A 230,686-nucleotide genomic window follows, 5' to 3' on the forward strand; every position below is an offset into this window, starting at 1 on the left:
GTAGCACTTATCTATGACTTTTTGATGTACTTAATTAACAACTGGGGAAATTGGATACAATTAGTATTAAAACAATGGTGTCATAGAACAGGAAATCGGTACCGAAATGCTTCGATACCGATTTACAGATTAAGAATAGCCATTCACAATATATTATGGACAACTTTTACCCAAAATTCGGGATGACACATGTTTTAATGATTATTTCTTCACTACTTTCAATTCTATTCTTCTATTTTTAGCTTTACCCTCTTCGGTCGCATTGCTTGCAATAGGATTTCTTGAGCCTCTTCCTACAAAATCAATTCTAGTATCTTTGATACCATTACCAATCAAAATATTTCTAATAGCTACTGCACGTCTGGCTGTTAATCTTATATTTTGGAGAGAATCACCCGTATTATCTGTAAAAGCTGTTAGCTTAATTTGTACACGTGGATAAGCCAAGATAATTTTGGCTAAATCATTAACAGTTTTGTCAGAACCTGCTGTTAGGGCTGCAGTATTACCTTCAAAGCCGATATGATCAAAAGTAAAAATTCTATTGGGAGCTGCAACAGAGTCAGATAAGTATCTAGCAAAATTGTAGGTAAAAGAACCATCTGTCAAATCTACTTTTTGACCATTTGGCAAATTCACTCCGATTGTTTTTGTTTCGTTAATGGTATTAGCCGTATCTACTTTAGCAACGGTGGTATCTTTTGATAGACTATTAGTGTCAATGACAGCACCTGTTACTTCTTCCATATCAGACGAATCGGTTATAGCAGTAGATGAACTACTAAGGCTTTTCCAGTCGTAAGTAAAAGCAAAATATCCTAATCCAGCAATTACTGCTACTATTAATATTGAAGGCAAAAACCATTTAGGAATTTTCATTGATTCTGACGCTTCACTTTCATAGTTTTTTCCTGAATAGGTTACTTTTTGTTCTGCCATTGGTTTGGCAGCCACAGGATTATTCACAGAAACGGATTTAATAGGCGCCGCCGGAGCAAACTGTATTGGTTTTATCTCCTGACTCATGAAAACTGCAATACCCAAAGTATCAATCATTTTAGGTTGAAGAGCCTCTGGTGTTTCATCTATCAAATAAGCCTTTTGTTCTAATAAATAATTAGCTAAATGTATTTTATCTAGCCCTTGGCTAATGACCAACTTCCCTAATTTACCCACAATAATCGGTGCAACCCCAGCCATTATCAACGTAGCAGATGAATTTCTGATGCTAGCATATTGTGAAATCAAGGTAGCGACAGAGCTTTTTTTATCAGGTAAAAGTAAACTGATTACACTACTACCCTGTTCAAAAAGTGGGGCAAAACTTTCTTTATCTCTTAAATAGTCATCTAATCTATCATTAATACTTCCATCGTGTTTACCACGTTGAATAACATTCATTAAAGTAGTAGCACCTGCTTCATTAGAGACTCTCTTCATCAAACCTCCAATTAATGTAGGGATTAGTCCATCAATAGCCACTTTTACTTTCGCCTCAGTTTCCCCTGTTATGTTAGCAATTTTTAATGGAATATCTCCTGCAAACAGCTCTTTAAGTTCTCCAAATAAATTCATACTCTTATTTTTATAATTCTTTTAATGTCGATTCAAAATTACAACCTTATTATTTAAAAAACACTCAAAATGTTTTCAATGGCAAATCTTTCCTAAGAATTCCCTCTCAATTTTTACAATTTATTTCCTCCCTAAAATTCACTGCTTTTGCTTAAAAATAGATTTTCTCACAAAAATCAGACATCTAAAACAATAAACATCAAGCAAATTTGAAAAAAGTGATAAAACTCTAGGATTGTCGTACTAATTTTGTGATTCCCATTTCAAATTCATGATTTTGGAATCATATTATATTTTATGAAAAAAATATTGTTTATTGACCGTGATGGTACTATTATCGTTGAACCTCCAACAGATTTCCAAGTAGATTCTCTAGAAAAATTAGCGTTTCTTCCCAAAGCAATTTCTAACCTTCGCAAAATAGCCGAAGAGGCAGATTTTGAATTGGTAATGGTAACAAATCAGGACGGTTTAGGAACAGACTCTTTTCCAGAAAATACCTTTTGGCCTGCACACAACAAAATGATGGAAACGTTGAGTAATGAAAATATTCATTTCGCTGATGTTCACATCGACCATACCTTTGAACATGAAAATGCGCCGACACGTAAGCCAAGAACGGGAATGTTGCAAAAATATTTTGATGAAACCGTTTATGATTTAAAAAATTCTTTCGTTTTAGGTGACAGACTCACTGATGTTCAATTAGCTATTAATTTAGGAGCTAAAGCAATTTACTTAGGTGATAATGAGCCTGAGGATAAAGTATTAAATGATGCTGTTGCACTGACGTCAAAAGATTGGGACGAAATTTATCAGTTCCTACGCTTACCAGAACGTATTGGTAGCATAGAACGTATTACAAAAGAAACGCAAATTTGGGTAACTGTCAATTTAGATGGAAAAGGTAAATCAAACATTGATACAGGTTTAGGCTTTTTCGACCACATGTTAGACCAATTGGCGAGACATTCGGGTGCAGATTTGACCATCAAAGTAAATGGCGATTTACATATCGATGAACACCATACGATTGAAGATACGGCTTTAGCTTTGGGTGAGGCTTATTTAAAAGCATTGGGTGATAAGAAAGGAATTACCCGCTACGGTTTTTATTTATTACCGATGGACGAAGCCTTAGTACATGCTGCGATTGACTTCTCAGGAAGAAACTGGATGGTTTGGGATGCTAAATTCTCGCGTGAGAAAATCGGGGAAGTGCCTACAGAAATGTTCTTCCATTTCTTTAAATCGTTTACAGATACGGCCAAATGTAATTTGAACATCAAAGCCGAAGCTGATAATGAACATCATAAAATAGAAGCTATTTTTAAGGCTTTTGCAAAGGCTATCAAAATGGCAACGAAACGTGAAATCAAAGATTTAGATATTCTCCCTTCAACAAAAGGCGTATTGTAAACCTTATTTTACGTGTTTGGTAGCTAAATTAAACAAAGAATTAATCACGAATAATCTATATTTGGTAATTCTTAGTTACCTTTGTAAGCAAGAAAAAATCGAATATTTGAACCTTCAAAATCATATAAAAATGTCTGGAACATTATTAACTTGGGCTTTCTTTATTGCACTTATGGGTGCTTCTACTATTGTCGCTATCAAATTACAAAAAGTTTATAACGAAAGAGGTAAGTAATTAGCCCCAATTTTCTAAAGGTATTGTACCAAAAAGAGCTTCTTGAAATTTTCAAGAAGCTCTTTTTTATGAATTAAACATTGATATTTTACAAAATATATTGGCTCAAATCTCTGTTTTTTACCATTCCTCCCAAGCGTTCCAACACTAGTTCTTTGCCAATCACTATTTTTTCATTAGGAACTATCACATCTGGTATATCAAACATAATATCGTTTAATAAATGAGACATTACCGTTTGTAAACGCCTTGCTCCGATATTTTCAACTTCTGAATTTACGGCAAAAGCTATTCTGGCTATCTCTGCTAAGGCTTCATCATCAAAAGATAATTCTACTCCCTCTGATTGTAATAAAGAAATGTACTGCTTCGTCAAAGCACTTTTAGGTTCTTTTAGTATCCTATAAAAGTCTTCTTCTTTTAAACTTTGCAATTCTACCCTGATAGGAAATCTACCTTGTAACTCAGGAATCAAATCACTCGGCTTTGAAACATGAAAAGCCCCTGCTGCGATAAACAGCACGTGGTCAGTATTAATGACACCATACTTAGTATTCACCGTAGAACCTTCAACGATAGGCAACATATCTCTTTGTACACCTTCACGACTTACGTCGGGACCACCTCCGCCACTTCTCGACGATGCTATTTTATCTATTTCATCAATGAAGATAATCCCTAAGTTCTCAGCTTTTCTGATAGCCTCCTCCTTTACTTCATCCATATCAATCAGTTTTGCTGATTCTTCTTCCAAAAGTACCTTGCGCGCATCAGCGATAGTCATCTTACGCTTTTTCTCTTTTTTGGGTAACATTCCTCCAATCATTTCAGAAATATTCATCATCGACATTTCATCAATTGGTCCACCCATCACCCCAATGTTGGGCGTATTTACACTGCGGACGGCAATATCAATCTTACGGTTTTCTAGTTCTCCTCTTCTTAGCTTTTCACGGAATAGCTCTCTGGTTCTTTGGTTCAATTCTTCGTCGCTTTCAGGGACTTCGTTACTATCAAAACCTACCTTTTCTTGCTTTTTCTTTTTACCTGTTTTGCCCATTGATGGCACTAATGCTTCCACAATAATCTCTTCAACGATTTCAGAGGCTTTATCTTTTACTTCTTCTTTTTTAGCTGATTGTACTAGATGAATAGACGACTCAACTAAATCTCTGACCATTGATTCTACATCACGCCCTACATACCCTACTTCTGTAAACTTTGACGCCTCAACTTTTGTAAACGGAGCGTCGGCCAACTTTGCTAATCTACGTGCTATCTCAGTTTTCCCAACACCAGTCGAGCCAATCATTAAGATATTATTGGGTGTAATTTCTTTTTGCATTTCTATTGGAGCATTCATCCGTCTCCAGCGATTTCGAAGTGCAATTGCTACATTTTTCTTGGCATCTTTTTGCCCAATGATGTATTTGTCGAGTTCTGCGACAATTTGTTTAGGAGTTAATGATTCTAAATTTGCCATCTTTTAAACTTTCCACGAATTGGGGATTTAACCAACGCGTGGGTCGGTGAATTTTTATTTTATTATTCTGTTTAAGTCACAAACTAAACCAAAACTATTCAAATTTCCTGCGGTATTATAGCCTGAATACCCATAGGAAAAATCCAAGAGTTTGGTGTGTATTAAAAAACCAAAGGAGAACCCAGAAAAGCCACTGATATTCTGTTGACTCAACTCGGCAGCCCTTAAATGATTATAACCAATTAAAGCATGAAAATTTTTATTAAACAAAATTTCTGTGCCAACTACAAAATGCCTTGCTATTTTATCTGCTAAACCTACTTTATTCTCAATGATATTACCATTAAAGTCTTTTTTGATAATGGTTTTATCTAAATATGCAATATCGTATTGATATAAGTGATGAGCCGTAAATGAAAAACGGACTGGCATATATTTAGGTTTAAAACTAATACCTGCTTGTACATCAAAAGGTAAATTGCTATTATCAAACGGAGTATAGGCTTTTAATAATGCTCCCATATTTTTTGCACTTATCCCAAGCGTCAATGCTTGGGTAGGATGCTTAAATATAGCACCAAAATCTAACAATAAAGCTACCGCTGAATAACTTTCTACGACTGATGACACATATTTTATACTTCCCCCAAAGGTAATATTGCCTTGCGTCCTAGCACTGGATAACGTAAGTGCTACATCATTAGCGGTAAATTGTCCAAGAATATTTCCAGCAGCATCTGTTAATTGAAAATTGCCATAATTAACCGACTGAACACCTAAAGCAACAATGTTTTTCTTGAAACTTCGACCATAAGCAGCCGTGGTATAATTGATGCCTGCAAAATAAGGAATATAATTTACAGCTAAAAGATTATGCAAAGTGGTATCTAAAAGAGCAGGATTTTGGAAAAGTACATTTATATCTTTATTGGTATGCGAAACGTTTATTCCACCCAAAGCTAACGTGACAGGATTGCTGGGAATATTCAAAAAGCTGAAGCTTTGATTACCTCCAATCTGAGAAAAACCTTGTCGGGCAATTTGTAGAAAAAATAGTATGAAAAATTTCCAAATGTAATTTTTATTCATGCTTCATTTAATATTTTTTGTCCTTTAATCATAATATTGTTTAACCAAACTACAACCTTATATTGAGTGATATAAAACAATTTTGATAAAAACGAACCAAGATAAGCATTCAATCTAGTATAAGACTATTTATTTATATTTATTATTGTGTAATTTATCAGAATATCGCTAGAGTTTTCATTAAAATACACAAAAAAAATAAAATTATACAAAATCAAGAAACTATATTGTTTTTGCAGGTAATTGCTATTTGAAAGTATATCTTTGATAAGAATTCTAATAAAACAATAGAACAAAATCATTCAAAATGAATACAGGGGGCAATCAAGTGAAATTTGATGAATTAGCAAAGAAAAATACTGAAGCTTTATTGGGTGGAGGTGAAAAACGAATTGAGGTTCAACACAAAAAAGGAAAGCTGACAGCACGCGAAAGGGTAATGTTGCTATTGGATGAAGGTAGTTTTGAAGAGATTGGCAAATTCGTGATGCATCGCTGTAAAGATTTTGGGTTAGATAAAGAATATTACTTGGGAGATGGCGTAATTACGGGCTATGGTACCGTAAATGGGCGTTTGGTCTATGTATTTGCCCAAGACTTTACCATCTTTGGCGGAGCACTATCCGAAACACATGCGGAAAAAATCTGCAAGATTATGGATTTAGCCATGAAAAATGGTGCTCCTATTATTGGTCTGAATGATTCTGGTGGCGCTAGGATTCAAGAAGGCGTTACTTCATTGGCAGGGTATGCGGATATTTTTTATAAAAACACCTTGGCTTCGGGCGTAATTCCACAGATTTCGGCCATCATGGGGCCATGTGCAGGTGGGGCGGTATATTCTCCAGCGATAACCGACTTTATTTTAATGGTTGAAAACACTTCATATATGTTTGTAACAGGCCCAAATGTGGTAAGGACTGTTACCCACGAGGTGATTACTTCAGAGGAATTAGGCGGAGCTTCCACGCATTCTACCAAATCGGGCGTGACACATTTTTCTTGTGCCAACGAAGTGGTCTGTATCAATAACATCAAAAAAATATTATCGTATGTTCCTCAGAACTGCGAAGATAAAGCGCCTTCCCTACCCTATGAAATAGGCAATGAAGAACGAAAAGGCTTGGATAGCATTATTCCAGAGAACCCTCATCAGCCTTATGATATCAAGGAAGTAATTGAGCATATTACTGATACCGACTCATTCTTTGAAGTACATAAAAACTATGCTGAAAATATTGTCGTTGGCTTTGCTCGTCTGGCAGGTAGAAGTATTGGTATCGTAGCCAATCAACCTATCGTGATGGCGGGCGTATTAGACATTCAGGCAAGTCAGAAAGCTGCCAGATTTGTTCGTTTTTGCGATTGCTTCAATATTCCATTATTGGTGTTAGAAGATGTCCCTGGGTTTATGCCTGGCACTAACCAAGAATGGGGCGGCATCATCTCTCATGGAGCAAAACTATTGTATGCTTTCTGTGAAGCCACTGTACCAAGAATTACGGTAATTACCCGCAAAGCCTATGGAGGCGCTTATGATGTAATGAACTCCAAACACATTGGCGCTGATATGAACTATGCTTGGCCAACAGCCGAAATTGCAGTGATGGGGGCTAAAGGTGCGGCGGAGATTATCTTTAAAAGAGAAATATCAGAAGCAGAAAATCCTGTGGAGAAACTACAAGAAAAAGTAGAGGAATATACCGAGAAGTTCGCTAATCCGTATAGAGCGGCACATCGTGGCTATATTGATGAAGTAATTCAGCCTTCAGAAACGCGTCAGAAATTAATACGCGCTTTTAAAATGCTGGAGAATAAAGTAGCTAATTTACCAAGGAAGAAGCATGGGAATATTCCTTTGTAGCTGTGAGCTTTGAGTTATGAGCTTTGAGCTTCTTTTTTGCAGGATATTTAACTAAAAATTGATTTTTATCCCCAAAGGCTTTAAAAACCTTTGGGGTTTTGTATTTTTGTAAAAATGACATTTAGAAATATATCAATACTTTAATTATGACTGAAAACGCAAAAACATTTCTCTACGAATACCTTAACAATGCTTCGCCAACTGGTTTTGAAGCATCGGGACAACAAATTTGGTTAGACTATATCAAACCTTATATCGACGAAACTATCATTGATGTGTATGGTACAGCCGTTGGCGTGATTAAACCAAACACTGCTTCGTTGGCAAAATCTTATAAAGTAGTTATCGAAGCGCACGCTGACGAAATATCTTGGTTTGTAAACTATATCGACGATAATGGTTATATTTTTGTAAGAAGAAATGGTGGTTCTGATGCCGTGATTGCTCCGTCTATGCGTTGTAATTTACACACTAAAAAAGGTGTTGTAAAAGGCGTATTTGGCTATCCTGCTATTCACGTGCGTGATTTGGCAAAAGACAAAGCTCCAACTGTAAATGATATTTTTATTGATTTGGGTGCTGCCAACAAAAAGGAAGTGGAAGAAATGGGCGTTCATGTTGGAACGGTGGTAACTTTTGAAGATGGTTTAACTGAATTGAACAATCGTTATTACGTTGGTCGTGCGTTGGATAACCGCATTGGTGGCTTTATGATTGCAGAGGTAGCACGCATGTTAAAGGAAAATAAAGTTGAACTTCCTTTTACATTATATGTGGTAAATGCTGTACAAGAAGAAATCGGTTTACGTGGTGCTGAAATGATTGTAAGACGTTTGAAGCCAGACGTAGCAATTGTTACAGACGTTACCCACGATACCCAGTCGCCGATGTATAACAAAAAAGAACAAGGTGATTTAAAATGTGGTGCTGGCCCTGTAATTTGTTATGGTCCTGCTGTACAAAATAACCTACGTGATTTTATTATTGACGTAGCTGAATCTAAAGAAATTAAAATCCAGCGTCAAGCAGTTTCTCGTTCTACTGGTACGGATACTGATTCATTTGCTTATGCAACTGAGGGAGTAGCTTCTGCGTTGATTTCTTTACCATTAAAATACATGCACACAACCGTTGAAACCGTTGCGAAAGACGATGTGCAAGCAGTAATTAATTTGATTTACGAATCTCTATTGGCTCTGACTGGCAACGAAGATTGGCGTTATTTGAAGTAAGAAATTAGCTTTGAGCAGTGAGCTGTGAGCTTTTTTTAGGCTAAAAAATCTCATTGCTCATATGAGCGAGCTATAAGCAACGAGCATTGAGCTGTGAGCTTTTTTATGCTAAAAAATTAAATCTCATAGCTCATTGCTCACAGCTCAAAGCTCACTAATCACAGCTTAACAATATGTCCAACACACTTTCTGTTTCTTCTTTCAACTTAATTCTCTATTCAGCCCAACAGAGAGGTGCTGAATACAGTGTGCTGTGCGAAAAAGTAGGATTAACAGCCGATATGCTTCAAGACCCTGACGCTCGTTTACCTATCAGAAAAGTGCAGGAATTATGGAAAGAGGCCGTGGAAATGACGGGTGATGAACATTTAGCATTGCATATAGGTGAATCTATCAATACTGTTGCAGTAGGGATTTTAGCTTACGTAATGATGCACTGCCCTACTCTAGGCAAAGCCTTAGAAAAACTTTGCCAATATCAAGATATCGTTTGTGATGGTTCAAAAACTGAGTTTTATATAAAAGACGATTTGGCTTATGTAACTTTAACACAGTTAAGCGAGGATATGCTTTATCCACAATATGCTTTTGAATCTGAATTATCTATTTATAATGAAGCCGTAAAAGGTATGCTTGGTAGAGCACTACCCCTTCATGCAGTGCATTTTAATTATCCTGCATATTCATCTCATTTAAGTGAGTACCAACGCATTTTTAAGACTGAGCAGGTACTCTTTGAAAGTGATATTACAGGAATCGTTTTTGATAAAAAGTACTTAGACTATCCTATTCTAAATGCCAATCCAAATCTTTTTCCTTTGTTTGATAAGCACGCGCAAAGTATTCTGAGTAGCCTTAAACAAGATAATTCTATCAAAGAAAAGGTTAAGAAAGAGATTTTGGACGGACTAAAAGGGGAAGAGCCATCGTTATTTAATATTTCTAGGAATCTCGGCATTGGGTTACGTTCACTACAAATGAAACTCAAGGAAGAAGGAGTCACTTTTCAGCAACTCCTTGATGATATCCGTAAAAACTTGGCTGTTCAACATCTACAAGAAACACATTTAAGCACGACAGACATTGCTTATTTATTAGGTTATTCTGAACCAAGTGTTTTCTTTCGTTCCTTCAAAAAATGGACTGGTTATACTCCAAACGTGTATCGTAAAAACCCTAAAATGGTAGCGTGAGTCAATTAGTGAGTTAGTGAATGAGTGATTTAGTGATTATCATTTAAAACCGTGAAGGTCGACGGCTCACAAATTACCTATTCTTTTACTTTTGACTCATTCCTTGGAGTTTTATTAAGCGTTCCCTTCTTAAAAGCTCATTTCTCATAGCTTATAGCTCAAAGCTGACACCTATTTCCCTATCTTTCCCAAATGCGTATTCCCAAAACTATCTTCATATTTTAAGCCATAACCCATCATTCTATCAAAGGATGAGTGTGCAAATAGAATTGTTCCCACTAATAAAATGACTTGGTTTTGTAGGTAAAACCCTAATACTAACATACTAATGCCTAAGGCTTTATGGTGAACAAAATTATATAGCCAAGCACCAACTTTAGTATTAATTAAGTATCCTAACATTCCTAAATCTGGTGTTAACAATAATGCTGGAAAGTACCACCAAGCAAATTCCAATCGACTGAAAATTAGTATTCCCAACACAAATTCAGCCATTTCTTCAAGTCTTAATATAGTTTTCATAATGTTTTTTGTATTTAATATCTGTTTGTTTAAAAGGTAAAATGTTAAACTAAAAAAAATCTCACTGCTCAAGGCTTTCCGCTCACAGCTACTTCACAAGCTCATTCTCCTTAAACCAATCCAACGTTTGAGTAATGGCTTCTTGCAAAGGAGTTTCTTTGAAAGTTGGAAAAATACTTCTCACTTTACTGTCGTCCAGTATTACTGTTCCTTCAAAAAGGTAAAGCATCTCTTTTACTTCTTTCATTACTGGCATAAAAATTCCTAATACTGTAAATAACCATTTGGGATAAACCGTTATCTTTTCTGGAGCATTGGCTGACCTTGAAATCTGGTTAAGAAAACCTTTGATTGTTGGATGTGCTTGTCCGCCATAATTATAATTTTCATAAGGTTGCTGAACACCTCTTTGCATTAATCTTACCATCATTTCGGCAGCATCTTTGGTAAAAACCATCTGATGTGGAATATCAACACGAACAGAATAAGAGATAGCGTTACCTTTAAGGGCATTTATAAAAATAGGCTTTATACCCGCATTCAATACATTAGGACCCCAAAAATCTGGCAAACACACATCTAATACCTTACATTTCCCAGTATGGGCGGCATCTTTCAACATCTTCTTTAACTCAACACGCAAAGCTCCTTTTCGGGTGCAAGGATGCTCAGGAGAATCTTCTTTAATTAATGGGGTTTTGCCATAGTTGTAAATATTCCCAGGAAAAACAATCATTGCTTGATTGATACTGGCAGCTTCAATAATCTTGGCAGTCACTACATCCATATTACCAAACCATTGGTCATAAGGATAATTAATCCCGTGAAAAATATACTTTTTGTCGGCAGAAACTTGTTTTAAAAGATTCAAATCTTGCACATCACCTTTGATGATTTCTAGATTGTCAAAGTCTTTAAAAAGATTTGTTGCCTTGGCTACATCACGAACAATGATGCTTACTGGAATATTTTTGCGAAGTAAATTTTCGGTAAAAGCATAACCAATACTTCCTGTTGACCCTAGAACTAAGATTTCTGATTGCATGTTTTCTGGTTGTTTAATGATGATACAAAGTTGTCTTAATCCATCGAAATCGTCCTTGACCAATCGTGCAAATAACATGACATTTCACGAAAACCTATTAATAAAATAGCGACTAACCTCATGTTTATTAACATCAGATTAGTCGCCATGTATAATACTTAAATAAAATTCAGCCTAATAATATCTCCCTACAGAAGGGTTATCTACAATGATTCTCTTCATTTCCTGAGGATTAATCGTGCCTTGTTTCTGATACACTACCTTTCCATTCGGCTCTATCAGCAAAGTATACGGCAAAGCGCCTTGCCATTTTGGGTCAATAAGTTCTATCAGCTTGTAGGCATCATCTGAATTAAAAATATAATTTTTGTTAGAAGCCTGTAGTCTTTTCAGCGTTGCCAAAGCTTTATCTTTTTTGTCTGGTTTATCTGCCGAGACAGTCACTAATTCAAAATCTCGTTGTCTAAACATTCTATTGATGGTCATAAAATCAGGCAATTCTGCCACACATGGCCCACACCAAGTAGCCCAAACGTTGATTAATCTTAATTTGCCCGAATCATTTTTCAATAAACTCTTGATACCTGCTTCATCGATTGATTCCAACGCTACGGGTTCTTTTGCCCAATCTACTTTTTCTTGAGCTGCTAATTCTCTTTTACCTCCCCATTTTATCGAACATCCAAACGTTTTGGTTTTACTCACCGTTACGGGCTTGTCCGCCAATAATTCATCAAGGGCTCTTCTGGTATCATGATTTTTAGGCGTCCCCGTTGGTTTCTCAACATCATCAATTCTTCCCGAGTATCTTAATATTCTTTTTTGATCAAAAATAAAGGCATGAGGCGTAGCCACAGGTCCATATTTTTTAGAGGCTACTTCCGTATCACCATCATACAAATAAGGAAAATTGAAATGGTGTTCTTTTGCCCTGATTTTCATATCATTGTAGCTATCGCCCAAATCAGTATAACCCATTTCGTCCAAACGCACACTTACGGGGTCATTGGGTGAAATAGCTATTACTTGCACTCCTTTGGCTTGGTAATCGGTCACTAGCTTTTTGATTCGCTCTTCATAAGATTGTGCCGTCGGACAATGATTACAGGTAAATACTACAACTAAAAGTTTGGCTTTGGCAAAAGAATTGAGCGTATACATTTTGCCATCAGTTCCCTTTAAATTAAAATTAGGAGCAGCAGCGCCAATTTCTAAAGTAGGATGTTCTTCAATATTTTTGAAGCCCAATAATGCTATGCAAATCGTTAATAATGAGAGGGAAAGTATTCTTTTCATAGTTTTGATAAATTTTTTTTTTCTATACAAAAGAAAACACTTTTTCGGACTAATGTATCTTGCTTTGGTTGCTTTATTTGATTGAGCCATAGAAAATCACTATTTTTGGTAATAGTCACCCACTATTTTTCTTTTATAAAGATATATTTATGCAAGACCTTTCAATAACTCTTATTCAAACGAATTTATATTGGGAAAACACCACTGCTAATTTGGCGATGTTAGAAGAAAAAATTGCGCTGATTGATACGCCTACTGACCTTATTATTTTGCCAGAAATGTTTAATTCTGGCTTCACGATGAATGTAAAAGAGGTTGGAGAGCCCATGAATTTTTTCGTGCAAAAATGGATGAAACAACAAGCAGCACAAAGCAATGCCGTGCTCACGGGTAGTTTTATTGTAAAAGATGGCAATCAGTTTTTCAATAGATTAATCTGGATGCGTCCTGATGGTAGTTTTGAGCAATACGACAAACGTCATTTATTTAGAATGGGTGGCGAACATCATTATTTTACAGGTGGTACAAAAAAGCTAATTGTGGAATTGAAAGGCTGGAAAATTTGCCCGCTAATTTGTTATGATTTACGGTTCCCAGTATGGTCTAGGAATGTAAATCAAGCGTACGACTTATTAATCTATGTAGCCAATTGGCCAGCAGTTCGTTCAAAAGTGTGGGATACCCTCCTACAAGCACGTGCTATTGAAAACCAAGCTTATGTAGTTGGGCTAAACCGTGTAGGCAAAGACGGAATGGATTTAATATATTCGGGCAATTCGGCAGTGATTGATTTTAAAGGTAATCAACTTTTTTATGAAGAAAATATTGAAATTGTAACCACACAGGTACTCCATAAAAAAAGTTTGGCTGAATTCAGAGAGCAATTCCCTGCTTATTTAGATGCGGATAGTTTTGACATTAAAACCAATTGATTATGCAGAAAAAACTACTAACTTTTTCATTATTTTTAAATTTCTTATTTATCATTACGGGTGGCATCTTGGCATACCAATTTAGGCTAAAACTCTATCGATATTTATTCCCCGTGAAATCAAAAAATATTTTATTGATTGGTGATTCTTTGATTGCACAAGAAAACTGGTCGTTGCTCTTAGGCAGAAATGACGTTTACAGCATAGCTTATGGTGGGGCAATCACTTTGCATATTTTAAAAAACTTAACATTGCAAGTACCCCAAATTAAACCAAAAATTTGTGTAATTGAAGGCGGTATAAACGATTTGCTAGCTGGCGTACCCGAACAAAGAATTTTTGAGAACTACCAAAAAATGATTAAAATCCTTCAAGAACAGCAAATTAAAATAGTTGTTCAAGCGGTAGTTTATACGTCGATGTCTGATATTAACAAAGAAATCACACTGCTGAATAATAAATTAGCGAGGTTTTGCCAAGAAAATAAATTAGTATTTGTAGATGCTAATTCGTATTTAGCTGAAAACAATCAACTAAAAACACAATATTCATTAGATGGCATTCATTTACAATATGACGCTTACCCTATCTGGGCAAAAGAATTAGCAGGGGCATTGGAAACCTTAGAAGACAAACCATAAAAAAACCCTGTAAAGTAGTACTTTACAGGGTTTTTACTTCTACTTATATAAAGAATTATTAAAGTATCATTAGTACGCGTGTACCGTCAACATCAATACCTTCAAGTCTAACTTTACCTTTGCGATTAGCTAAAACATCCGCTACTTCTTTTGCATCAGTAACAGCTTTGTCATCAATTTTAGTGATAATAAAGCCTTTATCTAATCCTTGGTAACCTAATCTACCTTCTGGATCAACGTCTGTGATTTTAGCACCGCCGCTTACTTTGAATTTAGCTTTTTCGCTATCAGTTAAGTTTGCAAGCTTAGCACCTAGAAAATCGCTTTTTACAATGTTTCCAGCAGTTTCACCTTTCACAATGTTTGTATTGCCATCTTTGTTTTTCAACACAACATTGAAATCTTTAAGGTCTCCATCACGGTTTACAGTAACTACTACTGTTTCACCTGGGCGTTTGCGACCTACCAATTCCATCAATTTAGACATTGATTTGGTTTCGATGCCATCTATTTTTACAATTACATCATTTACTTTTAATCCAGCAGCTTGTGCAGAACTTCCGCCTGCTGTTGGGAAACCACCAACATACACACCGTCGCCTACTTTCAAATCTTTTTCCTCAACCAATTTGGCATTCACTTCAGTAATGTTGATACCTAAGTAACCACGTTGCACATTGCCATATTTAATCAAATCAGCCGCTACTTTTTTAACAATCCCTACTGGCACTGCAAAAGAATATCCTGCAAATTGACCAGTACGGCTATAAATAGCAGTGTTGATACCAATTAGCTCACCTTTTAAGTTTACCAAAGCACCACCAGAGTTACCCGGATTTACGGCTGCATCTGTTTGAATAAATGATTCTAATGGATTAACATCTCCACCTCGGTCGATAATGTTTTGGCGTCCTTTTGCTGAAACAATACCCGCTGTAACAGTCGATTCTAAATTGAACGGATTACCTACAGCCAATACCCACTCTCCTACTCTGATTGCATCTGAATCACCAAAAGTTAAGAATGGTAAATTAGAGCTTTTCACTTGAATTACCGCAATATCTGTAGCTGGGTCAGTACTAATAACTTTAGCTTTTAATTCGCGTTTATCATTCAAAATTACAGATACTTCGTCGGCATCTTGTACTACGTGGTTGTTAGTAACAATATAACCGTCTGAACTAATAATTACCCCCGAACCTGATGCTTCTTGAGGTTCAACTTGCTGACGACGACCGCCTCCGCCGAAGCCTCCGAAGAATTCTTCAAACGGATCCATCATTTGACGGCTAACGTTACGTGTCATTTTCGTTTTGATGTGTACTACCGCAGGTGTTGCTTTTTCAGCAGCATAAGTAAATTCACCCGGAGCCCCCGCTGGAACAGCTCCAGCATTTGAAACCATTCGTGTGAAAGCAGAAGGCGTATTGGTAAATAAGGCGTCTGATGATGATTTTTCTAAAAACAGCTTATAGGCTCCAAGCGTAGTAGCACTACTCAATATTCCGGCTATAGCTAGGTTTTTTACATTACTTTTAATTTCCATGGTTTGTGATATTTTGTTAAATTTTACAAAACAATACAAGAATGAATAAATTTTTAATCTTTAATTCACATCTGCTAATTTAACGCTAAAACTTTTTTTAAGGTGCATTCCTTTAAAGCTTTTTAACATATTTTAAGAAAATACTTATTCGTAAGGAATCAGCTTTAAATGATGTTTTTTTTGCAGAACAATAATATAGTATTTCGGGCAAAAAGATTCCTTCTCTAACATTTTTTTTCAGAGAAGGAATCGAAAAAAATAATCATGAAGCGCATGGCTAAAAGTTTAGCACAAGCTAATTTATTAAGCTACTGCTATTTCTTTAACCGCAGGTTTTAATTCTTCTTTTTTAGGAAGTGAAATATTCAATATTCCGTCTGCATAAGTAGCTTCTATTTTTTCTCCATCTACCGACTTAGGCAAATTGAATGATCTTTGGAACGAAGTGTAATTAAATTCTTGGCGAGTGTATTGCTCAGTTTTTTCTTCATTTGATTGCTCTTTCTTAGTTGAGATAGTCAAACGGTTTTCGTGAAGACTTAATTTAAAATCTTCTTTTTTCAAACCCGGAGCCGCTACTTCAATATGAAATACGCCTTCTGCTTCTTTAACATTTACAGCAGGAATGTTATTATAAGCTAAACTATGTTGATGTTTTGATGGATACATGGTGTCTATGTTTTTTAAAATGTTGTTGAAATCTTCATTAAAAAATTGGAATGCTGGGTTATTGAATCTAACAAGTTTCATGGTTTTATGACGTTTAATGTTTTTTGATTAAATGTTAAAATGTTTTGTCCTTCATTATAATAGCTGGACATCCCTTTTATTTCAAATCCCGTACCACCCATATTTTAATGCCATTATGTCTTATATTCTTTATTTTAAACAATTTATACATGACAAAATAACCGATTTATATAAATCAAGGTTGATAAATTGTCATTTATTAGATTATTAGTAAATCAGCGAAATTTTTCTACGTGAATCTGGGGAAAGATTTTACCCGCAGATTTTGGAGATTAAAAAACCGCAGATTTTCGGAGATTATTTAATAAATCTGCGGGAATCAGCGATATTTTTCTGCGTAAATCAGCGGGGAAAGATTTTACTAGCTGATTTCGGAGATTTTGAATTCTTTAAAAAATCAGCGATATTTTTCTTCGTGAATCAGCGGGGAAAAATAAACAAAAACGGCTACCTCGATGAAGTAGCCGTTTTCTATTTTTTATTCAAACCATTTAAGCACATCGTCCTTAGAAGGAATTGAAATATCTAGTTTTAACTTTTTACGCATTCCGCCTAAATCGTTAAATACTTTGTTCGGATTAGCTTCTTTCAGTCCTGCGATGGTCATAAAGCCCATTTTTTGAAGTACAGGAATCCATGCTGTTGGTACACCGATTGCTTCGTATTCTGCATCAGTAGAAAGTTCAGCTTTCTTCTCTGGACGCATCTGAGGGAAGAACAATACCTCTTGAATAGTCGTTTGATTAGTCATCAACATCGTCAGACGGTCGATACCAATACCAATACCTGCTGTTGGTGGCATACCATATTCTAATGAACGAAGGAAATCTTCATCCATCGCCATTGCTTCGTCATCACCTCTTTCAGCTAGTTTCAATTGTTCCTCAAAACGTTCACGCTGATCAATCGGGTCATTTAATTCTGAATAAGCATTGGCAATTTCTTTACCATTGACAAATAATTCAAAACGCTCTACCAACCCTGGTTTACTACGGTGTTTTTTAGTCAATGGAGACATTTCAACTGGATAGTCGATAATAAACGTTGGCTGAATCAAATTGCCTTCTACTTTCTCGCCGAAAATTTCGTCAATCAATTTACCCGTTCCCATCGAAGCATCCACTTCTATTCCCCAAGAAGTACAGTGATTACGAAGCGTTACTTCGTCCATCCCTTCTACATTAACACCTGTATATTTTTCAATCGCTCCTGCAATCGTCAAACGTGTGAATGGTCCAGCAAATTCTATTTCGTTTTCACCAACTTTTACTTTCGTTTGTCCGTTAGTAGCGATAGCTACTTTCTCGAAAATCTCTTCGGTGATTTCCATCATCCAATTGTAGTCTTTGTAGGCTACATAGAATTCTAAAGAAGTAAACTCAGGATTGTGAGTTCTGTCCATTCCTTCATTACGGAACATTTTACCGAACTCATACACACCATCAAAACCACCTACAATAAGGCGTTTCAAATACAATTCATTGGCAATTCGCATATATAAAGGAATATCCAAAGAATTGTGGTGCGTTTTGAACGGGCGAGCAGAAGCCCCACCGTGAATTGGTTGAAGAATTGGTGTTTCAACCTCTAACCAACCTTTTCCATCAAAAATTGTACGCATCGTCGTTACAATTCTTGAACGTTTGATAAATATATTTTTTACTTCTGGATTAACAATCAAATCAACATAACGTTGACGGTAACGCGTTTCTGGGTCTGTTAAACCATCAAACACATTTCCATCTTCATCACGTTTTACTACTGGTAATGGGCGTAAAGATTTATTCAGAATCTTGAATTCGGTAACGTGAATAGAAACTTCTCCTGTTTGGGTAGTAAACACATAGCCCTTTACACCGATAATATCACCAATATCTAATAACTTCTTGAAAACTGTATTATAAAGCGTTTTATCTTCATCTGGACAAAGGTCGTCTCTGCGGAAATATAATTGAATACGGCCTGTAGCATCTTGTAATTCTGCGAAAGATGCACTCCCCATAATTCGGAAAGACATTAATCTACCTGCAATCGAGATATTCTTATAATCAATCTTATTGTTCGCATAATTCTGCTGAATATCCTCAGCAGTTACATTGATTTCGTATAGTTCAGCTGGATAAGGGTCGATTCCAAGCTTCATTAAATCTTCGCGCTTTTGTCGGCGAAGTACTTCTTGTTCTGAAAGCATAGTATTTGTAATATGATTCGTGAAAAAACACCAATCTTGTTTTCCTGCAAAATTAAGGATTATTCGTGTGTCTTCAAACCATAAATTTTTCTGATTTTCTTGTTACCATTTTTTAACGCATTTACGACTAAGGAAATGTAGCACAAAAAGAGGGGTTTTACGGAGGGTAAAAATACGCAATTAAGCAATTAAAGTGTTTTTACGCTAAAATATTGAAAGCAAAGTCTTTTGTTTTGTACTATGGAAAAATATTCATCAAGGTGATTATGTAAACCAAACAACTATGAACTTACCAATCCAAACCAATTTTCTCTTTTCTTCAAAACGATATGGTCGTGAAAAAAGAACAATTATTTTCTTAGAAAGAGGAAAAACAGAAATCTTTATCGATGAAATTGTGATGTGTCAAGGCGAAGGTAATTATACTTTTGTACATTATAAGAATGGTAGTAAAAGACTTTTTTCAAAAACGTTAAAACAATTTTGTGAATTATTTGAGGCTCATGATTTTGTAAGAGTGAGCAGATCGTTCTTGATTAATTTAAGATATTTAAAAGCATTCAGTACTACAGGCGAGCCATGTGTGATTATGATAGATGGACAAAAGATAGACATTGCCAGACGTCGCAAAGTGGCGTTTCAAAATATTATAAGACAGTTTACAATAAAATCAATTGCTTGATTACCAATTGGTCAATGTATGCTAATTAAAGAAAAACTATTTTAGTGGTTAGGTGAATAGGCGACAGCTTCCTGAATATTTCGGGGAGCTGTTTTGATTTAAGATTTTGGACTTGAAGACACTAGACTTGAAGACGCTAGACTTAAGACTTTGGACCTAGTCATTAAGTCTAGTACCTTAAATTTAACACCTAAAGTCCCAAAATCGAGCGTCTTCAAGTCCAAAGTCTAATATCTCAAAATCCAGCATCTTAAAATCTAAAATCTTCAAGTCTTAAGTCTAGCGTCTTCAAGTCTAACATCTTATTTACCAAAAACGAACCAACTTTTTATTTTTTGGATTTCACTATTAGCTACCCCTTAAAGAGTAGCACAAGACAAATCTCTAAAATCAATAAAGAATGGAATACAGACAGTTAGGTGCATCAGGCTTAGAAGTGCCTGTGCTAAGTTTTGGTACTGCTACATTTGGTGGTGGAAACGATTTTTTTAAAGCTTGGGGAAGTACTCAGGTAGAAGAAGCTACTCGTTTAGTAGATATTTGTTTAGAAGCAGGACTCAATTTCTTCGATACTGCCGATGTTTATTCTCAAGGACTATCAGAAGAGATTTTAGGAAAAGCATTGGCTGGTAAAAGAGATAAATCTTTGATTTCCACAAAAGCTACTTTTACTTTTGGCGATGGGCCAAACAATCAGGGTTCATCTCGCTATCGTTTGATTAAACAAGTTGAAGGAAGTTTAAAACGCCTCAATACTGATTATATCGACCTTTACCATATGCATGGGTTTGATGGTAACACGCCTATTGAAGAAACCCTCAGAGCATTGGATGATTTAATTCAAAGTGGGAAAATTAGGTATATCGCTGCTTCTAATTTTTCGGGTTGGCACTTAATGAAATCTCAAGCTATCGCTGATAAATATGGTTGGAATAAATATGTAGCACATCAGGTATATTATTCATTGGCCAATCGTGAATACGAATGGGAATTGATGCCTTTGGGCTTAGACCAAAAAGTTGGCGGAATTATTTGGTCACCCTTGGCGGCAGGTAGATTAGGCGGCAAATATCGTAGAAACCAACCTTTGCCACAAGATAGTAGAGTAGCGCAAGGCGGAAGTCCTATTCCAGAAGCAGTAATCAACGAAGAAGTATTTTATAATATCATTGATGCCTTAGACGAAGTAGCAGAAGAAACTGGTAAAACGCTAGCACAAGTGGCCATCAACTGGGTATTGCAAAGACCAACAGTATCGAGCATTATTATTGGTGCAAGAAACGAAGCGCAACTCCTTCAAAACATTGAGGCTGTAGGTTGGAATTTGACAACAGACCAAGTAAAGAAATTAGACCAAGCCAGCGAAGTACCAACAATTTATCCATATTGGCATCAAAGACAAAATCTGAAATTGAATCCTTTGCCTAAATTTTATTAGGGTTAATCTTATCACTAGGGAGGGACTTAAGTCCCTCCCTAGTGATAAAATTTTTTGATTATCAATCACTTACAAGATTATAAACAATCAATAAGACTTAACTCACTCGCTAATAGAAAGTGATACAATTTATCATCCTCCTTTAATCCTATTCATTTCATCCTCAGAACCTGAGTTGCGATTTCTAGCTCCTTTGATTTCCTTATTGCCGAATCGGTAATTAAAACTAAATTTCAATTGTTGTCCTTCAAAAGTGAACCTTAAATTTGTTTCAATCCCTGCATAGCGTGAATGGTATCCTCCACGAGCAGTACCTAGTACGTCACTATAAGAAACCTTGAAAGTGGCATTATCACTCCAAAACTTCTTTTGCACACCTATGTCCATCATGCCCATACCCGAATTGTAATCGATTCTTCGGTAGGGTGAATTATACCAACCCGATAATTCTATCGTCCAGTTGTTTTTTATCTTGAAAGTATTCTGTCCGTTGCAATTAACTGCTGCCGTACTGTTATTAATGACTAATCCATTTTCCAGATTAGCCTTCCAGATATTGTGATAGGCACTCACATTGAAATAAATTTGCCACCATTTTGTGATAGAAGCCGTAATGCTCATATCCAAGCTTACTCCTTCAGAATAATCTAAGTTTCTAGAAATAAAATAGGTTCGGCTACTATCATAAGGAATCCTTAGACCCACCACTGGGAATTTAGTTCGCCAATATCCTAAAGAAGTTGTCAGTTTAGATTGATATACATGCGTCAATTTAAAACTATTGGCTAACTCAGGACGAAGGAATGGATTTCCTTTTGAATACACCAATTCATCAATCCTGTATTCAAATGGGTTCAGGTTTTGATAACTTGGACGATTGATTCTGCGACTATAATTAAGGTTAAAAGAATGGTTATCAGATGCCTTAAATGATAGCGTACCGCTTGGAAAAAAGTTTAGGTAAGTGGTATCTACCCTATCCAAATCATTGTGTTTATAACTGGTAAGATTGCCCAACGACTTAGTATTCTCAGCCCTCAGTCCTATTTGAAAATCCCACTTTTTATTCAACTGGAGATTATAATTTATATATCCAGCGTATACTCTTTCGGTATAAGTAAATCTATTACTACGGTCAATGTCTCTAACTTCTGTATTATTAATGACATTAAAGAAATCAAAAGTATTGTCAGACGTCACATCCGACAATTTTACGCCATACCCCAGTTTTCCTTTTTGAAAGGGCTGTTCATAATCAATTTTAAAAGAACTAATCGTAATATCTGTCGGAGTTTTACTGACATAGTTTCGTTCGATAGCAGGAATCTCTGGTGAATAAAACTGATACCTATTTGGCTGATAATTGATACCCCTAGAAGTAAAAATACCATAATTTGCATCAATATTTAGTTCATGACCAGTAGTATCGGCAAAACGATAATTTAGATTTAAGTTGAGGTTCTTGTTTTTTTCAGGGTTAGATGTTTGTGAATAAAGTACGACTGAATCTGGCTCTGAGCTAAACCTTTTGCCAATCAGCGTTTGGCTTTCGCCTCCGCCATTGTGGTCGCTCATTCTTCCGTTGGCACTAAAGCCTATCGTATTTTTTGAATCAATGTAGTAATCAACGCCCACTTTAGCACTTTGCGAAGTATCCTTCCATAAGCCATGCCACGTTTTATTATAAATGGTATTGTTTAGAATTTGGTCATCCAAAGTGGTATTATGCCAAGCTCCTTGGTTATAACTATAAGAACCAAAAAGGTTAACCTTTTTATCACGGTGATTGATATTCAGTGAGCTATTGTATTTTGGCGTAATACCAAAATTAGCCCCAAGACTAAGATTGCCATTAGTACCAATTTTTCGGTTCTTCTTCAAGCGGATATTGATAATACCTAAGTCGCCAGCGGCATCATATTTAGCGGAGGGATTCGTGATAATTTCGATGGCTTCAATATCAGCGGAATTCATACTTCTGAGGGTTGAGGCAAGGTCTTTCCCACTCATCTGCGATGGTCTTCCGTCAATATAAATCCTTACGCCTGCTTTGCCTTTTATCAAAACGTTTTCATCTTTGTCAACTTGTACACCAGGAGATTTTTGTAATAATTCTAGTGCATTTGAGCCTGTAGCATTAATACTGCTCTCTACATTAAACACAATTTTGTCTTGTTTCACCTCTATCAAAGGTTTGGATGCAACTACTTTTACTTCTTCCAACTGTTGGACAGAGGTTAATAAGGTAAAAGGCGGTAAATCAATGTTTTGATTGATTACTTCAATGGGTGAAGACCTAAAACTTTTGAATCCTACCGCATTAATTTGAAGGTAATATAGCCCTTTGGCAATATTAGCCATTTTAAAAACGCCCTCTTCTGTGGCAATATCAGCTTTTACTAGCAAAGAATCTTTGGTATGATGCAAGGCAATCGTAGCAAAAGGAACTACTTCATTTTGTTGATTTTTAACAGTTCCATTGATTGTAAAGGTTTGAGCAAAGCCAATACTATCGATACCTAGCAAGAGCATCAGCAACAGCGTTTTTTTCATTGTAATTAGGTTGTTTATTGAGGTTTTTATTTGACACAAGGACAAGAGGTTTTACTACTTTGTTGCAATTTTATCAGAATTAATTACGAGTAAATAGGTCAATAGGTTACCTCATCCCCCAGCCCCTTCTCCTTCAGAGAAGGGGAGCAGACTATTGGATTCAAAGCCCCTCTCTGAAGGAGAGGGGTTGGGGGTGAGGTGAAAATCTGTAAGTTTAAAATAAATCTTAAACCTACAGATTCTTTATAAATAAGTTAAAATAGGTTTATTTGGCTTTCCTTAAATAGATATTACCGTGCATATTCTTCATCATGATTTCGGGGCCACCACCATTGATTTTCCCATAAATCCAGTCTTCAATTTTAATTTTATACATCCCTTTTTCGCTGGCTGTATTTGTCTTAGGCTGAGTTTTGTCGATGTCAATATCAAAATCGCTTAAGATTTCTCCTCTATCTGATTTCAACTTAACATTCGTTTTAATCGTAGCAGGAAAAGTAATGTCCACATTTCCGTTCAAGGTTGTAAATGCCATAGGTGCTTTAGCATCCACCGATTTGAAACTTGTGATGATATTACCATTCACCGTATTAGCCACTACAGAACCTGAAATATTAGAAAGCTTTATCGCACCGTTTACATTGTTTACCTCCATTTCTCCATTAATATTATCTACCGTAATATCTCCATTATTAATGGTATGGAGTTTAAAATTTCCACCTTGTGGTACTTTTAGGGTAAGGTTAACGGCTCTTTTCCAAGAATCAGAATGTACGATTATTTTGTTATTGTTTTCCTCTGCCGTAAGCTCCAATCCATTATCTGCCACGATGCGCTTCATGCCTTCTGCATTGGTTTTACTTTCTTCTTTTTTGCCAGCTGCCGCTTGTGCTTCTATCACGATTTCTTTACCTGCGTAGCTAGCCACTTTGATTGAGCCATTGATTAGTTTAACCGTCAGCGAATAAGGCTTGGTTGGGTCGGTCAAAGGCACTGTTATCTGGTCTTTTGCTTCTGACTGAGCCACCGCCCTGTTCATCAAAATGATTGATAATAGCAGCAATCCTGCTGTTTTTATTGTTTTCATCTGCTTGATATATGTTTTGATTTTAAATAATTTATTGTTGTTTTTTGATATATACGCTTCCGTTCATGGTTTCAAAACGGTATGCTTTTCCGCCAGAGCCAATTCTGATAGAAGATGTTTTGTTTAGTTTATAAACCGTCCCGTCACCCCTAGTTTCTTTGTTTTTCACTACCTGAGTTGGTAATACTTCAGTATTAGAAAAATCTGTGTAGAAATGTCCATTCATGCTTTTAAACTGTAAGTCTGCCGAAAGGTCATTGAGATAGGTAACCCTAATGTCACCGTTTAAGGTATAATAAGATGATGGTTCTGGAGGATTACTCACGTAGTTTATCGTGATATTACCATTAATGGTATGCAAATTACTTTGTCCTTTGGCATTGGCTACAGTGATTTCACCATTGATATTGCGTAAATGCAATGCTCCTGCTACGTCTTTTACCTCCACATATCCATTGTTGATGGTCGAAATATGTAAGTTCATGTTATAGGGTACTTTTACACTATACGATACATTATAATGATACTCTACACGTTTGTCATTTCTACGCTCGTAATTACGATTAGGGCGAGAATCAAACGGTTGAGCCACATAAGCAATAATACTATCTCCTTTTTGTTCAAATGCCAATTGAAATTCTTTCTTACCAGTTTCTACATCATCCTCATCTCGGGCTGAAATATTTTTATCAACTTCTATCACTACTTTATCGCCAGCATAGCCTTCTACTTTTACAAAACCATTGATATTATAAATGGCTAAAATGTTGGTGGTTGTCTTCGATACTTCAAATTCTTTATGGAGATGTTCATCAAATTTCTGTGCATTTGTTGACGATTGGGCACAAGAGAGTACCACTCCTATTAATAAGGAGAATAATGTTTTTTTCATGATGTAAAGGTTTATTTAAATGAGTTGATTAATACTTTGTTTTATTTTGTCCTTGACCATCTCGTTGAGATTGTCTTGTTTGAGCAATTTTTGAAGCGGTTTAATTGATTTTTTTTCTTGCAACTTCACCATTACATCAGCAATGGCTGATTGTACCAACGGAGAATCTTGTTTAGTAATACTTTGTACCAAACCTTCACGCACCCTAGCATTATTTGACAACTTGGTAAGGGCTTCTAAGGTCATCAAGCGAACATTTACATTTTCATCATTGTTCAGTGTCATCAACAATGCATCTACTACCTGTGTATTTACTTCGGTAATTTCTTCTGAATAACTCACAGCACGCATTCTTTCAGAGGCCGAAGGGTTTTCCAATAAGGACATCATCATCATTTTCTTCATTTCTTGAACTTCAGACGATAAAGCCGTTATTTCCTGATTTGAAGCCTGTCTGACATTCAAATGATTGATAAAATAACCCATACTAAGCCCAAAAAGGATTAACATAAAACTATATGACAATTGAAGAGCAGGTTGAATCGTCCAAAGCTGTTTGAACTTCGCTAATATACTCGTCAACAGATTATTCTTTTCGGCAACGGTTTCCTTATAATCTTCCAACATGGCGTAAAAATCTGTTCGCATATTGGCAGAAGGCACAGGCTTAGGAATCTCGCCCATTATTGCCCATAATTTCTGAGATTGTTCAAACTCTTTCTGGCAATCCAGACATTCAGCTAAATGTTCTTCTAACGCTATACGCTCAACATCGTTGACAGGATTATTCAACAAATAAGTAAGTCGCTCTTTATCATATTCACATTTCATAAGACTTGCCTTTTTATACATTAATTTTAAAATAAATACTTTTTAATTGACCCATCGCACGATGCACCCTTACTTTAATTGCCCCTTCGGTAGTATCCAATATTTTGGCAATCTCCTGATAACTCAATTCCTGATACCTACTCAAAATCAATAATTCACGGTTTTCTGTACTTAAACTACCAAGGGCTTTTTCTAGCATGTTCAATTCTTCCTCTTTCTCAAATTGTTCATCAGCCAGTGTACTTCCTCCTATTCTTTCCTCAAAATCTTTTATATCGTATTGAGCCTTGTTTCTGATATTCTTTTTAGCATGGTCGTTCAACACATTCCGAGCTAAATGATACATCCACGTTCTAAACTCACCATCGCCCACAAACGCATTTCTGTATTTAAGCATACGATAAAAAACATTCTGAGTCATATCCTCGCTTGCTTCTTTCTGATTAGTCATGTGAAAAAGAAAGCCATACAATGAACGATGGTACCGTTCAAAGAGCAGACCCATCTTGTCGAGGTCTCCAGCTTTTACTTTTAGCATGAGTGCGTTGTCAGAAAGATTATCCAAGTAATTAAGGTTGATTTTGTGTTATTTGTACTGGTAACCGCAGTAATAATGAAAGGTTACAGGAATAATTGAAAAAACTTTAATATTTTCTTCATTATCTCCTTTGTTTCTGTCGTTTTTGGAACGCTAATTACCAATAAATCTAAAACTATCATAAAAGTATCGCTTTATAAGTAATTAATCTCTGGAAAAATCGTCCATCATGTTGCGTATTTTCTCCATGTTTCAACTGCCATTATCCTCGCAACTTTGTATTGTCAATAAGGACAAAAACATTTAAACATATTCATACAATGGCACGTTTAACAGCAATTAATCCAGTAGAAGCAACAGGTAAAACAAAAGAACTTTTCAATGCAGTACAAAGTAAATTAGGCGTTGTTCCTAACATGATGAGAACAATGGGAAACTCTCCAGCTTTTTTAGAAAGCTATTTAAACCTAAGCGGAGCATTAAGTGGAGGAACATTAGGAACTAAAACTGGCGAATTAATCGCATTGGCTGTATCAGAAAGCAACTCATGTGATTATTGTTTGTCAGCACATACTTATATCGGCACAAACTTAGTCAAAATCAAACCTGAGGTCATTGAAGCAGCAAGGTTAGGTAATTCAGCCGATGAAAAAACTGATGGTGTATTAAAACTTGCAAAAGCTTTGGTAAGTAAAAAAGGATTATTATCAGATGCTGATGTGGATGCCGCTAAAAAAGCTGGACTTACAGAAGGTGAAATTGGCGAAGTGGTTGGGCATGTAGCATTAAATATACTGACTAACTATTTTAACAATACAGCACAAACTGAGATTGATTTTCCAGTAGTAAATGCTTATCAACTTGAAACTGTTTAATTTAAAAATTGGATAAAGGTAGTTGAGCATTAGAACAACTACCTTTAATGTTAACAACAAAATGGAAAATAAAAGATATCCCCTGCCGCCTTTTACGATGGAAACGGCTTTACAAAAAGTTCAAGCTGCTGAAGATGCTTGGAATACCAAAGACCCTGAAAAGGTTTGCTTAGCTTACACCATCGATACAGAATGGCGAAATCGCACTGATTTTATCAATGGTAGAGAAGAAGTAAAAGCTTTTTTGACTCGTAAATGGGAAAGAGAGTTAGGGTATAAACTCAAAAAAGAATTGTGGGGATTTAGAGAAAACAGAATGGCTGTCCGTTTTGAATATGAATGGCACGACCATTCAGGGCAATGGTTCAGAAGTTATGGTAATGAACTTTGGGAGTTTGACGAAAATGGATTAATGCAAAAAAGATTTGCGAGTATCAACGATTTAGCCATTTCCGCAACCGAACGTAAATTAATTTAATGATATACTATTACCTTTACCTTGAAACTGTGTTTTTCAAACCATACTATTCATTCGTTTACTCAATAGAAAATGTCAACTCAATCGGTTTTTACGCTTGTCAATCCACTAACTGGGCATCTTGCTTTTAAAATTTTTTCCTTTGAAGACAATCGATATTTCGACCATTTACAGCGGAATAATTATTATACCTTAATTTGGATAAAGCAGGGTAATGGCAAATTAAAGTCTGATTTCTCGGAATATGACTTTTCAGAAAATACACTCTTTGCTTTTTCACTCTATCAACCTTTTATGCTTTCATCCGACAATATCAGTGGTGTAGCTATTCAATTTCATCCAGATTTTTTCTGTATTCATAAACACCATAGCGAAATAGCCTGCAATGGTGTTTTGTTCAATAATGTATATGAACCACCCTTTACGAGGGTTGATGAAGTTTCAGCAATGGCTTTTGATATGTTGTTTGAGCAAATGTCCACTGAAATGCAAAACCAAGCTTTGGCTCAATATGAGTTATTGTTTTCGTATCTGAAAATATATTTAATCAAAGCATCTCGTCTTAAAAAAGAGCAAAATCCTATTTTATCAACCTCTATTACCGAAACTAAAGAGCCTTTTATCCTACAAAGTTTGAAAGATTCAATAGAAAATAACTTTAAAGTAAAACATTCCCCTAGCGATTATGCAGAACATCTAAACATCTCTGCCAAAGCATTAGCCAAAATTACCAAGACCTATTTCAACAAAACGCTGACTGATTTAATAGCCGAAAGAATAGTCATTGAAGCCAAAAGAGAATTGTATTTAACGAATAAAACAGTCAAAGAAATAGCCTTTGAATTAGGCTATGACGATGAATATTATTTCAGTAGATTTTTTAAAAACAATGCTGATGTTTCTCCACAATTGTTTAGGGAAACCGTTGGTTTTGGGAGGAGTATGAATTAGATATACATCACCAACTTTTCAATAAACAGTCTTCAAGCAATGTGCTAAAGGTTATTTTATCAATACCATCACATTGCTTTGTTGCTTATTTATAAAGCCAATTTTTGATAAGTTTTGTGTAATGAGGCATTACAACATAAACCATCAGAAAAACGATAACGCCTGAAATAAAAAGAGCGTCCAAGTATCGAATCTGTGGGAAATTCAAATCCCTCAATACTGGCAAAATAAGTAATGGAATAATGAGTGATAATGGATAGATAGCAGACCACGTTACCAAATACTGTTTCCAACGAACAGGTGCTTTGGGCTTTTCAGTTTCTGAAACAAAAAGAAAATCTAAGCCACTTTTTATAACATAATTATCATCTCTGGCAAATAGTGGAGTTACCTTTTCGATGAGCTGTTTTCTTTCTGAAGACTCTATCCAATTTTTAAGGTTTGTAATTGAATCGAAACGAATAATAACAGTATAGATAAACGTTAGATTAGGAATTGGGCGTATTATTTGCCAATCAACAAAACCGTCTGAACTCTTACAAATTGGACCAATTTCATTGAGCCATTCTTCGTATTTCTCTTCTTTGCCTTCTATGATATGATGCGTTATGACTACAGATGCTCCTTGGTTTTCCATAATATGTGCTTATTAAAGAAGTTTTAAGATAGATAAAGTTTAGATTTATATCGATTTAAAAGCAGATAAGTATTATATAAATATAGTTGATTTTGTAATTCTATGCCAAGCAGGTAGAAAAATTGAGCTAGTGGTTTATATAACCACGATTATTATAGTCCATATCTAAGATGCGGACTAACTGGTAAATATATTAATATTAGCCACAGTTACTCTACCTAAGGTAAATCTTTACGTTATTTGATTCCACTTGTCCATTAAATATTTTTTTATCTCCAGTAGTTTTATTTGAATAAATCATTTTTAAGTGATAATTAAAGCCCTCATTAATTTTCAAACTGTCAGCTCTGTTGTCAAAATTTTTGTTGAACGAGTTGATATGTTCTCCAATTTCAATTTTAAAATTTGCTACAGCATCGGGTTTAATATATATAAATTCAGTTGCCCGTTGTACCGCTAAATCTTCGATATAAATACTTTTCCACTTTGACACTGGCGAAATCTTAAAGTCAAAATTTCCTCCTGAATGCTCGTTATCACTAGCAACACCATTGGGATATAAATTACTTGTCAATGTATAATTTGAAGGAATTATTACTGTCTTATTTGTTTTATTAAGAAGTTGTGCATTAACTGTTATCTTGTCGCCAAGCAAGAAAGTGTCTTTTTCCAAGGTAATGGTCAATTGAAGTTTTTGTCTGATTTCAATTTGCTCTTTAGCAAATTGCTGTTGTGTCAAACTTGAAAACAATAAAAATAGAATGAGTAAGTTATAGCTTTTCATCGTTCTTGCAATTTTGTCTAACTCACTTTAGCCTTTTTTGGTGGAAAAACACCAACAAAGGGGGCAATTATAAAGTTATTTACCAACCACACAATTTAGCCTTTTTAATTAATGCTGTTTTGTATCTTTATACTGCCAAAGTACATTAATAATTTTCCAACTACCATTCAGTTTGACAATGTGCATATAGTCAATCCATTCGTCTGCAATTAATTTTACAGAGGCAGTACGCTCTGAAACGTCAAGCAGAACAACATCTTTTTTAGGTGACGCAGGAAATTTGTCGCCATTCTTATTATAACTCTCAGCAAGCAAAACCATCGATTCTGTTGTTGTTTCACGTACATAATCTTTCCCTGTTGCTTTGTCTTTCCAAAAAGTACGTTTAACCATTCTAGGATGTAATGCCTTGTCCATTTGCGTAGGATTTGGCTTATGCTGAGATTCTATATAATCAAGAGCAGCTTGTCTGATTGCTAAAGTATCTTGTTTAGTTTGTCCAAAAACCAAAGGGCTCGTCAGAAATAAGACAAAGCATAAAAGAACATTTTTTCTCATTTTATCAGTTTTGTTGATATTCATATTGTAGTTATTAGCATCAGTAATTATTTCCATTCCCATTTTTCGTCAATGCTGTATTTAATTCTCAAATAGTCAGCAAGTTCTTTCAGCCTTACAGTTAGGTTATCAATGTTTGATATTTTATCTTTTGGTAAAATGTAAAATAGTCCACTTTTTAGTCTAACTAAAATTATCGTAGGAATTTCACATATCTCTTCAAGTTCTATCGTCAAAATTTTACTTTCACTACCATTCTGTTTCGCTAAGATATAGTCGTTGTTAAATTCTAACGTTGTAATCCTGTCTAGTCTGTCGCTTAAGTTCTCTTTAATGAAACTTGTGTAGTGGTTAATGTAATGTCGCTTTTCCCAAATTGGATAAATGAAATACCAAAGAACTCCTAAAATCACAAAAATGATAGCCAATAAAAACTTGTCGCCCAAAAACAATAAAAGTCCGAGTATTAAATATATTGTTGGCACTATTACTTTGTTTCTTTGTCGCTTCTTTCTAATTCGGTCTGACTTTGATGCAAGATAAAGTTGATGTATCAGGAAGTCCTTTTCGTCAATTTTATAATCTATCGTCATTGAATTATGGTGCAAAATGTTAGTATTAATTAAGAATTGAGAAATTGGTGCGTTGCTAATGTAGATGTTGTTGGTCTTAGCTACCACATGACAAATACCGATAATATCAGGAATGCTTAAAGATTTTTTTTTCGTCTAATTAGGCTTTGCATAAAAATCATTAATAGAGTTTGTGTATTCACAATAATCAATTTTTGAATTCCATACCAACATGAAAGTAGGATTTTCTGTAGCTAAAGGGACAAGCATTAAACTTCGTTTGTTATTTACTCTGTTACGCTCTGTAATTACATCTTCACGTTGGTCAAAAGAACAATCAAAATAATAAAGGTATGGTTGAACAAAATTAATGTAGGACATTTTATCAACTTTACCCAAACTTTTAAATTCCAGTTTATCAATATTTGTTCTAATAGCATTTTGAAATTCTACCGCATTCAAAGGAACATTATTAAGAAAAGGCATGGCATTAAATTGAGCATCAACAAAAACCCATTTTTGTAATTCATCAACAAAAACTTCCGTAGCAACGTGTCCTCCACCTCGCATTGATGTTGATATATCACTGGTTTTAAGATATATAACTCTCGACTTAAAGCCTGAAACCTTTAATTGTGATGCTAAGACATATCCATAAGCAAAACAAGGAAACCTTCCTCCTTCTTTTACTTCATCTAAAATTGAAATAGCATCATTTTTTTTAGGACTTACATCTCCTCTATGTTCCCATTGGCTACGAGTCCAATTTAAGATAGTCAAAACTTTATCAATTTGCGTTTTTGAATTTTTGAAAGGAATCGGATATTTTGTATGCAAAGAATCAAGATACCTTTTTTCATTTTCGTTAGTGTATAAAATTTTATATTTAGGATTGCTTTTTGTTGAAGCATAATTTAACGTTGGTATAAAAATCTTCTGTCTCCTTACTGTTGTCAAGGCATAAGATTCATTGTTTAAATGAACATAGAAACGTTTGGTTTCATCATGATTAATTTCAAATTTGATACTATCAATGTCTGTCTTGAACTTGAACAGAATTTTAGTTTTTTCAGAAAGGTAGGTTTTAATAAGAAGGGTATCGTCTGCAATTTTAGGTGTAACTGTCCAATTACTATTTTCAACATTGTTTACATAATATTTGATTTTGGCATTATTTGCTTCTATGACAGCAAGACCTTTATAAGTTTTTTGGCTGTATGTCAATATTGAAGAAGACGATATTAAAATTGTAAGTATTAGGTTTTGTAGTTTCATATTATGTTTTGATATGTGTTAAAATTTTTAGCGAACGTCAGTCTGTGAAAAATTTCAGTTTAACCACAGGTATTATTGGTCTTGGCAACCCTATCTCAAACAACAACAATGGCGGAAACTCTCAATTCTATTGTTTGTTATCTCTATATAAAACATAAACAATTACACCAAACACAATTTCAATTAAACCACCTGTCAATGCAGAAACAAAATCTAATGCATTCGTGATAAATAGACCATAAGCTGCCAAGCCCAAAACAATTCCCAAAAGCCAATAAATACGTAAACCGTAAATACTTGCAAAAGTCAAGTATCGTCCGGCAATTATCAATAACATTCCTTGGAAAAACCATTCTGTTTTAACTAAAGACAAACCATAAGCTAAGGGAATACACATAATCATCCATATAGTTCCTTCCATTGCAAGTTTTCCGAGAGGATTACCTTTATGATGTCCTCCTTTGATACCTATTAGTTTTTCAATTAATGTTGCCAATGGAAAAATGAACATTCCCCCAATAATTAAGGTCCAAATGCCTTTTTGGGATGAATATAAATTCACCATTAAACCAGCAGTTATCCAAACTGTCCCTGAAACAAAAATACCGATTGAGCCATAGCCGTAGCCATTTCTCATATCTTCTTGAGCCTCTTTTAAATTATCCATATTTTATATTGTGTTTGATACTTGGTTCTGCATTATACTTGCCACTAGTCTTAGGCTTTTCTGCAACTCAAAAAAAACATGGTTTTGATAATTGGTGCGTTGCTAACGCTCGTGTTGTTGGTGTTTATTCACCAACAACGGCGGGAAATATTTTATAGAAGCAATGTGCCTTAATATCACAAAACGGGTGTTTACTGTAATACACCTATTCAAATTCATATCGTTTTACTTCCTCAACTGGTATAACGATTGTAGATTGCAGACTGTCCATTCTCACAAATACGAATTTACTAGTCTTGCCTATGTATAAATTCTTTGTTTGAGCATTAAAATGTATTGCCCCTCTGTCAAGGATAATTGTAGTTTTAGAGAGATTATTTTCTATTTTTTGAATATCATGTTGTGCGAGTAAGTAAAGAGAAATTGAAAGAGTAATACCTAAAAGTAATAATCCATAAAAATTGGAAATATTCACATCTCCGCTTTCCTCTTTGTATAAAAAAAGATATGTCAGCATTTGAATACTGAAAAAAATCAAGAGATAAACTACAAAATAATTGTACTCCATTACATCAAGGCTAACGAGGCACATAGTAATTAGAATTGCAACGAGGAAGCCAAAAAAATATTTAAACCTTTTTGGATACAAGAAAACTAAAACTTGTTCAATTAATTCATCTACAGGCAGTTTGGCTTTCTTTCCTAATAAGTTGAGGGTAATTACTGTAATAAGTATCATTGTAATCCCAAAAACAATTATGATATTAATATCGCCCAAAAAAGAAGTTACTATTTCTTGGAATTCTAAATAATCAACAATGCGTATATTAAAATGTGAATAGAAAAAAATTAATTTAAGAACTCCACAAAATATTAGAAGAGTTCCTGCCAATGGAGTCAATTTTATAATTTTGTCTAGCATTTATTTATATTCTTATATTGTTTTAATTGTTTTACATTCTACGATTCCCGTCTTTTACCCTTAGCTATAGCTACATAAATTCAAATTTATTACAAAAAGCTGATAGAATTAGTTACCAATGTTCATTGTTATTAGGTCAAGAATCAATAATTCCAAACTATATGTTGCACAAATTTTTAGGAAATTAAGCGTTGAAAATATTTTAATGCGTTCTGTCTCCACTCTTTCCTTTTACTATTTAATATTTGTTCAAATACATAGTCTTGGGTCGTCTTATAAAGCTCCCAAAAAGAATATGGATTTATGTATAGACAACCACTTTCATTGTCAATTGTAATAGCTTGATTTATTGTTTCAGTCAAAAAAACACCTCTTGATTGATATCCGTGATTGAAAGTGTTTCTTTGGTATTTATGTATTACGTCAGAATATTTTTTAATGGACTTTTTATCATCTTTTCCGTGTAACTTTTCAAAAGATTTATAAAAATCTTTTGACGGCTTGTATGATAATTTCGTGTCCATTAATTGATAGACAGGTGTCACTATTGCTTTTGATTGCTCATAGTCATTCGCCTCTTTTATTTTATCTATATCGTTTATAATATGTCCAAGAGTTTCTATTGAGAGTAATGTGAGTACAGTCAATGGAAATGGGCTATAAACTTTTAGATTCCCATCGTCGTTAGTCAAACATAGTTGGTCAATTTGTCCAATTAATAATGTATCTATTCGTCCTTTGAGAATAAGAAGCTTTCTTTGTTCGTCGATAATCTGTCGAACTTCACCATATTGTATTCCTCCTCCTTCTGGTTTTTCACCAAAGTATGTAATGTCTGGTACTGGCATAAAAAATTTAGGGCAATTCGCTAATATGCGAAAGTTTTATATTGTTAATCTGTATTATCAATCTCTCTAAAGTGCCATTTTATTTTCCTGCTCAAACGCAATACTAAAAACTCCACCTTAAACTGTAATTCTTATTTTTGTTTACTGATAATGTCTCTTTCTAAGTCCTCAAAGTTTGTTAACTCTCTAGGTACTAATATAATATTTTCACCATTAAAAGCATTTGAATTTATCGCTTTAACCCACAAATCTCCATTCTTTTTTTCGATAGATTTAATGTTATAAAAGTCAATTTTAGAATAATAAATATCACTGGTAATGTTCTTTGCTTTTTTCATTGCAAATCTGTGTAAAAAGTTGAGTCGTGGGTCGTTTTCTAAATCTATTACCTTTGTTATTGAATTTTCATCAATTATAATTTTAAGATTTTCTGCTACCAAATTTGTCAGTTTTTTATTGTTTAAGTAATTTAATCCAATAATTATAGTTGTAAACAATAAAGGAAGAAGCATTGTATAAATTAATTCTGCTGATACATCTTTTTGGCGTATCATTGAAAACATTAGAACACACATTGTTGTCACTATAGTAATTGCTAATATTTTAATTTTAAATACTCTATTGTTACTTCGTTTTGTGAATTCAGAGATTTTTGAATTGTCAATTTTGTAAGTTTTCATTATTGTTTTTATTGTAATTTAAAATGTTTGATTTTATGCTTTGAGTTATATGACGAAGCATAATTTATCAATATTATAAGGTTGATTTATAATGATTAAAGAAAAACTTAATCAAAACGATAACACTCAAAGAAAACCAACTTGTATCAAAAAAATTAAAATGAGGTCAAGTTTTCACAAATTTGTCAAATCAAAGAGATTAAATAGTCATAGATGTTATCAGCTATTGATTTTTCAATCATATGGTTTCCAATTCTTGTCTTTGGGTTCTTCTATATTTGGTGGTCTTACGTTTCTTTTCATATTTATATCACAAGCACCAAATTTCATAAAATTCTTTTGTGCCTGTTTTAATGACGTTGGGTTTGCTCCACTTTCATAATTTGGGTCATCAAATTGTATTGCGTCATCCTCCCAAAAACAAACTGGGCAAATATAGTAAGCCCCATTAGGCTCTTCTGTAAATGTTTTATGTCCACAGCAAGGACAAGTAAACTTAGCATTAATTGTTAAGATTAGTAACGCTTTATCCAATGCTTCTTTATCCAATCCAATAAGCGGTTTTGTTGTAACCCAACGTTCTTTTATATTATCAGGCAAAGCATTTATAGAAAGGTCATCATCAATAATAACATAATTCTGATTTGCACCTTTAGTTTTAATCCATTCTTCAATTTCAGACCCTCTGTCCAGCAATTGACTTATTTCAGTCTTATCATTTAGTTTTGAAATTGTTTCAAAATTCAAGCCTCTTGTGCTAAAAATTTCTTTCCATTTAGCTTCATCATAGTTTATCCGATGTGTAGTAGTCAAGACAATAGAAGCATTAGTTACTTTGTAAAGTATTGATAAATTTTTTAGCGCATTTTCATTAAGTCGCATAAAGCCGTCAGAAAGAAATTCTGGTTGTCTCCAAGAAGGTGTGGTTTCTAAGACTCCATCTATATCTAAAAGTATTATCATGCTGTTCCTTTCAGTCTTTATAATAGTGTATATCGTTTCGTTTCTAGTATGGTTGTAGTGGATGATGCTGTGATAGTCTATCTAGTCAAGATTAAGAAGTTTTTGAAAAAGTAGTGTCCCTATTTCTTCAGCAGCGTTATTGTCTGCAAGTGTTGACTCTTTAAAAGCTAAAGGGGAAATAGATATCCCTAGATAAATATTATACGACAAAACTAGTTTACTCCCCTTAAAATCAAAATCCCAATAAATTATGTCAAAGTGATTTAGCTTGTTAGTAAATATTAGATTAAAATTGGTTTCTAGGATGTGAGCAACTTTGTAAAATTTGTCGAATCCACAATCATCATCAATGATTGCTTCTGTCCAACCTTTGTCTATTTCTAATTTGGGTTTCATTGTCTTTTATATTTTTCATTGAACTTAAGCCTTTATTTGTGTTTTTCGCTAACAAGGCATGCGTCAGCAAAGCACCAGTTATTTTTATAGTATTTATATTATTAAACACTGAATTGTTTGGTTGCTCACGCAAAAAAACTTTTCAGATATGTTCTTTAGTATCGACAATTAGTTTGTCAATCATATAAGTGGAGTTGTCAAGTTCTTTTGCTTTTTGAAACAATTCCAATGCTTGGAAATATTCTCCTTTATCAAGATAGTAAATACCTAGGCTACGATAATTATATGAATTTTTCTCGTCAAGTTTAAATGAATAATTTATATCTTCTAATCCTTCTTCTATTTTTCCAATTTTAATTTTTGAAAGTCCTCTGTTGCTGTATGAATAGGCATATTTCTCATCTATTTCAATCGATTTGTCAAATAACAGAATTGCTTCTTCAAATCTATTTAACAAATTAAAAGTAAATGCTTTATTATCTAAGGAATACTTATTATCAGGGTTTAACAGTAAGGACTTTTCATAAAACTCCAATGCTTTATCATGCTGGTCAAGTTTAGAATAGGAAAATCCTACGTTAAAATAATCGTTTGAATCCATTTTATCATAAATCATAAACTTTTCTGCAAGTTCATTTACTTGTTTGTAATTTTTTAATTGGAGAAAAGTGGCAATCGTCAACTTGTAAATATGTTCGTCCCTCAAGCCTTTTTTAAATTTATAATTAGGCAAAATAGAGACAACTTCATCAAATTTTTGTTCTTTATATAGTTCGATTGCTTGATCATATTCCTTTAAAAACCATTTATAAGCGAACAATTGCTTTAATCGATAACCATCATTGTAAACGTAACTACCATCGTACAATTTCATCGGAGTTGTACGTGGTACAAGGTTTATTAATAAATCAATGATTGATGAACAGAAAAAGATTACCAGAATGAGTTTTATTGAACCATGAAGGTCATAGACAAAAGTGAAGTAACAAGCAATTATTGCAATTAGGAATGAAGCTAAAGGACCAGTCAGGGTATAGATAATCTGTTTGTCGATTGTAATTTCATTTGCAGTGGGAACACACTTTCCAAATCTCCATAACAGTGGATTATAATTTAACCAAATCTCCAAAAGTCCTATATTGAAGTGAAAACTTTTTTGGGGGTCACCATTAGAACCAATATATATAGATGTTTTTTCTCTAGTCATTAGGATAGCAGGAATGGCATGTCCTAGTCCATGAAATAAAACTATAAATGGTATTATGATAAGAGTAATTAAAGCAAACAAAAGTATTATGTATATAAAAAAATCCATTAGGTATAAAATATATTAATTTGCTCTGTTCATTTATTGCAATACTTTGAAGTTGCTCCTCTGCCACAGAGTTTATGCTGGCTTATAAATATGCTAAAGTTTTGTCATACTTTTAACATTTACAATTAATTATTCTGAACCTAAGATAATTATTTATTTTGAAGTTTGCTCTAACTGATGGCATGACTCAAACCTCATCCCAAAACAACATCCCAATTTTCAAGTTAATACCATCCAGCCTTTGTTGGTGTTTGTCCACCAACAAGTCATGCGTCAGCAATTTGCCAATTATTTTTACAATATTATATAATAAGTTGATTGGTTGCTGACGCAAAATTCGTGGGAGAAAAACGCCAACGAAGGCGGAAGGTGTCATACCATTCTTTTCTGCTATAAATATTCCATCCTTTCAGGATTGATTCCTCTTCTGAAATTATTTTGCAATAGAACCAACAAATAGTACTGGTTCTATTGCTTCAACACCGATGGTAGTTTCAACCATCAATGTCCACCATTTTTCAAATCCTATATCCTCGTCTTTTTTTCCATTATTTAAGTCTACCATACCTTTCCAAGCATTACAGTATAAAATGAAATTATTCATAAATAACAATCTATATTTTAATGGTGTTGTTTCAGCAAAATGAAGCCTAATTCCTTTTTCTTTTGACAATGATAAAATAACTTGTTCGTCATCAGTTGTCAAAAAGGCAAAAGCCATAAAATTATCAGGAAGTGATACTCTCATGTTGTTTTCATCCACTACCTTCAACGTTTTCAAAATGTCTGCTGTAATAAACGACCAATAATGTTTGGTCAATGAATATAAAACTGTCCATTTCTCAAGCATTGGCGATGATGCAAAAAGTTTGTCTTCCTCGCAAGGAAGCCACATAGCAAACTCAACATTTTTTAGTTCATTCCATTCTATAGGTTTTTGAATTGAATGCTGAAATTTGAGAATTATTTCCCCTATAGAACCATTTAATTTACTTTCTGAATCAATTTTATTTTCTGAATCAGTCTCTTGCGTACTTTCTTTTGTCGGCTTACCAAAAAGTTTTTTAAAAATGCTCATTGTCGTTGTTTAAGGTTGTCTCTAACTTACCTATTTTATGCGAAAAGGGTATTCTCTTTCATATATTATTTAAAACTTATTTTCATGAACCTAAGATAATTATTTATTTTGAAGTTTGCTCTAACTGATGGCATGACTTTGAGTCATGCCATCAGTATTTACTCAGTATATGCTTTAGCCTTCGTTGGAGAAAACCGCCAACAAGAGTAAAAACCCTTACCCTAAAAACCTCAAAGCTGACAACTCAAAGCTCACAACTACCTAAATTTCCCAAACAACATCCCAATTTTCAAGTTAATATCATTAAATTAGTGTTTCTTCTACTGCATAATGAATCAAACTCTTCCAAATACTTATCAATATATCATTGCAGGGGGTGGTATGGCTGGGCTTTCGTTGGCTTTTTATTTGAATAAAAGCTTATTGAAAAATGAGTCTATCCTTATTATCGACCGTGATGTAAAACAGGCTAATGACCATACTTGGTGTTTTTGGGAGAAACAAGCTAGTCCCTTTGAGGATATTATCTATAGAAAATGGAATGGGCTTTGGTTCTATGGCAAAGAAGATTTTGCCAGATTTATGGATATTGAAGAGTACACTTATAAAATGCTTCGAGGTGAAGATTTTTATCAATATATTATTCCACTCCTCAAACAAAACCCTAACGTTAGTTTTCTGCAGGCTGATATTGAAAAAATTAATGGAACTAATACCTCAGCAGAGGTTCTGACCAACAAAGGTACATTTATAGCTAATGGTTTTGTGTTTGATAGTATTACGGTGTCTAGCTTCAACAATCCCAATTACCATAATATGCTCCAACATTTTAAGGGTTGGATCATTGAAACTGTCAAACCAAGCTTTGAACCCGAAAGACCTACGCTTTTTGATTTCAGAATACCACAACAAAACGAATGCAGGTTCGTATATGTTTTGCCTCATTCTGCTACTAAAGCATTGGTGGAATTTACTATTTTTTCTGATAACCTCCTCGACGAAGCTTCGTATAACAATACCCTCAAACAATATATTCAGGAGGTTTTAAAGATTGATGATTACCGAATTACTGAAATAGAATCGGGCGTTATTCCCATGTCTGACGAGCCGCAAGTAATTTCTCCTTCTCCAAAAGTTATCAGAATTGGTACGGCCGGTGGGTATGTTAAAGCCTCAACGGGCTATAGTTTTCAGCGTAGCCAACGATTTTTACAAAAATTAGTCTCGGATTTAGCCATAGCCCATACTACAAATAAGCCAATAGTATTTCAAGGCAATTTCAATACAAATCGATGGAAGGCATTGTTGGATAGTATCCTCCTCAATGTGATGCTACACAAGAGAATGCCTGCGGATATGATATTTACTAAGTTATTTCAATCTAATCGTCCAGCGGATGTATTAAAGTTTCTGGATGAAGATAGTTCTATCTGGCAAGACATCCTCTTGATGCAAAGTGTGCCTACTCTACCATTTATCATGGGTGCAAAAAGTGTAGTATCGGCAAAACTCTATTAAATTATAGTAGTATTAGTCCTAATATTTTATGGTAATATTCTTTTTTATAGTTAATATCCTTAAATATAGACTTATTTAAAGATAATTTATCTATAAATACAGCATTCAATAAGCCAAATTGTCAAATAAAAATATTAGTGATAAATTTGTGCTTTGATTGATTCACAAATTATAAAATATTCATAATGGCATATCTTTTCACCTCTGAGTCGGTATCGGAAGGACACCCAGATAAAATTGCTGACCAAATCTCAGACGCCCTCATTGATAATTTCATGGCGTTTGATCCATCTTCAAAAGTAGCGTGCGAAACCCTTGTAACCACAGGTTTGGTAGTGTTAGCAGGAGAAGTAAAAACTAATACTTATTTAGATGTACAAAACATTGCCCGTGATGTAATTCGTAAAATCGGATATACAAAATCTGAATATATGTTCGAGGCAAATTCTTGTGGTATCATCTCTGCTATCCATGATCAATCTGCTGACATCAACCAAGGTGTTGATAGAGTAACGGCTGATGATTTTGAATCGAAAGCAAATGCACAAGGCGCTGGTGACCAAGGAATGATGTTTGGTTATGCAACCAAAGAAACCGACAACTATATGCCTTTGGCGTTAGATTTGGCTCACCAAATCTTGAAGGAAATGTCAGCAATTCGTAACAGCGAACCTGAATTGATTAACTACCTTCGTCCAGATGCAAAATCACAAGTAACGATTGAGTATTCTGACGATAACGTTCCTCAAAGAATTGATACCATTGTCGTTTCAACACAACACGATGAATTCTCTGACGATGAATCAATGTTAGCGAAAATCAAAGCTGATATTATCAATATTGTTATTCCAAGAGTAAAAGATAAATGTAAGCCTGAATTACAAGGTTTATTTGATGGCGATATTACTTACCACATCAACCCTACTGGAAAATTTGTAATCGGTGGTCCTCATGGAGATACAGGTTTGACAGGCCGTAAAATCATTGTGGATACTTATGGTGGAAAAGGTGCGCACGGTGGTGGTGCATTCTCGGGTAAAGACCCTTCAAAAGTTGACCGTTCGGCGGCTTATGCTACGCGTCACGTGGCTAAAAACTTAGTGGCTGCAGGTTTGGCTGACGAAGTTTTAGTACAAGTTTCTTATGCTATCGGGGTGGCTCAGCCTTGTGGTCTTTTTGTCAATACTTATGGTACTAGCAAAGTAGATTTAACAGACGGAGAAATTGCTCGTAAGGTTGAAGAAATCTTTGATATGCGTCCTTATGCTATCGAACAACGTTTGAAATTGCGTAACCCTATCTATTCAGAAACGGCTGCGTATGGCCATATGGGACGTACCAACGAAATCGTGAAGAAATCTTTCAAAGGGCCAGATGGCGTTGTTTTTGAGAAAGAAGTTGAGCTTTTCACGTGGGAGAAATTAGACTACGTAGATGCTGTAAAAGCTAAATTTGGTTTGGCATAATTTAGATACTATCTATCAAAAAAAAAAGGCATCAATCGATGTCTTTTTTTTTGATACTATATAACCATTTTTTTTAATATTATCTAATACATCAGAAGCAACATTTCCTTGATTTATACTCTATTTTTAGAAAATAAAAAGGGGAATCTCTTTCGAAATTCCCCTTCAAGCAAATTGCACTGACTAAAATATTAACTTTCCATTGCCATCGACATTAAAACGTTTCTTGTCGGATTAGCTTTATCTTGTATTCGTTCTTTAAATCTTTTAAGTTGGATTTTGAGTGCTTCAATGGCGATGTCCATTGCTTCTTCAAATGTCTTACCCTGTTCTTTTACAAAAAGCGTCCCGCCGGGTAAATTAATCTTAACTTCCAACATTTTACTTCTGACCTTTTTTGTATCTCCTTTATCTACTTTTAGAAATACTTCACCTCCAGTAATTCGGTCATAAAAGGTATCCAGTTTGTTTAGTTTTGACTGGATGAACTCCAATAGCTTGATGTCAGCATCGAAGTGAATTGAATGCACTTGTAATTTCATACGCACTCGGTGTTTAAGTTAAACAAATTTTAAAAGAAAGCCCTCAATCAAAGCCTTTTGCTCATTGGAGTAGTTCTCTGTTTTACCTTATTGTTTCCCATTCAAATTTCACTTACGCTACGCATCTATTTTATTGCAATCAAACAAAAAATATAATTCAACACAACTGAAAATAAGAAACAATAAAGTCAAAACAAAGAACTCTCCGTTTTAGTCAAAAAAACCCTACCGACTAAGACAGGGTTTATAACTTATCTGAGCTTTTTCTTAAATGAATTTCGACATTAAATTTTAATTATCCAAATGTTAAATACACATTCTTTGAATAATCAAAGTTATTGAATCATACTATATAGTTACAGGATAATTATATTAGAAAAGTGCAAAATTTGGCTTTTAATCGGGTAAAAAACCCTTTGAAATCTACAAAAACTCATCCAAATTAGGCTTTTCCCACGCTACTCTCAGCACTTTTGAATGCACATTTATCTTTTCAAAAAAGCGTTGCCAATATAGCTGCTGATTAGACAAACTATCGGTTGGCGACTTCACTTCTATAAAACAATATTCGCCATCGTCCCACATAAATAAGTCTGGAAATCCACGAATATTTTCTCTTAAATTCCTCGCCATTTCTAGCATAATAGCACTAACTTGTTCAGAAGATAGTTTTTCTAAAACGGTCTGAATCAAGGGGAAAAGCCCTCCGTACCAATCTACCAACGGATTAGTGATGCCGTATTTTTCAAAGAAAATATTGTAAACATAAATCGCCGTGGCATCAATATCTTCTAGCATTTGTAGACGCTGCTCTATCTTCTCCTTCCTCTTTTCAAAAAAAGTAGGCTTGAATAAATCAGAAGGCGAACGCTGTAAGGGATGATGAATAGACAAGGTTTCGGTATCAAAAATGATGTCCCAAAATAATAATCCAAAAATGCTTCTCCAAAGATGGTTTTCGGTAAAAGTCGCTTTTTTATATTGCCTTTCGTAATAATCTATCACGCCCATTTCTACCTGCCGTTTCCAAACCAAATCAATCGTGATTGACTCTGACCCATGCAGATGCTGAGTAATGGCTTTCTTTGATTTCTTTTTTTGCAACTGTGCCTCCAAACGATTCAAATAATCTTCTGCAAAAAAGTGTTCGTCTGCATTCTGAGGTTCTGCCAAAATTACCTCGCAAAGAGCTTTGGCTTCTTCTTTATTTTTAAGTTTGTCCAAAATCCGTACCTGTCTTTCTCGGGAAGGCGACTGCTCCGTCAAGCGGAAAACTATCAGCGCTTCGTCCAAGGCTTTAATCTTTTCTAAGTATGCCCCTACTTTCAATGTAAAGCGTTCAAAGGTAGGAATGGCTATTTCCGACAGTTCCTTTCCATGTGTTTCAGCCCAATCCATAAACCAATTATAAATTTCAAGGTAATCTACTTTGGTTTCTTGCATCACATAAAAATCTTCCCTCGCCAAGCTCACTTTTAGTTTATCTTCCACCTCCTGTCGGGTCTGAAAATAAGCCACCATTTTATCTTCGTCATACTTTTCATAATTCTGATAGCCCAAATCGCGGGTAACAAACTCTGACATATCGCCGTGGCGAGTTCCGAAGAATAGAAATTTTAATAGTTGTACCTCCTCTTCAAAGCATACTTTCACGACAGAGTGCTCGATGGCATGGATTTTTGAGAAATCTTTTTCATCTAATAAAAACAGTATTTCTTCCCAATCTCCCACCTCTAAAAGCCAATCAAGCACTTCTTCTTTTTTTAAAGATGATTTGCCCTTGGTGGGTAGGTTGAGCATCTTGGCTAAAAAAATCAGCTCGGTTTTATTAAAAATATCTAGTACTTCATACGCATATTGAAGATGCTTTATTCCGAGTGGTTCTACAAAATTTTTAATAATTAAACTGTTCAGTACCGCTGGGATATTTTCAATTTCAGCATATTTCAATTTTTCAACCCTAAAAAAAGAACCTGTTCTATTCACAAAGCGTATGTACAAACATTGCTCGTCTTCTGTTAATGCATCAAATTGTGACAAGAATTGTTGTTCACTTTCGTTCAGAATATGTTGGTACTTTTTCTGGACAAAAGTCAATAAATATTGAAAGTATTCTAAGTAATATTTTGGAGGAAGTTCTATTCGTTCGGGAGCCATCTTTGCAAGCATTTTAGATTACAAAGATAGGATAGTAAAATTCACCAAAGCAATAAGTTGGCTTTTGCCCTAATTTTTCAATAAGAAATAGTCATACCAAAAAGAGGTACATTATATTTTGAGGTGGATGCATCTGACCAAGATTTACTCCATAAATGTTTTGATTTAGCCACACCATCCTTAGACATCATATATGAAGGGCTTATTAACATAATCTTTTCAACTTTTTTCGCATTATTTTTTTTATAAAATGCTTTCCCATACTGATAGTCTGAAATAATAAAATATTCATCATTTTTATCAATATATCCTATCGTTTGAATGCCTATCCATACGTATTTATCATTCAAAGAAATGTTATGGGAAGAAATGTCAACATTGATAAATTTGTCCTCTGGTGTAGCCTCTACGATAATATTATCGTTCAACAAATCTTCGGAGGGCTTATTATTTTCACCATTTTTGAATATCCTACATCTTAGTCTATACTTTTTCACAAATTCAGATTTCTCAGGACTTAGTCTATAATGAAGATTTGTAATAACGCCTTTTACATTGTCATGATTTTCAATTCTAGCGGCTATTATCGTACCAGAATTTGGGTTATAAGAAGCCTGATATACAATCCACCTTTTATGAAAAGTGCCATAGTCAATCATTTTATTTTTTCTCGATTTAACTGTTACCTCTTCTAACACAACATTCTTTTCACGAAGAAATATAGTATCTGAATGTAGAAAATCATTCAAAGAAAATATCCGTTGCTCATACCCTAAAGCTGAAAATAAAAGACTATCTTCAATTCCTCTTTTACCTTGAATGTCAAGACAGAAATTACCACTTTCATTAGAAACTGTACCAGTAGGCTTATTAATGAGTGAAATAGTTGCATAAGCTACACCTACTTTAGTATGACTATCTGAAACGATACCACATTTTTGGGAAAGGGTTAATTCTGAAATAAATGTAAATGCTAGTATTAAAAGGAGTCTTATTACCATAAAATAATTATTTATTAAATTGACGAAATGATTATGTTCTCTCGCCAATTTAATAAAGTAAATATAAAATTTATTAACTATTACAATTAAAAGGTCTTTGCTCTATTTTAGAACTAACTTCAATACCAAAAACATAGTATTTAACTTCAACAAGTTGAACACAAGTGTCACCGTAAGCATATTGTGTACCAAGAATTGTTTCTTCACTACCAAAGAATTTCGCCTGCGATTCTTGTACAAAAACCAAAGACATTACTGACACAAGCCCTACAATTCTAATATACCTATTTTTTTTAAAAAAGTTTTTCATTGTTATTTTGATTTAAAATTTCACTACCTACTCTTTCGCTTTTCGGTTTGCGCGATTCTAAAAATATTAACTGTTGTTTATTGGTTTTAGAACACTTCAAAAGTAAATACATTACATTTTTAAATTTATTTTTCACCATTGTAACTTACAAAATGAACGGTTGTAAGTTACAATCATATTTTTTTTGTATTTTTATTATAATAGTAGCTCTATACAAATTATTTCAAATACGCTAAAATATGAAACTTGGAGAAAAAGTACGAATAGTTCGAAATCTGAAACAGATCTCCCAAACTTGGGTAGCAATGAAATTAAAAATCTCCCAACAAGCCTATCAAAAATTAGAACAGGGAAAAACAATCATGACAAATAATAAATTGGCAGAAATTGCTAAATTATTAGATATTGATGAACAAACAATTAGAGACATTGATACGCTTCCCATTATTAATAAATCAAACTCACAAGGTAAAAAACTTAATAGTAATTCAGTATTCAACTCAAACAGATTAGCAATAGATGAGAAAGACAGAATCCAAAGTATTGAAAAAGAAGTTGATAATTTAAAGAAAAAAATAGACTCACTTACTCATCTAATTGAAACAAAATTTAAATAGTTATATATATCTAAGTAGGAGTTACGTTTATAAAAAACTACTTAAATATATCTAATAATAGTAGTTATGAATATTCTTTTTAAATCTATAGCATGCATATATCGGAGATTCTTCAAACACTTGAACAAAAAGTAAATATTTCGCCCGAAACAAAAAAGGGCATCCTTGTGTATGAAGAAAGCAAACCATTTTCCCTACATTACGAATTAAAACTAATATTATATGTAGGTATATTATTATTAAGTAGTGGTCTGGGCATTGTTATTTATCAAAATCTCGATTCTATTGGGCATACCGCTATTGTAGTTTTTATTAGCGTGTTGGTAGTAGCAGGTTTTGGTTTTTCGTTTTGGAAGAGGCAACCATTTACTTGGCAACTGGTAGAACAGAATAATCTCTTTGCCGACTTCACGTTGCTATTGGGCTGTTTGAGCTTCCTTACCTTAGAAGGATACTTGCAATATCAATATGACCTCTTCGGTGAAAAATACGGACTGATTACGTTTATTCCTGCCGTAGTTTTTTTCTTTTCTGCCTATTTTTTCGACCATCGAGGAGTGCTTTCTATGGCTGTTACTGCCTTTGCTTCGTGGGTAGGCGTTTCTATTTCTCCTGTGTCTATCCTCACTAATAATGATTTCACTGCCCCTTATTTTATCTTTACTTCCATTTGCTTGGGGCTTTCTTATATGGCGATTGGCTTTCTTTCTGAATACAAACTCTTGAAAAGACATTTTTCATTTACGTATATCCTGTTTGGAAGCAATTTGGCCTTGGTAGCAGGTACAGTAGGTATTTTTAAGGTACACCTTCAATACACCTACTTTTTTACCGTAATAGCTATTAGCGTAGTATTGTTCCTATACGCTAAAATCAAACAATCCTATATTTTCTTGTTGACGGGTATTATTTTTGGCTATATAGCCATCACTAATATTATTTTTGACCTGATAACTGTCAATAACTGGTTTGCTGCCTATTACTTTATCGCTTCTGGTATAGGAGTAATATTTCTGTTATTCAATCTCAAGAAAATTCTTAAAACTTCTAATTAAACATCTATGAAAGCATATCAACAACAATGGATAGAACACGCTTATCTTCAAGCCAAAGCCCAAAACTGGTTTGAAAAAGGCTTGCTCACTGAACAGCAAAACAATGACATCAAAAAGCAGTTTGTCCTTGATTATTATCAGCCCAACGTCTTTATCAAAATAGCCTTGTTTTTGTTTACAGCGTTGGCTTGTATATTTAGCATCTCGTTGCTTTACTTAATTTTTGAAAACTCGTTCACACAAAGTCCTGTTGCTAGCACTACTATTTTGTCTATCATCTTTGGCATTGCTACGGTCATTTTATTAGAATATTTAATACGAGAAAAGAAAGTTTTTCAATCAGGTATTGATAATGCCTTAATCTATTTTTCCATTGGCGCTTTTTGTACTTTCACTTATTATCTATTAGAGACCTCTCATTTACCTGCTTGGGTAGAATGCATTTTCTTTTTACCCTTCTTTGTTATCGCCTATATCCGCTATGCTGATGCTTTGGTAGCCTGTGGAATTTATTTTTTGTTAATCATCATGCTAGTTGATTTTTGTCTTGAATTTACTATTGGCAAAACTCTTTTGCCTTTCGTAATGCTGTTTTTTTCACTGGGTATGAATCGATTGGTTATGAAACTTAGTCAGCGAAAAGATTATCTTTATTACGAAACGTCATTGGATATTTTAAAAACCTTATCCATTGCATCGTTCTATCTCAGTGTTAATTATTTTATCGTTCGCGAGGGTAACGCCATGATTAATAAAGTCTTTACAAGTGTAGCCCCTCAAATAGGCCTTGCTCCTCTTTTCTATTTCTTTACTACTGTTATTCCATTCGTGTATGTGTATATAGGTCTAAAAAAACGTGACCGCACCTTCCTGATGTTAGGGTTGCTAACTTTGGCTTTTTCCTTTTTCACTTATCGACATTATTTCGGGGTAATTCCTACGGAGATTGCTTTGTTAATTTGTGGAGGGCTGATGATTGGTGGGGCATCTTTAGCCATCAACTTTTTAAAGCAACCTAAATATGGCTTCACTTATACTCCTGACAACAACCTCGAAGGATTTAATTTAGATACTATTCTATTGGCCGAAGTAGTAAATAGTAAAATAAATACACATGATAAGCCTTTCAAATTTGGCGGAGGAAGCAGTGCCGGAGGTGGCGCAGGAAGTGAATATTGACATAGCAATATTAAATATAATCATTCGATGATTATCTAAGAAAAAATACTCAAATTATTGACTTTTTTCGTGAATGATGATGAAAAATGTATATTTGTTTTCTGAATTCGGTTTTGTTAGTAAAACGTTTAGACTGAATTTTACAAAAACAACCAAAGGGTCTTCTTTCTTGATAAAAGAGAGAAATATTTTGAAATACTCAATATTATCGAAATATTATTTTGCCATTAATAAAAAATACATAATTTAATTATCCATGAAAACTGTCGATTCTTACAATTTTGCTGGCAAACGTGCCTTAGTCCGAGTAGATTTTAACGTACCTTTAAACGAGCGTTTTGAGATTACTGATGATACTCGTATCAAAGCTACAATTCCTACAATCACTAAAATTTTGAATGATGGTGGTTCGGTGATTTTGATGTCTCACTTAGGTCGCCCGAAAGATGGCCCTACAGAGAAATATTCATTAAAACACCTTGTAAACCCACTTTCAGTAGTATTTGGTCGCCCAGTGAAATTTGCAGATGATTGCATCGGTCAATCTGCCATTGACTTAGCTTCTGGTTTACAAAGCGGAGAAATTTTATTGTTAGAAAACCTTCGTTTTTACAAAGAAGAAGAAAAAGGAAATGTAGAGTTTGCTGAAAAATTATCTAAACTAGGTGACGTTTGGGTAAATGATGCTTTCGGTACAGCTCACCGTGCACATGCTTCAACAGCAGTAATTGGTCAGTTTTTTGAAGACAGAATTTGTGGTTATGTAATGCAGGCTGAAATCGAGAATGCTCAAAGAGTATTAGAAAACTCAGAAAGTCCGTTTACAGCCATTATGGGTGGTTCTAAGGTTTCTGATAAAATCTTAATTATCGAGCGTCTTTTAGATAAAGTTGATAATTTGATTATTGGTGGTGGTATGACATACACTTTTGTATTGGCTGAAGGTGGCAAAATCGGAAATTCAATTTCTGAACCAGATAAAGTAGAGCTAGCTAAAGAAATTTTAATTAAAGCGAAAGAAAAAGGTGTTAACGTATATATGCCTGTAGATAACTTATGTGCTGATAAGTTCTCTAACGATGCTGAACGCCAAGTAGTTGCTTCTGGTGCTATTCCAGATGGCTGGCAAGGATTGGACATTGGTCCAGAAACGGCTGAAATTTTCAAGAAAGTAATTGAAGCTTCAAAAACAGTATTATGGAATGGTCCGATGGGCGTATTTGAATTCCCTAATTTTGCGGCTGGAACAAATGCTATCGCTGATTCAGTAGTGAACGCTACAGAAGAAAACGGTGCTTTCTCATTAATCGGTGGTGGTGACTCTGCTTCAGCAGTAAACAACGCTGGTTATGGTGACAGAGTTTCTTATGTTTCAACAGGTGGAGGTGCGTTGTTAGAATACATGGAAGGTAAAGTATTACCGGGTGTTGCTGCATTGCAATAACTGATAAAAATCTGCATTATTTGAAGGCGATACAATTTTTGTATCGCCTTTTTGTATTTATCTTTGAGTCAATTATAATATAACAATCGTGGAATTTAAAGCATTACCCATCAACACTACAGCACAATATCTTTTGAATGATAGTCGCCAGTTGTCATCCCCACAGCGGTCTATCTTCTTTGCTATTAAAGGTTTACACCACGACGGACACCTGTTTTTAGATGATTTATACCGAAAAGGTGTACGCGAATTTGTGGTAGAAACCGATGCCCTTAGCCCTGCTATTCTACGGGAATTAAAGAAATTTACGGATGCCAAAATATGGCAAGTAGAGGATAGCATCACTGCCATGCAAGAGGTGGCTCAGCGTCATCGCGAGCAATTTAATTTACCTGTTATTGGCATCACTGGCAGCAATGGCAAAACCATCGTTAAAGAATGGTTAGCACAATTATTGAGCAACCGTTTTAAAATTGTAAAAAGCCCCAAAAGTTATAATTCACAGATTGGTGTACCGCTTTCGGTATGGCAAATCAACGAAAGTCATAACTTAGGTATCTTTGAAGTGGGTATTTCCAAGGTGGAGGAAATGGAAAAGCTAGAGAAAGTAGTGAAACCTTCTATTGGTATTTTTACGAACATAGGCACCGCACACAACGAGTTTTTTAGCAGTAATTCACAGAAGATTAAGGAAAAAATCAAGCTTTTCAAGCATGCTACTACCTTGATATACTGTGCTGATTATGTAGCGATTGATGAAATCATTAAAACGGATTTCATGGTTGAAAACCCTGACTGCAAAATCATCAATTGGTCACGAATGGCTAATACGGGCGCACGTGTGTCTTGGGAAATATATAATGAAAACACGAAAGTCTTTTTAGACTTAACCGCTATTTCGCCTAATACTGAAAGATTCAGCACCACACTTGATATTCCTTTCACTGATGAAGCCTCTATCGAAAACGCTATCCATTGCATCCTCACGCTCTGGTATTTGGGGTATAGCACCTCTGACATTCAGGCAAGGCTACAAATCCTTCGTCCTGTTTCGATGCGCTTAGAAATGAAGCAAGGAACGAATGCTAATTATTTGATAGATGATACTTATAACAATGATTTAGCGGGCTTGACAATCGCACTGAATTTCTTGAGCCAGCAAAAACAAAAACAGAAAAAAGTACTTATCCTGAGTGATTTGTTAGAGACTGGTGTTCCTGAAAAAGAACTTTATAAACAGATAGCCCACTTAGTAAAAGAAAGGCATTTAGAACAGTTTATTGGTATTGGCGATGTGATATCCCGCAATAAAAATCATTTTATGGCTAGTTCGGCTAAAACTGATACAAATATTCAGTTTTATAAAAACACGAAGGATTTTCTGGAGAGCCAAGCCATCAAATCATTACATAACTCTACCATTCTGATTAAGGGAGCAAGGAAATATGGCTTTGAACAAATTGTGAATAGACTTGTTCAAAAAACACATGGAACTATCCTTGAAATCAATCTGGATGCCATTACCAACAATTTGAATTATTATCGTGATAAAGTTGGTCAACAGATTAAGATGATGGTAATGGTGAAGGCATTTGCCTATGGCTCTGGTAGTACAGAGGTAGCCAATTTGCTTCAATTTCATGGTGTTGATTACCTAGCCGTTGCCTATACGGATGAAGGGGTTTCGCTCAGACAAAACGGCGTTTATCTACCGATTATGGTGATGAACCCCTCCCCTAACGATTTTGAGCAATTGGTGGCTTATTCGCTTGAGCCTGAAATATATAGTTTAAGAATCCTCCACGAGTTTTCTGAATACATTGATAGCCGTAGTTTAAGCTCTAAAATTCACCTTAAAATTGATACAGGGATGCATCGGTTGGGCTTTGAAAAAGAGGCTTTGCCCGAATTACTGAAAAGTTTGCAGTCGAACCCCAATTTATGGGTTTCAACTATTTTCAGTCATTTAGCAGCGGCTGACGATGTTGATTTTGATGATTTTACAAGACAGCAAGTCAAAACGTTTACCGAAATGGCGAATGAAATATCGGAAGCTTTGGGCTATATTCCCTCACGCCATTTAGCTAACTCCGCTGGTATTGCCCGTTTCCCCGAAGCCCGTCTGGATATGGTAAGGCTTGGTATCGGGCTGTATGGTGTAGCTGCCAAACCCGAAGACCAAGTAAATTTGCAGACGGTGGGTACTTTAAAAACGGTAATTTCGCAAATTAAGCACATAAAGTCTTCGGAGACTGTCGGTTATGGCAGAAAAGGCGAATTGAAAAGGGATACCAAAATTGCTACCATAGCGATTGGATACGCTGATGGTTTTGATAGAGGATATGGCAGGGGTGTTGGCGAGGTGTTGGTAAATGGACATAGATGCAAAGTAGTCGGAAATGTATGCATGGATATGACGATGGTGGATATTACCGATGTACCAAATGTGCAGGAAGGAGACGAAGTGATTATTTTTAATAAAGAACTGACTATTACCGAATTATCTCAAAAAATAAATACTATTCCTTACGAAGTATTAACCAGTGTAAGTGAAAGAGTAAAACGTGTTTTCTATCAGTTATAGGCTATAAAAAAAGTGCAAGAAATAATTCTTGCACTTTTAACCTTCAACCTTTTAAAACATAATTCAATCAAAATCAATTTGGCGTAAAATGCTTTCGATTGACTGTTTAATTTGTTTGATATAAAAATGGTTATAATATTTTTTTAAAAAATGGCTAATGTTTGTAATACAAATTTATGCAAACTTTTTAAATAAAAACAAATATATTTGCAAATATTTGCAAAAAATCTCAAGATTAAAATATTCACCCTCCTAATTTGGTATCATGTTAAAAGAAGAACGTCAACAAATAATTTTAGATAAGCTAAGTACAGACAAAAAGGTAACTTTGGTTGATTTAGGACAAATACTAAATGTATCTTACGACAGCGTTCGTCGTGACATTATCGAACTCGAAGACAGAGGGCTTTTAAAGAAAGTACATGGGGGTGCTATCGCTAATTCATACCTATCTATCAAGGCAAGCAAAGGATTGGGGATTGTCAATACAGAATTTGTAACGATTGCTAAAAAAGCGATGAAATTGATTGAAAACCACAAAATCATTTTGATGGACGGAGGAACAACCAATTTCTACATTGCTGAGCAACTTCCTAAAAACATGGAGATTACCGTTGTAACCAACAATCCTCATTTGGCTACAGCCTTAGCGGAGCATCCTAAGGTTGAGATAATTTTGTTGGGTGGTTCTTTTTACAAACGTTATCAAATAACCCTTGGGTCAAAGACAGTTCAGGATTTAGAGCACATCCATGCTGATATATATTTCATGGGTACAAACAGCATCAATCCAGAATTAGGCTTGGCTATTCGTCACTATGAAGAATCGTTATTAAAACAAAAAATGATGAGTATTTCAAGGAAAATCGTTACTTGTGTGATAGAGGAAAAAATTAACAGAGAAGAGAATTATAAGGTATGTGATTTTACGGCTCTTGACTATTTAATCACGAGTTTATCGCCTACCGATAATTTACTATCAGGTTTTAGGAATAAAAATGTTGAGATATTGTAACTTTTGTTTGCAAAATATTGCAAACAAATAGATTTAGTAGCACGAGTTTTCAACTCGTGAATAAATAATATACGAGTTGAAAACTCGTACTACTAAAAAAAGCGGTCAGAAATTAGTTTTCTGACCGCTTTTTTGCCTTTAGTTCACGAGTTGAAAACTCGTGCTACACTAAAACATTAATAATGCGCTAGTACATAATAAAACGATTCCAAGAATTAAGAATACTGATGGATTCAAACCTGGGATACTTCTTTCTCCTAAAGCCGAATCATAAGGATTCTCTGGATTATATCTTACCTGCATCGTTTGTCCAACTTGGCTAAGCATAGACATTCCTTTGTCAGCTTCAATTCTGAATTGTCTTCCGTTTACGATAAATGATACAACAGGGAAAAAAATTGGGCTTTGACCTAATTTATCACTGCGTTCATAACGTTTGCTTACTTCCACTACTTCGCCGTTTGTCAATACTGAATGTTGAAGCCATTCACGACGTTTTCTGCTTAAATAAATACCTAAAAATATTAATGCCGCAGCTACGATTATAAATCCAGCCATTACTAATGGTGGTACTCCTTCATAAGTGCCGTGTGGGCCTGATATAAGTAAAATTGAATTAAATGCGCTTTCCATATTCACAAAATTTTAATGATTCTTTGACCGATAGAAGTATAAATCTTAATACTTCTATACAAATTTCATACAAAACTCATTAAAAACCAAGCTGTTACCTTTATAGAGGATTCTACTCAGAAGATTTGTGAAAGGCTTATTTTTGTAAATTTTTATTTTTTTTATTTAACGATTTACTTTTTGAAAGCTGTTTTTCTAAAAAGTCCATTTTTAAAGCTTCAAGTACTTATTTTTTAAACGGACTTCTCTGAAAAAAATATTTTATTGAATTTTAAAGTTTTTTTATTGTACTTTTTCTTGTAAAGGTTTGATTTATAACCTCAATTTTTCAAAAAATACTCTTTTTATAAAGAAGGCATTTAAAAAACATATAAATCAACCAAATAGGTGCTTTATTTCATAAAAACAGGTTTAAAATCAGCCATGTAAATGCAAAAAAAATATTTTTATGTTTACAGCCAGTTTTTCCGTTTAAACCATATCAACATCACAATTACCAATATGACCATTACAATCCACACCACATAATACCCATATCGCCAATGCAATTCGGGCATATTGTCGAAATTCATTCCATATATTCCTGCTACAAAAGTAAGGGGCATAAAAATTACCGAGATAACAGTCAACACTTTCATGACGTTATTCATCTTATTACTTACTTGCGAAAGGTATAAATCCATCAATGATGCACCCAAATCTCTGTAAGAATCGACTGTTTCAATTACCTGCATCACATGGTCTAATACATCCCTTAAATACAGACTAGTATTGGCGGTGATTAACGGAGCTTCTTCTCTGATAAGGCTTGCCAACATTTCACGAAGTGGGAAGATAGTTTTCCTCATTATCGTGAGCTCTCGTTTCATACTATAGAGTTCATTCAATGCTTTTGGATTGGGGTTTTTGATAATATCTTCTTCCAACTGTTCCATGTTTTCAGAAAATTTATCCAGCACCGTAAAGTAATTATCCACGACCAAGTCTATCAAAGCATATAGCAAATAATCAGCCCCATTTTTACGGGTTTTACCCGCAGAGGCTTTGATTCTGGTAAGAATTGGTTCAAAAATATCACGGGAGCGTTCTTCCTGAAAGGATATTACATACCCCTCACCCATCACAAAACTCAGATGCTCTATTTCAGCTTCACGTGTATAGGGGTTATACTCTATCATCTTTAAGGTCACAAAAAGCTGGTCTTCGTTATAATATTCAAACTTGGGCTTTTGGTGGGTATTCAAAATATCTTCTAGTACCAAAGGGTGTAAATTAAACATATCGCCAATGTTTGCTATTACGGCAGGTTCATGAATGCCATCTACGTTCATCCAATAGGTTTTATCATCAGCAAGCTCGACATTAAAGTTGCCAAGATCAGGGACTTCACTAATTTCATACTTTTCGAAGTTGTAGCTAGTCCACCATATTTTAGTTTCAAAACTCACTTCCTGCCCTACATAAGTAAGCGTTCCGGGCGATGTTCCTAAGTTTTTATTTTGAATAATATATCTTTTTGGCATCAGAATCGTTTGATTTAAAATAGTAAAATTGAATTCAATTTAGAGAAGAGATTGGCAATTTTCAAATTCCAGCAGTAAATTGCTTGATTAATCGACCACTCGATAGAAAATATAATCCTTAATCATATCGTGATAATATTGAAATACACAAGACACATTTTTGTAAGTTGTTTTATCTCAGGCATCGTTTTATTAGCCTGCTCACATCAACCCAAGCAATTAGCTAAAAAAACCTCCACTGACGTTTCCATCAGAAATGATAGCATTGCGAAGCTATTCGACCCACAAATAGCTGTCAAAAAAGCGAGTAAGCTAGATACTTTTTTCAAAAAATTGCATAAACTGAATGGATTTAATGGAGCCGTGTTGGTTTCTCAATACGGAAAAATTATTTACAAAAAAGCCTTTGGCTATGCCAATTTTTCGAGCAAAGATACCAATACTACCCAAACGCAATTTCAGTTAGCTTCGGTATCAAAACAATTTACGGCAGTTGCTATCATGCAATTACACGAAAAAGGATTGATTGATTATGATGACCCCGTTTATAAATACATTCCGAATTTTCCTTACGACCCAAGTATTACCATAAAAAGTCTGTTGTCGCATAGTTCGGGCATTCCCAATTATGTGTATTGTTTAGACAAAATTGTCAATAAAAAAGTACCCTTGACAAATAATCAGGTTGTCGATTTGTTTGCTCGTTATAAGCCCGGTATCAATTATTATCCCAATACGAGATTCAACTATAACAATTCAAACTACGCTTTGTTAGCTTATATTGTCGAAAAGCTATCGGGAATGAACTTTAGGGAATATGCCAAAAGAAATTTATTTGCCCCAGCAGGTATGTCAAGAAGTTTTGTGTATGACCCTAGCAAACCCGAATTGAACGCTACAGCCGCCATTGGTTACACCCCTCGTCGCAGAGGTTTCTGGCCAGTACCATTCGACCACCTAGATGGCGTAGTGGGCGACAAAGGAGTATATTCTACCGTGGAAGACTTGTATAAATGGGACATGGCTTTGAACAGCGAGAAATTAGTAAAAATGAGTACCTTGAACGAAGCTTTCTTGCCAGTGCATACTTTTAAAAACTTATTGACCAAAAACTACGGCTATGGCTGGCGTCTTCAATTATTGGATGATGGCACTTGGCTGACCTTCCATACGGGTTGGTGGCATGGATTTAAAAACTATTATATGCACAATAATAGAGACAATTCATCTATCATTATTCTACAGAATGTTTCAAACAGGGCCTTGGGTAGAATAAAAGTAGCACAATCTATTTTATATCCCGACAAAGCATGGTTTTTCATGAGCGGAGAAAACATGCCTGGCGAATTAGAAGTAGAATAATTTGGTAAGAATTACTCAATAATAAAGTATTAAAAAAGTCGTTAAATCATAAAAAAAAGCTAATTTTAGAGGGACAATAACCTTTATGAAAATTACAAAAAACATGAGAATCTCAAAGTTACTCCTCCATTCCTTTTGCTTGTTGTTATGTCTTTCATTTTCTGTAAAGGCACAGAGTGAAGATGATGCTATCAAAACTTGTGTAAATAATTATTTGGATGGTGTTTTAAAAGGTGATGCAGCTCGCTTGAACCTTGCTTTTCACCCAACGGCTATGCTCAGGACTGTAAATACCAATACAGGTGCTTTGCAAGATATTCCCGTAGCTAAATTTATTGCTACGACTCCTGCGGGAGGGATAGAAACAAAAGGCGGTTCGACAAAACTAGTTGGATATTCATACATTGGAGTATCTGCCTTGGCAACGGTGGAATTGCGTTTCGGAGATTTTAAATATGTTGACTTATTGAGTATGCTAAAATTTGGGAACGATTGGAAAATCGTTAGCCGTGTTTTCAGCCGTACAGACTTGGATAGCCAAGTAAAAGGAACTGCTACTTCGGCAAGCCCAGTGGCTGCTACTAACAAACCAGCCGTAAAAAAATCATCTTCTGCCAATGTAAAACCAAAAGCTGATGATGGTTGGTAAGCCAACAACGATATAATTCTTGAGAAGCCCGTGAAATTCATGGGCTTTTTTTATACAATCACAAAGGCTAAAACAAACTCTCCTTTGCGTAAAAACCTAATAATTCCTAACTTTGCAAACTCAAAAAGAAAAGGTAGCAATCACAATTAAAAATAGAAATGGGAAGAGCATTTGAATTTCGTAAAGCAAGAAAATTTAAGCGATGGGGACAAATGGCAAAAACATTTACCAAAATCGGTAAAGATATTGTCATTGCAGTAAAATCGGGTGGACCAGACCCTCATTCAAATTCACGTTTACGGGCCATTATCCAGAATGCCAAGGCAGTAAACATGCCGAAAGACAATGTGGAGCGTGCTATCAAAAAAGCATCATCTAAGGAGCAAGAAGACTATAAAGAGATTGTGTATGAAGGATATGCAGCGCATGGTGTTGCTGTATTAGTAGAATGTACTACGGATAATACCAATCGTTCTATTGCCAACATCAGAAGTCATTTTACAAAATGTGGAGGTAGCGTAGGTACAACAGGGATGTTAGATTTTATTTTCGAACGTAAATCTGTTTTCAAAATTGCTAAAACACCTGATATAGACGTTGAAGAATTAGAATTAGAACTAATTGATTACGGTGCTGACGAGATTTTCTTGGATTTAGAAACCAATCAAGTAAACATCTATGGCGAATTCACTGCCTTTGGAGCTATCCAAAAATTTCTAGAAGAAAAAGGTTTTGAATTATTAGGTGCTGATTTTGAAAGAATCCCGAATGATACCAAAGAACTAAGCGAAGAACAAATGGCCGATGTTGAAAAACTAATCGAACGTTTGGAAGAAGATGACGATGTACAGAACGTGTATCACAATATGAAATAGACTTTCCTTATACATTCATTGAAAAGCCAGAATTTTCTGGCTTTTTTCTTTCATACAATCATTACCTTTTAAAGGCAAATGCGATATTTTATAGAATGCTCATATAAAGGCACAAATTATTGTGGTTGGCAAGCACAGGAAAACTCCCGTACTATTCAGGGAGAGATAGAAAAAGTACTGTCTATCTTATTAAGAAAACAGATTGAAATTGTAGGAAGTAGCAGAACTGATACGGGCGTGCATGCCAAGCACCAAACGGCTCATTTTGATTTGGAAGAAGCCATTCCGAATCCAGCAAACATTGTTTACAGAATGAACAAAATGCTTCCTTTTGATATTTCAATCTTAAACATTTTTCAAGTAGCAGACGACTATCATTCTAGATTCGAGGCAAGTTCACGAAAATACGAATATCATATCTCCAGAAAGAAAAGTCCATTCTTGATAGATTTGTGTTATCAATTCACACCTGAATTGAATATTGACGCCATGAACGAGGCTTGTAAATACTTTTTTCAGTACATAGACTTTGAATGCTTTAGCAAACTTCATTCACAAGTATTTACGTTCAATTGTACCATCATGGAAGCAAGGTGGGAAGAAAGAGAAAATGGTATCTTGGTATTTCATATTAAATCAAACCGATTCCTCAGGGGAATGGTAAGAGCCATTGTGGGGACATTGATTGAGGTAGGAATGGGCAAAATCAGTATCGAAGACTTTGAGAAAATCATTCAGTCTAAAAATCGCCAAAAGGCAGGTGGTGCTGCCCCTCCGCAAGGACTATTTTTGATGGAAGTTAATTATTAATCAGGCTTCAATAAAAATTAGGTATTCAAGAATATTTTCATCCTTGAATACCCAAAATATTACTCAAGGATAAGTTTTTTAGAGATGCTTGTATCGTTATTACTAAAGATGACAATGTAATTCCCCTTTGCTAAATGGTTTAAATCAATTTGATGTGTGTCGCTCTGTTTGATTGGCTGTTCTACTAATTTTATACCTCTAAAATCAACGATTGAAATTTGTCCACTGACTGATTTCGGAAAGTCAATCATCAAAAGTCCTTTGTTTGGATTAGGATATAATTTTAAACCCCAATTTTGCTCCTCCTCTATCCCCAAAACTGATTGCGTAGTAACTGTCAACGCAGCAGCATACAGCGATTCTGTTTTGTCTCCAAAAGCCTTTAAACGATAATAATAATTCGTTTTTTCCGTGAGTGGCATATCCGAAAAATCAGTTCTTGTAGCATCCAATTTGGCTAACTCTACGTAGTTCCCTGCTTCAGTTACTTTTCTTTCTAATACATAACTGGTCGCATTGGGAATACTCTTCCATGTAATTTTAGCATTACTGTAGGTTATTGATTCAGCTTGTAACACAGGCGTCGCTAATAGTGCTGGAGTTTTACTTTCAACAATCGTGTACAACGATTCTGTCAGATTTCCGATGGCTTTAATCCTGTACGCATAGGCGGTATTAGGTGTTAAATCTTTATCAACTAACGTCAACTGATTAGCAGGTTGGGTACTCAATAGTTTAAAATCTTCTGAACCTACTCTTCTTTCAATCTGATAAGCAGTTGATTGGGCAACAGCTTGCCATGAAAGGCTCAGGGAATTGTTGTAAACAACGGTCACAGCCAATACAGGCGTGGCTAAATAGGCAAGTGTTTTAGCTTCAGCATTCGCATACAGCGATTCCCAATAATTACCCACTGCCTTTATGCGATAGGTATAAAGCTCTCCTCCTTTCAAAGATTTGTCTTCATAAACTAACGTATTGGCATTCAATTGAGCCACCTGTTGAAAAGCAGTTGACGCAGTTTTTCTTTCGAGAATATAGCCATTAATACCTGTGATAGCCTCCCATTGTAATTTGATGGTTTCAAAATTAGTGGCTACAGCACTTAGTTTAGTAGTAGGCACTTCCTCTAATTTGAATTCATAAAAAGAAAGTGCTCTCAACCCTTTTTTATTCGTAATGTATGGACCAGTATATGGATAGTCGGGACTAGTGGGTTCGATAAAGGAAGGCAAGTAAGAGATTTTAGTTGCCGAGCTACTCGTATTTAATGTTAAGATTACTTTATTGCCTACGGTCTTCCCACTCACGACATTGCCCGCGACGCCATCCAAATAGAAGAAATCTTTCATCAAAAGATTCCTTGTTTTCTCGTTCCAAGTAAGCTCCTGACCCACTGGAAAAGTGATTGTTATTTCACTTTTATCAGCTTGAGAAAAGTACGCCTTTCGGACGTTAGGTGCATCAATATTATCAGTAGGCGATACATTATAAAAATCACGACCAGCCAACCAGCCCAATTCAGTAGCATTCTGCGTATAGCCTGCTGCAGTATAATGCAGACCATCAAAGCCCGCAGTGCCAACAGAAGCAACCACCTGTAGATTTTGATATTTATCCGCTAAAGCTCTTTGCGTTTCACGCACTTTGGGCGCTTCGCCCACAGCGGGATTAATGATGTCTATTTGATAGACGTAGAGTTGTTTAATAGAGGGTAAATCTAGTTTCAGGTTCTTATAAAATATATCGAAGTAACCTCCAAAATCAGACCCTTCTCCATAAGCTTCCGTTTCACCTTGTCTGTAAATCAGCGCTTTAACGTATTTGTCTACCCCTGCTTTTTGCAAACGATATAACATTCTGCCATACCCATTGGTCAAATCTGCGGGGTTGGATGCCGTGCGATTAGCATGTTGACGAGCTGAAGACCAGTGAAACCCTGCATTAATCAAGCAAGTAGGAATACCAAAGTTATCTAATATGTATTTTTGAAATTCATAGCCAAGCGTTCCTACATTTTTGAAATATACTTCTTGGTTAGATAACGCCCATAGCGTATCGGCTGGATTATAATCTTCAATATTATACGTTCCCGTTATTTTACCAAAGGTTCTACAAAATTCATTGGTCTTGGTCTCGGAAAAAAAAGCGGTAGAGTTTGATTGTCCCGTAAGTACATAAACATCACCAGCGACTACATTTTCTCTAGTAACTAAATCTAAGGAATCTGTTCCTTTTACAGCAAATATTTTAAAGTCGTATTCCGCTTTTTCGGCTTTGATGACTACAGGCGTAAAGGCAAAATTACCAAGGCTATTTTTATAGCTCACGGGCGCTCTTTGATAGGCAATTAATTGCTTGTTGCGATATACTTTGAGGGAAAAATATGACCATCCTTCCAGTTCTATTCTTCCAGAGATAGGGACTGACGCTTCGTTTTTTTCATTTCTTGGATAGAGTTGATAGCTTTGAGGGAGGTTATCAAAAACAGTCGAGTAGAAACGCTGAGAAAACCCAACATTAGCATACAAGATTATTATAAATAGGATAAAAGCTTTTTTCATAAATATTATATCATTGATTTAGACAACTACACGATAACATAATCTTGTGTATTGAACTATAAATTTATAAACATAATCTTATAGTTCAATATTATGACTATTGTTAACAGCAAACTCTTATCACTAGGGAGGGACTTAAGTCCCTCCCTAGTGATAAGAGTTTGACTTTTACCCAGTGCAGAAAAGCATTTTGCCTTTGTTGGTGTTTTTCACCAACAAATCAAGCGTCAGCAACAAACCAAATATTAACTATGAAGGTAACGCGTTGCTGACGCATAGCTTGTTGGAGATAACTCCAACAAAGGCAGAATATTCATATCGAAGGTTTTAAAACCTCAAACCGTGGTCTGTGGCACACAGAACACAAAGCTTAATGTTGTGGTCTGTGTGCCACAGATCACGGTTTTCAACTAAGCTTATTCAATAGCTTTCTTCACCTCGTTTAGTTTCAAAAGTGCTTCGATTGGTGACATTGCATTGATGTCAAGGTGTTTTAATAGCTTTTCTATTTTATCAAATTTAGGATTTGCTTCGCCTCCAAAAATATTCATTTGGAAATTCTGTTTAGGCATTTCCCGAATTGTCTGTCGGTGTTGTTCTTTTGAGCGATTTTTTTCTAGTTCAATCAAAATCTCACTCGCACGATACACCACTGGGTGTGGAATACCTGCCAACTGCGCCACATGAATACCAAAACTATGTTCTGAACCGCCTTCTTTTAGCTTCCTCATAAAAATCACTTTTCCGTTGATTTCCTTTACTGAAACATTAAAGTTTTTGATTCTTGGAAAATCATTCGCAAGTTCGTTCAATTCATGATAGTGGGTCGCAAAAAGTGTTTTAGGGCGATAGTTAGCATGATTATGCAAATGTTCGGCAATTGCCCATGCGATAGACACACCATCATAGGTACTTGTTCCTCTACCAATCTCATCCATCAACACAAGACTTCTATCCGAAAGGTTATTTAAAATACTTGCCGTTTCAGTCATTTCCACCATGAAAGTCGATTCGCCTTTTGAAAGGTTATCGCTTGCTCCTACTCTGGTAAATACTTTATCGACCACCCCAATTTTAGCTTCACTTGCAGGCACAAAACAGCCAATTTGTGCCATTAACACAATCAGGGCCGTCTGACGCAACAGGGCTGACTTACCAGCCATGTTTGGTCCTGTGATAATGATAATTTGTTGGCTCGAATCATCCAGAAACAAATCGTTAGGCACATAATTTTCTCCTAAAGGCAATTGCTGTTCAATAACTGGGTGGCGACCGTCTTTAATAACAAGTTCTTTACTATCAGACACTTGTGGTTTGGCATAATTATTTTTCTCCGCAATTTTTGCAAAATTGGTCAATACGTCCAATACCGCAATGATTTTAGCATTCTGTTGAATCTGATGCACATAATCATTGGCGACATTCACTAATTCATTAAAAATTCTAAACTCAATAACGGCAATTTTATCTTCTGCCCCCAGAATAGTCTCTTCATATTCCTTTAATTCGGGGGTAATATATCGTTCGGCATTCACTAAGGTTTGCTTACGAATCCAATCGTTCGGCACTTTATCTTTATGGGCATTGGTCACTTCCAGATAATATCCAAATACTTTATTGAAAGAAACCTTTAGCGACGAAATCCCTGTACGATCTATTTCACGGTTTTGTAGCTGTAATAAAAAGTCTTTCCCCGTATGAGCAATCCCTAAAAGCCTGTCTAATTCTTCGTCTACTCCAGCCTTAATCATACCCCCTTGGTTCGTCACAATCGGCAATGACTCATCACGCAACTCATTTTCAATTTTATCTAACAAAAACTGACAAGGATTCAACTGGTCGGCGTACTTCCGTAACATCGTTACATTGGCAGTCTGAGCCGATTTTGTTTTGTCTTCAGAATGCACTGAATTTATCAACAACTCTCTGATAGGCTCTATACGTGACAAGGCTCTTTTTAACGTGGCGAGTTCACGCGGATTGATTCTACGAACAGCTACTTTGGAAATAAGGCGTTCTAAATCTCCAATAGGTTTTAGCTGTTGCTCAATAAACTCACGTAAATCGGTATTCTCTTTGAAAAACGAAACCGTTTCTAAACGCTCTTGAATCAAAGATTTTTCTTTCAAAGGTAATACTAGCCATTTTCTGAGTAACCTTGCTCCCATTGGAGTCATGGTTTGATCAAGAATCTGAATCAAGGAGATACCCCCTTCTTGTTGAGCAGAGACCAATTCTAAATTGCGAATGGTAAACCTATCCAACCACACATATTTTTCTTCTTCCAGTCGATTGATTCTGGAAATATGGCTTACCTCTTTATGTTCTGTTTCTGCCAAATAGTGCATCACTACCCCCGCAGCAATGATACCTTCTGCCAAAGATTCTATCCCAAAACCTTTTAATGAATTGGTTTTGAAATGATTGGTTAGCAATGGATAGGTAAAATCACGGGTAAACGCCCAATCATCAATGCCAAATGTATTGAACTTATCACCAAACAACGCTGTAAATTCTTGTCGATTCTTCTTACAAAAAAGCACCTCTGAAGGGCCAAAACTTTGCAAAAGTTTTTCGATATAAGCAGGACTTCCTTGCGAGCATAGAAATTCCCCCGTAGAAATATCCAAGAAAGCAATCCCTATGATTTCCGAAGAAAAAGAGGAAAAACTAATAGCCGCTAAGTAGTTGTTTTGCTTGGTATCAAGTACATTATCGTTATAAGAAACCCCAGGGGTAACTAATTCGGTAACGCCTCGTTTTACAATACCTTTGGCAGTAGCAGGGTCTTCTAGTTGGTCGCAAATAGCTACACGTTCACCCGCACGGACTAAACGTGGTAAATAAGTATCTAAGGAATGGTGTGGAAAACCAGCCAGATGGTCGTCGGCAGTACCGTTATTTCTACGCGTAAGCGTAATACCCAAAATCTTTGAAGCACGCACGGCGTCTTCCCCAAAAGTTTCGTAAAAATCACCTACTCTGAATAATAGTAATGCTCCGGGGTAACGCGCTTTTATTTGATTATACTGTTTGGCAAGGGGTGTTTCGTTCGCTTTTTTGATGGGTTTAGTTGTGTCGTCAGTATTTTTAGAAGGTCTTGCCATGTGATTATTAAAAAAATTCAATCCGTATTATTTGCTCAAAAAGTAGGCTGAACATCAATGATTGAAAATCAAATTAACTATTGAAAATGAATAATGTATATGTTTTTACAAAAATACAAACTTGCCGTTAAGACTTCTAAAAAGTGGGAAAAGAATTGAAGAATATTGAAAATATACGCTATATTGAAATGGATTTAATAAGTAATATATTTCTTAAATAGATTATATTCTTATTCCTAAAAAATATATAACATTTTGATTAAAATCAGTTATAAACCGCTTAAACATCGATTTTAAACCCCAAAAATGTATATTAAATTATTCGTACAAATATTTCTATTTCAATAAAATGCCATAAAAATTTGAGTTGGGAATACCGTCAAAAAATAACATACTAACCATAATTTATACTATAATATCCGCCTTATTATGAAATCAGAAAACCTTTGGCCAGAATTTTCTCTGAATAAACCCGTACGCAGTCCCAAAGTAGTTTTATTGGAGCAAGCTAGTTTTTTGGAACAAATCACCCAACAAACGATTAAAGCAAGTATCAGGAAAACGATTGAAAACAATAGTGGCATCATTAAGTATATCTTTGAAATAGAAGCCCCTGATACTAAAATCCTCAATTCAAAAGGGTATCGGTATTCACTATTAACAATCGAACAAAAATCGCTATTTTTTTATCCTTGTAGCATCTACCTAGACTCAACCTTATATTCTTCTGCCATAGAAACAGAGGAAGCGTTAACGAAGCATTTAAAAGAAATTTTCAATAGTGTCAAGACTCAGAATATCATTTATACCTTAATTTCATTGAGTATACATGGATATGAGTTATAAAAATAATCCTCCTACTTTTATCGTCAACAAGGTAAAAGTGGGAGTATTATTTTTAAACTACTTCCTCAATATCTGCATAAACACTTCATCCAATCTTGAAGCCATCCTGACTTTGATTTTATAATTATTTACATCCAATCCTTTGGCATTAAACTTTGAAATCCATATTTCTTTAAAGCCTAATTTTTCGGCTTCGGAAATACGATTTTCAATGCGATTAACCGCCCTGATTTCTCCGCCTAGCCCTACTTCTGCCGCAAAACAGATGGTACTCGGAATAGAAATATCTTCATAAGAAGACACGATGGACGCACAAACAGCCAAATCAATGGCAGGGTCTTCTACTTTCAAACCTCCTGCAATGTTCAAGAAAACGTCTTGATTGCCTAGCCTAAATCCTCCTCTTTTTTCCAATACCGCCAATAGCATATTCAACCGTTTAGCATCAAATCCTGTCGAGCTTCGTTGCGGTGTGCCATAAGTGGCGATAGAAACTAGCGACTGGGTTTCTATCAACAACGGGCGATTGCCCTCTAGCATAGCCCCGATGGTAATTCCCGAAAAATCTTCGTCCCTTTGTGAAATCAAAATTTCGGAAGGGTTAGACACCTCTCTTAGACCCGAATTGAGCATTTCATAAATGCCTAGTTCAGACGTGCTCCCGAAACGGTTTTTGGTAGTGCGTAGAATCCTATACGCCAAATGGCGGTCGCCTTCAAACTGAAGGACGGTATCCACCATGTGTTCTAGTACCTTGGGGCCCGCCAATGAACCATCTTTGGTGATGTGTCCTATGATAAACACAGGCGTACCCGATTCTTTAGCAAACTTCATCAATTCAGCCGCACATTCTTTTACTTGCGACACACTGCCTGCTCCTGCCTCAATAAAAGACGATTGTAGCGTTTGGATAGAATCAACAATCAGGATGTCAGGTTCAAAAGTCTCTACTTGCTTAAATATATTCTGGGTTTGGGTTTCTGTCAGGATAAAACAATTGTCGCTTTTATTTTCCAACCGCTCTGCCCTCATCTTGATTTGATGTTCAGATTCTTCCCCAGAAACATATAATACTTTGTAGTTATCAAGCATCAACGCAATTTGGAGCATCAATGTTGACTTCCCAATGCCCGGTTCACCGCCTATCAATACTAAAGAACCTAATACGATGCCTCCTCCTAATACCCTATTTAACTCTCTATCTTTTGTTAAAATTCGGTCTTGTTCCTGATAATTAATCTCTTGAATAGCCCTAGGTTTTGACGCAACTTTCAAAGAAGTAGACACTTTCCAAGAGCCTTTTGTCGGTTCATCCTTCTGTACCACTTCCTCCACGAAGGTATTCCACTCGCCACAAGCAGGGCATCTCCCCAACCATTTAGGAGCCTGATTCCCACAGTTTTGACAGAAAAATGAGGTTTTTACTTTTGCCATATTTACATTTAACACACTCATTATCAATAGATAACAAGAAATATAATTTTCTACTTAATCCTGTGCTAGGATTATATTTACATTTATTTGTCAATTACTTATTTAAAATCAAAAATACCTACCGTTTACTAAATTATATTAAAAAAAACGAAGAATAAAGTACTTCTAGTTTAAAATATACCGTTATATTGTCGTTGAAATAAACTCTTACTTATGATGAAAAGAAAAATCTTATTACTCCTCGTCCTATTTTGTTTGACAAAAACCAGTAGTGTTTTTGCTCAATTTACCTTCGGTATCAAAGGTGGTGTAAACTTTTCTCAATTAAAAACTGATTTCAAAAATCAGTCGGCTGGGGCAAATCTACAGCAAAGTTTAGATACAAAAACGGGTTATGTTGGTGGTGTATATTTCCGTATCGGGAAAACGATATTTTTACAGCCAGAATTAATTTTCTCGGCAAAAGGTGGAAGCATGGACTTTAATTCAAAAAAAGTAAACGTTGATTACACAAGTATTGATGTACCTTTATTAATTGGCTATAAATTTGGTCCTCTTCGTCTGAATGCTGGCCCTTTAGCGTCATTTAAAGTATCAGAAAGTATTGGTGATGATTTGAAAAACTATTCAAACAACATTGGAGACTCCTTCAAAAATGCCTCTTATGGCTATCAGGCAGGTGCTGGGTTAGACATTGGCTCATTATCAGTAGATTTACGTTATGAAGGTAGCCTTTCAGACATCTCTAATGTAGTCGATTTATCAAAAAGTATAAACTATTCACAAAAAGGTAACCTTTGGCAAATGACTATTGGGCTTAGGGTATTCTAAGTATTTAGTATTGTATAGTGATAGTAAAAGTGTCAGATTTCATGGTCAATATACCTGAGATTTGACACTTTTTTATTGCTGTCTTCTTTCAATCAATGGCTTTTCTTACTTTTGTATTTATCAAAATACTATTTTCCCAATAGTTAAACACCTACTCAAGAACAAACTTAGCATTTTGAAAATATGTTACTGATTTAGACCTGATAAGTAATTGCATCAATATTTTGAGTATTTTTAAGAAAACAAGCCAAAGATATCATGGAAAATTTTCGGATAGAAAGTTTAGAAATCAATAAAATAGGAGCTTTTGAGCACCTAAAAATGGACTTTCCTAAAAAGACTGACCCTGAAAAAGCTGAAATCCATATTTTGACTGGTGAGAATGGGACTGGGAAGACGACGATATTGGAGGCTTTGGTTCTGCTTGGCGAATCTATTTCCGATAATGAAAAAAGAAAGATTTTCAATAAAAGTACTCATGCTGGCAAAGAAAGTAATATTAGAATAACAACATCTAATAATTATGAGAAAGTAGCATGGAAGGGAGGAAATAAAGAGGATGCTATTGAGGGAGAACCACAAATGGGACCAAAACCTAAAAGTTTAGAAAATTATCTGGACTATGATTTTAATTTACCTTCTGATTTTTCTCTTCTCTATTTTGCCATGTTTGCTTATTCTGGAAATAGAAGCATTAAAAATGAAAAGATAATTGGGCCAAAGGAAATTAAAGATAACCCTTTATTGAATTCCTTAGACTTTAATTCTTCCATTAATACAGAAAACCTTTTCCAATGGATTATTAATACAAAATTTCGTGAATTAAGAGCAAGAGATAAAGGCGATATTAAAAATGAAAAATTATACAAAGATTCTCTTAAAAAACTTGAAGATATAATCTCTGATTTAACTGATCAAAAAACCGTATTTGATTTTGATGACAATTTTAATGTCTTAGTTAAAATTGATAGATTAGTTTTCTCTTTTAACATACTTTCAGATGGTCTTAAATCAATGATTTCATGGATTGGAGACCTTTTAATGAGAATGGACAGGCTAAATTGGATTAATGATTTACCAATCTTCGAACGTAATTTCATTCTCTTCCTAGACGAAATAGAAGTTCATCTTCATCCAGCTTTGCAACGTAAAATTCTGCCTGTGGTTCAGAAACTCTTTAAAAATGCACAGATTTTTATTTCTACGCACTCACCTTTTGTAGTGGGTTCTGTAGATAGTGCTTACGTACATAAATTAAAAAAAGTGGGAGTTTATGCAGTTTTGGATGGCGACCCTATTTTATCGGAAGATGGAAAAAGTGTCCGTAGAATTTTAGATGAAGTATTTGGAATCAATGAACAATATGGCATAAATGTAGAGGATGATTTAAAAAAATTCAGAGATTTCAGACAAAAAATAATGATGGGTCAAGAATATGATATTAAAGAGTTCGATAAACTTGTTAAACATTTAGCTTCTCAAAGTACTGAATTAGAGCAAATGATGGGCATGGAAATGAATCAACTTAGAAGAATCACTCACAAAGCATTAATATAGTTTTTACACAATGAAAAATTTTATTAGAAAAGAATGTCCTATCATCTTAATAGAGCCTTTTTCTAAAACCAATCAAACACCTAGATGGGTTGTTTACGGTGAACGATATGCCAAACAGCAAAATCGTTCGTACTATAATTATCCTACAATCAACAACCAGAAATTAAACAATATCATATTACCCATTTTAATGGAACAAACTGACAATCATTGTTCCTATTGTGATGGTTTTCCATTATTAAGTGCTGATGAAACAATTGACCATTTTAAACCAAAATCCAAATTTCCTCATGAAGTTTGTCGCTGGGAAAATTTATACATTGCTTGTGCGCATTGTCAACATGTAAAAGGCACTCAATATGATGATTTATTACTGCGTCCCGACGAAACAACTTATAATTTTAATGATTATTTTTTCTACGATTATACAGAACATAAAATTAAAATTCTTCCTAGTTTACCTGCTGACAAATTACGAAAAGCAGAAATAACGTGTGAAATTTTAAGCTTTAATCACAAAGCTATGGTTGAAAGCCGAATACAGTCTTACGAAGGGTTTAATGATAAACCTGATTATCCTAGAGAATTATTAGCATATCGCTTTATTTTTGAATAAATGTCAACAGAAAAACCCACCCCCTCTTTCTTACTACGCCAAAAGTTTCCTTTTGAACCTACCAATGGGCAATTAGACCTTTTCCTGAAAATGGATAAATTTATCCCTAATCAAGATGATTTTGGACCTTTATGCTTTTTATTGAAGGGTTATGCTGGTACGGGTAAGACTACCGTGCTAAGTACGATTATGAAGGTGTTGCCTAAATTTGGCTACAAAGCTATCCTCCTTGCTCCTACGGGGCGAGCGGCTAAGGTGATGGGGAACTATTCCAAAAACAAAGCGCTGACGATACATAAAAAGATTTACAGACAAGTGGCTAATCAATATACGGGTAGTTTGGAGTTTCAATTACAGAATAATTATGCGACCAAAACTATTTTTATCATTGATGAGGCCTCTATGATTTCGGATGATGCTGAATTTGGTACTCCAGGATTATTGACCGACTTGATGAAATTTATTTTTACACATCCTGAAACAGATTATAATTTCAATAAAGTGATTTTTGTGGGCGATACCGCCCAATTACCTCCTGTGGGTAAATTGATGTCTCCTGCCCTTGAAAAAGGGTATATGGAGGGTCAGTTCCATGTGGGTGTAATGGAGCAGGAATTGACCGAAGTAATGCGTCAGGATGCAGAATCAGGCATTTTGTTTAATGCGACCAATTTGCGTGATATTTTGAAAGATGAAAAACCTCAAATTAGTTTTAATACAAAAGGTTTCAAGGATTTCTTTAAAATGACGGGGGAGAAACTGGAAGATGGTTTAAATTATGCTTACCGAAAGTTTGGTCGCGAAAATACCATTATCCTGACACGCTCTAACAAAACGGCTGTGCAGTATAACCGTTATATTCGTCAGCAAATCTTTTCGATGGAAGATGAATTATCGACGGGCGATTTACTCATGATTGTTCGAAATAATTATCATTGGCTTGCGGAGGATTCGCCTGCGGGCTTTTTGGCCAATGGCGATTTCGTGGAGGTGATGAGAATCAGGGGTATCGAAGAGATGCACGGTTTTAGGTTTGCTACGCTTACCCTCAGACTGCTTGATTATGAAGACCACCCGACCATCGATGCCAAAGTAATGTTGAGTACGCTTTATACCAACACATCTGCGATGTCTAAAGATGAAAACAAAGCCTTGTATGATTCTGTTTCGGCTGATTATGCCCACATAGCCAGTAAAAAACACAGAAACGAAGACATCAGGAAAGACCCTTATCTGAATGCCCTACAGGTGAAATTTGCTTATGCCCTTACCTGCCATAAGTCGCAAGGGGGACAATGGAATGCAGTCTTTGTTGAGCAAGGTTACCTAACTGACGAAAATATCAACGAAGACTTCATCAGATGGCTTTACACGGCTGTCACCCGTGCAACCCATGAAGTATTTCTATTGAATTTTCATACAGACTTTTTTGATTGAGGCTATTTTTCTTCTCCTTCGTAAAAGTATTTTTTCAAGACAAAGCGAATAGAATAATAGGAATTAATCATTGCGGTATGGATTTGTTTTCTATCCATCCACTCTAGTTTTTCAATGCCTTCCTCCAACTGAGGTTTCATTTTGCCAGCATCAATCAGTTCCATTGAATACCATTTTGTTTGTTTCAAAATAGCTTCGTTTTTGTAAGTATAAGTGTGGTAAGTAGTACAGATTTTTTCATCTAATTTGGCTTTTACATTACATTCCTCTTCTACTTCACGCACGGCAGCTACTTTGAATGATTCGCCTTTATCGAGTTTACCTTTGGGCAAGTCCCATTTTTTCAAACGATACATCATCAATACTTTGCCATGCTCATTTCTCACTACGCCCCCTGCTGCTCGCACAACTTTGTATTGAGATTTGATTTGGTCTTCAGTAGCATCTTTATTCTCTGAAACTAACGTGATCGATTGTAAGTTAGGAAGCTCTTCGTTTTTTAAAATAGTAAATAACCTAGAGACCGTCGGAGAAAGCACATTGATAATCAATACGTGTCCTTGTAGACTATTGGCTTTAATGGCTTCTAGCTGAGCATCTATTAAGTGGTCAAATTCTGTTGATGTGAGTGCTTGGGCTTTCTTTTTCCCAATGACCTTGATAGGTCTTTCGTTAATGAAAATTATCATTTTTAGTTTGATTGGTCCCTAATGATTTGCTCGTGAATTAAAATGAATATTTATATTTCATCGTAAAATTAAACTTTTGTTACGAAACATTACTGAGAGTTTTTAATTTTGCACATAGATTTAACAAAAACCCCAAAATGGCACAACGTACTCTTGCAGAAACAGTCGCTTCTATGTTACTTGAAGTTAAGGCTGTTCGACTAAGCCCCGACCAACCTTTCAAATGGGCATCTGGCTGGAACTCACCTATTTACTGTGATAATAGAATCACACTTTCGTATCCAAAAGTGCGTACTGCTATCAAAAATGGGCTTGCATCGGCTGTTAAAGCTTATTGGAGCGATGTTGATATTATTGCTGGCGTTGCTACGGCAGGTATTGCACAAGGAGCATTAGTAGCAGATTGGCTCGACCTTCCTTTCTGTTATGTTCGTCCCGAACCTAAAAAACATGGCATGGGCAACCAAATTGAAGGAAAAATTAAAGCTGGCCAAAAAGTAGTTTTGATTGAAGACCTAGTATCAACAGGTGGCAGTTCTTTAAAAGCAGTAGATGCTTTGCGTGAAGCTGGAGCAAACGTATTAGGAATGGTTTCTATTTTCACGTATGGTTTTGAGATAGCGGACAAAAATTTTGCTGAGAAAAACTTGAAAGTGTATACTTTAAGTAATTATGAAACACTTATTAAAGAAGCGGTAGCTAAAAATTATGTTTCTGAAAGTCAGCAAATTACTTTGCAAGAATGGAGACATAATCCTTCTGAATGGAAAGTATAATCAGCTATTAGCTAAATATAAATTTATTATCGTCTAGTCCTTACTTTTCTTGTCTTGATACAAGAAAAGTAACAAAAGAAAATCAAGAATTCCTAAACTCGCTCCGCTCAAACAGTAGGAATTCGATGTCCCTCAATCACATAAAAAGCGGTTTAAATTAATTTTAGACCGCTTTTTATAATTTAAAAATCGGGATGACTCATATTTATGATTGATGTTTTCCGAATTCCTACTGTTTGAGCGGAGCGAGGCGGTTCGCCGCTGCGATTAGGAATTCTTGATTTTTTTGTTACTTTTTGTATCAAGACAAAAAGTAAGGTCGAGTATAAACTCTAAAGCTGAAATCGAAAAGACGATTATGATTACCGCATTGAAATAGCATATTTCTTCCCCGGCAAGGATTTCAGTACCCCTTGAAATTCCAAATTCAATAATAATGACGATAATTTGGCAATGTGAATCTGAGACTGCCAAGCCAATACATCAATTTCCATTACCTGATTTTTATGGAGCAATGCCATCACCTGACTTTCATCGTCAGTAAAATTGGTCAAGTCTAATGTATTTTTGAAGCTATTATTTTTCTCATGCCCCGCTAAATCCCAATTCAACGTTTCAACGATATCCTTGATACTGGTATAAATCTCTGCCTTTTTTTCTTTGATTAGCTTATTACAACCTTCTGAAAAAGATTTGCCTAGCTGTCCCGGCACTGCGAAAATATCACGATGGTAATTATTGGCATATTCTGCCGTAATCAAAGCTCCTCCTTTTACGGCGGCTTCAATGACAATTGTCACGTCTGACATTCCAGCTATTATCCTATTTCTTTGCGGGAAAAATCTTGGGTCAGGTTGAACGCCAAACATCTGCTCAGTAAGAATCCCGCCTGTTTCCTGCATTTGAATAGACGTGTTTTTATGCTGATAAGGATAAATAAAATCGATACCACTAGCCATTACTCCCAACGTAGGAACATCGTTTTTCAAGCAAGCCTTATGGGCTACGATGTCTATCCCATAAGCCAATCCACTGATTACTAAAGGATTAAAATCTTTTAAATCTTCAACTAATTCTTCCGTAACATTTCTGCCATATTCAGTACATTGCCGAGTGCCTACTATGGCCACTGTCTTGGAATGATTCAAATTGGCATTCCCTTTATAATACAATAATACTGGCGCATCATAAAGCTGTTTTAGGCGGTTCGGGTAGTTTTTATCGGTATAAAACAGCAAATCAACCTGTTGTCTATCTGCTTCTTCAATGATGGCAAATGCTTTGTCTAGCACAGACCTATCTTGAAGATTCAGGGCTAATGTTTTACCAATATTCGGGATTTTAAGTAGTTTGGAAACAGGTGTTTTAAAGACTTGCTCGGCAGAGCCACAGTAGCTAATAAGTTGACGAATAAGCACATCACCGATTTTAGGAATCAAGGTTAGTGCAACCTGATAGGGTAAATTTTCTTTTGTAGACATATTAATAAGGTAGAATTTGATAAACTTTTAAGGCACTTTAACTATTAAGGTCAACTATTAGCTGGTTTTTCCGACTCCTCGTTTGGCTCATCCATCGCTTCTCGGAGACTCTTCATAAATTTTTTAATTTCTGTTAACTTATCGATAATTGCTTGGTTCTCTTGTTTTTTACGTTTCTGATGCTCTAATGCCCTTTTCGCCCCTTCAATCGTATATCCTTGATTTTCAACCAAATCCACAATCTCTTCAAGATGTTTGATATCCTCTTGCGTATATTTTCTATCGCCCGAGCGGTCACGTTTTGGTTCAAGCGTTGGAAATTGCTCTTCCCAAAAACGAAGTTTAGAGATATTCATATCAAACATCTGTGCAACTTCCGAAATTGAATAATATCTTTTGGTTAGGGCAATACTTTCCATTTAATAAACAAATAAACAAAATAAGGATTTAATAAACATTACAAAGATAGAACTTTTGTATAACACTTGACGGAGTAACTAAAAGTTTAACTTATTTCTCTAATTCCCCTCAAAAGTTCATCCAAAATTTCTTTCCAAAAACTAATATTGGTATTGGGTATTTGCGTAACTAATATTCTCAACATATAACTTTCTTGGCTGAGTATAATTTCATCCTCAATAATTGTTTGTATCCTATTATCAAGTGCTTGAGACAATGCCAAAATATTTCTCATTTCTCGTCCTAATACTCTTGCTGCAATATATTCTATTCCTAAATCCTCATCAAATAAATCTTGATGAAAATCATAGATATCATCACTAGCTATATCGAAATAGTTTTTTAAAATCATTCCAATATCCACAATATCTTTTCCTCTATCTTCTGGACGGTCGTTGAACGCGATAAATTTTAAAATAACAATTCCTTCTAACTTTGCTAATTTAAAGACCAATCCATTTTCATTCACTTTAATGACTCCTCTTTCAAAAACCTCCTTAATTCCGACCACATCTATTTCAGGAAAAGCCCGACTATTTAAAAACACTTTTCCATCCTGTTCAACCGCTCCAAATGGCAACAAATCAATTTGAATACCATGAGCATCAAATACTAAAATAGGATTTTCGCTATGAATCGTAAAGCCTTCTGAGGCTACTAAATACTCTTTTATTGCTTCAAATTTTAAATTATCAGCAATTTGAATCGCTATATCAATATCTTTAGTCCCTTTGGTCTCTATGTTTTGTTTTGAAAACCAATAATCTCTAGCCAAAGCCCCAATGACATAAAAATCAATTCCGATATTAATAAAGGCTCTTTCAAAAGCTTCAAAAACACTCCTTAAGGTTGTTGTTCTTATTTCGTCATACCTTATTTTGAATGAATTTTTCATGGATTTTCTGTGCAGTTTCTTGATTTCTATAATCTGTAGAATTTATTAAATCGGCATAGACTAATAAAGGACTTACTGTTTGAGTAGTACTTTCATCCATTTTTGCAAATGAATGAAATACGTCAATATTTCCTAAATTATCAGGAACGAGCCTATATTTTTTCATAAGTTCACTTCTTCCATCTTCTGTATAAAGTGTAAGATTTATAGCCCTTAGATAGTCTGTCAAGATTTCGGCAGCAGCTTCTCCCCCCCACTTACTCTTATTATCTAATACTATATCTTTCCAGCCTACATTGGCTAAGCTTCTATATTTTCCAATATACAAAGTTGGTTTAAGTTTTGCATCATATTCAATCACCCAACGTTCAAATAATTTTGGAATATTTGACAAATAATCCTTTTTATCATCAAGTGGAATGATAAACCCTAAGTTTTTTAGGGTTTGAATAGTTTTATGCACTGTGTCAAGACTAACTTGAGCGACCTCCGACATTCTACGATAAGTTGTCTGTAAAAGAGCAGGATGTTCAAGCAAATGAAACACAAGTTTTAAACCATTTTTTGTCAATGTTTTCTTTACAGAAGGACTATTCCTTTCATAAAGTTTTGATGGATTTATTTTATTATTTTCAACAAAATAAAAGACATTCGGATATTTAATATAAGCATTCCCAGTAATCTCTAAGTAATTAATATGAAATGCTCTTAACTTCTTGCGTAAATCAGGAATAATACTTTCAGCAATTACGATAAAATGCTCATGCTCATTATTCTGCAATAATATCTTTGCAATATGAGCATTTTGTAGTTTGGTTTTTATCTCAACTGATAAATTTATTTCTTGGTTATTTTCTTTATCTTTTATCGTTAAAAATCCATCTATTTTATCATCCTTGCTGGGTTGAAATGTTGCTTCTAAATGACTTATTTCTCCCAAAGTCTCTATTGCCAAATAGGCTATTTCTTGTTGATTTTCCATTTTGTTCGGATTTTATATATTGTTCTAAATAAACGAACAAGATAAATTTACCGAACAAAAAAGACTTTTGCAAATTATTTCTTCCGCGTTAAATATTCAGGGCCAAGGGTTTCTATCGTAAACTCGTGGTTTGGGTAGGTTCGATAATAAGTATTGGATATTTCTGTAGGGTATTTTTTAAACGTAATATATTTTAAAAATTGTTTCCTTAGCTGAAAGCTGACATGGAGCAATCCACAGAATAGCTTAGAGGGTTTATTGTAACCAAAGGCTTCTCGTAGTTTGTCATTAATCAAGGCCGCGAAAACAGGTTTTACCGCAAACCTCAAAAAGCTTGGAAACCAATTGGCAACAATCTGTATAGTAGCATCTGCAATTACTTCATTACTTTTAGCATAACAAAAATGTTGTTCTTCATATTGTGCAGCAAACAATTTTAAAGCAGCTAAATCTTCGGGAATATTTACTAAGTTCATGCGTTTGGCTACTTCTTTAAAAAAGAGGAATAATGCCAACTGCTCGTTTTTAGTCATCTTTCGCCAACCATTTGTTTCCATCCAATTGATGGGGTAAAACACGAAGGTGGATAATACCAATAGATAATCGTCGTTGGCAATACGATAATGACCGTGAATTTTATTCATCTGTGCTATTGCCCTCTTGCCTAATTCGCTATCATACCCTGCTTGCATAAATTGGGCAATCAGAATGCCCGTATCGTCATATCTTTTTTGTCCTCTTCGCTCAAACTCTCCTGTCTTTTGCAACAATCCCGAAATACTCGGACTAGCATACGTATGAAACAAGGCTAATTCCAAGGCACGTACCATGTCAAAAGTAAATTCATAAGCCGTCAATAAATACACTATTCGCTGATGATCTTTCACAGCATCAAGTGCATTGATTTCTGCTTGAATAGCGGAATCTCGAAAGATAAAGGCTTTTTTAGCATAGCTTTTCATGATGATAGCGTGGGGACTCTTTATGTGATAAAAGTTAAAAACAGAAAACCTCAAGGTCTAGCAAATTTAGCTATTCTTAAGGTTCTCTAAATGTTTATACTCTTTTATTCACCCTTATTTATACAGATAAAGCTGAAGCTGTTGGATTTCATAATCTCCAACTGCTATTCTCAAGTGCCTACCTTGGTGTGTTTGGTCGCCATTTAAGTGGCGTAACGTTTTCCATGTGTTGTTTTCAAAAGTTCCTTCATCTATCTTCAAGATGCCCACATGACCTGCTTCTTTCTCTACGGGCTTAAAAGTAACCACAACGCCCGACCCTGTTACATAAAAGGTATTTTCACCTGTCTGGATAATCATGGCGCTCGTCGTAGGCCATTCTGCTGATTTTGCCTCTGGAGACCATCCTAATGTATAATCATGTCGGAAAGTAAACTCATATTTTCCCATCGTTATAATCGTCTCACTGTTTTCCTTATCCAACAATACAGCATCTATTTTCTCTTGTCCGTGATAACGGCTAATTGTTGGCATTAACTTATTCATCATCTCATAGCCTTTACCAAGCGGTTCTTCTTTGGGTTTAGCGGTTGACTCAATCGAAAAAGGGGAAAACCCCAAGGCTTCATAATGCCCTATAGCATACAATGATTTTGCCATTACGGTAGCATCAAAGCGATGTTCGGGGATAAATAAAGCTTCGCCTTTTCTGGTGTACAAATCGTTCCAATGCTTGAAATCAGGATTGTAAAAATCGGGAGATAATAAATCAATCGCTGGGGCGGCGGCTTTCCACACATCAATGATATGAGGAAGTGGTCCTGCACTTGGATAACCACTCCCCGGTTCTTTTCCGGGTCTGTTTAGGGCGGCATTTACAAACATTGGCAAAGGATATATTTTCTTTCCTGCCTCTGTAATGGTATTGGTAAATTTGGCAAAATACCAAGCCATAAAAATTTCATCCGTTTGTAGACTTTTCCCGAAAATATCTTCCCAATTGCCCGTAGTTTTAAATCCATTCTTTTTCCATCTTTCCAACAATTCAGGGGCTAGATTTTCACGATTTTGCGATAGATAATTCAACAATGTAGCAGGTACTTCTTGCTTGAAAGCTTCGTTTGCCAAAGGGTGATAGTCGCGAGCGGAGGGCAACATCCCTATTTCGTTTTCTACCTGAATCATAATGACTGTTTGCTCATTCCTGTCAAATTCCTTGATAAAAGTCATCAGCTTTTCAAAGGCCTTCAAGTCTGCTTGCAGGTTGTTATCACTAAAAGGCGTTAAGATTTCCTGACTCTGGTTTTTATCGTCTTTGGCTCTTGGATAGGTCTCTTGATTCAGTTTGACCCATGCTGGCGCATGGCTCGACATACTATTTTTCCATGAGCCAAACCATAGAAAAACAATTTTAGTTTGGTGTTTACGAGCTTCGGTAATGAGTTGTTTTAACAGGTTATAATCAAAATGACCTTTCTCTTTTTCCAGTAATTCCCAATACACGGGTACCAAAACGGTATTCAGGTGCATTGCATTCAGTTTTGACCAAATAGGCTTCATATTTTCGATGGTCGAAGCAGACGAATTGCCTAATTCTCCTCCAAGCATGATAAAAGGCTTTCCATTGACGATTAATTCAGTGGTTTTACCTTTTTTCTGGAGGTGTGGAAGCGTGGCTTGTCCCCTACTCACTTGCTGAATAGTAGCCGTAAGGATAAACAATAGGAAGGATTTTGTTAATTTATTCATGAGGTAAGGCGATAATGTTGGAATGTGGGATGAATGATTTAAAATCTAAAACTGTGGTTTTAGAGCGAGTTTCAATCCATATTCCTAGCGAGGGACTTAAGTCCCTCGCTAGGAATAAATGCTCTTATTAATTATTTTTTTCTTTCTTTAACCGCAGTCTATGGCTCACAGAACGTAACAGTCCGCATATTGTATTCTGTGAGCCACAAAACACGGTTTTAGTTTCTATGATAACTTTCAATAAAACGTAGGGGCGTATGGCATACGCCCACAACATATAAAAATAGGACGGAATAAGGACGAATGCAATTCGTCCCTACTTGTTTTATTTTTCCTTCAAAGTCTTCAACACAGCATAATACGCCGCTTTTTTAGAATAATCTTTATTATACAATAAAGGAAAATCTAAGCCATTTTCATACAACCAACTGGTATTATCTGAGATACCCCAAACCGTAATCCCTGATTGTTGTGCTACAGGAACGTTTGTCAAATAAGAACGAACAATATAGGCATACATATCTGCCTGATATGATTCAAATTGCTTGTTTAAGACAAACTGAGTTTTTTTGTTAGGATTCACCCGAACGTCTAGTTCTGAAATACGAACTTTTAAGCCTGTCGCAGCCAATTTTTTAAACATATTATCAATGCCACTATAAGGTGTATTCCAAAGCACGTGCATTTGTGTACCAATACCCGTTATCTTCGCTCCTTTGCCTTTCAATTCTGCTACATAGCCAATCAAAGAATCAAGCTTTACACTATTCGACTCTAAGTTATAATCATTGATGTACAATTCAGCACTTGGGTCGGCAGCGGCTGCATATTGAAAAGCCTTCAATGCCCAGTTGCGACCTAAGTATTTCGACCAAAAGAAATAGTCGGTCGCTGTGGCAGATACCGTGGTGTTGGCATCCGTACGCAATGTACCACTTTCAGATACAGGTTCGTTCACTACGTCCCAAGCTTTTACTTTTCCTTTGTAATGCGTTACCGTTTGCGTGATAAAATCTTTCAAGGCATTATCAACAGCCGTTACCAAAGCTCCGCCCGTTGGCGGTACAGATGCAGAGGCATCTACTACCACGACGTTATCCATAAAATATGTATTGGCTTTGCTACCGATGTCAATCAACACACGTGTCATGGGGCCATTAGCGGTAAAGGAATACGTTTTTTGTACCCAGTCTGTCGAGGTTGAGTAGTTCCCCGAATACTGAGCCGTAGAACCCGTACCACCTGTAGATATGCGCATTTGCCCCCCCGCAACCGCCGATTTGATAAAAAATGTCATGTTATACGTTTTGCCTACTGTGGTCGCAAACTCGTCACTGGCCATTTGTACATTCCAAGGGTTACCGTCAGCAGTTACTATTACTTTCAATGCCTTTGTGCCAGCTTGAACTTCTGAGGTGACGGTTGTAGCCACTAACGACGTCCCTCCGTTGTATTTACCCCAGTTATTAAAATTATCACCCGAGCCACTTTCAAAACTTCCATTAGCTACCAAGTTTACCGCCGCAGGACCAGAGCCTCCGCCTGTTATCGTTTTCAAGTAAGTAGCATTCTGATTTTGGTGCCAGCCCAACGTATGCCCGAACACTTCGATACCAGCAGTTTTACAGGCATCATACAAAGCATCCGCTTTGGTGAAGTCAATCGTTCCGTCGTTTCTTACTAAAGCTCCGTGCTTCATGTGATAGCCGAAAGTGGTGCTTTGCGCATCCGCCGCTACTACAGAACGGTATTGAGCATTGTTGAGAAACAAATCGTAATCAATACTCAACCCTACTGGAAAAGCCGTTGTAGCTGTTTTCAACGAACCATCCGCCGTGTAAGTATTGGCATTAAGAATATTGATAGGGTCTTTTTCGCAAGCACTCAGTAAGCCCATCGAGGCTACTAGTGCAAGCTTATATAATAATGTATGTCTTTTCATGTTTTGTCTGTTCATCAATCGTGGAAAGAAGGAAAAAAGCACTTGTCTCTCTTCCTATTCAAGGTTGTTCAATGATTTACCTTTAAATATCGTGTAGCAAGGATTCATCCTATTACACACTCTTCTCTTAATTATACCCCGGATTTTGATATTGAGATTTAACTGTTTCGCACGTTGCATCTAATTGCGACTGTGGAATTGGGCGTAACAAATGGAAACTTTGCAGGTTAGTAACATCTGGATTGTATTTCTTAGCCCTGTCCACCAACTTACCACGCATCGCTAAATCTGGCCAACGGATACTCTCACCACATAATTCACGTGTACGTTCATCCAAGATAAAATCAAGGGTAATATCACTTGCTGAAACCTGTATTTTAGCTCTGCGATTAGCTAATTCTGTTGCCGAAAGTCCTGAGCGATACGCTGCTCTGTCACGCAATACGTTGATGTATTGTGCCGCCTCTGCATTTTTCCCTAACGCCATTGCCGCCTCTGCGGCTAATAAATACACTTCTGAAAACTTACTTGCCACAAACGGACGACCTGAAATATCTTGGTAAGAATTACGGTTGACAGCCTCATATTTTCTCAAAGCAGGATAAATGTTATTAGCCCTGTTTTGGTTGCTATATGTTTCCGAAGGTGAATAAATCACATACTTTTTATTAGCGGCTTTCAATGTTTTGGCAATGGCATCGGTTGGAGCGATATAAAAGGCGGTATCGCCCAAGGCAAAACCTATCGCTGCCATATCAGCTACATATTTGGTGTAGTCTGATGAACCAGCCGTATAAAAAGTAGCTATTGGATAAGCATCGCGGAATGTATTATTAAAACGGCTATCGTTGAGTTTGTCAGCAAAAGCTACATCCAATGTCCAACGAGTAGGGCAAAACTGACGAAGCGGGCGACCATACTGCAATACACGCACTGGGAAAAGCGTTACGCCATTTTTGGTAACAGAAGTATAGTTCGATACAAACATATTACAAGAAATATTCACCTTTTGGTCAAAGTCCGAACTTGGGTTAACTACTTCGTTGGCTATGTTATTCAATGGCAAACGTTCTACAGCAAAAAGGATTTCTTTATTATAGTCGTTTCCTTCTTTATGAATATCCCCAAAATCTTGCAACAAATCTGTGCCGTATTTGGCTTTACCATCAATCAGCTTTTTAGCGGTGTCGTAGGCACTCTGAAAGTCTGTTGCTTGCTTCACTGCCGAATAGGCACGGTATGTATATACTCTTGCTAATAAATGTAACGCTGCCCCTTTAGCCAAACGATATTCCCCCGCAGGACGTTGGTCTGGAAGATTTTCAGTCGCAAACAATAAATCATCTATCATCGACTGGAAGTTTTTCTTCAACAAATCTGGGTCGTTTCTTCTAAAAGTACAACTAGGTGTACTATTGAATTTCAAATCACCAGAACCTAAGTCTAACGGAACGGCTCCAAAGTTTTCTACCAACAATAGGTAGTACATCGCTCTTAGGTAACGGGCTTCGCCTAACAATTTGCTTTTGTTAGTAGCATCCATCGTCACATTTGGTGCAAATTCCACCACGGCATTACAAAGGTTGATGTTGGAATAATTCCTGTTCCAAGGTGTACCAATAGCGCCGTTGGTTGGGCTGATGCTATAGATACCACATTCTAATGTTTGTCCAGAAGCTCCTTGGTCGCCATAGGTAAATTCATCTGTCCCAACATTCCCCAAGACCATCGCCCCGATGGGTCCGAAGTCATATCTTAACCCTGCATAAGCGGTATAGATAGCAGATTGCAGACCGTCCTGCGTTTTGAAATAATCTATCGTAAAGGCAGTTCTTGGCGTTTCATCCAAGACCGATTGACACCCAGAAAAAGCAAATGCCGTTATGCCCAATAGAAAAGCTGAAAATGTATGTTTTAATTTCATTATGTATCGAATAAAAAATGTTAAATCATTTGTTGAGCAATCAATCCTTCCAACGTTTAGAACGTCACATTCATGCCAAAAATGAAGCTTTTCGTAGAGGGTGTCGTAAGGCGAATATTCAAGTTTCTACCTGAAATATTACCCGGACCACCGCCCACTAAACCATTAGAACCTTGTCCGCTTGGCTCTGGGTCTATCCCTCCTGCCTGAATATAAGGCGAGAATAAAATAAACGGATTACTAGCAGTAAAGTACAGTTTTACTGATGACGCTTTGATTACTTTCAACAAAGATGCTGGCAAATTATACCCAAGATTAATGCTTCTTACTTTCAAGAAAGTAGCGTCAAAATAACCCAATGTCGACCATGCCGCACCTACGGGACTAGGGTTAGCCACTGCTGGTGTAGGGAATGAATTAGTCGGGTTGTCGGGTGTCCAATAATCTACTGCTAATTGATTTCTACGCCCATCCAAGTTGGTTAAATAATTCGATAATGGCTGGTGAATAGTACTCACTAACGTTCCGCCTACACGTGTAAATAAAACGATGGACAAATCGACACCCTTATAAGAAAAACGGTTGGTCAAACCTCCTTGAAAATCCGCCTGTCCGCTACCGATTACGCTTCTATCTACATCCGTAATTTTTCCGTCATTGTTCAAATCAGCTAATTTCAATTGCCCCGGTACTGAGCCATATTTAGCGGCTTGCTCGGCTTCGTTCAATTGCCAGATACCCAATTTAGTATAATCATAAATGGCAGTCAAAGGATGCCCAACATACAAACCATTGGCAATATTTTGAGTCACCGAACCATCTAGTTTTTCTAATTTATTGCGGTTGAACGAAAGGTTAAAGTCTGTATTCCAAGTAAATCCTTGTGCCGTTTTTACATTCACTGACGATACAGAGAATTCCATCCCGTGGTTGCTCATTTCTCCTACGTTGGTCAAATACTGTCCTGTTACCCCAGTAGTAGCTGGTAGTGTCACTCCGTATAAAATACCTTTGGTATATTGATGATACCATTCTACGCTACCCGTGATGCGGTTGCCTAAAATCCCAAAATCAACCCCTACGTTTTTACCTTCTGTGCTTTCCCAAGTAAGGTTTTGGTCAGGCAATGTATTGATGTTATAGCCAGATACGACTGTCGAACCGAAGTTGTATTTAATCGGTACTGTTTGCGAGCCTTGGTATAAATATGGCACTACGCCTCCTAAAGTAGAGTATGGTCCGATAGACTGGTTGGCAGTAGTTCCCCAACCTGCACGCAATTTCAGACTTGCGATGACAGGAATCTCTTTCATAAACGCCTCGTTAGCAATGTTCCATCCTACAGATACCGCAGGGTAAAACAACGTTTTGTGTCCATCTGCCAACACTGAAGAGGCATCTCTCCTACCCGTAAGGGTTAGTAAATATTTGTCATCATAAGCATAGTTGATACGCGCCATCATTGAAATCATCCCTCTTGACGACTCGCTACCGCTGATAACAGTGTTGGCTTTGGCTTCGTCTGTTACTTGCGATAGGTCATAGAACTGGATAAAATCAGCAGCGATACCTTCTCTTTTAATATAAGTATTGTATGATTGAGACTTTTGAACACTCCACAAACCTGTGAAATTCAATTTGTGTTTTTTAGCGATTGTTTTATCGTAGTACAGTAAATGTTCCATCAATAATGACGAAGCCTTTGCATTGTTCATGCTTCCCAAACTATTGGCATTGGGTCTGAAATAGCTATCTCCTTTTTGGAATTGAGCATTCTCTTGAAAGCTTAAGTCAACCCCAATATTTACACGATACTTTAATCCTTCCGCCAATTGAGCTTCGGCATACAAACTATTGAAGGTACGCAAGCGACGCACTCTATCTACCCAAGAATTGGTGTCTCTGTACAACAACAAAGGATTGTACTGGTTTACGTCGTCATTATTACCCGCTGGCGAAATCACGATATTACCGTTGGCATCATAAGGTTGCATCAAAGGACTTAATGTAAGAATCGGATACATTGGGTTTACAAACTGCGAGCCATTGGTAGTAGTCAGCGTGGTAAGCGAGCTAATCCCAAATTTCAAAATGCGTCCTATTTTAGTATCTGTTGAACCTTTCACGGTAAAACGTTCAAAATCCTGACCCGGTAATACAGTACTTTCTTTGAAGTATCCTCCGCCAATGGTGAATAGATTTTCATCTTTTCCGCCTGATACACTGATGTTTTGGTCGGTGATATAGCCGTTTTTATACATCAAATCTTGCCAGTCGGTTGTTTTGCCACTGGCGATTGATGCTATCTCACCCGGCATATAGCCCGAAGAATATACCGAGATATTACGGGTAGCTTGATACTGTTCGGCATTGTAAACAGGGTACTTATTGATAATACTACTTATCCCATAATAGCCATTATAAGTAATTTTTGTTTCACCAGATTTCCCTCTTTTAGTCGTAATCAAAATAACTCCATTCGCACCCCTAGAACCATAGATAGCCGTTGCAGAGGCATCTTTTAAGACATCGATTGAGGCAATGTCGTTGTTATTAATATCATTCAAACCACCATCAAACGGGATACCGTCTAATACAATCAGCGGGTCGTTGCTACCGTTGATAGAACGCTCACCACGGATACGAATCTGATTGCCCGACCCTGGGGTTGAGCCTGCTCGCTGAATTTCCAAACCTGCTACTCGTCCTTGCAAGGCCGAACCAATGTTTGAGGTCGGTACTTCTTTGATGGCTTTTTCATTGATAGATGAAATCGCCCCTGTTACGTCGCTTTTCTTTTGCGTTCCATATCCTACTACTACCACTTCCGCCAAAGATTTGTTGTCGGGTACTAATGAGATATTGATAGATGTACGGCTACCTACTGCAGTTTCCTGAGTAATATACCCAACAGAACTAAACACCAAAACAACATCGCTACCATCGGGAAAGCTAATCGAGAACTCTCCATTTCCGTTGGTGCTTACACCTTTTTTAGTTCCTTTAATTAACACATTAGCACCCGGTAATCCTGCACCTGTTTCGTCTGTTACTTTTCCTTTTACAGTCTGGTCTTTGATGGGTTGTACTACCACATTTGCTTCCGACAAAGCCTTGTCTTCTTCATCTATCGTATTGATAATTATCTGTCCTCCAACCACTTGGTAGTTCAACATCAACGGACGCAACACCATATCTAATACTTCAGAAAGCCTTTTGTCGGTAACGTGTACACTCATTTTTCGGTCAAGCTGAACCGAGCGAGAACTATAAACAAACTTTACATCTGCTTCTTTTTCAAGGTTGAGCAATACATTTTTGAAAGCTGCATTGTCAACTTTTAGGCTCACTGTACGGTTGAGAAGCTCCTGTGTATAGACATTCGCTACGGATAGCGAAGAGAAAACACATGCCAGAAACAACTGTAGCAAAGAATATTTCATAATCCTTAGCAAGGGAGGTTTAATTTTTTGAATTTTTTGCATACTTTTACTTTGGTTTTGTTAAATTTTGAACGGTTTGACATAACACTTTTTGGCTATCAGTGTTGGCGCACGGGTAGCCTTTTTTTGTCCAAAGTCTTTACTACTTCAGACGCTTGTAATCAATTTGGCATCTACTTTATGAAAGGTGCTATTTACTATTTGTATATTTAATGGTTAAGTTTTCTGTTTTAACATCCTTTCCCACTAATCAGAATCTTCGTTCCACGTATCTCATAACTCGCTTTGAGGGTGGCACAGATAATATCTAATTTGGTATAAAGGCTACTCTGCGAAAGGTCGGCAGTAATAGGGCAATTATTAATTTGTTCGTTTTCTAGGATAATCTCAATACCGTATGCTTTGCCGATTTCATCCAACACTGTTGCTACCGACTGCTCGTCATACACAAAAGTGGGTAGGTTAAAAGTCACCTGCTTATGGTGTATATCTGGCAATATCAATACTGGCTCTTTTACAATTCTGGTAACAAACACCTGATTTTCAGGGAAATAATCTACTTGTTGATTAGGCGTCAGAATTACACCACTCTTGGTATTCGCTGAAATATAATCGGCCTTGGAGTCACGTTTAAATACTGATACCTTGCCCGTTACCACTGCAATTTCTACCTTTTTGTCGGGCGACTGTGCATTTATCCAAAAGCTAGTTCCCAATACCTTCGTGACGATGTCATTGGCATATACCAAAAACGGCTGTTCTGGATTTCGCACTACTTCAAAAAATGCAGTCCCTGTCAGGAATAGCTCTCTTTTATCGCTTGCCCATTGTTTAGGATACTCAATAGATGCCCCTGCGTTCAGTTTCACTATCGTGCCGTCTGGTAACTTCACTAATTTTTGGGTTTGCCCTTTGTTATCAACGTGTACTAAGCCCGCCTTTGGCAAAGTTGCTGAGGACGTCAGTGCATCTTTAGGCGAAATGATAGGCGACTGTAACAACACCCAAGCACCGATGCCCACGAGCAAAACCAACGAAGCAGCCCAAGCCCATTTCACGGGTGACTGATACCACACTTTGCGTACTACCACCACAGGAACTGGTTCAGCCATTTGTGGTTTTATTTTCTCCCAAATTACCTCTTCCAACGAAGCCATATCCATGTTTGGGAAAAGGACTCTATAATCCTCATCCAGCAGTTCATACCACTGCTCAACAATCTTTTTCTCTTGAGCACTACAAGTACCGCTGAGGTATCTTTCTAAGATTTCTTTAAATTGGATTTTGCTCATCTGTTTGTAAGGAATATTTCCTCGCTTCACCAAGCTGAAGGAGGCTTCTATATATAAGTCTGAAAAATGGTACTTAACCGCAATTAAATATTCATTTTCTATTAATATTTATATAAAAAGGCACATTAATTAAAAAAGTTCTTTTTATAATACAATAAAAATTGAAGAATACAAATACCCTGAGAAAGGAAAAAGTCTTGTAGATGCAAGCGTAAAAAGCGTAGCGACTGGGTAATATGGTATTCAATAGTACGCTCAGGGATTTGGAGCGTAGCAGCAATTTCTTTCACCGTTCTGTTTTCCAAACGGTTCAATACGAAGATGTCTCTGGTTTTTTCGGGCAGTAATTGCACCGCAGCAGACAAGGCTCTTTCAAAATCTTCAAGGTCGAGCTGGTCGCTAGTGTTTTGGTTGGTGGGTATTTCTAAAAACTCAATTTGCGTTTGCAGTTCCGCTTTATAGGCCGATATTACTTTAAATCTAGTAGCGGTTTGTAGATAGGCAGGCACATTCGTAATCTGAAGACTAGCCCTTCGTTCCCATAAGTCTACAAAAATTTCCTGTACAATTTCTTTAGACAAATCCTCATCTTGCGTTTTGTTGAGGGCGGTAACAAATAGCTTTTGCCAATATCTACGATACAATACCTCGAATGCGGAGGAATCTTCATTTCTAATTAAATCAATGAGCTCGTTATCTGTTAATACGCTATTTTCCAAAGATAAAATAAGGTTTTGTGGTTACGCTAAAGCAAGCGTTAGTTAGGCTATTTTCCAAGGAATCGACTGTCAATATCCTCTCGACAATCGACATTAGGCGTAAAAGTACAGTTACAAACTTATATAAAACAAGATTTTATTGATTTATTTATATTTGAAAGGTGTGGGTTTGGTTACTCAGATTACTGATGGCATGACTTGAAGTCATGCCATCAGTTGGGGTTTTACACCATGTTCTGTATGCCACAAACCACGATTTGAAAACGTAGTAGGCTGTCCAAAAAGAAAACCATTGCCAAATATTCTTTGGTTTGAAACCTCACCCGCAGCGGCGGCCGCCCCAACCCCTCTCCTTCAGAGAGGGGAGCTTTTTTGACTGCCTTTGTTGGTGTTTTCACCAACAAATCAAGCGTCAGCAACATTCCAAAAAAATAATAAAATCAAACTATTAAGTTGACAAGTTGCTGACGCTTATGTTGTTGGTGAAAAACACCAACAACGGCGAAAAGTTGGGGTTTTACACCATGTTCTGCAACACACAAACCACGGTTTGAAAACGTAGGGGCGTATTGCATACGCCCACAAACAAATGGCCCTTAAAACAAAGCAAATACGGTCTTTAAAACAAAGTTGTCTGGTTCAGCAATGGCTAATTTTGTATCAATCAAACAACAAAAAAAATGATACTAGACAATCAGACAACATTACAAAAACCAATAGGTTCGGGCTTTAATGCAACATCTACCACACACGACGTTATCAAGGGAATAGACCTTACAGGAAAAATTGCCATCGTTACGGGTGGCTACGCTGGCATTGGTCTGGAAACAACCAAAACCTTGGTATCCGCAGGAGCAACCGTAATTGTGCCTGCTCGTGATAAGGCAAAAGCCCTCAAAAATCTGGAAAATATCCCCCATGTTGAAGTAGCGACAATGGATTTGATGAACCCCGATTCGATTGATTTATTTGCTAAGGAATTCATTGCTTCGGACAGACCGCTTCATCTACTTATCAATAATGCAGGCATCATGTGGGTTCCTTTACAACGCGATAGTCGCGGGTATGAATCTCAGCTAGCAACCAATCATTTAGGACATTTTCAGTTGACGGCAAGGCTTTGGTCTGCCTTAAAAAAAGCCGAGGGCGCTAGGGTGATTAATGTGTCATCTTACGGACATCAAATTGCCCCTTTTAATTTTGACGACCCTAATTTCCAACACCGTGAATACGAAACATTACAAGGCTACGGACAATCTAAAACGGCCAACAACCTGTTTACGGTGGCACTTGACCAACTGGGCGAGCAATTCAATATTCGTTCATTTGCTGTGCATCCTGGGTCTGTCATTGGTACAGATTTAGGGCGGGTGGCTCCGATGGAATTATTTCAGCAAATGGGCACACACGATGCCGACGGAAACATTTTTGAAGCTGTTGCAGCAAAACTAAAAAATACTGAGCAAGGCGCAGCCACCACGGTATGGTGTGCTACAAGTGCTTTTTTAAACAATATAGGCGGATTATATTGTGAAAATTGCGACATTGCAGTCATTGATGAGGGTCAAATTGAACACAACTTTGGTGACCCTCTTACCCTTCATGGCGTAAAGCCCTATTCAATCGACACCGCTGATGCACAAAGGTTGTGGGCTTTAAGTGAGACAATGACAGGGGTATTTTTTGAGGATTAATGAACATTTCATTTCAGTGATACTAAATATCAGTCAAAGATTCTTTTTTTTGGCTGATATTGTATTTTATAAAATTGCAACAAACATGGCGTTTCAAACACATTATCTGACCCCAGACATCAAACTTTCGTTATTCGGTGAAGGTACTTTTAAAACCGAAACTGTTTTTGAACACCACATGCTGATATGGTTTATTTCTGGCGAAACCAAGATTATACAGGCCGATAGTACACATTACTTTGGTGCTGGTGACATCTTTTTAATCCCACGTAATCAGCCCACAACGATTATCAATTATCCCTTAAACGGACAACCACACAAAGCCGTTGCCATGCACTTGACCAAAGAAAGGCTCAAGGACTTTTATCATAGAAACAAGCCTTTTATTAACCATCTGCCAAGACCACAAAACGTTCGGAGTTTCAATAAACATCCTTTGTTAGAAAGTTGCCTTGCTTCATTAATTCCTTATTTTGATTTGAAAGATGCCCTACCTCACAATATTGCCAACATCAAAATTGAGGAGGCCATCACCATTCTGCGGACTATCGACATCAGCATAGATACTTTGCTAGCCAATTTTGAAGAACCGGGCAAAATCAACTTATCGGATTACATGGAGAAAAACTTCATGTTTAACATGACAATGGAAAAATTCGGCTACCTGACAGGACGAAGCCTTACGACTTTCAAGCGTGATTTTAAGAAGGTTTATAATACCACCCCTCAAAAATGGCTTACCCAAAAACGATTAGCACTAGCCCATTATCTGCTGAGTGAAAAGAAGAAAAACCCTGTTGACTTATACCTTGAGGTAGGATTTGAAAACTTGTCGCATTTTTCCTTTGCCTTCAAAAAACATTTTGGATATGCGCCTACGGCGGTAACACGTCTTGGTCATGCGTGAATTGAAGGCAATGAGTAGGCGGCCATTTATTTTCAATAAAGCTTGGGCTAACATATAGCACAAACTGAGATTTCACCGAAAGAATCAGGCGTTGATAAACAGCCAATTGTCCTTCAACGACTTCAGCACATAAAGAAAAAACACCATGCAACGACTTGACGTTCAAGTATTTTCTAATAAAAACAAGATAAGATGGGAGAATCAGGCAGGCAAATATCAAAATAATATTGGCAATATATTTTTTCATTTTTGTAGGGTGTAGTTAATTTGTTCAGCTTAAAAAACAATGTAAATGCTAATAAAAACTCTTGGGGACACTAATTTGTAAAACTTACATAAATATAGCAATTTTTCTTTAAAAAACAAAGTACTGTTGCCTTATTTTTTTAGGAGATTTTACAGTAAAAGAATCATTATCATCAATCAATAAAAAAATCAACAACATCCATTTTCTTTATTATTGTTGTTGTTATTGTTTTTAAGTTTTAATAGTTTTCTATTGTTTTATTATACTAGCATTGCTCCTGCAGTGCTTTGGTATTTGCTTCTGCAGTGCTGTAGCATTTTTTACCACAGCACGACAGGAGCAAATACCAAAGCAAAAAAAATAGGTTAGCAAGGTGTTTTCTTATAAAAAAGTCTCTTTATTGAAAAAGTCATTGCGTGAGTAATTGTAATAAAATTTTCTATTAGGGGTTGACTTAAGTCCTACTGATTACCCATTAAGTATATAAATGATTGATAATCAATGTGTTTATTCCTAGCGAGGGACTTAAGTCCCTCGCTAGGAATAAAAAATGGCTATGACATGAGGCGATCAAAGCTCGGTTTGAAAAGCGATTTAAGCCTAAAGGTTCTTTTATTAAAAATTAGCCCAAAAATCCCTAACGCTTATATTATACGAAAACAAATTCGTGATAAAAACTTAACAAAAAAGCCTTGTACATCTCCCGAAAAAATGGGGAACTTGATGATAAGTTCAGACACCATCACATCATCTTTTGTCATGCTTTTATTCATCCAATGCCTCCTGCTATTAGCAACATCCAGCTATTTTACCTTCTATTAGATTATCCAGTGAAAAGTAAAATCAAAGCATTTAAGGAATTCAAGCTCCGAAAAAACCATCATTTTTTCCATATCATTTCATTTTCTCTTGAATTACTAACATTCTCCAAGACTATTCACTAATTTTGCGGTTAATTTAAAGAGACTGTCTGAAGCATTACTTCGGACAAACCAAATTCCGATTTTATAATGACTTCCAAAGAAATACGCAAACAGTTTTTAGACTTCTTTCAATCTAAAGGGCACTTAATTGTTCCTTCAGCTCCTCTTGTTGCCAAAAACGACCCTACCTTGATGTTTAATAACTCGGGGATGGCTCAGTTCAAAGACTTTTTCTTAGGTAATGGTACACCTCCGTCAAAGCGTATTGCCGATACACAAAAATGTTTACGTGTGTCTGGTAAACACAATGATTTAGAAGACGTTGGGTTTGATACCTATCACCACACCATGTTTGAAATGTTGGGAAACTGGTCGTTTGGTGATTACTTCAAGAAAGAAGCCTTGGCGTGGTCTTGGGAATTATTGACGGAAGTATTCAAATTGCCAAAAGATAGAATTTATGTTTCTGTGTTTCAAGGTGATGAAAAAGACGGAGTACCTTTCGACCAAGAAGCGTGGGACATTTGGGCATCAATGGTAGGCGAAGACCGTATTATCTTAGGAAACAAAAAAGATAACTTCTGGGAAATGGGCGATACTGGTCCATGTGGACCATGTTCTGAAATCCACATCGACTTACGTGATGCGGACGAAGTAGCCAAAAAATCTGGAAAAGAATTAGTCAATGCCGACCACCCACAAGTGGTAGAAATCTGGAACAACGTATTCATGCAGTTTGAACGCATGGCGGATGGCTCTTTGGTTTCATTGCCAGCCAAACACGTAGATACAGGCATGGGCTTCGAGCGTTTGTGTATGGCGATTCAAGGCAAACAATCGAATTATGATACGGACGTGTTCTCGAATACCATCAATTTTGTAGCGGCAAAAGCAGGTAAAAAATATGGTGATTCAAAGTGGGAAGATATTGCTTTAAGAGTAATTGCTGACCATATCCGTGCAATTGCTTTTGCGATTGCCGACGGACAGTTGCCTTCAAACAACAAAGCGGGTTATGTAATCCGTAGAATCTTGCGTCGTGCAGTGCGTTATGGTTATACCTATTTAGGTTTCCGTGAGCCATTTATGCACAGCATTATTCCATTGTTGGCGGAACAATTTGATGGTGTTTTCCCTGAATTAATTGCTCAACAAGAGTTTGTAGAAAGAGTGATTTTAGAAGAAGAAAATTCTTTCTTGCGTACGTTGGAAACAGGGTTGACGAGATTGGATAAAATCATTGCTGAAACAGAGAAAAACGGAAGAATTGCAGGAGAAATCGTGTTTGAATTGAACGATACTTTCGGTTTCCCTTCTGATTTAACCGCCTTGATTGCTCGTGAAAATGGTTTATCAATCGACGAAGAAGGTTATAAAATAGCCCTACAAGCACAAAAAGACCGTTCTCGTAAAGATTCATCGAAAGAGGCTACCGACTGGACAATTGTTTCAGACGAAGATTTTGATTTTGAATTTGTAGGTTATGACGAAACAGAAGCCGAAGCAAACCTTATCAAATACCGTAAAGTAAAAACCAAAGCAGGAAGCGAATACCATATCGTGTTAGACAAAACACCTTTCTACGCAGAAATGGGTGGACAAGTAGGAGATTCTGGCGTGTTGGAGTTAGGAGATTTGTCTATCAAGATTTCGGATACTAAGAAGGAAAACGATTTGTTTATTCATATTTCTACGGACAAAAACTTCGAGAAATTTGTTGAACAATATGCTACTGGTAAAAAATTAGTAGCCAAAATTGATACGGCACGTAGAAGTAAAATTACTTCAAACCATACGGCTACGCACTTAATGCTTTCGGCCATGCGTGAGGTATTAGGTTCGCATATTTCACAAAAAGGATCGTATCAAAACGAAGACCTTACTCGTTTCGACTTCTCGCATTTCTCGAAAGTAACTGACGAAGAATTAGCGAAGATAGAAGACATCGTAAATGCTAAAATCAGAGCGAACATTGCTTTGGATGAAAAACGCAATGTACCTATCAAAGAAGCAGTTGCCGCAGGAGCAACGGCTACATTTGGAGAAAAATATGGTGATTTTGTCCGTGTCATTACGTTTGACCCTAATTTCTCGGTAGAACTTTGTGGGGGTACACACGTGCCAGCAACTGGGCAAATCGGTTTGTTCAAATTCGTGGCAGAGAGTTCTGTTTCGGCAGGTGTTCGTCGTGTAGAAGCTTACACAGGTCAGAATGCTTTGGCAATGTTTGAAGAACAATTAGCCATTGTAAATGAATTGAAAGGTTTATTCAAAGGGCAATCAGATGTTGTGAAAGCTGTAAAAGCTTTGCTAGAAGAGAAAGCTGTTTTAAGTAAAAAAATCGAAGCCTTTGAAGGTGAAAAATTACAAGCCATCAAGGAAAACTTGTTGACGAAAGTACAAGTAGTTGGCGAAGTAAATGTCATTGCTGAGGTGATTTCAGTACCAAGTGCCGATGCCTTGAAGCAATTAGCGTATGAATTAAAAGCGAAGGTTGATAATTTATATTGTGTATTAGGGTCGGAAGTAGCAGGCAAACCACAACTAGCAGTCATGATTGCAGATAATTTAGTAGCTGACAAAGGACTGAATGCTGGGCAAATCATCCGTGATATGGCTAAAGAAGTAAAAGGTGGTGGCGGTGGTCAGCCTTTCTTTGCAACGGCTGGTGGTTCAGATGTATCTGGATTAGCGAAGGCGATTGAGAAAGGTAGAAGTGCTGTTTAGGTATAAGCTTTAAGTATTGAGTTATGAGCTTTCTGCCTTATAGACATAACGTATTATGTTGATTAGTAGTTAATTCTTGAAAAAGTTGAAATTGTTTCTTATTTTTAACTGTTTATGAAAGATGAGATTTTGAAATATTTTTTAGAAATCAAGTCCAATATTGAACAGGATTTAGAAAAAGCTGTTGAGCGAGATGCCAGTCAAATTGAAATTGATAAATTAATTGATAGCTGGACAGAAGTAAATATTTTGATAAAAGATATTTTAAAAACTGAAAATAAATAAAGCCATGATAAATTTTGATTTCAAGCAACATTTTCAGAAACTCAAAGAAGCTCCCGACAAGCTTTCTGAAAGTTTTATTGAAAGAGATTGGTCAAAGTATTATGACACTCTTTCAAAAGAAGAACAACAAGAATTTAAAGCTGCTTTCAATGAATATCTGCGGAATCAGAATATTCAATACAAAGAACAAATTGAAATAGGGAAAGAAATGATGCGGAATGCAGGAATAACTATTTCTTAATGTATGAATCAAAAGTAACCTCCAAGACCTAAAAGGTTTATAAACTTTTTAGGTCTTTTTCATTGTTCTATTTACAAATGAAAACATTTATATTACAATCCCTACAAACTAGCTTATTGATACTATTGGTATCAACACTTACTTTTGGCTTTGTAATATATTCTTACTTTGAGATTAAAGCTCAACCAGAACCTATACCTCAATTTTTCTGTGGAACTATATCTCCAATAGATGATAATCTTGGGGAAAATATTAATGGGGAAAAGTTATTCAGGAATAATTGTGCTGCTTGTCATAGTACCACTGATGAAACCTTGGTTGGACCGGGCTTAAGGGATGTTTCTGAAAGACGTCCTTTGAAATGGATTGTAAAATGGGTTCATAATCCTCAAAAAGTTATTAAAAGTGGTGATAAGTATGCCAATGAGCTATATTATAAATTTAATCAAGCCCAAATGACACCTTATCCCAACTTAACTGAAAAAGACATTATAGATATTTTAAAATATATCAACTAAATCGTGGCCTGTAGGCCATAAAACACTGTTTAAAATCATTTCTATTAGCGGGTGACTTAAGTCACCCGCTAATAGAAATGATTCACAAAAAGATATTCTTAAACCGTGGTCTGTGGCACACAGAACACAATATTTGAGTATTTTGATTGATAAAACCATCAATAACAACATTTAACTTTGTGTTCTCTGTGCCACAGACCACGGTTTAGTTAATATTTTCTATTAGGGGGTGACTTAAGTCACCCCCCTAATAGAAAATGATTACATATATTAACCCTTAGTTTTATTTACTTTAACCTCAATTGTCTTTCAAATCTCAAATACTTCCAAATCAGGCTACTATCGCCATTGAACAAATGAATTTGTTGGGTCGTGACCGCAAACCTTTTCTTTTCATCATTGATTATGAAATGAAAAAGCCTATTGTGTTGCCCCTTGAGGAAGTTGAAAAAGAAGATATTTTGTATAAAATCGGTACGAAACGTAATTTCAATGCTGACAAAGCTTTGCTTGAAAAGCCTTTCTATTTAGAAAAATATCCGATTAGTTTTCAAGCCTATCAACAATCGTTTGAGATTGTAAAACGTCATTTGTTAAGGGGAAATAGCTTTTTAGTAAACCTGACCAAGCCTACTCCTATCAAAGTAAATTTGAACCTAAAGGAAATTTTTGAACGTAGTTCAGCCGAATATCAATTGTTTTTCAATGATGAGTTTGTGCTTTTTTCTCCCGAAATCTTTGTGAAAATAAAAGATGGTATCATTTCTTCTCATCCTATGAAAGGTACAATTTCCGCGAATGTTCCGAATGCCGAAGAGAGGATATTGAAGAATAAAAAGGAACTTGCAGAACACGCTACTATCGTAGATTTAATCAGAAATGACATTAGCATGGTGGCAGAGAAAGTGTGGGTAGAACGCTTCCGATACATTAGTAAAGTACAAACTTCTGAGGGAGATTTATTACAAGTAAGCTCCGAGATTTGTGGAAAATTGCCTGAGAATTTTCATGAGCAAATCGGGACTTTATTATTCAAATTATTACCTGCAGGGTCTATTTGTGGTGCACCCAAAGCCCAAACATTAGCGATTATCGAAGAAGCTGAGAACTATCAGAGAGGGTATTATACAGGGGTATTTGGTATCTTTGATGGCGAAAATTTAGATAGCGCTGTCATGATTCGCTTTATTGAAAAAACAGCTAATCAATCGCTTATCTTTAAAAGTGGTGGAGGAATTACTGTTTTTTCGGAAGCGGAATCGGAATATCAGGAAATGATTGACAAAGTATATCTCACTTCAAAACAATAGTCTTGTGTGGAAAGAAGCCATTTATCATTTATTAAAGTATCACCAAATAGCCTTTGAAACAAAGACATTAGCTTCTCCTTTTGAAGTAATTTACCTGACTGAACATCAATTATTCATCCATTTTATTTCACTACAGACCTTTCAAACTGTGGATGTAAGCCTTGATTTCTTCAAAGATTTATCTGAAGATATACAAACTCAACACCAAAGAATTATCCACCTTTGGGAAGATGTCTGGAATAGTAATCCCGACTTAGTAAGTGCCAGAATTTTGGCCATGTGCGGACATTCAAAACGCTTGAATGCCAGACATTGCTTTGTAGAAAGGATTGATAGCCCGACAGCAGAGGTATTTTTAAATGCAAACCATTTACAGGGGTCGGTCAAATCAAAGTTCAAATATGGCTTGTTTCTGAAAGCTCAATACCTTGAAAAATTCATTGAACCAACCATTATTCAGCACCCAAATCAGCCTTTGTTGATTGCAGTTGCTACGTTTAGTGCAGGCAGGGCGATGAAATATGGTGAGCGGGCGGGTACTCGTTCTTATGAATTGCTCCGCTTTGCTACGCTCACTAAACATCATGTGGTGGGCGGAATGGACAAACTGCTAAAGGCTTTTATCAACGAACACGAGCCGGACGATGTGATGTCGTATGCCGATAGAGATTGGTCTGATGGAAGAAGCTATGAGACCTTGGGTTTTCACAAAGTGGAAAGTACGGATGCTCAGCAATTTTGGTTAGCGATTGACCAAAACAAAAGATTTAGTATTAATCAGGAGCAAGATTTGACTGAACGAGGTTTTATTCAGATATTTAATGCTGGAAGTATTAAATACATCAAGACGATTGAGCATAATAAAGCCACTATAAACAACGATTTTCAACAAACCTAAGTAGCGATGATAGATAAAGTTCATGAGCAAGTGATGGCGCAGTATGGGGAACAATTACGTGTAAGAGTATGCGGTATTTGTGTACAAGATGATAAAATTTTAATGATAAACCATAAGGGCGTTGTTGAAAATGCAGCTTTTTGGTGCCCTCCAGGTGGTGGTTTACAATATGGCGAAAATGTAATAGAAGGGATACAACGTGAGTTTTTAGAGGAAACTTTCACAGAGGTTTCCATCGAACATTTTATGTTTGTCAGCGAATTTATCGAGACGCCGCTTCATGCTATTGAGTTATTTTTTAAAGTTAACCTTGAAAAAGGAAAGGTAGAAAAGGGCTTTGACCCTGAATTAAAAGAGCAGATTATTCAAGAAGTAAAATGGCTTAGTTTTGAAGAAATTAAAGCAAAACCTGCTAGGGAGGTACATAGAGTCTTTTCTTTCTGTAATTCTTTGGAGGAGCTTTTGAATACTAAGGGAATGATTTAGCGTTTAGGAGTATATGAGTTTAGGGTTTATGAGTTCAAAGTATATGAGTTTAGGGTTTGTCGAATCCGTGTTCTGTGGCATACAGAACACAATACTTGACTATTTTGATTTATAAAACCATTAATGTGAACATATTTGTGTGCTGTGTGCCACAGAACACGGATTAGCTTGACGATTGCGTAAAATTTTAAACCTTATCACTAGCGGGTGACTTAAGTCACCCGCTAGTGATAAACGTATTGGTAGCTAAACTTTAAACTCCTATACTCATAAACCTTAAACTCATCAACTCAACCTATACTTTCATATCCTCTAATTTCTTACTCTCTTCGCGTTGTCTTACGTATTGGTCTACCCAATAAATTAAGCCAATGGCAACTACCATCGAGCCTATTACGGTATAACCCAATATATCATAATGGTCTAAAATACCGTTAGGCTGTTGTACCACAATTAACCCAGCGATAAAAGAGGCAACACCCCCAGAAATTTGTTGAATCGATGAGTTGATACTCATAAAAGCACCTCTATCCTTCATCGAAGGAATGGCCGTCATCAAGGCAGAAGATGAAATCATCCGTGCTGAAATCCCTGTAAAAAGGATTACGTTCAATATAATAATTACCCAAAGTGGCGTAATGCCTAATTGTGTGTAAATCCCAACCATGATGATACTGATGATAGAGCCTATCAAAAAAGTATTGAACTTACCCAATTTATCACTGAGTTTACCAATCATAGGGCCAAAGAAAATAGAGAATATACCCGTAACACCATACATGATAGGTAGTTCAGACAATTTCAAACCTAAATTGTTGGTACCATAAGCACTACCAAAAGGCATTAGCATAAATCCACCCGTAGAAAGTAATATCGTTCCAAGGAAGGCCCTGAGATAATGAGGTTCGCTAATGGTTTTGGCAAGGTGCTGAAATGCATTTGAATCACTTTGTACTTTCAGGTGTTCGGTAACAGGTTTCATTTTAACAAAAATAACTATTCCTACCACCGTACTCACTCCAACAATCATCCAAAAAGGAGCATGCCAGTCGAAGCTATTAGCTAATAAAAGACCAATCGGTAAACCCAATACCTGACTAGCCGCAAAGGCCATTTGTACAAAACCCATTACCCTACCACGTACTTCGAGTTTGAATAAATCAGAGATAATCGCAAAACCTACTGAGCCAATTACGCCCCCAAAAATCCCCGTGAAGATTCGGGCAAACAATAGGAAATTATAGTTGGTTGCCGACGCACAAAGGGCAGTACCGATAATAAAACCAACATAGAAAAATAATAGGAATTTCTTTCTATCGAATTTGTCGGCAAAACCTGCTGCCAATAAACCAGAAGCACCAGCACTAAAAGCATAAGCTGACACAACAAAGCCAAATTGAGAAGTAGTAATTTTTAAAGTGGGCATTAAAATAGCCCCTAGTGGCGACAATACCATGAAATCTAGTATTACCGTAAATTGAATAAAGGCTAAAACCGCTATCATGAAAATCTGATAGGGTGTAAAAATTTTTTCTGTGGGTTGTGTCATAATTAATGTATTGAATAATTCTTATGCAAATTAAGTGATATTTATGCTCTTATCTCATGGTCTGAACAATATTGATATTAAATTAATCCCAGAAATATCCTAAATACTATTAATTTTCTGTAATTCAAGCACTTTGATACAATTTAACCTAAAATTGACGCACCATTCTCTTTGAAAATCAATGCATTACCATAAATTTGTTTTATCATTAAACTTCAAATTTAACTAATATGAAAATTGCAAAGAAAATCCTGCTAGCGGTGGTAATCTTTATTGCTGCGCTCTTACTGATTGCATTATTCACTCAAAAAGATTATGTAGTAGTAAGGGAAATCACAATCAACAAGCCCAAAACGGAGGTATTTAATTACATCAAATACTTGAAAAACCAAAACGACTACAGCGTATGGGCAAAGATGGACCCTGCGATGAAAAAAGAATTCAGAGGGACAGATGGTACCGTAGGCTTTGTATCTGCTTGGAAAAGTGATAGTGCTGATGTTGGTCAAGGTGAACAGGAAATCTTGAAAATTGTAGAGGGGCAAAGAATAGATACGGAAGTAAGATTTATTGAACCTTTTGAATCGACAGCGCCTTCACACATCACTACTGATGCTATGGGAGCAGACCAAACGAAAGTTTCATGGACTTTTGAAGGACACATGTCATACCCGATGAATTTGATGATGCTGTTTTATGATATGGAGGGATTGATAGGTAAAGATTTAGAAGATGGACTGAAAAATCTAAAAGTAATTCTTGAAAAATAAATTTTAATCAAAACACAAACATGGCAGCAATTAACCCTTATTTGGTCTTCAATGGCAACTGCGAAGAAGCTTTTAATTTTTACAAATCTGCATTTGGCGGAGAATTTCCCTATGTAGGAAGATTCAAGGACGCTCCGTCAGATCAGCAAATGTCACCAAGTGATGGCGAGCGAATCATGCACATGTCGTTGCCCATTGGCAAGACTATTTTAATGGGTAGCGATTCCTCTACAACGATGGGGGATGTAAGTGCAGGTACAAATTTCTCTATTTCTATTAGTGTAGACTCAAAAGAAGAAGCTGATAAATTGTTTCAAGCCCTTACCGAAGGTGGTAAAATAACGATGCCTTTGCAAGATACCTTTTGGGGTTCTTACTTTGGGATGTTTAAGGATAAATTTGGTATCGATTGGATGATTAATCATGATACTAATGAGGAGGCAATTTAATTACTTTCTACAATCCTTATCACTAGAGAGGGACTTAAGTCCCTCTCTAGTGATAAGTAAACTACTCAATCATTTTTTGCCTTTTTCAATTGATTATAAAGTAACAAAAATTTTGTAGTAAGTATAATTTTATGGTATTTAGATTTAATTCTTTTGTTTTCTAAAACAACCATAAGTATTATGAAAAAGGCTACAATTTTAGTATTTATAATTTCACTATTTACAATCAAAGCGGTCTCTCAAACTGTTACATTACCTCCCAATAATACCATAGATTCTACCAAATTGGGATTGAACTTCAAGAATGCTCCTTTCTATGCTAGATTCATGCCCTTATCTATTTATACAGGTGCAGGTAAAACAAGAGATAGGGTAGCACAATTTATTGAATTTGGTAAATCTTTCAATGTAATCGATTTAGGTATTGCCCTAGGTCGAAACTCTCTTAGACCAGACACCACTACGTTTCTGGAAGGTAAAATCACGATGGATGTATGCAATTATGGGATTTTTGCCAATGAAATGACCATAGGGGCAGGCAAAGTATTTGATGCCGAGGGTAGTTTAATGTTGGAACTATCCTACAGTATTTTTGCACAACTATCCAAAAATTGGGGTATTGGCATCTCAACAGGCTACTATGATTTTAGCAACGAGTTTTACGATAGTGCTAAAACGTATTATGGCTTTTTTATTAGATATGGTTTACAAAGAACCGATACTGGCGGACTACTAGGTATAGGCAGAGGTCACGGGCGACCAGGAAGGGCGGGGCATCGTGGGCATGGTAGATAAATTAGAAGTAATGCCTTACTTTTCTATTAGCGGGTGACTTAAGTCCTACTGATTACCCACAAGTGTATAAATAACTGATAATCAATAATTTTATCTCTAGCGAGGGACTTAAGTCCCTCGCTAGAGATAAGAGTTTCACGTAGTCAGGCTATGAAATGAGGCGACCAAAGCTCGGTTTGAAAGGCGATTTAAGCCTATTTAAACCAATTTTATCAATAATCACCTCTTCATTTCAACTTTTTAAAAGATGTGGGTAATCAGTAGGACTTAAGTCACCCGCTAATAGAGAGGTTTTGGATTTACAGCCATATTCTGTGTGCCACAGACCACAGTTATAAATAGTCTCCTCACCTATTCCCCTTCCTCCTCTTTTTTCTTGGATAATTTTCTTTGTAACAAATCGGATTCCAAGAGAGATTCTTTTAGACTGACAAAATCTGAGAGAACAATGATAATGGTAAAGAACGACAGTAGGTCTTCTAGCATCACTAATACTTTAGCAGGAATGATTTGTGGCAAGATTTCTCCATAGCCAAAATTCGTAAAATTAAGCACACTAAAATACAAGCATTCAAAAAGTGTTTCAGGGATGGATAACTTTTCAGGAATCCCCGAAAAGCATTCAGGATTAACATGATAAAGACAGAAATAATCAACTGCAAACGAAAAAGTGACCATTAACACATTGATGATAATGAACTCTAAGAAACGATAAAAGGGTGCATCTTTTACCGTAACTTCCAAAATCATTCTTGAGCTTTGCCATACAATAAAGGCTATTTTCAAGAATGCCAAACCCACAATAATCCACTGAGTACCACTATCTTTTAGAAATTCGTAGGTGTCAATCAAAACGATGAATAAACCCAAGCCTATTGTTACAAGGCTTTTTATCACAAAATCTCTATAGCTAACACTCATAAGGCACATTTAAATTTTTACAAAAATACAATTTTAGGCTTCTTGAACAACTATGCCATTTTTAAAAAGAAACGTCTTTATTCCTAGCGAGGGACTTAAGTCCCTCGCTAGGAATAAAGACGTTAGAATTCTGCCTTTGTTGGTGTTTTTACGGAATCGCCTAGAGCAACAACTTAAGCGTAAAAACTACTCAATCATCTTATTATTCACCTTTACATTTTTCAATGTAAAGCCTTTCACTACGCTTTTGTCAATCGAAGCATTTTTACTTTCTACGGTAAAGTTTTCAAAACTAAAGTTCGATAACTTATCGTATTCCGAAATAGCTACGTCGTAGAAAATATCACATTTTACTTCTATATTTTTCAAGCTCACATGGTCTGAATACGAGAGCGGAACATCTTTACGCCCTTGTAAATCAAAAAATTGTTTCCAAGGTTTTACAAACAACAAACTATGGGCTTGTCCTTCGATATTCTCTAGACTGATATATTCATAAAGCTGTGGCGTGTCTGGTCGCATCTTTAGCCATAATATGCGTGTGGCTTCACTGACATGACAATTTCGCATGATGATATTGCGGTTGTGGATAGCCTCGCTCCCACAGGTAAGTGCCGAATGACAAAAACCAAACTCGCAATCTTCTATGATGATATTTGTGTTGGCACCGTTGTTTGGTACACGGTCAGCCCACGGGCCTTTGCCACCTTTCAATGCAATGGCATCATCATTCACCGACATATAACAGCCTTTGATAAGCACATTATTGCAAACATCAATATCGATGGCATCCGTACTTGGGGCTTTTACGGGCTTATAGGGTGAGAAAATATGAACATCTAATACTTTCACATTATTGCATTGATAATAGTGGCTCGTCCAGAAACCAGAATTATGCAGTTTTACATCTTGTACCTGTACATTATTAGATTTCCAGATGAATACCAGTCGAGGGCGAGAAACTTCTAAGTTAGTACAATTAGGGTTCTCTTTACGTCTAGCCCAGAAAGCCTCCCAGTAGTGTAAGCCATTGCCGTCAATCGTTCCTTTCCCTGAAATGGTAAACCCATCTACTTGATAAGCATTTACCAAGGCTGTAAAATAATCTAAACTTTGTCCTTCCATTCTTGAAGGCAGTTTAGGATAATCAGCGATATTATCTGACCCTTTTAATACTGCTCCTTCAGATACATACAAATGGGTTTTGGGCTTGAAAAACAAAGCGCCACTCATAAATGTGCCTTTAGGAATGATGATTACACCTCCGCCCTTTTGGGCTGCTAAATCAATTGTTTGCTGGATAAGCTCTGTTTGTACGAGCGTACTATCTTGCTTAACGCCAAAATCGGTAATCACATACGCTTTGCCAAGCTGTGCAAGCGTTACTTTTTTGTTAGTTGTAAACCAGCTCGATATTGGGCTACCATCAGGGAAAGTAGCTTTAGCTGTTTTTTGTGCTACCATTTGCGTGCATCCCAAAAGCGAACACGCCAGTATTAGAATCAGTTTTTTCATGTTAAATATTTATGGATAAACCATCCGCATCATAATAAGGCTGCAACTTGACACGATTTAGTGATTCTTCCTTCCTGTTCCTTAGGGTATAGTAACAACAAGCTAAGAGGATTTTCGCTCAAACATTGAATTGGGTAGTTTCTACTAATACTATTTTGCTTTAAGAATAATAGCAAGGGACTAAAATTCCGAGTATTTATCAATTATTTATACCGAATGTCTGTTTGAATCACGAAAAATAATATATTTGAGTACATTAACGTATATGTTAAATTTCATGCAAAATCCATATTATATAATACTATTTTAATGAAACTTATCGTGGTTCTCAACCTTGTTTAAAATTATTAAACCTTGTTTCATAAGTATAAATTGTATGAAAAATTATGCACTTAAAATGTTATTTTAATATAAAAATAAATACAGCACTCTTAGTGTTTATTTTTCCTTTCTGTCTGCATTGCCACGGACAATCTAATGAACTCTTGAAGCTACAAAAATCTTTGCCTACGATAAGTGATAGTTTAAGATATGTAAACACATTGAATAGGATTGCTACGTTGTTGTATGAAAAAAACATCGATAGTACGTTTTACTACACCAAAAAGGCTAGTGAAATAGCCAATAGGTTAAAGTATGCAAAAGGTCAAGCGGATGTATTGAATAACCTTGGTATTTTTTATTTTATCAAGGGGAATATACAGCTAGGATTACGCTATTTTAATGAAGGGAATATTCATTATAGAAAACTTCAAGATTCTTCCAATATTGTCCAAACATTAATGAATATCGCCATTCTTTACGAGGTAATGGGACGAGAAAAGAAGTCGTCTACTAACTATAATTTGGCACTGGAATTGGGCAAAAAAATAAGTCATGATTCTATTTTTTCATTGGTTATCTATAACTACATCATTAAGTATCCCAATAAATTCAGTAAAGACTCGCTCGACTATTACCTTAACAAAGGCAGAAACATTGCTGCAAAATATAAAGACAAACGTATACTGTTGGCGTATGACCAATTGACGGCTGATAATTATATTAAAAATAATCAGTTTGATAAAGGCATGGCTTTATTAAAACAGGCTAATGCCGATGCGTTAAAAAATAATCTCTCGAATGTCTCCGTCATTATCTTGACTGATATGGGTGACCAGATGTATCAACGGGATAAGTTAACGGCCATTCAATACTATAAACAAGGGCTTACCATTGCGATTCAGAAAGGCTATTTAGTTGATAGTGAGCTACTCGCTAGAAAATTAGCTGCTGCTTATGCTGAACTAAAAGATTATTATAATGCCTATTTATTTAGCAAGCAATACCAAGAAATCAATGACAAAATAGATGCACAAGAAAACCTATTTGGCATTGACTATCAAGATTTTGCAGCCAAAGAGCAACAGCTAGAATCATCAAATCTGTTGGCAAAGTACCAATCTAGGCTATTGATATTAGCCATCGTAATCAGTGTGATGGCTATCGTGATGATGATTATATTATGGCGTAGTTGGAAGAGTACACAAAAGTCCAGAGAGGCCCTCAGGCTACAGTTTCAGCATGCAGAAGTAACGATGCATGATTTAGAGACGATGAATAAAAACTATGCACGCCTTATCAAAATTGTGGCACATGACCTCCGAAATCCAATTGGTGCGGTTGGTGCGATGACTTCGATGCTCGCCGAAAAAGAAATGGATGAAGACGATAGCGAGCTAATAGAGCTAATACAGACGTCTATCAACAATAGCCTAAACTTAATCAATGATTTATTAAAAACTGACTTTGAACAAAAGCATGACATTCATAAAGAAGAAACATCCTTTGATGGCTTACTGAATGAATGTGTGCAATTACTCCGCTTTAAGGCAAAAGATAAGCGTCAGCAATTGATTTTTAATACGGATACGAATATTAAAATGAATATTGACAGAGAGAAAATCTCAAGAGTGATTAATAATCTGGTAGGGAATGCCATCAAATTTAGCCCCGTAGGTAGCAATATTTATATCAATACAAAAGTATCTGAAAGTGGAACAATTACTACTGTAAAAGATGCAGGAATAGGCATACCCCTAAAAATGCAGGATAAAGTATTTGACCCTTTTACTTCGGCTAGGCGAAAAGGAACAGGAGGCGAACAGCCATTTGGATTAGGGTTGTATATCAGTAAACAAATTATTGAAGCCCATCATGGTAAAATTTGGCTAAAAAGCGAACCAGATCAGGGGACGGAGTTTTTTGTGGAATTGCCGTTTGGGAGTTAATCAACCTATAAGAAGTTATTTTAATACTTTTACAAAAATTCCAATCACTTTAAAACTCATACTTTCTTCATTCCTTAATACAATTGGTTCAAATGAATCGTCAGACAATGGTTTTAGAATAATTTCTTCATGTTGCCAACCATCTTCATCTACAGTTTTTTTACTTAAATATTCTTTAATAGTATAATTTGACCCTAACTCACTATCGAAAATATCATTTCCTTCAACTAAAGTAATCAATCCATTTCGGCTCCCTCCTAAATATTTTTTAAACAAACAAAGACTACCATTAGGAATGATTTTATTCATAGATTCTCCTACAACTTTACATACAAAATACTGCTCATTTTGATTAATATCTGTTAGCTCAATATATTTAATATCCTTTACAGGTTGTTGTTCAGAAAAACTTCCCGCTGCAATTTCCAAATCATAATATGGAACAGTTTTATTGTTGGGAACATCTAAAAATTTGAATAAAGGTTTTATATCTCTATCTATTTTATATACAGGAATTATTTCTGAGAAGTACTTCCGTAAGTTTGGATTGCATACATAAATGTAAGTCCCTTCAATACCTCTTAATAGGATCGTTTTATAGATATTAATAATATAATCAAGCAATACCTTTGGGTCTTTAATAGAGTTTTTACCATTCTTATCTTTATAATTTTCTTTATAAACTACAAATTCATTTTTTATAAAATCATAGTCTAATTCGGGGCCAATAATTACTCCTGTATAATTTAAATCATAACCTTGGGTTGTATGAATACAGCCAACTTCATTAATAGCGTTGATAGAGTTTACCCAATCTTTATCGGTACTATTCCATTGTAATGATGTATTTTCAATTTGGATGTCAAACAGTGTTTTATCGCTTCTAGATATCCATTCCCAAGCAAAACCTGCAACCATCCGAGATAAACCACATTTCTTTTCCTTCTTGTGGATTTCATTAACCATTTCATCCAAATTGTTAAACAATTTGAAATCATATTTACCTATCTTAAGTTGCTTATTTTTAGGTTCATAAATATTATCAAATAACTGATGAATCAATTCAACATATTGATTACCACCTTTAACCCTAAATTGAGTACTTAATTTTTCATTCCGAGTAGTAGAAAGTTGTTTTAAAGCATAAAAGCTCTCTTTAGTTGCATCAGAGGGTTTGATAGATTGGAATTGATCATAAAATATTATTGATTTTTCACTTTGTAATTGTACCCAATCCAATTCTGAACACGTCTTTTCATCTAGCTTTAATGCCTTACAATTTTTATCAAATATGCCAAAATATGACCCTAAATTTACTCTTCTTCTCAATCTATGCCCTTCATCTACAATGAGTAAATCATACTTTTGTTTTACTATTTCAGAAGGGCCAATTACCATTTTACTTGATAACCCTTTGATATTTTTGAAAACACTTGAAATAGTTTGTCTAAATGATGCCATTGGTATCACCAAAGCCATATTTAAATTGCCATATTGTTTTTTTATTTTTTTTAATAAAACAAACAATTCTTCATCTTCCTCATCAAAATCTGAATAATTAAAATCTTCTAAATCTGTTTTTAGCATCTTAAAAAGAAAAATGGCTAAAATAGATTTTCCTGTGCCTGCACCTCCCTGAATTAAACTAACCTTGGTTTGATTATCTAAAAGACAATGTAAGATTGTTTTTAATCCTTTAATTTGTTCTTTAGAAAGTGATTTATAGGGTGAATATTTAAACAAATCTGAATTATCAATATGGGCTAAAGAATGTCGAGCAATTCCCATACCGCGTAGTTCATCCCAAATTTCTTTAAACAACTCCCAGTAAACTTCTTTTTGTTGGTAAAATTCATGATTTGAAATACCTAAATTTGCATTTTGTAGTGAATATTGACCATCGGCAGATATATATTTAATTAAATTTGACTCAAGATCAAGAGTAGCTGATTTATTGAATAATTCGCTCAATATTAAGTTCACACAACTTAAATTTTGCTTTCTTTCTGTCTTATAATGTGTTTTTAGACGAGTTAAAACATCTGTTGTTTCTCCAACATAAGCTTCTTTAGTACTGTTTTCTTTTAATAAATATACAAGAGGCCAGTTAACAAATTTACGATGATTATTAATCAACTTAGTCTCTAAATTACTATCAAAAGAATATTGCTTAATTGAAAAATTCATCTACAATTCGTTGTATTTAGTTGCATTACCCTTTGCCTTACCTACTGGATACTTTTCAGCATTTTTTTGTATCTTATCCTGTATAATTTTATTAATATCTAAATCATGCTTATTGGCTAATAAAAAGGCATACATCAATACATCTGCTAATTCTTCCTTAAGCTTGTCTATATTACAATCTTCATTATTTTTCCACAGAAATAATTCTAAAAGCTCAGAGGCTTCTATAGATAGAGCAATAGCTAAATCTTTAGAATTATGAAATTGTTCCCAATCTCTTTCATCTCTAAATTTGATGATATCTTTAATAGTTTTATTAAAATCTTCCATAATTATAATATCATTTACATTAAATATAACACAGGCAAAATTTTGGGTAAAGAATTTCTTTAAGTCCCAGTATTTATTTTCATCATTATAATAATGTGCATTTGGGGTAAATATAACTAAATTTTCGCCTAGGTGGTGTTTGTTCACCAACAAGGGCGGAACTTTTGTATTATCTTTTACTCACGGCATGACTCGAAGTAATGCCATGCGTTCTATGCTCACTTAATAACCTTCGCTTACTTCCCAATACAAAACTTAGAAAAAATATTTGCTAGTAAATCATCCGTAGTGATTTGACCTGTTATTTCGCCTAGGTGGTGTAGGGCAAAACGAATGTCTTGGGCTAGGAAATCGCCTGTGATGCTTTGGTCTAGGCCTTGTAAAACGTTTTCTAAGGCTCCGTTGGTTTGTAATAAATGTTGGTAGTGGCGGAGGTTGGTCACTACAGTATCCCCTGATTTTATTTCTCTGGTTTTTACTTTTCTAACCAACGTATCTTTTAAAGTATCTATGTTTTTGTTCTCAGATGCTGAAATCCAAAGAATGTCTGGATAGGTGGTATCAAAAGCTGATTTTTTATCAGGCGATAATTTATCTACTTTATTGCCTACTAATAGATAAGGTGCATTGAATTCCGAAATCTGCTGGGCAATTTCTGAAAGCTGTATTTCTGAAGCATCAAATAAATAGACAATCAAACTGGCTTTGTCCATTTGTTGTAACGTACGCTCTACACCAATGGCCTCGATGGTATCAGTAGTTTTGCGTAACCCTGCGGTATCTATCAATCGGAATCGGATGCCTTCTATAAAAAGCTCGTCTTCAATCACATCACGGGTAGTTCCTGCAATGTCTGATACGATGGCTTTTTCTTCGTTTAATAAACGATTCAATAGTGTCGACTTTCCTGCATTTGGTTTCCCTGCAATAACTGTCGGCACGCCATTTTTGATAACATTGCCCATCTCGAAACTATCAATCAATGGAATCAGTACTTTCTGAATCTTAAAGATTAATTGACGTAAATCGTCACGGTCGGCAAATTCTACGTCTTCTTCGCCAAAGTCTAATTCTAGTTCTATCAAAGACGCAAAATGAATGAGGGCTTCTCTGAGTTGTGCGATTTGTTTTGAAAATCCTCCTCTGATTTGATTGATGGCTGTCTGATGCGAAGCTTCCGAATCTGAGGCAATCAAATCGGCAACAGCTTCGGCTTGGGCAAGGTCTAACTGTCCGTTGAGGAATGCACGTTGTGTGTATTCACCCGGATTGGCCAGTCTAGCGCCCTCACGCAATAACAGTTTAAGGATTTTTTGGATAATAAAGTCCGAACCATGACAAGATATTTCTATGGTATCTTCACGGGTATAAGATGAGGGGGCTTTGAAAAGCGATACCAATACTTCGTCAACAATGTTGTCGTTGTCTCTGATGGTACCGAAATGGATGGTATGCGAAAGTTGTTTTTCTAGGTTTTTACCTTTGAATATTTTATTGACAATCGGGAAGGTTTCTGGGCCAGAAACACGAATTACCCCAATGGCTCCAATGCCTTGCGGAGTGGCTAAGGCACAAATTGTATCTTGATTAAACATGAATTTGTAACACGATTTGATTTTGCGACGTCCCGCAATCGTGGATTGAATGAGTTCGGTAACGATAGCGAGACGCCGCCTCGTACCAAATCGTGCTACAAATTTAAAACAAATCCTTCAATTTCATGGCAATACCCATATCACCACTGATTTTTAGTTTGCCAAACATAAAGGCTGTCATCGGATTTAAATCGCCTGTCATTAAGCCTTGTAAATCTTTTAGGCTTACGCCAATAGTACAATCTGCGGCTTCGTCGACATTGCTTACTTTTCCATCTCCACTGATAAAAATACTTCCTGCATCGGTTGCAAATTTAATAGATGAGCCTAGTCCTCCTTTGGCAGCTGCCAAATTGGTGATTTTTTGTGTTAATTCTTCAAAAGTCATGTTGCTGAGATTGTGTAAATAAGTCAATTTTCTATAATTGATACTTGGATAAAATATGTTATTTTAATTTTGTGTTAAAACGAAATTTTCTTTATCTTAAAACAAGATTTTCGATTCTTAGCGTCCTTACTTTTCTTGTCTTGACACAAGAAAAGTAACAAAAGAAAGTCAAGAAATTCCGAAACTCGCTTCGCTCAAACAGCGGAATTTCATTAAATGCTGACGCAAATGCAAAAAGAGAACGTCTTAAATAAAATAAGCCAATAACCGAAAGCTGATAGCTCACAGCTTATTGCTCAAAGCTCACAGCTATCTACGAAATTGTTTCTTTGAATACTCTCAATGTAGCGTCCCATGCTTTTTTGGCTACTTCTGCGTTGTAGCGGGTGGGTGCTGTGTCGTTGTTGAATGCGTGTTGTGCGCCTTCGTAAACGTATAATTCGTATTTCGTTCCTGCTGCTTTTAGGGCTGTTTCATAGGCTGGAATGCCTGCGTTGATACGCTCGTCTAGTCCGCCGTAATGTAATAATAATTTGGCTTTTATTTTTGGTACATCAACCGCTTCTGGTTGGCGACCATAATAAGCAACTGCTGAATTTAATGTTGGTGAGTTCACTGCTAATTGATTAGCTAATCCTCCGCCCCAACAAAAACCTACGCAGCTAGTTTTGCCATTGCTTTTTGGTAAAGCCTTTAGATAATCAAAGCCTTTTAAAAAGTTATTGGTATTTTTAGCAGCATCTAATTTACTGAATAAATTACGTGCTTCATCTTCGTTTTCGGGTGTTCCTCCTAAAGGCGAAAGGGCATCTACTGCCAAAGCATAATAGCCTGCTTTGGCTACTCTGCGGGCAACATCTTTGGTATGTGGATTGAGTCCGCGATTCTCATGAATGACAATCACTGAGCCTATTTTTCCTTTGATTTTCTTCGGTTGAGCTAAATAGGCTTTCATCGTACAGCCATCACCTTCGTAAGTAATATCTGATGTTTCGATATCTTCGTCGTTTTCAGGGATAGTAGCTGCGTGAGCATAATTTACTTCTAGTAGCGGTAATACCGACATGGCGGCTACCGTACTGCCCGTCAGTTTAACTAGACGTTTAAGGAAATCTTCACGCGTAAGAGGTTTGTGCGTGTACTCGTCAAAAAGGTTAATAATCTCTTGATTCATAGTTATTGTTGTTTAGTTGTTGAGCTATGAGCTATGAGCTATGAGCTATGAGCTATGAGCGTTTTTTCTTTCTATTAAATCCTACCTTATCACTCAAAAGTTTATAAATGACTGATATTCAATCCTTATCACTAGCGGGTGACTTAAGTCACCCGCTAGTGATAAGGATTGAAAGCTTGATTTGAAGGGTTATTCTACACCATTTAAATCAATAATTACATATTTATGCTAACTTTTAAGACTCTTAAAAAATGCGGCTAATCAATAGCCTTTAAATCTAATGCTCATGACATTAATCGAAAACCAAAGTCTAAAGCTCATTACTCATTGCTTATAGCTCAAAACTAATACAATTACTTTAAAAATTCTATGTTTCTTTTTAGTCCTGCATACTTTGTTCTTTTCAATGGTGACTTTTTAAAGATGGTTTGAAATACTTCTTCGGTGATTTCTTCCCAATCGCTTTTAGTAAAATTAGCTAAGTCGGGATGAAGGTTAAATTGCGGTTCTTGGTGTGGTTTTGAAAAACGATTCCAAGGACAAACATCCTGACAAATATCACAACCAAAAAACCAGTTTTCAAATTTATTTTGTACCTCTAAGGGTATTGCCTCCTTTAGTTCAATGGTATAATAGCTGATACATTTCGAGCCGTCTACTACATAAGGTTCGACAATGGCATCCGTCGGACAAGCATCTATACAACGTGTACAAGTACCACAATAGTCTTTTACGGGACCGTCAGGTTCTAACGGTAAATCCAAAATCAGTTCGGCGATAAAAAAGAAACTGCCTTGGTTTTTATTGATAATATTACTGTTTTTACCTATCCACCCTATGCCCCCTTTTTTTGCCCAAGCCTTATCCATGACGGGGGCAGAGTCTACAAAAGCCCTTCCTCCTACTTCCCCAATTTCCTCTTGAATATAGGCTAAAAAAGTTTGTAGTTTCTCTTTTACCACAAAATGATAGTCTTTACCATAAGCATATTTAGATAGTTTTAAATCATTTACACCTTCGGGAAGTCTTTCGGCAGGGTAATAATTAAAGAGCAACGAAACCACCGACTTGGCATCATCCACTAACAGTCGTGGGTCTAGCCTTTTATCAAAATGGTTTTCCATGTACTGCATCTTGCCATGCTGATTGGCTTTTAACCAATTTTCTAGTCTAGGAGCTTCCTCCTCCAAAAACCCTGCTGCTGAAATACCACAATAATCAAAGCCCAATTCTTTGGCTTTTTGTTTAATTAAAAAGGAATATTGGGCTTTGTCAATCATTTATTATGTAAGCAATTTGAGATACTAATCTAATCACCAATCACTATTTACTAATCACTACTTAAGTTAAGCAATTTTTACAGAAGTCATCGTTAAAGAACCACCCACAGGCACATCATTAAAGAAACTTACTTCCTCGTTCTTTTCTTGCATCCCTAAAATATACAATAATGGATAGTAATGGTCTGGCGTTGGAATCGCCAATTTAGCAGCCTCGCCCATACTTTCATAATTTATTAAAGGTTTATGATTGTTCTCGGCAATATTCTTTTTGAATTTCTCATTCATTTCTATCGTCCAGTCATAGCCATAAGCCCCGTCTATTCTCCGAAAATCTACCATGCGTAAATTATGTACCATGTTGCCACTACCTATAATCAATACGCCTTTACGACGCAAAACTGCCAATTCCTGTGCCAATTCATAATGATACTGTGGCGACTGGTGATAATCAATGCTTAATTGCAAGACTGGAATATTGGCTTTTGGATAAATATGACGAATAATCGTCCACGTGCCATGATCTAAGCCCCATTCATGGTCTAAATGCACCTCCGTTTTTGTAATCAGTTTTTTTGTTTCTTCTGCTACGGCCAAACTACCTTTGGCAGGATATTGCACATCAAACAGTGCTTGCGGGAATCCACCAAAATCATGAATGGTTCTGGGCTTTTCCATTGCCGTCACAAAAGTACCTCTTGTAAGCCAATGTGCCGAAATAACAATTACTGCGGTAGGCTCTGGAAAATCATTGGCCAAACTTGCCCATTGTTGACTAAATTGATTATTTTCGATGCCATTCATCGGCGAGCCATGACCAATGAAATACAATGGCGTTTTTTGTTCTTGTTTGGATAGCTGATCTGAAAATGCTTTTAATGTTCCTAATGCTGACATGGTTAGTACCCCTACAGAGGCTTTTATAAACTCTTTCCGTTTCATTTCTTTAAAATACTATATTTTATGCAACGGATTGCTTGATTAGTAAGTTCAAAGAGTAACTTAGCATGAAAATTGGTAAGTAATTTTACTCATTTTTTAACATATTTCGTGATATTTATCATTTTCAGAATTTTCTTTGGGAAAACAATTTTGACACGCAGTATTATTTTTTTAAATTAGGGTAATAACAACTAATAAATTATCAAAAGCCTATGAATTTTAGTTTTGACAACTACCAAACCGAAGGCTTCTTCGATGAAATGTTTGATGCACAAGGTAATGTGCGTATGGGGTACGAAGCATTCAAGGAACGGGTAGAACAGTTAAAGATTGACGAGTTTATTCGTCGCCACCAAGCAGCAGAACGCTCTTTAATGGCAATGGGTATTACTTTCAATGTTTACTCGGAAAATGAAGGAACAGAACGCATCATGCCTGTTGATATTATCCCCCGAGTAATAGAAGCTGATGACTGGAAAAAAACCGAGAAAGGTTTGATACAACGCATTACGGCATTGAATATGTTTTTGGATGATATTTATCATGACCAAAAAATATTGAAAGACGGCATCGTTCCCCGTGAATTGATTGAAACTTCAAAAGATTTTTTACGTCCTTGTGTGGGTATTCGTCCACCAAAAGGCATTTATATCCACATTACGGGAACAGATTTGATTCGTGGCGACGATGGTAAGTTTATGGTTTTGGAAGACAACCTCCGCTGTCCGTCGGGTGTTTCTTATATGCTCGAAAACAGAGAACTGCTAAAACGTACCTTCCCAGAAGTATTAGGAAAAACCAGAGTACAGTCAATCTCAGATTATCCAAACAAATTGTTGCAGATGTTACAACACATCAGTGACAGACCAAACCCTACGGTTTGTGTACTGACTCCGGGTATTTATAATTCAGCTTATTTTGAGCATTCTTATTTGGCTCAACAAATGGGTGTTGAATTAGTTGATTCACGAGATTTAGTAGTGCATGATGGTTATGTAAAAATGCGTACTACTAAGGGATTCCAGATTGTAGATGTTATTTATCGCAGAATTGACGATACTTTCTTAGACCCTAAGGCTTTCAATCCAGATTCTTTAATTGGTATTCCAGGTATTTTTGATGTGTATAAAAAAGGTAGAATTGCCTTAGCAAATGCCCCAGGAACAGGCGTGGCAGATGACAAAGTAATTTATGCGTATGTACCAAGAATCATCAAATATTATTTAGGCGAAGACCCTATCATCCCGAATGTGGAAACCTTTATTTGTGGTGAAGAAGATGATTGTAAGTATGTATTAGAAAATATTGAGAAACTGGTAGTAAAAGAAGCTAACGAAGCAGGTGGATATGGTATGTTAATCGGTCCTAAATCTACGAAAGCAGAACAAGAAATATTTAAAGCACGTATCAAAGCAAATCCTAGAAATTACATTGCTCAACCTACAATTTCACTGTCGAGAGTACCTTGTTTGATTGATGATCATTCAGAAGGCAGACACGTTGACTTACGTCCATACATTCTTTATGGAGACGGTGTAAAAGTTATTCCAGGTGGATTGACTCGTGTAGCATTGCGCAAAGGTTCATTGGTGGTTAATTCATCGCAAGGTGGGGGGTCTAAGGATACTTGGGTATTGTATTGATGGGTTGGTTCAAATTCATTAATTATACCGAATTTTCACTGAAATAGCGAGTTTTAGAAGATTTTAGAGTTTTTTGATTTGTTCTCGTCCTTACTTTTTGCCTTGATGCAAAAAGTAACCGCAGCGGCGGCCGCAAAAAAATCAAGAATTCCTAAACTCGCTATCGCTCAAACAGTAGGAATTCGTTTTGCATCAATCACAAAGAAGCGGTCTAAATTAGTTTTTAGACCGCTTTTTTTGTGATTGATGGAGTGGATTATAGCATTCTTTTAAACATTCTTAAAAGTTAAAATAATATGCAATTATTGGCCAAATAACCCTTCAAATCGAGCTTTCAACCATTATCACTAGCGGGTGACTTAAGTCACCCGCTAGTGATAATGGTTGTCGGTAGAAGCATCCTGTTAATTCCTCTTAGCCTCGTGTTAGCGAATTTATTTTACCCTACAAACATTTGAATACTTTTGATTCTTTGGTAGATTTGAGTAAACTGAACCTTATCTATCATCACTATGAAAAAAAACATCTTATTCATCTGTTTAATCATTTCTTTTACTTCAATTTCATCCTTTTCTCAGGTAAACAAAACGCTTTTGGATAGTCTTACTATCGCTATTGAACACGGGGCATATCCTAATATTGATGGTATAGTGGTTTCGCAAAAAGGGAAATTAATCTATGAAAAATATTTTAATGGATTGACGCAGTCTAGCTTACATGATACTCGCTCGTCTTTCAAATCTATCACAGGACTACTTGTAGGCATTGCCATAGACAAAGGCTATATAAAGAGTGTCAATGAAAAAGTTTATTCATTTTTCCCTGAATATAAAGATTTTAAAAACTGGGACAGTCGAAAAGACGGTATGACAGTTCAGCACCTCTTAGCAATGAAATCTGGGTTTGATTGTGAAGAATGGGATGGTGCTAAAGATTGTGAGGATGAAATGGCGGAGACTAAAGATTGGGTAAAGTTTTCGCTTGATTTACCCATGTCACATCCTTCTGGGACGCATTGGGCATATACGTCATGCAATACCATGATACTCGGTGGTATTGTTGCCAATGCCTCAAAAATGTCTATTTTAGCATTTGCTGACAAATTTCTTTTTCAGCCTTTAGGCATTAAAAATTATCGTTGGACAAAAGACCCATCTGGACATGGCATGACCGCAGGGTCATTTTATATTTTGCCGTCTGATATGGCTAAAATTGGAGAATTGGTATTGAACAAAGGGATGTACAAAGGCAAAAGGATTGTTTCTGAAAAATGGATAAAAGAGGCTACCCAGCCAATTACTAAGATTGAAAATTTCTCAAACGTAAGTATCTCAAAAGCTAAATCTGCTATACCTCAACCTACCTTTTATGGCTATACTTGGTATAATGAAGAAATAAGAACTGATAAAATCAGGCATAATGTAATATTTGCATCAGGCAACGGTGGGCAATATATTATGGTAATACCAGACCTAGCCTTGGTGGTAGCATTTACAGGCAATAGTTATAATTCTTCCAAATCAAAACTGCCTTTTGCAATATTGATAAAATATATACTTCCGTATTTTGAAGGGGGATGATTTCTTGTTTTTCACTCATGGCATTAGTTTGGCAATCTAAACTTTTAGGAGAGGGTAAATATGAAACGATTGAATACCTATTTGCTTCCTGATATTTTTTCAAGAATATTTTTGACAAACTCAATTGAAACCCCTGCTAACTTAGCGCATTGCTCTACAGTTAATCCCATACTTAAACCATTTTCTATGGTCTCAGTCTTAACTAAAATTTCTTTTTTAGCCTCTGCTTCTTTGATTTTTTTACTTTCAGCTTTTACAGCTTCTGCATTTCGAGCAATTAGTATTTCAAAGGATGCTTTCTCATCTGGTGTCATTTTTCTGCTATCCAATTCATCAATAGCAACTTTTAACCATTCTTCATCCCAAAATTTAGGGAACTGAGTTGGTTTCGTAACTGTATGTATCGTTTTCATGGTATATATCAGCTTTTCTAAATCAGTTTGACAATCAGATTCTTGTAAAACAAATTTATCTAATTCTACCGTAATAAACGACATTTGTTCATCAAAAAGTTCACCTTGTTCATTTCTTAGATTAGCAACTGAATGAAATTGTGGATAAGAAAAAATATTGTTTGCTAAGATAGCAACACAGTAGATTTTAGTAAGTGTTCCATAATCAAATTTACCCCGTTTCACCATTCCATTGAATTTGTGCAATGCATAGAATTTCATACGTTGTACAAAATAGGGTGCTTCTCCAAATTGCATTTCTACAATAAAGTGATTATTATTTTCATCTGTGCAAGCTAAATCAAAAATTCCGCCTCTACTATCTTGCGTAATACCTTCAAAGGTATTTTTGCGGTCCGCCGCCGCGGTCGAATCTTACTTCCTTTATCGGTATTTCAGACTTTATTAATGCTTGCAATGCTCTTCGTAAGAAAAGTGTATTCGCTTCATTGCCAAAAGTTGCCTTAAATCCATAATCTGAGATTATCGGAATAAATATTTGGTCGTAGGTGTATAGTGTTTCCATTATGGGAAATTACAAAAAACAGTCGTTTTTTAAAAGATAAACATTATTTTTTATGTGATGTAAACTGGACATCACTCATGGCATGACTTAACTAAACCATTGATAATAAACAGACTAACTATTAGTCATGCCATGAGTTTGTTACCTAATCTCACTACCGTATCCTACTCCCCTCCTCTTCTACATTATTTGTTTTACTACGACTACGAACTGTACTGCCAAAGCTTCTGGAATAACTTAATTTAAAGATCCTTGCATATGCCGTCTCGTCCATATAATGCACTTTATTATTTTCTATAAATACTACAGGGGTAACTACGCCTACTTCGGTATAAATATTCATTGATTTAAAAATATCCGTAATAGCCAATTGTATCGTTCCTCTGTCTTTATCTAGCTTTTTGGCTATGCCCAAATTCATTACGCCAAAACCTTTTATCATATTGGGGCCATCAAATTGGTTTGTATTATGCCATCCTGTAATTTCTACTTCGATATTATGTGGTAGACTTACGCTCTGATTCAAGAAATAATTATGAAACAAATATGCCTTTTCGGCAACTTGAGGGGTATATCCAACTTTGTATTTACGGTAAGCCGTTGTCCCTCCTATGGTTATTTTCCACCAACTAAAAAGCTGAATCGGCACATTGGTAGTGAGACTGACACTATTCATATAATCCAGATTTTGTGGAGATAAGATAAATATATCTTTGGCGGCAGTTGTACTTAATTGATAACGAATGATTGGATTTACTTCCTGTTGAATACCTAACCCAACGCTTATATTTTTATGGGTAAAAGTGGTTTTGAAGGCATTGGTAATGCTTGGTTTTAGCAATGGATTGCCTGTAAAAACCGAACTAGGGTCATTATAAAATAAGCCAGAAATCAAGTCATTATAAGCTGGTCTGCTGATGCGACGCGAAAGACTCACTACGTAACTACTATTTTCAGCTATTTTATGGGTAAAATTCAATGAAGGAAAAAATTGTGAATAGGTGTTCGTATGATGATTAATATCTCTTGCCCAATATTCATACCTCAAACCCGTAGTGAAAGATATTTTAGGGCTTAGGGTAAAATCAAATGAAGAATAGGCGGCTAAAATACTTTCGTTACTAATCACAGTACTTTGTGAGCGACTATCCAACACCCAAACGTCATGCTCCTTTTTTTCTACTTTACTATTATTTGTATTGCTAGAATAACTCCCTTTGATGCCCGTTTCAACATTTATTTTATCAGTCAACTTCGTCGAAAAATCACCTTTCAATACGCCAATATTCAGTTCTGAAAGGCCTTCGCCTCGGTTACCTTCTGTAAAAACTGAGTCTGATGGTTTGATGATATTCCCTGCTTTATTATAATAGGTGCTATTAATCAAAGATGGGCTATTGTTTCTGAAATACCAATAACTGGCATCAATATTCAGTTTAGATTTTATGGATAATTGTTTTTCTAAAAATGCGGAAGATTGCACATTTTGCCCAAGATTATTCCCCAACGAATTTATCTTCATGGCAAAATAATTGCCCGATTGAAAATCATAAAATCCATCGCTTTGAACATTTGGCTTTGTAGTTGAATGTAAGTAGGTTATGCTCCCTCCCACTAATGTTTTAGGGTTCAGTCTGTGGTCAAATCCCAGTGAAAGGTTATGACTATTTTTTAGGTTAATTGTAGCACTATAAAAACCACTGGTATAAGCTCCCCCCAAAGCAGGGAAATTCAATGCACCATAGGCCTGCCAACTTGACTTAGCCTCGTCGTGTAACATCGAGTAAGAAGCGTAGTAATTGGAGTTTTTAGTGCCATGTGATAAATTAATAGAAGCAGCTGCTTTCTCGCCGAACCCATAGCCTAACGTTGAAGAAAAACTGAGTTTTGTCCCTTCATATTCATTTTTCTTTAAGACAATATTGATTAGTCCTGCCCCACCTTCGGCATCATATTGGGCAGTTGGCGACGTAATGATTTCTATTTTATCAATATTATCAGCATTCATGCCATTGAGCATTGCCATTACTTCCGTCAACGACAAGCGAACTGTTCGTCCATTAATCATCACCGCTACGCCACTTTGTCCGTTTAAACTAAAACTATTATTTCGGTAGTCAATAATTACCCCCGGCAATCTTTCTAACACCTGTAGGGCAGAACTCCCTTTCGTCATTAAACTACTCTGAACATTTATCACTTGCCCGACGGGTGTAGTCTGAATTAAATTCTTTTTGGTGCTTACCACGACTTCGTTTAGGGTATTGATATTCTCGACCATTTGTAAAACGCCAATATCCAACGCTTCGTTTTGCAGAGATACGGTAATGGGTTTTGTAATCATAGACTGATAACCTACACTACTCACGCCTATTAAAAAGACACCTTCCTTTACTAAGGGCAATGAAAACACGCCTTTTTCATCCGTATACGTTCCTTTTAGGATAAGAGTATCGCTTGCTTGGTACAATACAACGTTTACAAAAGGGATGGCTTCATTGGTTTTATTAATTATTTTACCAGTAATTTGTCCGTAAGAAGTTGTTGCTATTGAAATGGCAATAATTAAAAGTAAGGCATTGGTTTTCATTGGCTTGTCATTTTGATTGTTAGTCAAAACAACAGCACATTTCCAAGATAAAATAATGTGATTGACAAGTCTTAGATTTGTATTGACCAAATGCAGAAAAAGCTCATAATCACGTTAAATAGTCATTATTGCATCTTGTCATTTTACTGATGTCGTTCGTCAATATGGATAGGTTATTATTGAGCATCAACGTATTTTGCAAGCTATTCTCTTTCATAAAATGTTCAATAACAAGGCTAATATCTTTTCAAAGAACAGTTGGTTTATTAAATATAAACTATACCACATCCCATTTTGGTTTTTATACCACATCGCTTGGTGGACGCTTACTATCCGTAATTTTAGTGCCGTAGCCAATAATTTATTGAGTAGTGCCTACTCTATTAAATTCTTGTTTTATGTAGTCTTTCAAGCCATTGCGGTTTATTTCAATTTGTTTTACCTGATTCCTCATTACCTTCAAAAAGGCAAGTATGGACTGTATATTTTATTTTTATTACTCGTTGTGCTCAGCACTTCGTGGTTTATTGTCGCGGGTTATTATACCAGTGCCTATCTTTCAGATTTCACCTTCAAAGAACTTTATCAAAGAGAACCCAGTGATTTTATGTTCTTTTTCCTGATCAATGCCCTACCGTCGACGATGGCGAGTACAACCCTTGCGATGAGTATCAAACTGACAAAAAATTGGATTCAATCAGAACGAAAGCAACATGTATTAGAAAAAGAGAAATTGGAAACAGAATTGAAATACTTGAAATCGCAGTTCAATCCTCATTTTTTGTTCAATACCATTAATTCCATCTTTGTATTGATTCATAAAAACCCAGACTTGGCATCTGAATCACTGGCTTCATTTTCAGATTTACTTCGTTATCAACTATACGAATGCAACGAAAACGAAATAGCCTTGGAAAAAGAATTGTTCTTTCTCAATAACTTTATTGAATTAGAAAGGCTACGGTTGGATGAGAAACAAACTGATTTAAAATTTGAAATCAACAACCATTCCGCTATCGGCCAAACCATCGAGCCTTTTATCCTAATGCCCTTTGTTGAGAATGCGTTTAAGCATGTTTCAAAAGGGAAAGGACAACAAAACTACATCAGCATGACGCTAGACATTGATAGTGAGATGGTTCATTTGATGATAGAAAATAGTTTTGTAGTGGCTCAGAAATCAGACAATGGCATGTATGAAAATAGTGGCATAGGGCTAAAAAACGTCATACGAAGACTTGATTTATTATATCCCGAACATTACAAATTAGCTATTAATGAAACTACCGACAGGTATAAAGTGGCGTTAAAGTTGGCATTGAATAAAAAGCAATCTCTAATCCCTCAAACAACCTTATGATGAAATTAACTTGTGTAATTGTAGATGACGAGCCTTTGGCCAGAGAAGGGCTAGCTAAATACGTAGAAGCCATCGACTATCTAACCTTAGTAGGGTCGGCTGAAAACCCGTTAGAGTTAGATAAACTGCTAGAAAACGAAAACGTAGATTTGATATTTTTGGATATACAAATGCCATTTATGAGTGGGTTAGATTTCCTAAAAATTAAAAAAGACTTACCAATGGTGATTATCACCACGGCCTATCAAAACTATGCGTTAGAGGGATTTCAATTTGATGTGATGGATTATTTACTAAAACCTATCACCTTCAACCGCTTTTTTAAAGCTGTTTCCAAAGCCCGTGAGTATCAACAATATCGCAATCACAAAGCGGGCGTGATAGAAGAAATTGACCGAAACGATTTCTTCTTTATCAAATGTGACAATAAGTTCGAGAAGATATTCATTAATGAAATACTCTTTATTCAAGCCTTAGAAAACTATGTTTTTATCCAAACCGAAACAAATAAATACATGACCTTGATTTCGTTAAAGGCTGTGGAGGAATATCTGGATAACAAGCATTTTATCCAAGTCCATAAATCGTATATCATCGCCGTTTCAAAAATAAAGACAATTGAAAACAATGAAATATTCATACAAGGCTTCAAAATTCCGTTAAGCAGAAGTTTCAAAGAACAGGTATTAGACAAAGTTTTGAAGGATAATTTGTTGAGAAAATAATTGCGATTAATAAAGGTCTGGCATCAATACTTTCTAAAATTATAAGCATCTAGAACGCCTATAATCAACAAACTTGTTGCATATTGTGCAAAAGACCATCATAAATAGACTGCTAGCATGAAACAGAAAGAAATTGTATATCATTCATTAGCTATTATTGCTTTTGTATTTTTGCCTGTTTTGTTGTACCCTCATCCGCCCGAAGCCGAAAATTTTCTTTTTGCGTCACCTACCATTCGGGATTTTATTGGCAATGCTTTGATGATGGCTTTCTTTTATATCAATTATTATTACTTCATTCCCAAAATCTATCTTGACAAAAAATACCTGATTTACGGTTGCTTACTGATAGCTTTTCTGTTGTTGATTAGCTGGTTTCCGTCTTTTGTTACGGGCAGATTTTTGCGTGAGGCTAATACTTTTCATCAAGGAGAAATGCCTCCTCCTCCTATGTCAGGACATTTTCCAGCCCATTTCCCACCCAAACCAAGCGAAGGTACTTTTCTTGAGGAAATCAAGCATCATATTTTTGTATATGGTATCGTAGTGCTTTTTTCCATTTTATTGCATACACGCAACCGTTTACTGAAGACAGAAAATGAAAAATTACAAGCTGAACTCTCTAACCTAAAAGCTCAGATTCATCCCCATTTTTTGTTCAATACGTTGAATAGTATTTATGCGTTGGCGATTCGGAAAGATGATAAAACGCCCGAAACAATCATCAAACTTTCGGAGTTTATGCGCTATCTGCTGAAAGATGCTAATCAACATCAAGTTGCTTTGGAAAAGGAAGTTACCTATATTGAAAACTATATAGATTTACAAAAGTCACGTTTAAGAAATAGCGTTGCTATTGATTATTGGCGTACTGGCAATTTCAACGACAAGCAAATTGCGCCGCTTTTGTTGTTCAATTACATTGAAAATGCCTTTAAACATGGCGTAAACCCCGAAGAAAACTCAAAAATTAGCATAAAAATTAGTCTTGTAGACCAACACCTGAGTTTAGAAGTAAAGAATAATATTGTTACGCAAAAAAACACTGAAAATTCGTTGAATATCGGAATGCCCAATACACAAGAAAGACTAGACCTATTGTATCCCAAAAATTACAGGTTAGACATTCAGAAAACGGCAGAAACTTATACTGTGCTACTTGATATACTATTAACATGATAAGAGCTATCGCTTTAGACGACGAACAACCTGCTTTAGAAATTATCGATTTCTTTTGTAGCCAAATAGCAGGAATTGAATTACTGAAAACTTTTACCAAAAGTGCCGAAGCCAGATTGTATTTAGAAGAACATCCAGTCGAGTTGATATTCTTAGATATTAATATGCCTGCCATTTCGGGCATTGATTTTTTCAGAAATATTCCTCATGAAATCATGGTCATTTTCACAACTGCTTTTAGTGAATATGCCGTTGAAGGTTTTGAATTGAAAGCTATTGATTATTTATTAAAACCATTTACGCTCCAACGTTTCCAACAAGCAACACAAAAAGCCATTGATTTACAGCAATTTTACCTTCAAAATCAACAGCAATATTTGTATTTCAGAGTTGACTACTGATTAGTGAAAGTATTCGTATCAGACATTATTTTTATTGAAGGATTGGACAATTACCTTAAAATTCATCTACTTAACCAAAAACCATTGATAGTAAGAATGACGATGAAAGCTTGTCTTGAAAATCTTTCTAACAATCAATTCGTCAGAGTGCATCGCTCTTTTATTGTAGCAATAAAGCACATCCAATTTGTTAGAAATAAAATGATTTTTATTTCCAAAGAAACAACTATACCGCTTGGGAATAGCTACGAAGAGGGCTTTTTTAACATTTATGGGAAGTAGGAATCATAAGTTTTGAGTTCTGAGTTTTGATCTCTTATCGGTGATGAATTTTAAAATAAAGATTAAGACAATAATCTATTTTCACCACAACATTTCCCCTATTCACCACAACAAAGCAATATTCATCCTGTATAATGTGTAATTCTTTTGTAGAAATACAAACAATTAATACATATACTTTATGAAAATGAAATCTCTTTGCTTAGGTTTTTTTAGCTTACTCACACTTTGGGGAGTACAAAGTTGTAAAGAAAGCACCTCTACGGTTACGCCTTCAAGTCCGAGCATTACGACGCTCGATTGTTCATCCACTACTTTTTCAAGCACTGCTACTAGCGGAACTGCGTATTCTGGGACTGCCACGATAGCTTACACTGGTGGAAATGGTGTTGCTTATACAGCAAGTACAGTTACTTCAACAGGTGTTACAGGCTTAACTGCTACTTTATCGGCAGGTACTTTAGCAAGTGGAGCAGGCACTTTGAGTTATTTAATAACAGGCACACCCGCTAGTACAGGAACAGCGGTTTTCGCAATTACTTTAGGTGGACAATCCTGTTCTGTTTCATTAACCGTAGGCACCACTTCTGGAACTGGCGGAACAGGCACGACTACAGGTTCAGTATCACAAGTGGTAGAATTGGCCAATGCATTCTTGGCTACTTTATCTACTTCACAACAATCATCCGTTGTTTTAGCTTTAAATCTCACTAATGCCAAAAAATGGTCAAACTTGCCTTGTGGGGTACAATGTCGCCAAGGGTTAGCATTCAGTACTTTAAGTGCTACGCAATTGGCTGCTGCCAAAGCTGTAATTCAAGCCGCTAGTGGTACAACCGCCAATGAAGGATATAGCGAGTTTTTACAAATCAACTCGGCAGATGATGTACTAGGCACAAAATCAAGTGGGGGATATTCTTCTGGTTATTATATCATTGCTTTCTTGGGTACTCCGAGTACGACAGGCAAATGGATGCTACAATTTGGCGGACACCATTATGCCCAAAGTGTTACGTATGAAGCAGGGTCGGTGGTCAGTACTACGCCTTCTCACCAAGGAATTGAACCTAAAAGTTGGACGGCAAATGGTGTAACCTATTCGCCTTTGGCAGAAGAAAGAAATGGAATGGCCAATATGTTGGCATCCTTCACAAGCACTGAATTAGCTGCTGCTAAAATTACCTCTACTTTTTCGGATGTAACAATGGTTCCAGGTTCTACAACCAATACGTTCCCAACGACCAAACTAGGCGTTAAAGTAAGTACGCTTAGTACAACAGCACAAGCCAAAGTATTGGCCGCTATGATGCCTTGGGTGAATGATTTGGATGATGCCTCTGTGATAGCATTCACCAAAATATATTCAAACGAATTAGCTGACACCTATGTGACTTACGCTAGTAATACCAGTGGTACTTCGGGCAATGCTTCTACCTTTTTTACGGCTAATACCGACTATGTCCGTATTGATGGGCCGAGTGTTTGGATAGAATTCATTTGTCAAACGGGGGTAGTATATCCTGCAGAAATTCATTATCACAGTGTTTACAGAGACCACAAACGTGATTATATAGGTCTATGATACGTATAAGAGCAACTTTTATCAGCCATTTTTCAAAAAGAAAATGGCTGATAATCAACATCATAACAATGTTGATTATCGGGAATGTATCAAAAACATTGGCACATCAAACGCCGAGTACAGTAGTATTACTTGATGTCAGTCCTAAGCAAGTGATGGTAGAGTTACAATTACCTATTGGAGAATTGGAGTTAGCTTTTGGACGGCCGTTGACTAAAAACCCAGCAAGTATCATTCCCACAATGGGACCTCAAATCAAAGAGTATTTATTGGCTCATATTCATCCGATGGTAGCAAAAGACCAGCCGTGGATAGTGGAAATAAAAGATATGCACTTGCAAAAAGGCGAGCAAGCATATAGCGGACCCTTTCAGGAAATTATCGTGCATTTGATACTTACACCACCAGAAGGAGCAGATACGCGTAATTTCATTTTTGATTATGATGTCATTATGCATCAATTAGTCACCCACAGTGCTTTAGTTTTACTCAGAAGCGACTGGGCATCTGGAAAAACCAATACTGAGCCTACAGAAATAGGCGTAATAAGAGTTGATACCAAAACAGCACTGATATATCCTTTAACAATAAATTTAGCAGCAGGCAGTCACTGGAAAGGGTTTGCAGGAATCTTTGCTTTGGGCGAAGAACATATCAAAGAAGGCATCGACCATTTGATGTTTCTATTGGTATTATTGTTGCCGATTCCTTTAAGTTATGCTAAAAAAAGATGGGGTAATTATCGTTCGGTTCGAATAAGTTTAGTACAAATTTTGAAAGTAGTCACCGCTTTTACGATTGGGCATTCGATAACACTTTTAATGGGTGCGATGGCTTGGGTTATTTTGCCTAGTAAATGGATTGAAATCTTGATTGCTTGTTCTATTTTGGTTTCGGCCATTCATGCTATCCGTCCCATCTTTGCAGGCAAAGAAATGTTTATTGCATTGGGTTTTGGCTTGATTCATGGCCTTGCTTTCGCCAATACTTTAATTGATTTACACCTTGATACCGTCAGTATGCTTTTAAGTATTTTGGGGTTCAACTTAGGTATCGAAGTAATGCAATTGTGGATAATTTTGTTATGTATCCCTTGGGTAATTATCCTTAGCAGAACACCTTATTATTCAATTTTCAGAATATCCTGCGCCATATTGGCAGGTATTGCAGCCATTGCTTGGGTAATAGAAAGATATTCACAGCAAGTAAATTTTATTAGCACTTTCATGAATAAAAGCCAAGTGTATTCATTTGAAGTGTTGTTGGTATTAATAGGAGTCTCACTAACTCTTTTCTTACAAAAGAAAATATCCGTACTCATGGCATGACAAATTATTGAGAACTATCAGCGTTCACTGTTAGTCATACCATGAGTTTTTATAGTCTGGTAGTATCTTTTAAACAGCCCTCAAATTGACAAATAGCTAAATTTGTCAATTTTTTTTGCCCTCTAAGTACGAATAGTGTAATTTTGCACATCTTCAAGAAACAATCACTCAAAATTCTTTAAGATGCCAACGTAAACAACCACTTTGGCTCACAGCATTCAATACCGATAAATGCAAGATAAGATTAACAACATACATCAGCAAATTGCTGATTTTCAGCTTTCCACGAAGGAACAACTTGAAGCTTTCCGTATCGCTTATGTAGGACGCAAGGGCGTGATTGGCGAACTTTTTGATGAGCTTAAGAACGTTGCCCAAGAAGAACGCCGTGCCGTAGGACAAGCATTGAATACTTTGAAAGATGCTGCTCAGACTAAATTCAACGAATTTCAAGCATTGATTGAAGCTAGTTCTGAAAAATCAGTGGCGATTGAATTTGATTTAACACTCCCAAACGTTCCTTTTGAAAACGGAAGTATTCACCCGCTTACTTTAGTAAGAGCCCGTATCATCGAAATCTTTGCTAAAATGGGTTTCAATGTTTCGGATGGTCCTGAGATAGAATCTGATTTTTATAATTTTACGGCATTGAATTTTGCCGAAAATCACCCTGCCCGCGAAATGCAGGATACGTTCTTTATTGAGAAAAAAGGTGGAAACGTAGCAGATGATATTTTGTTAAGAACACATACATCCAACGTACAGATTCGTTTGATGCAAAACCAAAAACCTCCTTTGCGTTCTATCATGCCGGGGCGTGTGTATCGTAACGAGGCTATCTCTGCCAGAGCTCACTGTTTGTTCCATCAGGTAGAAGGTTTGTATGTTGATAAAAACGTTGGTTTTAAAGATTTGAAAGATACCCTTTATTATTTTGCAAAAGAGATGTTCGGACAAGATACTAAGGTTCGTTATCGTCCTTCATATTTCCCTTTTACTGAACCTTCGGCCGAAATTGACATTACTTGCCTCATCTGTAAAGGTAAAGGTTGTAATGTTTGTAAATACTCTGGTTGGGTAGAAATCGCAGGTTCTGGAATGGTTGACCCTAACGTGTTGGAACAATGTGGTATCGATTCTCAGGAATACACAGGTTTTGCTTTCGGAATGGGTATCGAAAGAATCACAATGCTGAAATATCAAATCAAAGACTTAAGATTATTCACTGAAAATGATGTGAGATTCTTACGTCAGTTTGAAGGATTATAGACTATTTGTTAATATGCTTAGAAAAGACCTGTAAAATCAGGTCTTTTTATTTTATATAAGTCAATAAAATTCAGCTACTTCTTAGCAGAATTAACACATTTTAACAGCCCTACCCTCTTCAAGCCAATCTTATTTAGTATTTTTGAATTCAAATTTGTCTTTTGCTAACGTTGATAATCATTTTTTACTGAAAAAACAGTATCAACAAACAACCGATAACGTACCCCTCAATGAACAATTTTAAAAAAATCAACAATCTCATAGGCTGGATTGTATTTGCTATTTCATTATTTGTCTTCACCGCCACAGTTGAACGCACTGCTTCCTTCTGGGATTGTGGAGAGTTTATCGCCTGTGCTTTTAAACTTCAAGTGCCGCACCCTCCAGGAGCACCCCTATTTTTATTGTTGGGTAGAATGTTCTCGCTATTGGCTGGTTCAGATACTACCCAAGTAGCATACTGGGTAAATATGATGTCAGTATTATCAAGTGCTTTGACGATATTGTTTATGCACTGGACGATTGTGTTAATCGGACGTAAGGTTTACAACAAAAAATTTGAAGAGCTTTCAAAAGGCGAAGCCATTACTTTATTAAGTGCTGGTGTGATTGGTTCATTGGCTTATGCGTTCTCAGATACTTTCTGGTTCTCGGCTGTTGAGGCAGAAGTATACGCTATGTCGTCGTTCTTTACTGCTTTGGTAGTGTGGGCGGCTTTCAAATGGGAAATTATCGAAGATGAAGCTACAGCAAACCGTTGGTTGATTTTGATTGCTTATATCGTTGGACTTTCAATCGGTGTTCACTTACTGAACTTGGTTACTGTTCCTGCTTTGGCATTGTTATATTATTTCAAAAAATATCCTGTTCCTACTTTCAAAGGAGGTATCATTTCATTATTGATTGGCTTAGTAATACTCGGAGTTATCAACTCTGCTATTATTCCGGGTATTCCTTCAATGGCTTTCAAATTCGAGTTATTATTTACGAATGGTTTCGGATTGCCTTATGGTACTGGTGCAATTTTCTTCATCATTGCTTTGGTAGGTGCTATCGTTTGGGGGATTTTATATTCTATCAAAAAACAAAAAGTTACCCTTAATATTTCATTGCTTTCGTTGGTATTTGTATTGATTGGATATTTGTCGTATAACTTAGCTTTTGTGCGTTCTACGTTCAATACGCCTATTAACGAAAACGACCCAAGCAATATCTTGAATTATGTAAAATACCTGAAACGTGAACAATACGGAGAACGCTCATTATTGTATGGTCCGATTTATACGGCTACTGTTGAAAGTGTAGAAAAAGGCGCTCCTGTTTACAAAATGAAAGACGGTAAGTATGAGGTATATGATTATAAGCAAAAGCTAATCTATTCTAAAGACGGACAAATGTTGTTGCCACGTGTTTACAGTAGTGTCCCTCAGCATATTCAGTTGTACGAAGAAATCTTGGATTTAGCACCGGGTGAAAAACCGACTTTTATAGACAACATGAAATTTATGTTCAAAAAACAAATGGGACATATGTACATGAGGTATTTACTTTGGAATTTTGTTGGTCGCGAGAGTGATATTCAAGATGCTGGTGTAATCGATTATACTCGCTCAGGCGAACTTCCTGAATTACTAGCCCACAATAAAGCACGCAACAACTATTTCTGGCTACCACTGATTTTAGGGATATGTGGTTTTGTATTATTAGTACGCAAAAACGAAAATGACTTCTTAGTAACTACATTAATGTTCTTACTGACAGGTTTAGCACTGGTTGTTTTCTTGAACTCTCCGCCAGTTGAACCTCGTGAGCGTGATTATATTTATGTTGGTTCGTTCTATTTCTTTGCTATCTGGATTGGTCTAGGTGTTATTCAAGTGGCTGAATGGCTAAGCAAATTCTTAAAGAATGGCTTAGTTGCTGGTACTGTGGCTACTGTAGTAACAGCTGTTGTTCCTGTGATTTTAATTCAACAAAACTGGGATGACCACGACCGTAACCACCGTTACCACCAAATAGATTTTGCTAAAAACATGCTGAATTCATGTGCACCAAATGCAATCTTATTTACTGGTGGCGACAACGATACATTCCCATTATGGTATGTTCAAGAGGTAGAAGGCTATCGTACTGACGTGCGTGTTTGTAACCTTTCATTATTAGGAACAGACTGGTATATCGACCAAATGAAGCGTAAAACGTATGATTCGCAGGCACTTCCTATTTCTTTACCTAAAGACCGTTTCTTGGAAGGTTTGAACGAGCAAATCATGTATTACGAAAATCCGAATGTAAAAACGGGTATCAACTTGCTTGAATATTTGAAATTAGTAAAAGATGATAATCAAGCCATTAAAGTTCCTTTAACGGATGGTTCAATGATTAATACGTTGCCGACTGAAAACCTATTTTTACCAATCGATGTTGAAGCGGTTAAAAAAGCAGGATTCGTTCCAAAAGATATGGAGCCGTACTTGACAAATCAAATGGCTTGGTCAACAGGTAAAGGTGGTATCATGAAGCCTGAGCTTATTCAGCTAGACTTGATTGCCCAAAATGCAGCAACTGGATGGAAACGCCCAATTTACTTTGCTACTACTTTGCCTTCTGCAAGTTATTTGAACTTGAAAGAATATATGCAATTAGAAGGCTATGCTTACAGATTGATGCCTTTCAAAGTGCCTGAGGCGAAGGATGGTTTTGTAAATACTGACATTATGTATAATAATATGACAAAGAAGATGTTCTGGAGAGATTTGGATAATCCTAAAACATATTATCATTCAGATTTCTATTTAGAAGTTCCTGTAGTAACGGCTCGTTTAGCTTTCTTACGTTTAACAGACCAATTGGTTCGTGAGGGTAAATTAGACAAAGCTAGAGCTGCTTTAGACTATTGCTTGAAAGTAATGCCTGATAAAACGATTCCTTATGATCAGCTTTCGGCAAATTTTGTAGCCTTATATTTAGCTGCTGGCGATAAGAAAAAAGGATTAGAAATGGCTGAAACTATTATGAACAGAAATAATAAGGCCTTGGATTATTACTTACTCGACAAAAAGAATAGCGACGGTAGACAAATTCAGACTAACCTTTATGAGATGCAAATTATCATTGAAGGTGTGAAAAATGCTAAATTGCCTGAAGCTGCTAAATACCAAGCGATGTTTGATAAGCAAATGGCGAAGGCGAATTCTTAGGTTTTGTATAGACTTGAGGATTATAAGACTTAAGGACTTGAAGATTTTCTTTGGGACTTGAGGAATTTTGGACTTTAGGACTTGAAGATGATGGACTTTAGGACTTGAAGATTTTAGACATTAGATTTTAGACTTTTTTAGTCTTGGTTTTTATTAAAATAAAAATCCCCTTATTCAGTGATGAGTAAGGGGATTTTTGTTGCTATGGATTAAAGATGCAGTCGCTTGGCTTCAGCCGAGTGACGATTATTCGCATAAGCCCTCTGGGCGTATTGATAGTTGGATATGATTTAGTTTTTAGGAATAGCTTTGTAAATAAGGAAACGTTTGTAAACATAAAAAATCGATTACTCAAGTCTTTCTATTAGGGTGCGACTTAAGTCGCACCCTAATAGAAAGAATGCAGTTGCTTGGTTTTAACCGAGTGAAAAGTAGCCACTTGGGCGTATTTGTAATTGGATGAGATTTAGTAAATAAAGCCAAGCGACTGCAATTACATCATGAATAACAAAAAATCCCCTTACTCATCGCTGAATAAGGGGATTAATATTAAAAAACCTAAGACTAAAAATCTAAAATCTTCAAGTCCTAAAGTCCAAAATTCCTCAAGTCCCAAAGAAAATCTTCAAGTCCTAAAGTCCAATAATCCTAAAGTCTTAATTAAAAAAATCCTTCATCTTTTCGAAGAAATTTTTGTCGCTTTTACTTGGCTTTGGTTGGAAGTTTGGCGAAGTTCTGAACTTCTCTAGCTGTTCAGTTTCTTCACGGCTAAGCGTCTTAGGCGTCCAAATATTCACGTGGATTAGTTCGTCACCCACGCCATAACCATTCAACTCTTTGATACCTTTTCCTTTTAAGCGAAGAATCTTACCTGCTTGTGTTCCCGCATCAATCGTTATACGTGCTTTACCGCCGATTGTTGGTACTTCTACAGAAGTCCCTAAAGCCGCATCAGCAAAGTTTAGGTATAAGTCATAGATTACGTTAGTACCATCACGGTGTAATACTTCATCAGCTTCTTCTTCGATAACGATTAATAAATCACCAGCCACCCCACCACGAGGAGGTACATTTCCTTTGCCCGTCATAGACAACTGCATGCCTTCGGCTACACCAGCAGGAATTTTGATTGGAATAACTTCTTCTTCTAGTACTCTACCTTCACCAAAACACACCTCACAGCGCGTTTTAATCATCTTACCTTCACCATTACAAGTAGGGCAAGTAGAAGTAGTCACCATTTGTCCAAGCATAGTCTGCTGAACACGACGCACTTGTCCAGAACCACCACAAGTCTGGCACGACTGTAATTCAGTACCGTTCTTAGCACCGCTTCCGCTACAAGGCTTACAGGTAACATGGCGTTTTACTTTTATTTTCTTTTCAACACCGTTGGCTACTTCTTCAAGGTTCAATTTAAGTTTGATTCTTAAATCAGACCCTTTTCTAGTTCTACGGCCTTGTTGCTGACCGCCCCCATTGAAGAATCCACCAAAAGGATTGTTATCACCAAAAATATCTCCAAACTGGCTGAAGATATCATCCATATTCATTCCTCCGCCATTAAAGCCGCCACCTCCGCCAGCAGCTCCGCTCATTCCTGCATGACCGAAACGATCATACTGAGCTTTTTTCTGAGCGTTTGATAACACTTCATACGCTTCAGCGGCTTCCTTGAATTTCTCTTCAGCTACTTTATCCCCAGGGTTTTTATCTGGGTGATACTTGATAGCCATCTTCCGATAAGCCTTTTTTATTTCATCTTCCGAAGCTGACTTAGAAAGTTCTAATACCTCGTAATAATCTCTTTTTGCCATCTTTTCTAATCAATGAATTGAGTAATTAAGCAGAAAACCATCCAATATTTTATGGATTACAACATTACTCTGATAATATTTTTAGTTTGCTACAACAACTTTTGCAAAGCGAATCACTTTTTCGTTCAAATAATATCCTTTTTCCACTACATCAAATACTTTCCCTTTGTCTTCTTCTGTAGGAGCTGGGAATTGTGTAATTGCTTCGTGCACATCTGGGTTAAATACTTGTCCTTTAGCATCCATTGGTTTTAAACCTTTAGTAGCCAAAGTATTACTTAATTTATTGAATATCAATTGGATTCCTTCAGAAATCTCTCCTTCTTGTGCGTTAGCAGTTGCTCTTTCAATATCATCAATTACTGGAATAATATCTACAATTACTTTCTCTGATGCCGACTGAATCATTTCCAATTTCTCTTTCGCAGTACGTTTACGGAAATTATCAAAATCAGAATATAGGCGTAAATATTTATCTTTCAACTCCGCTATTTCTCCTTGAAGTTTTTCAGTTTCAGAAATTTCCACTGTTTCTTCAACAACTGCCTCTATATTTTCAGAAACATTGTCAGTTTCTTGGTTCAACGCTTGTTCTTCTGTCTGTAATTCTTCTTTATTTTCCATTTTCAATATACTTTTCGCTTTATTTTTATACTTCCCTAATACTGTCAAAAGTTTTGCCATTTGTTGGTTTCTGTCAGATTGACAGTTTTTGAATTAACAAAGTTACAGTTTTTTACGCTCAAATTGATTGAATTGCCTTATTCTTCACAGCTAAACTTCGCCAGAGGTAAAAAACAGTATAGGCTTCCCACTTTTCAAAGCCTTTGAAAAAGGTTTCTAAGTCTGCCCTTAAAGGTTTTTTAGGCAAACCTTTCAACGCATTCAAGGCATTATACAACCCTACATCTCCGTAAGTTACACATTCTAAACGCTTTAACGACTTCATCAAAGCATAATTTGCCGTCCACTCCCCTATTCCTCTGATAGCCACTAGTGCTTTGATAGCCTCTGCTGTTGAAAAGCCTTCCAACATGGTTTTTGACAGTGTTTTCTCTGAAAAAGTACGGGCAATCTCCATTAAATACTCTGCTTTTCGGGTCGAAAATTGCATATTTCTAAGTTCTTCAACCGTCAGTCTAGCAATTATTTCGGGTTTGGGAAAAAGATAAAAGTCTTTGCCTTCATAAGTTTGTTTATAACCATACGTCTCCGTCAATCTACGTTTGAGCTTATACGCAAAACTAAGATTAATTTGCTGTCCAATAATCGACCAACATAAGGCTTCAAACAAATCAGGAATACCCAATAGTCGTAAGCCGTGATAGTCTGTAATCATATAAGCTAAGTCGTCGTCCTTGGCTAATAGCTGATAAAATGGCATTAAATCTCGTTCTAAATCAAACCATTCTGTCACAAAATGGCAGATTTCATCTTTGGCACATTCCCCTGTTAATACATCTATCTGCAAATGATTGTCGAGTGCTTTAATTTCAATTAAAGTTGGTTTTTCATGAATAGAAAGCAGTTTCAAAACAGAATTTTCCCGAACTTCGTGTAGGCAATCATCATAGTTTCTATCTAAAAACCATAAGCATTCTTGAAAAGAAAACTGTGGAGGAACAGGAAGGAAGATTTGATTCATGTTTTTATTGCAAAATACTGAATTGTTTTCTTCAAATAAAAACCAAACCTTGCTAATCATTCGCAAATATGAGTACTGAAATTTTTACAAAATACATAGATTCCCCCCTCGGCCAGCTTGAAGTGTCTGCTACAGAAACCTACCTTACATCTATTCTTTTTGTAGAAACACAAAAAAAGCCTAGTCCACGCAAAGAAGCTACTTTGTATGTTCCTGCCATCATTGAAACGTATCAGCAACAAATACAGGAATATTTTGATGGCACTCGCAAGGATTTTGACATTCCCTTTCAACACGAAGGTACTGATTTTCAGAAATCTGTTTGGGAGAAACTAGTAACAATTCCTTACGGCAAAACGATTTCGTATTTAGAGCTTTCAAGAAGGATTGGCAACGAAAAAGCCATTCGTGCGGTTGGAACTACGAATGGTGCAAACAAATTTAATATTATCGTACCCTGTCATAGAGTAATTGGTGCGAATGGGTCGTTAGTTGGTTATGGCGGTGATTTATGGCGGAAAAAGTGGCTATTAGAACATGAAGCCAAACATACAGGAAATTATCAGACTAGTATGTTTTGATTTTTTGTATTTTTTACCCGCTGATTTACAGAGATTATTTCATTTAAAATCTCCATCATCTGCGATTTTAAAATCAGCGTTAATCTGCGGGAAATATTTACCCGCTGATTTAAGGAGATTTATACGCTGATTATTCTTGTTAAAAATCTCCATCATCTGCAATTTTAAAATCAGCGTTAATCTGCGGGAAATATTTACCCGCTGATTTAAGGAGATTTATACGCTGATTATTCTTGTTAAAAATCTCCATCATCCGCGCTTTAAAATCAGCGAAAATCTGCGGGAAATATTTCTCCTCCTATCTACTACAAACAATAACAATCTTCTGATTTTGGGCATCGGTAGTTGCAAAAAGATAATCATCCCCCCCTTCATTCAGTTTCAATTTTTCTCTGATTTGTTTTACAGTCAAAGGGAAATTTCTGATGGTGATATTTGCTTTGTTTCCTGTGATATGTTTTACAATTTCCTTTTTATCTAATTTGCACACTGCCTTTATTTGAAAAGTCCTGCCCTGAAAATCATTGACTAATTTCTCAGAAGTATAAAGATGACTATGCGGAGCTATTTTCTGCAAGCCAAATTGTTGAGCAACCATTCTAAAAGCACCCGATTTTAAAATAGCCGAATTAGGTTCATACAAAAAATGTTGTGGACTACTAAAACCAATCATAGCCGTTTTTTCCTCCGACTTCTGAAAGGTAAAAACGTGTTGCTCAGTTGACTTTCCTTCGGAAAAATGACCTTGTTTCAGAAAATTAATAGCGGTGATATTGGCTTCTGCATGGTAGTCTTTTTGCAGATAAAATAAAATTTCTTTTACCTCATTTTCCACAGCAACGATATATACGTTCGATACATTTTTTAATTCCAATATGGCTAAATCAATATCCAACATAGGTGATACCTTCAAGAGTACGTTATCAGTTCTTTCAAAAATCAAACTTTTGATTTCCAATATATTAGGCTCACAGTCTTGTAGTTTTACCACTTTGTTTCCCGTATCATCTCGCCTATGTGGGTCAAGGTAAATCCATGAAAACTTTGTTTCGTTCGCTTTCAACCAAGTTTCAGAATTGCCTTCAATAAATTGTATGTTCTCAATACCAAGTACCTGATAGTTATGCTGAGTAACTTTCAATAACTCATTATTCTGTTCAGCATAAAAAGCTTTGTTGAAACCTTTACTCATGTAGGCAAGGTCTATTCCCATACCCCCCGTTAGGTCTAGCAGGGTTTCTCCTTTTACCAAACTTGCTTTAAATTTAGCCGTAATTTCAGAAGAAGATTGTTCTAGCGACAGCATTTTGGGGAAGAAAACATCAAGGTTTTCTGTCCATTCAGGCAATTTGTTTTTAGCTTTTTGTCTAGCCTGAATTTGCGCTACTAGATAAGGAATATTGAGGGTAGGAAAACGCTTTGCTTGTAAAAGTAACTGATTTACATCATCATGAAGATGCGTTTGCACAAAGCGTTTTTCTAATTCTGTGAGTATATATGTTGAAGCCGATTCTATAGTTTTATCATTTAAACTACAAAATTACGTTTCAGCAGTGACATTTTAAGAAATGATAGGTGTTTTTCTAATAATTATACTAATTTGATTTAGCCAGATTAACTTTACTAATGCTTAAAATTCTCCTTTAGCTTATATTATTAGATTGCTCTTTTTTATCAAACTTCTTCTTTTTCTTAAATGGCTTTTTCTTGAAACCATTTGCATTTACTCTTTTATTAGGTTGATATACTGGGGCATCACCCATTCCTTCTGGCAATGGCGTTTTAGGAATTTCTCTTCCTATCAAAGCTTCTATCGCAGCAAATTTCTTCTGGTCTTTATCATTGATAAAAGTAATGGCTACACCTGTGGTAGCTGCACGAGCCGTCCTCCCGATTCTGTGGATATAATCTTCAGGGTCGTTTGGTGTATTAAAATTAACCACTAAACTAATGCCCTCTACATCTATTCCTCTTGAAAGAATATCTGTTCCAATCAAAATGGGCAAAGATTTACTTTTGAACTCTCTCAGAATCTCTTCCCTTTCCTTCTGATCTAAATCAGAGTGAAACGCCTTGGCTTTCAGTCCAGTTTGTCTAAGTTCTTTGTCTAACTGTTTTACGTTTTCTTTCGTTGAAGCAAAAATAATAACACTAGTATATTTGCCTTCTTCCAAAAGATGTGTCAACAATTTTATTTTCTGTATATCATACACCAAATACGCTTGTTGCGAAATGCCTTCTGATGGTTTAGAAATAGAAATATTTACCTGTTCTGGATTATTCAGAATGGTGTTAGCCAACAACCTGATTTTAGGAGGCATCGTCGCCGAGAAGAGAATCGTTTGGCGGTCAGCAGGGAGATACTTGATGATTTTGATAATATCATCATAAAAACCCATATCCAACATCCTATCGGCTTCGTCCAGAATCAAATGTTTTAAATGAGAGAAGTTTATCTTTCCCATTTGTAACAAAGCAATTAGCCTTCCGGGGGTAGCTATAATGATTTCTGCACCATCTTCCAGTGCTTTTCTTTGCTGATTCCAAGCAGCGCCATCACCTCCGCCATATATCGAAATAGAGCTGATACCCGTAAAATAACCCAAGCCTTCTACTTGTTGGTCTATTTGCGTGGCAAGCTCGCGAGTAGGCGAGATAATCAGCGTATTGAGGTGCCTCTGTTTATCAGGGGTATTGATAATCTTATGCAAAGTGGGCAACAAAAAAGCAGCAGTCTTGCCTGTTCCAGTCTGAGCACAGGCAATTAAATCTTTATTTTGAAGAATCAGCGGAATAGCCTGTTCTTGTATTGCAGTTGGTTTGGTATAACCCATCGACTCTAGGCCGTCTAAAAGCTTTGAATCAAAGTTGAAATCTTGAAATGTCAATTTATATTAGTTTAAATTTTGCTCGTCTAACAAGGATTATATTGAACTTGTTGGCGCTAAAGTAAAGTATTTTAGCATACAGAACGAACAAACGTTGATGTTCAATTTTGAAAAGATAGCTAAAATTTACGACAAATACAAATTGACAATCCAAAGGATTTCTATCAATAAATTTAAAGCAAGTCTGGAAGTCCAGCCGTATAAGCTAAATTTGCCAGTGCTTTCTCGTATTTACTCTTCAACGATTCTACTTTTATGCGCATATCAATCAGTTTACTTTCGCGACTGTTAATCAAGAATAAAGTACTTTCACCTATTTCAAATTTCCGTTGTTCGGCTTTCGTTAATAGTTCTTGGTTCTTGGCGGCATCTTGCTGAATACGTAACTGACGTTCGTAGTTTTTCACCTCGTTATAAGCTGCATACACATCATTCATGATTTCACGGCGTGCCAGATTCAATTCAAAACCTGTACTCAATTGCTTGATTCTGATTTGCTGTAGCTTCCCTCTTTCTTTTCTGAGGAACAGAGGCATTACAAACTCAAAGCCCAACTTATGGTTATTGGTAGAAAAGGAATTTTCGTAAGAATAAGCAGGATTTGAGCTAAAGCTATCTGCAATAAAATTGAAATTAGCATTCAGCGTAGGCTTTAGCATTTCCCTTCTAAACTTTTCTTCAATCCCTAATTGCTGGATTTTCAAATCGTATTTCTGAATTTCAGGGTGTCTTGATTTCGCCTGACTAATCAAACCTTGAAGGGTAGTTTCATCTACTTTTATCACTGCCGACGCTGGCGGAAATGCATTCTCGGGCAATTCAAGCGGATTTTCTTTATCATCCCACAGATAGTTTGACAACGCCAACCTAGTGTTCTGTAAATCTACCTGCGCTTGCTCTAAAGCTACTTCACGGTCTTGTAAAGTAATCTTAGCTTCCACAGAATCTATCGTGGCTTGTTCGCCTACTCGCGAACGTTCGCGAGTAGCGATAAATCTTTGGTTTGCCAAATCGTAGCCTTCTCGCACAAATTGTAATTGTTGATGGCTGAACCACCATTCCCAATAGCTTTTGGCAGCATACAAGATGGTTTTGTTAATCAACTTTTGGCGTTCTGCTTCGGCAATGTTCTTGGCTAAATTAGCTTGCTTCAACGTATTTCTTCGGGCATCAATCACCAAGCCTTGACCAATCGGCACGCTTAAACCAGCTACAATAAGTCGGGAAGACTCTTCTGCCAACAGTTTCTTACCACTGCTTTGGTCGTAACCTACTTTGAAATCTACGCCTGTCCAAGTAGGAATTTTTAGGGCGTTGTGCCAACGGTTATAATAATCATCCCCTTTAAAAGCCTTTCTGTCAAAATCCGATGATAGCTTCGGATCGAAAGCCCCTCTGGCTTGCATAATTTCAGCATCAGCATCAGCCAAGTACAAATTAGCTTGTTTTACGGTTGGATGATTCTTTAAAACCAAACTTTTAAAATCTTCATAACTAAATGTTGCCTGTGCCTTAGCATTGCTTAACGCACTCATTAATAGAATAAAGACGTATATGGTATAAAATCGTGGTGTTGAAAAACCTTTCCTATCAAAAGCATTAGATTGATGAACACCACTAATTATTGTATGTTTCATTTTACTTTGCTTTTTTATGATTTAAAGCTCCTTCAGGCTCTTGTTTTAATGTTGGTGGGAAAGCATTCAGTTGACGCCAGATTTCATACCAAACTGGTACGTCGTCGAGCATTACCCAACCTGCTACGCCCGAACCCATTCTTAATTGCTTTGGCCATTTTTGTTCACCTTTCGCAATTTTAGGGACAATCAGCAATCTGTATTCGCCTTTTGTATTATCTATTCTATCGATTACTTTGACAATCCCGCCAAAAGTACCTACCGTAGCCGATGGCCAACCTGAGAATACCAATGATGGCCAACCTTCAAATTGTAAACGTACTTCACGCCCTTCGGTAATGAGTGGCACATCCATTGCTTTGACATACAATTCAACAGCCATTGCTGGATTGAAAGGTTGAAGAGTACAGATAGATTCGCCTTCTTTAATGTTTTCGCCGATACCTGCTTTTAAGGCACGCACTACGTAGCCTTCTTGGGGTGCTTTGATATAATATTGATTTCTACGAATATCCACATTGGTAATTTTATTACTCAATTGTGAAATTTCATACTGACCAGCTGCCAAAGATGAATATGCAGAACTTCTATCAGACTCAGCTTTGGCTATTTTCTCAGCGTATTCAGCACCAATAGAATTGAGTTCTATTTGGGCATTGGTTAATTCTTGGCGAGAAATCGCTAATTTATTTTGCGTAGAAACCAACTTAGTTCTTGTTTCCTGCAATTTTAATTTACGCGATTCTAGTTCGCTTAGCGAAACCAACCCACCGTTTTTGTACTGGTCTTCACCCCTATCATACCTTGTTTGTGCAATATTAAATTGTACTTGTTCCGCTATTACATCCGTGCTATCAGAAGTTACTTTCAGAAAGCCCTGCTTTACTTTGTTTCTGGCTTTTTGTAAACTAAATTTCTGGTTTTGCTCTAGTGCTACAATCTGCTGTGATAAGGCATCAATTTTGGCTTGGTAACTAGCAAGCCCAGCTTTTTTGGCGGTTAATTGTTCTTGCAAACGTGAAGGCAGGTTTGGGTCGAAATAATCATCCTTCGTTTCTGAAATCACCAATAAGGTATCGCCCTTTTCTACTAAATCGCCTTCTTTTACTAGCCATTCTTCTATCCTTCCTGATATTATATTTTGCACATTCTGTGGTCTATCTTTAGGCGTAAAAGCCGAAATATCACCTTTGCCCGTAACGTTCTGTTGCCAAGGCAAAAATAATATCAACAATAAAATCACTACGATAGCCATCAGCCAACGTTTCAGAATTACTGCCGAACGTGGTGTATGCAAGGTATTAAGCGAGTGCAATTCAAATTGCTCGTTTACCTGCTTACTGATACTTTGTTTTGATAAATTTAACATATCTTAATCTATAGCTTCTTGAAAGTTGATGTCTTTGATTAAATCTTGGTATCTGCCTTGTAATACAATTTCGCCTTCGTTCAATACGATTACTTTGTCACAAGCAGCCATTACCATAGGGTCGTTTGAGATAGTAAGGAGCGTCCAAGGATTGGCTTTATCCGTTAAAAACGCAATTGTTTTCAGCCTTTCTGCCTTATGCAATTCTCGGTAAATATCCGTAATCATCAATAGTTGAGGCTTCTCAACTACGCATCTAGCTACTGAAATTTTAGCGATAAAGCTTTCTGAAAAACGTTTTCCTCCCGCAATCATCGGTGTATTTAATCCATCTGGCAGTTCTGCAATAAAATCACTTAAATTCAAACTATCCAACGCCCACTTTACATCACTAAATTTGACACTAGAGCGACCCATCGCGATATTATCTAGCAATGAACCATCAAAGATGGCGTCGAGGGCTAAGTTTCTTTCGATGGCATCTCTGATTGAATCTAATTTTACGTCTCTGATAGACATTCCGTTGTAAGTAATGCCACCTTCAAAATCAGTAAAAATAGCCGAGAGTATCTTTAATAATGTTTCTTTCCCCGAGCCATTCGTCCCTGTGATACAAATGCTTTCTTTAGGCTTGATTTCTAAATTAAGTTTTTTTAATACGTGTTTCCCTCCCCCTGGATAACGGTAGCTCAAATCTTTTAATTTAATTTCTAGTCCTTTAGGGTTTTCATGAAAATCAATATTCAAGCCCGTTTGGCGTTCTAAGGGTAAATCGGTCACAAAACCTATTTTCTCTACGGCTGTTAATAAGTCAAAAACGGTATCTGCACCAGAAATTAGTTTTTCTACAGAGTTTACCACCAAGACAATGATAATTTCAGAAGCCACAAACTGACCTAAGGAAATTTGGCGGTCTATGACCAAAGAAGTTCCTAGAATCAACAAAACAGCCGTAACGAAGGTCTTGAAGAAAACAGCATTGCTATACAATATCAATAGCACCTTGAAGTGTTTTTTACGGTATTTCAGGTAATTATTCACCAAGTAATCCATTCTTTGCATTGGCAAATTGGTAGAACCTGCTGATTTGAAGGCGTATAATGTACGGGCAATATCTTCTAACCACTGGGCGACTTTGTATTTGTATTTCGATTCAGCCAAGCTAGTTTCCATCCCTTTTTCAGCGTTCAGATACACCACAAAAGTGACGATGGCGATAGTCAGCAAACCAAATGCAATAAAGTAAGGGTGGTATAACGATAATAGAATCATGCCGAAGAGAATCTGAATTAAGGCGGCAGTAATATCGATTAATACTTTGGGGAGAGCTTTTTGAACATTCAGAATATCAAAAAAGCGATTCATCAGTTCTGGAGCGTATGAGCCTAATAATGCTTCTGATTTTACTCTGGGGATTCGATAAGTAAATTCAAAAGCGGCTTTGGCAAAAACTCTTCTTTGTAGTACTTCAACCAAGGTTTGTTGATATATCTGTAAAATTCCAGTGATAATAACCCCTAAAATTACTACCGTTATTAATACATAAACCGAACTAAAAACTAACCCGCCAGATACTAAGCCTATAATAGCCTGAATACCCAAGGGCAGGGTTAAACTGATAATTCCGACGACAATGGCATAAATATAAATGTATCCAATGTCTTTACGTTCAGCTTTCAGCATCCTGAATAGCCGCTTGGTCGGGCTCATTTGTTCTGGTGCTGTAGCATTGTCGATGTTTTCGAGCGGATACACAATCAAAAATCTCACTTTGCCATTTTGTGTACTATCGGCATGATTATTGATTTTGACAGGCTGGAAAGCTTGGTTTTCAGAGATTTCCTCTGCATCCTGATTATCGACAAATTGATAAAACTGAGGTTCATTGTCTTTTAGTTTTCTGGCAGCAAAAATGACTTTGATAGGGTCATCGCTTTCATCAAAAAAAATTACTGGATGTTTGTTCTCTTTGAGGAGTTCTGGGAAATCTTGCGCGCTGGCATAATTTTCTACTACTAAGAATTGTTGTTTACGGGCAGCTTGAGTTAGCGCATTAACAAATACATCAATTTCATTAGCACTAAAGGTTTTTAGTTTTGAAAGAGGCGATTGGTAAGCGAAGTTATCAAAATCTGTACCGTAAAACTCGGTTAGTTTCTTAACAATAAGGCTTAACTGAGTGGATTGCATATATTTTTTGTGTTTGAATGTGGGTAATATACTGTCCTTAAATAAAGAAATATCGTTTATTTAATTGTTCTAACAACGAAATTAATTCCTTTGTTTAGAAAAATTCTAAACAAATTGACAAGCGGTCAATATCACTAATAAAACTAAGATTTATCACCAACAAATTATTCTACCAAAGTTTGTTAGTAAATTTGTTGTTCTACCTTTTGTAAAAAGTATTTAAAATATTCTGCTCCAATAATTTTTTATTTGATTTTGAACTTTTAAATTCCATTTACCATCTCTCTAAAGCTTCTATTAACTTATGCTAGATGATGAAACAAAATAAGAAATATGTTCCCAAAAAAAACAAGTGCTTTATTTATATTCTTGATTTTCCATTTATATAATATATACGCTTTTCAAAAAAATGATACCGCCCCAAATTTGGATGTCACTCAAATTATTCAAAAGGCCATCAAACTTGCTCCAGTTCACGACAAGTCTTTTGTGAATTATGAGGCTGAAGTATTTATTCAAAATTCAGCTAAGTGGAATACAATCCCCAATATCTGGGAGCCTTTACTTGCTAAAGAGGGTGTAGCTGAAAAACTCGTTTATCAATCCGAGTCTTTTGCTAAATTCTATGTTAGCAGTAATAATACTTATTATTTTCAACATAAAGCGTTGAGAAACAATTACCATGCAGAGGCACGTCCTGACAAATACGTAAACCCAAATTTCTATAAAGCTGTTCTAGGCACAGGTGCTATTTCTCCGCTCTCGCCAAAGGCTTTCCAATATTACGATTTTGAATTGGTAGATACTAAAATTATTAATAACTCAAAAGTTTATAACATCAAAGTTACGCCTAAACACAACAATGATGAAAAAGTATTTAGTGGTACAATATCATTAACGGATGGGGATTTTTATCTACAAGATTTAGACCTAACCGTTAAAAACTACAATATTACGTATCACATCACCATCAATTATGCCCTTTTTAATACCCAGTGGGTTCCTCAACAATATAAGATTGTTGCTACGGGAGCTTTGATGGGTTTTGAGGGTGACTATACTTACATGGCCAAAGTCTGGAATTATCAGGACATTGCCCATAAAATCATTCCCGATTTAATTCGTCCAGACGAAAGCGAGTTTAGCGAAATAGTGAATGTACAGGAACGTAATTTTGAAGTTCAACAGTTCAAACAAGTAATGTCGGCTTTGGGTACCACTCTGAAAAACCAATGGAGTGATGCCAACATTGCTTCTGGTTTAAAACGTTATGATAAGGTTGAAATAGTACACAATGCTGAACAACAAAGCGAAGACATTTGGACTTCCTTAAAAACGAATACCGACTTTCAAGCTTTCAAGCCGAATTTACCCATTAATTCATATAACAAAAACTCGCTTCCACTACAGCCCGACGAGTTTTCAACTTACCGACAAGCCAATCAAAAATTTGGCATTGGTAGTGTATTGTTCAGTCGTTCGTATTTTTGGGGAGATACCAAACGGGGGTTCTATCCTTACGAAATTTATTATAAATCTCCTGTCTTAGATTTCAACTTCAATACAGTAGAAGGCTTTGTATTTAATACAGGAGCTTTGTTTCGTTTCAGACGAAACCGATATGATTGGTTTGAGCTTGACCCTACTTGGCGATATTCAGTTACTCAGAATCGTTCGATGGGTATGCTAAAGCTCCGTTGGAAAACCCAGAAAGAAGAAATAAGTATTTCGGGCGGAAAGTTTATCTCTCAATACAATGTGGATACGCCTGTAGCCCTCGACTTAAACTCGTTATCGACGCTTATTCTTAAAAAGAACTTTGTTAAAATCTATGAAAAAGACTTTGTTAATATTTCATTCAGCGACCGTTTTTCTAATACTTTAGGGATTAAAACGTCTTTAGAATGGGCAAAGCGTTATCCTTTAGAGAATACTACAAACTATTATTGGGTCAACTTTGCCGGAGATTCTTACTCACCGAACTTCCCTAATAGTCAAGAATTGCCCGACACTAAGTTTCAGAACAATAATGCTTTCTTAGCTAACTTTCAGATTAACTATCGTCCTACGCTGAAAAAGCAATATCGTAATAATATTCGTTATGTAGATTTTTCTTCGTCTCCATTGATTACCTTCAAATACCGTGGTGCTATTCCTAAATTGTTTGGCAGTGAAATGGATTTCCATACGATTGAGCTAGGCATTGCACACAATTTCCCACTGAGTATCAATACAAATTTCAATTATATCGCACAGGCGGGTACTTTTTTAAGTGCCAATAAGATGACTTTTGCTGATTACAAACATTTCAATGGTAACAATAATACTATTGCGATTGGGGAAGCCCTCACTACACATCGTTTGGTGGGTTTTTATGATAACTATATTTGGGGCGTAAGTAAAAAATTAATTGACCCATTTTATTTTTCTACCAATGGTTCATATATCGACATCATGACGATGTTTGGTCTTAGAAAATTCGCTTTGACACAATCGACCCTGATACGCAACAAAGGCATCCGTGAAGACCTTTTTGCCAACTACCTTTATACCGCCAACAACAATATTCATAATATTGAAGTAGGGTATGGAGTAGATGGCATCTTGAGGATTTTAAGAGTAGAGGCTGTTTTGGCTTACAACAATCGTGGAATACCTAACAAGGAATTTACCAGCTTCAAGAATACGATGGTAGGCATCAGGGTATCGCTTAATTCCAGAGTACGTGGAGGCGTAACACCAGATTGGTGATAATAGTCAATTTTTTTTTTGCTAGCGAAAGCACTTATTATCTTCTCTAGGTATGGGTGCTTTCGCTTTTTTTGTCCTTTAGTTTTATAGATTTTTGCTTTACGCAACAAATAAAAGATAAGCATCTTCTGATTATATCATAACTTACTATAACTTTAGCAAACATTCATAATCTATATCATTTTTCCCAATGAAACAGTTAATCGAAATTGCTAATCAACTTCATAACCTAGAAAAAAAAACAGAAAAAGCTTCTCATTCCTCGCTTTATGCTCGTCATCTTCAACGAATCCGACAAGCCCTTATTGAAATGGATATTACTTACCATTCTCCAGAAGGTGAAAAATATACTGATACCAGAACTGATATTGAAGCAAGTTTAACAGGAGAACCTTCTGAGAATATGCGAATCACGGAGGTAATCAAGCCTATCGTTATGAAAGATGGAAAAATTCTACAAAGGGGCATCGTTATTGTTGAGAGTTAATTAAGCGTTGTAAATTGTCATCAACACCGTTTAGCATCCTGACAGATGGACTTATTACGGACACCTTTGTTTAGATAAACAATTAATTTTCAACAAAATAGAATACACAAGTAAGATAATCATATATTAAAATTTACCCATGCAAACAATTAATTTTGGAATAGATTTAGGTACTACAAACTCTTTGATTGCTCGTTTTACAGGAGCCAATGTTGAAGTTTATAAAAATCCTATCGGCTTAAAAGAAACGCTTCCAAGTTGTGTAGCTTTCCGTGGCGAACGGACTATCATCGGAGAAAAAGCGAGAGAATGGCTTTTGAAAGATGCTTTAAATGTCTTTACGAGTTTTAAACGTAAAATGGGTACTGATGAAAACTATTTTATTCCTTCGCTCAGCGAAAACAAGTCACCTATAGAGCTTTCCGCTTTAGTATTAAAAGAATTAAAGAATTTCATTCATACTGGTGAAATCCCTAACGCTGTTGTCATTACTATTCCTGCAAGTTTTGATACCATTCAGAGCAATGCCACTAAACAGGCAGGTTATGAAGCGGGTTTTAAAGAAGTGGTATTGCTACAAGAGCCTATTGCGGCGTCTTTAGCATTTTTCAATAAATATCGTGCGTCTGAAAAAGAAACAGGTAAATGGTTGGTTTATGATTTAGGCGGAGGAACATTTGATGTTGCCTTGGTAGGAATAGATAATAGCGAGCTACGTGTGCTTGACCATCAGGGAGATAATTATTTAGGAGGCGTCGATTTTGATCATGGTTTAGTAATGAATGTTATTATTCCTAAACTAGTAGCCCAAACAGGAAACACAGGACTAATAGATTATATACATACAAAGAATAGTATCTATGAGAAGCTTTATCATGTACTTTTATTAAAAGCCGAAGAAGCTAAAAAAGAACTAAGTTCGCGACTAAGCACTGAAATTGAATTTGCTTATACTTCTCCAGATGGGATTGAAGAGGATATTTACATCACTATTAGTAGAGAAGAACTGAATAGCGTAATCAGCAATAAAGTTGATGCTACATTGTTGATGTTAGAGGTAATTTTAGACAGGAATCATCTATTACCTTCGGATATTGAGGAAATTATTATGATTGGTGGTAGCACGTATATTCCCTATATCTACGAAACTATTGCCGAAAAAACGAACATCAAAGTAAACAGAAATGCTGACCCGACAACGGCCGTTGTAGTGGGTGCTGCTTATTTTGCTGGGAATAAACCAAGCATTGAAAAAAAAGTAACTATCATTGAGCAAGAGTCTTTTGATAATATAACGATACAAACAGGCTATACAGCTACGACTAAGGACCACGAAGAGTATATCACTGCAAGCGTTACAAATTTTAAAGAAGGTTTGTTTTATCGAATTACGCGTAATGATGGTGGCTTTGATTCAGGGATAAAAAAACTCACCCCTAAGTTTGGAGAGTTTGTTTTACTGTTACCTAACTGTATCAATTCATTTCAAATAAAAGTTTTTGATGATACAAATACGCCTATTGAAGTCTTAGTTGACGAGATTCATATCTCGCAAGGATTGTTTAATTTATATGGGCAACCACTACCAGAGGACATTTGTATTGAGATTGATGATTTGAATAATAACTCAACAAAATGTCAGGTTATTTTTACTCGAAATAGTATCCTTCCACTTACTAAAACGATTTATCGTGAAGTTAGTCGTACCATAAAAAAAGGGTCTGATGATTCTTTAATCATTAATTTGATGGAAGGCGACGCCAATCAACATCCAAGTACGAATAAAGTAATTGGTGTGATTGAAATAAAGGCTGAAAAATTGGTAAGCGACTTGGTGAAAGGGTCGGATGTGGAGATAAAAATAGAAATGAGCGAATCGCGTGATATATCTATCAGTACGCATTTAAGTATGACCGACCAACAATTTGAGGAAGTATTCAGTCCAACAAAAAGATATGTGAGTATTGCAAAACTCAGAGACGAAATTCATGAGTTGAGAGGACAACTTGAACTAGATTTAAGCAAAGCGGTAAAAAATGAGGAATTTGAGTTGGCGGCTCATCTGCAAAATAAAGTAGAACAAGCGAGGGATTTGTATGTACAAGCAAAAACATTGAAGGCAGATTTTTATACCGATGAAAAATATCAGCTATATGAGGCAAAAAGAAAACTAGCAAAAGAACTCTATACCAATGGTACAGTAAACAATAGAATCTTTCAAATCAAAGAGAAATATTATGATTTGATGGAGACCTTGCAAGCATGGTTGCAAAACATAGATGATATACCCCAAAAATATCAAGTTGATGCTACCAAAATTAAAGAAGAAGAAATCAAAATCATGCGTAGTAATAATTATTATTTAATAGAAGGACATTATCAAAAAACCTTAAGGTTAGTAAATAATATTATTTTATATACTCCTACTTTACTTGTGCATTTTTACCATATCTATTCCTCATTATCCCCTGAGGAATATACTGATTATGGTGCTGCAAAAAAAGAAATCAACCGTGGTGAAAAAGCCCTTGAAAGGCAAGATTACACAGATTTAAGAAATGTATTGATGGTACTTGCAGGCTTGACAAAAAATTCTGAGATATTAGAAACCAAAATTAAAGGAACGGGGCTTGGATGACATTTAGCCAAACATAGTAATCAATACCATTTAAGCAATGTTTCGTTCATTTTTAATAACTGCCAATTAGATACTTGACACGACAAAAAAATAGCGAACCGTTCACCAATCGCTATTTTCTAATAACTATTTAGTAAGATAAATACCTCAATCACTTTTTAACAACTATGCCATATCAATCACCACTCCACATACTTGACAGTTTAAATATTGAACCCGATGAGCTTGTAGTTGAAGATATAAACAGACTAAGGAAGAAAATATTAGCAGAATTTAGCTTGAGTACAGACATTAGTATCAAGTTAAATGATAAATCTTATACGAAAGATGAAGTACTGAAAATAATTGACCAACTCAAGGAAGTAGATAATTTATCGCTTCAAAAAGAAATTTTCAAGCGTAAACCTATTCTGGATTGGTTAGAAAACCCTACAAGATTTATTTTTCCTGCGGATTCGTTAAATGAATTATTGCAGGATTACCCTTCAAATGATTTTCTTCAAAATACTATCCAAGAAGCTGCCTTGGAATATGTTAAACTGAATTTCAGAAAAAGGCTTTTTGAAAAACATGAAGCAGTATTTGATTTACTAAATACTTTTGATGAAAAATATAGCTATGCCGTTTATGACTATCTCTATCTTGAGATTATACAAATAATAGAAGACATCGATGAAGCCATAAGTTCTCCAAACCTCAGGACTAACAAAGAGGCCTTCGATTTCATTACTTCCCCAACATGGACAGACTTTTTGAATAATTTACCGGCTTATTTTGAAGAGATACGTAATAAGTATTGCCATAGCGTCATCGGATACACAGTAGCAATACAACGTAAGGATAAAGAATGGACTTATGAAATCAGCACACAATTAAATCAAACCATTTGTGATGAATCACTCCAAGAGGTTATTTCAAAGAACCATCAAATATATTCAGATAATTATCATAATACTCATCATGACAACGAGACAAACAAAAGTTATAATTGGGTATATTGGGTAATTGTTATTTTAGTAAATATCGTGCGAATGAGTTCTTGTTCAGATCATTCTTCGAGCAGTAGTAGTAGCTATAATCCTCCCTCTCAAACTTTTCAAGTTCCAAGTAGTTATGAAGAAAAACAACAGGATACGAAAATTAAAATACCCGCTAATTCGTACTATATCCTGCAAATTCAAGAGTATCAAAAGTTATTATTTAAACATGAGTTAAAAAAAGGGGAAGAAATTGAAAATCTCATCAATGGGCAAGATTTAGTTTGGAATCTAAATATAGGCAACCTTGAAGAATATACCGATACTCAGGAAAAGAATAATCCGCAAATGGTTTCCATAAAAAACGAAACTGATTATGATTTGATTATTTTTAAAGCTGGTTGTATTGCCAATAGAAGTTATTTTGTTCATCATAATAATAACTTCTATTTAGAATGCTGTGAGGGAGATGTTCTGTTTTTTTATTTTGGTAAAAAATGGAAACGAGTAGCACCTATAGCAAATAAACAGGAATTTGACGAAAAGATGCGTTTTCAAGGATATTTCGCCAAAACGCATAATAATAGTTTAGCTACTTTCATGAAGCAATATACTATTACATCAAACAATGCGAACTCATCTATCTTGTTTAATAATGATAAACTCGACAGAGGGGTGTTCCCAGAAGTTAAAAACATCGAATTAAGAGAAAATGACTCTTCTATACTTTTTCAATGAGTTATTTAATGGGCTTTTTACCTATACAAATTCTGTTTAGCAAATATTTGTAAGCAATCATCTAAAAACAGACAAGTAAATCATTTTAAAGTACTATTTTTATACTATCTAAGAACATTTATTTATCTCTAATTTTTAAATCGTCAAAACATGAAAAATATATTCCGTTTAAGTTTACTTTTCGTTTTTGTATTGTCCATAAATTCTTCGTTTTCACAAGTAACACTTAAAAAGTTGTGGGAAAGCGATACTACCAGCTTGCTTACGCCTGAGTCTATCTTGTTTGAGCCTAAATCAAAAACAGTGTTTGTTTCTTGTATCAACGGTGGGCCAGCCGCTACTAACTCAAACAGTTATATTGCTAAAGTAGATTTGAATGGAAAGGTTACACAACAGAAATTTACAGAAAACTTGCAATCCACTAAAGGCTTGGGCTTTTTGGATGGCAAACTGTATGTTACCGAGATTTTTAAATTGGTAGAAATCGATGCGAAGTCTGGAAAAGTATTGAACAAATACGATGTGCCAGATGCTAAATTCTTGAACGATATTGGTGTAGATACGAAAAACAAAATTGTTTATTTTACAGATATGCGTTCGGATAGACTTTGGAAATTAGACAAAGGGCAGATTGTAAAAGTAGTAGAAGGAGCACCATTGAAAAGTCCCAATGGATTATTCTTTGAAAATGGCAAGTTGATTGCTGGCAATGGTGATGGTAAAATATTGGCTTATGATTTACAGTCACAACAATTTTCAACGATTGCAGAAGGAATGGGCGGTATTGATGGTATTTTAACAGATGGCAAAAAAGGATATTTTGCTTCTGAATGGAGAGGAAAAGTTTGGCATATCAACACAGAAGGAAAAACACAATTATTACTCGACTTTGTTGATGCAAAAGTAAACACCGCTGATTTTGAATATATTCCAAGCAAAAAACTATTAATCATCCCGACTTTCTTAAAAAATAAGATAATGGCTTATGGAGTAGAATAGCTATCGGATGTCGGTCTTCGGCTTTCAGCTATCAGTTTTCAGATGGCGGATATAGGTTATTTAGTTCTAAACAGAAGGCTAAAATCAATCTAGGTTTTCAGCTATCAGTTTTCAGATGTCGGATATAGGTTATTTAGTTCTAAACAGAAGGCTAAAATCAATCTAGAAAATCAATATCTGACATCCGAATACCGATATCCGAATACCGATATCCGAATACCGACATCCGAAGACCGAAAGCAAAATAACGATTTAATAAATTAAAAATATGGCAAAGTATAATCTATTAGTAAACGGCAAAAAGTATAATGTAGATGCTGATGCCGACACTCCCCTTTTGTGGGTTATCCGCGATTATGTCGGATTGAAAGGCACTAAATTTGGTTGTGGAATGGCACTTTGCGGTGCTTGCACTGTTCATTTAGACGGTCAGCCTATTCGTTCTTGTTCAACGCCTATCTCAACAGTAAAGGCGACAAACAAAATAACTACTATCGAAGGCATTTCAGCCAATACCGACAGTGCTGTTCAGAAAGCATGGATTGAAGAACAAGTGCCACAATGTGGTTACTGTCAGTCAGGGCAAATTATGTCGGCTGTGGCATTATTAAAAGAAAAAAGTAATCCTACAGATTCAGAAATAGATGATGCGATGTCGGGTAATATTTGTCGTTGTGGTACTTATCCACGTATTCGTAAGGCTATCCATAGAGCAGCTGAATTGATGCACGAAGGAACAAACTCTACTGGTAAGTAATCTTTAAACCACACGAACATGACACAGAATAACTCTCGTAGAGACTTCATAAAAGCCAGTACGATATTGGCAATAGGCTTTTCTTTTTCTTCCCTCGGGAAAGCAGAAAACATCCATAAGATTGATACTACTACCGCTGCATTAGGAATAGAATTGGATCCATACATTTTGATTAATGATGATGGCAAGATTATTCTTTTCAATGCACGCCCTGATATGGGACAAGGTACTTACCAATCGCTTCCTTTATTGATTGCCGAAGAATTGGAAGTAACCTTAGACCAAGTAGAAATCCGTAACACTGACGGTCAAGGAAAATATGGTGCTCAACTTTCTGGCGGGTCTTCTTCGGTTCGTACACGCTGGCTTCCAATGCGTAAGGCAGGGGCTGCCGTAAAAGAAATGTTGATTACAGCTGCCAGTAAAAAATGGCAAGTACCTACTTCAGAATGCTATGCCCAAACTGGCAAGGTTTTTCATAAGCCCTCAGGAAAATCTTATACGTACGGTGAATTGGTAGAAGAGGCCTCTAAATTAGAAGTGCCTAAAAACCCAAAGCTAAAGCATTCAAAAGATTTTAGACTGTTGGGAAAATCAGTACCTCGTCCAGAGATTCCCTCAAAGGTAAATGGAACAGCTGTTTTTGGGATAGATTCAGATATTCCAGGAATGTTGTTTGCTAGTATCGAACGCTCACCAACTATTCATGGCAAAGTTGTAAACTTTGATAGTTCGGCAGCGATGAAGGTAAAAGGCGTAAAACACGTGCTGAAATCAGAACGTAAGATGCCACACAAAGCTGTAGAAACGGTAGCAGTGGTAGCCGATACCTATTGGGGAGCATTGAAAGGACGAAGAGCCTTGAAAATCACTTGGGATGCTCAGGGTTCTGATAAAATTTCTACGGATGCCTACTTTGAAAACTTACGTACTTTAGCCAAAACTGAAGGGCAGGAGTATAAAAAAGAAAAAGTTGGCGACTTTAACAAAGGTTTCGAAGGAGCCAATAAAAAGATAGAAGCTCAGTACGAAACACCATTCTTAGCTCATGCCCCGCTTGAACCTGAAAATGCTACAGTGTGGGTACAGGGTGATAAAGTAGAAGTTTGGGCACCTATTCAAGGGCCAGATGGATTGATTACACAATTAGCTCAGTATTTGAACATCAAGCCCGAAAATGTAAAAGTAAATGTGCCATTTATGGGCGGTGCTTTCGGAAGAAAAGCCTATTTTGATTACGTAATGGAAGCGGCTAATTTGTCAAAACAAATCAAAGCTCCTGTAAAAGTAATTTGGACACGCGAAGACGATACTACACAAGGACCATTCCGCCCCGGTATGCTATCAGCCATGCAAGGTGGCTTAGATGCAAAAGGTAATGTTGTGGCTTTGAATCATAAAATTGTAGGTAGCTCTATTCAGCATCAAGTATTTGGTAATCCATTGAAAAATGCACCAGACGATTGGGCGATTGAAACGGCTAATACCGAAGATAGTCCTTATGATTTTACCAATAGAAAAGCTAGTTTCCATTTAGCAGAAACTGATATTCCTATTCTTTGGTGGCGTTCGGTATATTCTTCTACTACTGCTTTCGGACAAGAATCTTTTATTGACGAGTTAGCTCATGCTGCTAATATAGACCCATTGGCTTTTCGTTTGGATATGTTGGCAGATGCTTCAAGATTTACTAGAGTATTACAAACTTTAGCCAAGAAAGCTGATTATCACCAGAAACTCCCAGAAAACCAAGCGATAGGTATTGCCATTGCTCGCTCTTTTGGCACTATTGTCGCCCATGCCGTAACGGTTTCCAAGAATGGAAAAGGAGTAAAAATAGACAAAGTAGTTTCGGTAATCGACTGCGGTATGACCGTAAATCCTGATAATATAAAAGCACAAACTGACGGGAATATCGTGATGGGATTGACAGCTGCTATCAAAAACGGTATTACCTTCAAAGATGGTATGGCTGAACAAAGCAATTTCCATCAATACAATGTTTTGAGGTTTAGTGAAATGCCTAAAACAGAAGTGCATATTATTAATAACGAAGAAGCACCGGGTGGTGTAGGCGAACCGGGGCTACCGCCTTTCGCTCCTGCCCTTTGCAATGCTATTTATAATTTAACAGGCAAAAGAATCAGAACTTTACCTTTTGATATTGATAATATTGGGTAAGTAATTGTTAAATAAAAGAATCGAGTATGCTAAGGGTAATATCATTAGCATACTCGATTCTTTTATTTTGAAAAATTTAATTATCGTTTAAATATTTGATGTTTCATTCTGAACAGCAAGAACAAAATCAATAGAAATATTATTGTAATCTGCTATTTCTTCAATTGAAAGTTTACCATATTTTAGGGCTTTCTTAATGGCTTCCTTTTTATCAGCCAAACGAATTTCTTCAATTTTTTTATTTTCATTTTTTACTGCTAAGGCATTTGCAGAAATAGCCATTTCATAGGCAAGTTTTTGTTCTGCCGTCATAGCCCGCAAATCTACTTCATGAATGGCTTTTTTAAGCCACTCTTCATCCCAAAAAGTAGGAAATTGAGAGGTATCTGTAACAGTATGTAAATTTTTCATTGTATAAATCAGTTTATCCAAATCTGTTTGTATGTCAAATAACTGCTTTGTGAATTTACTTAACTCTAATGTTACAAACGCCATTTGATTATCAATAATTTCATTTTTATGATTTCTTAGTACTGCTATATTATGATAATCTTCAATTAAAGGGAAAATATTTTTTGCTAAAATACCGATACAATATATCTTAGGCAGGTTCTCAAATTTATATGCTCCTTTTTTTACCATCGTATTAAAACGATGTAAAGCATAAAATTTCATTCGCTGAATAAATTCAGGATATTCACTCAATTGCATCTCTACAATAAAATGATTTCCATTTTCATCAACACAAGCTATATCATAAATGCCACTTCTGCTGTCAACTGTGATAGCTGATATTTCATTTTTGAAAAATTTAATTTCTCTTATTGATAGATTAGAGCTGATTAATGCTTGTAATGCCTTCTTTAAAAAAGTAGTATCCGTTTCATTGCCAAATGTCACTTTGAAGCCATAGTCGGACAGAATCGAAATAAATCTTTCATTATCATTATAGATATCCATATATCTTTTTTTTTAGTGTAGAACAGATTAATCTAAAGAAACGCTTACATAAAAATAAAAATTTATAATGAATTTTTAAAAATATGCTGTAGAAATTTATGAATCTACACAATATAATAATTTTAGATTTAAGTAATAAGTAATGGTATGCTTTGAACAAGTAATGAGTTGGATAAATAAGTCTTTTTTGCCTTTATCTAAGTTTGTGACAAAAACCTTCTTCAAACAATAAAAACTTGATAACCCAATACTTGAAAACTAAATACAGCATCGTTATGAATGAGTAAATAGCAATGTATCAAAGGGAAATAGCAAGCTACAAAAGCAAGAAAAAAGGTATTTAAGCCCATCACGATGGCATTCGTTAAATGGAATAAGAAGCCAACCATGATAAAACAGATAAATACATGTTGATTGCAAAATATGCAGATAAAAAATAGCGCCTCCCAACCAAAAACGACCCACGATAATACTTGTGATATTCTAATATTTTGGGACAGCAACGTATATACATTCTCATTACCATAAATATCATTTCCCATAATGCCAACTAATGCTTCGCCATTCCTCCACACTTTGGCAGTCAGTTTTGCGTAACCTGAGATAAAATAGCTAAATAGTAGCTGTAATGTAATAAATGTAAATGCCATATGTCTTATGATAACGGTATTGTGGAGGTAGATAAAGAACAAACAAGTAGCAATGATGAAGATTACTTGGTCAGAACCATCCATACCATAAGCACTTCTCGCTGAAAAAATCAACAGACACATTGCCATCATAAAATAGCAGAAAATCAATATTAGCTCGATGTTAGTAACGATAGAAGTTATTGAGGAAATAAGAAAAACGATGGTTATTATTTTTATTCCTTTTTCATCACATAGTTTGTTGAATATAGGCATTTTTACAAAAATAGGATGCCTTAATTGTAATACCTCCCAACTCAATAAATCATGCGTTGGCTTTTTATATAACAGTTTTTCAAGGGCATAAACAACACTACAGATACCACAGATTAACCTTGTCAGACTCAGTATTTCTAGTTGAATGCTCATCTTTGATTAAATGTAGTTTTGATAATAATAACAATTCTGATTTTTCAAGCTTGTTGATAGAACAGCTTGTCATCAAAGCAAACTGTATGAACAGGCATTTGTCATTGTTGTTGGCTTGGGTAACGTAGTTGAGTATCGTTAAATACGCAATTGAACCAACTATTACATTTTCTTCATCCCTGTTTGTAGTGGCTACATCAGCCAACTCAATAGTGATATCCAAGAATGATTTTCTGGTTTTTCGCCCTGGATTCCAGAGAGCATCTAGTAACCTTCTAGGGGGTATTATTTGTATTTCACGCCAAGCAACACTTTCGCCATTACTCAAAAACTCTCGACATAAAATATGATAGTTATTCTTGATAGGCGTCGGACAGAAAAAACGCCAATCAGGAATAATACCAAAGGGGTCTTTGAGTCTCAGCTTGTAATTACCCGTTAATGGAAAATGAAAAATAACGGTTAATACAAGCCAAGACGAAAAGAATAAGAGGATGATATATTCATAAATATCCATCAAACAACTATCTTAATATTTATGAACTAGAAAGTTTCTGCGAATCTTTAATATTTCTGAGGCAGCAGCCGACACTGAGATTTGCTTTAAAACGGCATCGGGTAAATGAACTTCGTAAGGGTCAAAAGCATAGTTTGGTATCACAAAATCTTCATTTCTATGAGGGCAACAAATACCAGTAGCCAGACTAACCGCTGCGGCAATGGCAATTAAAGCAGTAGCAAAACCTTTTGGATTGGTACCAATATTTAACTCAAATTGGTTTTCAGGTAATTGTTTAAGAATATCTGCTTCGGCTTTCGTTAAATTAGGCTCATGCAACACAATAAAACATTGAAGCTCTTCTTTTAAATTTTCTTTGCTATAATGTTGTATTAATTTAAAGCCTTCTTCTAAAATTCCTCCGCCATTATAGGGAAAGGATGCTCCGACTACTTTAATTTTTTCAGGTATAAAAAAACCTTCTAACAATGTTTTTCCTCCATATCTGACAGAGGCAAGCAAATTTTGCTTTTTTTGTAAGAGTACTGCCTCTTCCAGTGCTATTTCTTTGATGTCACTAAATTGTTTGATAAATTTTTCAACAATGGTTTGTTCAGTACCAACACCTAACTTTAGGTATTTGTATATTTCATCCAACAGCGGTTCTCCTTTTTTAGCCATAAATAATGTTGCCGTTCCCTGTTGGGTTAATAATATTTTGCTTTTTTTAATATCAGGTTTGTAGTTCAAAATCTCTATGCTAGAAGATTTCAAAGCTCTTGATTCTGTTTCAATTGTAGCCAATCTCAATAGTTCTAAGGTTTCCATGTTTTTATGTTTTAATTGTTTTAAGATGCATAAATCTATAACATGACGTTTTTAGCATTTTTATGAATACATTATACGTCATGATAACTCATAAGATCAATTAAAATAAAAGAAGTTTGTTTTCAACAATTTGCTCAAACTCTTTGTGAACGTGGCTTATTTAAAGAAGTGGTCTTTGAAACTTTTAGGAGATATAATACATATTCATATATGTATATAGTCATTCGTCCCCCATTTAACTGCGGATGTCTATTTTTTGTAGTAGTGAATTGGCATTACAAACATAGAATAATAATGTAATAACCAACAAAGAATCAGTCAGAAAGTAGGTCGATTTTTATTAAGCGGTAGTTTTGCTATAATTTTGGAGCTTAATAATGTGATTAACTATAGGTAGACTACGTAGCGGTTACCTTTACGGTTACCGACTGATTGATACAATAAACGGTAACCGCAAGGGTTACCGATACAGGGAATATCTTAAATAATTTTTAAGTCTAAGTCTTTGACAAATTCTAATGCACTAATCCAGCCTCCGCGTTTTCACCAACCTCCACTTCGTGCTTAATTGTTCTTTTGCCTACTAAATATACAATATTAGCGATTGATGCCGACCCTGCCATAGCGGCTATCATGGGTAATGTAGATGGTTCGTCGAACATACTAATTACTACTGAAATCAGTGAACCCATTCCCATTTGTATCGCTCCCATCAAAGCTGATGCTGTTCCTGCATTTTTTGAAAACGGTGCTAATGAAAGAGCAGCCATGTTCGGATTGGCAAAACCAATACAAGAAAGAAATAGGAAAAGCATAAAAATAGTGATACCTAAATTAAGCCAATCGTTATACGAGGCAATCAAGAAAACAATTCCTATTAATAACTGAGTTCGAAGGGCTACAGGAATAATTTGCTCACTCTTGAACCTACGAAGCACCAAATTATTTAACTGACTAGCGCCAATAAAACCTATAGACAAGAAGGCAAATATCCAACCATATACTTGTTCGTTTACCTTAAAGACGCTCATGAATATCATAGGTGAGCCAGAAACGTAAGCGAATAAGCCTGCAAAAGAGATGGCACCTGTTAAGGCATACGTATAAAACTGTGGCTCTACAATAACCGAAATAAAATCACGGATGATAGGCTCAGGTTTTAATGAATGTGAAGGATCTGGTTTAAAACTATTAGGTAACCAAAGTATTACTGCTAATAAAAGTACAGCACCGATTACACTTAAAATAATAAAAACGGCCTGCCATCCAAAATTAGCGGTAACGATTCCCCCTACTGTAGGTGCTACCATTGGCGATACACCCAACACCAACATCAATAAAGAAAATACTTTGGCACTATCTTGCACAGGGAAAAGGTCGCGTACCATCGCTACTGAAGCAACTGTAGCCACACAAGCACCAATGGCCTCAATGAATCTAAGTACAATTAGGCTATCGATATTTTTAACCCAAATACACGCTATAGAAGCCAATATATATAACGAGAGACCAAAGTATAATGGTTTCTTTCTGCCAAAATGGTCGAGCAAGGGCCCATAAAGTAGTTGTCCTGCTGAAATACCAATGAAAAAACCTGATAGTGTAAGCGATACTTTCGCAGGAGTTGTGTCTAAATCTTTGGCAATGGCCGGAAAACCCGGCAAATACATATCAATAGAAAAAGGGGCTAAGGCCGTTAAGCTACCAAGTATCAGAATAAGGGAATAGTAAGTTCTTTTCGTCATTTTTTATCAATTGAGTGAATGAGTGATTTGTGAATAATATTCTCACATTCAATAAACTTCACCTCAGTATTATGGCTTTCTATTTTGATTTATAATGTCAATAATCACTCAGCCTTCAATTAAGTTTCAAAATTACTAAGAAGATTTGGATTGCTTTGCTGTTTAGTTAGTTTAATGTATTATTAACAGTTAGTGATTGAGTGAGTCTTGAGTTGTGAGTTAGTGATTGAGTTAGTTGTGAGTTAGTGAGTTTTGAGTTGTATCGCTATTTCAGGACTAGAGAGCATAACAATTAAAAAGGGATGTTGCAAAACAACACCCCTTTTTGATAAGTATATTAAAGAGTTTATTAGAATTAAATCTTGCAAGTATGTCAGGAAATGATAACTCACAACTCAAGAGTCACTAATTCACTAACTCACAATTCACTAACTCACTAACTATTACTCCAAGTACAATTTTTTCAACTTTTTAATATCCTCTTTGTCCAACTCCATTTCCTTTTCTAGGAAGTTTTCCATTGAGCCATACTGTTTGTCTATCGTATTAAAAAAAGTATTGATGTAGTTAGGATTAGCCGCCAACATTGGTTTCATGGCAGTCATAGCAGCATCATTTTTTGCCATAGCCTGTAGCATTTTTTCGCGAGTATCTTTCCAAAAAACATTCGTAGCGGCATAGTCTGCCACAATATATTTTTTATCAACACCTAATGCAGAAAGTATCAAGGCTGCTCCCATACCAGTACGGTCTTTGCCAGCAGTACAGTGGAACATCAATGATTTATCATTAGGTAATACCAACAATTGCTCGAACATTGGCTTATATTTTGCCTTCAAAAAGGTAGTATTAGCATAAAATGAATTCATTAATGAATCACGGTTCAAGATAGCGTAATTAAGACCAGACTGTACTTTCTCGCTTCCTGCGGGTAGATTAATATAATTTACACCAACAGGCAAACGGTCTGGATTCGTTTTCAATTCATCTGGTCCACGCAAATCACACACTGTAGCAAGTTGTAGGTTTGACAAAGTAGCTAAATCATTATCTGTTAATTTGCTTACATCAGCAGAACGGAAAATATGCCCCCATTTTACGTGCTTTTTGTTAGCCGCTGGATACCCCCCTAAGTCACGAAAATTGCTTCCGCCTTCTAATTTAATCTGACGTTTAGGGTTAAAAACCACAGCACTATCTTGTGAAAATGACTTTGTTACTACGGTAAATAAACAAAGGATAAAAAGAATTTTTTTCATGTTTTGAAAGATTGAATTTGATTATTTTTAAAGAAACTAATCTCTATTAAAAGGTAATACCCATTTGTAAGCCCATTCCTATAGATGCAGATTTATTATTTCCGAAACGAAGTGGCAGTGGTATTGCCACAAAAAAATTATTCATCTTGGTTCTTACTATTACTTTACTAAAAACAGCCGTATATCCAAAGCGTCCGCTTGTTTCAAAAGCAAGGCGGTTGTTAATGCTAAATCCTTTTGGGTAACGTAAAATAATACCAGGATGAAATAACATATTACTTACAGCGCTATTACCATTGGCAACTTTGACAAAGGGTGTTATTTCGAAACTAAACCCGATTCTATCACTTTTTAGAATATTGATTCCAACAGGGAAACCCACAGTATAATCGTTATTGAAATTATAAACAGTTTCGTTTTGATAAGCCGTAACCATTGGATGTACAATACTCATATAACCAACTACCTTCGGATATTCAGAGGCTATTTCTTGAGCCTTTAACGGATAAATAGCCATCAAAAAAAACATAAAGCAAAATAATTTCTTTAACATCATCCTGTAAAATGCTACAAGAGAAAACTGTTTTACCACGAGTTTTCTCTTGTAAATCTTTATAAAAATAGATTATTTCAACAACCACATTGGCGCATAAATATCGTCTTTACCACCAAATTGTGTTAATGCTTTTGTATAATTTTCTGGATTATAAGTTGATTCATCTACTGGATACAACCAACGAAGAGGTACTTTACCTACCGAATTGATACCACTACCCGCAGTAATGAATGTTTTAGGATAGCCCGTTCTGCGTTGGTTATAGAATGCCTCCCAACCTGAATTTTGGAAGAATGAAATATACTTTTGATTTAAAATTTGTTCTAAACCATCTGTATTATTGCCTTTGTAAACAACATTAGGGTTTGTTAGAAAATTAGCAATTGATACATTCACGTTTCCTAATGTCTTACCCGTCAAGTCACCTATTGTCAAAGTAGCTCCTTCTGATAATCCATAAAATGCTAATGATGCATTGATACCTTTTGTATAATAAGCAGCGGCATCGCCTGTTGCCCAACCACGATTGATACCTTCTGCAATATTAAAATTCATTTCAGAATAACCCATAAGGATATAAGGTTCTGGCCCCACTACTGAGCCATAATAGCGGTTAAAGTTGGTAAATGAGTACTTACCCGCCGTAGAATTGGTAAATAAATCGGCTACAGCATCAGAAATATCAGAACCAACATAAGCTGAGAAATCTCCTATTGTTTTTCCTTTAGCAAGCTCTGCTGGTGCAGGAGTCGCTACGATAAACGTTCTTGGGTCAGCATTAACAGTTGTCAATTTCAAGTATGTCGAACCTATGTTTTGGTAGTTATTATTACCGTCTTTAGGGGTATGCGGATAAGTGTTATAGGCTGAATTGAAAGTAAAAATCATGTTATCAGCATTACTTCCCATTATTGGGTACTTCGTTGGGTTGTTGATAATATCAGCAAATTTTTGTTTGATACCCAATTCAGGCGTATCGTCAGCTCTTTTACTTAATGAAATCAATACTCTTAGCTTATACGTATTGACAGCTTTTTGCCATTTTTTGATGTCATTACCCAATAGAATATCTCCTGCTAAAACACTGGCTTGCGTACTATTAGCAATTAAGCTCGTGAAGTCGGCATTGGCATCTTCTAACAATTGTAAAGCACTGATGTAAATATCTTTTTGTGCATCATATTTTGGCGTAAGGTTATCAAGCCCCTGTCCTGCTTGGCTCATCGGCACATCGCCTAAACGTTGTGTAAGCCAAACAGCTGTATAAGCACGCACAAACTTTGCAACCGCTGCGTAGGCATTTGTTTTAGTACCTAAGGTTTTCAACGCTTGTTCTTCCATCTTAATGGCATTTTTCAACATACCATAAGGCGTAGCCGTTACCGACCAGTCATAAGTGTTCTTTCCTCCGTAATATAAATTATTAGAAACAATAAATTGATTCCAACGATGAGCTTGGTCGAAAGGTTGTTCAGAAACGTTTCCAGGTCTTCCATCTACTACCCCACCCCCAGCATACATATCATACGTTATTCTGCCTAATAAATATTCAGGTGGAATTGTATTGCTTTCACTGGCTACGTTTGGGTTTGGTAATAATTTATCATAATCTTGGCAACTACTAGTTGCTACCAAAATTGGTAATATGATGAACAATTTTTTGAAATATCTTTTCATTTTTATTTTCTGATTTATATCTAAAAATATTTTATGCATTGTCAGACCTCAGCTATCAGTCGCCTGTTGTTAGTAACTGATGACCGATAGCCGAAGACCGACAGCCAAATTAGAATGTCAAGCTAATGTTGATACCATAACGACGAGTAGTGGCCGACTGCAAACCCGGATCTTTTTGTGTACTTCTGCTTGAAGCACTATAACCAGCACCATATTGGTCTAAGTCAAAGTCAGTACGTTCAGCGAAATACAATAAATTACGTCCGACTAATGAAACCGAAGCATTTCTAATGAATTTGTTATTGCCTAATAATCTTGCAGGAATAGTATAACCAATCACAACTTCTCTCAATTTCATATAGGTTTTGCTAATTAAATATGGCTCACCATATTGGAAGGCATTGTAAACACCTTGCATATAACTTTGAACAGTTACCGCTTTGGCATTTGGAGCAAATGATAATTCACTACTGTTTGCAATATTTCCAGTAGCATCATATTTAATTGTACCACTCGCTACTACAACACCATCACCAACATAAGCTGGTACAGCAGTTTTAGTACCTAAAGCAGTACTTTGCCATTCTTTTAAACGAGCTTCTCCTAATGCACCCGTAACAGATTCCATCGCAGTACCCGAGTTTACTTGGTAAGCCCATACGCGGTCGTTGATTACACCACCTACACGTCCGTCAACTTGGAAACTAAAATTGAAGTCTTTATAAGAAAACTTATTGTTTAATGCCCACACGAAATCAGGGTTTGTGTATCCTAATAATTGCTTATTATTTGTACCAGTTGGTGGAACCAAAGGTACTCCGTTTGATGAGTAAATAATTTTACCCTCGCTGTTTCTCAAATACTTATAATCATAATAGCCATCTAGTCTGTCGCCAATATGGAAAACGTGGTCTGGCCCCGACAAGTAGATACTTGTTTCACCACCGTAGATTTCCTTCAACGTTTCTTTGTAAGTAGAGAAGTTCGCTAACACGTTCCAGTTTAAACCATTAGGATTTTTCAACACTGAACCATTTAAAGAAACTTCCCATCCATTTTTCTGAGTTGTTACACCATTGATTGTATGGTTGTAATAACCCGAAGAAGAAGCGACAGGTAAAGGGAAAATCTGTGGACCGTTGATAGATGTAAAGTAAGTAGCATCTAAAGACAAACGGTTTTTCAAGAATTTCATATCAAAACCTACTTCATAAGAAGTAACCGAGAAGCTCTGTAATGCTGGATTAGCAATCGTCCCTGAATAATTGGCTATCGGTGTGTTGTTGTAAATAGAAGTATTGATGTTGTATGAGTTTTGGTTATCATAGCTTGGGCCATCATAAGCAGAAACAATTTCAGCACCATAACCTATCAACCCACTAGAAAGCGATTGACCTGTAACGGCCTGATACGCTGTACCAATAGTCGACTGTGTTAAACCACCTTTTACATTAGCATACGAACCACGCAATTTGAAGAATGAAATTGCCTGAGGTAAATTGATATAATCTGAAACTACTGTACTCAACGAAACCGATGGATAGAAAATGTTACGGTTATCAGCAGGCAACGTAGAAAGTTTGTCAATTCTACCTGTTGTTCCTAACGTCAAGAAGTTTTTATAGGTAAAGTCTGCTGTATAATAAGCACTAGCTACTTCCATATCAGCACGGTAGTTATAGGCTTTTACAGGATATTTCGAGTTACTGAAGTCATATACGCCCGGTACAATCAGGAAGTCGGTAGATGCCCAGCTTGAGTTATAGCTATACGTTCTAAGGTTAGCCCCTGCGATAGCCGAAATAGTCAAGTCTTTCGTTACTGGCTTATTGAAACTCAACAAGAAATCAGAGTTGTTTTCTAATAAGTTTCTTCTGTCTTCACGATAATCACCTTGTCTTAAATCTGGTGTTTTATAGGTAATCATCGAATACGGCAACTTCTCTGTACGGAACTGATTCCAAGTAGTGATTTGGGTTCTGGCAGAAAAATTCAGGAATTCATTAATTTTGTAGCTCAATTTCGCATATCCATATACGTCAGTTTTTTTATGCTCACGTAGCCACTCATAAGCCATAAAATATGGGTTGTTTTCACGACCGTATTCTGCATAATACTGCTGAACACCTGGCTTACCTTGCGGACCTTTATAATAATCACGCATATCAGCAATATCCCAGCTACTAGAACCATACACGTTAAAAATGTAAGTATAGCCTTCTGGCCCTGAACTTGGCTCTGGAATATTTGGTGAGTTTTGAAGGCTTAAGTTAATATTTCCTTCTAATCTTAATCTATCTGTAAAGTTGTACCCAGCATTGATATTGAAGTTATTAATATTCAATTTGGTATTTGGTGCCATCCCTTTTTGGTAGTTGTTGGCGATAGACAAACGCAAATCGTATTTCTCACCACTTGCTGAAAGAGCGATGTTATTTGTAGAGATAATTCCCGTTTCCATAAAACGAGCGAAGTTGTCTTTACCAACATTCAACCAAGGTGTTCCCTGACGGATACCTGTTACAGGGTCTACTGGCGAATTGTATTGTGGAACATTCTGTCCTTCAAAACGTGGCCCCCAAATATTCGTACGACGGAACTTACCATCTTCGTCATAAGTTTTATTACCGTAAGCATACTGATAGTTAACACCATAGCCATATTCGCTTTGACGAGTAGGCACTGCCAAGAAACTTGGTTCAGCCATTGTACTCGAATTAAAATCTACTTGAAACTGACGTTTGTCTTTCGAACCTTTCTTAGTAGTAATCAAAATCGCACCGTTTTGTCCACGGAAACCATACAATGCCGCAGCATTTGGTCCTTTTAATACTGAATACGTTTCGATATCATCTGAAGAGATGTTCCAAGTATCAGAGTTGATAGGTACTCCATCTACCACAAAAAGTAAATCAGAGTTACCACGAAGAATCAATTGCGGGCGACCTAACATTTCAGCAGAAGAAGAAACTGTTAAACCTGCGATTTTTCCGGTTAAAGAGTTTATTGGGTTAGGCTCACGTGCTTTTACTAAATCTTCGCCTTTTACATCTTGTGTCGTGTAGCCAATTGAACGAGCTTCCTTCTTAATCCCTAAGGCTGTTACTACAACCTCTTCTAATTGTCTGTTTTCAGGTAATAAGGTTACATCTAGTGTTGTACGATTGCCTACTACAATTTCTTGTGTAGCAAAACCAATGTAGCGAAATACTAATACCATTTTATCATTTGCCGAAGGCAACTTAAATACACCATTGCCATCTGTAGTAGTACCACGCGTAGTACCTTTGATAGAAATACTCACGCCTGGAATTACGTCACCATTCTTTTCGACAACTTTCCCAGTTAGAACATTGTCTTGTGCCAACACAACATTACTTAACATCAGTAATGCAATGAAAAACAAGCTAACATGATTCAGTAAAATTTTATGTTTCATCTTGTAATAAGAGTTTGGGTTTGAAGTCACAAACTTAGTCCTGTCATATTACCTGCCTGTAACCGAAGGGTTATCTTAAACCAAGGGGAAATGATTAAATCTTTAAGAATAGTGTTGCAATATTAGAGATATATTAATGCCCTATTTAATGGCGGAATAATGCTATTTTATACACAATAAAAATTATTTACACTAAATTCTAATCACTAGAGAGGGACGTAAGTCGCTCCCTAGTGATTGGAAGTCAGATTCAATAACCCTCGTATATTTAAGGATAATATTTTTATACGAAGTGCAACCTTCAAATGATTCTCTGCATCTTATGTCTGAAATATAGAAGAATTCTATTTTTGATTCCAAAACTCATCAACTTTAAAGCATTCGCTTAAACCAAAATCAATTGTATTTTAAGAGACTCTACCATTTATAAGAATAATTAACCGTTTAGGGTACTTTGTATTGCAAGGTACTATCTTTTACACATATCATTAGCACTATAAATAAGTAAACAGTAAGCGTACAAGTAATTTCTAAACAAATAATTTAATATTCTAAACAACAAGAAAATGAAAACCTTACTTAGAACCTTCGTCATTGCTTTATTTTCAACAGTGTCCTTGATTGCTAATGCAGGCGATGATGCAACAAATGGTAGAAAGACACTGAAAGTGGCTATTTATCCTGCGACGAATACTATGAAAATGAGCGTAGTAGTTGAGAAACTTGTCGGCAGAGCACTATCGGTGATTTTAAAAAGTAAATCTGGCTTTATATTGCATTCAGAATATATTAGGAAAAAGGATACGTTATATTTTGGGAAGTTTAATTTAGAAGAATTGGAAGACGGCCAATATGTTATTGAAATCTATGACGGTGAAACTAAAATCGTTAAAAATTTAGAAATAGGAACGATAAAACCTCAGGTTGTTGCTAACGAGCGTTTTATTACGATGAATTAGTTGGTTATTTAAAGTGTGTTTTGTGTGCCACAAACCACGGATGGAGAAGCTTTTATTTCTAGCAAGGGACTTAAGTCCCTCGCTAGAAATAAATATCTTGATTTTCAAATATTTATACACTTATGGATAATCAATAGGACTTCTTCTCCGTGTTCTGTGGCACACAGAACACAAGGCTGTGACAATATAAACTTACTCTTTCTTCTTTGTCCAGTAATAATAAAAAGGCAAACCTGTTGCCATCAATCCCAGTCCGCTGAGTGCCTCCTCTGGTTTTTCGATTAATGTATTTACGATAAGTACGATACAGAAAAGCACAAAAATGGCAGGTACAACTGGATAGCCTATTACTTTATAAGGACGATGCGCGTCGGGCATTTTTTTGCGTAATACAAATACCCCAAAAGCAGTAGCTCCATAAAAAATAAAAGCAGCAAAAATTAGCATATCCGTCAGTTGGTCGAATGTTCCAGATAAAACTAATAGGGAAGTCCAGATGGCTTGAATAAACAATGCACGTGAAGGAGTATTATAAACTGGGTGAATATAATCTACGCTTTTGAAAAACATTTTATCGTGTGCCATCGCATAAAATAACCTTGATGCTAACAATAAAGTGGTACTGGCACAATTGAAAGTAGTTACTAAGATTAATCCAGATATCAACATCCCGCCCCAAGCACCTAGAAAATGACTCACTACGGCTACAGCAGCAATTCCATTCTTGGATTCATAGATTTTGATAAATTCATCAATGGGTAAAATATATAAATACACAAAGTTCATAGACATATACAACACCATGATAATCAACGTGCCGATAATCAAGGCCAAAGGCAGATTTCGCTGTGGATTTTTCATTTCCCCCCCAATAAAACCAACACTTGCCCAACCTTCATATCCCCAAAAGGCACTTAAACACGCCAAAGCCAAGGCCTTGAAAAGAGTAGCACCCGACATAGCATCGGCACTGTATCGCACACTATTGGTGGTAATGTTTTCAAAACTGCCAACGCTTGAAAGTAAACCCAACACAATAATCAATAACATTACGGTAGTCATCAGCGCTGTTAATACTCTGCTAAGGTTTTCGCCCAGTTTCAATCCTTTATAGTTGAAATAGGTCAAAAATATAATTAAGGCAATAGCTACTAATTTTACACTGAGGTTATCTAACGGATGTAAACCAAAGAAACTAACATCGGCCAAAGAAGCTGCCGTGATAGGAAAAGGGAAAACGCTATTCAGGGATTGAGCAAAAACATAGGCAATGGATGCAATAGAAGCAGTACGGATTACAGCAAAGTTGGTCCAGCCAAACAGAAAAGCAAAAAAACGATTATAGATTTTGCGAAAGTAAACAAATTCTCCACCTGAATCGGCCAACATACTGGCGACCTCCGCATTAGATAATGTCCCTGCCAAACTAATTAGTCCTGCTACTAACCATGCAATTAATACCAACGAAGGAGACTGCAATTCGGCGGACATTGGAGCTACTTTTTTAAAAACGCCCGTGCCTATTACAGAGCTGATGATGAGCACGACGGCCGAGGTAAGTCCAATAGAGCGAACTAGTTTTCCTTGATTAGGAGGCGATGACTTCATTTTATGTGGTTTTAAGGATTGACAATTATACTCAATTTAATCAATGATGAGTAGAATTACAAAAAAGCCTTAATATTCTGATAATGTAACGAAAAACGGATAAACTACAAGGCGTGTTTGTCGGGTCTGGCAGGATAGAAAAGCCTATCAATGCCTATGTTCCTTAATCATAGGGATTAGTGGTATCTTCGTACATCAATCAAACGCTATTATCCTTATACAATGAATAAACCCTTACTGTTATTATTAATCCTATTTGTTGCTTTCTCTGGCTTCTCACAAAAAATTAATGATTCCTTTCAATTCAATATCCAAAAGACCACTTCAAAAATTAAAATTGATGGTATTTTGGATGATGAAGCTTGGAAGAATACTGATGTGGCCAAAGACTTTTGGATGATGACGCCCATGGATACTTCGCTGAGTTTAACACCTACAGAAGTACGCCTTACTTATGATGAACACTTTTTATACATCAGTGCTGTTTGTTATGAAAAAATAAAAAACAAAGGCTTTGTGGTGGAGTCGCTAAAAAGAGATTTCAGTTTTGGGAATAATGATAACTTCTGGCTGATTCTCGAACCTTTCAATGATTTGACCAATGGCTTTGTGTTTGGCGTCAATGCCGCAGGTGCACAATTTGATGGCATCATTTCGGAAGGAACAAACCTAAATGCTAACTGGGATAATAAGTGGTTTTCTGAAACCAAATACTTGGGCGACCGTTGGATATTTGAAGCCGCTATTCCTTTCAAAACACTTCGATACAAAGCTGGAGAAACCAAATGGGGGATGAACTTTAGTAGATTAGACCTCAAATCTGGTGAAAAATCTACGTGGGCAAAAATCCCTCGTCAATATTTTAGTATTACCTTGGCTTATACAGGCACAATGGTTTGGGATACCCCTCCTCCTACTCCCAAAAGCAATATTTCCATTATTCCTTATGTGTTAGGTGGAACAAGCAAAAACTTTCAAGATGCTAGCTCAACGAGCGTCAGAAAAGACTTTGGTTTAGATGCTAAAATTGCCGTTTCATCTGCTTTGAATTTGGATTTAACGGTAAACCCTGATTTTTCACAAGTGGATGTAGACCGCCAAGTAACGAACCTGAGTAGATTTGAGCTGTTCTTCCCTGAGCGGCGACAATTCTTCCTTGAAAATGCCGACCTTTTTAATAATTTTGGTTTGAGCAGTATTCGTCCTTTCTTTTCAAGAAGAATTGGACTAGGCGTTCCTATTGATTATGGTGCAAGGTTGAGTGGCAAAATTAATAATAACCTCAGGATTGGTGCAATGAATATCCAAACGGGTGTTAGTAGCTTGGAAAATAGACCTGCCCAAAACTTTTCTGCCTTGGTACTTCAACAAAAAGTATTTAGCCGTTCAAATATTAGTATGATGTTATTGAACAAGCAGTCGCTCAATTACGACGAACATATTAATAAAGACTTTAATCAATACAATAGAAATGTAGGGTTTGAATACAACTTAGCCTCTGCTAGTAATTTGTGGATAGGCAAAGCAATGTACCTAAAATCATTCAGCCCCAATAGTAAGGACGATGATTTTGTAAGTGCCTTTAATTTGAATTACAATGGGTTAGCAGTGGATGCAGGCATTCAATACGAATATGTAGGCAAGAATTATAACCCTGAAATTGGCTATGTGCCCCGTACTGGCTATCATAAAATTACAGTGCCGATACAGTATAATTTTTATCCCAAAAACAAAGCTAGTATAGTCCAGACGCATGGTCCATTGTTTTCAACGTATGCGTATTGGAATGCCGATAAATTGCTAACAGATTTACAAAGGCAATATTATTATCTTTTTACGATGAAAGACCGTAGTAGTTTTACTGCTTATTACGAAACGAACTATATCAAATTACCTTTCGCCTTCGACCCTACCAATAAGGGAAGTAATGATAAACTAGCCGCTGGAAGTGAACACAAATTTGGTTCAATGAACATCAATTACCTTTCTACGCCACGGAAAAAATATACCTTTGGCTTTACTGGAAGTTACGGTAGTTATTTTGGTGATGGTAAGCTATTGAGCATTTCGGGTGATATAGGTTATCGTTTTCAGCCTTATGTAAGCTTGTCGGCAAATATCAATTATGTGGAGATTAGTGATGTAAAAATCCCTGTAAAAGACCAAAATGACCTGATAGTAAAATCAAACTTTTGGCTAGTTAGTCCTAAAATTGATATTACTTTTACGAATAAATTATTCTGGACTACGTTTATACAATATAACGAGCAGGTACAAAACGTAAATATCAATAGTCGTGTACAGTGGAGATACAAACCTGCCTCTGATATATTTTTGGTATATACTGATAACTATATTCCGGGAAGTTTAAATATTAAAAACCGAGCGATTGTATTGAAGTTTACTTATTGGTGGAATTTGTGACAGCTATGAGATGTCAGCCTTGAGCTTTCAGCTTTGAGTTATCGGCAATCGGTTGTCGGTCGTAAGCTGATAGCCGAAAACCGATTGCTAAAATCGTGATTTGAGAGTCAAGAATCATGACTGAAAGCTGATTTACCCGCAGATTTTCACAGATTGATACGCAGATTTACGGAGATTTTTTATTCAAAATCCGAAAACTGAAAGCCGATGACTGAAAGCTATAATCAGATGACCGAAACCCATTCACCATGATAAAAAAAACTGATAGCTAATAGCTCAAAGCTGACAGCTAACAAAACCATGAAACCAAAAATAACCATAGAATATTGCCCCAAATGTAATTGGCTGATGCGTTCGGCATGGATGGCACAGGAATTACTGACAACTTTTGTAGATGAACTACAAGAAGTAAGCCTACGCCCAAGCGAAGTTGCTGGGCGTTTTCAAGTATTTTTAGAACAGGAAGTGATTTTTGACAGAAAACGTGAAGGACATTTTCCCGAAGCCAAAGAATTAAAACAGATAGTCCGCGACCTAGTTTGTCCTGAAAAAAGCCTAGGTCACTCCGACAAAAAAACTACTTAAAAAAGTACATCGCAACGGCAAAAGATACTACCGAGGCCGCAAAACCAAACATAAATACGGTATAGGAAACCCTGAGGAACTTGTATTTTTTGCCAAGTACTTTTCCTAAATAATATATATCACGGGTCATGCTAGCATACAAGAAATCAGAATCATTCATCATTTCTTTCATGCCCCATTCATAATCTGTTAGTTCCATCTGGTGGAAATTACCAAAGAAAAGTAAATTGGCTGTTTTCCCTTCAATGTCTTCACGGGAAAACTTACCAGAAGTAACATTAGGACGAACTGCCAGAATAGCAAAAATCGTAGCGACTAAACACACTATTGTCAGCAATGCTGTTGGCAGAATTAGATTTGGCCAATCTTCCAATTTTCTCGCCAATACACTAAGTACCAAAGAGATAATAATTGAATTAACCGAAATCATAATGTTGGCTTTATTATCTGCCATGGCTGATAACTGAAAGTGGTTTGAAGACGTTGTTCTAAACATCGTTTCTATACCACGCTCTGGTTTTTTTATCTTTTCAGCCTCTTTTCTTAATTTCTTATCAAATTTACTTTCGTGTGTTTCTTCTTTCACTTCTATTGCTTCTTTTTCCTCATTTTCATCCCAAGGGAACTTTAATTTTATGCCTCCTCCCTCAAATTGTGCTAATTTCATTAAGCCCTTTTTAAGGTTTTCTTGTTTGAGCGGTTCAAAATGTTCACGAGCATATTCAGTATAATATTGGTGATTTTGAATTAGCTCCACTGTCGACTCCCACCATTTTTTCTCCCCAATGCTTTTTAAAATAGAGCAGAATTCAATCCGTAAATTTTCTGAATAATTCATAAATTCGGGTGATGCCAAATGTGATAAATCGGCATCACACAAAATCATTTCCTTACGATTTTTGGGATTTTGTGGCATTTTGGTGGCTTCAATACAGCCCAAAACTTTATCAATACGCTTTTCTGGAACTTCTAAGCCCTCTAAAAACGTTTTGGCCATAAGTTTACTTCTATCCTCATGGTTGATACACCCTTGCTGATAACCGATGTCATGTAGCCAAGCTGCAATCAAAATTGTCTCAAGGGCTTTATCCGAGAGGTCAGAAGCTTTACCTATTTCCTCCGTCACTTTTACCACATGATGAGTGTGTCCAAAATTATGATAAATCAATTCCGCAGGCAATTTGTTTAAAATTCCTTCAGCATATTCTTGTACCTTTATGAGCAATTCCGTTTGCATAATCAACTTACAACATTAAATAAAAGCATGATGATCTCTTCCAAAACTTTAATTCTACTAACTTTCGTTCCATTATCCATTTTTTCTTGTGCAAAAAAAGAAAAACACAAAGAAAAAGAAAAAACAGAAGAAACTACTACAGCCTTGACACTACCGTATGATTTTGAAAATCCTAGTCAAAAAATAACCTTACCGAAGAGCCTTAAAGAAATTTCTGGACTGTCATTTTATAAAAATAATCAATTGGCCTGCATTAATGACGAAGAAGGTAAAGTTTTTATTTTTGATTTAGCAAAAAAAGAAATTACTCAGAAAATTCCCTTCGGAAAATCAGGTGATTATGAGGGCGTAGAAGTAGTAGGCAATGAGGTATTTGTGTTGAGAAGTGATGGCTTAATTAAGAGTTTTAAAATTGGCGAACCTTACGAAAGAGAAATAGACTGTTCAGACCCTGATGTTGTTGAATACGAAGGCCTTAGCTATGACCCAACCACTGGAAATCTACTATTAGCAGCCAAAGAAAGGATAAAGGAGGTAGATAGTAAAAAGATGATTTATGCCTACGATTTTAAAAGAAAAATTCTGTTTAAATCTATCGCTATTCCAGATGAAAAATTAATTGGCAAAGATGGCAAAAAAACTTTCCGTCCATCGGGTATCGCTATCCACCCTATTACTCAACAAGTTTTTATCATTGCTTCACAAGGCAAAAAACTTTTGATTTTATCTAAAGATGGTGCTAAGGAAGCTCTAGTAGATTTAAATCCCAATCTTTATAAACAACCAGAAGGCATTTGCTTTACGCCAAATGGCAACTTGTATATTTCATCTGAAGGTGCAGGTGGAGATGGCTATATTTTAGCTTTTGATTATAAAAAGTAATTGTGTGCTATTGCAGTTAATTTTAAATGATTTTGCTTGAGAGTAGTTTAAAAATTGGTTTGTATCTGAAAAGAAAATTCCCTTTCGCCACAACTTACTTTTCTTGTCTTGACACAAGAAAAGTAACAAAAGAAAGTCAAGAAATTCCGAAACTCGCTCCGCTCAAACAGCGGAATTTCACAAAAATGCTTATGCTAATTTAATAAAAACTCCTCAACAAAACATTAAATTACTATATTACTAAACCAAAACCTTAATTATCCAAGAAAAACATGGAGACTCCCTTTAAAAAGTTTATCTTCAAAAGCTTCAGTGCATTGTTGCCTTTATTATTGCTTACCGCCGAATTTGGTTTTAGCCAAAAAAAGCCTAATTATTCTGTCTTTTTAATTGGTGATGCTGGCGAACCTCCAAAGAATGGCAAAGACATGGTGTTGAGCCCGTTGAAAAAGCAAATGCAACAAGCTGGCAAGCAGTCGACCATCATGATTCTTGGTGATAATGTGTACCCTAAAGGGTTAAGTAATATCGATGAGCCAAATCGTAAAAATGATGAGGAACGTTTGGCAGACCAGTTGAGTATTTTGCAAGACTATCAAGGCAAACCCTTTATCATTCCAGGTAACCACGATTGGCAACAAGGAGGGAAAAAGGGATGGGAATATATCCAAAATCAGGAAAAATTTGTTTCTGATTTTTTGAAAAGAGAAGATGTATTTTTCCCAAAAGGCGGATGCCCTACACCACATGAGGTTGCCCTTAACGACCAAATTACTGCCGTGATTCTTGATACACAATGGTGGCTACATCCTTGGAAAAAACCAGAAGCAGATTCTGACTGTGAAGTAAAGTCATTAGAAGAAATGCTGATAAGTGTCAATGACATTCTGGATAGAAATCGCCATAAAAAAGTATTAGTAGTTGGGCATCATCCCATGTATTCTCATGGCTCTCATGGTGGTTATTATACAGTACAAGACCACCTTTTCCCATTTCATGAATTAGGAGTACCTATTCCTTTGCCAGTACTTGGCTCTATTTATCCGTTGTACCGTACCCTTATTGGTAATATCCAAGATATTCCACATCCTAAATATAAACAAATGCGTGATGGACTTGTGGGGATTTTCAAACAATATAAAAACGTAATTTATGCCAACGGACATGAACATAATCTACAATTAATTCAGCGAGATTCTATCAACTATATTACTTCAGGAGCAGGTTCAAAAAACACGCCTGTAAAAATGGGGAAGGATTCTAAATTTGCTAGTTCGCAAATTGGGTTTGCTCGCTTAGACTTCTATGATAACCAAATCAAGCTGATATTTTTTGGCGGTGATGGCAAAGATGGGAATGAATTGTATAGCACGGATATTTTGCTGGATACTAACGCCATTGACCCTAAAGACGTACAAACAGAAAAAATCCATATGCTGGGTGTTGTACCCAACCCCAAATATAAAGCAGGGAAATTTAAAACTTTTATGTTGGGGAGCAATTATAGAGATATTTGGACAACGCCCATCAAACCTAAAACGCTTGATTTTGAACATGAAGAAGGAGGGTTAAAGGTTATTCAACGGGGCGGTGGTTATCAAACACTTTCATTACGTTATCAAAATCCTAAAGGTGAACAATTCGTTACGCGTTCAGTAGAAAAATATCCAGAAAGAGCCGTTCCAGAAGCTATTCGCAGTCAGTTTACTACTGATATTGTCTCTGACCAAATTTCTGCTTCACATCCTTTCGCAGCTTTGGTGGCTTCACATTTGGCAGAAGCCGCTGGTGTTTTGCATACTAATCCTTCGTTGGTGATTATTCCAGAAAGCAATGTATTAGGCAATTACAAACGCCTTTTTACGAACCAATTAGCCCTTTTCGAAGAACGTCCAGATGGAAGTTTTGCGGGTTCTAAAAAAATACAAAGTACCCAAAAAGTAGTTGAAAAACTAGCTGAAGACAATCACAACGAAATTAATGAAAAAGAGGTAATCAGAGCAAGGTTATTAGATATGCTGATTGGCGACTGGGACCGTCACGAAGATCAATGGCGTTGGGCTGGTTATGAAAATGGTCATGACAAAGGTTTGAGCTTTAGGCCTATTCCACGTGACCGTGACCAAGCTTTTTTTGTAAATGAAGGCGTTCTACCTCGTATTATTTCTCGAAAGTGGATTTTGCCTAAAATCCAAGGATTTGATTATAAAATTCGTGATGTAGCAGGTTTGGCATTCAATGCACGTTATTTTGACCGTTCGTTTCTAACCCAATCTTCCGAGAACGATTGGATGGCAATGGCCAAAGAACTTCAACAAAAAATTAGTGATGCGGTGATTGATTCTGCTGTTACGCATTTCCCTAATTTCCCAGAGCATTCGGCTATTATTGCTAAAAAACTAAAACAACGCCGTGACGACCTTCCGGGATATACAAAAGAATTATATGAATTTTTGAGTAAAGAAGTAGATATTCTGGGAAGCGACAAGGATGAATATTTTTTTGTAAGTCGACTCGAAGATGGGCGAACAAAAGTGTCAGTCTTTGACCAAAAGAAAAATGGCGAAATCGGTAGAACACTTTATGAAAGAACATTTGACCCAAAAATCACGAAAGAAATCAGGATTTGGGGATTAGATGGAGAGGATAACTTCAAAGTATTTGGTCAAGCCAGTAAGGGTATTAAAGTGCGTTTGATTGGCGGAAAAGGAAAAGATATTTTTACAGACTCGTCTTCTGTGAGTGGCTTAGCTAAGAAAACCATTATTTATGATAAAAAAGAAAATACTATACTCAATTTAGGCACTGAAAGTAAGGACTTAACAAGTAATAAAAAGAACGTTAACGATTATAACCGCGAGGCTTTTAAATATGACAGAGTAGCCCCACTAGGTTCTTTTGCCTATAACGTTGACGATGGTATTTTTATCGGAGCAGGGGCACAATGGACTCGTCAGGGTTTCAGGAAAGACCCTTTCGCTTCACAACATACAATTTCAGGCAATTACGCTTTTGGCACTAATTCGTATAATATTTTTTATAAAGGCGAATTCATGGATGTTATCGGTAAAACTGATTTTGAATTGAAAGCTAATCTTCAGCAAGGTGGTTTGGTTGATAACTTCTTTGGGTTGAGCAACGAATCGGAATATAAAAAAGAGAAAGGGATTGATTATTATAGAATTCAATATGAAAACGAAGAGATTACAGCTCTTTTTAAAACCCGCTTCAATAAACTAACGCTGTATTATGGTGCTGCGAAAAACGAATGGCATATTAAAGAAAACCCAAAACGCTTTATTAATGAATTTGCCCCACATGGTGATGAAATATATCAAGACAAATACTTTATTGGGCTAAAAACTGGGTTTATCCTTGATAACCGTGATAATATCATTTTTCCAACCAGAGGTATTTTATGGAACTTTGATGCCACCATTCAGCGAGGTGCGAATGATGTTACGAAGAACAATTATGCCAACCTGAAAACTGATTTATCATTTTATTATACCTTTAAATTACCCGCGGTTGTTAGCTTGGCTACTCGTTTTGGAGGAGGCTTAAACCTTGATGATTATGAATTGTATCAGGCCAATTCGTTGGGTGGATTAACTAATCTTAGAGGTTTCAGACGGACACGTTTTTCAGGGAAATCTTCTTTTTATAATAATACAGAAGTTCGTATAAAAGTACTCAATTTCAAATCATATTTATTTCCAGCTTATGCAGGCGTACTTGCCTTTAATGATGTTGGAAGGGTTTGGAATCCAACTGAAAACTCTGAGAAATGGCACCAAAGTTATGGAGGTGGTATTTGGATTGCTCCTTTCAATATGGTAGTGATTACGGGGATGTATGGTATTTCAGAAGAGAACCATTTATTTTCTGTGAAGGCAGGGTTGTTTTTCTAAGGAATAAAAAGGACAACTCTTTTATCATTACAATTCCAATAAATTGATAACCTATTTTTTATCACTAGGGAGGGACTTAAGTCCCTCCCTAGTGATAAAAAATAGTCAAAAAGCATTTTATGCCAATTTCCACAAAAACATCTCGTTCTCCATTCCTTTTAATTTTACAGAGCCTACTTGCTTAGTATCAATCGGAATAGCCGAAATTTCATCCATTACTTCCTGACTTATCAGCAGTTGAGATTGGTATTTTTTGTTCAATTGTTCTATCCTTGCTGCCTGAATTACTACGTTCCCAGTGATGTTATATTGCTGACGAGAATCCGTACCGATATTTCCTACTACGGCATCTCCTGTATGAATCCCTATACCTAGCCCTGTATTAGGTATCGTCCCTAGCTCATTCATCTTCTGGATTTTTTCAATAATATCCAGTCCTGCCTTTACAGCATTTTCAGAAGGGTTTTCTAAATTGATAGGTGCTCCAAAAGTAACCATACAGCCATCTCCTAAAAACTGATTTACAATACCATTGTATTCGTTAACGGTATTGACAACTACCTCAAAAAAAGCATTCTGATACTCCATTACTTCCTCCGCAGTATGTTTGTCAGCATACACCGTAAAATTACGGATATCCAAAAACATGATGCTTACTTTCTGGTGCTTGGCTTTCAGAATACCATTTTGTTCCAACATTACTTGTGCTACCTCTGGCGAAACCTGTTGACCAAACATTTCTACAATGTGTTCTTGGGTCTCCATTCGTTCTATGGATAGCTGAATGCTCTTTCTAATCTGCGTAGCGACATACCCTGCCGACAAACCACCGAAAACCAAGGAGAAAGTTTTGAGCAGATACGAAAACATTTGTTTAGTATAAATATCATGCTCTGAGACAATCGTTCCAGATTCTATCAGGTGGTAACTCAGAAAAAAGTACTCTAACCCAGCCAATAGTCCCGTCCACAACGAAACGGCGAAACTCAGCCTTAATGTTGATAGAATGATAAAAATAAAGTAGATATACACTAACGGAGAAAGTACTATCAGGATAGGATGGTTGTATTCTTGTCCTGCAAAATACATGACCAAAGTGAGCAACGTAATTTCGAGTGTTGCATTACCAAACTTTGCTACCAAAGGCATTTTATTCATTACTTTCAGCAGATACTTCATAGATAGCCAGACCGTCAGTTCATAGAAAGTCATAAATGCTAAATACAAAAATATAATCTGAGGGACGCCTTCGTGCCCATTTAAATAATTCAACTGATACACTGTTTTAGCAAACAGCGCATAACTGAGAAAACTTATCGAGAAAAAAAGTAATAAAACCCCTGCCCTTTGTCGCTCTCTACGAATATTCTCCTGCTCAAACTGTATATCGAAATAGGTTAATGCGGGGTTGTTTGAAAATAGAAATTTCTTCATTTAATAAAATAAAATATTCATTTAATAAAAATATAACAAATTTGAGACAAAATAACTCCCTTAAAATAAAACTTTATGAAATCTTTTGCGTTGTCCTAGATGAAAAACTCCTTTCAAAAAACTTAAACAGATTTACAAAAATGAAAAAATTAATTTTATTGACGTTATTTTCTATCACCGCTTTCATCAGCAATGCACAACATGAAGCAAGTAACGACAAGTCTAAAATGCCTTCTCCACCAGCAACTGCTTCTGCTACTATCGGAGAAACTACTCTCACAATCAATTATAGCCAGCCTGCCGTAAAAGGCCGTAACGTTTGGGAAGGCAACCTTGCCCCATTTGGTAAAGTATGGCGTACTGGAGCAAACGAAGCTACAACTTTTGAAGTAAGCAAAGATGTAACCGTACAAGGTAGGACTTTGAAAGCTGGCAAATATGGTTTTTTTACGATTCCTGGTGAAAAAGAATGGACAATTATTTTCAACAAGGTAGCGAAACAATGGGGAGCATTCAAATATAGTGAAGCGGATGATGTGTTGAGAGTAACAGCGCCAGCTAGAGCTAACGATATGACTGAACGTTTTACGATTAAAGCGGAAAACAGTGGAGACGTAACCTTGATGTGGGAAAAAGTAGCGGTTACATTTCATGTAAAATAAATATGAGTGTCTTATAAACATGAATTATCCCTCATTGCAAATAGCATTTACAATGAGGGATAATTCATGTTATTTTTTTGCCAAATAGTTACTACGCTTTATGCATTTGTAAATTGAGCCTTAAAACATTTAATCCTTCAAGCCTAACTTACTCTTTTGACGATATTCAATTTTAAAAATTGTAGCGTTCAAATCTTCGTTAATAACAACGCAGTGTCTGGATAATCACCAAAGAGTTTAGTTTCGTCTATAATACCATACATTCCCTTCCCATGTTTTCGTTTAGAAAGTTTGGCATAATACTCCCATTTTTGGCAACCGCTATATAACGGGTAGCCCCTAAATCAGTGGCAAGCACTTTTATCGAAAAACCATTTAGAAGTTTGATATCAACACTAGTATTATCGTCCTTCTTGGGTTTAGTGTCTGTATCATTGTTAGGAAATACCTTCACAAGTACTAATAAAGTAAGGATTAAAGAAAATTATTGTTTTTCATGTATTGATAAATGGTATTTCTAAGATGAATTCAAAAAATTGACTGTTGATTAAATATCTGAATAATCAGTTGGGAATAGAAAACGAGTATCATTTTTGGATACATTATGCTGATATTCAGGCATGGCTACTAATTTTTTCCAGTAATCATCATTTGAAAATGCTTTCCAATGCTCATCGCGTGAAGCCTTGTTTTCAAAAGTAGTCATGTACATTAAATTAGGCATCTGTCCGCCCGAAATCACTTCGGCATAGAATACGGCATTAAAGCCTAATCTTTTGAATAGGGCAACTTCACCACCTTTATTAAACATATCAACTTTGTTCAAGTATAGTTTTTCAGTAGGGCCTTCGTAACTTCTTAATTCATATACTCTTTCAGCTTTAGGCGAGCTCAATGCTGGCAAGTTGAATATTGGGGCATCTGTAAATGCTGATAGTAAAATAGATTCAATACGGCTATATGGTGGATTATTGTAAGGTGCATCTATATAATCTTTTCCATCAATAGCATATTGTTTATCTGCTGCTAGTTTTTTGTCAAGTTTCAAAAAATCATCTGAAGATTTGAAAGGAATAAAAACATACACCAGCATATCAGTAGCAACAGGGGCATCTTTTGCCACGATAGGTTTAAAAACCCCAACACTACTAATGCCTAAACGATGAAGTGCTGGCAGATAAGCATTCTGTAAAAAAACATCAAGGCGAGCCTCTTGGTCTTTAGTTTTAAGGTGATACACTTTTAATTGATAAAAGTCTCGTTTAGCAGCCATTGCCATGGAGGAAAAACTCAATACAAATGTTAAAAATAGTATTGAAAAGCGTATTGCGATAGTCGATGAATTGATATTTTTTAACATTATTATAAAAGTATCTAAACGGTTAAGTAAAAAATTGATTTAAGAAATTATGACATTTCCGAGATAAAATTAGAATTAATTAAATTGATGGTTACCATGATTTATCGTTAACACGTGTTTAAAGTGTTCATGATACTACAGAAAATGAGTAAATACATCCTGTACATAGCTTAATGTTAGAAATGTAAAGCTCAAAATATATTTTGCAAAAAAAATCGGGATGACTCATGTTAATAGGATTCCTTACCAAAGTATCATTGATAAATATCATTTTATTGAATTTGCTTGTCATTTCATACCCAATTTTTAATATTTTTCGTTAGCTTTACAGCGTTTATAAATGTAAATACTTAATATAATAACTAAGATTTATCACAAAAAAGACGCTTAATTTTTAATTGGTAATTGTTAATTGTTTCCTGTTACTTATCTTTACCATATTAATCAATCATTAACCTTAAGTATGAAGAAAGTCCTGATTGCCGAAGATAGCTCAGTTATCCAGAACCTTGCTAAGAAGATTTTAGAATTTCAAAATTTCGAAATCCATTCTGTTAAAAATGGGCAACAAGTGTTAGATGCTCTTGAGAAAGAAGATTTTGACATCATTTTGCTAGACATCAATATGCCCGTAATGGACGGAATGGAATGTGCTAAAGCAGTACGTAGTTTGAAAGACGAAGCTAAAGCTAAAATACCAATTATTGCTATTACTGGTAATGCTAGAAATTATTCTATGGAAGATTTCAAAGAAGCTGGTTTTGATGATATGCTTGCTAAACCTTTGAACTTTGATGCATTGGTTGCTCAAGTAAAAGCACTTACCGAATAGTTATGAAAAATGAGTTATGAGTTATGAAGCTGAGAGTTGATAGATAATTTACTCGAATATTATTAATTCATAACTCATAATTGATAATTCATAATTCTATGAGAATTACCTTTTTAGGCACTGGAACATCCCAAGGAGTACCTGTAATTGCTTGTGATTGTGAAGTTTGCCAATCTCTCGACTTTCGTGATAAACGTCTTAGGGTTTCTATTCACCTAGAAATAGCCGACAAAAGTTTTGTTATTGATACTGGCCCCGACTTTCGTCAGCAGATGCTTCGTGAACGTGTTCACAAGCTAGATGCTATTATTTTCACCCACGAACACAAAGATCATACCGCTGGTTTAGATGACGTAAGAGCATACAATTTCTTTCAACAGAAAGATATGCCTATCTATGCGCGTCCGTCAGTACTTGAACAGATTCAGCAAGAGTTTGCTTACGCATTTACTGCTATAAAATACCCTGGCACTCCGCAAATTACCCTGAACGAAATTCATTATAATACTCCTTTTGATATTGAAGGAGTTACCTTCACTCCTATTGAAGTATTGCACTTTAAATTGCCAGTATATGGCTTTAGAATAGGCGACTTCACTTATATCACCGACGTAAACTATATTTCGGAAGAAGCTATTGAAAAAGTAAGAGGCTCTAAAATTGTCGTAATTGGTGCTTTGCGTAAAGAAAAGCATTTATCACATTTTACCCTTTCAGAAGCCATAGAGGTACTCGAGAAAATCAAGCCTGATGAAGCTTATATTACCCATATCAGCCACCAGATGGGACTGCACAGGGAAGTAGAAGAAGAATTGCCTTCTTATATAAAACTTGCCTACGACGGACTCACGCTTACGTGCTAGTACTTAGATTAATAACGTATCTACTCGATGGGCATGTACCATTCTATCACAAGGAGACCACGAGAAAATAGTAAATCTTCCATCTTGCGAGGCAACTAGGGCAATCGCATCACGTTGATCATACACAAATTGTGCCGCAGAAAGGTGTCTTGTTCCCCCATTCTGAACTGGGTGTACTACCTGAGGTTCATTACCAACGATAGGCTCGGTTACTAAGATAGCTTCTAACGCTTTCCCTGATGGCGAACGCCCAATTTTTGCCCCAAAAGCCAATACTTCAAATTGGTCATTAATGATAGTAGCACCATCAACGGCTGTTAATCCTGCTATTCCATTTACTACTTGATTTAACTTATTTTGCAAGGCTGGATTCTGAATATCCAATCCTTTTTCATTCAAGAAAGAAAGGCCAGAGAAAACAGGTCTGAGGGCATAAGTAATAGGGTAAATAATAGAAGAGCGCCAATTGTCGTGTTTAGAAGGCACAATCAAAAGAGCTCCTCCTCTTTGGTGTGCTCGCATGGCTACTGCTAGTTGGACAAGTACATTCAAAGAATCATTCCAAGAGGAAGGCGAAGCGATACCAATCATAGAGCCTAGCACGGCTGGGCAGTCGGGCAACGTACCACTACTTTCGTCGATTATTTTTATTTGGTCACCTTTCAATACAGCAACGTTTATAAACTTACCAAAGCCATCTGTCCGACGATGTTTGATGACCAACAAGCCTGGCTCAACAACTTCTAAGACAAAACATAAACCTGGGATATTGGTAGTAGTTCCCCAAATATATAATTCATCGTCTTCTATCCAAACGCCTAAATGAATACCCGCATGTTCTACAGAGGGGGCTAATTTGGTTAGTACATCGGGATTAAACTTTAATCTATGTTCAAAAATTAAAGGGTGGTCAGTTAATAAAGGTGGTAAAAATGCAAGTGATATTTTAGGAGAACGTCCCTCCTCACGACGGAGACTCGCCCAAAAACCAACATCAATAATTGATTCTATGACCAAACTATTAGGAATTGGGGCAAGTATTTTACCATCATGCTTCACTGCAATTTGATGGTGAAATATAAAATGGTTTTCAATGGTTTCAGAAACCATTTGAGCTGCCTGATAAGTAGTTGTGGTGGAAATCATCATTAAATTTTACCTCTCTTAATTTATCTTCAATGCAAATTGATACTATACCTACTCAACTATTAATTCTGGGCTTAGGTTCAATGCTGTAAAATTTTATGTTAAGTATTTATAAATTTAATAAAACTCACAATCACTAAAACTTTGTGCCTAAATAGGTAGTTGTTATCTAAGTACTTTTTGTTATTTTTATTTTAAATACGGTATTTTCTTCACTTTTTAATCAAAAAATGATTATTTTTTGCTGAATTTGCAATAACTATATTTTATTTATTTTTTATCTTTCGGTTAAATTTACGAAATTAATACCTCAACTTAGCCTTTTTCTACTACATGAGCCTTACACAACCAACCAATAACAACGATGTTTCATTTGACTTAGATGAGCTAGATTTTGCCATACTAGGACAATTGCAAGAAGATGGGCGTCGCTCATTTACAGAAATGGCTGAAAATCTTAAAACATCAGCCAGTACGATACGAAGCAGGGCAAGTAAACTAATTGAAGACAAAACCATTCAAATAGTTGGACGTGTAAATACTGCTAGAGTAGGTTTTCACGCGTATGTGCATATTAAAATTTCTGTACGCCCTGCCAACCTGATTGAATCTGTTGCTGCTCAATTACAAGAATTTAGAGAGGTAAGTTTTTTGGCTGTCACTTCAGGAGATTTTGATATTCAGGTAGATGTAATGTGTAGAGATAATAATCACTTACTAGAAGTAATTAATCAAAGGATTCCGAATATTGAAGGAGTTTTTCAGACCAAAACGGATATGTATATCAAAATTTTAAAATACTCTCAGCCAGATTTAGGCTTGTTGAATAAGCCGAAAGAGTGAAAGGATAAAATTGTGAGTTTTGAGTGAGGAGTTGTCTTTGCCTAAAATAGGTTGCCTTACTGAATATAAAATTCAATGATTTATCAGTAGCGAGGGACTTAAGCCCATCGCTAGTGATAAATCATTGATAATAACGATATTACCCCTTATAAAACACCCATTTGCTAATCTCTTTCCAAGATGGTTTCTTGCCGTACATCAAGATACCTACGCGATATACTTTACCAGCAAACCATGTTGTACCTAGAAAACCAAGGACAAGTAATACGAAAGATAGGGCAATTTCCCAATTTGATACGCCAAAAGGTAACCTAACCATCATATCTATTGGTGAAGTAAGCGGGAACATAGATGCCCAAAAAGCGATTGAACTATCTGGTTTCTGAATGATTACTTGACCAAGTATAAATGATAGAATAATAGGTATCGTAACGGGAAACATAAATTGTTGTGCTTCTGTAGAGTTCTCAACAGCCGAGCCTATCGCAGCAAAAAGCGAACTATACAACAAATATCCACCCATATAAAACAAGAAGAAGCAGATAATGATTTTTGCCAACGATATGTTGTCAATGGTTTGTGAAATGCTAGATAACGGATTCGTATCTTTTACATTTTCTTTATATTTTTTGATTTCATCCTTTCCTGCTCCAGATTGTTGAAGGGTCTGAACTTTCTCCTGAATTTTATTGGACATGATGGCCGTAGTGGCACTTGACGCTCCAAAAGTAAGCACACCCCACAACAGAAACTGTGTAAGTCCAACTAACCCAACGCCTACAATTTTACCCATCATTAATTGAAAAGGGCGAACCGACGAAATCATCACTTCAATAATTCTATTACTTTTTTCTTCGATTACACCATTCATTACTTGCGAACCATATAGAAAAGCAGAGATATAGAGAATCAAGCCAAAAATACCTGCCAAAATCATCGCTCCTGCCGAACTACTACTTTGTTCGCCGCCTTCATCATCCAATGTATAGGTTTTGGCATTTACGTTTACCTTATTGTCTTCCAATACTTTTAAGTCAATATTGGCTTTTAGCAGTTTAATATTGCGTAATTCTGTCTGGATTTTTCCTTGAATCTTATATTGTGTAGTTAAACCTATGCTTTTTTTGCCTACCATTTTTACACCATTCGGATTATCAAGAATATCCTTTTGGATGTTCACTAAAATATCGGCATCACTTTTTGTGAGGTTTTTCTTGGCCTGCTCAAATGAACCATCTATAAATTTGAAAGTAATATCGTCTTCAGATTGAAGTTTTCCTTTGAACAATTTACTTTCATCGACTACCTCAATCGTTTTGGTATCATTTGAATTCAAAAATAAATAAAGGGGAATGGCATATATAGCCGCTATCAGAACGGGAACCAAGAGAGAAGCAATCCAAAAAGATTTTTTTCTTACTCTAGTAATATATTCGCGCTGGATAATCAGTAAAATCTTATTCATAGTTGTGGGGATTTTTTAAAAGGAATGCTGATTGAATGGATTTGGCAATGTTTCTTAAAGAATATCGTTTGCTTCACCACCCACCACTTTTATAAAAATATCATTGAATGAAGGAATATTTTCATTGAAAGCCTTAAGGTCTACTTGCTCAATCAACACGGCAATCAATTGGTTTACAGATACGCCTTCTACCAGCTTGATGTTCGCTCGCGTAATTCCATCGTCCAAAGGTTTAGTATTTAATAATTCAAAAGCTAAAGGATTTTCGGTTAACGAGCCAACGAAGTCTATCGTATAAGAGTTTTCTCTGAAACGATTTTTCACTTCTTTCTTTGCTCCATGAAGCACCACTTTCGATTTGTTAATGAGTGCAATATGGTCGCACAATTCTTCAACAGACTCCATTCTGTGGGTAGAGAAAATGATGGTTGTCCCTTTTTGTTTCAGTTCTAATATTTCATCTTTTAAAAGATTAGCATTGATGGGGTCAAAACCAGAGAAAGGTTCATCCAGAATAATTAATTTAGGTTCATGGACAATCGTAGCGATAAACTGTATTTTTTGTTGCATCCCTTTTGAAAGGTCTTCCACATTTTTGTTCCACCAGTCTTTTATATCAAATTTTATAAACCAGTGTTTCAACTTTTCGGTAGCATCCGCTTTGCTCATGCCTTTCAATTGGGCAAGATAAAGCAACTGCTCTCCTACTTTCATTTTTTTATACAACCCTCGTTCTTCTGGCAAATAGCCGATTACTTCAATGTGTTTGGGCTGTAATTTTTCACCGAGAAGCATGATGTGTCCTTCGTCTGGAGCAGTAATTTGATTAATAATTCGTATCAACGATGTTTTTCCTGCTCCGTTTGGACCTAACAACCCAAAAATTGAGCCTGCTGGTACTTCTATACTAACATCATCCAGGGCAGTGTGTCCTGCATAGCGTTTTACCACATGGTGGGCTTCTAAAATATTCGACATCAACGGTGTGGGTTTAAAAGTTATTTAAGTTTTGGAATAAGTCGCAGAAAGCTGTTAAGAATTACAACGACAGTACAAAACAAAAAGAGTTTATCAAAAATGGTGTCATTTTTTGATAAACTCTTTTATTTGTTTGATAGTCGGTAATTATTAAGCTTCTGTAGTTTCAGCAGGCGCTACTTCTTCCGAAGTTTCAGCTACTTTTTTCTTACTAGGCTTACTTTTCTTTTCTACAACTACTCCATCTTCCGTAACGATAGCGATTTTTGCTGCTAATTCTGCTTTGGCTGCTGCTTTCGCCTTTTCTTTCTCTACCTTTTCAGCTTTTTCTTTTGCTTTCTTAGCTTCTTTTTTAGCTTCCTTCTCTAGCTCATCAACTTCTTCTTTCTGAAGTTTACTGTATTTCTTCACCAACTCTTCTGTTGATTTGTCAACAGTTTTCACTAATTTTTTAGCACTTTTTTCATTTAACCCATGAAGTTTACCTAATATAAGGGCTGAAAGTTCGTTGGCAAGAGTCTTTTTATCTGATTTCATGATTAATATTAATTTAATATTAAATTATTGTTATTTAATTGAGACGAAGGTATTAATAAGGTTGAAAGCAAAAAAATTTTTCGTGTTAAGTTTTTGAAAAACTGATATTAATTATTTTTTCTAATTAAATACTTGCTAACATAATCCCAACATATAATACCTGTAGTGACTGAAATGTTCAAAGAATGTTTTGTACCAAACTGGGGTACTTCCAAACAAAAATCAGCCTGCTCTACTACTGATTGATTTACACCAAAAACTTCGTTCCCGAACACAAAAGCATATTTTTTATCTAATTCGGGTTCAAAGCTTAATAAAGATACACTATTTTCAACTTGTTCTACTGCCGCTACGATATATCCCTCTGCTTGAAGTGTCTTTATCAATGCCAAAACGTTTTCAACATGTTCCCAAGTTACGGTTTCATCCGCTCCTAAAGCCGTTTTTTGGATTTCTCGGTGTGGCGGTGTAGCTGTAATACCACCCAAAAACACCTTTTCTACTTTAAAAGCATCTGCTGTTCTAAATACCGACCCTACGTTGTTCATACTTCTGATATCATCCAAAATCAGCACATAAGGAAACTTTTCTACTTGTTGAAATTCCTCCACAGTCAAGCGGTTTAGGTCTTCCATTGATAATTTTCGCATTGTTAATTAAAATTTTTGTGGTTATCGTATTTCTCTCAATTCCTCTGAAATCAACGATTGCCATTTTTGTTGTCCTACAAAATTAATACTATGGTTACTATCAGCATCATATTCCCTTTGTAAACGATTAAATTCTCGATACATTTCAATAAATAATAGCTGTAATTCACTATCATAATTATCGAGCGTCAATATTTTAGTGACTTTCTTTTTAAAACGCTCTATAATTGCTTTGGTAATATCAAAGTGCAATTGTTCATGAGCAAGGCTATATTCTGTAAGCATGCCCATCGTCCATGAAGAACTTTTCAACAAATAAGCCTTTAATTGTAAATCTATGATCAATACGCCGTCTTTAATATCTGTAAAGGCTCCGTACTCAAAATTCGTAAAGACCTGTGCTGCATACTTTGAATTCTGTGGTTTTTTGCCCTCAAAATCTTGCCAAGATAATTTATGCTTGGGCGACCAAAAAACTGTATCGCCACTTACAGGATTATCTACACCGTAATCTGCTTGAAGATTAATTTTGAGAGATTTAGCCAAGGCTGGGTTTTTATCATAATTGATTGTCATCCATTGGTCAAAATATATCATTGACTTATCTAGCAATCGCCCAATGAGGTATTCAAAATGGTTGTCGGCATTAAAACTGCGGGTAAACGTAATTTTAGTTTGAAACGACGTTAAGTCTATTAAAGTAGTATCTCGCATAAAGCCAAATGCTACTTTTATCTCGCTATGCCCATTGATAATTTTAGCATTTACAATTTTTTCAACTACTTTTAGTTCTTTTATTTTAATAATAATAGGATAAGCACTAGCATTTTTTCTCGTGAATTTTGTTAAAAATTCATTACTTGCTTTGGTTACACCATTTACTACATTCAAATACACATCATCCTTTTCCTCGTTATATACCAGTCCTACCCTGAGTTTATCACTACGCTCGTCGATAATCTTCAACAAGTAAAAATTGTTATTTTTTAATTTAACAGAAGAATTACCCAGAGATATTAATTTTTCCTGAGCTTGCACATAAGTTTGTACTATCAATTGAAAAAAAACACAATTAAACACTAAAATCCACTTGAAATTTTTACATTTTTTCATATCTTAGTATAAATTATATATTCACAAAATTTTTTAACGATGTCTAATTCAACACAACACTCAGAAGATAACGAACTTTCGACCGCACAGTTGATTGGCTTGTTTATCGTTTTTGCTTTTTTATTAATTTGGTTGGGAGATACCTTCACTGCGACAGTGGGTATTATTGGCGAGGTAATCGTATTTATTGTAGAATATAACAAAAAACATAAATTGATTGATCCTTAGTAACATTCAAGTTCTTCCTAAAAGAGGTTGCTTCAAAACACAATATAATAAATGTTTTTGAGGCAACCTCTTTTTATATCAACACTTGCTTAGTGCTGTCAATCAACTAAGTTTTGTAATCAAATCTTTTGCTTCGGATGTAGCCATAATTGTTTCAGCATCAATCACAAAATTGCCCTTCTTTACTTTTCCTAAGAAACTTGCCTTCACATCCGTTGCTGCTATGATGGCATCAAAAAGAGCATATTGGTCTAGTGTAATTGATACCAATACGCGACTCTGTGCTTCACCAAACAAAAAAGCATCTTTACGGTAAGCCGAGTTTGTTCTGATGCTAAATCCTAGATTATTAGCCATTGCGGCCTCAGCCAAGGCAATGAACAAACCTCCACCCGATACACTAAGAGCCGACTGAATAGCTTTATTTTCAATTAATTGTGCTACTATGTCCTGAATATTTTGTTCTTCTGGCACATTTAAAACTGAAGGAACTGATACTTGTATGTTTTTATAAGCATGTAAGTATTCAGAGGCAATAATGTCGTTTTTAGAAGCACCTATTAAATATATCAAATCGCCTTCATGCTTGAAATCAATCGTCATCATATTAGTTGCTTTTTCTAAAACACCTATCATGATGGGTTGCGATGGCAAATAGTTGGTAATAGCAATAGGCTTCCCACCCGCACAAACAATATTTCGTGATGCTTCTGCCACACTAACGGTATAACCGTGTTCTGCGGTTAGGTCATGAACATTACCGACAGCCGTCGCTATAATATATTTATCTGAATCAGGTACTTTTATAATAACAGTGTTGGTAGGGAGCTTCCTTTTTGCAACATCAAATAGAATACCAATATCGTCTGGTGCAGAAATCCATGTTTTAGAACATCTATTAGGTTGTGTTAAAAGATGTTTCGCTACCAAAACTATCTCTTCGTCTTTCACATCCTCTACTGCATCGATACTAAATTTCCTAAATTCTTGTTCGTTAGCAAGCGTTGCAACCCCAAGCTGAGTATTGTTCAACACCTCTTTATCAAAATCTCCCTTAGGAATGTACCCTTTTTGAACTACCTCAAACATACGTTTTAAGATTATCATAACCTTATCAAACTCTTCTGGGAGGATAGCTAGTTGTTTAATAATATCGCTCGTTGGTAGTATTAACTGTTGGATAGTTTCTTGCTGTCTCACTTTGGCTGTATCTTATCATTGAAGCTGTTTAAACTTTTCCTTTCGGGTAAAGCTAAGTCTTTTAGAATAGCTTGTTCCAAAATTTACTCAACGTAGCGATGCTATGCTTCGAAAATTTTGAAAAAATCAATGCAAAAATACAATACTTTCACCTCAGAAACTGAAAGTTTAAACAGTTTCATTATCAATTATTTATTTTTAGTAAATAATCCATATTGGTTTATATGAAGGTAAATATATTTCAAACAGTGAGTAAATTAAAAATCATAGGGTAATGCTGTTAGCGTTTACTTATTTTAAAATTCCAAGAAGTTTAGTTAATTGTACGAGAGCGGTGGTATCGCGGGCACCCAGTTTACGAATCATATTTTTCCGATGGTTATCTACTGTATTAGAGCTAATAAACAATTTTTCACCAATTTGCTTCGATTCATAACCCCTTAATAGCATTTTTAATACATCTATTTCCCTATCCGAAAAAATATCCTGTTTTTTTAATTGCATCTCTGAGGAAGAAAAGGTCGTAACAAAATCACCTTTTCTAAAACTTACTCGTCCTAAATAATTATCTAATTTCTTTACTAAATGCTCAATATCTTGGTCTATCAGAAAACAGACAGTAGGTAAACCTTCTTCATCAAATTCTAATCCAATTAATTGAACCAGTGAATGAAAAGGTTTTTTGCTCGGCCTATAATACTGCAACCCATATCCGTATGCCACAAAACTTTCACGGATTTCGCGGGGAGCTTCTTTGATAGAATTGTACATAAATTGTAATAATTCAGGAACTGCCGATACATTTTGCATATTAGGCACCATCATCGTCAATACTTTCTGTACACCTTTTTCAATAAATTCGTCGGGATGAATCCCCAAGGCCAATTCGGTATTAGCCACAAATTTATAGCTGAGCGTGCGCATGTCCATAATTTGGTAGACTGCATTAGGTAAAGTAGAAGCTATGCTAAAAAAACCCAAGTCTTGTAAATATTTTTCAACGGACTTCTCAGTAGCATTTCCCGCTACCTGACTCACTGCATCCAAACATTTACGAAACAATAGTTCGATAGAATTTTTTGAAAGAGACTCCATTATCTTGTAGAATTTTAGAAAATTTTAGAACAAAAAACTTGTATGAGTATTTTATACTAAAATACTTTTATAAATTGTGTAAAATAGACACTTTGGCTATTCTTAGGGAACTAAACATTGCATATATTTGCATTAGAAATTACTATTAAAGAAAGATAACAAATAAAAAAACGTTATTCGTATTTTTATTGAATTATTCTTATCTCTGCCAAAGTCGTTTCTTTGTGCTTAACCACCATTTTAACGTGATCCATTAATAAAAATAATCTGGATTTACAGTTGCCCCGCCAGAAAACTCATTATCATCCACAAGATTATTTTTCAAAAAGTCGAAGCTAATACTTCGGCTTTTTTGTTTTCAAGCATTACTATGCATTTTAAGCTTATTTATATCTTCCTGTGTGTCAATATCATATATCCCTTCTGGAAAATCTATACTTATAATTTCATCCGTATAATCCTTCAAAATTGCTTTTGCTCCGCTGTCACCATCTAATTGTATTAATCTTGGAAAATATTTTTTGTCAAATAAGATTGGCACGCCCAGTTGATTCGCATACTTACAGGCAACAATTGAATGATGCTGATTTGCAAAAAGTTGCAACATTTTTTGCACAATCCCTTGCTTTACAAAAGGTTGGTCGCACAATAGTATCAAAATGGCATCTGATTTTTCTGCAAGTGCTTGTACGCCAAAACTTATAGAGTTTCCCATACCTTTATGCCATTCAGGATTGGTTTTTATTTGTAAACGTGAGATATTTTCTTGAAGTAAGTTGTTTAATTCAGGTTGAATTAGTTTTTCGTTGGCTCCTAACACTACTAATACCTCTTCTGTTACTGCTAATGCCACACGAGTAATTTTACTTACAAGTATTTCTCCTTGGTATTCTACCAATTGCTTAGGACTACCCAAACGACTTGAGCTACCCGCAGCCAAGATTAAAGATGAAATTTTCATAGTTTTGATAAGAAGAAACCTATTCACAAACTAATTTAACAGTCTCGACCGGAATTCCAAGACTGTTTTGTTAATTACAAAGTGTTGGTCAGATGTTCAATCAGCCTATTTGTGTCATTCAATAGCTTAAAACCCCTAAAAGCTTCATCCATTAAAATCGTAAAATGTCTTGTACCGCCACAACGGAAAAGTTTATAAATATTCGGGAGTACCTGTAACAGAAATATTAGGCAAGGCTGGTGTTACTTTAGGCAAACAGCTGAAAGGCGAAAACCTAAGCAAATACCATATCGTAAAAGCGGCTGATGGTTATGAAGTGCTTTTTTCATTAGCTGAATTAGATGCTAGTTTTACCGACAAGGTAAAGCCTGCTCGTTGTATTTTTGAAGTAACCAATCTTATCGTTCGCTCTGCGAAGGATTGACTTGACTGTTCCTCAGTCACTCGTAACTCATAGCATGGCTTTGGAAGTTTTATGGCAACTCCAAATAAATTGGAAGTCATATCATGAGTTTTCAAACCTTATCACTAGCGAGGGACTTAAGTCCCTCACTAGTGATAAATGGTGTATAAAAGCTATTTTACAAACCATTTTTCACCGCTACCCCCACCATACTATCGGCAGTGCCATAATATAGAAACCATTTTTGCTTAAAAAAGACCAAGCCTTCAATAAAAGTAGTACCAGCTTTGTATTGCCCACGCATTTCATGAGGCAAATCTGGTTTGATAAAACACTCATCAAGTCTTTCTATCACTTTTGTAGGGTCGTTGACATCAAAAAGTACTTGTCCGCCCGAATAGGTTTCAGCAGGAAGTTTCATATCTCTTGTTTCTCCGTTGGCATTCTTTCCATTGTATAATAGTAAAATTCCTTTGTCGGTCAATATCGCTGGCGGACCGGGTTCTGTTAAATCGCTATCAAACTTGCCTGCTCTGGTATTTATGACAAATTTCAATTCACCATTTGGTTCTACTAGCGGTGTCCAATTAATTAAATCGTCGGAAGTGGCGATATTAACTCCTTTTTCTCCCCAATACATCCAATATTTACCCTTAATTTTGGTAGCCGTAATCTTACCATTATTCATTTTAGTAACAATTGAACCTGACTTCGACCATATATTCACGAATTTACCATCGTAGGCTTTTCCAAAAGCAGGGCCATGTTTTTTCCAATGAATTAAGTCTTTAGAACTTGCAATACAAAGTCTGGCAACATCTCTATTCCAAGCAGTATACGCTACAATATACGTTCCATCTGCCCGTTGTACAATGCGTGGGTCTTCGCACCCACCAGGATTATCATATTTAGAAAATTCGTCTTTCGCAGGAAATAATACTGGCGTTTTTCTTCTTGTAAAATGAATGCCATCATTGCTTACTGCTAGGCCTATCCTAGAGGTACGAAAGCCAATTTTTGTACCGGGTATATCTTCTGCTCGAAATAAAACATATACTTTTCCGTTTCTAACAATAGCGGCGGGATTAAAAACATCTGCTTTTTGCCATTTTACCGACATATTAGTCATCGGACAAGCAAACACATAGCTAGAGTCGGCCATTAAAATTGGATTTTCTTTGGGTTTAGAAAAGCCTTTTAAAGACCAATCTGTATTTTGAGCCACCGCCAAATGGGCAATGACGCTGAAAAAGATGAGTAATTTTAATTTCATTGGATATTTGATGATTGTTTTTATAAATCTATCTAAAATTATCTACAAGTTAATCGGTATTATAGGTTAATTTAACATCGACTTATTTTGTTGAAACAACCTCAGCATCTTAACTTGCAAAAACATTTAACCAAATCATTCATAATAACCATTCTTTTTATTTATGAAAAAGCTGTGTTTAGTTTTTATTTTATTAATCAGTATTCAAAGTATTCGTGCACAAGTATTCTCGGGAACCCAAGAAATAGAAAGAGCCACCAAAGAAGGAGTATATACAACTGTTTCTATTGAAGATAAGTATATCAAACAAAGTTGGCAAAATGAGCTTGCCAAATACGGCAGTGTAGAAGTAGGCAGAAATAATGTTTTTAGAATTACAGGGGCTAGAATATCAAGTATTTCACCAGACCCTGTGATGGTGGTCAGTAAAATAACGGCTGAACGAGGGAGAAGTAAAATTTTCCTTTCAATAGGTTTTGGCGACGAGGTATATGTGAATGGCTCGCATCCTAAGTATTTAGCAGCCGAAAAGATTTTGAATGATTTTGTAGAGGTACTAAAACGCCATGAAGAGGTGAGAATAGAAGAAAAGAATGTGGAAGATATTAAAACTAGACAACTTAAATCTGTAACGACTTCCGACAAACTGACAAGAGCCATTGAAAACAATAAAAAAGAAAAAGATAGGCTTTTGTTGAAGATAGAGGAAAATAGAGTTGAGCTAGAAAGACTACAAATGGAAGTAGAACAAAACAAAAAAGATCAGCTATTGATGAATGAGGGGCTTATAAATCAGCAAAAAAAGGTAGAAGAAGCTAAACTTAAACTCAAAAAGCCATAACTTATTGCTTACATCATTAAAAATCCTTTGGGCCAAAACGCTCAAAGGATTTTTTTATTTTAAAACTCGCCATCAAAAAAATCCATTCATAAAGTCAAATGTACCGTCTATTCATTTTCAGATTGATAATCTTTAAGGTCGGTATAAATTTCATCCATCAAACGAAAAGAACTATTTAAAATTATTGTTAAATCTATTTTTATAAAACTCTAAACAAAAAAACTAAACAACGACAACCATGAACGATTCTCTTTATCGCATACCTTCAAAAGGACAATTAGGGGGTGTAGCAGCTGGACTAGCAGAACGCTTCGGCTTTGATGTATCAATAGTCAGATTACTTTTATTTTTGGGTTTAATATTTACTCATGGTATTTTTTTCTGGATGTATATTATCTTGTGGATAGCATTGCCAGTGAAACATCAGTGGGAAACAACAAGTACTCCAGAAGATTCAAATTTTAACTCAACAACATTTACTAACATGAAAAAGGATTCAAGCAAAGTTTGGGGCATTATTTTAATAGTATTAGGTACGATATTCTTATTAGACGAATGGATTCCTGATTTTGACTTTGGCAAATTCTGGCCTCTTATTTTAATCGGTGTGGGTGGTTATATTATCTTCAAAGAAAAAGATAAGATTAACTTCAATAACGATAACGACAAAACTAACTTCTAAATCGACATTTTGAGGCCGTTATGAATAAACTGAAAACGGTTATTGATAACGGCTTCAAAACTTAAACGCTTTTAACGATGAATTCAAAAAGTATTTTTACCGGAGGATTTTTAATCTTGCTTGGTTTCCTATTCCTAGGAAAAGAGTTTGGTTGGTTTAATATCAATTGGCACGAAATCTCAAGACTATGGCCACTTTTATTAATCTATTTAGGCTTGGTTGCTTTTATTGGCAAGAGTAGTCGTTCGGCTACTGTCATTACCATTATTTTACTTTGCATAGCTATTCCTATCGTAATAGTAAGGAGCTGTAAAGAAAAGGTAGAACATGCTTTCAACGACCATGATGTTCATATCGACTTGAATGATGATGACGACGATGATAATGATAATGATAACGAAGACTACCAATTTAAAGGAACAAAGCAAAAACTTGTAGAATCAATGAGTCCACAAGTTAAATCTGCTACATTTGAATTTACAGGCGGTGCAGCAGAGTTTGTCATTAATGGAGCTTCAAATGATTTAGTAGAAGCTGATGCCGACTTAAATTTTGGTAATATCTCGCTTAAAAAAACAGGCGATTCTAGCAGTCCAAACATTGCTTTTGCTTTAAAAGGAAAGAAAAATCATTTCAACCTTAGCGATGACAACCACAACAAAATCAATTTAAAGCTAAACCCAAGTGTGCTTTGGGATATGAATTTTGAATTTGGGGCAGGCAAAGCAGATTTCGATTTGAGTGAATATAAAGTCAAAAAACTTTCTATTAAAACTGGTGTAACTGAAACGGATGTTAAACTAGGAGACAAAGTAGATAATTTAGATGTACAAGTAGAATCAGGCTTGACTTCTATCGAATTTAATATTCCTGAAGCAGTTGGTTGTAGAATAGATATTGATGGTGGACTAAACTCTAAAGATTTTGATGGATTTATTCAAAAAAATGGACATTGGGAAACACCAAATTTTGAAAAAGCTAGCAAAAAAATCAACATTAATTTTGATGGAGGTTTACAAGAATTGAAAGTTAAGAGATATTAGTATATTAGATTCGACAACTTTATAAAAGTTGTCGAATCTTTTTTTGTTATCCCTTTTTACCTGTCTTGAGATTTGACAACAAATCTTTTTTGTTATACTTTACTCTGACAAAGTTCTACCAATACAGCATTCGTACCTTTTGGATGTAGAAAACATACTAATTTATTATCTGCACCATCTTTAGGCACTTCATTCAACAAGGTAAAGCCCTCTCCTTTTAGTCTTTCCATCTCCTCATAAATATTGGCTACTTCAAAAGCGATATGATGGATACCTTCTCCTTTTTTGTCGATAAACTTTGTAATCGGGCTATTTTCATGAGTTCCTTCCAGTAATTCGATTTTGGTTTGTCCTACCTGAAAAAATGAAGTAATCACCCCTTCAGATGCCACCTCCTCCTGCTTAAATGGTTGTACACCCAAAAGTTTAGAGAATAATTCGTTAGAAATACCCAAGTCTTTTACTGCTATTCCGATATGTTCTACTTGTGCCATCATCTGCTTTAAATATTTATAATGAGAAAGCGACAATTTATAAAAAACAAAAACCCCAACCTAAAAAGGCCAGGGTTTTAAATGACTATCTATCTAAAAAAAATTAGATTCTCTTCACATTCACAGCATTTAAGCCACGCTTTCCTTCTTGTACGTCGAAAGAAACAGAGTCATTTTCACGAATCGTTGTGCCAGATAATCCTGTTACGTGAACAAAGATTTCTTCATTAGACTCATCATCAACGATAAATCCAAAGCCTTTAGATTCGTTGAAAAATTTAACTTTACCAGTTTGCATAAAAATTGATATAAAAAAAATTGAAAAAATAAAAAATACTACGGTTTGTTCTGATTATACTGGTAATCAATATATGCAAAACTAATATGTTTAAATCCTCTAAAAGAAGAAAGATTTGTCTCGCTAACTCGGCTTTCGCCTTTTACTCTTAAAATTAAATAGTTAAGAAGTAATTTATAACCTAAATAGAATTAAAATTTTAATCCCAAGCAACATAGCAAACAGGTCTACAATAAGTTCTGCTACATTTGTAATGAAACCAAAACTTTAAATTATTCACAATAATACTGTACTGAACTTTATTTTACGATTCTTTCGTATTGAATCCACTAAAACAGCACTTACACTAACTACAATTTCTTAACATTGGCAGCGTTAAGACCTCTTTTACCTTCTACGATATCGAATGAAACTTTGTCATCTTGGCGTAAATGAATTCCACCTAATGCCGTTACGTGAACAAATATTTCTTGTCCACTTTCACTGTCAACTATAAAGCCGAAGCCTTTGCTTTCATTAAAAAATTTAACTGTTCCTGTTTGCATGACGTAAAAAAGAATGTTTGATAATGATACAAATAGTTATCTAAAAGCATCATAACTGCCTTTTGATAATTAATAGCCATAAAAGTTAAGATTGATATTCGAAGCATGTGATAATCAAGGAGAATTGAATCTAAGGGAACCAACGGACTCTTGAAAACTAATTACTTTGTACTAAAAACTTGCCACTCTTGTTACTATTAATACCCAAATGTAAGTATAATTTTGTGTATTCCTATTTTTAAATAAATATTTTTTAAAAAATAAAAAACTTAATATAACTATATTTATAATAAATTATATCATTTCAATACAAATAATTATTAAAATAATATAAGTCCTAAAAATACGTTTTATACAACGCTATTTTTTTTTGATAAACCATTTAAACAACGTAACTTTATTTTAGTTTTTCTAACATAATTAATTAGAACTCAGTTTTTTGACCTAAAGCCATGCCAAATACATTAAAATTAAAATACTCTGTAGAACACCACGTTTTTGGAGTTTGTACAAAAATTGGTGAGAAATTAGGTATCTCTACCAGTAGCATTCGTTTGTATTTTGTATACGTATCTTTTATTACTGTTGGCTCGCCAGTGATTCTTTATTTAGTACTTGCCTTCTGGATGAACATTCGTCGTTATCATCGTCAATACAACAATCCTTCTGTTTGGGAATTGTAATATCTACTGGGGTATTTCTGGATAAGTTTTTATATCGTTAATAAAATGTTGCCAAACTATATTTCTACGATATACGGTGCTGATATTTTTTTTCCGTTGAAGCTGTTGACGTTTCTTGTACCAACTATAGTAATGTGCATAGAAATCAAAATGTGCCCTTGCTACAGCCCAGCAGTCTTGCCACGTATCAAAAAACAAAAACTTTATTCCAGCCACTCCATCTAGTACTAATCTGGTTAAAATAGCCAAGGCAAAGCCCTCTTCTGGGTGGTTTTTATACAGCATTGCCAAACCGTTTCTAAAATTCAGAAAAGTTTTGTAAGGATTAGATTTGTGTAAAGTGCCTCCGCCTACATGAAATACTTCAGACGTACCGCAAGTATATACTTTATACCCCGCATGGTGTATTCGCCAACAAAGGTCGATTTCTTCCATGTGTGCAAAGAAGTCTCCATCAAAGCCCCCTACTTGGTGAAACACATCTGCTCTTACGAACATACACGCACCCGTAGCCCAAAATACTTCTTTGGTATCGTTATATTGCCCCAAGTCTTCTTCTATTTCCTGAAAAATTCTTCCTCGGCAAAAGGGATAGCCCAGATGGTCAATAAATCCTCCTGCGGCTCCTGCATATTCAAAATGACTTTTTTGGGCATAAGCCTTTATTTTAGGTTGACAAGCCGCAATAGTCCTATCATTACTCATCAGTTCAATAATGGGCTCAATCCAATGGGGAGTCACCTCGACATCTGAATTCAGTAATACATAATACTCTGCTTCAACCAATGCCAGTGCTTCGTTATAGCCCTGTGCAAAGCCATGATTTTCGGTAAGCTCAATAATATTAACTGTTGGAAATTCAGTTTTTAATAATGCTAGCGAATTATCGGTAGAAGCATTGTCTGCAATATATATTGTAGCACAAGATGAGAATTGTATAACAGAGGGTAAAAAATCAGCTAAATGTTTTTGACCATTATAATTTAAAATGACTACTGCGATTTGATTCATAAAGGAATTTTAGCTATTTTAGAGCAAAGTGCTTCATTTTTATTATTGGAATTTCACTTATTTCTTCAAGCTTATAACAGACTGGGTTCATGAGAATTGATTATATTTCAAATAACCTTGAAATACTACAATGATCTAAATGCAAAGATAATTTGATTTTTTGAAATAAGAATCTATCTTAATTATTTATGGCATTATCAATTTACTTGTTTAGATTTAAGAATATTTTCAATGGCAAATACTTAACTTCAAACTAAATGTCAGACAATTCTATTTTCAGACGCAAATCTATTAATAACGTTTTACAACAAAGCGAAGACTCGCACGGGGGGGGATTAGTGAAGATTCTTGGAGTCAGAGACCTTACTTCATTCGGTATTGCAGCCATCATCGGGGCTGGTATTTTTAGTACAATTGGCAGAGCAAGCTTTGAGGGCGGCCCAGCAGTTTCATTACTTTTCGTCTTCGTTTCTATTGCTTGTATTTTCACAGCACTCTGCTACGCACAATTCGCTTCAATGGTCCCCGTTTCTGGGAGTGCCTATACGTATGCCTATGTTTCATTTGGCGAAATTTTCGCATGGATTATCGGTTGGGCATTGATTCTGGAATATGCCGTATCTAATATGGTGGTAGCCATCTCATGGTCTGAATACTTCGTGGGTATGCTACATGGTTTTGGCATAAACTTTCCAGATTACCTGACAATAGATTATGGCACCGCTCATAAGGCATTTTTAGCTAGCCTAGATGTTACTGCTAAACAAACTGATAGCGACTTATTCGCTGCAAAAGCTTATGAAAATGCACCTGTTTTAGGGAATATCAAGCTGTTAATAGACCTACCAGCAGGCGTAATTACAATGCTTGTAACATCCTTAGTATATGTGGGAATGAAAGAATCAAGAACTGCTAGTAATTTCTTGGTTGTATTAAAATTAGTGGTCATCCTACTCGTAATTTCCGTAGGAGCGTTTTATGTTAAACCCGAAAACTGGTCACCATTTGCTCCTAATGGAGTGCAGGGTGTATTAGGTGGTGTAGCCTCAGTATTCTTTGCTTTTATTGGCTTTGATTCAATCTCTACCACAGCGGAGGAATGTAAAAATCCACAACGAGATTTACCAAGAGCGATGATTTACTGTCTGGTAATATGTGCTATATTATACGTTTGTATTACCCTAGTTTTGACGGGCATGGTGAATTATACTGAACTAAAAGTAGATGATCCGTTGGCATATGTTTTCCAAAAAATCAATTTCGATTTCATGGCGGGTATCATTTCCGTTTCAGCCGTAGTAGCCATTACTAGTGCTTTATTAGTTTATCAGATGGGGCAACCTAGAATCTGGATGGCTATGAGTCGTGATGGTTTACTTTGGAAACGTTTTTCAAAAATTCACCCTAAATTCAAAACGCCAAGTTTTGCCACTATTGTTACTGGCTTTGTAGTAGCAGTTCCTTCTTTGTTTTTGGATATGGGCTTCTTTGTTGACTTAACCAGTGTAGGAACATTCTTTGCCTTTATTTTGGTTTGTGGAGGCGTGCTATACTTAGATTATCAAGGTTTATCTAAAGATGCTAAATTCAAAATCCCTTATTTGAATGGGCAGTTTATCGTTGGTCCTCTATTAATTATTGCATTAGCTTTTTCTATTAATAACAATATTTTCTTTTCAGAACTTGAAACCAAACCACTTTTAATTGTCTTTTGGTTAGTGTGGGCTGGTTTAGCAGTACTTGCGTATATGCACAAATTCTCGATTTTACCAGTTTTAGGGATTCTGACAAACCTTTATTTAATGACTGAGCTAGGCATTACAAACTGGACAATCTTCTTAATCTGGCTTGCTATCGGTTTGGTTATCTATTTTATGTATGGTTATAAAAATAGTAAACTTGCTAAGTAAACTTTAGTAAGTTATCATAGAAATATAAATTATCCTGAATTTTATCAATCATAAAAAAGCGATCGAAAAACTAATTTCGATCGCTTTTTTATGATTGATAAACAACGAATTCCTACTGTTTGAGCGATAGCGAGTTTAGGAATTCTTGAATTTCTTTTGTTACTTTTCTTGTTTCAAGACAAGAAAAGTAAGGACTAGATTATAATACATACAAAATCTCTAAAACTCATTATTTCAAAGAAAGATTCAGGATGACTAATGTTTATAGTCAATAAACTGATACCCATCTAGTTAATCGTCGCTCCTTCTACCAGACAGTAAAGACACATAATATAATAGCTGTGCTAACATACCTAAAGCAGCCGCTACATAAGTCATTGCTGCCCACCAAAGCGCGTCTTTTGCCATTTCATGCTCGCGTTGCGTTACTACGTTGCGTTGGCTCATCCAAGCTAAGGCTCTTCTTGAAGCATCAAACTCTACAGGTAACGTAATAAAGCTGAACAAAGTAGCTAGTGCGAACATCGCTACCCCGATAGTCAATACTAATTTATTGCCCGTAGAATACAAAAGCATCATCCCAATCATCAATGCTATTGGCATAAAGTTGTTAGCAATGCTCAATACTGGTACCATTGAACTACGGAACTGTAACATAGAATACGCCGTAGCATGCTGAACAGCGTGTCCACATTCGTGTGCGGCTACTGCTGCCGCAGAAGCACTCCTGCCATAATATACATCAGGACTTAAATTAACGGTTTTGTCAGCTGGGTTATAATGGTCGGTTAATTGCCCTTCTACAGAAATAATTCTTACATCATAAATTCCATTATCACGCAACATCTTATCTGCAATCTCTTGTCCAGACAATCCATTCGCCAAACCAATTTCTGAATACTGTTGAAATTTACTTTTTAATCTCCATTGCACGAACATTCCAATTCCTGCAAAAACTAAAGTAATTAAATATATGCCTATCATAAGTAAAAGTTATGAATTATGAGTGATGAGTTTTGAATATTAATAACTCGTAATTAATTTATACAATAGTAATCAATACAATTTAACTAAGGTTTTTTATTTATAGTAAACAACTGATAACGGCAAACCGTTTCCCAATCACTACTTACTTCGCTATTAAATTTGTTTAATTTTTTCTATTAATGAAGTGGTAGAATAACCTTTTACCAAAGGTATGGTTTTTACTTCCCCTCCTTTCTCTATAACAAAATCTGCCCCTACAATAGTTTCAATGGTATAATCATCCCCTTTCACTAAAATGTCTGGTTTCACTTTTTCGATTAATTCTTTGGGAGTAGGCTCATCAAAAAGTACCACAGCATCAATAAATTCAAATGCTGCCATCATTCTTGACCGAGCATATTCATTCACCACAGGACGACTTTCGCCTTTCAAACGCTTTACGGATGCATCAGTATTCAATCCTAAAATCAGCTTATCGCCAAGGTTTCTAGCCTTTTCTAAATAATCAATATGCCCTAAATGCACGATGTCAAAACAGCCATTTGTAAAAACTATTTTTTTGCCTTCACTTTGCCAATTTTCCGCTCGTTCTATTGCTTCATTAAGGGTTACTACTTTGTCTTGTGTCATTAGTTTTCGGTTTAATAAATAAGGTAATCAAGAAACTTAGTGCCCCTAAAGCTAACAACGTAACCATTTGCGAACCATGTATAAAAGTAGCTAAAATAATACCGTCTTTCTGGGGCAAGCCATAAAGTACTAAGGCGTTTCCTACCAAAAAATGAAAAGGGCCAATGCCTCCTTGGGTTGGTGCTGCCATTCCAAATGAACCCATCGTTAGTACAGTCAGCCCTGCCAATAAACTTAAATGGGTGGTTTCGGGAATGGCAAAGAAAAGCACATACGCCGAAAGCCAGTACATTACCCAAATATTGGCTGATAAAAAGATAAATAGAAACGGCTTTTCGATTTTTTTGATGCTCATCAAACCGTCTAATAAACCATTCAAAAAGCCTACTATTTTACCCAGTACTGGTACATCTGATAACCTTTGCTGGTATTTTCTAAACAAATAGATTCCTATAATGCCTCCTACGGCTAAAAATGCCAACAGACCAACTATCAGATATATTTTTGAAGCGAACTGTTCCATAAAAAAATGCTGTAGCTTATCAAACTCTAAAATTAAGTTTAAGGCTAATACTATCAGCAAGGATACCACGTCGAAAATTCTTTCGGTCAGTACTGTTCCAAATGATTTTTCAAAAGGGATATCATCGGTTTTTTTCAAACTTCCACATCGTGACACCTCTCCCATTCTGGGAATGACATAATTAGCAAAATAACCAATAAAAACAGCAAGGGTTGTATTAAAAGTGGATGGTCGGTATCCAAGGGGTTTCATTAGCATTTTCCAGCGAAGGGCTCTGCTGACGTGGGCGATGATTGCCAAAATTCCAGAAAGCATCAACCATTTATAATCTGCTTTCTTGAACTCGTCAAGCATTTCAGACAAACTAATGTCTTTAAATACAAACCAAAGCAAGCCTCCCGCCAAAACTAGCGAAATGGTATATTGAAGTATTTTTTTCATAAGAGAAGTCAACAAATAGGAATTGAGTATTGGTAAATAATGAATAGGTAATTTTACCAATACTCAATTTGAACAAGAAAGACAGCAACACACTAATTTACCAATCTGTTGTTATCATCAGGAAACACTAAACTAGGTTTATGTACACGAGCCTCCTCATCTGTCATGATGGCATAAGCAATAATAATAACAATATCGCCAACTTGGGCTCTTCTGGCTGCGGCTCCGTTCAAACAAACAGTACCCGAGCCACGTTCTCCTTTAATTACATACGTTTCAAAACGCTCGCCATTGTTATTATTTACAATTTGTACTTTTTCATTTTCAATCAAATTGGCGGCATCCATCAGGTCCTCGTCAATCGTGACACTTCCGACATAATTCAACTCCGCTTGAGTAATTTTTACTCTGTGGAGCTTTGATTTCATTACATGAAGAAACATAATAATTTTTTAATAAACGTGAATATCAAACAGTGTTAATCTACTCTTTGAAAATTATGATACAAAGATAGATTATTTTTACAGCTTCCTAATGATTGACTATTTCAAATAATTATGTTATCAATCAATCTGGTTTTGCCCAAGAAAGCCGCAATACACAAAGCCGTTTTTCCTTCCAAAAGTTCCTCAATAGGCAATAAGGTTTCAAAGTCTGAAATCTCAAAATATTCTAATTCGACATCTTCAATTACCTCAAAATAATCTGTAACGAACTGCTTGACTTCTGTAGATGATTTAGTCTTTAGTAATTCCGCTGCAGCCGATAAAGATTTATAAATCTCTGGAGCTATCACGCGTTGGTCTTCGCTTAAATTCCGATTCCTTGACGACATCGCCAGTCCATCTGTTTCTCTTTGAGTAGGGCAAATCACCAAGTCAAGTGAAAAGCTCAAATCTTTTACTAAACAATTGATTACCGCACATTGCTGTAAATCTTTTTGTCCAAAATATGCTTTATTGGGCTGTACAATGTTAAATAATTTTGAAACTACGATACCAACACCATTAAAATGCCCCGGTCGAAACTTCCCTTCCATGACATTTTCAAGTGTACCAAAATCAAATTTTAAGGTGGGCAAGCTCGGGTACATTTCGGATGCACTCGGAGCAAAAACTATATCACAAGCTACCTCTTCAAGCATTTTACAGTCAGCTTCCAAGGTACGAGGATATACCGCTAAATCGTGCGGATTGTTAAATTGAGTAGGGTTGACGAAAATACTACATACTACTACATCATTTTGATTTTTAGCAGTTTCAATCAGCGACAAATGCCCTTGATGGAGTGCTCCCATGGTAGGAACAAAGCCGATTGTTTTTCCTGACTTACGCTGATTTTTTAAATATGCTTGTAAAGTCTTAATCTCAAAAAATACTTGCATAATATTTTATTCTTTAATTTTTCGGGTTTAAATGAACAAAAAATTGTGTCATTGATACAGCTTTATGCGTGTTGTTATTCATTCTAAACACATTCACGTTCAATTTTTTGTGGAATTTCCGTATTTTTTTTATATTTTTGCATAATTTTTATGTGAATCCTTCTTGCTTTGACTTTTTGTTTTAGTAGTTTTTAGGTAATTCAGTCAAGAATGTTTGTTGTTTAGATTCTGGCAAATAAGTATTTATTGCTTTGGTGAAATCGAAAGATTTCATTCAATAAAATCATCAACTACGTCAACTACTATGCCCCTTTAACACTTTTTAACAACATCAAAGCTCCTAACAACGACAACAATGTCTAAATTGCGTATCCTTTACGTTGCCAGTGAAGTTGACCCTTTTCTCTCTACGACTCAAGTAGCTAATTTTGTTAGAAAACTCCCTGCTGCTATGCAGGAAAAAGGGTTTGAAATAAGAATCTTAGTACCTCGTTTCGGGTTAATTAATGAACGTAAAAACCGACTTCATGAAGTAGTAAGGTTATCTGGGTTTACGGTACCAGTTGGTGACGACGATAAGCCCGTAACAATTAAAGTAGCCTCTTTGCCATCGGCAAAATTACAGGTATATTTTATCGATAACGAAGACTATTTTCAAAGAAAGTACGTTTTTACCGACAAAGAAGACAGATTTTATGCAGATAACGATGAGCGTGCAATATTTTTCTGTAAAGGCGCGCTTGAAACTGTAAAAAAATTGGGATGGTCTCCTGATATAGTACATTGTAACGACTGGATGACGGCTTTAATACCTTTGTATTTAAAGACTACTTACAGAAACGACCCTATGTTTAAAGATTCTAAGACGGTATTTTCTGTTTTCAACAACGACTTTGCTCATAAATTTGCTTTTGAAGGACTATATGACAAAGTAAAAATGTTGAATGTTGAAGATGATATGCTGGGAAGTTTAGAGTCAGCAGATTATCAAGGTTTTGTTAAGATTGGCGTAGAATATGCCGACGTCGTGATTACGATGGAAGAAGAAGTATCTGAGAAATTTAACACTATTTTTAATGAATTACCCGCAAAAAAATTGGAATACGTTCCAGAAGAGAGTATTGACAGTTACTACAATATTTACACGGAGTTGGCAAGTGCGTAAAGCATTCATTTTTGGTGTTTTCTTTTCTTTTTTAGCAATTTTATCTGCCTGCGAAGACCCTAAAGGGGTAGGTTCAGATGTTTTTGTTGAAGACATTGGCTTACTATATACTGATACCTTAACAGTTGATGCTTCTACAGTATTATTAGATTCTATCGCTAGCTATAGTACCAGTAATCTTTTGGTGGGTCGTTTAATTGATCCTACTTTGGGTGCTGTACAAGCTACAGCCTATTTCCAAATATCAAACTTAACAGCAGATACTATTCGTTCTAACGTAGATACTGCTGGCAGAAGTAATGTAAAATGGATAACGTACCCTTCTAAAAATGACTCTATTCGCTTGATTTTACCGTATAGTTTTGTTCAAGGAGATACGCTTCAAAATCAAAGTTTCAAAGTATATCAATTGGCATCTACTGCCACCCTCGACCCTACTACTGTTTATTATAATAACAGTACTGGTCCAGCGTTGAATCCTACTCCGATTGGTCAATTAAATAATGTAAAAATTCGCCCTATCAGAGATAAAAGAGTGATTCAGGGTACTACAGGTAAATTTGACTCGCTTAGAATACCAATCACCGAGCCATCTTTTGTGAAGTTTTTAGAAAGTCAAAGAGACATCGCTAAAACTGAAGCATTAGTAGGTACTGGTTTCAAAGAAATTGTGAGAGGTCTAGCACTGGTTTCTGAAAGTAATAATAATGCAGCAATTCTGGGGTTTGCGTCAGGAGGAGTTCAAATGCAACTTTATTATCACTATAAATATACTTATACTGTAAGAAACTCTGCTAATACTTCGGATAGTACCGTGACTGTTGATACGACAAAATCTAATAATTTTTATGTGGCTATCACAAATGCAGACGGAACGAGCTTTAATGCAAGATTCAATAAAATAACGCCTACTCGTACTGGTACAACAATAAGTAAGCTAACTAAGGCAACTGATATTTTACCGGCTAGTCAGACTAATAATGAAGCTTATTTACAGTCTGGTACAGGTGTTGCGATAAAAGTAACCTTCCCAAGCTTATTAAAGCTAAAAGAAAATAAAGACATCGCTATCAACAAAGCTCAATTAATCCTTGAACCTAAAGGTAACCCCGCAGGATATACTTACCCAAGTGATTTAATACTGGTAGAAACAACACCTGCCAATAGGCCTCTGAGAACGACAACGACAGGCGATGGAAGTTTTTCTTTTGTATTGGGTGAAGGTACAACAGCATCTTACGCAAGCAGGACAAATGAGTATTCCTTTAATGTAACGAGTTCTTTACAAAACATTTTAGCGGGTAGAAAAAAGAATATTGGTTGGATGATTGCTCCTACGCTATTTGCAACTAACTCTACTACTGGAGCAAGAGGGCCTGTCTTAGGTAAAAGTGTACTTAACCCTGATGTTACACGTGCAATTTTTGACCGTAATAATATCAAGCTGAAAGTTTATTATACTTACGTTACAAAATAATCTGTAATTTCTTGAAATTATTCTTGAGCGGAGAACCATAATATGGATTCTCCGCTCTATTTTTGTGGCAATATATTACTGACTATTTCTTCTTCTGGCTGATTACCTCTTACAATCATCTATACAGAAGCAATAGTGATAACCAATTAAACTATAAATATATGTGTGGCATTGTGGCTTATATTGGGCATCGTGAAGCCTATCCTTTAATTATCAAGGGATTAAAACGTTTAGAATACCGTGGATACGATAGTTCAGGTATTGCTTTATTGAACGATGGACTAAATGTTTACAAAAAGAAAGGAAAGGTAAAAGACCTTGAAGAAGCCCTTACAAACGAAAACCTTCACAGTAACATTGGTATAGGGCATACACGTTGGGCAACCCACGGCGAGCCGAATGACGTAAATGCTCATCCACATTACTCTGCTTCCAAAAACTTAGCCATTATTCACAATGGTATCATAGAAAATTATTCTTCTATCAAGAAAAACCTTATTAAGAAAGGGCATATTTTTTATTCTGATACAGATTCAGAGGTATTCATCCATTTTATTGAAGATATCCAAGTAAATACTGGTTGTTTGCTTGAAGAGGCCGTTCGTTTGGCGATGAAGGAGGTAGTAGGTGCCTATGCTATAGTTATTATGGATGCTACTAATCCTTCTCAATTAATTGCTGCCCGCAAAGGCTCTCCATTAGTAATTGGTGTGGGCGATAGCGAATTCTTTTTTGCTTCAGATGCCACGCCAATTATAGAATATACCAACGAAGTAATTTATTTGAATGATTATGAATTGGCAGTAGTGCGTGATGGAGAATTAACAGTGAAAAACGTTGATAATATCCTTCAGTCACCTTATATCCAAACAGTAGAATTAGAGCTTGAAGCGATTGAAAAAGGAGGTTACGAACACTTTATGCTCAAAGAAATCTATGAGCAACCTCGTTCAGTAGCCGATTGTATGCGTGGTCGTGTAAATGCTGACAGTGGTCTTTTAGTATTGGGCGGTTTACGTGATTATGTTGAAAAATTAGCCAAAACAAAGCGTATCGTGATTGTGGCTTGTGGTACATCATGGCACGCAGGTTTAGTAGCAGAATATATCTTTGAAGAATTGGCACGCATCAACGTAGAAGTAGAATATGCTTCTGAATTCCGTTATCGTAACCCTATCATCAAAGAAGGAGATTTCGTGATTGCAATTTCACAGTCAGGAGAAACAGCCGATACGCTAGCCGCAATTGAACTAGCAAAATCTAAAGGTGCAACCATCATTGGTGTTTGTAATGTGGTGGGTTCATCTATTCCAAGGGCTACCCATGCAGGTGCTTATACGCATGCTGGCCCTGAAATCGGTGTGGCTTCTACCAAAGCCTTTACGGCACAAGTAACAGTATTGGCGATGATGGCGATAGCCGTTGCCCGTAAAAAAGGCACATTACACGAAGATACTTTCAGAAGATTATTATTTGAATTAGAACGTATTCCATCTAAAATAGAAACGGTTCTGAAGACAGACGAGAAAATCAAAGTAATTGCTGAACAGTTCAAGGACTCGCGTAACTTTATTTATCTGGGTCGTGGTTATAACTTCCCTGTAGCATTAGAAGGAGCATTGAAGCTTAAAGAAATCTCCTATATCCATGCAGAGGGTTATCCTGCGGCAGAGATGAAACATGGCCCTATTGCTTTGATTGATGAAGAGATGCCTGTAGTGTTTATCGCTACGAAAGATAGCTCTTACGAAAAAGTAGTATCGAATATTCAAGAAGTAAAAGCCAGAAAAGGAAAGGTAATTGCCATCGTAACCGAAGGAGATAAATTGATTCCAACGATGGCTGATTATACTATCGAAATTCCTGCCATGCACGAGGCTTTGATTCCGTTAGTGGCCACTATTCCATTGCAACTATTATCGTATCATATTGCCGTATTAAGAGGCTGTAATGTAGACCAACCTAGAAACTTGGCTAAGTCTGTTACGGTTGAGTAGATTTGTTTTTGGACTTTAGGACTGGAGGATTTTGGACTAAAGGACTTTAGGAGGCTGATATATTTGTATTTTCAGACACAGGATGCTAGACTTTGCTCTTCGAAAGGTTCATATAGTATCTCGAAAAGGCACAATATAAAACAATAAAGGGCAAGCTTTCGCTTGCCCCATTATCTGGCATATATTAGTTTATGATGATTAAATACTTGGGTCGGCTGGCGTATTTGGGTTCGTCAACCTTTCTTGGTCAGGATATGGGTAGAAATTACGTGTACGTTCTATCAAACTAGCTGGAGGAGCAGGTCTACCAAAACGACGACTGTCTTCTAATCTCAATCCTGTCATAAACAACTCGGCACAACGTTGTTTATATACTTCAATTAATAAAGCATCTTTATTTACTGCACCAGCATAAGCTGATAATCCTGCATTTACGCCAAAGGCATCGCCCGAAGCTTGTGTTCTTACGGCATTGATATCAGCCAAAGCCGATACAAGGTCTGGAGTAGCTTTTCTAAGATTGGCTTCTGCTCTGATTAAACGCATTTCGTCTGGCAAATACACTGGAATAGGACGGTCAACAGCATCAAAAAAACCTACGAGTCTTTTTAACTTCTCCCCCCCTACTACTACATCTGGCGTAGCTAAATAGAAAGCCAAACGCTTGTCATCAGCATCTACCAAAGCGGTAGGTAAACCAAAGTTATCACGCGGAGCATAATCTTTGCTGATTTGCGTAGCTGTATAAATTGGATTCTGACTTTGTGAAGAAAAAACAAATGACGACTTCTTTGACAAGTCCACCGCATTAGCGGCTGCGATGGCTGCGTCAAAGTTGCCAAGCATCATGTTGTATCTTGCACGATAAGCTTGAATGGTATTAATAAGGTCAAAGTCTGCTCCTGTAACTTTAGTCTTAAATTCAGCCGAAGGGGCTGTCGTCGATACCATCGTTACGGCATCGTCTAATAATTTTACGGCTAATTTTAATGCCTCTGTACGGTCAGCATAAATGGCTTGTCCTAATTTATCTGTTTGTAAAGGCAGTTTTTCAAAAGAAGTAGCCAAACCGCCCAATGCCATTGCTTTGAATAAATTAGCATGGGCTACAATACCACTTTTAAGAGCAGCATCACTTGCTAAAACTCCAGGAGCACTTGCAATAATATCATCGGCCATGCCCATGATACGAAACATTCTAGACCATACCCCCAACACGTTACCATTGAATGTTGGCAAAGCAGTTCCGCCTGCCTCTATTTCAATGATGTTTGTAAAAGTGGTAATTCCTTTGGTTTCTCGTGATGTAGTACCAGGAGTTAAAACCAAGGCACTCAATGCTGTCGTCGAATAATTCTGTCGTAACCCCACACTTAAAGTAATAAGTCCGTCACGTGTTGATAAAATCTGAGCGTCTGTTGGGCCGTTCGGATTCTTAATATCCAAGCTACAGTTAATCAGCATCATACTTGAAGCGACTAAAAGGCTGGTTGTAAATATTTTTATCTTGAGTTTCATCGTCTATTCTTAATTAAAAATGAATAATCTACTTTTAGAATGAGTTGGTCAATTTGTTAAAAACTTTATCCTAATTAAACATTTTAAAATTCATTGATTCCCTAAAAATTAGCTGTTAAACCAATAGAGTACTGGCGTGGGATAGGTACCTCCACAAAGTCGAAACCACGTACAGCATTCGACTGACCAGCAGAATTTACCTCTGGGTCATAACCACTATAATTATCGAATGATAATAAGTTACGGCCAGCCAATAAAATACGGATGTTTTTCAAGCCTAAAGCTTTAGGAGTAGCCATATACGAAATAGAGACTTCTCTTACTTTTACGAAAGAACCTTTTTCAATATAATTTTCGAAAATACTAAACAAGGCAGCACTTGTACCTTTTGGCACTTGCCCTTTTAATTCTGGTTCATACCCTGCCAAGCCACCGTATAAATCACGTTCGCCTACTCTACGTGTAAAGTTGAATACATCAAAGCCTTGCATAGCATCTAACTGCAAACGGAAAGTAAATTTCTTGTATTCTACTTCATTGATGAATGAATACACTGCAGTTGGGTTTGGATTACCAATTACTTTACTTAAAATAGCACCGCTTGGTTGTCCATTAGCATCTCTACCAATGGTATATTGTCCATTGGCTAATTGTGTTCCTCTTTCACGTTGAGGTAAACCTGCTGGTGTTAATAACAAAGTACCATCTGGTTTACGTGCAAAGAATGTTGAATAAAAAGCACCTAGTGAATAACCATTTACGGCTGCTACTTGGCTAAAGCCTCCTGCAAATGGCAATACTCCGTTTCCTTCTACTCCGTCGATTACGTTTTTATTTTGTGTGTAAGTGATAGTAGAAGTCCATTTTACATTTTTATTTTGAATCGGAATAGCACGTACCATTACTTCAAAACCTTTGTTAGTCATAGTACCGATATTTACAAAACGGTTGTTATAACCAGTAGTTGGTGCTAAAGTACGGTTCAAAATCAGGTCTTTTACTTCTTTGTTATAATACGTAAATTCTACCCCGATGCGGTCTTTCAATAAACTAAAGTCTGTACCGATTTCTAATTCTGTTTGTCTTTCAGGTTTTACCGTAAAGTTTCCTAAAGTCAATGGAGCTAAATAACCATTTAATCCCCCCGTCGTAACTGGTGAATAGTTGGTAAAGCGGTCGTAAGCACCAATGGCTGTCAAGTTACCTGCTTGTCCCCAAGCTGCTCTTACTTTAAAGTTTGGTAAAATATCTTCTAAGTTATTTTTCCAGAATTCTTCATTTGATATTACGTACGAAGCACTTGCTTTAGGATAAAACTGCCAGCGGTTATCGACACCATATACGGAGGCAGCATCCCAACGACCAGCACCTGTCAAATATAGTTTGTTTGAAATGCCAAAAGTTTGTTGAACAAAAACACCAGCGAAAGCTCTCTCTGCACGACTTTCCCCTGCTACTATCAAAGCACCATTGTTAACGGTTTCTCCAAAAATACCCAATTGCTGTGCATTGATAGAAGTAGTCTGCGAACGGTCGTATTGAATAGTTCCACCTACACCAGTAGTAGATTCAATGAAGTCTGCTATTTTAGTTTGGTAGCGAATATTCAAATCATTGTTAACTTGTAACACATTGGCATCAGCACGACGAGACAACCCTGCATCATAACTTGGCGTAGTATTCACTGGAGGAATATAAGCCGTACCAAGCTGTGTATAGGTATCTAAACCAAAGGTATAATCAATACCCAAGCCTTCAATTGGCGTAAGATTTAACTGTACGTCGCCAGTGAAACGAGAAGTGCTTTGTTTAAACTTGAAGCGGTCGATAGCTTCCAAAGGGTTGGTCCTGCGAAGTACAGCTGTTGGTGCTGTAGATGGATAAGCCCCTGTAGTTTCATTTTTGGCAGGATTTACAAAGTTGTTCGAGAAGATAAATCCTGTTAAAGCTCCGTAGGCTTCGTTGATACCTCCGTTCGGAATTTCATTTGAACTACTATAGATATAATTTCCACCTACGGTAAGGCTTGCCCATTTGTTCAAATGCTGACCGATTCTCATTCTTACATTGGCACGATTAAAATCAGAGCTTTTGATAATACCTTGATTTTGGAACATCGAACCAGAGAAGAAATAATTAGAATTTTGGTTACCGCCTGAAACAGACAAATACTGCTCATTTCCTACTGCTTGACGGAAAATATCTTTCTGGAAATCATAACGAGTTACATCAGTTTGTGTTAAATCTGTAGTAACGGTATTGACGAAAGCCTTTCCATAAGTATTATAAGGTAAAGTCTTGCGTACTTCACTCACTCTGAAAGTAGATGAAAAACTAACGTTTGCTTTACCATCTTTTCCTTTTTTAGTAAAAATCTGAACAACCCCATTGCTCGCTCTTGAACCATAAATGGCCGCAGCAGCAGCACCTTTAATCACCTCTATTCTTTCAATATCATTTGGGTTTAAATCAACCAAACGGTTTTGGGCATACCCTCCTAAATCCAATAGTTCACGTGAATCATTGTTTACAATTACACCATCTACAATATACAAAGGGTCTGAAGAACCTACAATAGTACTTGGCCCACGTAAACGAACACTGATACCCCCTGCTGGGTTTCCAGAATTTTGTGTAATTTGTGCCCCAGCAATTTTTCCAGATAAAGCTTGGTCAATAGAAGTGGCTGCTGAATATTGTAAATCGGATGCTTTTAATGAAGTAACGGCATTACCCAATTGTTTTTTGCTAGTGGCTACTGAGGTACCCGTTACAATTACTTCATCAAGCCCAAGTGCATCTGTTGGTAATTGAACAGATAATACGATTGGACTTTCTTTACCAATAATTACTTTTTTGATAACCGAACGAAAACCTACCGAACGAAATTCAAAATCATAACTTCCGCTTTTTACATTCACATTTAATGTAAATTCACCATTAACATTCGTAGCCGTACCAATTTGAGTACCTTTTAAGATGACAGAAGCACCAATTAAGGGTTCGTTACTCTCATCCAAAACTTTACCCTTTACGACAATGGATTGTGCCAAAGCGTTCAATGAGAACATCATGACAAACAGCCCAAGCAAAGTAGATAGGAAATGTTTTTTCATTTGATTTTTTGGGGGTTGAGTGAAGAGTTAAATGCTTTTTTATGCATCTTTATCCGCAATAAAAGTAAAATATCAGGCGAATTCATGCAATAACAAAAATTACTTTTTAACAAAAATAATAAAATTATTCAAAAATCATTATTTTTATCGTAAAATTTCAACTTATTTCTGTTTAATTTTCAAAATTTCAATCAAAAACCCGCAAAAAAACGCATGAGTATTTTAGAAAGTAAAGTTTTGTTAAAAAAGGAAAGGCAGTTACAAATAATCCATCAGATTAATCTTCATAATAAAATACTTTCTTCCGACCTCAGTTTGATTCTGAATGTTTCTGAAGACACTATTCGGCGTGATTTGAATGAATTGGCTTCCGAGAATAAAATTGTGAAAGTGCATGGTGGTGCTTTATCAAAATCATATAATGTTTCAGCGACCCAAGCCGATACGTATGCTTATGACCAAAAGAAAATAATTGCTACTAAAATGATTAAGCTCATCAAGGATGGGATGACTATCTTGACTAGCGGAGGAACTACTATGCGAGCCATCGCTAATCAATTACCTAACAATTTGCATGTGACATTCTTTACCGTAAGCCCATTAATCTCTTTGGAATTAGCCGAACATCCGAATGTAGAAGTGATTTTTTTAGGAGGCAAAATCTCCAATATCTCTAAAATCAGCGTCGGAGGTGAAGTTGTCAGTAAAATTAATGACATCAAAGCTGATTTATGTGTATTGGGTATTAATGGCTTCGACCCCGAAGGAATCAGCGATTCCGACTATGAGGTAGTACAGGTAAAAAAGGCGATGATAAAATCATCAAGGCAAGTAGTGGCTACTACTATTTCAGAAAAACTAAATTCTGATTTGCGGTTACGGGTGTGTACTTTAAATGAAATAGATTACTTGATTACCGAACTTTCGCCCAGCCACGAATTATTAAAACCTTATCATGATTTGGTAAAATACATCCTATAAATAAAAAAGGTAAGTCTTGATGGAAAATAATTGATTAATTTTGTAGCCATATTTTATGTGGACTAGCCTTGTGCTTCCAGAAAGGCAACTCAAACGTTAATCAAAATCAAAAATGTCTGTCATTATTTCCAATATTACCGAAAGTCTCCCAGCATTTCTGGCTGAAAACCAATACACCAAAATTCATGTGATTGTCGATGAAAAAACGCATCGTCATTGCTATCCTATCATCAAGCCTCTATTACCTAAGCATCAGTTAACAAAAATAAAATCGGGTGAAGCGAATAAGAACTTAAGTACTTGTGAGGTTATCTGGGAAGGACTAACGAATCAATCTTTAGACAGACATAGTTTAGTAATCAATGTGGGTGGTGGCGTAATTGGAGATATGGGTGGGTTTTGTGCAGCTACTTATAAACGTGGTATTGATTTTATTCAAATTCCGACAACCTTGCTTTCGCAAGTAGATGCTAGTGTTGGCGGAAAACTTGGTATAGATTTTCAAGGATTAAAAAATCATATTGGGGTTTTTAAAATACCTAATGCCGTTCTGATTGACCCAGTTTTCTTGAAAACTTTACCTAAGCAAGAGCTTCGTTCGGGTTTTGGTGAAATTATCAAACACTGTTTGATACAAGATGCTGACAAATGGAATGAAATTAGAAAAATAGATTTTGAAGAACAGAACTTTGCTGACTTAATTGCACATTCCGTTGCCATCAAAGAGGCTGTAGTAGCAGCAGACCCAACAGAAAAAGGATTAAGAAAAATATTGAATTTTGGACATACCTTGGGGCATGCCATCGAAACGTTTTATTTAGGCAAGCCCAAATTGCACTTACTACACGGCGAAGCCATTGCAGCAGGAATGATTTGTGAAACCTATATTTCTTTTAAAAGAGGCATGATTGACCAACAATCATTGGAAAAAATTGAGGAATTTATCTTTGCAGTGTATGGAAAAGCGACTATTAAAGAAAGTGAACTAGAAGAGATTATCGCACTAACAGCACAAGACAAAAAGAATAAAGGCAAAGAAATTAGATTTTCTTTATTAGAAGGAATCGGAAAATGTACTTATGACATTTCAGTTGCTGCCAGCGAAATGAAAGAAGCTTTACTTTATTATATTGGATAAGTTTATTGAGCTTAATATTTGCCTAGATTAGACAACTTTTGAAAAGTTGTCTAATCTGATTGATTTAGCTACACATACAAAATCCCCTTATCCACCTTCGCTGGCAATGGTCCTTTAGTTACCAGTTTTAAAGCTGCTAAATTCGCCCCAGCGTTAGCACAATTTTCTGGACTCGCTCCTTCAGTATAGGCTGTTAGAAAACCTGCCCAATAGGCATCTCCTGCTCCTGTGGCATCTACTACTTCGAGGGGTTTTACGCCCAATGTAATTTGTTTTGTTCCTTTTTCAGTTGAAATGATTGAGCCATCTCCGCCTTTGGTTAGGCAAATCAGCTCCGCTCCCATCGCATGAAAATCTTGTAGGATTTGTGCTTCTGACACTTTATGTCCATATATTCTTTCGGCGTCGTCTTCACTTAATTTTACCAAAGCATCATGCGAACAATAAGCTGAAATAGTTTCCCAAGCTTGTTTTCTATCTGGCCAAATTTGTATGGCATAATTAGCATCTAAGCTAACTTTACAATTGAGTGCATTTGCTCGTTTGGCAGCATCTACAATGGTACTTTGGGCAGGGTCTTGGCTCAACGCGAAACAAGTAGTATGAAAAATAGCGGAGGCTTCTAATAAACTATCAGGTATATGCTGTGGTTGAAGCATACGGTCTGCCGTACGATAGGCAATAAAATCTGGCGTGCCTTTGGTGCGAGAAACCACTACTATACTTGTCGGCTGAAAATCATCAATGGCTATATGGCTAACGTCAATGCCTGTTTTGGCTACTTCTGTTTTTAGGTAAATACCAATGTTATCGTTGCCAATACAGGAAACCAAGGCAGTATTCATTCCTAAACGAGCCATATTCGCAGCCATATTGGCGGGACTTCCACCCTGAAAGCGTTCAAATGTGGCGGTTTCGAGAATACTATCTTGTATTTCTGTACCAATAAAGTCGGCCAAGAGCTCGCCAACCGAGAGTAATGCATATTTTTTCATGTTTATAAAAATGGATTGTTCTTGCGCTAAATATTCTATCATTATCAGCACTTTATCTGTGCAAATTACTGATAATTCTGTAAAAATTGAGTAGATTTAATAATAAAACCTTCACGACAATATGATGCTAAAAAACTACCTTTCAATTACCTTAATCGCTTTTTTGATATTGACTCATGGAATATCATTTGGAAAACCCAAAAAGAAAATCACTCATACTCCAACGGTACATCGAATAGACGATAAGGAGGCTTTACTTCGCAAAAAAGCGGATGAGTTGGCACATAAATACATTATCGTTGATGGTCATGTAGATTTGCCCTATCGGCTCCATGCCAAGATGGAAGATGTATCTGTACAAACCGCTGGTGGTGACTTTGATTATGTTCGCGCTAAAAAAGGAGGACTTACAGCTCCATTTATGTCTATCTATGTGCCTGCGGATTTACAGCGTAAAAAAGGATTTTCAAAAGCTTTGGCAGATTCGCTGATTGATATGGTCGAGAATCTGGTAAAACAATATCCTGATAAATTTGCCTTAGCAAAATCTCCTGCTGATATAGAAACCAACTTTAAAAAAGGCTTGATTTCTTTGCCAATGGGCATGGAAAATGGTTCGCCTATAGAAAGTAACTTGGCAAATTTACAGTACTTTTATGATAGAGGCATACGCTATATTACGCTTTGTCACGGGGAGGATAATTTTATTTGTGATACCTCGTATGACACTACTAATACGTGGCGAGGGTTGAGTCCCATTGGTAGACAGGTAGTTAGAGAAATGAATCGATTGGGTATTATGCTCGACTGCTCGCATATTTCTGATGATACTTTTGCACAGGTTGTAGCCCTTTCTAAAGCTCCTGTGATTGCTTCACATTCTTCCTGTAGAACTTTTACCCCTGGTTTTATCAGAAATGCACCTGATAACCTGATAAAAGCAATGGCTAAAAAAGGGGGTGTGATTATGATTAATTATTCTTCGATGTTCTTGGATTCTATTTCAAACAAGACTTACGAAACTAAAAGAACGCATTTACGTCAATGGCAAAAAGAACATAATTTAGTCCCTAAAGATTCACTGGCTAAAGCTTATGAGGCGGATTATGACAAACTTCATCCAACACCGCTTACGAATGTGGAAAGAGTAGCCGACCACATAGATCATGTAAAGAAAATTGCAGGAATAGATTATGTAGGTCTAGGTTCTGATTTCGATGGTGTAGGCCCTACCCTGCCTGATGGTTTAAAAGATTGTTCGCAATTGCCCAACCTGATTTATGTTTTATTAAAAAGAGGATATACTGAAAAGGATATTGAAAAGATTTGTTACAAGAATGTTTTTAGGGTCTGGAATAAAGTAGCGGAGGTAGCTAAGGGAATGTAAACGAGCTTTGATTTTTATCTCTAGCGAGGGACTTAAGTCCCTCGCTAGAGATAAAAATCAGATTATCAAATACTTATAAATAATTAATAGGATTTAAGTCGCCTACTTAAAGATAATGATTTTAAATTTTCCATAACTCATCTATGAATGGATTAATTATCAGTATAAGCATCATAAACATTCCAAGCCCAAACAATAAATGGAATGATGTATGTCCACCAGAAAAAGAAAGAGACTACCCCAGCTATTACCCATATAATAATTGCCTTGATAATTTGCCCTTTAACTAACTGACCTAAGCCAGGAATAAAAAATGATAGAATTGCCGGTAATGTGTGTGCTTGTGTTTGCATAGCTTTTGAAGTTTTAGATGATTCCTAATAAGTTTATTGCTTTATATTTTTCAATAAGAGATGCTCGATTTTACTCTTAATAGTACATCCTTCTATTATTTTGAGGAGATTTATTAAATATTTCCCCTCCACCATTTATCACATAAAAAAACCATTCCTCCATTTTCAATCTCCACAATTTGTTTTTGCAAAACCTATTGTATTATATTTGTAGTGTACTATTAAACTAATACAGTATATGATATCAATAAACAACCTCTCGTTTAATTATGGAAAACGAAAACCTGTATTCCGAAATTTAAACCTAAACCTATCTGCTGGAAATGTATATGGCTTATTAGGCAAAAACGGTGCGGGTAAATCATCATTACTTAGAAATATGGCGGGTTTGCTGTTCCCTAGCGAAGGTTCTTGTACCGTAAATGGTTACAAAGCACAAGACCGTCTGCCTAGCTTTTTACAAGAGATGTATTTTTTACCTGAAGAATTTTATACGCCCCCAGTAAAGATTAAGGATTTTGTAGCTACTTATTCGCCATTTTATCCAAACTTTTCGCTGAAACAATTTTTGGAATATTTAGAAGAATTTCAAATTTCTGATAACGAGAAGTTCACCGAGTTATCATTAGGACAAAAGAAAAAGGCTTTGATTGGCTTTGGTTTGGCAACAAATACGAAAGTGTTGATTATGGACGAACCAACCAATGGTTTGGACATTCCTTCCAAAAGTCAGTTCCGTAAAATCATTGCTTCTGTGGCTACTGACGAGCGAATTATTATTATTTCAACGCACCAAGTACGTGATTTAGATTCTTTGATAGACCCTATCATTATCCTAGACGGTTCGGAGGTATTATTACATGCTACCACTGAAGAAATTTCTGAAAAATTATCTTTCAAAACAGTTTCTGTAGTAACAGACCATGAGAAAGTTTTGTATTCAGAACATTCGATAAGAGGATTTTCGGTGGTGATGCCTAACAATGGTCACGAAAACAATAAAGTAGATTTAGAATTATTATTCAACGCTGCTTTAGCCAATCGCCAGTCTATTAAAGACATCTTTCAATAGCCTTTATCTGTTTAACTCAATAGTCATCACGAATATGACTATCCAACAACTTAGAGCAAAATACTATGAATAACTTTTTTGATTACAGCCGTTTTTCACTCCTTGTGAAAAGACAATGGACTGAAAACAAGTTTATATTTCTGATGGGACTAGTCATTTTTGGCTGTATTACTGCGGTAATTTATTCCATCAATTTTGACGCAGAAAATGATTATTTGCTAAAAAGAGGCATGCAGACAATGATGTTTATTATTGGTCTTTTTGGAGGAGGTACATTATTTGCAAATTATCTTTTCAAAGATTTTGGCAATAATAGTCAAACACTGAGTTTCTTGATGACGCCAGCATCGCACTTTGAAAAAATCACTGCTGGTATGTTTTATGCACTCATTGTCTTTCCTGTAGTTTATGCAATTACTTTCGGATTGGTTGATGGCGCTTTCGTAAAGCTTTCGGGCAATCCTCATAACGAAGTTTTGTATTCTATGGTGATGAATTCTTACAAAGAATATGATTTCTTAATATGTGTTTGGGTTGCGTTACAAATGTTTGTGATATTAGGGGCTATTTATTTTGGCAGGATGTCTTACATCAAAACAGCTTTTACAGGATTCTTGATATTAGCATCGTTGGGATTGATTCAGTATTTGTTGTACAAAATCATCATTGGTTCAGGCTCACATAATATTGATATGGGAAATCATAATAGACAACATCTTTCAAGTGAATTCCAATTCATGATGGATGGCTCAAAATATGCTTTCTATTATTTACTAGCACCAGTGATAGCAATAATAGCCTATTTTAAATTAAAAGAAAAGGAGGTTTAACATGGAATTCAGAGATAATCAAGCAATTTACCTCCAAATAGCAGAGTATATTTGTGAGCGTATCTTACTGAAACAGTGGATGATTGGTGATAAAATCCCATCCGTTCGTGAACTAGCTGTTCAGTTGGAAGTAAACCCTAATACGGTAATGAGAACTTACGAGTTCTTGCAACAAAAGGAAATTATTTTTACTAAAAGAGGCATGGGTTTTTTTGTATCAGATGATGCCCAAGACAAAGTTCTAGCCTTTAGAAAAGAAGAGTTCTTAGGAAATGAATTACCAGTATTCTTTAAAAATATTCATTTATTAGGACTAGATTTTGATTTTATTAAAGACAGATTCGAGGCATTTAAAACAGCTAATTTTTAAGCACAAAACTTATGAAAACATCAAATAAATTATTGGTAGCTTTGGCTTGTATATTAGTCATTGGAATGACCTCTTTTACGATATTGCTTAAAGCTGAATACAAAAACAAGGTTGCAAAAATTGATATTTCAAAACAAGTTATTAAACTAAAACCATTTAATAACCTTGAATTAATATCACTAGAAGATTATAATAATATTAATGTTGAAATCGAAGAAGGCACTGAATACAGTATCAAGAACGTGCCTAATGCTAAAGTTGTAGGAGAGTCATTGAAGATTGATAGTAGCTCAGAAATATATGGAAAAATAATTATTACTGTTCCTAAACTTCCTGCTATTACTTTGAATGGTTACGAAATATCGGTAAAAATTAATGGTAAAAGTACCAAATTTGCCAACAGTAATTTAGCTGTAAATAGTACTGCCACTGGAGACTTAACACTAAACAATTGTGATTTAACAGCGGTAAACATCAAAGCTGACAATGCAGAGGTTAAAGAACATTGGAGGGATGATTGGGATCGTTACTATCATTTCCACTTAAATGACTCTAAGGTTGCTAACTCAGATATTTCATTGAAAGGCAAATCAACTTTATCATTGAAAAAAACAGCATTGTTATCACCTACATTTGATTTGAGTGATTCTGCTTCTATCACGATTGAAGGGAATGCAATGAATCCTTTTGTGAAGAAATAGTCATCCATTCTACTAGTAAAGCCCAGCAGTGAGCCTCGCAAGTCCAGTTGATATGAAAGACTTTTGAAGAAGCTATTTTATACAACATCGGATTTTCGTAGGCTGTCAGCAACCCTGCAATAAAGAAGTAAAAACCTGTAAACATCTCCTTTGAGCAATCGACAAGTTCGGTTTTTTCAAAGGAGATATTGAAGCGTAATAGGCTGGTTTCTATAAGGATTCTATCCATCAAAGCCAAATTTGGTCGCCTCAAATAATCCAGCATATCTGCTACTAGTTTTTCTCGGCAAATCTCTAAAGCCTCAATCCTAAATTTTGCCATTAATCTCGCTACATGATACATGATGATAGGTGTTCGGACGTAGTGATGTGCTACTCTAAAGGGTTGATTGATATACTGACCTGATATAATAACCTGTTGAAGGTATTTTATAGCATCATTCCCATGTTCATCGAGCGTTATATCATATGAAAGTAAGCAATAAATCATATTTGATAAAGCACAGGCATCAAATTCGATATACATTTTTTTACCAAACCAAGTTGAATATGCTTTTAAGGTTTTGTATTCCTCAAAGGTATTTTCGATGGTCTGCGTATATCCGTTTGAGTGTTTTACTAGCTTATCTTTCAAAGCAATGGCTTCTTCTTGTGAAAATTGCTTCGTCAGAAAAACCATTGAAGTATCATCAATATCATCTGGAATTTTAAAGTGATTCAGTTTGTGAAGGATATTGCCATGAGGGAAATGCTGAGATGGTTTTGTTTGAAAGAAGTTATAGGTATTCAGTCCATCTTTATTTTGAAAAAGTGGATACGTAGCAATGGCTTTTTTAGTAATTTTTTCAATAAGTATTTGTGATGTTTCCGACAGATTTTCTTTAATGTTATTCAGCGTAAAAACGGTAATAGCAGTAAAAAAAACATTAGTATCTGGACGACGATAATGCAAAATATTATTTTCCCTAAAAGATTCAAAAATACCTTCAGGGAAATATGTTCTATCAGCAGACGTCTGTAAATCTGCAATTTTTAAAATTATATCGTCAATTGTCAAAACATTGAATTTTTAAATCTTCATTCATTACACATATCTTTATTTTCAAATCGACACATTTTCAAATTTTCAAATTCTAAAGATATTTCACCATCGCATTTTCATCTACAAACAAATCATCACTCATTCTGATAGCTTGTTTTTCAAAACTAAATACTTCAAACCCTTCCGAAAGATACAAATTTTTAGCCCGATGATTATCAGCTATTAATGTCAATACAATCTGTTTTAGGCCTACTCCTTGTTTGGCTCTTTCGATGGCTGCTTGTAACAGTTTTCGTCCCAAGCCCAAACCTTTAGCTTCTGGGGCTACATACATCCTAAAAATCAACCCTTTGTGTTTGAGTTTCAAGACATTTTCTCTTTTAAATCCAACTGTTCCTAACAAATCTCCTTCGTCAGAAAAAGCCACTAAAGTAAAGCTTTCAAAAGTATTTTCAGTCGGGAAAGCTTCGCCAGCAATATCCACTGGCGAAACCCTGAAAAATTGAGATTCTTCTGTAATGGCTTTATGCAATAGGGTATAATAAAGCTGGATTTCAGCCTCGGTATTGATTACTTTTATGTTCATACTAAAGCGGATAATCCATTTTAATGTCTGTTCTTTCGTAAAAAGTCTTTCCGAGAGGTACTTCTACAAACCCTATGCTTTTGTAGATTGAAATGGCTGGTTTTAGTGCTGTATTCGATAACAAATATAAGCCTTTGGCTTTACGAGCTTTGGCTTCATCAATTGTTTTTACACATAGCTTTTTGCCTAAACCCAAGCCTTGGGCTTTAGGCGTTACGCCCATTTTTGCCAATTCGTAAATACCATCACCATCATGGATTAAGGCAGAAGTACCCACAATCTCATCCCCTAATTTTGCTAGAAAAATTTGTCCCCCATTAGCGATAATTTCATCTGGTGCTTCTAATTGTTCCAAATCGTGAGGTTCTACTTTGAAAAACGTTTCAATCCATTCTACATTAATACGTTTGAAGTCGTCTTTATAAGCTTGCTGATATTCAATAATTTGTACATTATTCTCCATGTTTTCTTGGGGATTTATTTGAATATTCTTTTCAAAAAAATGAGTATCCACTGGCATAAAAGGGAAAACCGAAGGAATATTTTGTTTTTCAATGGCCTCAAAACCGTTTCTGATATAAAAGCGAATGGCTGCTTGTAGGCGTTCTAATGTTCCTAAATATAGGTTTGTCATGCCAGCTTTTTGTGCTTCGGTGGTCAATAAATCTAAAAGTTTCTGAGCAATTCCATATTCTTTTCCCCGAAACTCTTTCTTAACAAACATTTTACGAATCGCTCCTACGTTTTCACCACAATCAATTAGAGCGATGCTTCCGACTACCTTACCGTCGTGTAAGGCTACCCAGAAATTGCCATAGTTTTGTTGGTAAAAATTTGGAATGTCTAATAAATCTTGTTGTTCATTAATGGTAATCGGTACTTGAAACTCTTTTTGCTGAATAGTCAAAATTAAATCTACTACTTGGTCTGTATATTGATTTTCAAAGGATTGTATCTGTATCATTGTCTTCACTATTAAACTATTATTTCACCTATTAAATATGGGGCTACTTTACCCGCCATTTTTACCCTGTCGCCCACTAATGTACAGAGCAACTCCCCTCCTCTGGCAGATATTTGCTTGGCTGTTAGGATATTCTTTCCTAATTTTTCTGCCCAGTAGGGTGTTAAGGTAGTATGGGCGGAGCCTGTGACGGGGTCTTCG

Annotated in this window: 200 protein-coding genes and 1 pseudogene (1 of these 201 cut by a window edge); 88 read left to right on the top strand and 113 right to left on the bottom strand. The window is 35.9% G+C overall.

Annotated features, from left to right (window positions below):
* Positions 1-186, top strand: a pseudogene (locus tag J2Y60_RS14560) (hypothetical protein); the annotation flags it as partial.
* 15 nt (positions 187-201) lie between these two features.
* Here the strand turns inward: J2Y60_RS14560 and J2Y60_RS14565 are convergent.
* Positions 202-1,575 (bottom strand): OmpA family protein, encoded by a 1,374-nt coding sequence (locus J2Y60_RS14565; RefSeq protein ID WP_309919695.1) that lies wholly within the window; start codon positions 1,573-1,575, stop codon positions 202-204.
* A 297-nt stretch (positions 1,576-1,872) separates the two neighbouring features.
* Between J2Y60_RS14565 and hisB the strand changes: the two genes are divergently transcribed.
* Positions 1,873-2,994, top strand: coding sequence for a bifunctional histidinol-phosphatase/imidazoleglycerol-phosphate dehydratase HisB (gene hisB / locus J2Y60_RS14570; protein ID WP_309919693.1), 1,122 nt, complete (start codon positions 1,873-1,875; stop codon positions 2,992-2,994).
* A gap of 323 nt (positions 2,995-3,317) precedes the next feature.
* Here the strand turns inward: hisB and hslU are convergent, their stop codons facing one another.
* Positions 3,318-4,712 carry an ATP-dependent protease ATPase subunit HslU gene (gene hslU / locus J2Y60_RS14575; RefSeq protein WP_309919690.1) on the bottom strand — a complete coding sequence of 465 codons (1,395 nt, stop codon included), beginning with the start codon at positions 4,710-4,712 and terminating at the stop codon, positions 3,318-3,320.
* Positions 4,713-4,766: 54 nt separating this feature from the next.
* Positions 4,767-5,801 carry a type IX secretion system protein PorQ gene (porQ, locus tag J2Y60_RS14580; RefSeq protein WP_309919687.1) on the bottom strand — a complete coding sequence of 345 codons (1,035 nt, stop codon included), beginning with the start codon at positions 5,799-5,801 and terminating at the stop codon, positions 4,767-4,769.
* Positions 5,802-6,108: 307 nt separating this feature from the next.
* On the opposite strand from porQ, the gene J2Y60_RS14585 reads away from it, so the two are divergent.
* The 3 genes from J2Y60_RS14585 (at position 6,109) to J2Y60_RS14595 (ending at position 10,090) form a co-directional block, all read left to right on the top strand.
* Positions 6,109-7,665 (top strand): acyl-CoA carboxylase subunit beta, encoded by a 1,557-nt coding sequence (locus J2Y60_RS14585; protein WP_309919683.1) that lies wholly within the window; start codon positions 6,109-6,111, stop codon positions 7,663-7,665.
* A 146-nt stretch (positions 7,666-7,811) separates the two neighbouring features.
* On the top strand, positions 7,812-8,897 hold the full coding sequence (locus J2Y60_RS14590) for a M42 family metallopeptidase (protein WP_309919680.1): 1,086 nt from the start codon (positions 7,812-7,814) through the stop codon (positions 8,895-8,897).
* Between the two features lie 173 nt (positions 8,898-9,070).
* Complete coding sequence (locus tag J2Y60_RS14595; RefSeq protein WP_309919676.1) at positions 9,071-10,090, top strand: AraC family transcriptional regulator; 1,020 nt, start codon at positions 9,071-9,073, stop codon at positions 10,088-10,090.
* Between the two features lie 171 nt (positions 10,091-10,261).
* Here J2Y60_RS14595 and J2Y60_RS14600 read toward each other — a convergent pair whose 3' ends face one another.
* From J2Y60_RS14600 to J2Y60_RS14610, 3 genes are all read right to left on the bottom strand, one after another.
* Positions 10,262-10,612 carry a DUF4260 domain-containing protein gene (locus J2Y60_RS14600; protein WP_309919673.1) on the bottom strand — a complete coding sequence of 117 codons (351 nt, stop codon included), beginning with the start codon at positions 10,610-10,612 and terminating at the stop codon, positions 10,262-10,264.
* Between the two features lie 88 nt (positions 10,613-10,700).
* Positions 10,701-11,657 (bottom strand): NAD-dependent epimerase/dehydratase family protein, encoded by a 957-nt coding sequence (locus J2Y60_RS14605; RefSeq protein WP_309919668.1) that lies wholly within the window; start codon positions 11,655-11,657, stop codon positions 10,701-10,703.
* A 174-nt stretch (positions 11,658-11,831) separates the two neighbouring features.
* Positions 11,832-12,953 (bottom strand): redoxin domain-containing protein, encoded by a 1,122-nt coding sequence (locus J2Y60_RS14610; RefSeq protein WP_309919665.1) that lies wholly within the window; start codon positions 12,951-12,953, stop codon positions 11,832-11,834.
* 149 nt (positions 12,954-13,102) lie between these two features.
* On the opposite strand from J2Y60_RS14610, the gene J2Y60_RS14615 reads away from it, so the two are divergent.
* A complete protein-coding gene (locus tag J2Y60_RS14615; RefSeq protein WP_309919662.1) occupies positions 13,103-13,885 on the top strand; it encodes an amidohydrolase in 783 nt (260 codons plus the stop codon).
* Between the two features lie 2 nt (positions 13,886-13,887).
* Positions 13,888-14,526, top strand: a complete 639-nt coding sequence (locus J2Y60_RS14620; RefSeq protein WP_309919659.1) for a GDSL-type esterase/lipase family protein — start codon at positions 13,888-13,890, stop codon at positions 14,524-14,526.
* 58 nt (positions 14,527-14,584) lie between these two features.
* Here the strand turns inward: J2Y60_RS14620 and J2Y60_RS14625 are convergent, their stop codons facing one another.
* The 3 genes from J2Y60_RS14625 to lysS all read right to left on the bottom strand — a co-directional run bounded on the left by J2Y60_RS14625 (position 14,585) and on the right by lysS (position 19,013).
* On the bottom strand, positions 14,585-16,072 hold the full coding sequence (locus J2Y60_RS14625) for a Do family serine endopeptidase (protein ID WP_309919654.1): 1,488 nt from the start codon (positions 16,070-16,072) through the stop codon (positions 14,585-14,587).
* 303 nt (positions 16,073-16,375) lie between these two features.
* Positions 16,376-16,822 (bottom strand): Hsp20/alpha crystallin family protein, encoded by a 447-nt coding sequence (locus J2Y60_RS14630; RefSeq protein ID WP_309919651.1) that lies wholly within the window; start codon positions 16,820-16,822, stop codon positions 16,376-16,378.
* A 478-nt stretch (positions 16,823-17,300) separates the two neighbouring features.
* Positions 17,301-19,013 carry a lysine--tRNA ligase gene (gene lysS, locus J2Y60_RS14635; protein ID WP_309919648.1) on the bottom strand — a complete coding sequence of 571 codons (1,713 nt, stop codon included), beginning with the start codon at positions 19,011-19,013 and terminating at the stop codon, positions 17,301-17,303.
* A gap of 283 nt (positions 19,014-19,296) precedes the next feature.
* On the opposite strand from lysS, the gene J2Y60_RS14640 reads away from it, so the two are divergent.
* Both J2Y60_RS14640 and J2Y60_RS14645 read left to right on the top strand, forming a co-directional pair.
* A complete protein-coding gene (locus J2Y60_RS14640; RefSeq protein ID WP_309919646.1) occupies positions 19,297-19,695 on the top strand; it encodes a LytTR family DNA-binding domain-containing protein in 399 nt (132 codons plus the stop codon).
* A 400-nt stretch (positions 19,696-20,095) separates the two neighbouring features.
* Positions 20,096-21,133, top strand: coding sequence for an aldo/keto reductase (locus J2Y60_RS14645; RefSeq protein WP_309919644.1), 1,038 nt, complete (start codon positions 20,096-20,098; stop codon positions 21,131-21,133).
* Positions 21,134-21,265: 132 nt separating this feature from the next.
* On the opposite strand, the gene J2Y60_RS14650 is transcribed toward J2Y60_RS14645, so the two are convergent.
* The 5 genes from J2Y60_RS14650 to J2Y60_RS14670 form a co-directional block, all read right to left on the bottom strand.
* Positions 21,266-23,686: a TonB-dependent receptor domain-containing protein gene (locus tag J2Y60_RS14650; protein ID WP_309919641.1), complete on the bottom strand. Its 2,421-nt coding sequence runs from the start codon at positions 23,684-23,686 to the stop codon at positions 21,266-21,268.
* A 265-nt stretch (positions 23,687-23,951) separates the two neighbouring features.
* Positions 23,952-24,773, bottom strand: coding sequence for a DUF4097 family beta strand repeat-containing protein (locus tag J2Y60_RS14655; protein WP_309919637.1), 822 nt, complete (start codon positions 24,771-24,773; stop codon positions 23,952-23,954).
* 31 nt (positions 24,774-24,804) lie between these two features.
* Positions 24,805-25,665, bottom strand: a complete 861-nt coding sequence (locus J2Y60_RS14660) for a hypothetical protein (RefSeq protein ID WP_309919635.1) — start codon at positions 25,663-25,665, stop codon at positions 24,805-24,807.
* Between the two features lie 15 nt (positions 25,666-25,680).
* Entirely contained in the window at positions 25,681-26,496 is an 816-nt protein-coding gene (locus J2Y60_RS14665; protein ID WP_309919632.1) for a HEAT repeat domain-containing protein, read from the bottom strand.
* A gap of 13 nt (positions 26,497-26,509) precedes the next feature.
* Entirely contained in the window at positions 26,510-27,034 is a 525-nt protein-coding gene (locus J2Y60_RS14670) for an RNA polymerase sigma factor (protein ID WP_309919630.1), read from the bottom strand.
* Between the two features lie 320 nt (positions 27,035-27,354).
* Here J2Y60_RS14670 and J2Y60_RS14675 point away from each other — a divergent pair, with 320 nt between their 5' ends.
* From J2Y60_RS14675 to J2Y60_RS14685, 3 genes are all read left to right on the top strand, one after another.
* Positions 27,355-27,909 carry a carboxymuconolactone decarboxylase family protein gene (locus J2Y60_RS14675; protein ID WP_309919626.1) on the top strand — a complete coding sequence of 185 codons (555 nt, stop codon included), beginning with the start codon at positions 27,355-27,357 and terminating at the stop codon, positions 27,907-27,909.
* Between the two features lie 61 nt (positions 27,910-27,970).
* Positions 27,971-28,387 (top strand): nuclear transport factor 2 family protein, encoded by a 417-nt coding sequence (locus J2Y60_RS14680; RefSeq protein ID WP_309919623.1) that lies wholly within the window; start codon positions 27,971-27,973, stop codon positions 28,385-28,387.
* Between the two features lie 72 nt (positions 28,388-28,459).
* On the top strand, positions 28,460-29,338 hold the full coding sequence (locus tag J2Y60_RS14685; protein WP_309919620.1) for a helix-turn-helix domain-containing protein: 879 nt from the start codon (positions 28,460-28,462) through the stop codon (positions 29,336-29,338).
* 85 nt (positions 29,339-29,423) lie between these two features.
* Here the strand turns inward: J2Y60_RS14685 and J2Y60_RS14690 are convergent, their stop codons facing one another.
* The 14 genes from J2Y60_RS14690 to J2Y60_RS14755 all read right to left on the bottom strand — a co-directional run bounded on the left by J2Y60_RS14690 (position 29,424) and on the right by J2Y60_RS14755 (position 40,033).
* Positions 29,424-29,975 (bottom strand): antibiotic biosynthesis monooxygenase, encoded by a 552-nt coding sequence (locus J2Y60_RS14690; RefSeq protein WP_309919617.1) that lies wholly within the window; start codon positions 29,973-29,975, stop codon positions 29,424-29,426.
* A gap of 214 nt (positions 29,976-30,189) precedes the next feature.
* On the bottom strand, positions 30,190-30,759 hold the full coding sequence (locus J2Y60_RS14695; protein WP_309919613.1) for a hypothetical protein: 570 nt from the start codon (positions 30,757-30,759) through the stop codon (positions 30,190-30,192).
* Positions 30,760-30,867: 108 nt separating this feature from the next.
* Positions 30,868-31,374, bottom strand: a complete 507-nt coding sequence (locus J2Y60_RS14700; protein ID WP_309919611.1) for a nuclear transport factor 2 family protein — start codon at positions 31,372-31,374, stop codon at positions 30,868-30,870.
* Positions 31,365-31,910 carry a YcxB family protein gene (locus tag J2Y60_RS14705; protein ID WP_309919608.1) on the bottom strand — a complete coding sequence of 182 codons (546 nt, stop codon included), beginning with the start codon at positions 31,908-31,910 and terminating at the stop codon, positions 31,365-31,367. Before J2Y60_RS14705 ends, J2Y60_RS14700 begins: the two co-directional genes overlap by 10 nt.
* A 135-nt stretch (positions 31,911-32,045) precedes the next feature.
* A complete protein-coding gene (locus tag J2Y60_RS14710) occupies positions 32,046-33,164 on the bottom strand; it encodes a transglutaminase domain-containing protein (protein WP_309919606.1) in 1,119 nt (372 codons plus the stop codon).
* A 127-nt stretch (positions 33,165-33,291) separates the two neighbouring features.
* Positions 33,292-33,831, bottom strand: coding sequence for a DUF7010 family protein (locus J2Y60_RS14715; protein WP_309919603.1), 540 nt, complete (start codon positions 33,829-33,831; stop codon positions 33,292-33,294).
* Between the two features lie 205 nt (positions 33,832-34,036).
* A complete protein-coding gene (locus tag J2Y60_RS14720) occupies positions 34,037-34,753 on the bottom strand; it encodes a hypothetical protein (protein WP_309919600.1) in 717 nt (238 codons plus the stop codon).
* 176 nt (positions 34,754-34,929) lie between these two features.
* Positions 34,930-35,601: a hypothetical protein gene (locus J2Y60_RS14725; RefSeq protein ID WP_309919597.1), complete on the bottom strand. Its 672-nt coding sequence runs from the start codon at positions 35,599-35,601 to the stop codon at positions 34,930-34,932.
* 131 nt (positions 35,602-35,732) lie between these two features.
* Positions 35,733-36,281: a hypothetical protein gene (locus J2Y60_RS14730; protein ID WP_309919595.1), complete on the bottom strand. Its 549-nt coding sequence runs from the start codon at positions 36,279-36,281 to the stop codon at positions 35,733-35,735.
* 234 nt (positions 36,282-36,515) lie between these two features.
* Positions 36,516-37,244 carry a CPCC family cysteine-rich protein gene (locus J2Y60_RS14735; protein ID WP_309919592.1) on the bottom strand — a complete coding sequence of 243 codons (729 nt, stop codon included), beginning with the start codon at positions 37,242-37,244 and terminating at the stop codon, positions 36,516-36,518.
* A gap of 81 nt (positions 37,245-37,325) precedes the next feature.
* Positions 37,326-37,640 carry a hypothetical protein gene (locus J2Y60_RS14740; protein WP_309919588.1) on the bottom strand — a complete coding sequence of 105 codons (315 nt, stop codon included), beginning with the start codon at positions 37,638-37,640 and terminating at the stop codon, positions 37,326-37,328.
* Between the two features lie 142 nt (positions 37,641-37,782).
* Complete coding sequence (locus J2Y60_RS14745) at positions 37,783-38,955, bottom strand: tetratricopeptide repeat protein (RefSeq protein ID WP_309919585.1); 1,173 nt, start codon at positions 38,953-38,955, stop codon at positions 37,783-37,785.
* A gap of 187 nt (positions 38,956-39,142) precedes the next feature.
* Positions 39,143-39,331: a hypothetical protein gene (locus J2Y60_RS14750; RefSeq protein WP_309919583.1), complete on the bottom strand. Its 189-nt coding sequence runs from the start codon at positions 39,329-39,331 to the stop codon at positions 39,143-39,145.
* A gap of 57 nt (positions 39,332-39,388) precedes the next feature.
* Positions 39,389-40,033 (bottom strand): hypothetical protein, encoded by a 645-nt coding sequence (locus J2Y60_RS14755; protein ID WP_309919580.1) that lies wholly within the window; start codon positions 40,031-40,033, stop codon positions 39,389-39,391.
* A 330-nt stretch (positions 40,034-40,363) separates the two neighbouring features.
* Here J2Y60_RS14755 and J2Y60_RS14760 point away from each other — a divergent pair, with 330 nt between their 5' ends.
* Positions 40,364-41,551, top strand: a complete 1,188-nt coding sequence (locus J2Y60_RS14760; RefSeq protein ID WP_309919578.1) for a lycopene cyclase family protein — start codon at positions 40,364-40,366, stop codon at positions 41,549-41,551.
* 185 nt (positions 41,552-41,736) lie between these two features.
* Complete coding sequence (gene metK, locus J2Y60_RS14765; protein ID WP_309919576.1) at positions 41,737-43,017, top strand: methionine adenosyltransferase; 1,281 nt, start codon at positions 41,737-41,739, stop codon at positions 43,015-43,017.
* Between the two features lie 191 nt (positions 43,018-43,208).
* On the opposite strand, the gene hpf is transcribed toward metK, so the two are convergent.
* The 4 genes from hpf to J2Y60_RS14785 all read right to left on the bottom strand — a co-directional run bounded on the left by hpf (position 43,209) and on the right by J2Y60_RS14785 (position 47,027).
* A complete protein-coding gene (hpf, locus tag J2Y60_RS14770) occupies positions 43,209-43,559 on the bottom strand; it encodes a ribosome hibernation-promoting factor, HPF/YfiA family (RefSeq protein WP_309919573.1) in 351 nt (116 codons plus the stop codon).
* A 423-nt stretch (positions 43,560-43,982) separates the two neighbouring features.
* The gene (locus J2Y60_RS14775) at positions 43,983-45,728 is read right to left on the bottom strand and encodes a VRR-NUC domain-containing protein (protein WP_309994670.1); all 1,746 of its coding nucleotides are present in this window, start codon (positions 45,726-45,728) and stop codon (positions 43,983-43,985) included.
* Positions 45,729-45,793: 65 nt separating this feature from the next.
* The gene (locus J2Y60_RS14780; RefSeq protein WP_309919568.1) at positions 45,794-46,717 is read right to left on the bottom strand and encodes a carboxypeptidase-like regulatory domain-containing protein; all 924 of its coding nucleotides are present in this window, start codon (positions 46,715-46,717) and stop codon (positions 45,794-45,796) included.
* Positions 46,718-46,790: 73 nt separating this feature from the next.
* On the bottom strand, positions 46,791-47,027 hold the full coding sequence (locus tag J2Y60_RS14785) for a hypothetical protein (RefSeq protein WP_309919566.1): 237 nt from the start codon (positions 47,025-47,027) through the stop codon (positions 46,791-46,793).
* A gap of 239 nt (positions 47,028-47,266) precedes the next feature.
* Between J2Y60_RS14785 and J2Y60_RS14790 the strand changes: the two genes are divergently transcribed.
* From J2Y60_RS14790 to J2Y60_RS14815, 6 genes are all read left to right on the top strand, one after another.
* A complete protein-coding gene (locus J2Y60_RS14790; RefSeq protein WP_309919564.1) occupies positions 47,267-47,644 on the top strand; it encodes a helix-turn-helix transcriptional regulator in 378 nt (125 codons plus the stop codon).
* Positions 47,645-47,736: 92 nt separating this feature from the next.
* On the top strand, positions 47,737-48,699 hold the full coding sequence (locus J2Y60_RS14795) for a DUF2157 domain-containing protein (protein ID WP_309919562.1): 963 nt from the start codon (positions 47,737-47,739) through the stop codon (positions 48,697-48,699).
* A gap of 6 nt (positions 48,700-48,705) precedes the next feature.
* Positions 48,706-49,878: a hypothetical protein gene (locus tag J2Y60_RS14800; RefSeq protein WP_309919559.1), complete on the top strand. Its 1,173-nt coding sequence runs from the start codon at positions 48,706-48,708 to the stop codon at positions 49,876-49,878.
* A gap of 256 nt (positions 49,879-50,134) precedes the next feature.
* Positions 50,135-51,322 carry a phosphoglycerate kinase gene (locus tag J2Y60_RS14805; protein WP_309919556.1) on the top strand — a complete coding sequence of 396 codons (1,188 nt, stop codon included), beginning with the start codon at positions 50,135-50,137 and terminating at the stop codon, positions 51,320-51,322.
* A gap of 88 nt (positions 51,323-51,410) precedes the next feature.
* Positions 51,411-53,906: a bifunctional UDP-N-acetylmuramoyl-tripeptide:D-alanyl-D-alanine ligase/alanine racemase gene (locus tag J2Y60_RS14810; protein ID WP_309919552.1), complete on the top strand. Its 2,496-nt coding sequence runs from the start codon at positions 51,411-51,413 to the stop codon at positions 53,904-53,906.
* Between the two features lie 265 nt (positions 53,907-54,171).
* A complete protein-coding gene (locus tag J2Y60_RS14815) occupies positions 54,172-54,921 on the top strand; it encodes a DeoR/GlpR family DNA-binding transcription regulator (RefSeq protein WP_309919549.1) in 750 nt (249 codons plus the stop codon).
* Between the two features lie 168 nt (positions 54,922-55,089).
* Here J2Y60_RS14815 and J2Y60_RS14820 read toward each other — a convergent pair whose 3' ends face one another.
* Together J2Y60_RS14820 and corA are read right to left on the bottom strand one after the other, a co-directional pair.
* Entirely contained in the window at positions 55,090-55,554 is a 465-nt protein-coding gene (locus J2Y60_RS14820; protein WP_309919547.1) for a DUF3592 domain-containing protein, read from the bottom strand.
* A 452-nt stretch (positions 55,555-56,006) separates the two neighbouring features.
* On the bottom strand, positions 56,007-57,077 hold the full coding sequence (gene corA, locus J2Y60_RS14825; protein ID WP_309919544.1) for a magnesium/cobalt transporter CorA: 1,071 nt from the start codon (positions 57,075-57,077) through the stop codon (positions 56,007-56,009).
* Positions 57,078-57,215: 138 nt separating this feature from the next.
* Between corA and J2Y60_RS14830 the strand changes: the two genes are divergently transcribed.
* The 4 genes from J2Y60_RS14830 to truA all read left to right on the top strand — a co-directional run bounded on the left by J2Y60_RS14830 (position 57,216) and on the right by truA (position 60,773).
* Complete coding sequence (locus J2Y60_RS14830) at positions 57,216-58,439, top strand: serine hydrolase domain-containing protein (protein WP_309919541.1); 1,224 nt, start codon at positions 57,216-57,218, stop codon at positions 58,437-58,439.
* 85 nt (positions 58,440-58,524) lie between these two features.
* Positions 58,525-59,088, top strand: a complete 564-nt coding sequence (locus J2Y60_RS14835) for a nuclear transport factor 2 family protein (protein WP_309994672.1) — start codon at positions 58,525-58,527, stop codon at positions 59,086-59,088.
* Between the two features lie 158 nt (positions 59,089-59,246).
* The gene (locus J2Y60_RS14840; protein WP_309919535.1) at positions 59,247-59,963 is read left to right on the top strand and encodes a YebC/PmpR family DNA-binding transcriptional regulator; all 717 of its coding nucleotides are present in this window, start codon (positions 59,247-59,249) and stop codon (positions 59,961-59,963) included.
* Positions 59,964-60,041: 78 nt separating this feature from the next.
* Positions 60,042-60,773 (top strand): tRNA pseudouridine(38-40) synthase TruA, encoded by a 732-nt coding sequence (truA, locus tag J2Y60_RS14845; RefSeq protein WP_309919532.1) that lies wholly within the window; start codon positions 60,042-60,044, stop codon positions 60,771-60,773.
* Positions 60,774-60,832: 59 nt separating this feature from the next.
* Here truA and J2Y60_RS14850 read toward each other — a convergent pair whose 3' ends face one another.
* Together J2Y60_RS14850 and mutS are read right to left on the bottom strand one after the other, a co-directional pair.
* Complete coding sequence (locus tag J2Y60_RS14850; protein ID WP_309919529.1) at positions 60,833-63,337, bottom strand: T9SS type A sorting domain-containing protein; 2,505 nt, start codon at positions 63,335-63,337, stop codon at positions 60,833-60,835.
* 416 nt (positions 63,338-63,753) lie between these two features.
* Positions 63,754-66,444, bottom strand: coding sequence for a DNA mismatch repair protein MutS (mutS, locus tag J2Y60_RS14855; RefSeq protein ID WP_309919525.1), 2,691 nt, complete (start codon positions 66,442-66,444; stop codon positions 63,754-63,756).
* A gap of 429 nt (positions 66,445-66,873) precedes the next feature.
* Here mutS and J2Y60_RS14860 point away from each other — a divergent pair, with 429 nt between their 5' ends.
* Positions 66,874-67,290, top strand: coding sequence for a hypothetical protein (locus J2Y60_RS14860; protein WP_309919522.1), 417 nt, complete (start codon positions 66,874-66,876; stop codon positions 67,288-67,290).
* 57 nt (positions 67,291-67,347) lie between these two features.
* On the opposite strand, the gene radA is transcribed toward J2Y60_RS14860, so the two are convergent.
* The gene (gene radA / locus J2Y60_RS14865) at positions 67,348-68,724 is read right to left on the bottom strand and encodes a DNA repair protein RadA (RefSeq protein ID WP_309919521.1); all 1,377 of its coding nucleotides are present in this window, start codon (positions 68,722-68,724) and stop codon (positions 67,348-67,350) included.
* A gap of 216 nt (positions 68,725-68,940) precedes the next feature.
* Here radA and J2Y60_RS14870 point away from each other — a divergent pair, with 216 nt between their 5' ends.
* The 4 genes from J2Y60_RS14870 to J2Y60_RS14885 all read left to right on the top strand — a co-directional run bounded on the left by J2Y60_RS14870 (position 68,941) and on the right by J2Y60_RS14885 (position 73,165).
* Positions 68,941-69,555 (top strand): porin family protein, encoded by a 615-nt coding sequence (locus J2Y60_RS14870; protein WP_309919518.1) that lies wholly within the window; start codon positions 68,941-68,943, stop codon positions 69,553-69,555.
* Between the two features lie 258 nt (positions 69,556-69,813).
* Positions 69,814-71,112 carry an AAA family ATPase gene (locus tag J2Y60_RS14875; RefSeq protein ID WP_309919515.1) on the top strand — a complete coding sequence of 433 codons (1,299 nt, stop codon included), beginning with the start codon at positions 69,814-69,816 and terminating at the stop codon, positions 71,110-71,112.
* A gap of 10 nt (positions 71,113-71,122) precedes the next feature.
* Positions 71,123-71,728, top strand: a complete 606-nt coding sequence (locus J2Y60_RS14880; protein WP_309919513.1) for an HNH endonuclease — start codon at positions 71,123-71,125, stop codon at positions 71,726-71,728.
* Complete coding sequence (locus tag J2Y60_RS14885; protein WP_309919510.1) at positions 71,729-73,165, top strand: AAA family ATPase; 1,437 nt, start codon at positions 71,729-71,731, stop codon at positions 73,163-73,165. It abuts the gene before it with no gap.
* Positions 73,166-73,167: 2 nt separating this feature from the next.
* On the opposite strand, the gene J2Y60_RS14890 is transcribed toward J2Y60_RS14885, so the two are convergent.
* On the bottom strand, positions 73,168-73,854 hold the full coding sequence (locus J2Y60_RS14890) for an NUDIX domain-containing protein (protein WP_309919507.1): 687 nt from the start codon (positions 73,852-73,854) through the stop codon (positions 73,168-73,170).
* A gap of 137 nt (positions 73,855-73,991) precedes the next feature.
* Here J2Y60_RS14890 and pyrE point away from each other — a divergent pair, with 137 nt between their 5' ends.
* Positions 73,992-74,630 (top strand): orotate phosphoribosyltransferase, encoded by a 639-nt coding sequence (pyrE, locus tag J2Y60_RS14895; RefSeq protein WP_309919504.1) that lies wholly within the window; start codon positions 73,992-73,994, stop codon positions 74,628-74,630.
* A gap of 362 nt (positions 74,631-74,992) precedes the next feature.
* On the opposite strand, the gene dprA is transcribed toward pyrE, so the two are convergent.
* The 12 genes from dprA to J2Y60_RS14955 form a co-directional block, all read right to left on the bottom strand.
* Complete coding sequence (gene dprA / locus J2Y60_RS14900; RefSeq protein ID WP_309919500.1) at positions 74,993-76,111, bottom strand: DNA-processing protein DprA; 1,119 nt, start codon at positions 76,109-76,111, stop codon at positions 74,993-74,995.
* 50 nt (positions 76,112-76,161) lie between these two features.
* Positions 76,162-76,530: a MerR family transcriptional regulator gene (locus J2Y60_RS14905; protein ID WP_309919497.1), complete on the bottom strand. Its 369-nt coding sequence runs from the start codon at positions 76,528-76,530 to the stop codon at positions 76,162-76,164.
* Positions 76,531-76,616: 86 nt separating this feature from the next.
* Positions 76,617-77,465 carry a nucleotidyl transferase AbiEii/AbiGii toxin family protein gene (locus J2Y60_RS14910; protein ID WP_309919494.1) on the bottom strand — a complete coding sequence of 283 codons (849 nt, stop codon included), beginning with the start codon at positions 77,463-77,465 and terminating at the stop codon, positions 76,617-76,619.
* Complete coding sequence (locus J2Y60_RS14915; RefSeq protein ID WP_309919491.1) at positions 77,437-78,447, bottom strand: type IV toxin-antitoxin system AbiEi family antitoxin; 1,011 nt, start codon at positions 78,445-78,447, stop codon at positions 77,437-77,439. The genes J2Y60_RS14910 and J2Y60_RS14915 overlap by 29 nt, the downstream gene beginning before the upstream one ends.
* A gap of 74 nt (positions 78,448-78,521) precedes the next feature.
* Complete coding sequence (locus J2Y60_RS14920; RefSeq protein WP_309919487.1) at positions 78,522-79,409, bottom strand: DUF2236 domain-containing protein; 888 nt, start codon at positions 79,407-79,409, stop codon at positions 78,522-78,524.
* 114 nt (positions 79,410-79,523) lie between these two features.
* A complete protein-coding gene (locus J2Y60_RS14925) occupies positions 79,524-81,158 on the bottom strand; it encodes a DUF5597 domain-containing protein (protein WP_309919484.1) in 1,635 nt (544 codons plus the stop codon).
* 325 nt (positions 81,159-81,483) lie between these two features.
* Entirely contained in the window at positions 81,484-83,100 is a 1,617-nt protein-coding gene (locus J2Y60_RS14930; protein WP_309919481.1) for an endo-1,4-beta-xylanase, read from the bottom strand.
* A gap of 127 nt (positions 83,101-83,227) precedes the next feature.
* Positions 83,228-85,024 carry a RagB/SusD family nutrient uptake outer membrane protein gene (locus tag J2Y60_RS14935; RefSeq protein ID WP_309919478.1) on the bottom strand — a complete coding sequence of 599 codons (1,797 nt, stop codon included), beginning with the start codon at positions 85,022-85,024 and terminating at the stop codon, positions 83,228-83,230.
* 56 nt (positions 85,025-85,080) lie between these two features.
* Positions 85,081-88,509 (bottom strand): TonB-dependent receptor, encoded by a 3,429-nt coding sequence (locus tag J2Y60_RS14940; RefSeq protein ID WP_309919474.1) that lies wholly within the window; start codon positions 88,507-88,509, stop codon positions 85,081-85,083.
* A gap of 188 nt (positions 88,510-88,697) precedes the next feature.
* Positions 88,698-89,759, bottom strand: coding sequence for a FecR family protein (locus J2Y60_RS14945; protein WP_309919471.1), 1,062 nt, complete (start codon positions 89,757-89,759; stop codon positions 88,698-88,700).
* 125 nt (positions 89,760-89,884) lie between these two features.
* The gene (locus J2Y60_RS14950) at positions 89,885-90,478 is read right to left on the bottom strand and encodes a sigma-70 family RNA polymerase sigma factor (protein ID WP_309919469.1); all 594 of its coding nucleotides are present in this window, start codon (positions 90,476-90,478) and stop codon (positions 89,885-89,887) included.
* 440 nt (positions 90,479-90,918) lie between these two features.
* Positions 90,919-91,053 carry a hypothetical protein gene (locus J2Y60_RS14955; protein ID WP_309994675.1) on the bottom strand — a complete coding sequence of 45 codons (135 nt, stop codon included), beginning with the start codon at positions 91,051-91,053 and terminating at the stop codon, positions 90,919-90,921.
* A 105-nt stretch (positions 91,054-91,158) separates the two neighbouring features.
* Here J2Y60_RS14955 and J2Y60_RS14960 point away from each other — a divergent pair, with 105 nt between their 5' ends.
* Positions 91,159-92,172, top strand: a complete 1,014-nt coding sequence (locus J2Y60_RS14960) for an SDR family NAD(P)-dependent oxidoreductase (RefSeq protein ID WP_309919467.1) — start codon at positions 91,159-91,161, stop codon at positions 92,170-92,172.
* A gap of 85 nt (positions 92,173-92,257) precedes the next feature.
* A complete protein-coding gene (locus tag J2Y60_RS14965) occupies positions 92,258-93,079 on the top strand; it encodes an AraC family transcriptional regulator (protein ID WP_309919464.1) in 822 nt (273 codons plus the stop codon).
* Here J2Y60_RS14965 and J2Y60_RS14970 read toward each other — a convergent pair.
* Positions 93,048-93,326 (bottom strand): hypothetical protein, encoded by a 279-nt coding sequence (locus J2Y60_RS14970; RefSeq protein WP_309919462.1) that lies wholly within the window; start codon positions 93,324-93,326, stop codon positions 93,048-93,050. The two genes, J2Y60_RS14965 and J2Y60_RS14970, sit on opposite strands and share 32 nt — an antisense overlap.
* A gap of 1,010 nt (positions 93,327-94,336) precedes the next feature.
* Here J2Y60_RS14970 and alaS point away from each other — a divergent pair.
* The 7 genes from alaS (at position 94,337) to J2Y60_RS15005 (ending at position 100,714) form a co-directional block, all read left to right on the top strand.
* Positions 94,337-96,976 (top strand): alanine--tRNA ligase, encoded by a 2,640-nt coding sequence (gene alaS, locus J2Y60_RS14975; RefSeq protein WP_309919459.1) that lies wholly within the window; start codon positions 94,337-94,339, stop codon positions 96,974-96,976.
* A gap of 114 nt (positions 96,977-97,090) precedes the next feature.
* Positions 97,091-97,261: a hypothetical protein gene (locus J2Y60_RS14980; protein WP_309919457.1), complete on the top strand. Its 171-nt coding sequence runs from the start codon at positions 97,091-97,093 to the stop codon at positions 97,259-97,261.
* Between the two features lie 4 nt (positions 97,262-97,265).
* Positions 97,266-97,502 carry a hypothetical protein gene (locus J2Y60_RS14985; RefSeq protein WP_309919453.1) on the top strand — a complete coding sequence of 79 codons (237 nt, stop codon included), beginning with the start codon at positions 97,266-97,268 and terminating at the stop codon, positions 97,500-97,502.
* Between the two features lie 77 nt (positions 97,503-97,579).
* Positions 97,580-98,020: a cytochrome c gene (locus J2Y60_RS14990; RefSeq protein ID WP_309919450.1), complete on the top strand. Its 441-nt coding sequence runs from the start codon at positions 97,580-97,582 to the stop codon at positions 98,018-98,020.
* Between the two features lie 302 nt (positions 98,021-98,322).
* Positions 98,323-99,330, top strand: a complete 1,008-nt coding sequence (locus tag J2Y60_RS14995; protein WP_309919447.1) for an aminodeoxychorismate synthase component I — start codon at positions 98,323-98,325, stop codon at positions 99,328-99,330.
* A 4-nt stretch (positions 99,331-99,334) separates the two neighbouring features.
* Positions 99,335-100,228 (top strand): hypothetical protein, encoded by an 894-nt coding sequence (locus J2Y60_RS15000; RefSeq protein WP_309919445.1) that lies wholly within the window; start codon positions 99,335-99,337, stop codon positions 100,226-100,228.
* A 6-nt stretch (positions 100,229-100,234) separates the two neighbouring features.
* Positions 100,235-100,714, top strand: a complete 480-nt coding sequence (locus tag J2Y60_RS15005; RefSeq protein WP_309919443.1) for an NUDIX hydrolase — start codon at positions 100,235-100,237, stop codon at positions 100,712-100,714.
* A 295-nt stretch (positions 100,715-101,009) separates the two neighbouring features.
* Here the strand turns inward: J2Y60_RS15005 and J2Y60_RS15010 are convergent, their stop codons facing one another.
* Positions 101,010-102,263 carry an MFS transporter gene (locus J2Y60_RS15010; protein WP_309919440.1) on the bottom strand — a complete coding sequence of 418 codons (1,254 nt, stop codon included), beginning with the start codon at positions 102,261-102,263 and terminating at the stop codon, positions 101,010-101,012.
* Between the two features lie 230 nt (positions 102,264-102,493).
* Here J2Y60_RS15010 and J2Y60_RS15015 point away from each other — a divergent pair, with 230 nt between their 5' ends.
* The 3 genes from J2Y60_RS15015 (at position 102,494) to J2Y60_RS15025 (ending at position 104,277) form a co-directional block, all read left to right on the top strand.
* On the top strand, positions 102,494-103,033 hold the full coding sequence (locus J2Y60_RS15015) for an SRPBCC family protein (protein WP_309919438.1): 540 nt from the start codon (positions 102,494-102,496) through the stop codon (positions 103,031-103,033).
* A 20-nt stretch (positions 103,034-103,053) separates the two neighbouring features.
* Positions 103,054-103,482 (top strand): VOC family protein, encoded by a 429-nt coding sequence (locus J2Y60_RS15020; protein ID WP_309919436.1) that lies wholly within the window; start codon positions 103,054-103,056, stop codon positions 103,480-103,482.
* A 180-nt stretch (positions 103,483-103,662) separates the two neighbouring features.
* Positions 103,663-104,277, top strand: a complete 615-nt coding sequence (locus J2Y60_RS15025; protein ID WP_309919434.1) for a hypothetical protein — start codon at positions 103,663-103,665, stop codon at positions 104,275-104,277.
* Positions 104,278-104,628: 351 nt separating this feature from the next.
* Here J2Y60_RS15025 and J2Y60_RS15030 read toward each other — a convergent pair whose 3' ends face one another.
* Together J2Y60_RS15030 and J2Y60_RS15035 are read right to left on the bottom strand one after the other, a co-directional pair.
* On the bottom strand, positions 104,629-105,198 hold the full coding sequence (locus tag J2Y60_RS15030; protein WP_309919431.1) for an ion channel: 570 nt from the start codon (positions 105,196-105,198) through the stop codon (positions 104,629-104,631).
* A gap of 186 nt (positions 105,199-105,384) precedes the next feature.
* The gene (locus J2Y60_RS15035) at positions 105,385-106,713 is read right to left on the bottom strand and encodes a glycosyl hydrolase family 28 protein (protein WP_309919428.1); all 1,329 of its coding nucleotides are present in this window, start codon (positions 106,711-106,713) and stop codon (positions 105,385-105,387) included.
* 485 nt (positions 106,714-107,198) lie between these two features.
* Here J2Y60_RS15035 and J2Y60_RS15040 point away from each other — a divergent pair, with 485 nt between their 5' ends.
* On the top strand, positions 107,199-108,983 hold the full coding sequence (locus tag J2Y60_RS15040) for a tetratricopeptide repeat-containing sensor histidine kinase (RefSeq protein ID WP_309919424.1): 1,785 nt from the start codon (positions 107,199-107,201) through the stop codon (positions 108,981-108,983).
* Between the two features lie 15 nt (positions 108,984-108,998).
* Here the strand turns inward: J2Y60_RS15040 and J2Y60_RS15045 are convergent, their stop codons facing one another.
* The 7 genes from J2Y60_RS15045 to ygiD all read right to left on the bottom strand — a co-directional run bounded on the left by J2Y60_RS15045 (position 108,999) and on the right by ygiD (position 116,879).
* Positions 108,999-111,170 carry a DNA/RNA helicase domain-containing protein gene (locus tag J2Y60_RS15045; RefSeq protein WP_309919421.1) on the bottom strand — a complete coding sequence of 724 codons (2,172 nt, stop codon included), beginning with the start codon at positions 111,168-111,170 and terminating at the stop codon, positions 108,999-109,001.
* Entirely contained in the window at positions 111,171-111,647 is a 477-nt protein-coding gene (locus tag J2Y60_RS15050) for a nucleotide pyrophosphohydrolase (protein WP_309919704.1), read from the bottom strand.
* An 89-nt stretch (positions 111,648-111,736) separates the two neighbouring features.
* Positions 111,737-113,095, bottom strand: coding sequence for a tRNA uridine-5-carboxymethylaminomethyl(34) synthesis GTPase MnmE (gene mnmE / locus J2Y60_RS15055; protein WP_309919419.1), 1,359 nt, complete (start codon positions 113,093-113,095; stop codon positions 111,737-111,739).
* A 103-nt stretch (positions 113,096-113,198) separates the two neighbouring features.
* Positions 113,199-113,483, bottom strand: a complete 285-nt coding sequence (locus tag J2Y60_RS15060) for an SCP2 sterol-binding domain-containing protein (protein ID WP_309919416.1) — start codon at positions 113,481-113,483, stop codon at positions 113,199-113,201.
* Positions 113,484-113,796: 313 nt separating this feature from the next.
* A complete protein-coding gene (locus J2Y60_RS15065) occupies positions 113,797-114,657 on the bottom strand; it encodes a dienelactone hydrolase family protein (protein ID WP_309919413.1) in 861 nt (286 codons plus the stop codon).
* 353 nt (positions 114,658-115,010) lie between these two features.
* On the bottom strand, positions 115,011-115,937 hold the full coding sequence (gene queG, locus J2Y60_RS15070) for a tRNA epoxyqueuosine(34) reductase QueG (RefSeq protein ID WP_309919410.1): 927 nt from the start codon (positions 115,935-115,937) through the stop codon (positions 115,011-115,013).
* A gap of 66 nt (positions 115,938-116,003) precedes the next feature.
* A complete protein-coding gene (gene ygiD / locus J2Y60_RS15075; RefSeq protein ID WP_309919407.1) occupies positions 116,004-116,879 on the bottom strand; it encodes a 4,5-DOPA dioxygenase extradiol in 876 nt (291 codons plus the stop codon).
* A gap of 212 nt (positions 116,880-117,091) precedes the next feature.
* On the opposite strand from ygiD, the gene J2Y60_RS15080 reads away from it, so the two are divergent.
* Both J2Y60_RS15080 and J2Y60_RS15085 read left to right on the top strand, forming a co-directional pair.
* The gene (locus J2Y60_RS15080; protein WP_309919404.1) at positions 117,092-118,522 is read left to right on the top strand and encodes a circularly permuted type 2 ATP-grasp protein; all 1,431 of its coding nucleotides are present in this window, start codon (positions 117,092-117,094) and stop codon (positions 118,520-118,522) included.
* Between the two features lie 512 nt (positions 118,523-119,034).
* On the top strand, positions 119,035-120,102 hold the full coding sequence (locus J2Y60_RS15085) for a serine hydrolase (protein WP_309919401.1): 1,068 nt from the start codon (positions 119,035-119,037) through the stop codon (positions 120,100-120,102).
* A gap of 77 nt (positions 120,103-120,179) precedes the next feature.
* On the opposite strand, the gene J2Y60_RS15090 is transcribed toward J2Y60_RS15085, so the two are convergent.
* From J2Y60_RS15090 to J2Y60_RS15100, 3 genes are all read right to left on the bottom strand, one after another.
* Complete coding sequence (locus J2Y60_RS15090) at positions 120,180-120,887, bottom strand: PD-(D/E)XK nuclease family transposase (RefSeq protein ID WP_309959189.1); 708 nt, start codon at positions 120,885-120,887, stop codon at positions 120,180-120,182.
* A 4-nt stretch (positions 120,888-120,891) separates the two neighbouring features.
* Complete coding sequence (locus J2Y60_RS15095) at positions 120,892-121,080, bottom strand: hypothetical protein (protein WP_309919398.1); 189 nt, start codon at positions 121,078-121,080, stop codon at positions 120,892-120,894.
* 154 nt (positions 121,081-121,234) lie between these two features.
* A complete protein-coding gene (locus tag J2Y60_RS15100; RefSeq protein WP_309919396.1) occupies positions 121,235-123,670 on the bottom strand; it encodes a TonB-dependent receptor domain-containing protein in 2,436 nt (811 codons plus the stop codon).
* 220 nt (positions 123,671-123,890) lie between these two features.
* Between J2Y60_RS15100 and J2Y60_RS15105 the strand changes: the two genes are divergently transcribed.
* The 9 genes from J2Y60_RS15105 to J2Y60_RS15145 all read left to right on the top strand — a co-directional run bounded on the left by J2Y60_RS15105 (position 123,891) and on the right by J2Y60_RS15145 (position 134,996).
* Positions 123,891-125,030: a histidine kinase gene (locus J2Y60_RS15105; protein WP_309919392.1), complete on the top strand. Its 1,140-nt coding sequence runs from the start codon at positions 123,891-123,893 to the stop codon at positions 125,028-125,030.
* On the top strand, positions 125,027-125,755 hold the full coding sequence (locus tag J2Y60_RS15110; RefSeq protein WP_309919391.1) for a LytTR family DNA-binding domain-containing protein: 729 nt from the start codon (positions 125,027-125,029) through the stop codon (positions 125,753-125,755). The genes J2Y60_RS15105 and J2Y60_RS15110 overlap by 4 nt, the downstream gene beginning before the upstream one ends.
* Positions 125,756-125,872: 117 nt before the next feature.
* Positions 125,873-126,934, top strand: coding sequence for a histidine kinase (locus J2Y60_RS15115; protein WP_309919388.1), 1,062 nt, complete (start codon positions 125,873-125,875; stop codon positions 126,932-126,934).
* Positions 126,931-127,335 carry a response regulator gene (locus J2Y60_RS15120; protein ID WP_309919384.1) on the top strand — a complete coding sequence of 135 codons (405 nt, stop codon included), beginning with the start codon at positions 126,931-126,933 and terminating at the stop codon, positions 127,333-127,335. The genes J2Y60_RS15115 and J2Y60_RS15120 overlap by 4 nt, the downstream gene beginning before the upstream one ends.
* 3 nt (positions 127,336-127,338) lie before the next feature.
* The gene (locus J2Y60_RS15125) at positions 127,339-127,617 is read left to right on the top strand and encodes a LytTR family DNA-binding domain-containing protein (RefSeq protein ID WP_309919380.1); all 279 of its coding nucleotides are present in this window, start codon (positions 127,339-127,341) and stop codon (positions 127,615-127,617) included.
* A gap of 181 nt (positions 127,618-127,798) precedes the next feature.
* Positions 127,799-129,199 (top strand): DUF3500 domain-containing protein, encoded by a 1,401-nt coding sequence (locus tag J2Y60_RS15130; RefSeq protein WP_309919378.1) that lies wholly within the window; start codon positions 127,799-127,801, stop codon positions 129,197-129,199.
* Positions 129,196-130,527 carry a HupE/UreJ family protein gene (locus J2Y60_RS15135; RefSeq protein ID WP_309919376.1) on the top strand — a complete coding sequence of 444 codons (1,332 nt, stop codon included), beginning with the start codon at positions 129,196-129,198 and terminating at the stop codon, positions 130,525-130,527. Before J2Y60_RS15130 ends, J2Y60_RS15135 begins: the two co-directional genes overlap by 4 nt.
* Before the next feature lie 231 nt (positions 130,528-130,758).
* Positions 130,759-131,796: a phenylalanine--tRNA ligase subunit alpha gene (pheS, locus tag J2Y60_RS15140; protein ID WP_309919374.1), complete on the top strand. Its 1,038-nt coding sequence runs from the start codon at positions 130,759-130,761 to the stop codon at positions 131,794-131,796.
* A 230-nt stretch (positions 131,797-132,026) separates the two neighbouring features.
* The gene (locus J2Y60_RS15145; protein WP_309919372.1) at positions 132,027-134,996 is read left to right on the top strand and encodes a DUF2723 domain-containing protein; all 2,970 of its coding nucleotides are present in this window, start codon (positions 132,027-132,029) and stop codon (positions 134,994-134,996) included.
* Between the two features lie 656 nt (positions 134,997-135,652).
* Here the strand turns inward: J2Y60_RS15145 and dnaJ are convergent.
* The 3 genes from dnaJ to J2Y60_RS15160 all read right to left on the bottom strand — a co-directional run bounded on the left by dnaJ (position 135,653) and on the right by J2Y60_RS15160 (position 138,458).
* Positions 135,653-136,813: a molecular chaperone DnaJ gene (gene dnaJ / locus J2Y60_RS15150; RefSeq protein WP_309919370.1), complete on the bottom strand. Its 1,161-nt coding sequence runs from the start codon at positions 136,811-136,813 to the stop codon at positions 135,653-135,655.
* A gap of 81 nt (positions 136,814-136,894) precedes the next feature.
* Positions 136,895-137,497 carry a nucleotide exchange factor GrpE gene (locus J2Y60_RS15155; protein WP_309919367.1) on the bottom strand — a complete coding sequence of 201 codons (603 nt, stop codon included), beginning with the start codon at positions 137,495-137,497 and terminating at the stop codon, positions 136,895-136,897.
* 58 nt (positions 137,498-137,555) lie between these two features.
* Positions 137,556-138,458 carry a DNA-3-methyladenine glycosylase gene (locus tag J2Y60_RS15160; RefSeq protein WP_309919364.1) on the bottom strand — a complete coding sequence of 301 codons (903 nt, stop codon included), beginning with the start codon at positions 138,456-138,458 and terminating at the stop codon, positions 137,556-137,558.
* Positions 138,459-138,526: 68 nt separating this feature from the next.
* Here J2Y60_RS15160 and J2Y60_RS15165 point away from each other — a divergent pair, with 68 nt between their 5' ends.
* Positions 138,527-139,039, top strand: coding sequence for a methylated-DNA--[protein]-cysteine S-methyltransferase (locus J2Y60_RS15165; protein ID WP_309919361.1), 513 nt, complete (start codon positions 138,527-138,529; stop codon positions 139,037-139,039).
* 298 nt (positions 139,040-139,337) lie between these two features.
* On the opposite strand, the gene J2Y60_RS15170 is transcribed toward J2Y60_RS15165, so the two are convergent.
* The 5 genes from J2Y60_RS15170 to J2Y60_RS15190 form a co-directional block, all read right to left on the bottom strand.
* Positions 139,338-140,507, bottom strand: coding sequence for a THUMP-like domain-containing protein (locus J2Y60_RS15170; RefSeq protein ID WP_309919358.1), 1,170 nt, complete (start codon positions 140,505-140,507; stop codon positions 139,338-139,340).
* Between the two features lie 175 nt (positions 140,508-140,682).
* Entirely contained in the window at positions 140,683-141,927 is a 1,245-nt protein-coding gene (locus J2Y60_RS15175) for a DEAD/DEAH box helicase (protein ID WP_309919355.1), read from the bottom strand.
* A 173-nt stretch (positions 141,928-142,100) separates the two neighbouring features.
* Complete coding sequence (locus tag J2Y60_RS15180) at positions 142,101-143,564, bottom strand: TolC family protein (protein WP_309919352.1); 1,464 nt, start codon at positions 143,562-143,564, stop codon at positions 142,101-142,103.
* Position 143,565: 1 nt separating this feature from the next.
* Positions 143,566-144,933 carry an HlyD family efflux transporter periplasmic adaptor subunit gene (locus J2Y60_RS15185; RefSeq protein ID WP_309919349.1) on the bottom strand — a complete coding sequence of 456 codons (1,368 nt, stop codon included), beginning with the start codon at positions 144,931-144,933 and terminating at the stop codon, positions 143,566-143,568.
* A 3-nt stretch (positions 144,934-144,936) separates the two neighbouring features.
* The gene (locus J2Y60_RS15190) at positions 144,937-147,123 is read right to left on the bottom strand and encodes an ATP-binding cassette domain-containing protein (RefSeq protein WP_309919346.1); all 2,187 of its coding nucleotides are present in this window, start codon (positions 147,121-147,123) and stop codon (positions 144,937-144,939) included.
* A 333-nt stretch (positions 147,124-147,456) separates the two neighbouring features.
* Between J2Y60_RS15190 and J2Y60_RS15195 the strand changes: the two genes are divergently transcribed.
* From J2Y60_RS15195 to J2Y60_RS15225, 7 genes are all read left to right on the top strand, one after another.
* Positions 147,457-149,874: a DUF5686 family protein gene (locus J2Y60_RS15195; RefSeq protein WP_309919343.1), complete on the top strand. Its 2,418-nt coding sequence runs from the start codon at positions 147,457-147,459 to the stop codon at positions 149,872-149,874.
* A gap of 190 nt (positions 149,875-150,064) precedes the next feature.
* Complete coding sequence (locus tag J2Y60_RS15200; RefSeq protein ID WP_309919341.1) at positions 150,065-150,361, top strand: hypothetical protein; 297 nt, start codon at positions 150,065-150,067, stop codon at positions 150,359-150,361.
* Between the two features lie 139 nt (positions 150,362-150,500).
* A complete protein-coding gene (locus J2Y60_RS15205) occupies positions 150,501-152,999 on the top strand; it encodes an Hsp70 family protein (RefSeq protein ID WP_309919338.1) in 2,499 nt (832 codons plus the stop codon).
* A 167-nt stretch (positions 153,000-153,166) separates the two neighbouring features.
* Positions 153,167-154,714 (top strand): hypothetical protein, encoded by a 1,548-nt coding sequence (locus tag J2Y60_RS15210; protein WP_309919335.1) that lies wholly within the window; start codon positions 153,167-153,169, stop codon positions 154,712-154,714.
* A gap of 150 nt (positions 154,715-154,864) precedes the next feature.
* On the top strand, positions 154,865-155,713 hold the full coding sequence (locus tag J2Y60_RS15215; protein ID WP_309919332.1) for an SMP-30/gluconolactonase/LRE family protein: 849 nt from the start codon (positions 154,865-154,867) through the stop codon (positions 155,711-155,713).
* 268 nt (positions 155,714-155,981) lie between these two features.
* A complete protein-coding gene (locus J2Y60_RS15220; protein WP_309919329.1) occupies positions 155,982-156,470 on the top strand; it encodes a 2Fe-2S iron-sulfur cluster-binding protein in 489 nt (162 codons plus the stop codon).
* Between the two features lie 18 nt (positions 156,471-156,488).
* Positions 156,489-158,651: a molybdopterin cofactor-binding domain-containing protein gene (locus J2Y60_RS15225; RefSeq protein ID WP_309919326.1), complete on the top strand. Its 2,163-nt coding sequence runs from the start codon at positions 156,489-156,491 to the stop codon at positions 158,649-158,651.
* Between the two features lie 87 nt (positions 158,652-158,738).
* On the opposite strand, the gene J2Y60_RS15230 is transcribed toward J2Y60_RS15225, so the two are convergent.
* From J2Y60_RS15230 to J2Y60_RS15270, 9 genes are all read right to left on the bottom strand, one after another.
* The gene (locus J2Y60_RS15230) at positions 158,739-159,611 is read right to left on the bottom strand and encodes an Rpn family recombination-promoting nuclease/putative transposase (protein WP_309919323.1); all 873 of its coding nucleotides are present in this window, start codon (positions 159,609-159,611) and stop codon (positions 158,739-158,741) included.
* 221 nt (positions 159,612-159,832) lie between these two features.
* A complete protein-coding gene (locus J2Y60_RS15235) occupies positions 159,833-160,669 on the bottom strand; it encodes a hypothetical protein (RefSeq protein ID WP_309919320.1) in 837 nt (278 codons plus the stop codon).
* Complete coding sequence (locus J2Y60_RS15240; RefSeq protein ID WP_309919317.1) at positions 160,614-161,186, bottom strand: hypothetical protein; 573 nt, start codon at positions 161,184-161,186, stop codon at positions 160,614-160,616. The genes J2Y60_RS15235 and J2Y60_RS15240 overlap by 56 nt, the downstream gene beginning before the upstream one ends.
* A 12-nt stretch (positions 161,187-161,198) precedes the next feature.
* A complete protein-coding gene (locus J2Y60_RS15245) occupies positions 161,199-161,996 on the bottom strand; it encodes a hypothetical protein (RefSeq protein WP_309919314.1) in 798 nt (265 codons plus the stop codon).
* A 515-nt stretch (positions 161,997-162,511) separates the two neighbouring features.
* Complete coding sequence (locus J2Y60_RS15250) at positions 162,512-163,741, bottom strand: multidrug effflux MFS transporter (protein WP_309919311.1); 1,230 nt, start codon at positions 163,739-163,741, stop codon at positions 162,512-162,514.
* 443 nt (positions 163,742-164,184) lie between these two features.
* The gene (locus J2Y60_RS15255) at positions 164,185-165,000 is read right to left on the bottom strand and encodes a tyrosine-protein phosphatase (protein ID WP_309919308.1); all 816 of its coding nucleotides are present in this window, start codon (positions 164,998-165,000) and stop codon (positions 164,185-164,187) included.
* 46 nt (positions 165,001-165,046) lie between these two features.
* Positions 165,047-165,529, bottom strand: coding sequence for a hypothetical protein (locus J2Y60_RS15260; RefSeq protein WP_309994678.1), 483 nt, complete (start codon positions 165,527-165,529; stop codon positions 165,047-165,049).
* A 96-nt stretch (positions 165,530-165,625) separates the two neighbouring features.
* Entirely contained in the window at positions 165,626-167,233 is a 1,608-nt protein-coding gene (locus J2Y60_RS15265) for a SusD/RagB family nutrient-binding outer membrane lipoprotein (protein WP_309919303.1), read from the bottom strand.
* Between the two features lie 109 nt (positions 167,234-167,342).
* Positions 167,343-170,672: a SusC/RagA family TonB-linked outer membrane protein gene (locus J2Y60_RS15270; protein WP_309919300.1), complete on the bottom strand. Its 3,330-nt coding sequence runs from the start codon at positions 170,670-170,672 to the stop codon at positions 167,343-167,345.
* A 566-nt stretch (positions 170,673-171,238) separates the two neighbouring features.
* Between J2Y60_RS15270 and J2Y60_RS15275 the strand changes: the two genes are divergently transcribed.
* Positions 171,239-171,631, top strand: coding sequence for a hypothetical protein (locus J2Y60_RS15275; protein WP_309919297.1), 393 nt, complete (start codon positions 171,239-171,241; stop codon positions 171,629-171,631).
* A gap of 192 nt (positions 171,632-171,823) precedes the next feature.
* Here the strand turns inward: J2Y60_RS15275 and J2Y60_RS15280 are convergent, their stop codons facing one another.
* Positions 171,824-173,239 (bottom strand): amino acid permease, encoded by a 1,416-nt coding sequence (locus J2Y60_RS15280; RefSeq protein ID WP_309919293.1) that lies wholly within the window; start codon positions 173,237-173,239, stop codon positions 171,824-171,826.
* Positions 173,240-173,461: 222 nt separating this feature from the next.
* Here J2Y60_RS15280 and J2Y60_RS15285 point away from each other — a divergent pair, with 222 nt between their 5' ends.
* A complete protein-coding gene (locus tag J2Y60_RS15285) occupies positions 173,462-175,663 on the top strand; it encodes a DUF5916 domain-containing protein (protein WP_309919291.1) in 2,202 nt (733 codons plus the stop codon).
* 300 nt (positions 175,664-175,963) lie between these two features.
* On the top strand, positions 175,964-176,248 hold the full coding sequence (locus J2Y60_RS15290) for a SelT/SelW/SelH family protein (RefSeq protein WP_309919288.1): 285 nt from the start codon (positions 175,964-175,966) through the stop codon (positions 176,246-176,248).
* On the opposite strand, the gene J2Y60_RS15295 is transcribed toward J2Y60_RS15290, so the two are convergent.
* Positions 176,241-177,485, bottom strand: coding sequence for a Pycsar system effector family protein (locus J2Y60_RS15295; protein WP_309919283.1), 1,245 nt, complete (start codon positions 177,483-177,485; stop codon positions 176,241-176,243). The genes J2Y60_RS15290 and J2Y60_RS15295 overlap by 8 nt on opposite strands.
* 27 nt (positions 177,486-177,512) lie before the next feature.
* Between J2Y60_RS15295 and J2Y60_RS15300 the strand changes: the two genes are divergently transcribed.
* Together J2Y60_RS15300 and J2Y60_RS15305 are read left to right on the top strand one after the other, a co-directional pair.
* The gene (locus J2Y60_RS15300) at positions 177,513-178,367 is read left to right on the top strand and encodes an SdiA-regulated domain-containing protein (RefSeq protein ID WP_309919280.1); all 855 of its coding nucleotides are present in this window, start codon (positions 177,513-177,515) and stop codon (positions 178,365-178,367) included.
* A 272-nt stretch (positions 178,368-178,639) separates the two neighbouring features.
* Positions 178,640-182,278 carry a BamA/TamA family outer membrane protein gene (locus J2Y60_RS15305; RefSeq protein WP_309919277.1) on the top strand — a complete coding sequence of 1,213 codons (3,639 nt, stop codon included), beginning with the start codon at positions 178,640-178,642 and terminating at the stop codon, positions 182,276-182,278.
* A 117-nt stretch (positions 182,279-182,395) separates the two neighbouring features.
* On the opposite strand, the gene J2Y60_RS15310 is transcribed toward J2Y60_RS15305, so the two are convergent.
* Positions 182,396-183,712 (bottom strand): adenylate/guanylate cyclase domain-containing protein, encoded by a 1,317-nt coding sequence (locus J2Y60_RS15310; protein ID WP_309919275.1) that lies wholly within the window; start codon positions 183,710-183,712, stop codon positions 182,396-182,398.
* A gap of 140 nt (positions 183,713-183,852) precedes the next feature.
* Here J2Y60_RS15310 and J2Y60_RS15315 point away from each other — a divergent pair, with 140 nt between their 5' ends.
* Positions 183,853-184,374, top strand: a complete 522-nt coding sequence (locus J2Y60_RS15315; protein WP_309919272.1) for a DUF2911 domain-containing protein — start codon at positions 183,853-183,855, stop codon at positions 184,372-184,374.
* Between the two features lie 247 nt (positions 184,375-184,621).
* Here J2Y60_RS15315 and J2Y60_RS15320 read toward each other — a convergent pair whose 3' ends face one another.
* Entirely contained in the window at positions 184,622-184,828 is a 207-nt protein-coding gene (locus J2Y60_RS15320; RefSeq protein WP_309919271.1) for a hypothetical protein, read from the bottom strand.
* Between the two features lie 93 nt (positions 184,829-184,921).
* Complete coding sequence (locus J2Y60_RS15325; protein WP_309919268.1) at positions 184,922-185,734, bottom strand: NIPSNAP family protein; 813 nt, start codon at positions 185,732-185,734, stop codon at positions 184,922-184,924.
* Between the two features lie 463 nt (positions 185,735-186,197).
* On the opposite strand from J2Y60_RS15325, the gene J2Y60_RS15330 reads away from it, so the two are divergent.
* On the top strand, positions 186,198-186,566 hold the full coding sequence (locus J2Y60_RS15330; RefSeq protein WP_309919265.1) for a response regulator: 369 nt from the start codon (positions 186,198-186,200) through the stop codon (positions 186,564-186,566).
* A gap of 98 nt (positions 186,567-186,664) precedes the next feature.
* Positions 186,665-187,429 carry an MBL fold metallo-hydrolase gene (locus J2Y60_RS15335; protein WP_309919261.1) on the top strand — a complete coding sequence of 255 codons (765 nt, stop codon included), beginning with the start codon at positions 186,665-186,667 and terminating at the stop codon, positions 187,427-187,429.
* A gap of 3 nt (positions 187,430-187,432) precedes the next feature.
* On the opposite strand, the gene J2Y60_RS15340 is transcribed toward J2Y60_RS15335, so the two are convergent.
* A complete protein-coding gene (locus tag J2Y60_RS15340) occupies positions 187,433-188,578 on the bottom strand; it encodes a putative sensor domain DACNV-containing protein (protein WP_309919258.1) in 1,146 nt (381 codons plus the stop codon).
* A gap of 330 nt (positions 188,579-188,908) precedes the next feature.
* Here J2Y60_RS15340 and J2Y60_RS15345 point away from each other — a divergent pair, with 330 nt between their 5' ends.
* Positions 188,909-189,418 carry an Lrp/AsnC family transcriptional regulator gene (locus J2Y60_RS15345; RefSeq protein WP_309919255.1) on the top strand — a complete coding sequence of 170 codons (510 nt, stop codon included), beginning with the start codon at positions 188,909-188,911 and terminating at the stop codon, positions 189,416-189,418.
* Positions 189,419-189,557: 139 nt separating this feature from the next.
* Here J2Y60_RS15345 and J2Y60_RS15350 read toward each other — a convergent pair whose 3' ends face one another.
* The 5 genes from J2Y60_RS15350 to J2Y60_RS15370 all read right to left on the bottom strand — a co-directional run bounded on the left by J2Y60_RS15350 (position 189,558) and on the right by J2Y60_RS15370 (position 194,017).
* A complete protein-coding gene (locus tag J2Y60_RS15350) occupies positions 189,558-190,883 on the bottom strand; it encodes an ABC transporter permease (RefSeq protein ID WP_309919252.1) in 1,326 nt (441 codons plus the stop codon).
* Positions 190,884-190,937: 54 nt separating this feature from the next.
* On the bottom strand, positions 190,938-191,861 hold the full coding sequence (locus tag J2Y60_RS15355; protein WP_309919250.1) for an ABC transporter ATP-binding protein: 924 nt from the start codon (positions 191,859-191,861) through the stop codon (positions 190,938-190,940).
* A gap of 150 nt (positions 191,862-192,011) precedes the next feature.
* Positions 192,012-192,398 (bottom strand): hypothetical protein, encoded by a 387-nt coding sequence (locus tag J2Y60_RS15360; RefSeq protein WP_309919248.1) that lies wholly within the window; start codon positions 192,396-192,398, stop codon positions 192,012-192,014.
* Positions 192,399-192,505: 107 nt separating this feature from the next.
* Positions 192,506-193,048 carry an RNA methyltransferase gene (locus tag J2Y60_RS15365; protein ID WP_309919245.1) on the bottom strand — a complete coding sequence of 181 codons (543 nt, stop codon included), beginning with the start codon at positions 193,046-193,048 and terminating at the stop codon, positions 192,506-192,508.
* 21 nt (positions 193,049-193,069) lie between these two features.
* Positions 193,070-194,017, bottom strand: a complete 948-nt coding sequence (locus J2Y60_RS15370; protein ID WP_309959185.1) for a hypothetical protein — start codon at positions 194,015-194,017, stop codon at positions 193,070-193,072.
* 183 nt (positions 194,018-194,200) lie between these two features.
* Between J2Y60_RS15370 and J2Y60_RS15375 the strand changes: the two genes are divergently transcribed.
* A complete protein-coding gene (locus J2Y60_RS15375) occupies positions 194,201-194,389 on the top strand; it encodes a hypothetical protein (RefSeq protein WP_309919239.1) in 189 nt (62 codons plus the stop codon).
* Positions 194,390-194,491: 102 nt separating this feature from the next.
* On the opposite strand, the gene J2Y60_RS15380 is transcribed toward J2Y60_RS15375, so the two are convergent.
* The 3 genes from J2Y60_RS15380 to J2Y60_RS15390 form a co-directional block, all read right to left on the bottom strand.
* Positions 194,492-195,589, bottom strand: coding sequence for an AIR synthase-related protein (locus tag J2Y60_RS15380; RefSeq protein WP_309919236.1), 1,098 nt, complete (start codon positions 195,587-195,589; stop codon positions 194,492-194,494).
* 291 nt (positions 195,590-195,880) lie between these two features.
* Positions 195,881-196,684 carry a helix-turn-helix transcriptional regulator gene (locus tag J2Y60_RS15385; protein WP_309919233.1) on the bottom strand — a complete coding sequence of 268 codons (804 nt, stop codon included), beginning with the start codon at positions 196,682-196,684 and terminating at the stop codon, positions 195,881-195,883.
* Positions 196,685-197,042: 358 nt separating this feature from the next.
* A complete protein-coding gene (locus J2Y60_RS15390; RefSeq protein WP_309919229.1) occupies positions 197,043-197,645 on the bottom strand; it encodes a nucleotidyltransferase family protein in 603 nt (200 codons plus the stop codon).
* Positions 197,646-197,814: 169 nt separating this feature from the next.
* On the opposite strand from J2Y60_RS15390, the gene J2Y60_RS15395 reads away from it, so the two are divergent.
* Entirely contained in the window at positions 197,815-198,069 is a 255-nt protein-coding gene (locus tag J2Y60_RS15395; protein ID WP_309919226.1) for a hypothetical protein, read from the top strand.
* Between the two features lie 157 nt (positions 198,070-198,226).
* Here J2Y60_RS15395 and J2Y60_RS15400 read toward each other — a convergent pair whose 3' ends face one another.
* Positions 198,227-199,321 carry a glycoside hydrolase family 130 protein gene (locus J2Y60_RS15400; protein WP_309919223.1) on the bottom strand — a complete coding sequence of 365 codons (1,095 nt, stop codon included), beginning with the start codon at positions 199,319-199,321 and terminating at the stop codon, positions 198,227-198,229.
* A 163-nt stretch (positions 199,322-199,484) separates the two neighbouring features.
* Between J2Y60_RS15400 and J2Y60_RS15405 the strand changes: the two genes are divergently transcribed.
* The 3 genes from J2Y60_RS15405 to J2Y60_RS15415 all read left to right on the top strand — a co-directional run bounded on the left by J2Y60_RS15405 (position 199,485) and on the right by J2Y60_RS15415 (position 201,887).
* A complete protein-coding gene (locus J2Y60_RS15405) occupies positions 199,485-200,162 on the top strand; it encodes a hypothetical protein (protein ID WP_309919220.1) in 678 nt (225 codons plus the stop codon).
* 238 nt (positions 200,163-200,400) lie between these two features.
* Complete coding sequence (locus J2Y60_RS15410) at positions 200,401-200,844, top strand: PspC domain-containing protein (protein ID WP_309919218.1); 444 nt, start codon at positions 200,401-200,403, stop codon at positions 200,842-200,844.
* A 77-nt stretch (positions 200,845-200,921) separates the two neighbouring features.
* A complete protein-coding gene (locus J2Y60_RS15415; protein ID WP_309919215.1) occupies positions 200,922-201,887 on the top strand; it encodes a LiaI-LiaF-like domain-containing protein in 966 nt (321 codons plus the stop codon).
* Between the two features lie 92 nt (positions 201,888-201,979).
* On the opposite strand, the gene mce is transcribed toward J2Y60_RS15415, so the two are convergent.
* From mce to J2Y60_RS15430, 3 genes are all read right to left on the bottom strand, one after another.
* The gene (mce, locus tag J2Y60_RS15420; protein ID WP_309919213.1) at positions 201,980-202,384 is read right to left on the bottom strand and encodes a methylmalonyl-CoA epimerase; all 405 of its coding nucleotides are present in this window, start codon (positions 202,382-202,384) and stop codon (positions 201,980-201,982) included.
* 100 nt (positions 202,385-202,484) lie between these two features.
* Positions 202,485-202,679, bottom strand: a complete 195-nt coding sequence (locus tag J2Y60_RS15425; protein ID WP_184132988.1) for a cold-shock protein — start codon at positions 202,677-202,679, stop codon at positions 202,485-202,487.
* 350 nt (positions 202,680-203,029) lie between these two features.
* Positions 203,030-203,224 carry a cold shock domain-containing protein gene (locus tag J2Y60_RS15430; protein ID WP_309919211.1) on the bottom strand — a complete coding sequence of 65 codons (195 nt, stop codon included), beginning with the start codon at positions 203,222-203,224 and terminating at the stop codon, positions 203,030-203,032.
* Positions 203,225-203,676: 452 nt separating this feature from the next.
* On the opposite strand from J2Y60_RS15430, the gene J2Y60_RS15435 reads away from it, so the two are divergent.
* Positions 203,677-203,907, top strand: coding sequence for a PspC domain-containing protein (locus J2Y60_RS15435; protein ID WP_309919208.1), 231 nt, complete (start codon positions 203,677-203,679; stop codon positions 203,905-203,907).
* Between the two features lie 3 nt (positions 203,908-203,910).
* Here J2Y60_RS15435 and J2Y60_RS15440 read toward each other — a convergent pair whose 3' ends face one another.
* Positions 203,911-204,918 carry a glycosyltransferase family 2 protein gene (locus J2Y60_RS15440; protein WP_309919205.1) on the bottom strand — a complete coding sequence of 336 codons (1,008 nt, stop codon included), beginning with the start codon at positions 204,916-204,918 and terminating at the stop codon, positions 203,911-203,913.
* A gap of 257 nt (positions 204,919-205,175) precedes the next feature.
* Here J2Y60_RS15440 and J2Y60_RS15445 point away from each other — a divergent pair, with 257 nt between their 5' ends.
* Positions 205,176-206,828: an amino acid permease gene (locus tag J2Y60_RS15445; RefSeq protein ID WP_309919202.1), complete on the top strand. Its 1,653-nt coding sequence runs from the start codon at positions 205,176-205,178 to the stop codon at positions 206,826-206,828.
* Positions 206,829-207,119: 291 nt separating this feature from the next.
* On the opposite strand, the gene J2Y60_RS15450 is transcribed toward J2Y60_RS15445, so the two are convergent.
* The 5 genes from J2Y60_RS15450 to panC all read right to left on the bottom strand — a co-directional run bounded on the left by J2Y60_RS15450 (position 207,120) and on the right by panC (position 210,793).
* A complete protein-coding gene (locus J2Y60_RS15450) occupies positions 207,120-207,812 on the bottom strand; it encodes a zinc metallopeptidase (protein WP_309919200.1) in 693 nt (230 codons plus the stop codon).
* 156 nt (positions 207,813-207,968) lie between these two features.
* On the bottom strand, positions 207,969-208,445 hold the full coding sequence (gene rfaE2 / locus J2Y60_RS15455) for a D-glycero-beta-D-manno-heptose 1-phosphate adenylyltransferase (RefSeq protein ID WP_309919198.1): 477 nt from the start codon (positions 208,443-208,445) through the stop codon (positions 207,969-207,971).
* The gene (locus J2Y60_RS15460; RefSeq protein WP_309919195.1) at positions 208,417-209,409 is read right to left on the bottom strand and encodes a lysylphosphatidylglycerol synthase transmembrane domain-containing protein; all 993 of its coding nucleotides are present in this window, start codon (positions 209,407-209,409) and stop codon (positions 208,417-208,419) included. The genes rfaE2 and J2Y60_RS15460 overlap by 29 nt, the downstream gene beginning before the upstream one ends.
* Before the next feature lie 92 nt (positions 209,410-209,501).
* Positions 209,502-209,852, bottom strand: a complete 351-nt coding sequence (panD, locus tag J2Y60_RS15465; RefSeq protein ID WP_309919192.1) for an aspartate 1-decarboxylase — start codon at positions 209,850-209,852, stop codon at positions 209,502-209,504.
* A gap of 104 nt (positions 209,853-209,956) precedes the next feature.
* A complete protein-coding gene (gene panC, locus J2Y60_RS15470) occupies positions 209,957-210,793 on the bottom strand; it encodes a pantoate--beta-alanine ligase (protein WP_309919188.1) in 837 nt (278 codons plus the stop codon).
* A 355-nt stretch (positions 210,794-211,148) separates the two neighbouring features.
* Between panC and J2Y60_RS15475 the strand changes: the two genes are divergently transcribed.
* The 3 genes from J2Y60_RS15475 to glmS all read left to right on the top strand — a co-directional run bounded on the left by J2Y60_RS15475 (position 211,149) and on the right by glmS (position 215,432).
* Complete coding sequence (locus J2Y60_RS15475) at positions 211,149-211,958, top strand: glycogen/starch synthase (RefSeq protein ID WP_309919185.1); 810 nt, start codon at positions 211,149-211,151, stop codon at positions 211,956-211,958.
* Positions 211,870-213,435, top strand: a complete 1,566-nt coding sequence (locus J2Y60_RS15480; RefSeq protein WP_309919183.1) for a DUF4270 family protein — start codon at positions 211,870-211,872, stop codon at positions 213,433-213,435. The genes J2Y60_RS15475 and J2Y60_RS15480 overlap by 89 nt, the downstream gene beginning before the upstream one ends.
* Positions 213,436-213,596: 161 nt before the next feature.
* Positions 213,597-215,432, top strand: a complete 1,836-nt coding sequence (gene glmS, locus J2Y60_RS15485; protein WP_309919698.1) for a glutamine--fructose-6-phosphate transaminase (isomerizing) — start codon at positions 213,597-213,599, stop codon at positions 215,430-215,432.
* Positions 215,433-215,630: 198 nt separating this feature from the next.
* On the opposite strand, the gene J2Y60_RS15490 is transcribed toward glmS, so the two are convergent.
* A complete protein-coding gene (locus J2Y60_RS15490) occupies positions 215,631-216,950 on the bottom strand; it encodes a RagB/SusD family nutrient uptake outer membrane protein (RefSeq protein WP_309919180.1) in 1,320 nt (439 codons plus the stop codon).
* Positions 216,951-217,051: 101 nt separating this feature from the next.
* Positions 217,052-220,066 (bottom strand): SusC/RagA family TonB-linked outer membrane protein, encoded by a 3,015-nt coding sequence (locus J2Y60_RS15495; protein ID WP_309919177.1) that lies wholly within the window; start codon positions 220,064-220,066, stop codon positions 217,052-217,054.
* 213 nt (positions 220,067-220,279) lie between these two features.
* Between J2Y60_RS15495 and J2Y60_RS15500 the strand changes: the two genes are divergently transcribed.
* Both J2Y60_RS15500 and aroB read left to right on the top strand, forming a co-directional pair.
* Positions 220,280-221,047: a DeoR/GlpR family DNA-binding transcription regulator gene (locus J2Y60_RS15500; RefSeq protein ID WP_309919174.1), complete on the top strand. Its 768-nt coding sequence runs from the start codon at positions 220,280-220,282 to the stop codon at positions 221,045-221,047.
* A gap of 112 nt (positions 221,048-221,159) precedes the next feature.
* The gene (gene aroB, locus J2Y60_RS15505; RefSeq protein ID WP_309919170.1) at positions 221,160-222,185 is read left to right on the top strand and encodes a 3-dehydroquinate synthase; all 1,026 of its coding nucleotides are present in this window, start codon (positions 221,160-221,162) and stop codon (positions 222,183-222,185) included.
* 68 nt (positions 222,186-222,253) lie between these two features.
* Here aroB and J2Y60_RS15510 read toward each other — a convergent pair whose 3' ends face one another.
* Positions 222,254-223,180, bottom strand: coding sequence for a PfkB family carbohydrate kinase (locus J2Y60_RS15510; RefSeq protein ID WP_309919167.1), 927 nt, complete (start codon positions 223,178-223,180; stop codon positions 222,254-222,256).
* 121 nt (positions 223,181-223,301) lie between these two features.
* Between J2Y60_RS15510 and J2Y60_RS15515 the strand changes: the two genes are divergently transcribed.
* Positions 223,302-224,567, top strand: coding sequence for a dipeptidase (locus J2Y60_RS15515; protein ID WP_309919164.1), 1,266 nt, complete (start codon positions 223,302-223,304; stop codon positions 224,565-224,567).
* 152 nt (positions 224,568-224,719) lie between these two features.
* Here the strand turns inward: J2Y60_RS15515 and J2Y60_RS15520 are convergent, their stop codons facing one another.
* On the bottom strand, positions 224,720-224,920 hold the full coding sequence (locus tag J2Y60_RS15520; RefSeq protein WP_309919161.1) for a hypothetical protein: 201 nt from the start codon (positions 224,918-224,920) through the stop codon (positions 224,720-224,722).
* 238 nt (positions 224,921-225,158) lie between these two features.
* On the opposite strand from J2Y60_RS15520, the gene J2Y60_RS15525 reads away from it, so the two are divergent.
* The 4 genes from J2Y60_RS15525 to J2Y60_RS15540 all read left to right on the top strand — a co-directional run bounded on the left by J2Y60_RS15525 (position 225,159) and on the right by J2Y60_RS15540 (position 227,893).
* On the top strand, positions 225,159-225,992 hold the full coding sequence (locus tag J2Y60_RS15525; RefSeq protein WP_309919159.1) for an ABC transporter ATP-binding protein: 834 nt from the start codon (positions 225,159-225,161) through the stop codon (positions 225,990-225,992).
* A 65-nt stretch (positions 225,993-226,057) separates the two neighbouring features.
* Entirely contained in the window at positions 226,058-226,822 is a 765-nt protein-coding gene (locus J2Y60_RS15530) for a hypothetical protein (RefSeq protein WP_309919156.1), read from the top strand.
* A gap of 1 nt (position 226,823) precedes the next feature.
* A complete protein-coding gene (locus tag J2Y60_RS15535; RefSeq protein ID WP_309919152.1) occupies positions 226,824-227,192 on the top strand; it encodes a GntR family transcriptional regulator in 369 nt (122 codons plus the stop codon).
* An 11-nt stretch (positions 227,193-227,203) separates the two neighbouring features.
* Positions 227,204-227,893, top strand: a complete 690-nt coding sequence (locus tag J2Y60_RS15540; RefSeq protein WP_309919149.1) for a hypothetical protein — start codon at positions 227,204-227,206, stop codon at positions 227,891-227,893.
* Here the strand turns inward: J2Y60_RS15540 and J2Y60_RS15545 are convergent.
* The 4 genes from J2Y60_RS15545 to J2Y60_RS15560 form a co-directional block, all read right to left on the bottom strand.
* Positions 227,850-228,950, bottom strand: coding sequence for a hypothetical protein (locus J2Y60_RS15545; protein ID WP_309919146.1), 1,101 nt, complete (start codon positions 228,948-228,950; stop codon positions 227,850-227,852). The genes J2Y60_RS15540 and J2Y60_RS15545 overlap by 44 nt on opposite strands.
* A gap of 76 nt (positions 228,951-229,026) precedes the next feature.
* The gene (locus tag J2Y60_RS15550) at positions 229,027-229,521 is read right to left on the bottom strand and encodes a GNAT family N-acetyltransferase (RefSeq protein ID WP_309919144.1); all 495 of its coding nucleotides are present in this window, start codon (positions 229,519-229,521) and stop codon (positions 229,027-229,029) included.
* A gap of 1 nt (position 229,522) precedes the next feature.
* On the bottom strand, positions 229,523-230,485 hold the full coding sequence (locus tag J2Y60_RS15555; RefSeq protein WP_309919141.1) for a GNAT family N-acetyltransferase: 963 nt from the start codon (positions 230,483-230,485) through the stop codon (positions 229,523-229,525).
* Positions 230,486-230,496: 11 nt separating this feature from the next.
* Positions 230,497-230,686: the end of a PhzF family phenazine biosynthesis protein gene (locus J2Y60_RS15560; RefSeq protein WP_309919139.1), read on the bottom strand. The gene runs 593 nt beyond the window's last position; 190 of the gene's 783 nt are visible here — the last part of the coding sequence; its start codon lies off the right edge, out of view — the gene reads right to left on this strand; its stop codon occupies positions 230,497-230,499.

The sequence above is a fragment of the Arcicella sp. BE140 genome (assembly GCF_031456255.1).
Classification (GTDB): Bacteria; Bacteroidota; Bacteroidia; order Cytophagales; family Spirosomataceae; genus Arcicella; species Arcicella aquatica.

What these genes read in the sequence shown, in the direction of transcription:
- J2Y60_RS14565 (WP_309919695.1), bottom strand. Translation starts at nt 1,575, where the DNA reads ATGAATTTATTTGGAGAACTTAAAGAGCTGTTTGCAGGAGATATTCCA.
- hisB (WP_309919693.1), top strand. Translation starts at nt 1,873, where the DNA reads ATGAAAAAAATATTGTTTATTGACCGTGATGGTACTATTATCGTTGAA.
- hslU (WP_309919690.1), bottom strand. Translation starts at nt 4,712, where the DNA reads ATGGCAAATTTAGAATCATTAACTCCTAAACAAATTGTCGCAGAACTC.
- porQ (WP_309919687.1), bottom strand. Translation starts at nt 5,801, where the DNA reads ATGAATAAAAATTACATTTGGAAATTTTTCATACTATTTTTTCTACAA.
- J2Y60_RS14585 (WP_309919683.1), top strand. Translation starts at nt 6,109, where the DNA reads ATGAATACAGGGGGCAATCAAGTGAAATTTGATGAATTAGCAAAGAAA.
- J2Y60_RS14590 (WP_309919680.1), top strand. Translation starts at nt 7,812, where the DNA reads ATGACTGAAAACGCAAAAACATTTCTCTACGAATACCTTAACAATGCT.
- J2Y60_RS14595 (WP_309919676.1), top strand. Translation starts at nt 9,071, where the DNA reads ATGTCCAACACACTTTCTGTTTCTTCTTTCAACTTAATTCTCTATTCA.
- J2Y60_RS14600 (WP_309919673.1), bottom strand. Translation starts at nt 10,612, where the DNA reads ATGAAAACTATATTAAGACTTGAAGAAATGGCTGAATTTGTGTTGGGA.
- J2Y60_RS14605 (WP_309919668.1), bottom strand. Translation starts at nt 11,657, where the DNA reads ATGCAATCAGAAATCTTAGTTCTAGGGTCAACAGGAAGTATTGGTTAT.
- J2Y60_RS14610 (WP_309919665.1), bottom strand. Translation starts at nt 12,953, where the DNA reads ATGAAAAGAATACTTTCCCTCTCATTATTAACGATTTGCATAGCATTA.
- J2Y60_RS14615 (WP_309919662.1), top strand. Translation starts at nt 13,103, where the DNA reads ATGCAAGACCTTTCAATAACTCTTATTCAAACGAATTTATATTGGGAA.
- J2Y60_RS14620 (WP_309919659.1), top strand. Translation starts at nt 13,888, where the DNA reads ATGCAGAAAAAACTACTAACTTTTTCATTATTTTTAAATTTCTTATTT.
- J2Y60_RS14625 (WP_309919654.1), bottom strand. Translation starts at nt 16,072, where the DNA reads ATGGAAATTAAAAGTAATGTAAAAAACCTAGCTATAGCCGGAATATTG.
- J2Y60_RS14630 (WP_309919651.1), bottom strand. Translation starts at nt 16,822, where the DNA reads ATGAAACTTGTTAGATTCAATAACCCAGCATTCCAATTTTTTAATGAA.
- lysS (WP_309919648.1), bottom strand. Translation starts at nt 19,013, where the DNA reads ATGCTTTCAGAACAAGAAGTACTTCGCCGACAAAAGCGCGAAGATTTA.
- J2Y60_RS14640 (WP_309919646.1), top strand. Translation starts at nt 19,297, where the DNA reads ATGAACTTACCAATCCAAACCAATTTTCTCTTTTCTTCAAAACGATAT.
- J2Y60_RS14645 (WP_309919644.1), top strand. Translation starts at nt 20,096, where the DNA reads ATGGAATACAGACAGTTAGGTGCATCAGGCTTAGAAGTGCCTGTGCTA.
- J2Y60_RS14650 (WP_309919641.1), bottom strand. Translation starts at nt 23,686, where the DNA reads ATGAAAAAAACGCTGTTGCTGATGCTCTTGCTAGGTATCGATAGTATT.
- J2Y60_RS14655 (WP_309919637.1), bottom strand. Translation starts at nt 24,773, where the DNA reads ATGAAAACAATAAAAACAGCAGGATTGCTGCTATTATCAATCATTTTG.
- J2Y60_RS14660 (WP_309919635.1), bottom strand. Translation starts at nt 25,665, where the DNA reads ATGAAAAAAACATTATTCTCCTTATTAATAGGAGTGGTACTCTCTTGT.
- J2Y60_RS14665 (WP_309919632.1), bottom strand. Translation starts at nt 26,496, where the DNA reads ATGAAATGTGAATATGATAAAGAGCGACTTACTTATTTGTTGAATAAT.
- J2Y60_RS14670 (WP_309919630.1), bottom strand. Translation starts at nt 27,034, where the DNA reads ATGCTAAAAGTAAAAGCTGGAGACCTCGACAAGATGGGTCTGCTCTTT.
- J2Y60_RS14675 (WP_309919626.1), top strand. Translation starts at nt 27,355, where the DNA reads ATGGCACGTTTAACAGCAATTAATCCAGTAGAAGCAACAGGTAAAACA.
- J2Y60_RS14680 (WP_309919623.1), top strand. Translation starts at nt 27,971, where the DNA reads ATGGAAAATAAAAGATATCCCCTGCCGCCTTTTACGATGGAAACGGCT.
- J2Y60_RS14685 (WP_309919620.1), top strand. Translation starts at nt 28,460, where the DNA reads ATGTCAACTCAATCGGTTTTTACGCTTGTCAATCCACTAACTGGGCAT.
- J2Y60_RS14690 (WP_309919617.1), bottom strand. Translation starts at nt 29,975, where the DNA reads ATGGAAAACCAAGGAGCATCTGTAGTCATAACGCATCATATCATAGAA.
- J2Y60_RS14695 (WP_309919613.1), bottom strand. Translation starts at nt 30,759, where the DNA reads ATGAAAAGCTATAACTTACTCATTCTATTTTTATTGTTTTCAAGTTTG.
- J2Y60_RS14700 (WP_309919611.1), bottom strand. Translation starts at nt 31,374, where the DNA reads ATGGAAATAATTACTGATGCTAATAACTACAATATGAATATCAACAAA.
- J2Y60_RS14705 (WP_309919608.1), bottom strand. Translation starts at nt 31,910, where the DNA reads ATGACGATAGATTATAAAATTGACGAAAAGGACTTCCTGATACATCAA.
- J2Y60_RS14710 (WP_309919606.1), bottom strand. Translation starts at nt 33,164, where the DNA reads ATGAAACTACAAAACCTAATACTTACAATTTTAATATCGTCTTCTTCA.
- J2Y60_RS14715 (WP_309919603.1), bottom strand. Translation starts at nt 33,831, where the DNA reads ATGGATAATTTAAAAGAGGCTCAAGAAGATATGAGAAATGGCTACGGC.
- J2Y60_RS14720 (WP_309919600.1), bottom strand. Translation starts at nt 34,753, where the DNA reads ATGCTAGACAAAATTATAAAATTGACTCCATTGGCAGGAACTCTTCTA.
- J2Y60_RS14725 (WP_309919597.1), bottom strand. Translation starts at nt 35,601, where the DNA reads ATGCCAGTACCAGACATTACATACTTTGGTGAAAAACCAGAAGGAGGA.
- J2Y60_RS14730 (WP_309919595.1), bottom strand. Translation starts at nt 36,281, where the DNA reads ATGAAAACTTACAAAATTGACAATTCAAAAATCTCTGAATTCACAAAA.
- J2Y60_RS14735 (WP_309919592.1), bottom strand. Translation starts at nt 37,244, where the DNA reads ATGATAATACTTTTAGATATAGATGGAGTCTTAGAAACCACACCTTCT.
- J2Y60_RS14740 (WP_309919588.1), bottom strand. Translation starts at nt 37,640, where the DNA reads ATGAAACCCAAATTAGAAATAGACAAAGGTTGGACAGAAGCAATCATT.
- J2Y60_RS14745 (WP_309919585.1), bottom strand. Translation starts at nt 38,955, where the DNA reads ATGGATTTTTTTATATACATAATACTTTTGTTTGCTTTAATTACTCTT.
- J2Y60_RS14750 (WP_309919583.1), bottom strand. Translation starts at nt 39,331, where the DNA reads ATGACACCTTCCGCCTTCGTTGGCGTTTTTCTCCCACGAATTTTGCGT.
- J2Y60_RS14755 (WP_309919580.1), bottom strand. Translation starts at nt 40,033, where the DNA reads ATGAGCATTTTTAAAAAACTTTTTGGTAAGCCGACAAAAGAAAGTACG.
- J2Y60_RS14760 (WP_309919578.1), top strand. Translation starts at nt 40,364, where the DNA reads ATGAATCAAACTCTTCCAAATACTTATCAATATATCATTGCAGGGGGT.
- metK (WP_309919576.1), top strand. Translation starts at nt 41,737, where the DNA reads ATGGCATATCTTTTCACCTCTGAGTCGGTATCGGAAGGACACCCAGAT.
- hpf (WP_309919573.1), bottom strand. Translation starts at nt 43,559, where the DNA reads ATGAAATTACAAGTGCATTCAATTCACTTCGATGCTGACATCAAGCTA.
- J2Y60_RS14775 (WP_309994670.1), bottom strand. Translation starts at nt 45,728, where the DNA reads ATGCTTGCAAAGATGGCTCCCGAACGAATAGAACTTCCTCCAAAATAT.
- J2Y60_RS14780 (WP_309919568.1), bottom strand. Translation starts at nt 46,717, where the DNA reads ATGGTAATAAGACTCCTTTTAATACTAGCATTTACATTTATTTCAGAA.
- J2Y60_RS14785 (WP_309919566.1), bottom strand. Translation starts at nt 47,027, where the DNA reads ATGAAAAACTTTTTTAAAAAAAATAGGTATATTAGAATTGTAGGGCTT.
- J2Y60_RS14790 (WP_309919564.1), top strand. Translation starts at nt 47,267, where the DNA reads ATGAAACTTGGAGAAAAAGTACGAATAGTTCGAAATCTGAAACAGATC.
- J2Y60_RS14795 (WP_309919562.1), top strand. Translation starts at nt 47,737, where the DNA reads ATGCATATATCGGAGATTCTTCAAACACTTGAACAAAAAGTAAATATT.
- J2Y60_RS14800 (WP_309919559.1), top strand. Translation starts at nt 48,706, where the DNA reads ATGAAAGCATATCAACAACAATGGATAGAACACGCTTATCTTCAAGCC.
- J2Y60_RS14805 (WP_309919556.1), top strand. Translation starts at nt 50,135, where the DNA reads ATGAAAACTGTCGATTCTTACAATTTTGCTGGCAAACGTGCCTTAGTC.
- J2Y60_RS14815 (WP_309919549.1), top strand. Translation starts at nt 54,172, where the DNA reads ATGTTAAAAGAAGAACGTCAACAAATAATTTTAGATAAGCTAAGTACA.
- J2Y60_RS14820 (WP_309919547.1), bottom strand. Translation starts at nt 55,554, where the DNA reads ATGGAAAGCGCATTTAATTCAATTTTACTTATATCAGGCCCACACGGC.
- corA (WP_309919544.1), bottom strand. Translation starts at nt 57,077, where the DNA reads ATGCCAAAAAGATATATTATTCAAAATAAAAACTTAGGAACATCGCCC.
- J2Y60_RS14835 (WP_309994672.1), top strand. Translation starts at nt 58,525, where the DNA reads ATGAAAATTACAAAAAACATGAGAATCTCAAAGTTACTCCTCCATTCC.
- J2Y60_RS14840 (WP_309919535.1), top strand. Translation starts at nt 59,247, where the DNA reads ATGGGAAGAGCATTTGAATTTCGTAAAGCAAGAAAATTTAAGCGATGG.
- truA (WP_309919532.1), top strand. Translation starts at nt 60,042, where the DNA reads ATGCGATATTTTATAGAATGCTCATATAAAGGCACAAATTATTGTGGT.
- J2Y60_RS14850 (WP_309919529.1), bottom strand. Translation starts at nt 63,337, where the DNA reads ATGAAAAAAGCTTTTATCCTATTTATAATAATCTTGTATGCTAATGTT.
- mutS (WP_309919525.1), bottom strand. Translation starts at nt 66,444, where the DNA reads ATGGCAAGACCTTCTAAAAATACTGACGACACAACTAAACCCATCAAA.
- J2Y60_RS14860 (WP_309919522.1), top strand. Translation starts at nt 66,874, where the DNA reads ATGAAATCAGAAAACCTTTGGCCAGAATTTTCTCTGAATAAACCCGTA.
- radA (WP_309919521.1), bottom strand. Translation starts at nt 68,724, where the DNA reads ATGGCAAAAGTAAAAACCTCATTTTTCTGTCAAAACTGTGGGAATCAG.
- J2Y60_RS14870 (WP_309919518.1), top strand. Translation starts at nt 68,941, where the DNA reads ATGAAAAGAAAAATCTTATTACTCCTCGTCCTATTTTGTTTGACAAAA.
- J2Y60_RS14875 (WP_309919515.1), top strand. Translation starts at nt 69,814, where the DNA reads ATGGAAAATTTTCGGATAGAAAGTTTAGAAATCAATAAAATAGGAGCT.
- J2Y60_RS14880 (WP_309919513.1), top strand. Translation starts at nt 71,123, where the DNA reads ATGAAAAATTTTATTAGAAAAGAATGTCCTATCATCTTAATAGAGCCT.
- J2Y60_RS14885 (WP_309919510.1), top strand. Translation starts at nt 71,729, where the DNA reads ATGTCAACAGAAAAACCCACCCCCTCTTTCTTACTACGCCAAAAGTTT.
- J2Y60_RS14890 (WP_309919507.1), bottom strand. Translation starts at nt 73,854, where the DNA reads ATGATAATTTTCATTAACGAAAGACCTATCAAGGTCATTGGGAAAAAG.
- pyrE (WP_309919504.1), top strand. Translation starts at nt 73,992, where the DNA reads ATGGCACAACGTACTCTTGCAGAAACAGTCGCTTCTATGTTACTTGAA.
- dprA (WP_309919500.1), bottom strand. Translation starts at nt 76,111, where the DNA reads ATGTCTACAAAAGAAAATTTACCCTATCAGGTTGCACTAACCTTGATT.
- J2Y60_RS14905 (WP_309919497.1), bottom strand. Translation starts at nt 76,530, where the DNA reads ATGGAAAGTATTGCCCTAACCAAAAGATATTATTCAATTTCGGAAGTT.
- J2Y60_RS14910 (WP_309919494.1), bottom strand. Translation starts at nt 77,465, where the DNA reads ATGAAAAATTCATTCAAAATAAGGTATGACGAAATAAGAACAACAACC.
- J2Y60_RS14915 (WP_309919491.1), bottom strand. Translation starts at nt 78,447, where the DNA reads ATGGAAAATCAACAAGAAATAGCCTATTTGGCAATAGAGACTTTGGGA.
- J2Y60_RS14920 (WP_309919487.1), bottom strand. Translation starts at nt 79,409, where the DNA reads ATGAAAAGCTATGCTAAAAAAGCCTTTATCTTTCGAGATTCCGCTATT.
- J2Y60_RS14925 (WP_309919484.1), bottom strand. Translation starts at nt 81,158, where the DNA reads ATGAATAAATTAACAAAATCCTTCCTATTGTTTATCCTTACGGCTACT.
- J2Y60_RS14930 (WP_309919481.1), bottom strand. Translation starts at nt 83,100, where the DNA reads ATGAAAAGACATACATTATTATATAAGCTTGCACTAGTAGCCTCGATG.
- J2Y60_RS14935 (WP_309919478.1), bottom strand. Translation starts at nt 85,024, where the DNA reads ATGAAATTAAAACATACATTTTCAGCTTTTCTATTGGGCATAACGGCA.
- J2Y60_RS14940 (WP_309919474.1), bottom strand. Translation starts at nt 88,509, where the DNA reads ATGCAAAAAATTCAAAAAATTAAACCTCCCTTGCTAAGGATTATGAAA.
- J2Y60_RS14945 (WP_309919471.1), bottom strand. Translation starts at nt 89,759, where the DNA reads ATGAGCAAAATCCAATTTAAAGAAATCTTAGAAAGATACCTCAGCGGT.
- J2Y60_RS14955 (WP_309994675.1), bottom strand. Translation starts at nt 91,053, where the DNA reads ATGCAATACGCCCCTACGTTTTCAAACCGTGGTTTGTGTGTTGCAGAA.
- J2Y60_RS14960 (WP_309919467.1), top strand. Translation starts at nt 91,159, where the DNA reads ATGATACTAGACAATCAGACAACATTACAAAAACCAATAGGTTCGGGC.
- J2Y60_RS14965 (WP_309919464.1), top strand. Translation starts at nt 92,258, where the DNA reads ATGGCGTTTCAAACACATTATCTGACCCCAGACATCAAACTTTCGTTA.
- J2Y60_RS14970 (WP_309919462.1), bottom strand. Translation starts at nt 93,326, where the DNA reads ATGAAAAAATATATTGCCAATATTATTTTGATATTTGCCTGCCTGATT.
- alaS (WP_309919459.1), top strand. Translation starts at nt 94,337, where the DNA reads ATGACTTCCAAAGAAATACGCAAACAGTTTTTAGACTTCTTTCAATCT.
- J2Y60_RS14980 (WP_309919457.1), top strand. Translation starts at nt 97,091, where the DNA reads ATGAAAGATGAGATTTTGAAATATTTTTTAGAAATCAAGTCCAATATT.
- J2Y60_RS14985 (WP_309919453.1), top strand. Translation starts at nt 97,266, where the DNA reads ATGATAAATTTTGATTTCAAGCAACATTTTCAGAAACTCAAAGAAGCT.
- J2Y60_RS14990 (WP_309919450.1), top strand. Translation starts at nt 97,580, where the DNA reads ATGAAAACATTTATATTACAATCCCTACAAACTAGCTTATTGATACTA.
- J2Y60_RS15005 (WP_309919443.1), top strand. Translation starts at nt 100,235, where the DNA reads ATGATAGATAAAGTTCATGAGCAAGTGATGGCGCAGTATGGGGAACAA.
- J2Y60_RS15010 (WP_309919440.1), bottom strand. Translation starts at nt 102,263, where the DNA reads ATGACACAACCCACAGAAAAAATTTTTACACCCTATCAGATTTTCATG.
- J2Y60_RS15015 (WP_309919438.1), top strand. Translation starts at nt 102,494, where the DNA reads ATGAAAATTGCAAAGAAAATCCTGCTAGCGGTGGTAATCTTTATTGCT.
- J2Y60_RS15020 (WP_309919436.1), top strand. Translation starts at nt 103,054, where the DNA reads ATGGCAGCAATTAACCCTTATTTGGTCTTCAATGGCAACTGCGAAGAA.
- J2Y60_RS15025 (WP_309919434.1), top strand. Translation starts at nt 103,663, where the DNA reads ATGAAAAAGGCTACAATTTTAGTATTTATAATTTCACTATTTACAATC.
- J2Y60_RS15030 (WP_309919431.1), bottom strand. Translation starts at nt 105,198, where the DNA reads ATGAGTGTTAGCTATAGAGATTTTGTGATAAAAAGCCTTGTAACAATA.
- J2Y60_RS15035 (WP_309919428.1), bottom strand. Translation starts at nt 106,713, where the DNA reads ATGAAAAAACTGATTCTAATACTGGCGTGTTCGCTTTTGGGATGCACG.
- J2Y60_RS15045 (WP_309919421.1), bottom strand. Translation starts at nt 111,170, where the DNA reads ATGAATTTTTCAATTAAGCAATATTCTTTTGATAGTAATTTAGAGACT.
- mnmE (WP_309919419.1), bottom strand. Translation starts at nt 113,095, where the DNA reads ATGTTTAATCAAGATACAATTTGTGCCTTAGCCACTCCGCAAGGCATT.
- J2Y60_RS15060 (WP_309919416.1), bottom strand. Translation starts at nt 113,483, where the DNA reads ATGACTTTTGAAGAATTAACACAAAAAATCACCAATTTGGCAGCTGCC.
- J2Y60_RS15065 (WP_309919413.1), bottom strand. Translation starts at nt 114,657, where the DNA reads ATGAATCAAGAGATTATTAACCTTTTTGACGAGTACACGCACAAACCT.
- queG (WP_309919410.1), bottom strand. Translation starts at nt 115,937, where the DNA reads ATGATTGACAAAGCCCAATATTCCTTTTTAATTAAACAAAAAGCCAAA.
- ygiD (WP_309919407.1), bottom strand. Translation starts at nt 116,879, where the DNA reads ATGAAACGGAAAGAGTTTATAAAAGCCTCTGTAGGGGTACTAACCATG.
- J2Y60_RS15080 (WP_309919404.1), top strand. Translation starts at nt 117,092, where the DNA reads ATGAATTTTAGTTTTGACAACTACCAAACCGAAGGCTTCTTCGATGAA.
- J2Y60_RS15085 (WP_309919401.1), top strand. Translation starts at nt 119,035, where the DNA reads ATGAAAAAAAACATCTTATTCATCTGTTTAATCATTTCTTTTACTTCA.
- J2Y60_RS15095 (WP_309919398.1), bottom strand. Translation starts at nt 121,080, where the DNA reads ATGGAAACACTATACACCTACGACCAAATATTTATTCCGATAATCTCA.
- J2Y60_RS15100 (WP_309919396.1), bottom strand. Translation starts at nt 123,670, where the DNA reads ATGAAAACCAATGCCTTACTTTTAATTATTGCCATTTCAATAGCAACA.
- J2Y60_RS15105 (WP_309919392.1), top strand. Translation starts at nt 123,891, where the DNA reads ATGTTCAATAACAAGGCTAATATCTTTTCAAAGAACAGTTGGTTTATT.
- J2Y60_RS15110 (WP_309919391.1), top strand. Translation starts at nt 125,027, where the DNA reads ATGATGAAATTAACTTGTGTAATTGTAGATGACGAGCCTTTGGCCAGA.
- J2Y60_RS15115 (WP_309919388.1), top strand. Translation starts at nt 125,873, where the DNA reads ATGAAACAGAAAGAAATTGTATATCATTCATTAGCTATTATTGCTTTT.
- J2Y60_RS15120 (WP_309919384.1), top strand. Translation starts at nt 126,931, where the DNA reads ATGATAAGAGCTATCGCTTTAGACGACGAACAACCTGCTTTAGAAATT.
- J2Y60_RS15130 (WP_309919378.1), top strand. Translation starts at nt 127,799, where the DNA reads ATGAAAATGAAATCTCTTTGCTTAGGTTTTTTTAGCTTACTCACACTT.
- J2Y60_RS15135 (WP_309919376.1), top strand. Translation starts at nt 129,196, where the DNA reads ATGATACGTATAAGAGCAACTTTTATCAGCCATTTTTCAAAAAGAAAA.
- pheS (WP_309919374.1), top strand. Translation starts at nt 130,759, where the DNA reads ATGCAAGATAAGATTAACAACATACATCAGCAAATTGCTGATTTTCAG.
- J2Y60_RS15145 (WP_309919372.1), top strand. Translation starts at nt 132,027, where the DNA reads ATGAACAATTTTAAAAAAATCAACAATCTCATAGGCTGGATTGTATTT.
- dnaJ (WP_309919370.1), bottom strand. Translation starts at nt 136,813, where the DNA reads ATGGCAAAAAGAGATTATTACGAGGTATTAGAACTTTCTAAGTCAGCT.
- J2Y60_RS15155 (WP_309919367.1), bottom strand. Translation starts at nt 137,497, where the DNA reads ATGGCAAAACTTTTGACAGTATTAGGGAAGTATAAAAATAAAGCGAAA.
- J2Y60_RS15160 (WP_309919364.1), bottom strand. Translation starts at nt 138,458, where the DNA reads ATGAATCAAATCTTCCTTCCTGTTCCTCCACAGTTTTCTTTTCAAGAA.
- J2Y60_RS15165 (WP_309919361.1), top strand. Translation starts at nt 138,527, where the DNA reads ATGAGTACTGAAATTTTTACAAAATACATAGATTCCCCCCTCGGCCAG.
- J2Y60_RS15180 (WP_309919352.1), bottom strand. Translation starts at nt 143,564, where the DNA reads ATGAAACATACAATAATTAGTGGTGTTCATCAATCTAATGCTTTTGAT.
- J2Y60_RS15185 (WP_309919349.1), bottom strand. Translation starts at nt 144,933, where the DNA reads ATGTTAAATTTATCAAAACAAAGTATCAGTAAGCAGGTAAACGAGCAA.
- J2Y60_RS15190 (WP_309919346.1), bottom strand. Translation starts at nt 147,123, where the DNA reads ATGCAATCCACTCAGTTAAGCCTTATTGTTAAGAAACTAACCGAGTTT.
- J2Y60_RS15195 (WP_309919343.1), top strand. Translation starts at nt 147,457, where the DNA reads ATGTTCCCAAAAAAAACAAGTGCTTTATTTATATTCTTGATTTTCCAT.
- J2Y60_RS15200 (WP_309919341.1), top strand. Translation starts at nt 150,065, where the DNA reads ATGAAACAGTTAATCGAAATTGCTAATCAACTTCATAACCTAGAAAAA.
- J2Y60_RS15205 (WP_309919338.1), top strand. Translation starts at nt 150,501, where the DNA reads ATGCAAACAATTAATTTTGGAATAGATTTAGGTACTACAAACTCTTTG.
- J2Y60_RS15210 (WP_309919335.1), top strand. Translation starts at nt 153,167, where the DNA reads ATGCCATATCAATCACCACTCCACATACTTGACAGTTTAAATATTGAA.
- J2Y60_RS15215 (WP_309919332.1), top strand. Translation starts at nt 154,865, where the DNA reads ATGAAAAATATATTCCGTTTAAGTTTACTTTTCGTTTTTGTATTGTCC.
- J2Y60_RS15220 (WP_309919329.1), top strand. Translation starts at nt 155,982, where the DNA reads ATGGCAAAGTATAATCTATTAGTAAACGGCAAAAAGTATAATGTAGAT.
- J2Y60_RS15225 (WP_309919326.1), top strand. Translation starts at nt 156,489, where the DNA reads ATGACACAGAATAACTCTCGTAGAGACTTCATAAAAGCCAGTACGATA.
- J2Y60_RS15230 (WP_309919323.1), bottom strand. Translation starts at nt 159,611, where the DNA reads ATGGATATCTATAATGATAATGAAAGATTTATTTCGATTCTGTCCGAC.
- J2Y60_RS15235 (WP_309919320.1), bottom strand. Translation starts at nt 160,669, where the DNA reads ATGAGCATTCAACTAGAAATACTGAGTCTGACAAGGTTAATCTGTGGT.
- J2Y60_RS15240 (WP_309919317.1), bottom strand. Translation starts at nt 161,186, where the DNA reads ATGGATATTTATGAATATATCATCCTCTTATTCTTTTCGTCTTGGCTT.
- J2Y60_RS15245 (WP_309919314.1), bottom strand. Translation starts at nt 161,996, where the DNA reads ATGGAAACCTTAGAACTATTGAGATTGGCTACAATTGAAACAGAATCA.
- J2Y60_RS15250 (WP_309919311.1), bottom strand. Translation starts at nt 163,741, where the DNA reads ATGACGAAAAGAACTTACTATTCCCTTATTCTGATACTTGGTAGCTTA.
- J2Y60_RS15255 (WP_309919308.1), bottom strand. Translation starts at nt 165,000, where the DNA reads ATGAAAAAAATTCTTTTTATCCTTTGTTTATTTACCGTAGTAACAAAG.
- J2Y60_RS15260 (WP_309994678.1), bottom strand. Translation starts at nt 165,529, where the DNA reads ATGTTTTTTTTGATGGCTATTTATCCGTTAAAGGCTCAAGAAATAGCC.
- J2Y60_RS15265 (WP_309919303.1), bottom strand. Translation starts at nt 167,233, where the DNA reads ATGAAAAGATATTTCAAAAAATTGTTCATCATATTACCAATTTTGGTA.
- J2Y60_RS15270 (WP_309919300.1), bottom strand. Translation starts at nt 170,672, where the DNA reads ATGAAACATAAAATTTTACTGAATCATGTTAGCTTGTTTTTCATTGCA.
- J2Y60_RS15275 (WP_309919297.1), top strand. Translation starts at nt 171,239, where the DNA reads ATGAAAACCTTACTTAGAACCTTCGTCATTGCTTTATTTTCAACAGTG.
- J2Y60_RS15280 (WP_309919293.1), bottom strand. Translation starts at nt 173,239, where the DNA reads ATGAAGTCATCGCCTCCTAATCAAGGAAAACTAGTTCGCTCTATTGGA.
- J2Y60_RS15285 (WP_309919291.1), top strand. Translation starts at nt 173,462, where the DNA reads ATGAATAAACCCTTACTGTTATTATTAATCCTATTTGTTGCTTTCTCT.
- J2Y60_RS15290 (WP_309919288.1), top strand. Translation starts at nt 175,964, where the DNA reads ATGAAACCAAAAATAACCATAGAATATTGCCCCAAATGTAATTGGCTG.
- J2Y60_RS15295 (WP_309919283.1), bottom strand. Translation starts at nt 177,485, where the DNA reads ATGCAAACGGAATTGCTCATAAAGGTACAAGAATATGCTGAAGGAATT.
- J2Y60_RS15300 (WP_309919280.1), top strand. Translation starts at nt 177,513, where the DNA reads ATGATGATCTCTTCCAAAACTTTAATTCTACTAACTTTCGTTCCATTA.
- J2Y60_RS15305 (WP_309919277.1), top strand. Translation starts at nt 178,640, where the DNA reads ATGGAGACTCCCTTTAAAAAGTTTATCTTCAAAAGCTTCAGTGCATTG.
- J2Y60_RS15310 (WP_309919275.1), bottom strand. Translation starts at nt 183,712, where the DNA reads ATGAAGAAATTTCTATTTTCAAACAACCCCGCATTAACCTATTTCGAT.
- J2Y60_RS15315 (WP_309919272.1), top strand. Translation starts at nt 183,853, where the DNA reads ATGAAAAAATTAATTTTATTGACGTTATTTTCTATCACCGCTTTCATC.
- J2Y60_RS15325 (WP_309919268.1), bottom strand. Translation starts at nt 185,734, where the DNA reads ATGTTAAAAAATATCAATTCATCGACTATCGCAATACGCTTTTCAATA.
- J2Y60_RS15330 (WP_309919265.1), top strand. Translation starts at nt 186,198, where the DNA reads ATGAAGAAAGTCCTGATTGCCGAAGATAGCTCAGTTATCCAGAACCTT.
- J2Y60_RS15335 (WP_309919261.1), top strand. Translation starts at nt 186,665, where the DNA reads ATGAGAATTACCTTTTTAGGCACTGGAACATCCCAAGGAGTACCTGTA.
- J2Y60_RS15340 (WP_309919258.1), bottom strand. Translation starts at nt 188,578, where the DNA reads ATGATGATTTCCACCACAACTACTTATCAGGCAGCTCAAATGGTTTCT.
- J2Y60_RS15345 (WP_309919255.1), top strand. Translation starts at nt 188,909, where the DNA reads ATGAGCCTTACACAACCAACCAATAACAACGATGTTTCATTTGACTTA.
- J2Y60_RS15350 (WP_309919252.1), bottom strand. Translation starts at nt 190,883, where the DNA reads ATGAATAAGATTTTACTGATTATCCAGCGCGAATATATTACTAGAGTA.
- J2Y60_RS15355 (WP_309919250.1), bottom strand. Translation starts at nt 191,861, where the DNA reads ATGTCGAATATTTTAGAAGCCCACCATGTGGTAAAACGCTATGCAGGA.
- J2Y60_RS15360 (WP_309919248.1), bottom strand. Translation starts at nt 192,398, where the DNA reads ATGAAATCAGATAAAAAGACTCTTGCCAACGAACTTTCAGCCCTTATA.
- J2Y60_RS15365 (WP_309919245.1), bottom strand. Translation starts at nt 193,048, where the DNA reads ATGCGAAAATTATCAATGGAAGACCTAAACCGCTTGACTGTGGAGGAA.
- J2Y60_RS15375 (WP_309919239.1), top strand. Translation starts at nt 194,201, where the DNA reads ATGTCTAATTCAACACAACACTCAGAAGATAACGAACTTTCGACCGCA.
- J2Y60_RS15385 (WP_309919233.1), bottom strand. Translation starts at nt 196,684, where the DNA reads ATGGAGTCTCTTTCAAAAAATTCTATCGAACTATTGTTTCGTAAATGT.
- J2Y60_RS15390 (WP_309919229.1), bottom strand. Translation starts at nt 197,645, where the DNA reads ATGAAAATTTCATCTTTAATCTTGGCTGCGGGTAGCTCAAGTCGTTTG.
- J2Y60_RS15400 (WP_309919223.1), bottom strand. Translation starts at nt 199,321, where the DNA reads ATGAAATTAAAATTACTCATCTTTTTCAGCGTCATTGCCCATTTGGCG.
- J2Y60_RS15405 (WP_309919220.1), top strand. Translation starts at nt 199,485, where the DNA reads ATGAAAAAGCTGTGTTTAGTTTTTATTTTATTAATCAGTATTCAAAGT.
- J2Y60_RS15410 (WP_309919218.1), top strand. Translation starts at nt 200,401, where the DNA reads ATGAACGATTCTCTTTATCGCATACCTTCAAAAGGACAATTAGGGGGT.
- J2Y60_RS15415 (WP_309919215.1), top strand. Translation starts at nt 200,922, where the DNA reads ATGAATTCAAAAAGTATTTTTACCGGAGGATTTTTAATCTTGCTTGGT.
- mce (WP_309919213.1), bottom strand. Translation starts at nt 202,384, where the DNA reads ATGATGGCACAAGTAGAACATATCGGAATAGCAGTAAAAGACTTGGGT.
- J2Y60_RS15425 (WP_184132988.1), bottom strand. Translation starts at nt 202,679, where the DNA reads ATGCAAACTGGTAAAGTTAAATTTTTCAACGAATCTAAAGGCTTTGGA.
- J2Y60_RS15430 (WP_309919211.1), bottom strand. Translation starts at nt 203,224, where the DNA reads ATGCAAACAGGAACAGTTAAATTTTTTAATGAAAGCAAAGGCTTCGGC.
- J2Y60_RS15435 (WP_309919208.1), top strand. Translation starts at nt 203,677, where the DNA reads ATGCCAAATACATTAAAATTAAAATACTCTGTAGAACACCACGTTTTT.
- J2Y60_RS15440 (WP_309919205.1), bottom strand. Translation starts at nt 204,918, where the DNA reads ATGAATCAAATCGCAGTAGTCATTTTAAATTATAATGGTCAAAAACAT.
- J2Y60_RS15445 (WP_309919202.1), top strand. Translation starts at nt 205,176, where the DNA reads ATGTCAGACAATTCTATTTTCAGACGCAAATCTATTAATAACGTTTTA.
- J2Y60_RS15450 (WP_309919200.1), bottom strand. Translation starts at nt 207,812, where the DNA reads ATGATAGGCATATATTTAATTACTTTAGTTTTTGCAGGAATTGGAATG.
- rfaE2 (WP_309919198.1), bottom strand. Translation starts at nt 208,445, where the DNA reads ATGACACAAGACAAAGTAGTAACCCTTAATGAAGCAATAGAACGAGCG.
- J2Y60_RS15460 (WP_309919195.1), bottom strand. Translation starts at nt 209,409, where the DNA reads ATGAAAAAAATACTTCAATATACCATTTCGCTAGTTTTGGCGGGAGGC.
- panD (WP_309919192.1), bottom strand. Translation starts at nt 209,852, where the DNA reads ATGTTTCTTCATGTAATGAAATCAAAGCTCCACAGAGTAAAAATTACT.
- panC (WP_309919188.1), bottom strand. Translation starts at nt 210,793, where the DNA reads ATGCAAGTATTTTTTGAGATTAAGACTTTACAAGCATATTTAAAAAAT.
- J2Y60_RS15475 (WP_309919185.1), top strand. Translation starts at nt 211,149, where the DNA reads ATGTCTAAATTGCGTATCCTTTACGTTGCCAGTGAAGTTGACCCTTTT.
- J2Y60_RS15480 (WP_309919183.1), top strand. Translation starts at nt 211,870, where the DNA reads ATGAATTACCCGCAAAAAAATTGGAATACGTTCCAGAAGAGAGTATTG.
- glmS (WP_309919698.1), top strand. Translation starts at nt 213,597, where the DNA reads ATGTGTGGCATTGTGGCTTATATTGGGCATCGTGAAGCCTATCCTTTA.
- J2Y60_RS15490 (WP_309919180.1), bottom strand. Translation starts at nt 216,950, where the DNA reads ATGAAACTCAAGATAAAAATATTTACAACCAGCCTTTTAGTCGCTTCA.
- J2Y60_RS15495 (WP_309919177.1), bottom strand. Translation starts at nt 220,066, where the DNA reads ATGAAAAAACATTTCCTATCTACTTTGCTTGGGCTGTTTGTCATGATG.
- J2Y60_RS15500 (WP_309919174.1), top strand. Translation starts at nt 220,280, where the DNA reads ATGAGTATTTTAGAAAGTAAAGTTTTGTTAAAAAAGGAAAGGCAGTTA.
- aroB (WP_309919170.1), top strand. Translation starts at nt 221,160, where the DNA reads ATGTCTGTCATTATTTCCAATATTACCGAAAGTCTCCCAGCATTTCTG.
- J2Y60_RS15510 (WP_309919167.1), bottom strand. Translation starts at nt 223,180, where the DNA reads ATGAAAAAATATGCATTACTCTCGGTTGGCGAGCTCTTGGCCGACTTT.
- J2Y60_RS15515 (WP_309919164.1), top strand. Translation starts at nt 223,302, where the DNA reads ATGATGCTAAAAAACTACCTTTCAATTACCTTAATCGCTTTTTTGATA.
- J2Y60_RS15520 (WP_309919161.1), bottom strand. Translation starts at nt 224,920, where the DNA reads ATGCAAACACAAGCACACACATTACCGGCAATTCTATCATTTTTTATT.
- J2Y60_RS15525 (WP_309919159.1), top strand. Translation starts at nt 225,159, where the DNA reads ATGATATCAATAAACAACCTCTCGTTTAATTATGGAAAACGAAAACCT.
- J2Y60_RS15530 (WP_309919156.1), top strand. Translation starts at nt 226,058, where the DNA reads ATGAATAACTTTTTTGATTACAGCCGTTTTTCACTCCTTGTGAAAAGA.
- J2Y60_RS15535 (WP_309919152.1), top strand. Translation starts at nt 226,824, where the DNA reads ATGGAATTCAGAGATAATCAAGCAATTTACCTCCAAATAGCAGAGTAT.
- J2Y60_RS15540 (WP_309919149.1), top strand. Translation starts at nt 227,204, where the DNA reads ATGAAAACATCAAATAAATTATTGGTAGCTTTGGCTTGTATATTAGTC.
- J2Y60_RS15550 (WP_309919144.1), bottom strand. Translation starts at nt 229,521, where the DNA reads ATGAACATAAAAGTAATCAATACCGAGGCTGAAATCCAGCTTTATTAT.
- J2Y60_RS15555 (WP_309919141.1), bottom strand. Translation starts at nt 230,485, where the DNA reads ATGATACAGATACAATCCTTTGAAAATCAATATACAGACCAAGTAGTA.